This is a genomic window from Mesorhizobium sp. ISC25 (assembly GCF_042295465.1).
In the GTDB taxonomy this organism is placed as follows: domain Bacteria; phylum Pseudomonadota; class Alphaproteobacteria; order Rhizobiales; family Rhizobiaceae; genus Mesorhizobium.
Window position 1 is genome coordinate 4,063,205 of sequence record NZ_CP135441.1, and the last position, 223,192, is coordinate 4,286,396.

Annotated in this window: 223 protein-coding genes, 2 tRNA genes and 3 pseudogenes (2 of these 228 cut by a window edge); 105 read left to right on the forward strand and 123 right to left on the reverse strand. The window is 63.0% G+C overall.

Annotated elements, in window-relative coordinates; translation table 11 throughout:
• Positions 1-734, forward strand: the 3' portion of a protein-coding gene (locus RQ479_RS20040) for an alpha-hydroxy acid oxidase (RefSeq protein WP_376702341.1). The gene continues 409 nt to the left of window position 1, outside the view; the window shows 734 of its 1,143 coding nt (coding positions 410-1,143); its start codon lies off the left edge, out of view; it ends in the stop codon at positions 732-734.
• A 47-nt stretch (positions 735-781) separates the two neighbouring features.
• Here the strand turns inward: RQ479_RS20040 and RQ479_RS20045 are convergent, their stop codons facing one another.
• The 3 genes from RQ479_RS20045 to RQ479_RS20055 all read right to left on the reverse strand — a co-directional run bounded on the left by RQ479_RS20045 (position 782) and on the right by RQ479_RS20055 (position 3,587).
• The gene (locus tag RQ479_RS20045) at positions 782-1,096 is read right to left on the reverse strand and encodes a DUF718 domain-containing protein (RefSeq protein WP_376702342.1); all 315 of its coding nucleotides are present in this window, start codon (positions 1,094-1,096) and stop codon (positions 782-784) included.
• Positions 1,097-1,778: 682 nt separating this feature from the next.
• Positions 1,779-1,855 (reverse strand) — tRNA-Arg (locus tag RQ479_RS20050).
• Positions 1,856-2,099: 244 nt separating this feature from the next.
• Positions 2,100-3,587, reverse strand: a complete 1,488-nt coding sequence (locus tag RQ479_RS20055) for an ATP-binding protein (protein WP_376702343.1) — start codon at positions 3,585-3,587, stop codon at positions 2,100-2,102.
• Between the two features lie 335 nt (positions 3,588-3,922).
• Here RQ479_RS20055 and rpmH point away from each other — a divergent pair, with 335 nt between their 5' ends.
• From rpmH to yihA, 5 genes are all read left to right on the forward strand, one after another.
• Positions 3,923-4,057 carry a 50S ribosomal protein L34 gene (gene rpmH, locus RQ479_RS20060; RefSeq protein ID WP_008833937.1) on the forward strand — a complete coding sequence of 45 codons (135 nt, stop codon included), beginning with the start codon at positions 3,923-3,925 and terminating at the stop codon, positions 4,055-4,057.
• A 23-nt stretch (positions 4,058-4,080) separates the two neighbouring features.
• Positions 4,081-4,434 (forward strand): ribonuclease P protein component, encoded by a 354-nt coding sequence (gene rnpA / locus RQ479_RS20065; protein ID WP_376702345.1) that lies wholly within the window; start codon positions 4,081-4,083, stop codon positions 4,432-4,434.
• Between the two features lie 13 nt (positions 4,435-4,447).
• Complete coding sequence (yidC, locus tag RQ479_RS20070) at positions 4,448-6,271, forward strand: membrane protein insertase YidC (RefSeq protein ID WP_376702346.1); 1,824 nt, start codon at positions 4,448-4,450, stop codon at positions 6,269-6,271.
• A 144-nt stretch (positions 6,272-6,415) separates the two neighbouring features.
• Complete coding sequence (locus tag RQ479_RS20075) at positions 6,416-7,054, forward strand: CatB-related O-acetyltransferase (RefSeq protein WP_376702347.1); 639 nt, start codon at positions 6,416-6,418, stop codon at positions 7,052-7,054.
• Entirely contained in the window at positions 7,051-7,710 is a 660-nt protein-coding gene (gene yihA / locus RQ479_RS20080; protein WP_376702348.1) for a ribosome biogenesis GTP-binding protein YihA/YsxC, read from the forward strand. The genes RQ479_RS20075 and yihA overlap by 4 nt, the downstream gene beginning before the upstream one ends.
• Before the next feature lie 22 nt (positions 7,711-7,732).
• On the opposite strand, the gene RQ479_RS20085 is transcribed toward yihA, so the two are convergent.
• Positions 7,733-8,482, reverse strand: a complete 750-nt coding sequence (locus RQ479_RS20085; protein WP_376702349.1) for a TetR/AcrR family transcriptional regulator — start codon at positions 8,480-8,482, stop codon at positions 7,733-7,735.
• A gap of 143 nt (positions 8,483-8,625) precedes the next feature.
• Between RQ479_RS20085 and RQ479_RS20090 the strand changes: the two genes are divergently transcribed.
• On the forward strand, positions 8,626-9,804 hold the full coding sequence (locus RQ479_RS20090; protein WP_376702350.1) for an HlyD family secretion protein: 1,179 nt from the start codon (positions 8,626-8,628) through the stop codon (positions 9,802-9,804).
• 22 nt (positions 9,805-9,826) lie between these two features.
• On the forward strand, positions 9,827-11,425 hold the full coding sequence (locus RQ479_RS20095; protein WP_376702351.1) for a DHA2 family efflux MFS transporter permease subunit: 1,599 nt from the start codon (positions 9,827-9,829) through the stop codon (positions 11,423-11,425).
• 127 nt (positions 11,426-11,552) lie between these two features.
• Here RQ479_RS20095 and msrB read toward each other — a convergent pair whose 3' ends face one another.
• The 4 genes from msrB to RQ479_RS20115 form a co-directional block, all read right to left on the reverse strand.
• Entirely contained in the window at positions 11,553-12,053 is a 501-nt protein-coding gene (msrB, locus tag RQ479_RS20100) for a peptide-methionine (R)-S-oxide reductase MsrB (RefSeq protein ID WP_352464747.1), read from the reverse strand.
• A gap of 174 nt (positions 12,054-12,227) precedes the next feature.
• On the reverse strand, positions 12,228-12,785 hold the full coding sequence (locus tag RQ479_RS20105) for a fasciclin domain-containing protein (RefSeq protein WP_376702352.1): 558 nt from the start codon (positions 12,783-12,785) through the stop codon (positions 12,228-12,230).
• A gap of 205 nt (positions 12,786-12,990) precedes the next feature.
• On the reverse strand, positions 12,991-13,695 hold the full coding sequence (locus tag RQ479_RS20110; protein WP_352464797.1) for an anti-sigma factor domain-containing protein: 705 nt from the start codon (positions 13,693-13,695) through the stop codon (positions 12,991-12,993).
• On the reverse strand, positions 13,692-14,231 hold the full coding sequence (locus tag RQ479_RS20115; RefSeq protein ID WP_352517619.1) for a sigma-70 family RNA polymerase sigma factor: 540 nt from the start codon (positions 14,229-14,231) through the stop codon (positions 13,692-13,694). The genes RQ479_RS20110 and RQ479_RS20115 overlap by 4 nt, the downstream gene beginning before the upstream one ends.
• 126 nt (positions 14,232-14,357) lie before the next feature.
• On the opposite strand from RQ479_RS20115, the gene RQ479_RS20120 reads away from it, so the two are divergent.
• Together RQ479_RS20120 and argB are read left to right on the forward strand one after the other, a co-directional pair.
• Complete coding sequence (locus RQ479_RS20120) at positions 14,358-15,854, forward strand: amidase (protein WP_376702353.1); 1,497 nt, start codon at positions 14,358-14,360, stop codon at positions 15,852-15,854.
• 156 nt (positions 15,855-16,010) lie between these two features.
• Positions 16,011-16,904 (forward strand): acetylglutamate kinase, encoded by an 894-nt coding sequence (argB, locus tag RQ479_RS20125; RefSeq protein WP_023677482.1) that lies wholly within the window; start codon positions 16,011-16,013, stop codon positions 16,902-16,904.
• A gap of 19 nt (positions 16,905-16,923) precedes the next feature.
• On the opposite strand, the gene bchE is transcribed toward argB, so the two are convergent.
• Positions 16,924-18,462 (reverse strand): magnesium-protoporphyrin IX monomethyl ester anaerobic oxidative cyclase, encoded by a 1,539-nt coding sequence (bchE, locus tag RQ479_RS20130; RefSeq protein ID WP_376702354.1) that lies wholly within the window; start codon positions 18,460-18,462, stop codon positions 16,924-16,926.
• A gap of 97 nt (positions 18,463-18,559) precedes the next feature.
• On the reverse strand, positions 18,560-19,036 hold the full coding sequence (locus RQ479_RS20135) for an Lrp/AsnC family transcriptional regulator (RefSeq protein ID WP_352464756.1): 477 nt from the start codon (positions 19,034-19,036) through the stop codon (positions 18,560-18,562).
• A 139-nt stretch (positions 19,037-19,175) separates the two neighbouring features.
• Here RQ479_RS20135 and phhA point away from each other — a divergent pair, with 139 nt between their 5' ends.
• Positions 19,176-20,009: a phenylalanine 4-monooxygenase gene (gene phhA / locus RQ479_RS20140; RefSeq protein WP_352464757.1), complete on the forward strand. Its 834-nt coding sequence runs from the start codon at positions 19,176-19,178 to the stop codon at positions 20,007-20,009.
• A 31-nt stretch (positions 20,010-20,040) separates the two neighbouring features.
• Here phhA and RQ479_RS20145 read toward each other — a convergent pair whose 3' ends face one another.
• The gene (locus RQ479_RS20145) at positions 20,041-20,802 is read right to left on the reverse strand and encodes a GGDEF domain-containing protein (RefSeq protein WP_376702355.1); all 762 of its coding nucleotides are present in this window, start codon (positions 20,800-20,802) and stop codon (positions 20,041-20,043) included.
• Between the two features lie 162 nt (positions 20,803-20,964).
• Here RQ479_RS20145 and RQ479_RS20150 point away from each other — a divergent pair, with 162 nt between their 5' ends.
• Positions 20,965-21,672, forward strand: coding sequence for a pyrimidine 5'-nucleotidase (locus RQ479_RS20150; protein ID WP_023677476.1), 708 nt, complete (start codon positions 20,965-20,967; stop codon positions 21,670-21,672).
• Positions 21,673-21,706: 34 nt separating this feature from the next.
• On the opposite strand, the gene RQ479_RS20155 is transcribed toward RQ479_RS20150, so the two are convergent.
• Positions 21,707-22,546: an LOG family protein gene (locus RQ479_RS20155; protein WP_292655870.1), complete on the reverse strand. Its 840-nt coding sequence runs from the start codon at positions 22,544-22,546 to the stop codon at positions 21,707-21,709.
• Positions 22,547-22,691: 145 nt separating this feature from the next.
• Between RQ479_RS20155 and dapD the strand changes: the two genes are divergently transcribed.
• The 4 genes from dapD (at position 22,692) to RQ479_RS20175 (ending at position 26,098) form a co-directional block, all read left to right on the forward strand.
• On the forward strand, positions 22,692-23,546 hold the full coding sequence (gene dapD / locus RQ479_RS20160; RefSeq protein ID WP_352464761.1) for a 2,3,4,5-tetrahydropyridine-2,6-dicarboxylate N-succinyltransferase: 855 nt from the start codon (positions 22,692-22,694) through the stop codon (positions 23,544-23,546).
• A gap of 30 nt (positions 23,547-23,576) precedes the next feature.
• Positions 23,577-23,954: a DUF805 domain-containing protein gene (locus tag RQ479_RS20165; protein WP_352911800.1), complete on the forward strand. Its 378-nt coding sequence runs from the start codon at positions 23,577-23,579 to the stop codon at positions 23,952-23,954.
• Between the two features lie 21 nt (positions 23,955-23,975).
• On the forward strand, positions 23,976-24,764 hold the full coding sequence (locus RQ479_RS20170) for a hypothetical protein (RefSeq protein WP_352464764.1): 789 nt from the start codon (positions 23,976-23,978) through the stop codon (positions 24,762-24,764).
• 233 nt (positions 24,765-24,997) lie between these two features.
• Positions 24,998-26,098, forward strand: a complete 1,101-nt coding sequence (locus RQ479_RS20175) for a diguanylate cyclase domain-containing protein (RefSeq protein ID WP_376702356.1) — start codon at positions 24,998-25,000, stop codon at positions 26,096-26,098.
• On the opposite strand, the gene RQ479_RS20180 is transcribed toward RQ479_RS20175, so the two are convergent.
• A complete protein-coding gene (locus RQ479_RS20180; protein WP_376702357.1) occupies positions 26,088-27,119 on the reverse strand; it encodes a 2-dehydropantoate 2-reductase in 1,032 nt (343 codons plus the stop codon). The genes RQ479_RS20175 and RQ479_RS20180 overlap by 11 nt on opposite strands.
• Positions 27,120-27,248: 129 nt before the next feature.
• Between RQ479_RS20180 and dapE the strand changes: the two genes are divergently transcribed.
• Both dapE and RQ479_RS20190 read left to right on the forward strand, forming a co-directional pair.
• Positions 27,249-28,448: a succinyl-diaminopimelate desuccinylase gene (gene dapE, locus RQ479_RS20185; protein WP_376702358.1), complete on the forward strand. Its 1,200-nt coding sequence runs from the start codon at positions 27,249-27,251 to the stop codon at positions 28,446-28,448.
• A gap of 2 nt (positions 28,449-28,450) precedes the next feature.
• Positions 28,451-29,059 (forward strand): transporter, encoded by a 609-nt coding sequence (locus RQ479_RS20190; RefSeq protein WP_254815875.1) that lies wholly within the window; start codon positions 28,451-28,453, stop codon positions 29,057-29,059.
• Here RQ479_RS20190 and truA read toward each other — a convergent pair.
• From truA to def, 4 genes are read right to left on the reverse strand one after another with little or no spacing between them, the layout of a single operon-like run.
• Positions 29,041-29,796, reverse strand: coding sequence for a tRNA pseudouridine(38-40) synthase TruA (gene truA, locus RQ479_RS20195; RefSeq protein WP_376702359.1), 756 nt, complete (start codon positions 29,794-29,796; stop codon positions 29,041-29,043). The two genes, RQ479_RS20190 and truA, sit on opposite strands and share 19 nt — an antisense overlap.
• An 18-nt stretch (positions 29,797-29,814) precedes the next feature.
• A complete protein-coding gene (locus RQ479_RS20200) occupies positions 29,815-30,324 on the reverse strand; it encodes a GNAT family N-acetyltransferase (protein WP_376702360.1) in 510 nt (169 codons plus the stop codon).
• Positions 30,321-31,250, reverse strand: a complete 930-nt coding sequence (fmt, locus tag RQ479_RS20205) for a methionyl-tRNA formyltransferase (protein WP_376705981.1) — start codon at positions 31,248-31,250, stop codon at positions 30,321-30,323. Before fmt ends, RQ479_RS20200 begins: the two co-directional genes overlap by 4 nt.
• Positions 31,251-31,266: 16 nt before the next feature.
• Positions 31,267-31,797, reverse strand: a complete 531-nt coding sequence (gene def / locus RQ479_RS20210; protein ID WP_376702361.1) for a peptide deformylase — start codon at positions 31,795-31,797, stop codon at positions 31,267-31,269.
• A gap of 103 nt (positions 31,798-31,900) precedes the next feature.
• Between def and RQ479_RS20215 the strand changes: the two genes are divergently transcribed.
• On the forward strand, positions 31,901-33,163 hold the full coding sequence (locus tag RQ479_RS20215; protein WP_376702362.1) for a DNA recombination protein RmuC: 1,263 nt from the start codon (positions 31,901-31,903) through the stop codon (positions 33,161-33,163).
• 43 nt (positions 33,164-33,206) lie between these two features.
• On the opposite strand, the gene RQ479_RS20220 is transcribed toward RQ479_RS20215, so the two are convergent.
• From RQ479_RS20220 to RQ479_RS20230, 3 genes are all read right to left on the reverse strand, one after another.
• Positions 33,207-33,611 carry a GFA family protein gene (locus RQ479_RS20220; protein ID WP_376702363.1) on the reverse strand — a complete coding sequence of 135 codons (405 nt, stop codon included), beginning with the start codon at positions 33,609-33,611 and terminating at the stop codon, positions 33,207-33,209.
• Between the two features lie 67 nt (positions 33,612-33,678).
• A complete protein-coding gene (locus tag RQ479_RS20225; RefSeq protein ID WP_376702364.1) occupies positions 33,679-34,641 on the reverse strand; it encodes a cation diffusion facilitator family transporter in 963 nt (320 codons plus the stop codon).
• Between the two features lie 106 nt (positions 34,642-34,747).
• Positions 34,748-35,557 (reverse strand): transglutaminase family protein, encoded by an 810-nt coding sequence (locus RQ479_RS20230; RefSeq protein ID WP_376702365.1) that lies wholly within the window; start codon positions 35,555-35,557, stop codon positions 34,748-34,750.
• Between the two features lie 215 nt (positions 35,558-35,772).
• Here RQ479_RS20230 and RQ479_RS20235 point away from each other — a divergent pair, with 215 nt between their 5' ends.
• Together RQ479_RS20235 and RQ479_RS20240 are read left to right on the forward strand one after the other, a co-directional pair.
• Positions 35,773-35,898, forward strand: coding sequence for a hypothetical protein (locus RQ479_RS20235; RefSeq protein ID WP_013528464.1), 126 nt, complete (start codon positions 35,773-35,775; stop codon positions 35,896-35,898).
• Between the two features lie 83 nt (positions 35,899-35,981).
• Positions 35,982-36,164, forward strand: a pseudogene (locus RQ479_RS20240) (DMT family transporter); the annotation flags it as partial.
• Between the two features lie 82 nt (positions 36,165-36,246).
• On the opposite strand, the gene RQ479_RS20245 reads toward RQ479_RS20240, so the two are convergent.
• Entirely contained in the window at positions 36,247-36,675 is a 429-nt protein-coding gene (locus tag RQ479_RS20245) for a DUF6481 family protein (RefSeq protein WP_023718183.1), read from the reverse strand.
• Between the two features lie 230 nt (positions 36,676-36,905).
• Here RQ479_RS20245 and RQ479_RS20250 point away from each other — a divergent pair, with 230 nt between their 5' ends.
• The 3 genes from RQ479_RS20250 to RQ479_RS20260 all read left to right on the forward strand — a co-directional run bounded on the left by RQ479_RS20250 (position 36,906) and on the right by RQ479_RS20260 (position 40,403).
• The gene (locus RQ479_RS20250) at positions 36,906-37,967 is read left to right on the forward strand and encodes an LLM class flavin-dependent oxidoreductase (protein ID WP_352467817.1); all 1,062 of its coding nucleotides are present in this window, start codon (positions 36,906-36,908) and stop codon (positions 37,965-37,967) included.
• Positions 37,968-38,085: 118 nt separating this feature from the next.
• Positions 38,086-39,246, forward strand: coding sequence for an AI-2E family transporter (locus RQ479_RS20255; RefSeq protein WP_376702366.1), 1,161 nt, complete (start codon positions 38,086-38,088; stop codon positions 39,244-39,246).
• Between the two features lie 155 nt (positions 39,247-39,401).
• Positions 39,402-40,403, forward strand: a complete 1,002-nt coding sequence (locus RQ479_RS20260; protein WP_376702367.1) for an LLM class flavin-dependent oxidoreductase — start codon at positions 39,402-39,404, stop codon at positions 40,401-40,403.
• A gap of 155 nt (positions 40,404-40,558) precedes the next feature.
• Here the strand turns inward: RQ479_RS20260 and RQ479_RS20265 are convergent, their stop codons facing one another.
• Together RQ479_RS20265 and RQ479_RS20270 are read right to left on the reverse strand one after the other, a co-directional pair.
• Positions 40,559-41,182, reverse strand: coding sequence for a L,D-transpeptidase (locus RQ479_RS20265; RefSeq protein WP_376702368.1), 624 nt, complete (start codon positions 41,180-41,182; stop codon positions 40,559-40,561).
• A gap of 237 nt (positions 41,183-41,419) precedes the next feature.
• Complete coding sequence (locus RQ479_RS20270) at positions 41,420-42,439, reverse strand: LacI family DNA-binding transcriptional regulator (RefSeq protein ID WP_376702369.1); 1,020 nt, start codon at positions 42,437-42,439, stop codon at positions 41,420-41,422.
• A 217-nt stretch (positions 42,440-42,656) separates the two neighbouring features.
• Between RQ479_RS20270 and RQ479_RS20275 the strand changes: the two genes are divergently transcribed.
• From RQ479_RS20275 to RQ479_RS20285, 3 genes are read left to right on the forward strand one after another with little or no spacing between them, the layout of a single operon-like run.
• Complete coding sequence (locus tag RQ479_RS20275; protein ID WP_376702370.1) at positions 42,657-44,240, forward strand: sugar ABC transporter ATP-binding protein; 1,584 nt, start codon at positions 42,657-42,659, stop codon at positions 44,238-44,240.
• Entirely contained in the window at positions 44,237-45,550 is a 1,314-nt protein-coding gene (locus tag RQ479_RS20280; RefSeq protein ID WP_023718176.1) for an ABC transporter permease, read from the forward strand. The genes RQ479_RS20275 and RQ479_RS20280 overlap by 4 nt, the downstream gene beginning before the upstream one ends.
• Complete coding sequence (locus tag RQ479_RS20285; RefSeq protein WP_376702371.1) at positions 45,547-46,512, forward strand: substrate-binding domain-containing protein; 966 nt, start codon at positions 45,547-45,549, stop codon at positions 46,510-46,512. The genes RQ479_RS20280 and RQ479_RS20285 overlap by 4 nt, the downstream gene beginning before the upstream one ends.
• Positions 46,513-46,580: 68 nt before the next feature.
• Here the strand turns inward: RQ479_RS20285 and RQ479_RS20290 are convergent, their stop codons facing one another.
• From RQ479_RS20290 to RQ479_RS20315, 6 genes are read right to left on the reverse strand one after another with little or no spacing between them, the layout of a single operon-like run.
• The gene (locus RQ479_RS20290) at positions 46,581-47,042 is read right to left on the reverse strand and encodes a MarR family transcriptional regulator (protein ID WP_352467810.1); all 462 of its coding nucleotides are present in this window, start codon (positions 47,040-47,042) and stop codon (positions 46,581-46,583) included.
• A complete protein-coding gene (locus RQ479_RS20295; RefSeq protein WP_376702372.1) occupies positions 47,039-47,623 on the reverse strand; it encodes an amino acid synthesis family protein in 585 nt (194 codons plus the stop codon). The genes RQ479_RS20290 and RQ479_RS20295 overlap by 4 nt, the downstream gene beginning before the upstream one ends.
• Positions 47,616-48,491 (reverse strand): UPF0280 family protein, encoded by an 876-nt coding sequence (locus RQ479_RS20300; RefSeq protein ID WP_352467808.1) that lies wholly within the window; start codon positions 48,489-48,491, stop codon positions 47,616-47,618. The genes RQ479_RS20295 and RQ479_RS20300 overlap by 8 nt, the downstream gene beginning before the upstream one ends.
• Positions 48,491-50,032, reverse strand: coding sequence for a 6-hydroxynicotinate reductase (locus tag RQ479_RS20305; RefSeq protein WP_376702373.1), 1,542 nt, complete (start codon positions 50,030-50,032; stop codon positions 48,491-48,493). The genes RQ479_RS20300 and RQ479_RS20305 overlap by 1 nt, the downstream gene beginning before the upstream one ends.
• On the reverse strand, positions 50,029-52,782 hold the full coding sequence (locus RQ479_RS20310; protein ID WP_376702374.1) for a molybdopterin-dependent oxidoreductase: 2,754 nt from the start codon (positions 52,780-52,782) through the stop codon (positions 50,029-50,031). The genes RQ479_RS20305 and RQ479_RS20310 overlap by 4 nt, the downstream gene beginning before the upstream one ends.
• On the reverse strand, positions 52,782-53,642 hold the full coding sequence (locus tag RQ479_RS20315; RefSeq protein ID WP_376702375.1) for an FAD binding domain-containing protein: 861 nt from the start codon (positions 53,640-53,642) through the stop codon (positions 52,782-52,784). The genes RQ479_RS20310 and RQ479_RS20315 overlap by 1 nt, the downstream gene beginning before the upstream one ends.
• 272 nt (positions 53,643-53,914) lie before the next feature.
• On the opposite strand from RQ479_RS20315, the gene pncA reads away from it, so the two are divergent.
• On the forward strand, positions 53,915-54,514 hold the full coding sequence (pncA, locus tag RQ479_RS20320; RefSeq protein ID WP_023718168.1) for a bifunctional nicotinamidase/pyrazinamidase: 600 nt from the start codon (positions 53,915-53,917) through the stop codon (positions 54,512-54,514).
• 40 nt (positions 54,515-54,554) lie between these two features.
• A complete protein-coding gene (locus RQ479_RS20325) occupies positions 54,555-55,982 on the forward strand; it encodes a sodium:proton antiporter (RefSeq protein ID WP_376702376.1) in 1,428 nt (475 codons plus the stop codon).
• On the opposite strand, the gene RQ479_RS20330 is transcribed toward RQ479_RS20325, so the two are convergent.
• From RQ479_RS20330 to gcvA (RQ479_RS20365), 8 genes are all read right to left on the reverse strand, one after another.
• Positions 55,983-56,702, reverse strand: coding sequence for an ABC transporter ATP-binding protein (locus RQ479_RS20330; protein ID WP_352911851.1), 720 nt, complete (start codon positions 56,700-56,702; stop codon positions 55,983-55,985).
• Positions 56,695-57,423 (reverse strand): ABC transporter ATP-binding protein, encoded by a 729-nt coding sequence (locus RQ479_RS20335; RefSeq protein WP_376702377.1) that lies wholly within the window; start codon positions 57,421-57,423, stop codon positions 56,695-56,697. Before RQ479_RS20335 ends, RQ479_RS20330 begins: the two co-directional genes overlap by 8 nt.
• Positions 57,420-58,382, reverse strand: a complete 963-nt coding sequence (locus RQ479_RS20340; protein WP_376702378.1) for a branched-chain amino acid ABC transporter permease — start codon at positions 58,380-58,382, stop codon at positions 57,420-57,422. Before RQ479_RS20340 ends, RQ479_RS20335 begins: the two co-directional genes overlap by 4 nt.
• Complete coding sequence (locus tag RQ479_RS20345; RefSeq protein WP_376702379.1) at positions 58,379-59,260, reverse strand: branched-chain amino acid ABC transporter permease; 882 nt, start codon at positions 59,258-59,260, stop codon at positions 58,379-58,381. The genes RQ479_RS20340 and RQ479_RS20345 overlap by 4 nt, the downstream gene beginning before the upstream one ends.
• 86 nt (positions 59,261-59,346) lie before the next feature.
• Positions 59,347-60,651, reverse strand: a complete 1,305-nt coding sequence (locus RQ479_RS20350) for an ABC transporter substrate-binding protein (RefSeq protein WP_376702380.1) — start codon at positions 60,649-60,651, stop codon at positions 59,347-59,349.
• A 161-nt stretch (positions 60,652-60,812) separates the two neighbouring features.
• Positions 60,813-62,246, reverse strand: a complete 1,434-nt coding sequence (locus tag RQ479_RS20355; protein WP_376702381.1) for a hypothetical protein — start codon at positions 62,244-62,246, stop codon at positions 60,813-60,815.
• A gap of 176 nt (positions 62,247-62,422) precedes the next feature.
• Positions 62,423-63,727, reverse strand: coding sequence for a nicotinate phosphoribosyltransferase (pncB, locus tag RQ479_RS20360; RefSeq protein ID WP_376702382.1), 1,305 nt, complete (start codon positions 63,725-63,727; stop codon positions 62,423-62,425).
• A 194-nt stretch (positions 63,728-63,921) separates the two neighbouring features.
• The gene (gene gcvA / locus RQ479_RS20365) at positions 63,922-64,896 is read right to left on the reverse strand and encodes a transcriptional regulator GcvA (RefSeq protein ID WP_376702383.1); all 975 of its coding nucleotides are present in this window, start codon (positions 64,894-64,896) and stop codon (positions 63,922-63,924) included.
• A gap of 183 nt (positions 64,897-65,079) precedes the next feature.
• Between gcvA (RQ479_RS20365) and speB the strand changes: the two genes are divergently transcribed.
• The 5 genes from speB (at position 65,080) to RQ479_RS20390 (ending at position 69,894) form a co-directional block, all read left to right on the forward strand.
• Positions 65,080-66,141, forward strand: a complete 1,062-nt coding sequence (speB, locus tag RQ479_RS20370; protein WP_376702384.1) for an agmatinase — start codon at positions 65,080-65,082, stop codon at positions 66,139-66,141.
• Between the two features lie 137 nt (positions 66,142-66,278).
• Complete coding sequence (locus RQ479_RS20375) at positions 66,279-67,088, forward strand: transporter substrate-binding domain-containing protein (RefSeq protein ID WP_376702385.1); 810 nt, start codon at positions 66,279-66,281, stop codon at positions 67,086-67,088.
• A 6-nt stretch (positions 67,089-67,094) separates the two neighbouring features.
• Complete coding sequence (locus tag RQ479_RS20380) at positions 67,095-67,763, forward strand: amino acid ABC transporter permease (RefSeq protein ID WP_376702386.1); 669 nt, start codon at positions 67,095-67,097, stop codon at positions 67,761-67,763.
• Entirely contained in the window at positions 67,760-68,407 is a 648-nt protein-coding gene (locus RQ479_RS20385) for an amino acid ABC transporter permease (RefSeq protein ID WP_023722520.1), read from the forward strand. Before RQ479_RS20380 ends, RQ479_RS20385 begins: the two co-directional genes overlap by 4 nt.
• Positions 68,408-68,640: 233 nt before the next feature.
• Positions 68,641-69,894: a serine hydrolase domain-containing protein gene (locus tag RQ479_RS20390; RefSeq protein WP_376702387.1), complete on the forward strand. Its 1,254-nt coding sequence runs from the start codon at positions 68,641-68,643 to the stop codon at positions 69,892-69,894.
• A 277-nt stretch (positions 69,895-70,171) separates the two neighbouring features.
• On the opposite strand, the gene RQ479_RS20395 is transcribed toward RQ479_RS20390, so the two are convergent.
• On the reverse strand, positions 70,172-71,575 hold the full coding sequence (locus RQ479_RS20395; protein WP_376702388.1) for an MATE family efflux transporter: 1,404 nt from the start codon (positions 71,573-71,575) through the stop codon (positions 70,172-70,174).
• A gap of 233 nt (positions 71,576-71,808) precedes the next feature.
• Between RQ479_RS20395 and RQ479_RS20400 the strand changes: the two genes are divergently transcribed.
• A complete protein-coding gene (locus tag RQ479_RS20400; protein ID WP_376705982.1) occupies positions 71,809-72,390 on the forward strand; it encodes a histidine phosphatase family protein in 582 nt (193 codons plus the stop codon).
• Between the two features lie 14 nt (positions 72,391-72,404).
• Here the strand turns inward: RQ479_RS20400 and RQ479_RS20405 are convergent, their stop codons facing one another.
• The 9 genes from RQ479_RS20405 to gcvA (RQ479_RS20445) all read right to left on the reverse strand — a co-directional run bounded on the left by RQ479_RS20405 (position 72,405) and on the right by gcvA (RQ479_RS20445) (position 82,315).
• Entirely contained in the window at positions 72,405-73,991 is a 1,587-nt protein-coding gene (locus tag RQ479_RS20405) for an FGGY-family carbohydrate kinase (RefSeq protein ID WP_376702389.1), read from the reverse strand.
• Complete coding sequence (locus RQ479_RS20410) at positions 73,988-74,671, reverse strand: HAD family hydrolase (RefSeq protein WP_376702390.1); 684 nt, start codon at positions 74,669-74,671, stop codon at positions 73,988-73,990. The genes RQ479_RS20405 and RQ479_RS20410 overlap by 4 nt, the downstream gene beginning before the upstream one ends.
• A gap of 15 nt (positions 74,672-74,686) precedes the next feature.
• On the reverse strand, positions 74,687-76,165 hold the full coding sequence (locus RQ479_RS20415) for a mannitol dehydrogenase family protein (RefSeq protein WP_376702391.1): 1,479 nt from the start codon (positions 76,163-76,165) through the stop codon (positions 74,687-74,689).
• A 71-nt stretch (positions 76,166-76,236) separates the two neighbouring features.
• Positions 76,237-77,007 (reverse strand): L-iditol 2-dehydrogenase, encoded by a 771-nt coding sequence (locus RQ479_RS20420; protein WP_376702392.1) that lies wholly within the window; start codon positions 77,005-77,007, stop codon positions 76,237-76,239.
• On the reverse strand, positions 77,004-78,008 hold the full coding sequence (locus RQ479_RS20425; protein WP_376702393.1) for an ABC transporter ATP-binding protein: 1,005 nt from the start codon (positions 78,006-78,008) through the stop codon (positions 77,004-77,006). The genes RQ479_RS20420 and RQ479_RS20425 overlap by 4 nt, the downstream gene beginning before the upstream one ends.
• Positions 78,009-78,059: 51 nt before the next feature.
• Complete coding sequence (locus RQ479_RS20430) at positions 78,060-78,884, reverse strand: carbohydrate ABC transporter permease (protein ID WP_292662404.1); 825 nt, start codon at positions 78,882-78,884, stop codon at positions 78,060-78,062.
• Positions 78,885-78,895: 11 nt separating this feature from the next.
• Positions 78,896-79,768: a carbohydrate ABC transporter permease gene (locus tag RQ479_RS20435; RefSeq protein WP_376702394.1), complete on the reverse strand. Its 873-nt coding sequence runs from the start codon at positions 79,766-79,768 to the stop codon at positions 78,896-78,898.
• Between the two features lie 116 nt (positions 79,769-79,884).
• Positions 79,885-81,195, reverse strand: a complete 1,311-nt coding sequence (locus tag RQ479_RS20440) for a sugar ABC transporter substrate-binding protein (protein ID WP_352467784.1) — start codon at positions 81,193-81,195, stop codon at positions 79,885-79,887.
• 208 nt (positions 81,196-81,403) lie between these two features.
• Complete coding sequence (gene gcvA / locus RQ479_RS20445) at positions 81,404-82,315, reverse strand: transcriptional regulator GcvA (protein ID WP_376702395.1); 912 nt, start codon at positions 82,313-82,315, stop codon at positions 81,404-81,406.
• Positions 82,316-82,425: 110 nt separating this feature from the next.
• Between gcvA (RQ479_RS20445) and RQ479_RS20450 the strand changes: the two genes are divergently transcribed.
• Positions 82,426-82,611, forward strand: a complete 186-nt coding sequence (locus tag RQ479_RS20450) for a hypothetical protein (protein ID WP_376702396.1) — start codon at positions 82,426-82,428, stop codon at positions 82,609-82,611.
• A gap of 75 nt (positions 82,612-82,686) precedes the next feature.
• Here the strand turns inward: RQ479_RS20450 and RQ479_RS20455 are convergent, their stop codons facing one another.
• Complete coding sequence (locus RQ479_RS20455; RefSeq protein ID WP_376702397.1) at positions 82,687-83,646, reverse strand: sugar-binding transcriptional regulator; 960 nt, start codon at positions 83,644-83,646, stop codon at positions 82,687-82,689.
• A 360-nt stretch (positions 83,647-84,006) separates the two neighbouring features.
• Here RQ479_RS20455 and RQ479_RS20460 point away from each other — a divergent pair, with 360 nt between their 5' ends.
• On the forward strand, positions 84,007-84,639 hold the full coding sequence (locus RQ479_RS20460) for an HAD family hydrolase (RefSeq protein WP_376702398.1): 633 nt from the start codon (positions 84,007-84,009) through the stop codon (positions 84,637-84,639).
• A 22-nt stretch (positions 84,640-84,661) separates the two neighbouring features.
• On the opposite strand, the gene RQ479_RS20465 is transcribed toward RQ479_RS20460, so the two are convergent.
• The 7 genes from RQ479_RS20465 to ureC all read right to left on the reverse strand — a co-directional run bounded on the left by RQ479_RS20465 (position 84,662) and on the right by ureC (position 90,262).
• The gene (locus RQ479_RS20465) at positions 84,662-85,429 is read right to left on the reverse strand and encodes a class II aldolase and adducin N-terminal domain-containing protein (RefSeq protein WP_353015948.1); all 768 of its coding nucleotides are present in this window, start codon (positions 85,427-85,429) and stop codon (positions 84,662-84,664) included.
• Positions 85,430-85,510: 81 nt separating this feature from the next.
• Entirely contained in the window at positions 85,511-86,152 is a 642-nt protein-coding gene (gene ureG, locus RQ479_RS20470) for an urease accessory protein UreG (RefSeq protein WP_376702399.1), read from the reverse strand.
• The gene (locus RQ479_RS20475) at positions 86,149-86,589 is read right to left on the reverse strand and encodes a DUF3995 domain-containing protein (protein ID WP_376702400.1); all 441 of its coding nucleotides are present in this window, start codon (positions 86,587-86,589) and stop codon (positions 86,149-86,151) included. The genes ureG and RQ479_RS20475 overlap by 4 nt, the downstream gene beginning before the upstream one ends.
• Positions 86,586-87,275 (reverse strand): urease accessory protein UreF, encoded by a 690-nt coding sequence (locus RQ479_RS20480; RefSeq protein WP_376702401.1) that lies wholly within the window; start codon positions 87,273-87,275, stop codon positions 86,586-86,588. The genes RQ479_RS20475 and RQ479_RS20480 overlap by 4 nt, the downstream gene beginning before the upstream one ends.
• Positions 87,268-87,852, reverse strand: coding sequence for an urease accessory protein UreE (locus RQ479_RS20485; RefSeq protein WP_376702402.1), 585 nt, complete (start codon positions 87,850-87,852; stop codon positions 87,268-87,270). The genes RQ479_RS20480 and RQ479_RS20485 overlap by 8 nt, the downstream gene beginning before the upstream one ends.
• Positions 87,853-87,908: 56 nt before the next feature.
• Complete coding sequence (locus RQ479_RS20490) at positions 87,909-88,502, reverse strand: hypothetical protein (RefSeq protein WP_376702403.1); 594 nt, start codon at positions 88,500-88,502, stop codon at positions 87,909-87,911.
• 47 nt (positions 88,503-88,549) lie between these two features.
• Complete coding sequence (gene ureC / locus RQ479_RS20495) at positions 88,550-90,262, reverse strand: urease subunit alpha (RefSeq protein WP_376702404.1); 1,713 nt, start codon at positions 90,260-90,262, stop codon at positions 88,550-88,552.
• 179 nt (positions 90,263-90,441) lie between these two features.
• Between ureC and RQ479_RS20500 the strand changes: the two genes are divergently transcribed.
• Together RQ479_RS20500 and RQ479_RS20505 are read left to right on the forward strand one after the other, a co-directional pair.
• Positions 90,442-90,825 (forward strand): hypothetical protein, encoded by a 384-nt coding sequence (locus RQ479_RS20500; RefSeq protein WP_023677006.1) that lies wholly within the window; start codon positions 90,442-90,444, stop codon positions 90,823-90,825.
• Positions 90,826-90,951: 126 nt separating this feature from the next.
• Positions 90,952-91,446 (forward strand): hypothetical protein, encoded by a 495-nt coding sequence (locus tag RQ479_RS20505; protein WP_376702405.1) that lies wholly within the window; start codon positions 90,952-90,954, stop codon positions 91,444-91,446.
• A 26-nt stretch (positions 91,447-91,472) separates the two neighbouring features.
• On the opposite strand, the gene RQ479_RS20510 is transcribed toward RQ479_RS20505, so the two are convergent.
• The 4 genes from RQ479_RS20510 to RQ479_RS20525 are packed head-to-tail and all read right to left on the reverse strand — an operon-like array spanning position 91,473 to position 93,235.
• Complete coding sequence (locus tag RQ479_RS20510; RefSeq protein ID WP_352567600.1) at positions 91,473-91,778, reverse strand: urease subunit beta; 306 nt, start codon at positions 91,776-91,778, stop codon at positions 91,473-91,475.
• A gap of 15 nt (positions 91,779-91,793) precedes the next feature.
• Positions 91,794-92,063, reverse strand: a complete 270-nt coding sequence (locus RQ479_RS20515) for a DUF1272 domain-containing protein (RefSeq protein WP_376702406.1) — start codon at positions 92,061-92,063, stop codon at positions 91,794-91,796.
• A gap of 19 nt (positions 92,064-92,082) precedes the next feature.
• Complete coding sequence (locus tag RQ479_RS20520; protein WP_023677011.1) at positions 92,083-92,385, reverse strand: urease subunit gamma; 303 nt, start codon at positions 92,383-92,385, stop codon at positions 92,083-92,085.
• 28 nt (positions 92,386-92,413) lie between these two features.
• Positions 92,414-93,235: an urease accessory protein UreD gene (locus RQ479_RS20525; RefSeq protein ID WP_376702407.1), complete on the reverse strand. Its 822-nt coding sequence runs from the start codon at positions 93,233-93,235 to the stop codon at positions 92,414-92,416.
• Between the two features lie 223 nt (positions 93,236-93,458).
• On the opposite strand from RQ479_RS20525, the gene RQ479_RS20530 reads away from it, so the two are divergent.
• The 3 genes from RQ479_RS20530 (at position 93,459) to RQ479_RS20540 (ending at position 95,767) form a co-directional block, all read left to right on the forward strand.
• Positions 93,459-93,713, forward strand: coding sequence for an acyl carrier protein (locus RQ479_RS20530; protein WP_023677013.1), 255 nt, complete (start codon positions 93,459-93,461; stop codon positions 93,711-93,713).
• A 4-nt stretch (positions 93,714-93,717) separates the two neighbouring features.
• A complete protein-coding gene (locus RQ479_RS20535) occupies positions 93,718-94,926 on the forward strand; it encodes a beta-ketoacyl-[acyl-carrier-protein] synthase family protein (protein WP_352467770.1) in 1,209 nt (402 codons plus the stop codon).
• A gap of 136 nt (positions 94,927-95,062) precedes the next feature.
• The gene (locus RQ479_RS20540; RefSeq protein WP_376702409.1) at positions 95,063-95,767 is read left to right on the forward strand and encodes a glutathione S-transferase family protein; all 705 of its coding nucleotides are present in this window, start codon (positions 95,063-95,065) and stop codon (positions 95,765-95,767) included.
• 21 nt (positions 95,768-95,788) lie between these two features.
• Here RQ479_RS20540 and RQ479_RS20545 read toward each other — a convergent pair whose 3' ends face one another.
• The 3 genes from RQ479_RS20545 to RQ479_RS20555 all read right to left on the reverse strand — a co-directional run bounded on the left by RQ479_RS20545 (position 95,789) and on the right by RQ479_RS20555 (position 98,256).
• The gene (locus RQ479_RS20545) at positions 95,789-96,154 is read right to left on the reverse strand and encodes a hypothetical protein (protein ID WP_352467767.1); all 366 of its coding nucleotides are present in this window, start codon (positions 96,152-96,154) and stop codon (positions 95,789-95,791) included.
• 85 nt (positions 96,155-96,239) lie between these two features.
• A complete protein-coding gene (locus tag RQ479_RS20550) occupies positions 96,240-96,860 on the reverse strand; it encodes a nucleoside triphosphate hydrolase (protein WP_376702410.1) in 621 nt (206 codons plus the stop codon).
• A 289-nt stretch (positions 96,861-97,149) separates the two neighbouring features.
• Positions 97,150-98,256, reverse strand: coding sequence for a hypothetical protein (locus tag RQ479_RS20555; protein WP_376702411.1), 1,107 nt, complete (start codon positions 98,254-98,256; stop codon positions 97,150-97,152).
• A 237-nt stretch (positions 98,257-98,493) separates the two neighbouring features.
• On the opposite strand from RQ479_RS20555, the gene RQ479_RS20560 reads away from it, so the two are divergent.
• A complete protein-coding gene (locus RQ479_RS20560) occupies positions 98,494-99,384 on the forward strand; it encodes a D-alanyl-D-alanine carboxypeptidase family protein (protein ID WP_376702412.1) in 891 nt (296 codons plus the stop codon).
• Between the two features lie 84 nt (positions 99,385-99,468).
• Here the strand turns inward: RQ479_RS20560 and RQ479_RS20565 are convergent, their stop codons facing one another.
• Complete coding sequence (locus RQ479_RS20565) at positions 99,469-100,275, reverse strand: helix-turn-helix transcriptional regulator (protein WP_376702413.1); 807 nt, start codon at positions 100,273-100,275, stop codon at positions 99,469-99,471.
• Between the two features lie 198 nt (positions 100,276-100,473).
• On the opposite strand from RQ479_RS20565, the gene RQ479_RS20570 reads away from it, so the two are divergent.
• Positions 100,474-101,394, forward strand: coding sequence for a zinc-binding dehydrogenase (locus tag RQ479_RS20570; protein WP_376702414.1), 921 nt, complete (start codon positions 100,474-100,476; stop codon positions 101,392-101,394).
• A 164-nt stretch (positions 101,395-101,558) separates the two neighbouring features.
• Positions 101,559-101,635 (forward strand) — tRNA-Arg (locus RQ479_RS20575).
• 40 nt (positions 101,636-101,675) lie between these two features.
• On the opposite strand, the gene RQ479_RS20580 is transcribed toward RQ479_RS20575, so the two are convergent.
• Positions 101,676-102,863: an IS481 family transposase gene (locus RQ479_RS20580; RefSeq protein ID WP_376702415.1), complete on the reverse strand. Its 1,188-nt coding sequence runs from the start codon at positions 102,861-102,863 to the stop codon at positions 101,676-101,678.
• A 470-nt stretch (positions 102,864-103,333) separates the two neighbouring features.
• On the opposite strand from RQ479_RS20580, the gene RQ479_RS20585 reads away from it, so the two are divergent.
• A complete protein-coding gene (locus RQ479_RS20585; protein ID WP_376702416.1) occupies positions 103,334-103,612 on the forward strand; it encodes a hypothetical protein in 279 nt (92 codons plus the stop codon).
• A gap of 130 nt (positions 103,613-103,742) precedes the next feature.
• Here the strand turns inward: RQ479_RS20585 and RQ479_RS20590 are convergent, their stop codons facing one another.
• From RQ479_RS20590 to RQ479_RS20615, 6 genes are all read right to left on the reverse strand, one after another.
• Positions 103,743-104,996: a sensor histidine kinase gene (locus RQ479_RS20590; protein ID WP_376702417.1), complete on the reverse strand. Its 1,254-nt coding sequence runs from the start codon at positions 104,994-104,996 to the stop codon at positions 103,743-103,745.
• A 91-nt stretch (positions 104,997-105,087) separates the two neighbouring features.
• Complete coding sequence (locus RQ479_RS20595) at positions 105,088-105,765, reverse strand: response regulator transcription factor (protein ID WP_292659248.1); 678 nt, start codon at positions 105,763-105,765, stop codon at positions 105,088-105,090.
• A gap of 399 nt (positions 105,766-106,164) precedes the next feature.
• On the reverse strand, positions 106,165-106,449 hold the full coding sequence (locus RQ479_RS20600) for a copper-binding protein (RefSeq protein WP_292659246.1): 285 nt from the start codon (positions 106,447-106,449) through the stop codon (positions 106,165-106,167).
• Between the two features lie 23 nt (positions 106,450-106,472).
• The gene (locus RQ479_RS20605; RefSeq protein WP_376702418.1) at positions 106,473-106,961 is read right to left on the reverse strand and encodes a plastocyanin/azurin family copper-binding protein; all 489 of its coding nucleotides are present in this window, start codon (positions 106,959-106,961) and stop codon (positions 106,473-106,475) included.
• 42 nt (positions 106,962-107,003) lie between these two features.
• Positions 107,004-108,362, reverse strand: a complete 1,359-nt coding sequence (locus RQ479_RS20610) for a multicopper oxidase family protein (protein WP_376702419.1) — start codon at positions 108,360-108,362, stop codon at positions 107,004-107,006.
• Positions 108,363-108,379: 17 nt separating this feature from the next.
• Complete coding sequence (locus tag RQ479_RS20615; RefSeq protein WP_376702420.1) at positions 108,380-109,840, reverse strand: TolC family protein; 1,461 nt, start codon at positions 109,838-109,840, stop codon at positions 108,380-108,382.
• Positions 109,841-109,981: 141 nt separating this feature from the next.
• Between RQ479_RS20615 and RQ479_RS20620 the strand changes: the two genes are divergently transcribed.
• The gene (locus RQ479_RS20620) at positions 109,982-110,488 is read left to right on the forward strand and encodes a hypothetical protein (protein ID WP_376702421.1); all 507 of its coding nucleotides are present in this window, start codon (positions 109,982-109,984) and stop codon (positions 110,486-110,488) included.
• 272 nt (positions 110,489-110,760) lie between these two features.
• Here RQ479_RS20620 and RQ479_RS20625 read toward each other — a convergent pair whose 3' ends face one another.
• The 8 genes and pseudogenes from RQ479_RS20625 to RQ479_RS20660 form a co-directional block, all read right to left on the reverse strand.
• Positions 110,761-111,186: a YqaA family protein gene (locus RQ479_RS20625; RefSeq protein WP_376702422.1), complete on the reverse strand. Its 426-nt coding sequence runs from the start codon at positions 111,184-111,186 to the stop codon at positions 110,761-110,763.
• A 26-nt stretch (positions 111,187-111,212) separates the two neighbouring features.
• Positions 111,213-111,551: pseudogene (locus tag RQ479_RS20630) on the reverse strand (multicopper oxidase domain-containing protein); the annotation flags it as partial.
• A 55-nt stretch (positions 111,552-111,606) separates the two neighbouring features.
• Positions 111,607-112,773, reverse strand: coding sequence for an FAD-dependent monooxygenase (locus tag RQ479_RS20635; RefSeq protein WP_376702423.1), 1,167 nt, complete (start codon positions 112,771-112,773; stop codon positions 111,607-111,609).
• Positions 112,774-113,048: 275 nt separating this feature from the next.
• On the reverse strand, positions 113,049-113,831 hold the full coding sequence (locus RQ479_RS20640) for an amino acid ABC transporter ATP-binding protein (protein ID WP_376702424.1): 783 nt from the start codon (positions 113,829-113,831) through the stop codon (positions 113,049-113,051).
• Between the two features lie 11 nt (positions 113,832-113,842).
• Positions 113,843-114,934 (reverse strand): amino acid ABC transporter permease, encoded by a 1,092-nt coding sequence (locus tag RQ479_RS20645; protein ID WP_292659233.1) that lies wholly within the window; start codon positions 114,932-114,934, stop codon positions 113,843-113,845.
• A 3-nt stretch (positions 114,935-114,937) separates the two neighbouring features.
• Positions 114,938-116,053: an amino acid ABC transporter permease gene (locus RQ479_RS20650; protein ID WP_376702425.1), complete on the reverse strand. Its 1,116-nt coding sequence runs from the start codon at positions 116,051-116,053 to the stop codon at positions 114,938-114,940.
• A gap of 68 nt (positions 116,054-116,121) precedes the next feature.
• A complete protein-coding gene (locus RQ479_RS20655; protein ID WP_376702426.1) occupies positions 116,122-117,156 on the reverse strand; it encodes a transporter substrate-binding domain-containing protein in 1,035 nt (344 codons plus the stop codon).
• A gap of 29 nt (positions 117,157-117,185) precedes the next feature.
• Positions 117,186-118,400, reverse strand: a complete 1,215-nt coding sequence (locus tag RQ479_RS20660; protein WP_376702427.1) for a trans-sulfuration enzyme family protein — start codon at positions 118,398-118,400, stop codon at positions 117,186-117,188.
• A 78-nt stretch (positions 118,401-118,478) separates the two neighbouring features.
• On the opposite strand from RQ479_RS20660, the gene RQ479_RS20665 reads away from it, so the two are divergent.
• The 4 genes from RQ479_RS20665 to RQ479_RS20680 all read left to right on the forward strand — a co-directional run bounded on the left by RQ479_RS20665 (position 118,479) and on the right by RQ479_RS20680 (position 121,853).
• A complete protein-coding gene (locus RQ479_RS20665) occupies positions 118,479-119,375 on the forward strand; it encodes a LysR family transcriptional regulator (protein WP_376702428.1) in 897 nt (298 codons plus the stop codon).
• Between the two features lie 716 nt (positions 119,376-120,091).
• Complete coding sequence (locus tag RQ479_RS20670) at positions 120,092-121,081, forward strand: DUF2332 domain-containing protein (RefSeq protein ID WP_376702429.1); 990 nt, start codon at positions 120,092-120,094, stop codon at positions 121,079-121,081.
• Positions 121,082-121,370: 289 nt separating this feature from the next.
• Positions 121,371-121,580 carry a hypothetical protein gene (locus RQ479_RS20675; RefSeq protein WP_352474763.1) on the forward strand — a complete coding sequence of 70 codons (210 nt, stop codon included), beginning with the start codon at positions 121,371-121,373 and terminating at the stop codon, positions 121,578-121,580.
• A 39-nt stretch (positions 121,581-121,619) separates the two neighbouring features.
• Positions 121,620-121,853, forward strand: a complete 234-nt coding sequence (locus RQ479_RS20680) for a hypothetical protein (protein ID WP_023720474.1) — start codon at positions 121,620-121,622, stop codon at positions 121,851-121,853.
• Positions 121,854-121,986: 133 nt separating this feature from the next.
• On the opposite strand, the gene RQ479_RS20685 is transcribed toward RQ479_RS20680, so the two are convergent.
• Entirely contained in the window at positions 121,987-122,511 is a 525-nt protein-coding gene (locus RQ479_RS20685) for a metallophosphoesterase (RefSeq protein ID WP_376705983.1), read from the reverse strand.
• A 244-nt stretch (positions 122,512-122,755) separates the two neighbouring features.
• On the opposite strand from RQ479_RS20685, the gene RQ479_RS20690 reads away from it, so the two are divergent.
• Both RQ479_RS20690 and RQ479_RS20695 read left to right on the forward strand, forming a co-directional pair.
• The gene (locus tag RQ479_RS20690; protein ID WP_376702430.1) at positions 122,756-123,085 is read left to right on the forward strand and encodes a hypothetical protein; all 330 of its coding nucleotides are present in this window, start codon (positions 122,756-122,758) and stop codon (positions 123,083-123,085) included.
• A gap of 148 nt (positions 123,086-123,233) precedes the next feature.
• Positions 123,234-123,728, forward strand: coding sequence for a DNA-3-methyladenine glycosylase (locus RQ479_RS20695; protein WP_376705984.1), 495 nt, complete (start codon positions 123,234-123,236; stop codon positions 123,726-123,728).
• A 33-nt stretch (positions 123,729-123,761) separates the two neighbouring features.
• Here the strand turns inward: RQ479_RS20695 and RQ479_RS20700 are convergent, their stop codons facing one another.
• Entirely contained in the window at positions 123,762-124,028 is a 267-nt protein-coding gene (locus tag RQ479_RS20700; RefSeq protein ID WP_352716288.1) for a DUF3606 domain-containing protein, read from the reverse strand.
• 169 nt (positions 124,029-124,197) lie between these two features.
• Between RQ479_RS20700 and RQ479_RS20705 the strand changes: the two genes are divergently transcribed.
• Both RQ479_RS20705 and RQ479_RS20710 read left to right on the forward strand, forming a co-directional pair.
• Entirely contained in the window at positions 124,198-124,698 is a 501-nt protein-coding gene (locus RQ479_RS20705; RefSeq protein WP_376702431.1) for an EF-hand domain-containing protein, read from the forward strand.
• A 147-nt stretch (positions 124,699-124,845) separates the two neighbouring features.
• Positions 124,846-125,187, forward strand: a complete 342-nt coding sequence (locus RQ479_RS20710; protein ID WP_376702432.1) for a hypothetical protein — start codon at positions 124,846-124,848, stop codon at positions 125,185-125,187.
• A 32-nt stretch (positions 125,188-125,219) separates the two neighbouring features.
• Here RQ479_RS20710 and RQ479_RS20715 read toward each other — a convergent pair whose 3' ends face one another.
• The 11 genes from RQ479_RS20715 to RQ479_RS20765 form a co-directional block, all read right to left on the reverse strand.
• Positions 125,220-126,053, reverse strand: a complete 834-nt coding sequence (locus RQ479_RS20715) for an SMP-30/gluconolactonase/LRE family protein (RefSeq protein WP_376702433.1) — start codon at positions 126,051-126,053, stop codon at positions 125,220-125,222.
• Between the two features lie 14 nt (positions 126,054-126,067).
• A complete protein-coding gene (locus tag RQ479_RS20720) occupies positions 126,068-127,843 on the reverse strand; it encodes a CoA-transferase (protein WP_376702434.1) in 1,776 nt (591 codons plus the stop codon).
• Positions 127,840-128,625, reverse strand: a complete 786-nt coding sequence (locus RQ479_RS20725) for an enoyl-CoA hydratase/isomerase family protein (protein ID WP_376702435.1) — start codon at positions 128,623-128,625, stop codon at positions 127,840-127,842. The genes RQ479_RS20720 and RQ479_RS20725 overlap by 4 nt, the downstream gene beginning before the upstream one ends.
• A gap of 2 nt (positions 128,626-128,627) precedes the next feature.
• Positions 128,628-129,833 carry a CaiB/BaiF CoA transferase family protein gene (locus RQ479_RS20730; RefSeq protein ID WP_376702436.1) on the reverse strand — a complete coding sequence of 402 codons (1,206 nt, stop codon included), beginning with the start codon at positions 129,831-129,833 and terminating at the stop codon, positions 128,628-128,630.
• A 17-nt stretch (positions 129,834-129,850) separates the two neighbouring features.
• Positions 129,851-130,636 carry an SDR family NAD(P)-dependent oxidoreductase gene (locus tag RQ479_RS20735; protein ID WP_353043155.1) on the reverse strand — a complete coding sequence of 262 codons (786 nt, stop codon included), beginning with the start codon at positions 130,634-130,636 and terminating at the stop codon, positions 129,851-129,853.
• Between the two features lies 1 nt (position 130,637).
• On the reverse strand, positions 130,638-131,633 hold the full coding sequence (locus tag RQ479_RS20740) for an ABC transporter permease (RefSeq protein WP_376702437.1): 996 nt from the start codon (positions 131,631-131,633) through the stop codon (positions 130,638-130,640).
• 60 nt (positions 131,634-131,693) lie between these two features.
• Entirely contained in the window at positions 131,694-133,226 is a 1,533-nt protein-coding gene (locus RQ479_RS20745) for a sugar ABC transporter ATP-binding protein (RefSeq protein ID WP_376702438.1), read from the reverse strand.
• A complete protein-coding gene (locus RQ479_RS20750; RefSeq protein WP_376702439.1) occupies positions 133,216-134,199 on the reverse strand; it encodes an ABC transporter permease in 984 nt (327 codons plus the stop codon). The genes RQ479_RS20745 and RQ479_RS20750 overlap by 11 nt, the downstream gene beginning before the upstream one ends.
• A 140-nt stretch (positions 134,200-134,339) precedes the next feature.
• The gene (locus RQ479_RS20755) at positions 134,340-135,371 is read right to left on the reverse strand and encodes a sugar ABC transporter substrate-binding protein (RefSeq protein WP_376702440.1); all 1,032 of its coding nucleotides are present in this window, start codon (positions 135,369-135,371) and stop codon (positions 134,340-134,342) included.
• 23 nt (positions 135,372-135,394) lie between these two features.
• The gene (locus tag RQ479_RS20760; RefSeq protein ID WP_376702441.1) at positions 135,395-136,246 is read right to left on the reverse strand and encodes an IclR family transcriptional regulator; all 852 of its coding nucleotides are present in this window, start codon (positions 136,244-136,246) and stop codon (positions 135,395-135,397) included.
• On the reverse strand, positions 136,246-137,388 hold the full coding sequence (locus tag RQ479_RS20765) for an ABC transporter substrate-binding protein (protein ID WP_376702442.1): 1,143 nt from the start codon (positions 137,386-137,388) through the stop codon (positions 136,246-136,248). The genes RQ479_RS20760 and RQ479_RS20765 overlap by 1 nt, the downstream gene beginning before the upstream one ends.
• Before the next feature lie 684 nt (positions 137,389-138,072).
• Between RQ479_RS20765 and cyoA the strand changes: the two genes are divergently transcribed.
• The 5 genes from cyoA (at position 138,073) to RQ479_RS20790 (ending at position 143,480) form a co-directional block, all read left to right on the forward strand.
• Positions 138,073-138,933, forward strand: a complete 861-nt coding sequence (gene cyoA / locus RQ479_RS20770) for a ubiquinol oxidase subunit II (RefSeq protein ID WP_376705985.1) — start codon at positions 138,073-138,075, stop codon at positions 138,931-138,933.
• Between the two features lie 2 nt (positions 138,934-138,935).
• Positions 138,936-140,942 (forward strand): cytochrome o ubiquinol oxidase subunit I, encoded by a 2,007-nt coding sequence (cyoB, locus tag RQ479_RS20775; RefSeq protein ID WP_376702443.1) that lies wholly within the window; start codon positions 138,936-138,938, stop codon positions 140,940-140,942.
• Positions 140,939-141,592 (forward strand): cytochrome o ubiquinol oxidase subunit III, encoded by a 654-nt coding sequence (gene cyoC / locus RQ479_RS20780; RefSeq protein ID WP_352468249.1) that lies wholly within the window; start codon positions 140,939-140,941, stop codon positions 141,590-141,592. Before cyoB ends, cyoC begins: the two co-directional genes overlap by 4 nt.
• Positions 141,589-142,017, forward strand: a complete 429-nt coding sequence (cyoD, locus tag RQ479_RS20785) for a cytochrome o ubiquinol oxidase subunit IV (protein WP_376702444.1) — start codon at positions 141,589-141,591, stop codon at positions 142,015-142,017. Before cyoC ends, cyoD begins: the two co-directional genes overlap by 4 nt.
• 260 nt (positions 142,018-142,277) lie before the next feature.
• Positions 142,278-143,480 (forward strand): DUF3182 family protein, encoded by a 1,203-nt coding sequence (locus RQ479_RS20790; RefSeq protein ID WP_376702445.1) that lies wholly within the window; start codon positions 142,278-142,280, stop codon positions 143,478-143,480.
• Between the two features lie 128 nt (positions 143,481-143,608).
• On the opposite strand, the gene RQ479_RS20795 is transcribed toward RQ479_RS20790, so the two are convergent.
• A complete protein-coding gene (locus RQ479_RS20795) occupies positions 143,609-144,046 on the reverse strand; it encodes an Lrp/AsnC family transcriptional regulator (RefSeq protein WP_292655471.1) in 438 nt (145 codons plus the stop codon).
• A gap of 129 nt (positions 144,047-144,175) precedes the next feature.
• Here RQ479_RS20795 and rocF point away from each other — a divergent pair, with 129 nt between their 5' ends.
• On the forward strand, positions 144,176-145,096 hold the full coding sequence (gene rocF / locus RQ479_RS20800; RefSeq protein ID WP_352468245.1) for an arginase: 921 nt from the start codon (positions 144,176-144,178) through the stop codon (positions 145,094-145,096).
• A 3-nt stretch (positions 145,097-145,099) separates the two neighbouring features.
• The gene (locus RQ479_RS20805) at positions 145,100-146,167 is read left to right on the forward strand and encodes an ornithine cyclodeaminase (RefSeq protein WP_376702446.1); all 1,068 of its coding nucleotides are present in this window, start codon (positions 145,100-145,102) and stop codon (positions 146,165-146,167) included.
• A gap of 16 nt (positions 146,168-146,183) precedes the next feature.
• Here the strand turns inward: RQ479_RS20805 and RQ479_RS20810 are convergent, their stop codons facing one another.
• On the reverse strand, positions 146,184-146,345 hold the full coding sequence (locus RQ479_RS20810) for a hypothetical protein (RefSeq protein ID WP_292655465.1): 162 nt from the start codon (positions 146,343-146,345) through the stop codon (positions 146,184-146,186).
• A 270-nt stretch (positions 146,346-146,615) separates the two neighbouring features.
• Between RQ479_RS20810 and RQ479_RS20815 the strand changes: the two genes are divergently transcribed.
• From RQ479_RS20815 to RQ479_RS20830, 4 genes are all read left to right on the forward strand, one after another.
• The gene (locus RQ479_RS20815; protein WP_292655462.1) at positions 146,616-148,565 is read left to right on the forward strand and encodes a PrkA family serine protein kinase; all 1,950 of its coding nucleotides are present in this window, start codon (positions 146,616-146,618) and stop codon (positions 148,563-148,565) included.
• A gap of 19 nt (positions 148,566-148,584) precedes the next feature.
• Positions 148,585-149,907 carry a YeaH/YhbH family protein gene (locus RQ479_RS20820; RefSeq protein WP_376702448.1) on the forward strand — a complete coding sequence of 441 codons (1,323 nt, stop codon included), beginning with the start codon at positions 148,585-148,587 and terminating at the stop codon, positions 149,905-149,907.
• On the forward strand, positions 149,907-151,445 hold the full coding sequence (locus RQ479_RS20825) for a SpoVR family protein (protein ID WP_292655456.1): 1,539 nt from the start codon (positions 149,907-149,909) through the stop codon (positions 151,443-151,445). The genes RQ479_RS20820 and RQ479_RS20825 overlap by 1 nt, the downstream gene beginning before the upstream one ends.
• Before the next feature lie 98 nt (positions 151,446-151,543).
• On the forward strand, positions 151,544-152,035 hold the full coding sequence (locus tag RQ479_RS20830; RefSeq protein ID WP_376702449.1) for a DUF1772 domain-containing protein: 492 nt from the start codon (positions 151,544-151,546) through the stop codon (positions 152,033-152,035).
• A 117-nt stretch (positions 152,036-152,152) separates the two neighbouring features.
• Here RQ479_RS20830 and RQ479_RS20835 read toward each other — a convergent pair whose 3' ends face one another.
• Entirely contained in the window at positions 152,153-152,398 is a 246-nt protein-coding gene (locus RQ479_RS20835) for a hypothetical protein (protein ID WP_376702450.1), read from the reverse strand.
• Positions 152,399-152,437: 39 nt separating this feature from the next.
• Positions 152,438-154,438: a protein-L-isoaspartate(D-aspartate) O-methyltransferase gene (locus tag RQ479_RS20840; protein ID WP_376702451.1), complete on the reverse strand. Its 2,001-nt coding sequence runs from the start codon at positions 154,436-154,438 to the stop codon at positions 152,438-152,440.
• A gap of 304 nt (positions 154,439-154,742) precedes the next feature.
• Here RQ479_RS20840 and RQ479_RS20845 point away from each other — a divergent pair, with 304 nt between their 5' ends.
• Together RQ479_RS20845 and RQ479_RS20850 are read left to right on the forward strand one after the other, a co-directional pair.
• Positions 154,743-157,154 (forward strand): phosphoketolase, encoded by a 2,412-nt coding sequence (locus RQ479_RS20845; RefSeq protein ID WP_376702453.1) that lies wholly within the window; start codon positions 154,743-154,745, stop codon positions 157,152-157,154.
• Positions 157,154-158,335 (forward strand): acetate/propionate family kinase, encoded by a 1,182-nt coding sequence (locus RQ479_RS20850; RefSeq protein WP_376702454.1) that lies wholly within the window; start codon positions 157,154-157,156, stop codon positions 158,333-158,335. The genes RQ479_RS20845 and RQ479_RS20850 overlap by 1 nt, the downstream gene beginning before the upstream one ends.
• Before the next feature lie 23 nt (positions 158,336-158,358).
• Here RQ479_RS20850 and RQ479_RS20855 read toward each other — a convergent pair.
• Positions 158,359-158,646, reverse strand: a pseudogene (locus tag RQ479_RS20855) (ATP-binding protein); the annotation flags it as partial.
• A gap of 79 nt (positions 158,647-158,725) precedes the next feature.
• A complete protein-coding gene (locus RQ479_RS20860; protein ID WP_292655442.1) occupies positions 158,726-158,941 on the reverse strand; it encodes a KTSC domain-containing protein in 216 nt (71 codons plus the stop codon).
• 128 nt (positions 158,942-159,069) lie between these two features.
• Between RQ479_RS20860 and RQ479_RS20865 the strand changes: the two genes are divergently transcribed.
• Complete coding sequence (locus tag RQ479_RS20865; protein ID WP_376702455.1) at positions 159,070-159,663, forward strand: alpha-ketoglutarate-dependent dioxygenase AlkB; 594 nt, start codon at positions 159,070-159,072, stop codon at positions 159,661-159,663.
• 64 nt (positions 159,664-159,727) lie between these two features.
• Here the strand turns inward: RQ479_RS20865 and RQ479_RS20870 are convergent, their stop codons facing one another.
• Positions 159,728-160,192, reverse strand: coding sequence for an NUDIX domain-containing protein (locus tag RQ479_RS20870; RefSeq protein WP_352716239.1), 465 nt, complete (start codon positions 160,190-160,192; stop codon positions 159,728-159,730).
• A 125-nt stretch (positions 160,193-160,317) separates the two neighbouring features.
• On the opposite strand from RQ479_RS20870, the gene RQ479_RS20875 reads away from it, so the two are divergent.
• The 4 genes from RQ479_RS20875 (at position 160,318) to RQ479_RS20890 (ending at position 163,627) form a co-directional block, all read left to right on the forward strand.
• Positions 160,318-161,151 (forward strand): Ku protein, encoded by an 834-nt coding sequence (locus tag RQ479_RS20875; protein ID WP_376702456.1) that lies wholly within the window; start codon positions 160,318-160,320, stop codon positions 161,149-161,151.
• Positions 161,152-161,244: 93 nt separating this feature from the next.
• A complete protein-coding gene (locus RQ479_RS20880) occupies positions 161,245-162,645 on the forward strand; it encodes a PAS domain S-box protein (RefSeq protein ID WP_376702457.1) in 1,401 nt (466 codons plus the stop codon).
• 74 nt (positions 162,646-162,719) lie between these two features.
• Complete coding sequence (locus RQ479_RS20885; RefSeq protein WP_352571855.1) at positions 162,720-163,091, forward strand: avidin/streptavidin family protein; 372 nt, start codon at positions 162,720-162,722, stop codon at positions 163,089-163,091.
• Positions 163,092-163,210: 119 nt separating this feature from the next.
• Positions 163,211-163,627, forward strand: a complete 417-nt coding sequence (locus tag RQ479_RS20890; RefSeq protein ID WP_023677074.1) for an HD domain-containing protein — start codon at positions 163,211-163,213, stop codon at positions 163,625-163,627.
• A gap of 31 nt (positions 163,628-163,658) precedes the next feature.
• Here RQ479_RS20890 and RQ479_RS20895 read toward each other — a convergent pair whose 3' ends face one another.
• Positions 163,659-164,069 carry a DUF427 domain-containing protein gene (locus RQ479_RS20895; protein ID WP_292655427.1) on the reverse strand — a complete coding sequence of 137 codons (411 nt, stop codon included), beginning with the start codon at positions 164,067-164,069 and terminating at the stop codon, positions 163,659-163,661.
• 63 nt (positions 164,070-164,132) lie between these two features.
• A complete protein-coding gene (locus tag RQ479_RS20900) occupies positions 164,133-165,035 on the reverse strand; it encodes an alpha/beta fold hydrolase (protein WP_376702458.1) in 903 nt (300 codons plus the stop codon).
• A 243-nt stretch (positions 165,036-165,278) separates the two neighbouring features.
• On the opposite strand from RQ479_RS20900, the gene RQ479_RS20905 reads away from it, so the two are divergent.
• From RQ479_RS20905 to RQ479_RS20935, 7 genes are all read left to right on the forward strand, one after another.
• Positions 165,279-166,094 carry an endonuclease/exonuclease/phosphatase family protein gene (locus RQ479_RS20905; protein ID WP_376702459.1) on the forward strand — a complete coding sequence of 272 codons (816 nt, stop codon included), beginning with the start codon at positions 165,279-165,281 and terminating at the stop codon, positions 166,092-166,094.
• A 62-nt stretch (positions 166,095-166,156) separates the two neighbouring features.
• Positions 166,157-167,557, forward strand: coding sequence for a phospholipase D family protein (locus RQ479_RS20910; RefSeq protein WP_376702460.1), 1,401 nt, complete (start codon positions 166,157-166,159; stop codon positions 167,555-167,557).
• A 477-nt stretch (positions 167,558-168,034) separates the two neighbouring features.
• Positions 168,035-168,337 carry a hypothetical protein gene (locus tag RQ479_RS20915; RefSeq protein ID WP_376702461.1) on the forward strand — a complete coding sequence of 101 codons (303 nt, stop codon included), beginning with the start codon at positions 168,035-168,037 and terminating at the stop codon, positions 168,335-168,337.
• 185 nt (positions 168,338-168,522) lie between these two features.
• A complete protein-coding gene (locus RQ479_RS20920; RefSeq protein WP_292655417.1) occupies positions 168,523-169,494 on the forward strand; it encodes an SDR family oxidoreductase in 972 nt (323 codons plus the stop codon).
• Between the two features lie 4 nt (positions 169,495-169,498).
• A complete protein-coding gene (locus tag RQ479_RS20925; RefSeq protein ID WP_376702462.1) occupies positions 169,499-171,214 on the forward strand; it encodes an HAD-IIB family hydrolase in 1,716 nt (571 codons plus the stop codon).
• A 201-nt stretch (positions 171,215-171,415) separates the two neighbouring features.
• On the forward strand, positions 171,416-171,568 hold the full coding sequence (locus RQ479_RS20930) for a peptide ABC transporter permease (protein ID WP_292655414.1): 153 nt from the start codon (positions 171,416-171,418) through the stop codon (positions 171,566-171,568).
• A 24-nt stretch (positions 171,569-171,592) separates the two neighbouring features.
• Positions 171,593-172,036 (forward strand): PPC domain-containing DNA-binding protein, encoded by a 444-nt coding sequence (locus RQ479_RS20935; RefSeq protein WP_352468225.1) that lies wholly within the window; start codon positions 171,593-171,595, stop codon positions 172,034-172,036.
• An 11-nt stretch (positions 172,037-172,047) separates the two neighbouring features.
• Here the strand turns inward: RQ479_RS20935 and RQ479_RS20940 are convergent, their stop codons facing one another.
• Both RQ479_RS20940 and RQ479_RS20945 read right to left on the reverse strand, forming a co-directional pair.
• Positions 172,048-173,310: a DUF763 domain-containing protein gene (locus RQ479_RS20940; protein WP_376702463.1), complete on the reverse strand. Its 1,263-nt coding sequence runs from the start codon at positions 173,308-173,310 to the stop codon at positions 172,048-172,050.
• 201 nt (positions 173,311-173,511) lie between these two features.
• The gene (locus tag RQ479_RS20945; RefSeq protein ID WP_352468221.1) at positions 173,512-174,216 is read right to left on the reverse strand and encodes an MgtC/SapB family protein; all 705 of its coding nucleotides are present in this window, start codon (positions 174,214-174,216) and stop codon (positions 173,512-173,514) included.
• A gap of 226 nt (positions 174,217-174,442) precedes the next feature.
• On the opposite strand from RQ479_RS20945, the gene RQ479_RS20950 reads away from it, so the two are divergent.
• Both RQ479_RS20950 and RQ479_RS20955 read left to right on the forward strand, forming a co-directional pair.
• Positions 174,443-174,610, forward strand: coding sequence for a hypothetical protein (locus RQ479_RS20950; RefSeq protein ID WP_376702464.1), 168 nt, complete (start codon positions 174,443-174,445; stop codon positions 174,608-174,610).
• A gap of 30 nt (positions 174,611-174,640) precedes the next feature.
• On the forward strand, positions 174,641-175,639 hold the full coding sequence (locus RQ479_RS20955) for an ATP-dependent DNA ligase (RefSeq protein ID WP_376702465.1): 999 nt from the start codon (positions 174,641-174,643) through the stop codon (positions 175,637-175,639).
• Positions 175,640-175,779: 140 nt separating this feature from the next.
• On the opposite strand, the gene RQ479_RS20960 is transcribed toward RQ479_RS20955, so the two are convergent.
• Positions 175,780-176,307: a ferritin-like domain-containing protein gene (locus RQ479_RS20960; RefSeq protein WP_376702466.1), complete on the reverse strand. Its 528-nt coding sequence runs from the start codon at positions 176,305-176,307 to the stop codon at positions 175,780-175,782.
• A gap of 169 nt (positions 176,308-176,476) precedes the next feature.
• The gene (locus RQ479_RS20965; protein ID WP_376702467.1) at positions 176,477-177,151 is read right to left on the reverse strand and encodes a Crp/Fnr family transcriptional regulator; all 675 of its coding nucleotides are present in this window, start codon (positions 177,149-177,151) and stop codon (positions 176,477-176,479) included.
• 558 nt (positions 177,152-177,709) lie between these two features.
• Between RQ479_RS20965 and RQ479_RS20970 the strand changes: the two genes are divergently transcribed.
• The gene (locus tag RQ479_RS20970) at positions 177,710-177,907 is read left to right on the forward strand and encodes a hypothetical protein (protein WP_292655400.1); all 198 of its coding nucleotides are present in this window, start codon (positions 177,710-177,712) and stop codon (positions 177,905-177,907) included.
• A gap of 291 nt (positions 177,908-178,198) precedes the next feature.
• Here RQ479_RS20970 and RQ479_RS20975 read toward each other — a convergent pair whose 3' ends face one another.
• Positions 178,199-178,363, reverse strand: coding sequence for a DUF3309 family protein (locus RQ479_RS20975; protein ID WP_023677107.1), 165 nt, complete (start codon positions 178,361-178,363; stop codon positions 178,199-178,201).
• 324 nt (positions 178,364-178,687) lie between these two features.
• Here RQ479_RS20975 and RQ479_RS20980 point away from each other — a divergent pair, with 324 nt between their 5' ends.
• Positions 178,688-178,999, forward strand: coding sequence for a hypothetical protein (locus RQ479_RS20980; protein ID WP_352469349.1), 312 nt, complete (start codon positions 178,688-178,690; stop codon positions 178,997-178,999).
• 75 nt (positions 179,000-179,074) lie between these two features.
• Here RQ479_RS20980 and RQ479_RS20985 read toward each other — a convergent pair whose 3' ends face one another.
• Complete coding sequence (locus RQ479_RS20985) at positions 179,075-179,305, reverse strand: hypothetical protein (RefSeq protein ID WP_376702468.1); 231 nt, start codon at positions 179,303-179,305, stop codon at positions 179,075-179,077.
• A 242-nt stretch (positions 179,306-179,547) separates the two neighbouring features.
• Between RQ479_RS20985 and RQ479_RS20990 the strand changes: the two genes are divergently transcribed.
• Both RQ479_RS20990 and RQ479_RS20995 read left to right on the forward strand, forming a co-directional pair.
• On the forward strand, positions 179,548-180,102 hold the full coding sequence (locus RQ479_RS20990; RefSeq protein ID WP_352716216.1) for a DUF4142 domain-containing protein: 555 nt from the start codon (positions 179,548-179,550) through the stop codon (positions 180,100-180,102).
• 247 nt (positions 180,103-180,349) lie between these two features.
• Positions 180,350-180,592 carry a polymerase gene (locus RQ479_RS20995; protein ID WP_376702469.1) on the forward strand — a complete coding sequence of 81 codons (243 nt, stop codon included), beginning with the start codon at positions 180,350-180,352 and terminating at the stop codon, positions 180,590-180,592.
• 99 nt (positions 180,593-180,691) lie between these two features.
• Here the strand turns inward: RQ479_RS20995 and RQ479_RS21000 are convergent, their stop codons facing one another.
• On the reverse strand, positions 180,692-181,480 hold the full coding sequence (locus RQ479_RS21000) for a DUF1236 domain-containing protein (RefSeq protein WP_376705986.1): 789 nt from the start codon (positions 181,478-181,480) through the stop codon (positions 180,692-180,694).
• A 204-nt stretch (positions 181,481-181,684) separates the two neighbouring features.
• On the opposite strand from RQ479_RS21000, the gene RQ479_RS21005 reads away from it, so the two are divergent.
• From RQ479_RS21005 to RQ479_RS21020, 4 genes are all read left to right on the forward strand, one after another.
• The gene (locus tag RQ479_RS21005; RefSeq protein WP_376702470.1) at positions 181,685-181,984 is read left to right on the forward strand and encodes a DUF1236 domain-containing protein; all 300 of its coding nucleotides are present in this window, start codon (positions 181,685-181,687) and stop codon (positions 181,982-181,984) included.
• Positions 181,985-182,329: 345 nt separating this feature from the next.
• Positions 182,330-183,178 carry a MetQ/NlpA family lipoprotein gene (locus tag RQ479_RS21010; RefSeq protein ID WP_376702471.1) on the forward strand — a complete coding sequence of 283 codons (849 nt, stop codon included), beginning with the start codon at positions 182,330-182,332 and terminating at the stop codon, positions 183,176-183,178.
• A gap of 98 nt (positions 183,179-183,276) precedes the next feature.
• Positions 183,277-184,374, forward strand: a complete 1,098-nt coding sequence (locus tag RQ479_RS21015) for a methionine ABC transporter ATP-binding protein (protein ID WP_376702472.1) — start codon at positions 183,277-183,279, stop codon at positions 184,372-184,374.
• Complete coding sequence (locus RQ479_RS21020) at positions 184,355-185,011, forward strand: methionine ABC transporter permease (RefSeq protein ID WP_376702473.1); 657 nt, start codon at positions 184,355-184,357, stop codon at positions 185,009-185,011. The genes RQ479_RS21015 and RQ479_RS21020 overlap by 20 nt, the downstream gene beginning before the upstream one ends.
• 18 nt (positions 185,012-185,029) lie before the next feature.
• On the opposite strand, the gene RQ479_RS21025 is transcribed toward RQ479_RS21020, so the two are convergent.
• Genes RQ479_RS21025 through RQ479_RS21035 form a run of 3 tightly spaced genes read right to left on the reverse strand, consistent with a single transcriptional unit; the run spans position 185,030 to position 189,555 of the window.
• Positions 185,030-185,842, reverse strand: a complete 813-nt coding sequence (locus tag RQ479_RS21025) for a hypothetical protein (protein WP_376706079.1) — start codon at positions 185,840-185,842, stop codon at positions 185,030-185,032.
• Entirely contained in the window at positions 185,754-187,469 is a 1,716-nt protein-coding gene (locus RQ479_RS21030; protein WP_376702474.1) for a hydantoinase B/oxoprolinase family protein, read from the reverse strand. The genes RQ479_RS21025 and RQ479_RS21030 overlap by 89 nt, the downstream gene beginning before the upstream one ends.
• A gap of 1 nt (position 187,470) precedes the next feature.
• The gene (locus RQ479_RS21035; RefSeq protein WP_376702475.1) at positions 187,471-189,555 is read right to left on the reverse strand and encodes a hydantoinase/oxoprolinase family protein; all 2,085 of its coding nucleotides are present in this window, start codon (positions 189,553-189,555) and stop codon (positions 187,471-187,473) included.
• Between the two features lie 218 nt (positions 189,556-189,773).
• Between RQ479_RS21035 and RQ479_RS21040 the strand changes: the two genes are divergently transcribed.
• The 5 genes from RQ479_RS21040 (at position 189,774) to RQ479_RS21060 (ending at position 196,121) form a co-directional block, all read left to right on the forward strand.
• Positions 189,774-190,601, forward strand: coding sequence for a ferredoxin--NADP reductase (locus RQ479_RS21040; RefSeq protein WP_376702476.1), 828 nt, complete (start codon positions 189,774-189,776; stop codon positions 190,599-190,601).
• A 162-nt stretch (positions 190,602-190,763) separates the two neighbouring features.
• Positions 190,764-191,813, forward strand: a complete 1,050-nt coding sequence (deoC, locus tag RQ479_RS21045; protein ID WP_376702477.1) for a deoxyribose-phosphate aldolase — start codon at positions 190,764-190,766, stop codon at positions 191,811-191,813.
• A gap of 13 nt (positions 191,814-191,826) precedes the next feature.
• Positions 191,827-194,199: an aldehyde dehydrogenase family protein gene (locus tag RQ479_RS21050; RefSeq protein WP_376702478.1), complete on the forward strand. Its 2,373-nt coding sequence runs from the start codon at positions 191,827-191,829 to the stop codon at positions 194,197-194,199.
• A gap of 177 nt (positions 194,200-194,376) precedes the next feature.
• The gene (locus tag RQ479_RS21055; RefSeq protein WP_376702479.1) at positions 194,377-195,108 is read left to right on the forward strand and encodes an SDR family oxidoreductase; all 732 of its coding nucleotides are present in this window, start codon (positions 194,377-194,379) and stop codon (positions 195,106-195,108) included.
• Between the two features lie 167 nt (positions 195,109-195,275).
• The gene (locus RQ479_RS21060; RefSeq protein ID WP_376702480.1) at positions 195,276-196,121 is read left to right on the forward strand and encodes a fumarylacetoacetate hydrolase family protein; all 846 of its coding nucleotides are present in this window, start codon (positions 195,276-195,278) and stop codon (positions 196,119-196,121) included.
• Between the two features lie 50 nt (positions 196,122-196,171).
• Here RQ479_RS21060 and RQ479_RS21065 read toward each other — a convergent pair whose 3' ends face one another.
• The 6 genes from RQ479_RS21065 to RQ479_RS21090 form a co-directional block, all read right to left on the reverse strand.
• Entirely contained in the window at positions 196,172-197,170 is a 999-nt protein-coding gene (locus tag RQ479_RS21065; protein ID WP_352749536.1) for an ABC transporter ATP-binding protein, read from the reverse strand.
• Positions 197,171-197,185: 15 nt separating this feature from the next.
• On the reverse strand, positions 197,186-198,247 hold the full coding sequence (locus RQ479_RS21070) for a Gfo/Idh/MocA family protein (protein WP_376702481.1): 1,062 nt from the start codon (positions 198,245-198,247) through the stop codon (positions 197,186-197,188).
• Positions 198,244-199,083, reverse strand: a complete 840-nt coding sequence (locus RQ479_RS21075) for a carbohydrate ABC transporter permease (protein WP_376702482.1) — start codon at positions 199,081-199,083, stop codon at positions 198,244-198,246. Before RQ479_RS21075 ends, RQ479_RS21070 begins: the two co-directional genes overlap by 4 nt.
• 12 nt (positions 199,084-199,095) lie before the next feature.
• Positions 199,096-200,019, reverse strand: a complete 924-nt coding sequence (locus tag RQ479_RS21080) for a carbohydrate ABC transporter permease (RefSeq protein WP_023718922.1) — start codon at positions 200,017-200,019, stop codon at positions 199,096-199,098.
• Between the two features lie 239 nt (positions 200,020-200,258).
• Positions 200,259-201,518, reverse strand: a complete 1,260-nt coding sequence (locus RQ479_RS21085; protein WP_352716177.1) for an ABC transporter substrate-binding protein — start codon at positions 201,516-201,518, stop codon at positions 200,259-200,261.
• 2 nt (positions 201,519-201,520) lie between these two features.
• Positions 201,521-202,480 carry an N-acetylmuramic acid 6-phosphate etherase gene (locus RQ479_RS21090; RefSeq protein ID WP_376702483.1) on the reverse strand — a complete coding sequence of 320 codons (960 nt, stop codon included), beginning with the start codon at positions 202,478-202,480 and terminating at the stop codon, positions 201,521-201,523.
• Positions 202,481-202,678: 198 nt separating this feature from the next.
• Here RQ479_RS21090 and RQ479_RS21095 point away from each other — a divergent pair, with 198 nt between their 5' ends.
• The 4 genes from RQ479_RS21095 to nagA are packed head-to-tail and all read left to right on the forward strand — an operon-like array spanning position 202,679 to position 206,542.
• Entirely contained in the window at positions 202,679-203,560 is an 882-nt protein-coding gene (locus RQ479_RS21095) for a BadF/BadG/BcrA/BcrD ATPase family protein (RefSeq protein WP_376702484.1), read from the forward strand.
• Positions 203,557-204,339, forward strand: a complete 783-nt coding sequence (locus RQ479_RS21100) for a GntR family transcriptional regulator (protein WP_023679844.1) — start codon at positions 203,557-203,559, stop codon at positions 204,337-204,339. The genes RQ479_RS21095 and RQ479_RS21100 overlap by 4 nt, the downstream gene beginning before the upstream one ends.
• Positions 204,336-205,367, forward strand: a complete 1,032-nt coding sequence (locus tag RQ479_RS21105) for an SIS domain-containing protein (RefSeq protein ID WP_376702485.1) — start codon at positions 204,336-204,338, stop codon at positions 205,365-205,367. Before RQ479_RS21100 ends, RQ479_RS21105 begins: the two co-directional genes overlap by 4 nt.
• A complete protein-coding gene (gene nagA, locus RQ479_RS21110; RefSeq protein WP_376702486.1) occupies positions 205,364-206,542 on the forward strand; it encodes an N-acetylglucosamine-6-phosphate deacetylase in 1,179 nt (392 codons plus the stop codon). The genes RQ479_RS21105 and nagA overlap by 4 nt, the downstream gene beginning before the upstream one ends.
• On the opposite strand, the gene RQ479_RS21115 is transcribed toward nagA, so the two are convergent.
• The 4 genes from RQ479_RS21115 to RQ479_RS21130 all read right to left on the reverse strand — a co-directional run bounded on the left by RQ479_RS21115 (position 206,539) and on the right by RQ479_RS21130 (position 214,765).
• Entirely contained in the window at positions 206,539-208,059 is a 1,521-nt protein-coding gene (locus RQ479_RS21115; RefSeq protein ID WP_376702487.1) for a malonyl-CoA synthase, read from the reverse strand. The genes nagA and RQ479_RS21115 overlap by 4 nt on opposite strands.
• A 40-nt stretch (positions 208,060-208,099) precedes the next feature.
• Positions 208,100-208,777 carry a ribulose-phosphate 3-epimerase gene (gene rpe / locus RQ479_RS21120; protein WP_376702488.1) on the reverse strand — a complete coding sequence of 226 codons (678 nt, stop codon included), beginning with the start codon at positions 208,775-208,777 and terminating at the stop codon, positions 208,100-208,102.
• A gap of 218 nt (positions 208,778-208,995) precedes the next feature.
• Positions 208,996-212,778: a hypothetical protein gene (locus tag RQ479_RS21125; RefSeq protein WP_376702489.1), complete on the reverse strand. Its 3,783-nt coding sequence runs from the start codon at positions 212,776-212,778 to the stop codon at positions 208,996-208,998.
• Positions 212,779-212,788: 10 nt separating this feature from the next.
• Positions 212,789-214,765 carry a hypothetical protein gene (locus RQ479_RS21130; protein ID WP_376702490.1) on the reverse strand — a complete coding sequence of 659 codons (1,977 nt, stop codon included), beginning with the start codon at positions 214,763-214,765 and terminating at the stop codon, positions 212,789-212,791.
• A 567-nt stretch (positions 214,766-215,332) separates the two neighbouring features.
• Between RQ479_RS21130 and dnaK the strand changes: the two genes are divergently transcribed.
• The 6 genes from dnaK to RQ479_RS21160 all read left to right on the forward strand — a co-directional run bounded on the left by dnaK (position 215,333) and on the right by RQ479_RS21160 (position 220,996).
• Positions 215,333-217,249: a molecular chaperone DnaK gene (gene dnaK / locus RQ479_RS21135; RefSeq protein WP_376702491.1), complete on the forward strand. Its 1,917-nt coding sequence runs from the start codon at positions 215,333-215,335 to the stop codon at positions 217,247-217,249.
• 212 nt (positions 217,250-217,461) lie between these two features.
• Complete coding sequence (gene dnaJ / locus RQ479_RS21140; RefSeq protein ID WP_023679852.1) at positions 217,462-218,592, forward strand: molecular chaperone DnaJ; 1,131 nt, start codon at positions 217,462-217,464, stop codon at positions 218,590-218,592.
• 116 nt (positions 218,593-218,708) lie between these two features.
• Positions 218,709-219,314 carry a phospholipid N-methyltransferase PmtA gene (gene pmtA / locus RQ479_RS21145; RefSeq protein ID WP_376702492.1) on the forward strand — a complete coding sequence of 202 codons (606 nt, stop codon included), beginning with the start codon at positions 218,709-218,711 and terminating at the stop codon, positions 219,312-219,314.
• 60 nt (positions 219,315-219,374) lie between these two features.
• Positions 219,375-219,971, forward strand: a complete 597-nt coding sequence (locus tag RQ479_RS21150) for an NADPH-dependent FMN reductase (RefSeq protein ID WP_376702493.1) — start codon at positions 219,375-219,377, stop codon at positions 219,969-219,971.
• Entirely contained in the window at positions 219,968-220,681 is a 714-nt protein-coding gene (gene pyrF / locus RQ479_RS21155) for an orotidine-5'-phosphate decarboxylase (RefSeq protein WP_376702494.1), read from the forward strand. The genes RQ479_RS21150 and pyrF overlap by 4 nt, the downstream gene beginning before the upstream one ends.
• A gap of 27 nt (positions 220,682-220,708) precedes the next feature.
• Positions 220,709-220,996: a DUF1330 domain-containing protein gene (locus RQ479_RS21160; RefSeq protein ID WP_376702495.1), complete on the forward strand. Its 288-nt coding sequence runs from the start codon at positions 220,709-220,711 to the stop codon at positions 220,994-220,996.
• Here the strand turns inward: RQ479_RS21160 and RQ479_RS21165 are convergent.
• From RQ479_RS21165 to RQ479_RS21175, 3 genes are all read right to left on the reverse strand, one after another.
• On the reverse strand, positions 220,993-222,051 hold the full coding sequence (locus tag RQ479_RS21165; RefSeq protein ID WP_376702496.1) for a D-alanine:D-lactate ligase-like protein: 1,059 nt from the start codon (positions 222,049-222,051) through the stop codon (positions 220,993-220,995). The genes RQ479_RS21160 and RQ479_RS21165 overlap by 4 nt on opposite strands.
• Before the next feature lie 158 nt (positions 222,052-222,209).
• Positions 222,210-223,091, reverse strand: coding sequence for an SMP-30/gluconolactonase/LRE family protein (locus tag RQ479_RS21170; protein ID WP_376702497.1), 882 nt, complete (start codon positions 223,089-223,091; stop codon positions 222,210-222,212).
• On the reverse strand, positions 223,091-223,192 hold the 3' portion of the coding sequence (locus RQ479_RS21175; RefSeq protein WP_376702499.1) for a 2-dehydro-3-deoxy-6-phosphogalactonate aldolase. The gene runs 537 nt beyond the window's last position; 102 of the gene's 639 nt are visible here — the last part of the coding sequence; its start codon lies beyond the right edge, outside the window — the gene reads right to left on this strand; it ends in the stop codon at positions 223,091-223,093. The genes RQ479_RS21170 and RQ479_RS21175 overlap by 1 nt, the downstream gene beginning before the upstream one ends.

A 223,192-nucleotide genomic window follows, 5' to 3' on the forward strand; every position in this document is an offset into this window, starting at 1 on the left:
GCCTGAACCGCGCCATGATGGAGCGCGCCAAGGCGTCCGGCGTCGAGGTGATGATGCTGACGGTCGACAGCGTCACCGGCGGAAACCGCGAGCGTGACCTGCGGACCGGCTTTTCCATCCCCTTTCGGCTTACGGTCGGCGGCGTGATGCAGTTCGCGATCAAGCCGAGATGGGCCATCGACTATTTGACGCACGAAAAGTTCAGCCTGCCGCAATTGGACGGCCATATCGATCTCGGCGGCGGAGCGCTTTCCATCAGCCGCTATTTCACGGAGATCCTCGATCCATCGCTGGATTGGAAGGACGTCGAAGATATGGTCCGCTTCTGGAACGGCCAGTTTTGCCTGAAGGGGATCATGAGCGTCGCCGATGCCAGAAAGGCCGTCGACATCGGCTGCACCGGCATCGTTCTGTCAAATCATGGCGGTAGGCAGCTGGACGGCTCGCGCAGCCCGTTCGACCAGCTGTCGGAGATCGTCGACGCGGTGGGCGACAAGATAGACGTGATCATCGACAGCGGCGTCCAGCGCGGCACGCATGTGCTGAAAGCCCTGTCGTTGGGTGCCAAGGCCGTCGGTGTCGGGCGCTACTATCTCTTCCCGCTGGCAGCCGCCGGACAGGCCGGCGTCGAACGGGCGCTCGGCCTGATGCGAACCGAGATCGAACGCGACATGCGGCTGATGGGATGCAGGTCGGTGGCAGAGCTTTCCAGGGGGAATGTGCGGTTTAGGTGAGGCAGCCGGGAAGTGGCGCACGGCATAAGCTTTTCGAAGTGCGAACACTATGCCGACCGGACGCCGCTCCTGCCGTCCGTGTCGAAGACGGCCTCGCCGGAAACAGCATCCGTATATCCGCCCTCAAGCCGCTGCAATGTATGCCGGAACCGATCAAGATTGCGTAGCATTTTGGGCCTGGCATCGACCATGTGCTGGAAAGTGTCCCACTCTCCAATCGAGAAGAAGGCGCCATCTCCCGATTTGATGAGAGCCATTTTTCGCAATCCCTCGAAATTGCGCGGAGCGCTGCTGAACAGTTCGACGAATTCGTCTTCACTACCCGGCTTGACCTGGAAGCGGACGCTGTTGAACGCCGTCATGTACGTTCCCCCGTGAAAGACCTGAAGAAGCTCGAATATGCGAAAGCCCTAAGGCACTCAAACCCTTCGAACACGTGTACAGGAAAATCGGAAGGTTGGCTTCAGTCACCTCCGGCCGAATGCCCCGTTTCTGCGCTATTTTGCCAGGAAGAGGACGACGCTCGATCTCAATCGGTACGCCCTTCCGACCGGTAATGAAACGCGCTGTTAACACCGTTCGCGGGTGACAGGATGTTGGCCGCAGTTCGAAGGTATAATCTGCGTCTCGCTGTCAGTTGCGGAGGCGAAAATGAACTTGCTTCGGATTGCGCTCTTGTGCACGGCCATGATCGACCTTGGAATGCCGGCCGTTCGCGCTGAGGATCGGCCTGTGCCGCAGAACAATAAAGCCGCAACAGCGCAGCCGCCCGTTCATTGTGAAGGCCAAAATTGTCTCCCGCCGGCGAAAGATCCCGTGCAGGAATGCACTGGCCAGGATTGCACGCCAGCTCCGCCGACTGAACCGGGTCCGGAGATTAAGCAGGCCGACTGAGCAGCATCAGCTGACGATCCCCTTTTTGGCATGGATAGCGCTCACGTCTCGCCACCTTCCGACCACCGGCGCCGGTCACGGTCATAGTCGGACGGCTATGAGCTCACCGCGCCCGAGAGGCCCCATGAGGCGGGCCGTGCATTGGATTGATGGCGCGCCCGAAGAGATTCGAACTCCTGACCCCCAGATTCGTAGTCTGGTGCTCTATCCAGCTGAGCTACGGGCGCGCAACAGGCCATGCTTTGCATAGCCCCGCAATCCGATCCTGGCGACCGGCCGCGATGTGACGTGTTCCCTAGCGACTGAATTTGCGAAAAGCAAGCCGATCCTGGCCAAAAGTTTTGCCGCCACGTTTTGCCGTCACGCGCCCGCCGGCGAAGGCGAGCTCACGCCACACGGCGGCCGAGCCGATGGCTCGTAGTCTCGGACCAACCATTTGCGAATTGAAACGGCCCGTAACGAAACGGTTCGTTACGCCGGGCGGCGCAGACCGTTGCGGGCCTGGTCGAGCCGGACCGGCTGGTCGGGGATGGTGACGGCGAATGTGGTGCGGCCGCCGATGCTTTCGACCAGCTCCACCGTGCCGCCATGGGCGCGGATCAATTCATGGGCGATCGCCAGGCCAAGGCCGGTGCCGCCGCTGCGGGCCGAGCCGCGAAATGCCGCGAACAGGTTTTCTCGCGCCTTCGGCGGCAGGCCGGGGCCGGTGTCGGTGACGACGATGCGGCTGACGCTGCCGATGCGCTCGGCCGATATGGTCAGGCGGCGCACCACGGCGCTCTCGGTGTCCGCGGCCATCGCCTGCACGGCGTTGCGGCTAAGATTGGTGAGCACGCGGAACAGCTGGTCGGAATCGGCATCGACCTCGAGCACCGGATCGACGGCATTGACGAATTCGATGCCGCATTCGATGTCGAGCAGGCCCTGGACGTCTTCGACCAGCTGGCGCAGCCGCAGCCTGCGGCGCGACGGCGGCGGCTCCTGGGTGCGGCCGTAGGCAAGCACGCCCTCCGAATAGGACACGGCGCGGTCGAGCGCGCGCAGCAATTTTGGCGCGAACGCCTGCACGGTCGGGTCCTTGACCTGGCGCAGGCGGTCCGACATCAGCTGCGCCGAGGCGAGGATGTTGCGCATGTCGTGGTTGATCTTCGACACGGCCAGGCCGAGATCGGCCAGGTGCTTCTGCTCGGTCAGCATCTTTTGCAGCCGCTCCTGCATCTGCGACAGCTCGCGTTCGGCGACGCCGATCTCGTCGGCCCGCGCGGCGGGGCGAATGATGCGACCGGGATCGTCGGGCGCCTCGGAAAAGGACAGCATCGAGCGTGTCATCGTCCTGATCGGGCCGATCATGATCAGGTCTATCGCGGCGTAGACCAGCATGGCGGTGAACAGCGAGATCAGCAGCGAGACGAAGGCGACGTTGCGCGAATAGATCAGCATGGCATTGCGCAGGCGGTGGTCGGGCATGATCAGCTCGAACTCCTTGTCGCTGTCGCCGACCGGCCCGAAAACGCGCAGCATCCTCTTGCCGCCGAAAAACAGCGTGTCCAGCGCGCCGGTCATGCCCTTGATCATGCCGACATTGGCGATATCGATATGCTCGTCGACCTGTGGCGGCATTTCGGCCACGACCAGCAGCCGCGAGACGCCGCCGTCGCGCACGGCGATCGCCTTGGCGCCGATCGCCATCAGCACGTCGTTCTGGGCGGCACGCGACAGCGAGGCAGGTTCGCCCTGCACCAGGACGATTGAAACCGCGGCGGCCGTGCTCAGCCTCTCCTTCAGCCAGCTCAGCCTGTAGCTGGCGATCCAGGGGACGAAGATGAGGATTTCGGCCAAGAGCACGAAGACGATGGTGAGCAGCAGCAATTTGGTTGACAGGCCGCGCGCCAGCGGCACCCTGCGGGTGGCCGCCTTCGCCTGGGCGATGCTTTCGTCGTTTGCTGGGACTTCACTCATGCTCGTCGTCACGGCTGCCTGTCATCACGGCTGCTTGTCTTAGGGACTGCTCGTCTTCACGATCGCTTGATCGGGTGAGATTAGGCGATTGCGGCTTTTTTGCCAAATTCATCCTTTGGTCGAAGCCGGACAAAGGGCCGCAAGACTTCCCTGCCGGTCCGGCAACGCCGGCCCGACGCGCTGGATTGACTTCCAAAACCCTTCTTTCTATAAGCCCGCTCACGCTCGGGCCATTCGTCCCGGCGCGGTTTCGATCGCGCCAAAACCGGCCCAGCAAAGCTCCTGTTACAAAGTGACAGAATCAAGAAGGGCCGCACCCCGCGGTATTTAAACAAATGAAGCGTACTTACCAGCCGTCCAAACTCGTCCGCAAACGCAGGCACGGTTTCCGCGCCCGCATGGCCACCAAAGGTGGCCGCGGCGTCGTCGCAGCCCGCCGCAACCGCGGCCGCAAGCGTCTCAGCGCCTGAGCACCAAGCGAGAGACAAGATCGTTGCCCGCAACCGGCAAGCCAACGGGTGCCCATCCCAAGCGGCTTCTGAACCGCGCGGAATTCCTGGCCGTCCGCCGTGGCGAAAAGCGCCGCGGGCGGCTTTTCCTCGTCGAGGTCCTGGGCCGCGGCGATAGCGAAGCGCCGCGCGTCGGTTATACCGTCACCAGGAAGGTCGGCAACGCCGTCGTTCGCAACCGCATCCGGCGGCGGCTCAGAGAGGCCGTGCGCACGCATGCCGCGGATGACATGGCGCCGGGCAATGATTATGTCATCGTCGGGCGCGAAGACGTGCTTACCACTCCGTTCGGCCAGTTGAAGGCCGAACTCTCCCGCAGATTGCGTGGAACACGATAGGCCAAGGGCTTCGATGGAAAACAACCGCAACTTCTTCATCACCATCGCACTGTCGGTGCTGATCCTGGCGCTTTGGCAATATTTCTATGTGATGCCGCGCAGCGAGATGCAGCGCGAGGCCGCCCGCATCGAAGAGCAGCGCGTGGCGGAGCAGAAGAAGGCCGCCCAAGGCACCAGTCCGGGCGCCAGCGAAACACCGGTACAGCCCGGCGCCATTCCGAGCGCGCCTGGCGGCGACGCGGTGACGCCGGCCGGCCGCGACCAGGCGATTGCCTCGACCAGCCGCGTCAAGATCGACACGCCGAGCCTCGAAGGCTCGATCAACCTCACCGGTGCGCGCCTCGATGACCTCCGGCTCAAGCATTACAGGGAGACGGTCGACAAGACCTCGCCCGAGATCGCGTTGCTCAACCCGGCGTCCCTGCCGAACGGCTATTTCGCCGAGATCGGCTTTTCTGGCGCGCCGGATGTGGGCACGCTGCCCGGCCCCGACACGGTCTGGCAGACCGACGGCAATGCGACGCTGACACCGGCGACGCCGGTCACGCTGACCTTCACCAACGACAAGGGCCTGACCTTCAAGCGCACCTTCTCCGTCGACAGCCAATATATGTTCACCGTGTCCGACACGGTTCAGAACGGCGGCTCGGCGCCGGCGACGTTGTCGAACTATGGCCGCGTTACGCGTTTCGACAAGCCGGCTATCGCCAGCACCTATGTGCTGCACGAGGGCCTGATCGGCGTTACCGGAAGCGAGGGCCTGCAGGAATACAAATACTCCAGCGTCGAATCTGACAAGGAATACAAGCCAGGCAAGTCGACCGACGGCTGGCTGGGCATCACCGATAAGTATTGGGCGGTGACCCTCGTGCCGCCTAGCGGCCGCGAATTTCAGCCCAAATTCTCTTATTTCGAGTTCAAAAGCGGGCCCCATCCGCACAGCTACCAGTCCGATTTCCTGTCCGACCCGGTCACGATCGCTCCCGGGCAGTCGACGACCGTGGAGTCGGAGATATTCGCCGGCGCCAAGGAAGTTTCGACGATCAACGCCTATGAAAAGGACCGTCATATTCGCCAGTTCGACCTGCTGATCGACTGGGGCTGGTTCTATTTCATCACCAAGCCGATGTTCTGGCTGATCGACACGCTGTACAAATTCTTCGGCAATTTCGGCCTGGCGATCCTCGCCACCACCGTCATCGTCAAGGCGCTGTTCTTCCCGCTCGCCAACAAATCCTACGCGTCGATGGCGAACATGAAGAAGGTGCAGCCAAAGATGCTCGAGATCCGCGAGAAATACGCGGACGACAAGATGAAGCAGCAGCAGGCGATGATGGAGCTCTACAAGACCGAGAAGATCAATCCGCTCGCCGGCTGCTGGCCGGTGGCGTTGCAGATCCCGGTGTTCTTCTCGCTTTATAAGGTGCTCTACATCACCATCGAGATGCGGCACGCGCCGTTCTTCGGCTGGATCCAGGATCTGGCGGCGCCGGACCCGACATCGATTTTCAACCTGTTCGGGCTGATCCCCGTTACCTTGCCGCACATGCTGATGATCGGCGTCTGGCCGCTGATCATGGGCGTGACAATGTTCCTGCAGATGCGCATGAACCCGACGCCGCCGGACCCCACGCAGGCTGCGATCTTCACCTGGATGCCTGTGATCTTCACCTTCATGATGGCGGGTTTTCCGGCCGGCCTGGTCATCTACTGGGCCTGGAACAACACGCTGTCGATCCTCCAGCAGGGCGTGATCATGAAGCGGCAGGGCGCCAAGATCGAATTGTGGGACAATCTGGTCGCGCTGTTCCGCAAGAAACCGTCGCCGGCGGAATAGCCGGCGCTCCGATAATGCGAAACCAGAAAGCCCCGGTTCGTCCGGGGCTTTTTGCACAAGCTGCCGGCATGGATTAAGCGATTGGTACTGCGGGACGGATCGAGCTATTTTGACCTGGCTGGCAGTTGCTCGACGGAGCTCGATATGACCGGACCCAATCCATCGATCAAGCATCCGATCCCGTTGCACACGCGCGTCGGCTTTCTGAAACCGCTGGTGACGGCGCCGAATATCGAAATCGGCGACTTCACCTATTACGACGACCCGGACGGACCCGACAAATTCGCCGAAAAATGCGTGCTGCATCATTATCCGTTCATCGGCGACAGGCTGGTCATCGGCAAGTTCTGCGCCATTGCCGAAGGCGCGCGCTTCATCATGAACGGCGCCAATCACGCCATGTCCGGCTTTTCGACCTATCCGTTCAACATCTTTGGCCACGGCTGGGAGGAAGGTTTCGACCCGGCGACATGGTCGAAGGAGGTGCGTGGCGACACAATCGTCGGCAACGACGTCTGGATCGGCATGGAAGCGGTGATGCTGCCGGGCGTGAAGATTGGCGACGGTGCTATCGTCGCGGCAAAGTCGGTGGTGACGCACGATGTACCGGCCTATGCGATCGTCGCCGGTAATCCGGCCAAGGTGGTAAAGATGCGCTTCGATGACAGGACCATCCGGCAGCTGCTGGCGCTGGCGTGGTGGAACTGGCCGGTGGAAAAGATCAGCCGCAATCTCGATGCCATTCGTGGCAGCAACATTTTTCTTCTGGAGGCAGCGGTTTGAACGCGTTGAACAAGACCACGATCGGCATCGAATTGTTCACGCGAGCCTGGATCTTCATCCGCGGCGTGCCGGCGATGAAATTCCTGCCGCCGGAGGGTCCACCCGAGATCGCCTTTGCCGGCCGCTCCAACGTCGGCAAATCGTCACTGATCAACGCGCTGGTCAACCAGAAGGGGCTGGCGCGCACCTCCAACACGCCGGGCCGGACGCAGGAGCTCAACTATTTCGTGCCGGGCGGATTTTCGGGAGAAGGCGCCGATCTGCCGCCGATGGCCCTGGTCGACATGCCGGGCTATGGCTACGCCACGGCGCCGAAGGAAAAGGTCGAAGAGTGGACGAAGCTCGTGTTCGACTATCTCAAGGGCCGGGTGACGCTGAAGCGCGTCTACGTGCTGATCGATGCCCGTCATGGCATCAAGGCCAAGGACGACGAGGTGCTGTCGCTGCTCGACAAGGCGGCGGTCTCGTATCAGATCGTGCTGACCAAGACCGACAAGATCAAGGCGGCGGGGGTACCGCGGCTGATCGAGGAAACGCTCCAGAAGATCAAGAAACGCCCGGCGGCCTTTCCCTTCGTGCTCGCCACGTCATCGGAAAAGAGCGAGGGTCTCGAGGAATTGCGCGCGGCGATCGTGCTCGCCGCCAATGGCGGATAGGGCAACGGACTCCGACGGCTGGTCAGGCGGGGCTGGAGGCCCGTTCCTGCTCTGCAAGCTGTTCGGTGCCGTAGGCCTTCAGGAACACGTCGACGCCCGACCTGACGATATGTTCGATCTCGGCCGCACTTGGCGCCTTGGTGCGATAGGCGAAAATGCACTGGCGGAAAAGACCGGCCAGACACAGCTCGGTGAACTGATAGGCGGCAAGCTCGACGTCGTCGATCTTCAGCAGGCCGCGTTCGACAGCCATGTTGAGGAAAACGACAACCCTGTCATGGCCGCGCTTCGGGCCGCGTTCGTAAAATCGCGCGCCAAGCTCCGGAATGCGTTCCGACGCGCCGATCACCGTCCGCTGCGCCAGGATGACCCTCGCCGAAGTGATCTTCATGGACAGCACGATGCCGAATTTCACCAGCGTCTGGCGAAGGTCGCCGATCTGGTCCAGCACTTCGTACATGTTCTTGAAGATCGTGCCGCGTTCTTCCTCGATCAGCGCTTCGAACAGCTCTTCCTTGTTGGCGAAGTAGACATAGATGGTGCCCTTGGACACGCCGGCCTCGCGCGTAATGTCGTTCATCGACGCGGCTTCGAAGCCCTTGTCGATGAAGACACGGCGCGCACCATCGATGATCTGGCTGCGCTTGACCGGGTCTTGCCCCGCGGCCGGGCGGCCGCGCGGCAGACTGTCCAGCAGATCGCACTGGTCCTTGCCAGCGCTGGGCAATGGGCCTGAATCAGGCAAAGGAGCGGCCTTGGGGGCTTCGGCCATAATGTCACACCTCGTAAAATAATTCGAACCATCCGGTTCGATTGCTCTTGATATGGTCCTCTTTAAGCGCTAAGTCAACGTCGAGATCGAACCGAACGGTTCAGTCTGATGAAGTTCAGCGCCAGTTAATTTAGAGAGATATCATGTCCTCGAACGCGCCCACCAGTGCCGAAGTCCGCCCTTTCCCCAATGCCAAGGTCCAGCCTGCGATCGAAGCGCCGGAAGCCCCTCCCAAGCCCGCCGACGTCACCCCGCTGGCGCCCGCCAAGAAGAAGCGCTCGATGCGCTCGATGTTGTTGCCCATCATCGGCTTGGCTCTGCTGGGCGCCGGCGCCTGGTATGGCTATGATTACTGGACCGACGGGCGCTTTATGATCACGACCGACGACGCCTATGTCCAGGCCGACACGGCGTTCATCTCGCCAAAAATCTCGGGCTATGTCGATCAGGTCAAAGTGACCGAGAACCAGCAAGTAAAGGCCGGCGACCCGCTGCTGATCGTCGATGACGGTGACTACAAGATAGCCGTTTCCCAGGCCGAGGCGCAGATCGCCACGTTGAGCAAGACGCTCGACCGCATCGATGCCCAGACCGAGGCGGCGCGCGCCTCGCTCAAGCAGGCGCAGGCGCAGAAGACCGCCGCCCAGGCCGCGGCCGATAATGCCAAGCGCGTCCAAGCGCGGGCCGCCCAGTTGCTCAAGACCCGCGTCGGCACCCAGGCCCAGTTGGACGATGCCCAGACGGCGGTCGAGCAAGCCAATGCCGCACTAGCCGGCGCCGACGCGCAGATCGCGGCGGCTCAGGCCAATATCGGCGTGCTCCAGGCGCAGCGCGCGGAATCGGCCAGCACGCTGGCCTCGCTGCAGCTTGCCCACGACAAGGCGGTGCGGGATCTATCCTTCACCGTGCTGCGCGCACCCTACGACGGCGTGGTCGGCAACCGCTCGGTCGAGCAGGGCGACCTGATCAGCCCCGGACAGAAGCTTGCCGTCATCGTGCCAATGGACAAGCTCTACGTCGTCGCCAACTTCAAGGAGACGCAGCTTGCCCGGCTGGTGCCTGGTGAAAAGGTCAGAGTGTCGGTCGACGCGATCGACGGCCAGGACATCGAGGGTACCGTGTCGTCGCTGGCGCCGGCTTCGGGAGCAGTGTTCTCGCTGCTGCCGCCGGAGAACGCCACAGGCAATTTCACCAAGGTGGTGCAGCGCGTTCCGGTTCGCATCGACGTGCCCGCGGATGTGTTGAAGACGGGCAAGCTGCGCGCCGGCCTGAGCGTCGTCGTCGCTGTCGACAGCCGCACGGCGCCTTCGGCATCGAAGTAAAGCGGAAGCGGGAGCAAAGGTCATGACGACCGCAACCCTGACTGCAGGATCGGCGCCGGCGCCAGCCATGCCGGTGCCGGTCGACCACATCTCGACACGCCGCGTCATCGCCTTCCTGGCGATGGTGTTCGGCATGTTCATGGCCATCCTGGACATCCAGATCGTCTCGGCCTCGCTGGCCGAGATCCAGGCGGGCCTGAGCGCCAGTTCGGACGAGATCCCGTGGGTGCAGACGGCCTACCTGATTGCCGAGGTGGTGATGATCCCGCTGTCGGGCTTCCTCAGCCGGATGCTGTCGACGCGGGTGCTGTTCACGATCTCGGCAGCAGGCTTCACCGCGGCCAGCGCGCTGGCGGCGACCGCAACCAATATCGACCAGATGATCGTCTACCGTGCCGTGCAGGGCTTCATCGGCGGCGGCATGATCCCGAGCGTCTTTGCAGCCGCCTTCACCATCTTCCCGCCGTCGCGTCGCGCCATCGTCTCGCCGATGATCGGCCTGGTGGCGACGCTGGCGCCAACCATCGGCCCGACCGTCGGCGGCTATATCAGCCATGCCATGTCCTGGCACTGGCTGTTCCTGGTCAACGTCGTGCCCGGCATTCTGGTGACGACGGCCGCCTGGTCGCTGATCGACTTCGACAAACCCAATCTCAAGCTGTTCAGCAAGTTCGACTGGTGGGGGCTTGCCGGCATGGCCGCCTTCCTGGGCTGCATGGAATATGTGCTGGAGGAAGGTCCCAACAACGACTGGCTGCAGGATCAGGCGGTGTTCATCTGCGCCGTCATCATGACCTTCGGCGCGGTGCTGTTCTTCTGGCGCGTGTTCACCGCCGAGGAGCCGATTGTCGATCTGAGGGCCTTCAGCAATATCAATTTTGCCTTCGGCTCGCTGTTCTCCTTCGTCGTCGGCATCGGCCTCTACGGTCTGACCTATCTTTATCCCGTGTTCCTGGGGCGCATCCGCGGCTACGATTCGATGATGATCGGCGAGGCGCTGTTCGTCAGCGGCCTGGCCATGTTCTTCACCGCGCCGATCTCCGGCATCCTGTCGAACAAGATGGACCCGCGCATCATGATGATGATCGGCTTCTTCGGCTTCGCCACCGGGACCTGGTGGATGACGCATCTCACCGCCGACTGGGATTTCTATGAACTGCTGATCCCGCAGATCCTGCGCGGCTGCTCGATGATGCTTTGCATGGTGCCGATCAACAACATTGCGCTCGGAACCTTGCCGCCGGAGCGGCTGAAGAATGCGTCTGGCCTGTTCAACCTGACCCGCAATCTCGGCGGCGCCGTCGGCCTGGCCGTCATCAACACCGTGCTGATCGACCGCAATGCCTTCCACTACGCCAGGCTCTCCGAGCACGTGCAATGGGGAAGTGCCGCTGCGCAGCAGAAGCTGCAGAACATGACGCTCAACTTCGAGCAGACCGCCGGGCTCGACGCCTCCAAGGCGGCCATCTCCAAACTGTCAGGCATGGTCCAGCAGCAGGCGTCGCTGCTGTCGTTCATGGACGTATTCTTCGTGCTGACGGTTTTGTTCGCGACGCTTGGGCTCTTCACCCTGGTGATCCGCAAGCCAGCCGCTCAGGGCGGCGGTGGCGGAGGCCATTGAGGCGCGCTGGATCCCCCGCCTGGCGCCCTCGCGCATGACCCCGAAAAGCGATTTTCGGGGTCATGCGCAAAATCAACCATTACGAAGTCCTCGCGCGCTCCGACAAAGTCAGGGGGCGCAGCCATCCTCAGGCTGTCGCCGGCTTGAAGGTCAAGGCGACGCCGTTGATGCAATGCCGCAACCCGGTCGGCGGCGGACCGTCGTCGAAGACGTGGCCGAGATGGCCGCCGCAGCGGCGACAGTGGACCTCGGTGCGGGTCATGCCCAACGACCTGTCCACGGTCTTGCCGACGGAATTCGGGATTTCCTGCCAGAAGCTCGGCCAGCCTGTGCCGGAATCGAACTTGGTCTCTGACGAATAGACCGGCAGGTCGCAGCCGGCGCAAGCGAAGATGCCTTTGCGGTGCTCGTTGAGCAGCGGACTGGTGCCCGGGTATTCCGTGCCCTCCTTGCGCAGCACATTGAAGGCCGCGTCGGACAGGATGGCGCGCCATTCGGCCTCGGTCTTGGTAACCTCGAAAGTCTCGGCCGCGCGTGCATCCTGGGCTCCGCCCATGCGCAGCGCGGTGGCGCCTGCGACAACGCCAAGGGCTGCCGCACCACTCAAAAGAAGCTCGCGACGGTTCATGGCCATTCCTCCTGTCATTGCTTGTGCCAAATTCGACCGCCACACGGAAATCAAAAGCCGGTGACGATCGCTGTCCTCAAAGCGGGACTCCGCGCCTATCCACATCTTGCGTGAACGGCGCGGAGTGTGCGCAGGGAGGCCCTTAGCGATATCTTCGCCGGCAGCGTGCGTTTGTTACATTTTCGGCAGGAGAACCTTGTCGACGACGTGGATGACGCCGTTGGACTGCTCGACATCGGCGATCGTCACATTGGCGACATTGCCGTTCTCGTCGGTCACGGTGACCTTGCCGCCGTCGGTCTTGAGCGACAGTTCGCAACCACCGACCGTCTTGACCTTGTGGGTGCCGCCGTCATCCTTGACCATCTTGGCGACGTCGGCGGCCATCGCCTTGGCGCCGATGACATGGCAAGTCAGGATCTTGACGAGCTTGTCCTTGTTTTCAGGCCTGAGCAGCGTCTCCACCGTGCCGGCTGGAAGCGCCGCAAAGGCCTCGTTGGTCGGCGCGAACACGGTGAAGGGGCCGGCGCTCTGCAGCGTATCGACCAGGCCGCCTGCCTTGACGGCAGCGACCAGCGTCGTGTGGTCCTTCGAGTTGACAGCATTTTCGACGATGTTTTTCTGGGCATACATGGCGGCGCCGCCGACCATCGGATTTTGGGCATAGGCAATGGTGGCGAGCCCAGAAATGGCGACCGTTCCGGCAAGCAAAAGGGTGGCGAATTTACGCATGATTTCAATCTCCTCGGGCTATCGTTCCCCTCATTCGGGAACGCAAGGAGATACGCGACAGAAACGCCTGAGTTTCGCCCTCTCCGCAAAAAAATATTGTGTCGCTGCAATTTGCCCCGGCGCGGATCGACAGCCGCCAACAAGCTTGCAGGCGTTTAAATCGTGGGAGATAGATTTCAGGTCTGCTTCCAGAGGCAAGAAGCGATCAGACGCTCTTCAGATCGCCCGCTGCGACCACCGGTCCAGTCGGCTGGCCGGTCGGCGAACCGCCGGCAGGCTCGACGCTGACCGCAAGCACGGCGCCTTGCGCCAACTTTTCCTGGACGGCGGGCGGGATGGCCAAATGCGCGGTGGCACCGGCCGGGATGACGCCCATCGATACCGGCGCATTCTTGCCTTCGATCATCCACAGTTCGAAGTCCTTGCCGGCGGCCCGCTCGCCGGAAACGTGGGAAAGACCGATCTCGTGACGGGCGGCATCGTAGACGACGAGATATTTGACGTCGCTGCCTTCGGCCGCCAGCGAGGCGACAAGCCGCGTCTGCGGCGGTTCGGTGGGCGGGCGAAAGTAAGGCACGGCGATGTAGATCGCCAGCGCCGCAATGGCGGCGGCGGCAAGACCGCGCCAGAAGCCAAGGCTCGACCACAGGCCGGCGCGCGGCTCTGCAGCGAACAGCCGGCGGTCCAATGCTTCCTTGACCCTGATCGGAGGCTCTGTCTCCGGATAGGCGGCGGCCATCGGCGAAAGATGCGCCTCCCAGCTATCGACAAGGCGCGCGAAGGCGGCGTCCGCATCGATGCGGCGCGACGCGATCTCGCGTTCGTCGGCGGCCAGCACGCCAAGAACGTATTCGGCGGCGAACAGGTCGTCGCCCCCACGTTCCGGTCCGTTGTCGTCAGCCAGCGTCATCTTTCCAGGCATTCTCTCAGTTTCAACAGGCTGCGCCGCAGCCAGGTCCGCATTGTGTTCAGCGGCACGCGATAGCGCTCCGCCAGCTCGGCGTAGCTTTTGCCATCCAGATAGGCGCCCCGGACGGCCGCCGCCCGGTCCTTGTCCAATTCCTCGAGACAATGGTAGATGCGTTCGGACTCACCGCCCGCCACGGCCATGGCCTCCGGCCCCGGCGCCGGATCGGCCACGTCGAGCGCGGCATCGATATAGGCGGCAGGCTCTCGCCGCGCCCTGATCCGATCGATCGCATGATTGCGCGCAATGGCCACCAGCCAGGAGATCGGGCTCAGATCCGAAACGGCGAAACGGTCCGCCTTCGTCCATATCTTGACGAAGACCTCTTGAAGCGCCTCTTCTGCATCTCCCCGATCCTTCAATACACGAAGGCAGACGCCGAAAAGTTTCGCGCTGGTCTGCCGGTACAGCAGATCGAACGCAGCCCGGTCCTTCATCGAAGTCCGGACAATCAGGTTGCTGATGTCCTGCGGCGTCATCGGCCGCCAAATTAGGCGATTGCAATGTATTTGCAACGACTGAAATGGTCTTGCGCACTGGCAGCGCCAGCGTCGATTGCCAAGGAAATCGCCGCCCGCTAGCTTGCCATGAGCGGGAGGGCGACCATGTCGATCGAGCGGGTTCTGTGGGAGCATGACGCAACCGGCCAGGCCGCACTCGTGCACGAGGGAGAGATCACACCGCAAGATCTCGTCGATGCGGCGATCGCCCGGGCCGAGGCCACCCAGCCGGAGATCAACGCCATCGCCGAACCGCTTTTTGAGGCGGCGCGGGCGCGAGCGAAAACCGTCGACCACAAGCTGCCGCTTGCCGGAGTGCCCTTTGCGCTGAAGGACCTCGGCATCGCCATGAAGGGCGTGCCGACGCATGGCGGCAGCCGCATCCCAGCCTACACCCCCGATTTCAACTCGGTCATGACGGAACGCTATCTGGCCGCTGGCCTGGTCCCGATCGCCACCAGCACCGCACCGGAACACGGGCTGAGGCTGGTGACCGAGTCCGTGGCTTACGGCGTCACCCGCAATCCATGGGACACCGCGCACACGACCGGCGGTTCCTCAGGCGGTGCGGCTGCGCTGATCGCGGCCGGCGTCGTGCCGGTGGCGCATGCCTCGGATGGCGGCGGCTCGATCAGGGTGCCTGCCGCTTGCACCGGGCTGGTCGGGCTGAAAACCTCGCGCGGCCGCGTGCCCTTGACGCCGCTCGTCACCGAAAGCTGGTACGGCTTCGTCGTCGACCATGCGTTGGCCCGTTCGGTGCGCGATACGGCCCTGCTGCTCGACCTGACCCACGGGCCCGACCCGCTGTCGCCCTACGCGGCACCCTCGCCTAACGGCAGTTTCACTGCGGCCGCCGGGCGCGATCCGGGCAAGCTCAAGCTCGCCTTCTACCGAAAATCGCCGCTCGGCCTGCCGATTTCGGAAGAAACCTTGAAAGCTCTGGATGCGGCAATTGCGTTGGCGCGCGAAGGCGGACACAGCGTCGAGGAGATCGACCTGCCCTATATCGATCGCGATTTCATCGCCGATTTCTCCAGAACCGTCGCCGCGGCGGTGGCCGGCACGATGCGTGGCGAGGCCTTGCGCGTCGGCCGCTCCATCTCAGGCGACATCGAACGCGCCACGCGCGTGATGAGCCGGTTCGGTGAAATCCTCTCGGCCGGCGAAATCTATGCCGGCCTGCAGCGGCTGCACGCAACCTCGCGTCGGCTTATCACCGAAACCGCGCATTATGATGCAGTGCTGATGCCTGTCATCGCGCACCCGCCGCTCGCCTGTGGCACCATGGACCCGAAAGGCGCCGACGAATTCATCGAGAATGTCCTGGACAGACTGCGCCTCGCCGGCCTGCTGAAGTTCAAGCCGCTATTCGGCCAGCTGATGGACAAGAGCCTTTGGTTCACCCACTGGCCGGCGATCCAGAACGTCAGCGGGCAACCGTCGATCACGCTTCCGGTTTACGTGACCGATGCCGGCCTGCCGCTCGGCGTCCAAGCCGCCGGCCGCCCCGGCGACGAGGAGACGCTTTTGTCGTTCGCCGCGCAGATGGAAAAGATCTCGGGATGGCTGGGCCGGCGGGCGCCGCTGCAGGTGCCGGCATAGACCATGATCCCGAAAGGTGGGAACCGGTTTTCGGACAAGGTCATGGTCAAACAAATAGTAGTACCGATTTGATCGATCGTGACAGCAAAGCCGTTTGCCCCCTCGTCCAATTCCCGCTAAGACGCCGCCGTTCATACCAAGCTGGGAACCACGCCGATGACGGATGTCGCCGCCACCGCCGAAATGCAGGCAGCGCTGCTTTCAAGGGCGCTGCCCTATATGCAACGCTACGAGAACAAGACGGTCGTGGTGAAATATGGCGGCCACGCGATGGGCGACATCGCGCTCGGCAAGGCTTTCGCCCGCGATATCGCGCTTTTGAAACAATCCGGCGTCAACCCGATCGTCGTGCATGGCGGAGGGCCGCAGATCGGCGCCATGCTCAGCAAGATGGGCATCGAATCCAAATTCGAGGGCGGCTTGCGTGTCACCGACCAGAAGACCGTCGAGATTGTCGAGATGGTGCTGGCCGGATCGATCAACAAGGAGATCGTCGCGCTGATCAATGCCGAGGGCGAGTGGGCGATCGGCCTGTGCGGCAAGGACGGCAACATGGTGTTTGCCGAAAAGGCGCGCAAGACCATGATCGATCCGGATTCCAACATCGAGCGGGTGCTCGACCTAGGCTTCGTTGGTGAGCCTGTCGAGGTCGACCGCACATTGCTCGACCTCCTGGCGCGGTCCGAAATGATCCCGGTGCTGGCGCCGGTGGCGCCCGGCCGCGACGGCCATACCTACAACATCAACGCCGACACTTTTGCCGGCGCCATCGCCGGCGCCTGCCAGGCGACGCGCCTGCTGTTCCTCACCGACGTGCCCGGCGTGCTCGACAAGGACAAGAAGCTGATCGACGAGTTGACCGTGGCCGAGGCCAAGGCCCTGATCAAGGACGGCACGGTCTCGGGCGGCATGATCCCCAAAGTCGAGACCTGCATCGAGGCAATCGAGCGCGGCGTCGCAGGCGTCGTCATCCTCAACGGGAAGACGCCGCATGCGGTGCTGCTCGAGCTGTTCACCGAACACGGCGCCGGCACGCTGATCGTGCCGTGAGGCCGGGTGTCTGAGGGGCTCAAGCGATTGGCGAAATAGCGGTCACGGACTTACGCGACAGGCGTTCGACAACCATCGATTCCTCTTCCTCGTCTTGCGGCGCGCCCCAGAATTCGGTGAGCGTCGGGCCATTTTTCAGGCGGCGGTCGCGGACCAGAAAGCCCCAGACTTCGCGGAACCAGACGCGGCGGCCCATTTTGGTGTACCAGCGCATCGAATGCCGTTGCTCCGGATCCTTGTGGAACAGGATACGCACCAGGGCCTTGGGCCGCGACTGCACGGCCAGTTCGATCAGCTTGACGGCGAAGAATAGCATCCACGGCTTCAGGCGGGTCATCCGCAGCACCTGGTGCTTGTAGTCCCACAGGCGGGCGTCCAGCTGGATCACCTTGCGGTCCCTGGCAATCCTGAAGAACGGCGTCCAGCGATGCGGCGTCACATAGAGCGCCTGGATCTGGTCGGGGTCATAAGCGATCAGCTGGCGGAAGCCGCGCCAGAGGTCGCGAAAGCTTTCGTCCTCAAAACCGGCCACCCACGTTGCCATCGACAAGATGCCGTTGAGGCGCAGCAGCCTTATCGCCTCGCGGTCGGATGAGGTGCTGCCGCCCTTGCGGATCAACTGGAGCGTCTGCTCGTCGGTGTTTTCCATGCCAAGCAGCCAGCGGATGACGCCGGCCTTGCGATAGAGATGCAGGCTGTCGGCGTCACGGACGATGTCGTCGGCGCGGGTGGAGCCGACGATCAGCACCGGCACGTTCTCGGCGATCATCGCATCGAGAAAGGCGCGCCAGGCTTTTTTGGACGAGGTCGGGTTCTCGTCGGCAAGGTTGATCAGCTCGACGCCATGCTCGCGGTATAGCCAGGCAATCTCCCGCGCGAACTTCACGGGGTCGCGGTGCCGCCAGCGCGTCCAGAAGCCGCGCTGGCCGCAATAGTTGCACAGATGCGGACAGCCTCGCGAGAACTGCATGACCACCGCGCGCTTGCCTCCCCAATAGCTGTAGCGACTGAAGTCGATCAGTTCCCAGCCGATGCGGTAATCGTCGAAATTGGCGATCGTCCTTGCCGGCCGGGTGGCAAAAGGACGGCGCAAATCATCAGGAAACGCGATGCCTGTCACATCCGACAGCGGCTTGCGTTTTTCCAGCGCTTCGACCAGCGCGACGATGGTCGCCTCGCCCTCGCCGCGCACGATGAAGTCGAAGACATCCGTTTCAGCCAGTATGTCGCGCCAATGATAGGTCGGAAACACGCCGCCATAGATCAGGATTGTCGCTGGCTCGATGTCCTTGACCATGCCGGCGATCAGCAGGGCTGTCGGATGCGCAGAGGTCGAGCCGGAATGGCCGATCATAATGCAGTCGGGATGGTCGCTCAAAGCGTCCCGGACCAGCGTGGCAAGCGCCATCGGCCCGAATTCGGCGTCCACAAGCCGCACTTGATGTCCCGCGTCGATCAGCGGACCGCCCAGTGCCAGCAAACCGAGCGGCGGCAGATGGTCGTCCGGCACACGGCTGCCGATGGCGGTATGCGGCGGGTTGATCAGGACGATTTTCATGGCGGGCCTTATGGCGGTCCGCATGTCGTAGTCGGCGATCTAGCTCTGGAGATTGGCCAGCTTCAGCAGTTTGTGTGCAGCTTTTCCGCAGAAATGCCTATCGTCTGAGATGTGCAAGCGGGACATGGCCAGGCCCCTTGATGTTCTGCAGCACAAGCTGCGTGTGTACGTCGCGCACGCCCTCGAGCCGCATCAGACGGTGCATGACGAAGGCATTGAGCTCGTCGACCGACGGCACCATCACGTGCAGCAGGAAATCATGGTCGCCGGTCATGGTCCAGCATGAGGACACCTCGTCCATGCGCTGGACGGCGGCGATGAAGCTTTCGGGCGAGCCGTCGCTGTGGCTGGTCAGGCGCACCTGGATGAACACCTCGACCATCAGCCCGATGGCGCGACGGCTGAGCACCGCGGCGAAGCGCTTGATGATGCCCGCCTGCTGAAGAGCCTCAAAGCGCCGCGCGCAAGGTGTCGTCGACAGGCCGATCTGCTGCGCCAGTTCGGATACCGGCTTGCGCCCGTCGCGCTGCAGGATGTCGAGCATCTTGATCTCGAATTCGTCAAACTGAGGCATTTTCACTCTCCCAAAGCTCGATCGTGGAGTCTTTTACCTCCAACCCCGCATTTGAGCCACCATCAAAGCTGATTTGCCTCGCGCGATCCGGCTAAGATTTCCGACAATCCGCTGATCATGATTTCCAGGGAGAGCAGCCATGACCATGAACGTTGCCGACTATGCCCGCGAATGCGCCGCGCGAGGCCTTCGCGGCGATTATTCGGTCTGCCGTGCCGATTTCACCGTGGCGCAGGGCTACAATTATAGCGACGAAGAACAGGCGGTGTGGCGCACGCTGTGCGACCGCCAGACGAAGCTGACCAGGAAGCTCGCCCATCATTCCTATCTCGACGGCGTTGCGGCGCTCGGCCTTCTCGACAAGATCCCGGATTTCGGTGAGGTCAGCGAGAAGCTGCGCAAGCTCACCGGCTGGGAGATCGTCGCCGTGCCGGGGCTCATTCCCGCCCAGCCGTTCTTCGACCACCTCGCCAACCGCCGCTTCCCGGTCACCAACTGGCTGCGAACCCAAAAGGAGCTCGACTATATTGTCGAGCCCGACATGTTCCACGATTTCTTCGGTCACGTGCCGATCCTGACGCAACCGGTCTTTGCCGACTTCATGCAGATGTATGGCAAGAAGGCCGACAGCGTGATTGCGCTCGGCGGCGACGAGATGATCACCAGGCTTTACTGGTACACCGTCGAATACGGGCTGATGCGCGAACCCGGCCAGCCGCTGAAGGCGTTCGGCGCCGGGCTGATGTCATCCTTCACGGAGCTTCAGTTCGCGGTCGAAGGCGGCGAGGCGCACCATGTCGCCTTCGACCTGGAAACCGTAATGCGCACCGGCTACGAGATCGACAAGTTTCAGCGTGCCTATTTCGTGCTGCCGTCATTCGACGCCCTGCGTGATGCTTTCGAGACCGCCGATCTTGCGGCGATCGTGGCGCGCCGCAAAGGCGAGCCGGCGCTCGATCCGGCAAAGGTCTGAAAGGTTAGTGCTTGTTAGCGACCGCCAAGGCTCAGGCGGCTTCGGAAATATCGCGGTCGATGATCGACAGATTGCGGCCGCGATGCTTGGCCTCGTAGAGCCGCTGGTCGGCGGCGCGCATCAGCTCCGACACTGCGGCGTCCTTGCCGCAGGTGATGCCGCCAATACTGACTGTCAGCGCAACCGTTCGTTCATCGACGGGCCGGAAACGGATGCGCTCGACTTCACGGCGGATGCGCTCAGCGACGCGCCTGGCCTCGTGTTCGGTGGCACCAATCAGAAGGGCGCAGAATTCCTCGCCGCCAATGCGGCCAAGCACGTCGCCGCTGCGCACGCCACGCTCTATTGCGTTTGCGATGAGGAGCAGCGCATCGTCGCCGATCAGATGGCCGTAGCTGTCGTTGATGGTCTTGAAATGGTCGGCATCGATGATCAGCAATGCCCCGCGATCGAATTTACGCCGGGAGCCGTCGAGCGCGGCAAAGAAGCTTTCGCGGTTGAGCATGCCGGTCATGTCGTCGCGGCTCGCCTTTTCCGCCAAGCGCCTGTGCGCGGCGGCGAGTTGGGCATGGGCACGGGCGAGCTCGCGATGCGCGGTCTGCAACCTTTCGCCCTGCCAGAACGTATAGGCGCCGACGCCCCAGGCAAGGGCCAGCGGGCAGACGGTGGAAGTCAACCAGATGGTGCGATTGATCGGAAAACCCATTGCCGGCACGACGATCAGCGTCAGCAAAAGCGAGACGGCGACGGAGGCGAAAGCGATGGCGGCAGACTTTAGAATTATGCGATTCATCGCTTGCTCCCACTGGCCCGTGTTGGTTCCAGCAAAGCGCTGAATGTCCCCTTTCGGTGATGCTTAAGATTTTAATCATAGTGCCATTTTCATCACCCAGGACGCGCATAGGTTGTGGATAAACCTCCTGTTAGAAAGATCGTTTCGTGCCATAAGGACCGTATGACCACACTTCCCGACCCCGCCCGCTTTGCCCATGTCACCGACTGGGTGTTCGATCTCGACAACACGCTTTATCCGCATCATTCGAATCTGTTCTCGCAGATCGATGTGAAGATGACCGCCTACGTCGGAGAATTGCTGACGCTGCCGCGCGAGGAAGCACGCAAGCTGCAAAAGGAGCTCTACCGCGAATACGGCACGACACTGAACGGACTGATGACGCGCCACGGCATCGACCCCGATGATTTTCTCGAGAAGGTCCACGACATCGATTATTCCTGGCTGGTTCCAGATCCCGTCCTCGGCACCGCCATACGCCAGCTTCCCGGCCGTAAATTCATCTTCACCAACGGGGATCGCCGGCATGCCGAACGCACCGCGCGGCAGTTGGGCATTCTTGAGCATTTCGACGATATTTTCGATATCGTCGCAGCCGGACTGAACCCCAAGCCGGCGCGGCAATCCTACGAGAAATTTGCCGAACTCCACGCCGTTACCGGGCAAAATGCGGTGATGTTCGAAGATCTCGCCCGCAACCTGTCGGTACCGAAATCGCTGGGCATGACCACGGTGCTGGTGGTGCCACGCAATTTCGAGCCGACCTTCTCGGAAATCTGGGAACGCGACCCGGCCAACGAGGACGATGTGGACTTCGTCACCGACGATCTCGCCGGCTTTCTCACGGCGATCGTCGAAGTCCCTGCTTGAGGCAGCCGGCGCGCTTCAAGTCCTTGCTCGCATGTCAAAGTTTATAGAAGCGGCTAATGATCCCCCAGGCCTCGTCGGCGGTGTCGACGAAATCGATGATATCCTGGTCGCCGGGCGTGATCGTGCCTTGCTCGGCGAGGAAATCGAGGTCGATTGCCCTTGCCCAGAAAGCCTTGCCGAACAGAATGACCGGCACGCGTTCCATGCGGCCGGTCTGGATCAGGGTCAGCGTTTCGAAGAACTCGTCCATCGTGCCGAAGCCGCCTGGAAATACCGCAACGGCCTTGGCCCGCATAACGAAATGCATCTTGCGGACCGCGAAATAGTGGAAGTTGAAGCAGAGTTCCGGCGTCACGTAGGCGTTTGGCGCCTGCTCGTGCGGCAGCACGATGTTGAGACCGATCGACGGCGCGCCAACATCGTCGGCGCCGCGATTGCCGGCCTCCATGACACCCGGCCCGCCGCCGGTCACCACGACGAATTCGCGATAGTACGAGGTGGCCGACTGCTGTGAGCAGAGGCGGGCGAATTTGCGCGCCTCCTCGTAATATTTGCTGTTTTGCTCGAGGTTCTTCTTCTGCGTCTCGTTCTTGGCCGCCCAGGCTTCGCCGCCGGGCTCGGGGATGCGGGCGCCGCCGAACAGGATGACGGTCGATTGGATGCCGCGCTCGGCCAGGATCATCTCCGGTTTCAGCAGTTCGAGCTGCAGCCTGACCGCGCGCAACTCGCGCCGCGTCATGAAATCGGGATCGTTCCAGGCCAGCCGATATGTCTCCGCGCGCGTTTGCGGCGTGTCCGGCACGCTTCTCGACCGCTCCAGATCCTCGTCCGAATGCGGTAGCGGCGTCCATCCCGCCTTTTCCATGGGAGTCATATTTGCTTTACCCGTCCAATCATTCACTTGCGCCGTCCCGTGACGCTGCCGCGATTGACCCTCCCCAAGCCTTCACATAGGGTCCGCGCGACTTTCAAACAGGTTAAGGCGCCGGCCCTTAACAGCTTGGTAATGGAGCGAATTCATGTCGAAGCCCGATCTCGCGAGTCTCGAGCAGATTATCGAGAACGCCTTCGAGGAACGCGACACGATTTCGACCGCAACCCGCGGCGAGACGCGCGAGGCCATCCAATCGGCGCTCGACCTGCTCGACCGGGGCGTCGCCCGCGTCGCCGAGCGGCAGGCCGACGGCAAATGGCACGTCAACCAGTGGCTGAAGAAGGCGGTGCTGCTGTCCTTCCGGCTCACCCCGATGGAGATCATAAAGGGCGGTCCCGGTCAGGCGGTATGGTGGGACAAGGTGCCCTCGAAATTCGACGGCTGGAGCGCCGTCGATTTCGAGAAGGCGGGCTTCCGCGCCGTGCCGTCGTCAATCGTGCGCCGCTCCGCCTATGTCGCGCCCGGCGCCGTGCTGATGCCGTCCTTCGTCAACGTCGGCGCCTATGTCGACAGCGGCACCATGGTCGACACCTGGGCTTCGGTCGGCTCCTGTGCCCAGATCGGCAAGAATGTGCATCTGTCGGGCGGCGTCGGCATCGGCGGCGTGCTGGAGCCGATGCAGGCCGGCCCAACCATCATCGAGGACAATTGCTTCATCGGCGCCCGTTCCGAAGTGGTCGAAGGCTGCATCGTTCGCGAAGGCTCGGTGCTCGGCATGGGCGTCTTCATCGGCCAGTCGACCAAGATCGTCGACCGCGCCACCGGCGAGATCTTCTACGGCGAAGTGCCGGCCAATTCTGTCGTCGTCGCCGGCTCGCTGCCGGGCAAGCCTTTTCCAAACAACGAGCCCGGCCCCAGCCTCTACTGCGCCGTCATCGTCAAGCGGGTCGACGCCAGGACCCGTTCCAAGACCTCGATCAACGAATTGCTTCGCGATTGATCTTTCTCAACGAATACGGATGGAATTCGCTTGCCTGACGGATCTGACCTTATCTGGCTTTTCTTCAAAGCTTCGGGCCGCGTCAGCCGCGCGGCCTATTTTCTTGGAGGACTGCTGGTGGCCATCATACAGGCCTTCCCGCTCTACCGTTTCACGCTGGTGCCGGAAGGCACCACCGAGAGCAACATGTGGTCGTTCATTTTCTTCATCGCCTTCATTGCCTCGCTTTGGTCGAACGTGGTGCTGGCAGTGAAGCGATTGCACGACCTCGACAAGCCGGGCGTTGCGGCGCTGGTGCTGTTCGTGCCGGTTGTCTCGATCATCGCTTTCCTCGTGCTTTGCCTGTTTCCGGGGCAACCCGGCCCCAACCGCTACGGCAAGCGCACCAACGCACCGGCCGAACCCTGAGCGCCGATCGGACATTTCGTCATGCGCTACCGCACGCTTGATCCGAAACTGATCCTCGAAACCGCCGAACGGCTGGAAGGCCGTGTCGCCGAGCGCTTTCCCGATGCAGGCTTGCGCGGCGTCGCCGCCGAGCTCGTGTCGCTGTCGCGCGATCTGGCAAAGGCGGCCAAGGCGCTGGAGGCGCCGATCTGGTGGCTGCGCGGCCTCATAATCGCCGCCTTCGTCGTCGGAGCGCTGATGTTCCTGTTCGTCGGCACAATCCTGCCGCTTGGCCGCATTTCTGGAAACCACGATGCCTTCCAGTCGGTGCAAGGCATCGAAGCTTCACTCAACATGATCATCCTCGCCGTGCTGGGCTTCCTAGCCTTGATCCGCTCCGAGGAGCGGATCAAGCGCAAGCGGGTGTTTCGCCAACTCCACGGGCTGCGGTCGCTGATCCACGTCATTGACATGCACCAGCTGACCAAGGATCCGGCAGCGCTTTCAGCCAGTTTCAAGCCGACTGCGCATTCGCCAGCCCGCATCACCAACGCCGCCGACCTTGCCCGCTATCTCGACTATTGCTCCGAAATGCTGTCGATCACCGGCAAGATCGCCGCCCTGTTCGCGCAATCGGTGAACGACGCCGTGGTGATCGACGGCGTCAATGACATCGAGAACCTGGCTTCGAACCTGTCGCGAAAGATCTGGCAGAAGATCACGCTGATCGAAACCCCTCATGGGCAGCCGGCACGTGCGGCGAAGACCGATCCCGAGCCGGGTCCGCCGCGTCGGCCTGCGGTCCGCAAACAACCGGGGCCGGCAAGCTAGAACCCGCGAGCCGGCGGCAGATCCGCGAGAGCGGCAGAGCGGGGAGTTCCGAAACCCCGGTTTTGCGCCGGATGCTCTAAGCGAATGTTAATCACCCTCGCCCAGCATGCCGGCGAAGACTGTGTCGACCGGCACGGAGCGCTCGACTGACAAGCGACCTATCTCTGACCACCAAGGAGCCGCGCAAAACGTGGACCGCCGGCGCTCGCCTGTTTGCCTGGTTCTCTTCGCCGATGAGATTGGAACCGGAAGCCGTCCGCGCCCGGCTGCTCGACACCACTTTCGACCGCAAATTCGCAGTCCTGTTCGGCACCATCAGCGTTCTGGTGGTTGCGGTCAGCGCCGCACTTGCCACCAAGGATTGGTGGCCCTACGCCTGGATCGCAGCCGACCTGATGCTTTTCGTCGTCCGCGTTCTGCTGATGCGGGAATGCGAGCGGGCCCGCAGGCGCGGCTCGAAAGGGCCGCTGGCAGGCCTGATGGCAGCCAGCGGCGTCTGGTCGGTCGTTTTCGGCCTCGGCTGCTATGGCTGTGTTGCCAGCGGGAATATGGCGCTGTCCGTACTGGCTGCCTTGAATGTCGCAGGTGTCGTTGGCGTGGTGTCGTCACGCAATGCGGCGACCCCGCGCTTCGCCATATTCGTCATGTTGGCCGTAAGCCTGCCTTACGTGGTCGGTGCATTGTTTTCTGCGGCGCCCGGAATGCCGATCGTCGGAATTCAGACGCCGTTCTATGTTGCCGGCGTCATCATCGTGCTGCTTCAGAACCACGCGATCAACGCCCGCATGATCCGCGCCGAGCTGGACAATCGCGACCTGGCGATCAAGGACGCGCTGACCGGCCTGCCAAACCGCATCTTCCTGCAGGAGAAATTGCGCGACATGTGCCGCGACCTTGCGGCGCCTGCCGCCAATGGCGGCAAGCCGTTTGCAGTGCTCAGCATGGATCTCGACGGCTTCAAACAGGTCAACGACCGTTTTGGCCACGCCGTCGGCGACGTGCTGCTGCGCAAGGTGGCCGAACGATTGAAGCGCGGCTTCCGGCCCGGGGACGTGGTCTTCCGCATCGGCGGCGATGAATTTGTCATCCTTTTGCCCGCAACCTCGGAGATCGAGGCCACCTACCTGGCAAAGCGGGCCATCGAAAAGGTCTCGGTGCCTTTCGACCTCGGGGTCGGTTCCGCCATCCATGTCGGCTTGAGTGTCGGCAGCGCATTCGCACCCGCCGACGGCGGCGATCCGGAAATCCTGCTCACCTGCTCCGACCATGCGCTCTACGAAGCCAAGCGCACCGGCAAGGGCCGTTACTGGGCGCCTGTGCGGGCTACGATCTGACGGTCGCAGCGACGGCTTCCGGCGTCAGGCAGGGCGATCCGCGCCTCTCCTGCTCGGCCGCGCGCACCAGTGCAGTCACACGCTTCAGCAAAGGTGCCGGCGTGCCGGCCTTTTCGGCCAAACGCAGGGCCGCGCCTTGTAGTTCGCCGATCTCCGTCGGCCGGCGGCGCTGCAGGTCATCCCACATCGACGAACGTGCGGCCGGATCGATGGCAAGCATCCGCCGCGCCAAGAGCTTGAACAGCCAGTCGGGCAGGCGAAGCACTTTCGGCAGCAGTGCGGGACGCAGGCCGGCGATGCGAGCGGGTTCGATGCCTGTCGCCAGCATTGCCGCCAACGCTTCGTCGATCTGGGCGGCCAGGATCAGCCGCCAGTGGCGATCGGCAAGCTCTGCCGCCAGCGGCGGGCCGGAAAGCGCCACCAGCGCGTTGTTGAGGTTGAGCAGCAGCTTGCCCCATAGCACCGCTCCGATGTCACCATCAGTGGCGACGGCAAACCCCTCGACGTCAAGCAGTTCGTCAAGACCTGTCGCGCCCTGTTCGATCATTACCTTGCCGCCGCTGGCGCGGTGCAGGCGAAGCGGCAATTCGCCCTCCAGCGATTGGACCACGTTGAACGGCACCATGCCCGCGAGCACCGGCCGGGCGGTGAGATGGGCTCGCAATTTATCGGCGTTGTCGACGCCGTTCTGCAGACTGAGTATCACCGCATCCGGTCGGGCATGGGCGGCAATACGCCCGGCCATGTCTTGCGTCGCGCCGCTCTTGACCGTTACCAGGATGACATCGGCACGGGGGAATGCCGCGGCCGGATCGGCGGTGACCGACAATGCCTCCGACTTGACGGAACGGTCGCGGCCATCACGGTCGGTGATGCGCAATCCACCTTTTTGCAGCACCTGCTCGATGCGCGGTCGCGCCAGCAGAACCACCTTTCGCCCGGCAAGTATCAGGCAGCCGCCGGCGTAGCAGCCGATACTGCCGGCACCGGCGATTACGATCGTCTTGCCACGCGTGACCATGCGATGGCCCTGTCCTGGTCGAGAAGCCTTGCCGCAATTATACGACATGAAAACCATAATGTCGGCGGCATGGCTGGCCCTTATGTCTGGCCGTGACAGGCCTTGCGCTTTCGACTATCGCTTTTGCCCATGACGCTGCCTACCGATCCGGCTAGAAATCTGGCTGCTCTCATCCGCTGCGCTTCCGTGACGCCCGCCGAAGGCGGTGCGCTGAGCGCGCTGGAAGAAATGTTGAAGCCGCTCGGCTTTGCCGTCGAGCGCCCGGTGTTTTCCGAATCCGGCACACCGGACATCGAGAACCTTTACGCGCGGCGTTCCGGCAACGGCCCGCATCTGATGTTTGCCGGCCATACCGATGTGGTGCCGGTGGGCGATGAAACAGCTTGGACGCACCCGCCCTTTGGCGCAGAAATCACCAATGGCGAGATGTTCGGCCGCGGCGCCGTCGACATGAAGGGCGGCATTGCTTGTTTCGTCGCGGCGGTAGCGCGACATATCGCGCAGAAGGGCGGCCCGAAGGGGTCGGTCTCGCTGCTGATAACCGGCGATGAGGAAGGGCCGGCGATCAACGGCACGACGAAGCTGCTCGAATGGGCGGCTGCCAAGGGCGAGAAATGGCATGCTGCGATCGTCGGCGAGCCGACCAATCCCGACGCGCTCGGCGATATGATCAAGATCGGCCGGCGCGGCTCGCTGTCGGGCACGGTCACCGTCAACGGCCGCCAGGGCCACGCCGCCTACCCGCAGCTAGCCGACAATCCGGTGCGCGGCCTGGTGACGCTGGTCGACGCCTTGCTGCATCCCGTCTTCGACGACGGAACAAGGGATTTCCAGCCGACCAATCTTGAGGTCACTTCCATCGATGTCGGCAATCCTGCCACAAACGTCATCCCGGCGAAGGCAGCAGCTACCTTCAATATCCGCTTCAACGACACATGGACCGCCGAGACGATCCAGGCCGAGATCCACAATCGCCTCGACCGGGCGGCGAAACGCAAGAAATACCGCGCCGGCAAGAAGACGCCGGTCGACTACGAGATCGCTTGGCGCGACGGGCCGAGCCATGTTTTCCTGACACGCGACGACAGGTTGATCGAGACGCTTGGCGGTTCGGTCAAGGCGGTGACCGGCAGGAAGCCGGTGCTCTCCACCTCCGGCGGCACCTCCGATGCCCGCTTCATCAAGGATTATTGTCCGGTGGTCGAATTCGGCCTTGTCGGCAAGACCATGCACATGGTCGACGAACGCGTGGCGATTGCCGACCTCGAGACGCTGACGCAGATTTATCTGCGCTTCGTTGAAGACTGGTTTGCGCGGGACATATCCTAGTGATGCTTTCAGCGGATGAAACCTACGCTTCGCTTGCCGGTGCCTGGCGGCTGATGCTCGGCAAGGCCGACGGATTTCGCCTGCTCGACCTTTCGGCGGACGGTTTCTGGAACTCCTTTTTTGCCATCGTCGTCGCGGCGCCGGCACTGATCGTCGGCTGGGTCGGTATTGCCAACGAGATCGGCGATCCCAACGCATTCGTCGGCCGTTTCAGCATGTTGATCCGCCTGGCCACCGTCGATATCGGCGCCTGGGTGCTGCCGCTCATAGGCCTCGCCCTGGTGGCGCCGCGGGTCGGCGTCGGCGGCCGTTTCGTCCATTATGTCGTGGCCAGCAACTGGGCCTCGGCGATCATCGCCTGGATGATGCTGCCATCAGCGTTGATCCGGCTTTTCCTGACGTCGGCCAACGAAGTCTCCGGACTGGTGTCGCTGCTGCTGTTCGCGCTGTCGATGGTATTGACCTGGCGGATGACCAACGTCGCGATCGGCAGGGGTGCGGCTGTCGGCAGCGCTGTTTTTGCCGGTATGTTCGTGGCGTCGCTGATCGTCCTGTTCGGTCTGCAGGCGCTGCTCGGTATCAGCGTGCCGGATCAGCCAGGCGTAGGATAATCGACGCCGACGAGAAACAGCCCGTCGGGCGGCGCCACCTGGCCGCAGGCCGCACGGTCGCGCGCCTCGAGCGCCGCCTTGAGGTCGGCAATGGTCCAGCCGCCTTCGCCGACACGTTTGAGCGAGCCGACCATCGAGCGCACCTGATTGTGCAGGAATGACCGCGCCGAAGCGCGGACTTCAATGAAATCGCCCGCCCGGCTGACATCCAGCCGGTCGAGCGTGCGGACCGGGCTGGTGGCCTGGCACTGGGTTGAGCGAAAGGTGGTGAAATCATGCCGGCCAAGCAGCACCTTTGCCGCTTCGTGCATGGCACCGGCATCGAGCTGCTTCGGTACCCACCAGATCTTGCCCTTGTCGAGCGCCGCCGGCGCGCGGCGGTTGACGATGCGGTAGAGGTAATGGCGGCCGATCGCCGAGAAACGCGCATCGAAGCTATCCGGCACGACGGCGGCCTTCAGGATGGCGATGCGCACCTTGGCCGCTTGCAGATGCGCGTTGACGGCGTCGCGCACTTTGTCGCCGGGCCATGCTTTGATCAGATCCACATGCGCCACCTGAGCGCTCGCATGGACGCCGGCATCGGTGCGGCCGGCTGCGCGCAGCGAAACCTGCTCACCACAGAACTTCTCGATCGCCTGCTCGATCGCCTGCTGCACCGAAGGCTGGTTGGCCTGGCGCTGCCAGCCGGCGAAGAGACTGCCGTCATATTCGATGTCGAGGCGAAAACGCGGCATTCCCGGATCGAGGCGAAATCAGGCGGCGAGGGCTGAGCCGAAGGCCGACGCGTAGACCAGCCTGCCGGTCTCCGGCGCCTCGCCCCATGCAAGTGCCTGCAAAGCCTCGCCTTGGTAATCGCTCTCGAATTTCGCTGCACGGGCGCGGCTGTAGCCGAAACGTCCATAGTAAGCCGGATCGCCGAGCACCACGGCGAGCGTCTCGCCGGCAGCCTTCAGGCGGATATGCGCCTCGCGGACCAGCGCACCGCCGATGCCGGTGCCGTGGAACGACGGCTCGACCGCCAGAGGCGCCAAAGCCACCGCCGGGAAGCTCTTGCCGCCATTCTGCACGAAGAGCCGTGAAAACAGGATATGGCCGACCACTTGCCCGTCTTCGTCCGCCACCAGTTCGACGACGGCATCACCGCCGGTGACCAGCGCGTCGACCAGTCCGGCCTCCGCCTGCTGGCCGAATGCGTGTTCTTCGACAAGGCGGATCGCCTCGCGGTCCCGCGGCGTCGCCGCGCGTATGGATATCATGCTCATGACAATTTCATTCCTTTTTCGAGCTTGGCCCCGCGCAGAAACTCCTGCGCGGCAATGGGCCTTCCGCCCGCACGTTGAACTTCGACCAGCCTGATCGCGCCTGACCCGCAGGCGACCGTCAGCCGATCGTCGAGAATTCCTCCCGGTTCCCCGGCGCCTTGCAAGAGCGTCGAGCGAAGCAGTTTCAGCCGCTCCATGCGGCCGCCGATTTCGGCCTCGCACCATGCACCGGGAAAGGGCGACAGGCCGCGAATCTGGTTGTGCACGTCGCCGGCAGGTCGCAGCCAGTCTATGCGAGTCTCCGATTTATCGATTTTCTTGGCGTAGGTCACCCCCACCTCGGCCTGTGTGGTAAATGTCAGCGTATTCCGTTCCAGCCGTTCGAGCGCCTGCACCATCAGAGCCGCACCCAACACCATCAGCCGGTCGTGCAGATCGCCGGCCGTCATGTCGGGTCCAACGGCGCATTTTTCAACCATTGCCACCGGCCCGGTGTCGAGGCCTTCCTCCATCCGCATCACCATCATGCCCGCCTCGGTGTCGCCGGCCATGATGGCGCGCTGGATAGGGGCGGCGCCGCGCCAGCGCGGCAACAGCGATGCGTGGCCATTGAGGCAACCGAGCCTTGGCGCCTCGAGAATGGGTTTGGGCAGAAGCAGCCCGTAGGCGACGACCACGGCGACGTCGGCACCCAAGGCGCGGAACGCTTCCTGCTCCGCCTCGCTCTTCAGCGACACCGGCGTGCGAACCTCGACGCCCAACCGATCCGCCTCGCGCTGCACCGGCGATGGCGTCAGCTCGAGCCCGCGCCGGCCGCCGGCGCGCGGCGGCTGCGTGTAGACGGCTGCCAATTCATGCCCGGCCCGGGCAATCGCCCGCAAGGTCGGCACGGAGAATTCAGGCGTACCCATGAAGATGACACGCAGGGGCATTCGTCGACCCCTATCCCACCATCTTGCCCGGCGCCTTGTCCCTGGCGAGCTTCTTGAACTTTTTGACCACCATGTCGCGCTTCAGCTTGGAGATGTGATCGATGAACAGCACGCCGTTGAGATGGTCGATCTCGTGCTGCAGGCAGGTCGCCATCAGCCCTTCGGCCTCGATCTCCTGCAGCTTGCCGTCGCGATCGAGATACTTCACCCGCACCGCCGCCGGCCGCTCGACCTCGGCGTAGTAGTCCGGGATCGACAGGCAGCCTTCCTCATAGACCGAATGCTGGTCGGAGCTTTCGAGGATTTCGGGATTGATGAAGACGTGCGGTGCCGGCGTTTCGTCCTCTTTGGCGAGGTCGATGACCAGCATGCGCAAGCGTTCGCCGACCTGGATCGCAGCGAGGCCAATGCCGGGCGCGTCATACATGGTGTCCAGCATGTCGCCGGCGAGTTTGCGCAAATCGCCGTCGACACGCTCGACCGGTTTTGAAACCTGGCGCAGGACGGGATCGGGAAGGATGATAAGCGGCTTGATCGACATGGTGTCTCACCTAAGACCTCGCAGGAAAAGCGTCAACCGGGGCGCCTTCGGCTCGTTCACGTTTTGATCTGTGCCGGCAGACCGAATCATCTATGCTGTCGGCATGAACGATCTGGCCACCATCCTGTCCGAACCTGTCGCCCGGCTCGGCGCCACCACGATCACGCTCGGCCATGCCCTGGGTTTCGGCGCAATGCTGTTCCTCGGACTGTTCGTGGCGCTCGTGGTTGCGCTCTGGCGATCGGCCAAGGCGCGTGCGGTGGCGGCCGCCGAAGCCGCCGACCACGCCCGCGACGCCGAGGTGCGGATGGCCGGCATCTTGGCAAGCCAGGCGGAAATGCAGGGCCGTATGGGCGCCATCGCCGAAGTGTTCGGGGCGCGCCAGGCCGAACTGACCCAGTCGATCGGCCAGCGCCTCGACGCCATGACCGGCCGCCTCGGCCAGACCATGACCGAGCAGACGAGATCGACGCATGAGAGCCTCGCCAAGCTGCAGGAGCGGCTGGCGGTCATCGATATCGCGCAAGGCAACATCCAGTCGCTGGCCGGCCAGGTCGTGCAATTGCAGGCGATCCTTTCCAACAAGCAGACGCGCGGCGCCTTCGGCCAGTCGCGTATGGAAGCCATCGTCGCCGACGGATTGCCGCACGGCGCCTATGAATTCCAAGCGACCTTGTCGAATGGCAGCCGGCCCGACTGCCTGGTGAAGATGCCGAACGGCGCACCGTCGCTTGCCATCGATGCAAAGTTTCCGCTCGAGGCGTGGAATGCCATCCGGGCCGCCGAAGGCGCCGACCTGCAGAAGTCCGCCGCACAGGCTTTCCGCCGCGACATCGAGGTGCATGTCCGGGATATTTCCGAAAAATACCTGATCCAGGGCGAGACGCAGGATACCGCCTTCATGTTCGTGCCCTCGGAATCGGTGTTCGCCGAAATCCATGAGAATTTCGAGGCCGTTGTCCAAAAGGCGCATCGATCGCGGATCGTCATCGTCTCGCCGTCGCTTTTGATGCTGTCGATCCAGGTCATCCAGGCGATCCTCAAGGATGCCCGCATGCGCGAGCAGGCGCACCTGATCCAGGGCGAGGTTATCCGGCTGATGGAAGACGTCTCTCGGCTCGACGAGCGGGTGCGCAAATTGCAGACGCATTTCGGCCAATCGGCCAAGGATATCGACGACATTCTGGTCTCGACATCCAAGGTGACCAGGCGCGGACAAAAGATCGAGGCGCTGGAGTTTGGGGTGCAGCCGGCGGAGGACACCGCTGGTTCGAATGGCAGCGGAGCAAAAGCGGAAAGCAGCGCGCGTGTTGCCGATTCGAAAACCGGGCAGTTGAGGCTAAGGGTCGTCGAAGGCGACGATTGAGAGCTACGCCGGAACCGGGGCCGAGGCTTCGCCCGGTCCGGCGCTACTGCTCCTCGATGATGGTTGTGCCTTCGAATTCCGGCAGCCAATGCAGCGCCGAGCGATGCCAGATCTGCTTTCTCGGCACCAGTTGATCGCGCTGCCGTGCCGTGCCGACCCTGATGCCGTAAACCTTCGGTCCCGCGCCCGCCGACGTGGCGTAGAGATGCGAGCCGCACTCACCGCAAAATGCCTGGGCGCGCTTGGCGCCACTCGAACCGGTCTTGATGTAGATTTTCGGCGTGCCCTTGGTGATCCTGTAATTGTCCTCGGACGCCGGCACGGTGACGCGAAAGGCCGTTCCGGTTAGCTTCTGACAATCGATGCAGTGACAAATGGTGGTCTTTTCCGGATCGACTTCGGCCTCGTAAGTGATGGCGCCGCAATGACACCCGCCGTCGATTTTCATCTTCGTTCCTCCTGGAGCTTTTGCCCGCAATCATAACCGGGACTGCCCGATGGCGCAGCCATTTTCCTCAGGCCGGTTCCCCTCCGGACGCCGCCAAGGCCTTGCTCCGGCGTTCCCAGGTGCCGGTGGTCTGCGGCTTGACGAAGAGCCGCGTCACCTCCGGCATCTCCGCCTTCAGCCGCGTCTCGAGGCGCTCGACGCAGGTCTCCATCTCCGGCGCCGACAAATGATCCTCGAACTCGATGCTCAAAGCGGCGACGATCTCCTGCGGGCCCATATGCAGCGTCAGCACGCCATTCGCGCGTTGCACCGCCGGGTCCTGCTGGACGATGGCCAGCACCTTTGTTTGCACCTCGGGCGAGGCCGGCTCGCCGAGCAGCAGGCTTTTGCTTTCGCGCGCCAGGAAGATCGCGGTCGCGCCCAGGATGAGCGCGATGCCGATCGACGCGGCGCCGTCGAGCTTCGGCATGTCCAGCCGTGCCGCCGCCAATATGCCGGCGAAGGCGACAACGAGGCCGAGAAGTGCCGCGCTGTCCTCGAAGAGTATGGTGTAGACACTCGGATCCTTGCTGAGCTGCACCGCCTCGAGCCAGCCGTGGCTGCCTTTTTGGTGGCGGAATTCCTTCAGCGCCACCAGCCAAGAGGTGCCTTCGAAGAGGAAGGAAAGGCCAAGGACAGCGTAGTTCACCTTGGCGTTGGCGATCGGCTCCGGCGCCATGATGTGCGTCACGCCTTCGTAGAACGATATGCCGGCGCCCAGTGCAAAGACTAGGAGCGCGACGATGAAGCTCCAGAAGTACAGCTCGCGGCCATGGCCGAGCGGATGCGTGCGGTCGGCCGGCCGGGCGGCACGGTGCATGCCGTAAAGCAGCAGGCTGCCATTGCCAGTATCGACGAGCGAGTGGACGCCTTCCGAGAGCATTGCCGAGCTGCCCGTGAACAAGGCAGCGGCGAATTTGGTCAGTGCGATCGCAAGATTTCCGGCGAGTGCCGCATAGATCACTTTTTTCGACCCGCCATGCGCCGCCATGGTGTGCTGCCTTGGTGATGCACTCGAGATTGGCGGAGCGCCCGCCCACGCTCCACAGTTCCCACAACGCCCGAAGTGTCGAGTTGTTCAAAAGGGCGGCGCGGGGCTATTCGATGACCTCGTCCGTCCAGACCTTGAAGCCAGCCAGCGCGCCGGGCCCAAAAATGTGGGTCAGCGGCACATCGGCGGCATCGCGTCCGGAGGCAATCAGGATGCGGCCGATGCGCGGCGCGTTGTTGCGCGGGTCGAACGCGTGCCAGCGGCCGCCGAGATAGACCTCCATCCAAGCGGCGAAATCCATGTCCGACCACGGCTTTGGCAGCCCGATATCACTGATATAGCCGGTGCAGTAGCGGGTCGGAATGTTCAGGGCGCGGCAGAAGGCAACAGCTAGGTGGGCAAAGTCGCGGCACACACCACTCTGCTCGCGATAGGCCTCGGCGGCGGTGCGCGTCGGGCGCGCATTGAAATAGTTGAAGACGATGTGGTTATGGACGAAGTCGCAGACCGCCTGGACGCGCGGAATGCCGAGCGGGGTGCTGCCGAACAGCCGCCACGCTTCATTCGCCAGCACGTCGCTCTCGCAATAACGGCTGGGCAGCAGGAACAGCAGCGTCTCCGACGGCAGATCGCGCACCTCGTGCTGCCACGTCGTCAGCTCGCGCGTCTCGAAGGAGCCGGGGTCGCGGATCACCGCGTCCGTGCCGAACGCAAAGCGCCCGGGCGGCGCAACGAAACGGTTGCACCAATTGCCGAAACTGTCGCGGTAGCTTTCGATCGGCACCGGCGGGTTCGACGTCAGGAAGTCCGGCCGCTCAAGATCGGATGCGCGCGAATAGTGGACATTTAGCATCGCGATCAGCGGTGTTTCCTGCGGGAAGTCGAAGCTCATCTGGCAACCGATGTTGATCCGCATTGTCGTCCTGACCGGCCTGCCTGATCATCAGCCGGCGAAACGCAAGGGCTGATGCTGCAGTGCGAAGAAGACCATGGCACGGACCGCTGCGGTTTACGAGGGAATTAGAAACCGGTTGACAGCCATCGGCCAGGGCGACTGCACGGCAGCGGCCTCTTGCAGTCGAGCGTTTTCTCTTGTTTCACTTCGCCAGACATCAACTGGAGGAACGAATCATGGCTAAGGGTGCGATGAAGGCAGGCAAGGAAGCCCGCAAGCCGAAGAAGGACGCGAAGAAACCCGCTCCGGCGCCGGCCCTGAAGGCACCGCCGGTGAAGGCGATGAAGCTGAAGGACAAGTAGGGCCGCAGCTACCGTTTCGGCTTATTTCGACCGGCCGCAAACACGGCCGGTATGATTGTTCATCAAGCGCACGCACATCCCCCTTGCTCGGCCTGGCGCTGAAGGCATTGCCGGTCGGCACCGCTTATGCGGTGTGGACCGGCATCGGCACCGTCAGCACGGCGCTGTTGGGGATATGGCTGCTCGGGGAACCGGCGACGGCGATCAGGCTGGCCTGCATCGCGCTCATCGTCTGCGGCATCATGGGACTGAAGCTCGCGGCTTAGCCGATTCTGACAGACGAACGCGTTCGGGGCCGCTGCAAGGCGGCCCTGATTCTTGAATTCGGCTGATCAGCGCCGGAAGGCGCTATCGGGCGGAGAAGCCGGGCGGCGTCCTGCCAGTGCGCTGCTTGCGCGCGGCATAGCGCGCATCACGCTTGGCCTTGCGTTCGGCCTCGTCGGCAAGAAAACGGGCGATGCGCTCGTTCTCTTCAGCTTCCCGGATCTTCGCTTCGGCCTGTGCGGCTTCTTCCGCGGCAATGCGTGCCGCTTCGGCAGCTGCCTCGCGCTCGGCCTTTTCTGCTGCTTCGCGCGCCAGCTTTTCCTGCTTCAGCCTGGCCTTTTCGGCCTCGCGTATCGCGCGGGCCTCGAGGATCGCCTTGCGCTCCGCCTGTCGTGCCAGCACCGCTGGATCATCTGCCGCCGGCTTTGCCTTAAAGCGCTCCAGAAGCGCCTTCTTTGCCTCGTTTGCGGCATTACGCCGCTCGAAAACGTCTTTTTCCCTGTAGATAGCCAAGTCCACTTCCCTGGAGTCAATTTGCGAGGCTTACATACGCGTGAAAACCGAGAGTTCAAGCGCCAAAACGGTATGCCAGCCATGAAATTCTGATCTGTTGCAACCGGGAGACGCCATTTCGATTGAATTCGACTGAAAGCCACCCGCACTGTTCACCATCCAGGCCTCTGGCGGGGCGACGGACTGATCGCTACCTGTAGCGCCAAGACAAACGCTGGGATGACACACTTATGGAACTCGGTCTCTACACCTTCGCCGACGTCAGCCCGGAACCGGGTCCCGGTGCGATCGGTGCGCATGAGCGGCTGCGCAACCTGATCGAGGAGATCCAGCTTGCCGACCAGGTCGGGCTGGACGTCTTTGGTCTCGGCGAGCACCACCGTCCCGACTACGCTGCCTCCGCTCCGGTGGTGGCACTGGCGGCGGCGGCCGAACGAACCAAGCGCATAAAGCTGACCAGCGCTGTCACCGTGTTGTCCTCCGATGATCCGGTGCGCGTCTTCCAGCAGTTTGCCACCCTCGATCTTCTGTCCGGCGGCCGGGCCGAGATCATGGCCGGGCGCGGCTCGTTCATCGAATCCTTTCCGCTGTTCGGCTACAATCTCGAAGATTATGACGAGCTCTTCGCCGAGAAGCTCGACCTGCTGCTCGCCATCCGCGATCATGTCAAGGTGACCTGGTCGGGCAGTCTGCGCGCGCCGATCAACGATCGCGGCGTCTATCCCCGGCCCTTGCAGGACAAACTGCCGATCTGGATCGCCGTCGGTGGAACACCGCAATCCGTTGCCCGCGCGGGCGTGCTCGGGCTGCCGCTGGCGCTGGCGATCATCGGCGGCGAGCCGGCGCGGTTCGCACCGCTGTTCGACATCTTTAGGGATGCAGCCAGGCGGGCCGGCAACGATCCGGCGAGCCTTGCCACCAGCCTCAACGTGCACGGCTTCATTGCCGAGACCACGGACCAGGCAGCCGACGACTTCTACGGGCCGCAGGCCGAGGTGATGAACCGCATCGGCCGCGAGCGCGGCTGGGGGCCGACATCGCGGGCGCATTTCGACCAATCGCGCGGCCCAAACGGCGCGCTGTTCGTCGGCAATCCAGAACAGGTGGCCGAGAAGATCATTGCCCAGCACAGGATATTCGGCAACGACCGCTTCCTGCTGCAAATGGCGATCGGCACCATGCCGCACGCCAAGGTGATGAAGGCCATCGAACTCTACGGCACCAAGGTGGCGCCGATCGTGCGCCGGGAAACTGCGAAGGCCGTTCCCGCCGTGGCGGCGCCGGTTGCCTGATTCACCAGCAAGGCCGCGAGGCGGCCTTGCTGGTGACGCCGGCAAACGGAACCTTGAAGCGACAGAGGCGTTTTCGCCAACGGTCTACACCAATCGCGGTGTACCGCCGAGGGTCAGAATGAAAGCCGAACCCGCCGCTTCGGGCGCAAGCGCTGCCGAAAGCCCGAATCCGCGCGTCGAGGCGCGGGCGGATGCGCATCTGATGCGTTCGCTGCTCGTCGGCATCTTCATCCTCATGGCGATCTACGCGCTTTACTTCGCCCGCGCCTTCTTCATGCCGGTCATTTTGGCTTTCCTGCTGGCGCTGACGCTGACGCCGATCGTTCGCTTCCTGCGCAAGCATGGCATGCCCGATGTCATTTCGGCGACACTGCTGGTGCTGCTTTCGTTCTGCCTCGTCGCCGTCGCGGGATATCTGCTCAGCGGCCCGGTCATCGATCTCATCAACAACACCTCGACGATCGGCCAGCAGCTTACCGAACGTCTGGCACAACTGCGCCGTCCGTTCGAAAGGATCGTGGAGATTTCACGCCAGATCGAGGGCCTGACACAGACATCCCAGGAGCCGGGCGTTCAGAGGGTGGCGATGGCGCCATCCGGTATTCTCTCGCAGGCCGCCGGCAATGTGCTGTCGGCCGGCGCCAGCGTTACCATCGTCTTCGTCCTGTCGCTGTTCCTGCTCGCCTCGGGCACGATGTTCTATGAAAAGATCGTCCAGTCCTTCCCCAGTCTCAGCGAAAAGAAGCGGGCGCTACGCGTCGTCTACGACGTAGAACGTGAAATCTCGCATTATCTGCTTACTGTCACTGTCATCAATACATGTCTCGGCGTGGTCATCGGGCTCGGCCTGTGGGCGCTCGGCGTGCCCAACGCGCAGGTCTGGGGCGCGGCAGCGGCTCTGCTCAATTTCCTGCCCTATATCGGGGCGCTGACCACCATCACGCTGGTTACGATCATCGCGCTGATAAGCTTCGACACGATTTCCTATGCGCTGCTGGCGCCGGCCTTCGTCCTTATGTGCGATGTCGTCGAAGGCCAGTTCGTGACGCCGACGGTGGTCGGCCGCCGTCTCGAGATCAACGCAGTGGCGATCCTCATCGCCATCGCCTTCTGGTCCTGGCTGTGGGGTTTCGTCGGCGCGTTGCTGGCGGTGCCGCTGCTGGTCGTCATCAAGGTGTTCTGCGATCATTTCGACGGTCTCAGCCATGTCGGCAATTTCCTGGCGGCGCAACACACGACGGTGCTCGAGGACGAAGAGATTCCCGAGGTGAAAAAGTAGCGGCTTAAAGGGTCAAAAGCGTCCCCCGATGGGGCAGATCACGACCTTGCATCGGTCGCACGTCCGTTGTGCCCTCAGCGCTCCATCAACATTTTGAATTTGCCGCCTCGGCAACCGCTTCCTACATCCCTTCGGCCCACAGGAAACCCGCGCCGATGACCGTTCTTTCCGTTCTCGACCTGTCGCCGATCGTCGAAGGCAGCAACGCTTCACAGTCACTCGCCAATTCGCTCGATCTCGCCCGTCATGCCGAGCGGCTGGGATATAAGCGCTACTGGCTGGCTGAGCATCACAACATGCCGGGCATCGCCAGCGCCGCCACCTCCGTCGTCATTGCCCATGTCGCCGGCGGCACCAAGACGATACGCCTCGGCGCCGGCGGCATCATGCTGCCCAATCATTCGCCGCTTGTCATCGCCGAGCAGTTCGGCACGCTCAACGCTCTGCATCCCGGTCGCATCGATCTCGGCCTCGGCCGGGCGCCCGGCACCGACATGGGCACGGCACGGGCGCTGCGCCGCAACCTCGACGCCGGCGCCGACAATTTCCCGCAGGACGTCGTCGAGCTGATCGGTTACTTCCAGCCGGCCGAAGAAGGCCAACGTATCCGCGCCGTGCCCGGCGAAGGCGAAAAGGTGCCGATCTGGATCCTGGGCTCCAGCCTCTACGGCGCGCAGCTTGCCGCCATGCTCGGCCTGCCCTACGCCTTCGCTTCGCATTTTGCGCCGGCCGAGCTCGACCATGCGCTGGAGATCTACCGCTCGCGCTTCCAGCCGTCGGAGCAGCTCGACAAGCCTTACGTGATGCCCGGTCTCAATGTGTTCGCTGCGCCTTCCGATGCAGAGGCGCGGCTGTTGTTCACCTCGCTGCAGCAGGCCTTCGTGAATCTGCGCACCGGCCGGCCCGGCCGATTGCCGCCGCCGGTCGAAGGATATGAGCACGACCTCGACCCGATGGCCAAAATGATGCTCAGCCAGGCGCTTTCCTGCGCCATCGTCGGCTCTCCCGAAACGGTCAGGCAAGGCATCGAGGCGTTTGTGCGCCGCACAGGGGCCGACGAACTGATGGTCACGGCGCAGATTTTCGACCATGCGGCGCGGGTGCGCTCGTTCGAGATTCTGGCCGAGGTTCACAAGTCGCTGTCGGAAGCGGCCTGAGAGTTGGTTCGCCACTTGGCACTGTTGCGGTCAAGGCCGGCCTTAGGCAGGGAACATCGCGAGGTGTGCGAAGACATCGCGAACAGTTCGCGCGTTTTACGCGGAGGTTTTCGATCCGTCATGCTCGTCCGTTAGAGACGGAAACGCGGCATCCACTAAATGACGATCACCTTGGTGCCGATTGTGGCGCGGTTATAGAGATCGATGATGTCCTGATTCATGAGGCGGATGCAGCCAGCCGACACAGCTTTGCCGATGGACCACCATTCAGGGCTACCGTGCAGCCGATATCCAGTGTCGCCTTTCTCGTTGAAAAGATAGAGCGCCCGCGCCCCGAGCGGGTTCATGAGTCCGCCCTCCATATGGGCCGGTATGATGCGGCCTCGCTTCTGCTCGCGCACGATCATCGCAGACGGCGCGCTCCAATCCGGCCATTCGCGCTTCCTCGCAACGTGAGCGGTGCCATGCCACTCGAAGCCCGCCTTGCCGACGCCGATTCCGTAGCGCAGCGCCTGACCGTCTCCCAACACGTAGTAGAGGAACTTCGCTCCTGTATCGACAATGATGGTGCCAGGCGCCTCTTCAGTCGCATAAGGCACTGTCTGCCGAAGGAACTTCTGGTCAACCTTGTAGATCGGAACCGGCGGAACGCGAAAACCGGCGTCGGTGAGGCCGCCATAGGCCGAGGGGAAAGTCTTTAATGCGCCGCCGGTGGTGCAGCCGAAGAATGCGACCATCCCAGCAAGTACCAGCCCGATTAGGATCGATTTCACGCGCATGACTCAAGCCGGCGCCCGTGTGGGCGATCAGCCGCATCTCGTCATATTCCTAATCCGACATGCTTCAATTGCCAAGATTTTCCTGCTTGTCGGGGGCTGATTGTTGGCCACTTGGCTCGATCGGCGCCGCGTCCTTCAATTGCTCGGTTTTTCGAACGACGAACGCCCGTAGCGGCTGCGAAGGGCCGAGGTCGGCAGGAAGAGGGCATTACAAAGTTTCTGAACTGTGCCCAAGCGCTACGCGCTGACGCTCTGCGCAGTCGCACCTAGCGGACGGCATGAATTGCGGATCATCAAGCGTCCCTTGAGCGTCAGCTTGCGCGGCAGAGCATCCCTGTTTCCGGCGAGCCGGTCGAGCAGCAGATTGGCCGCCTGTTCGCCAATCGCCTGCACCGGCTGTGCGACCGTGGTCAATTGCGGCCGGAACACATCCGACCACGGAAAATCGTCGAAGCAGGCGACCGAAATATCCTCCGGACAGGACAGGCCGATATCGCGAATGGCCTTCATGGTGCCGATCACCATCGGGTTGTTGGCCGAAAAGATGGCGCTCGGCCGGTCGTGCAGCGAAAGCAGCTGCATGGTGGCGTTGTAGCCGTCGACTTCATGGAAGTTGCCGAAACGGACGAGCTCGGGCTCGGCCGGCAGGCCGGCGGCCTGGAGGGCCTCGCGATATCCCGCCATGCGGTCATGCATCGGCGAGATATCGAAAGAGCCGGAGATGTAGCCGATGCGCCGATGGCCGAGATCGATCAGGTAGGTGATTGCGTCGAACACCGCGCGCTGATTGTCGAGAACGACGGCATCGGTGTCGACACCCTGGCAAACACGGTCGAGCAGCACGACCGGCACATTGGCGTCGTCGACAATCCGTTTGAGGATCGCGCCGTCGCCGACACGCGCGACGATCAGTCCGTCGACCATCCGGTCGAGCAGCAGCCTGATCTGGTCGTCCTGGGTGTTCAGGTGCTCGTCGGTGCAGCACAGCATGACGGCGTAGCCGGCTCTGTCGAAAGCCTGCTGGATCACCGAAACCACGTCGGTGAAGAACGGATTGGTGATGTGGGGGACGGTGAGCCCGATGGTGCGTGTGGTGCCCATCTTGAGGCTGCGGGCGATGGCGTTGCGCTTGTAGCCGATGTCGCGGATCGCCTGTTCGATGCGCTGGCTGAGCTCGGGGCTGACGGTCGCGGTGCCGTTGATCAGCGCCGATACGGTGGCCACGGAAACACGCGCGGCCTCGGCCACATGAAGCATGGTCGGTGCAGTGGATTTACGCTGCCTTTTTCGCCCTGACGCTGTCATTTTCGAAACGTTTCACCACTCCGCGGCAGCAATACCTACGGAATCTTATGGTTTTGCGCAAGAATTGAAATGGAACAATCTCAGGCCCCAGATATTGGCTTGACATGATCGAAACGTTTAGATTAGCGTTTGAGGTGTTCGGTGACGACGGAGGGAGGCCGTCCTTGTCATGCAGCACGGCAATTCCATCCCTGCACAAGGCGTTACGGCGGACGGCTCGGCTGTCGTGCTGAGCGCCGAGCACATCTCCAAGTCCTTCGGCGGCATCGCCGCGCTTGTCGATGTCGGCTTCGAGCTGCGGCGCGGCGAGGTCCATGCGCTGATGGGCGAGAACGGCGCCGGCAAGTCGACGCTGATGAAGATCCTGTCCGGCGTCTATACGGACTATAACGGAACGGTCAGTATCGATGGCCATGCGGTGCGCTTTGCCGGCGTCCGCGAAGCCGAGCGTGCCGGTATCGCCATCATCCACCAGGAGCTGAACCTCGTCCCCCAACTCAGCGTCGCCGACAATATCTTTCTCGGCCGCGAGAAGCTGATCGCCGGATTGATCGTCGACCGCAAGGCGAGCAGCCGCGCCGCCGGCGCGCTCTTGAAAAGGCTCGGCATCGAGCTCGACCCGGATGCGCGCGTCGGTGCCTTGCGCGTCGGCGAACAGCAGCTGGTCGAGATCGCCAAGGCGCTGTCGATGTCGGCGCGCATTCTGATCATGGACGAGCCGACCTCGGCGCTTTCGCCGGCCGAATGCCAGCGGCTGTTCCGCATCATCCGCCAGCTCGCAGATAGCGGCGTGGCGATCGTCTACATTTCACACCGCATCGACGAGGTCATGCATCTGGCCAGCCGGGTCACGGTGTTTCGCGATGGACGCCACGTCTTGACGCAGGCGATGGACAAGCTCGACGAAGACGCCATAATTTCAGCGATGGTCGGGCGAAACCTGCTTGCTTCCCCCCAGGAGCACCGCATCCCCGGTGGCAACACGGTCCTTTCCGTAAGCGAGCTGTCGCTGTCGAAGCCCAATCGCCATGGCTGGCGCACCGTGCTCGATGGCGTCAGCTTCGATCTTGCCGCAGGAGAAATCCTCGGTATCGGCGGGCTGCTGGGCTCGGGCCGTACCGAAATCCTGGAAACGATCTTCGGGTCCAGCGGCGGACGTGCCGGCGGTGAGATCAGGCTCGATGGCGAGGCTGTAGAAATCCGTTCGCCGCGCGATGCGCGCCGGCTCGGCATCGCCCTGGTCACAGAAGACCGCAAGACCCAAGGCCTGCATCTCGAGGCCTCGATCACCGACAATGTCGCGCTGCCGCTGGTCGGCGCACTGGCGCGGTTCGGCCTGCGCTCGCTGGCCGGCGAGCAAGTGCTGGCACGGAACGCCGTCAAGGCGCTCGGCATTCGCTGCGAGACCGTCGAGCAGCCGGCCGGCACGCTGTCCGGCGGCAACCAGCAGAAGGTCGTCATAGGCAAATGGTTGGCGACGAGGCCGCGGGTGCTGCTGCTAGACGAGCCGACGCGCGGCATCGATGTCGGCGCCAAGCGGGAAATCTACGATCTCATCTTCAAGCTGGCGCGAGACGGGCTGGCGATCGCCGTCATCAGCTCGGAATTACCGGAGCTGCTGCATCTTTCCGACCGTATCCTGGTCATGGCCGACGGCCGCCAGACGGGGATGCTGTCCCGTGCGCAAGCCAGCGAGGAGGCCATCATGCGGCTTGCGGCGCCGCGACGAACCATGACGAGGCCTGCCGCATGAGCATTTTGCATATCCTGTCCCGGACGAAACTCTATTGGGGCCTGATCGCCATTTTCCTGATCGGCGTGCTCGGCTCGCCGATCAGCTCCAAAGGCAACAACATCTTCCTGTCCTACGGCAACCTGCTCGATGTGCTGCGCCAGGTGTCGACCACCGGACTCATTGCCACCGGCATGACGGCGGTGATCATCACCGGCGGTATCGACCTTTCCGTCGGCTCGCTGATGGCGATCTGCACGGTTGTCTGTGCCATGCTGCTGACGGTCCCAGGCGTGACGCCGGCGGTGGTGCTGGGGGTGCCGACAGTTGCCGTAGCAGCCCTTTGCCTCGGCATTCTCGTCACTCGTTTCATCCTGCTGAACATCGAAAAATCCCGCGCCGGCGCGCAGGCCACGCACGACATCAGGTTGGACAGCGTTCGCGGGCTGGTGACGCCCGGCATTGTCGGGGTGATCCTGTGCAGCCTGGTGCTGTGGTTCCTGCTGCCGCAGGTAGGCTCAAAATTCGGCGTGCTCGGCGTGTTGCTGGTGGCGCCTTGCGTCGGCCTGCTGTTCGGCGCGCTCAACGGCTTCATCATCGTCGCCGGGCGCCTGCAGCCCTTCATCGTGACGCTGGCGATGATGGTTACTGCGCTCGGCATCGCCCGGCTGACAGCCGGCCAGAACAATGCGGTGCTGCCGGTCTATACCGGGTCGAACGCCACGGCCGATTTCGAAATGCTGCGCTCGCTGGTGTTCGGCGTGATCCCGATGCCGGGCCTGTTCTTCCTCGGCGCCATCCTGATCTACGGCGCGGTGCTGCGCTTCACCCCGTTCGGCCGCTATGTCTACGCAATCGGCGGCAATGAGGAGGCGGCGCGGCTGTCGGGCATCGCCGCAGGCCGCGTGAAGATCGCCACCTATGCCGTGTCAGGGCTGCTGGCCGGCATCGCGGCGGTGCTCTACGTCGCGCAGTACCGGCAAGGCAAACCGGACGCCGGCGCCGGGCTGGAGCTCGACGCGATTGCCGCCGTGGTCATCGGCGGCACCAGCCTGATGGGCGGACGCGGCAGCCTCACCGGGACGTTCTGCGGCGTGCTGATCTTCGGGCTGCTCTCCAACATCCTGCAGCTGCACAACATCAATTCGAACCTTCAGCTGGTGCTGAAGGGGATGATCATCATCGGTACCGTGCTCGTACAGGAGCGCAATGCCGGTGATCTTCTCTTCTATCTGCGACTGCCCGGTGGGCAAGCGCACAAGGAAACGGCCGCGGCAAAGCGGCCGTCGCAAGAGACCGCGTCTCTGAATATTGGAGGAAACAAGAAATGAAACGACGTGAATTGTTGAAGCTCGCCGGGCTGACAGCGGCACTCCTGACCACGACCGCCATGCTTGCCGGCGGCGCCCATGCGCAGGACAAGAAGTGGAAGATCGGCTTCTCGCAGGTGACGACCATTGAACCCTGGCGCGCCCAGTTCAACAAGGACATCCTGGCCGAAGCGGCCAAGCATCCGGAAGTCGAGCTGATCATCACCGACGGCGAGGACAAGACCGAGAAGCAGGTCGCCGATGTCGAGAACCTGATCCGTCAGGAGGTCGATGCGCTCTTGGTATCACCGAAGGAATCCGCCGGCCTGACCGGTGTCGTGCAGCAGGCGATCGATGCCAAGATCCCGGTCTTCGTGCTCGACCGCAACGTCGAAACTAATGACTACACGCAGTTCGTCGGCGGCGACAACAAGCTGATCGGCCGGGCTGCTGGTGAATATGCCGTCGAGCTGCTTGGCGGCAAGGGCAAGGCCGCCGGCAACGTCGTCGAGATCTGGGGCGGCATGGGCACCCAGCCGGCACACGATCGCCATGACGGCTTCCATGAATTCACCGACAAGGAGCCAGGCATAAAATACCTGCTCGACCAGCAGTCGGGCGACTGGAAGCAGGACCAGGCCTACAACATCATGGCGACCGCGTTGCGCAACAACGAGAAGATCGATCTTGTCTACGGCCACAATGATCCGATGGCCTATGGCGCCTATCTTGCCGCCAAGGACGCCGGACGTGAGAAGGACATCAAGTTCATCGGCATCGACGGCCTGCCCAATGAAGGCGTGCAGCTGGTCGCCAATGGCGAGCTGACGGCGACGTTCACTTATGTGACGCCGGGCGCCGAAGGGCTGCGGCAGGCGATCAAGTTCCTGAACGGGGAGAAGGTGGAAAAGACCATCACCCTGCCGGCGCAGAAGATCACCAAGGAAAATGCCGCCCAGATCCTGAAGGACAACGGCCTCTGAGAGGAGGCTTTCCTGCCGGGCGTTGAGCGCCCGGCAGGAACAACAACCAAACGCCGGCAGGCAGCAGATTAAGCCAGCTTGGCCAGCAGCTTCATGAAAATGGCCGCCTCCTTGGCGGAAAGCGGCGCCAGCGTTTCCTGCGTAATCTCGCGGGCAAGCGGAATCAGCCGCTCGATCGCGTCGCGCCCCTCGGCCGTCAGACTGACCAGCAGGCGCCGTTTGTCGACTTCGTGTTTGCTAAGTTCGACAAAGCCACGCGCTTTCAGCCGGTCGATGACGCCCTTCACCGTCGCCGCATCCATGGCGATCAGGCTGCCAAGCTGGTTCTGCGAGGTCTCGCCGACGTCGCGCAATTTGGCCAGAGCGGCAAATTGCGGCGGCGTCAGATCGGCGATGTGTGCGGCGAAGATCGAGACATGGCGCTGATGCGCCTTGCGCAGGATGAAGCCGACCTGCTCCTGCAAGCGATAGTCGTTTTCGTCAGGCTCCTCGGCCTCGACCAGCTTGAGCAGATTGTCCTCGGCGCTCACCGCAGCCCATCCCATGCCTTGATGTCCTTGGCCGCCAGCCCGCCCATGCGGTCGTGCACGCGCGGGCCGCAGGTCATGGCGAGGCAAAACAGGATCTCGTCGGGACGCGGACCATCGCTGATGCCGATTTCCATGGCGTCGAAATGGCTGCGCACATAGGCGGCGTTGATGTGGCCGAGCGGCACATCGAGCCGCGCGCCGAAGGCGCCGACCTTCTTTGCCGACGGCACGATCGCCTTGGCATCGCCGAGCCGCTCGCGCATGGCATAGCCGCCCGGCACATGCCACAGCGCGCCATGCTCCAGCTCGCCCGCCATGCCGACGATGGCGCCCTTGCCGTAGCCGTCGATCTGTTTGACGTCGCCGCCCAGTGCGGCAATGAGCCTGTCGGAGAGCAGCAGCCCGAGCGGCTTCAGATCCTCCATGGCACTCTGCAGTTCCTCGACGTAACGGCCGGCGAACGGGTTCTTCATCACAGCCATGGCCGCGGCGCGGCGCCGCGGCACCTTCGCCACCGGCCCACCTTCGTGAAAAATCTCTTCGGTCAGCACGGCGATCTTGCGGATCGGAAACTCAGGCATGAGCAATTTCCCTCTCTAAAGCTTTATTGGCGAGCGCCATCGGACCTGCGATGCGCGCCTGACCGCCGAGGAAAAGCGCCGCGGCGGCAATCAGGCCGCGCCGCCGAAACTCCTCGGCAACGGCAAATCCGCCTTCCAGCGCAATAGCGATTTCAGCGGCGGAAAGCGGCCCCACGCCCTGCGTCACCAAACGGTCGCCGAGATCGCTGTCAGGTGCGAGATCGCGCGCCCGTACGCGCCTAACGGCCGGATGATCGGGCAGGTCGACGGCGTTGGCGATCAAGGTCGCGGCGGCATCGGCTTCAGCACCCGTTCGCGCCAGCACCGTGACGGCGTCGGCGATGCCCAGCGAAAAGGAGCGGCCGCGCCAGCCGCTGGTCGCGACGCCGCGGATCCCGTCTTCGGCGCGGATCGTGAGACGATCCGCCAACCCATGACCTGTCCCGGCAATGGCAAGCGTCATCGACTGGCCGTTGCCCAGATGGATCGCGCTGTCGCCGCCATTGTTGACATAGGCGCGATCGAGCCGGCGGCCGGCAAGCAGCGCGCCAAGCACTTCGTCGGCTACCGAGCCGGCGACGGCCGCCATTGGTGTGATGAATTGTTTCGCTAGCGGAACGACCGCCGCTTCCATGCGGCGCGCCGTCGGGCCAGCGAAAGCCCGTGGCCGCGAGGCGGCCGGGCAGCGCAGTTCGGGCAACTCTTCGACCAGCTCGGGCAGGATCGTCTGGAAGCGCGCCACTGTCTGGCGATAGGCGGCGCGGCATTCGCTTGCCTCGCCGAAGGCCTCGACGATCAGATCGATCGGCCCATGATTGAGGTGAAGCCGCCGGCCGTCCTCGAGCCAATGCGCCTGCGGGCCGTTCATCACCCGGCCCCGTTTACGGCCGCGCGACGCAACTGCGCCAGCGGCGGCCAGGGATTGTCGCCGGGTGCGGCCGTGCCGCGGCGCGGGTTGAGATACTCGCCGCCCTTAGCCAGGATATCATCGACGCTGCGGATTTCGGCTTCGTAGCCGCCGAGCCTGACATAATCGTCGCGGCGCATGGTGAACTCGATCGGCGCCACCAGCGCCGGCGTCGGCACATAGCCGAAGGCGCCTTCCGGCACGCGGGTGACGTCGACCATCAGCGTGATGCCGCCGCCCGGCCAGACATAGACCGGCGCGCCGCCGACCGTCACATAGGTCTTGAGGCCCTGCACCGAGCGGGTCAGATTGACCGGGTTCTCGGTGACGCCGGCGCGCAGCGAGCCGCCGGCGCCGCCGACGAAAAGCACGGTGCTGAGCGCCGGCTCGCAATTGTCCTCGATCAGTTCAACCGACTTCCGCAGCCGCTCCGGGAAGGGTTTCTGCACCGGCTTCAATTCATCGTCGAGCTCGTAATAGGCGAATTGCTCGCCGGTGGTCGAGACCATCAGCAGCGACATGCCGGGGCGCGCACCCTTTTTGGCGTTCCATTCACCAAGGATCGACAGCGGGTCGGAAATGCTGGTGCCGCCCCAGCCGAGGCCGGGCTCCGATACCTTGAAATAACGGCCCGGTGTAGAACGGCGGCCGATGATCTTGATGCCGGTGTCCTGCCAGCCAAGCACCTTGCCGGCCTGATGCTCGGAGACGACGCCGGTGATGTGGTCGTCGACCACCACCACCTCGTCGACAAGGCCGCGCCATTGGGTGGCGAACATGCCTATGGTGGCCGAACCGCAGCCGACGCGCATGCGCTGCTCGAGTTTGCCGTCGATGACCGGCGGCTTGCCGGCTTCGACGATGACGGTGGCGCCGCCGTCGATGACGAGCTCGACCGGATTGCGGTTGCACAGGCTGAGCATGGCGTCACAGGTGGCGCGCCCTTCAGCCTTCGAGCCGCCGGTCAAATGATGCACGCCGCCCAGCGACAGCATCTGCGAGCCGTATTCGCCGGTGGTAACATGGCCGATCGCTTCGCCTTGGGCACGGACCGTTGCCGTTTCGGGGCCGATATGACGGTCGGTGTCGATCTTCACCTTGACGCCGCAATAGGAGAAGATGCCCTCGGTGACGACGGTGACCAGATCGACGCCTTCAACCTCCTGGCTGACGATGAAGGGCGCCGGCTTGTAATCGGGATAGGTGGTGCCGGCGCCGATGGCGGTGACGAAGCGGCGGCCGGTGTTGACCAGTTCCCCGTCCCAGCCCTTGCCTTCCTCGGCAAAGGGCACGACCGCGCCGCCTGTCTCGGCCGCGTGGTCGAGGATGGTCAGCGGATCCATCCGTACGATCCTGCCGTCGACATTGCCGTAGCGATCGCAGGCGCCGGTGCGGCCATCGGCGATGTAGCACATGACCGGACAGGCATCGCAGCGGATCTTCTCCGCCACCAGCTTCTCGCCGGGATCGTGTGTCTCGAAGCGTTCGGCAAGCTCGCTCATCGGCGCGCCTCCTTGTCGAGGATGGCGGCGCGGATGCGGGTCGGCGTCGCCGGAATTTTGGTGACCACCACACCGGCGGCATGGCGTATGGCGTTGAGGATCGCCGGCGCCGTCGGGATCAGCACATGCTCGCCCAAACCCTTGGCCCCGAAGGGTCCTTCCGGGTCCGGAACTTCTATCAGGATCGTCTCGATCGGTGGCACGTCGCCGATCGTCGGGATCAGATAATCGTGCAGGTTTTCGGTGCGGCCGGGGATGTATTCTTCCATCAGCGCCATGCCGATGCCCTGGGCGATGCCACCCTCGATCTGGCCCTCTGCCAGCAAAGGGTTGATGGCCTTGCCGACATCGTGCGCGGCGGTGATTTTTATCAGCTTCACCGTGCCGAGCCTGAGGTCGACCTCTAGTTCGGCGATCTGGGCGCCATAGCCATAGACGGCGTAAGGCTTGCCCTGACCTTTTGCATCGAGCGGCTGCGTCGGCGGGTCGTAGCTTTCCTCGGCGCGGAAGACGAAGCCATCGGCGTCTGCCTTCAGCGAGGAAAGATCGATGCGGCGCGTCGCTTCGCCTTCCCCGATGCTCAGGCTTGTGCCATCCAGCGCAATCGCCGCCTTTTCCGAGACATTGGCGAAACGCAAGATCTCCTCGCGCAAGGCACGGCCGGCCTTTTCGGCGGCCTTGCCGGTGACGAAGGTCTGGCGCGAGGCCGAGGTCTTGCCGGCGTCGGGGGTGATCGCCGTGTCGGCGCCTTTCAGCCGGAGCTTTTCAAGCGGAAGACCCAACGCGTCGGCGCAGATCTGCGCGATGACAGTGTTCGAACCTTGCCCGATATCGACGGCGCCCTGATGCAGGACGACTTCGCCCGATACCGAGATGCCGACCTTGATGGTCGATGGATTGGGCAGCGAGGTGTTGCCGCAGCCGTACCAGCAAGAGGCCACGCCGACGCCGCGTTTTTTGATGCTGTTACCGGCATTGAACGCTTCGGCATCGCGAAGGGCACGCTGCCACTGTGGGCGGAGGGCCTCCAGGCAGTCGGCGATGCCGACGCCCGACTCGAGCCGCTGCCCGGTAACTGTTTCGGATCCGTTCCGAAGGCAGTTGTTCAGGCGAAAGTCGAGCCGGTCCATGCCGAGCTTGTCGGCCAATTCGTCATAGAGGGTCTCCTGCATGATCGTCGCCTGCGGCACCCCGAAGCCGCGAAAGGCGCCGGCAATCGGGCCATTGGTGTGGATGGCGCGGCCTTCGGCGCGATAGTTCGGCGTCGCATAGGGGCCGGAGGCGTGCACCGGCACGCGATTGGCGACCGTCGGGCCCCAGCTGGCATAGGCGCCGGTGTTGAAATCGCCGGTGAAGACCATGCCGGTGATGCGGCCGTCGGCATCGGCGCCGATGCTCGCTCTCATCCGAGCGGGATGGCGCTTGGTGGTCGAGATCATCGATTCGTTGCGGCTGTAGGCGAGCGCCGCCGGCCGGCCGGTTTTCATGGCGATGAGGCCGATGAGCGGTTGCAGCGAGACGTCGAGCTTGGAGCCGAAGCCGCCGCCGGTGGCGGTCGGTACGATGCGCACCTTTTCCGGGGCAAGGCCGAGCACTTTTGCCGTGTCGTCACGGTCCATATAGGGCGCCTGCGTGCAGGCGACGACGACCAGCGTGTCGCCGTCCATGAAGGCATAGCCGGCTTCCGGTTCGATATAGGCGTGCTCGACATAAGAGGTGTCGATGGCGCCGGAAACGACGAAAGCCGCACCGGCAAGCGCGGCCTCCGGGTCGCCACGCTCGACGAAGCCGGAGGTGAGCAGGTTCGACGGCCGGTTTTCATGGACCAGTGGCGCACCGCCGGCCCGTGCTTCGCCAGTTTCCAGAAAATGCGGCAATTCGGTCCAACTGACCGGAAAATCGGCAAGGTCGAGATCGAGGATAGCCTCGCATTCGCCGGCAACCAGCGCCACCGCCTCGCCGCGAAAGCGCGAAAACCCTTCAGCCAGCGCCGGCTGGTCGGCGAAGGGCGCGATGACGCCGAAACAATTCTTTCCCGGAATATCGGCGGCGGTGAAGACGCCGGCAATGCCGGGACGGGATTTCACCCAGCCATCGAGATCGCCGAAGCTGAAGGCCGCATGATAATGCGGCGAGCGGACCACCAGCACCGACAATGCATCCATGGGGAAGGAATCGCCGCCGAACTTTTCGCTGCCGGTGACTTTCGGCACGCCATCGAGGCGGATCGGAGAGGAGCCGACGGCATGGCCGGACAATGGCATGCGCTGATCGAGACCATCGGCATAGCGCCAAGCATCCATCACCGCGGCGACGATCTTGCGGTAGCCGGTACAGCGGCAGAGCACGCCGCCCAGCGCATCCTGCGTTTCGGCCTCGCTCGGGCAAGGCGTCCTGTCCAGGAGCGCCGTTGCCGCGACCAGCAGGCCGGGCGTGCAGGCGCCGCATTGTGCTGCGCCATGGCTGAGGAACGAGGCCTGCAGCGCCGACAGCCGGCCATTGCCGAGACCTTCGACGGTCGTCACCACGGTGCCGGAGGCGGAAGCGGCGGGCATCAGGCAAGCGCAGACCGGCTCACCGTCGACCAGCACCGTGCAGGCGCCGCAATCGCCGGCATCGCAGCCGATCTTGGTGCCGGTCAGCCGCAGCTCGTCGCGCAGCACCGCGGACAGCCGTCGCACCGGCGGCACGCAAACGCTAACGGCGGCGCCGTTGACCTCGAAGGCGATGTCGGCGCGCTCCATGCCCATCAGGCTGCCGCCCTTTCGTCGGGAATAGCGCCCACCGCACCAAGCACGGCGCGGGCGACGATCTCGCGCGCCGCATCCAGCCGGTATTCGGCGCTGCCGCGCACATCGGCAATCGGCGACAGCTCGTCCATTGGCGCGGATTGGATTGCAGTGGCCAACGCTTGGCCGACGGGCCGGCCGCGCAGCGCCGCCTCGACACCCGCCAGGCGCCTGGCGACGACCGAGCAGGACCCGACGGCGACGGCCGCGTTCCTGACGATACCATCTTCGACGGCCAGGCGTGCGGCGGCCATGGCGATGGAGATGACGAGATAACGCCGCGCGCCGAGTTTCACGAAGGCGGAGCCACCGGCGGTCGCAGGTTTTGGAATACGGATTGCCGTCACCATTTCGCCGGACAGCAGAGCGGTGCGACGGTTGCCGAGGATGAATTCTGCAAGGGGCAGATGCCGGGTCGCCACCGCGGAACGCAGTTCCACTTCGGCATCGAGCACCAGCAGCGCCGGCACACCGTCGGCGGCCGGCGAGGCATTGCAGAGATTGCCGGCAATCGAGGCAGTGTTCTGGATCTGCACCGAGCCGACTTCCCGCGCCGCCTGCTTCAGCGCGTCGAAAGCCGCCGGCAGCGGATGGCGGACGAGATCGGTCCAGGTGGTGCGCGCGCCGACGAGCCAATGGTTTTCGGCTTCGGCAACGCCGCGCAATGCCGCCAAGCCATTGATATCGAGGACATTGTCGCGGAAAGGCTTGCTGCCCTGTGCCGGATAGAAGTCGGTGCCGCCGGCGAGGATGCGCCATTGCCCTTCGCCCAGCAAAGCGAGGGCGTCGTCGACCGTGGTGGGTTTTGCGTAACGGATCACGCTTTGCCTTCCCAGAATGGGCTTCCCGAGAGGGGATCCTGCCGAAAGACTTTCCCGAGCATTCAAGGCAGGAAATTCATTCGTATGCAAATGATATCAAGCCGGCAGGAATTGTCAAAGCCAGAGTTTGCACGACTGTTGGCACCGATGCGCCCGGAACGCATTTGTTATGCCGTGAGAGGTTGACGCAGCCGGCCATCTGGTCAAGTTTCTGCGTCCGGTCGCGTTTTCATTGGAGCCTAAGCTCAAGACCAAGAAAATAAGGAGGCTCCATGGCCGACGAAGCGCTTGTCGTCATCGACCTGCAGAACGATTTCTGCCCGGGTGGCGCCCTGGAAGTGGCCGGTGGCGACGAAATCGTGCCGTTGGTCAATGACCTAATCCGGCGGACCGAGCACGTCCTGCTGACGCAGGACTGGCACCCTGCCGGCCATTCGAGCTTTGCCTCCAGCCACCCCGGCAAGCAACCGTTCGAAACGATCGATGTGCCTTATGGCCACCAGACGCTGTGGCCGGATCACTGCATCCAGGGTAGCCTGGGATCGGATTTCCATTCGGGCCTCGCCTGGAGCAAGGCCGAGCTGGTGATCCGCAAGGGGTTCCGGCCTGCGATCGACAGCTATTCGGCATTCTTCGAGAACGACCGGACGACGCCGACCGGCCTTGCCGGCTATCTCCGGGATCGGAACATCGAGACGCTGACCCTGGTCGGCCTGGCGACGGATTTCTGCGTCGCCTTTTCGGCGCTAGACGCGGTCAAGCTCGGTTTTGAGACGTCCGTGCGGCTCGACGCCTGCCGCGGCATCGATCTCAACGGCTCCGTGGAGAGGATGCTGGGCCGGATGCGCGATGCCGGCGTGGCACTGATTTGAACGTCATCCAGCCGAAGCTGACAGACTTTTGAGGGGCTTCATGCGGTTTGCGGCGTTGACGGCAAGTGCTGCACTTATTGCCGCAATCCTTTCTCCGGGAGCGGTTCTTGCGGCCGAAGCGCACGAATTGCCGGGCGCCGCCATGTCGCTGTGGTGGGTGCTGCCGTTTGCCGGGCTGTTGCTTTGCATCGCGACCGGCCCGTTGCTCTTCCATCATGCCTGGGAGCACCATTACGGCAAGATCGCTGCCTTCTGGGCAGCGTTGGTGATCGGGCCGCTGGCGCTCGCCTTCGGCATCCCGTCGGCCACGCAGGCGGTGCTCCATGCGCTGCTCACCGAATACATGTCGTTCATCATCCTGCTGTTTGCGCTGTTCACCATTTCGGGCGGCATCTTCGTTGCCGGCAACATACACGGCACGCCGCTGGTCAATGCCGGGCTGTTGCTGGGCGGGGCTGTGCTTGCCTCGATCATTGGCACAACCGGCGCCTCGATGATCCTGATCCGGCCGCTCATCCGCGCAAACGACAACCGGCGCTTCAACGCCCATGTCGTCATCTTCTTCATCTTCCTGGTGTCCAACATCGGGGGGTCGCTGACGCCGCTGGGCGATCCGCCGCTGTTCGTCGGCTTTCTGCGCGGCGTCGATTTCTTCTGGACGACAGTTCACCTGTTGCCCGAGACGCTGTTCGTCGCCTGCGTGGTGCTGGTGGTTTTCCTGGCGATCGACATCATCATGCATCACCGGGAGGAAGGCGCGCCGAAGATCAAGGATCCGACGCCCGACAGCAAGGTGCGCATTCGCGGCCTGGCCAACATCCCGCTACTGGCAGGGGTGATCGCCGCGATCCTGATTTCCGCTGCCTGGAAGCCGGGAGTGAGTTTCTCTTTTCAGGGCGTCAGCCTCGAGCTGCAGAATCTGGTGCGCGACGCCGCCATCCTGATACTGGCCTTCACGTCGCTTGTCGTCTCGCCGAAGGAGTTTCGCGGCGCAAACGCCTTCAACTGGGGGCCGATCGCCGAGGTGGCGAAACTGTTCGCCAGCATCTTCATCAGCATCGTGCCGGTCGTCGCCATATTGCGGGCCGGCCTCGACGGCGCGCTGGCGCCGTTGGTGCTGCTGGTCAGTTCGCCGACCGGCGCGCCCGACAACCTTGCCTATTTCTGGCTGACCGGGGCGCTGTCGTCCTTCCTCGACAATGCGCCGACCTATCTGGTGTTCTTCGAGCTAGCGGGCGGCGATGCGCAGCATCTGATGACCGAGCTCGCCTCGACGCTGGCGGCGATCTCGGCCGGCGCGGTATTCATGGGCGCCAACACCTATGTCGGCAATGCGCCGAATTTCATGGTCTATGCCATTGCCCGGCATCGCGGCATCAAGATGCCGAGCTTCTTTGGCTACATGGCGTGGTCAGGCGCCGTGCTGATCCCGACTTTCCTGCTCGCCGGCTTGCTGTTCTTTGCCTGATCAGCCGACGCCGACATAGCGACGGACCGCGGAGGGATCGGCACGCAGTTCCTCGACATCGACCGTCTCGCGGTTGCGGCCGTTTTCGATGAAGCAAACGCGGTCTGCAACCGACAGAACAGCATCGACGCGCTGCTCGACAAGAATCGTCGACACGCCAAGCGCACGCAGTTTCGACACGGTTTCGCGGATCTTGGCGATCATCGACGGCATCAGCCCTTCGGTCGGCTCGTCGAGCAGGAGCACCTGCGGTTCCAGACACAGGGCGCGGGCCATGGCCAGCATCTGCTGCTCGCCGCCGGACAGCGTGCCGGAACGCTGCCTGAGGCGCTGGCGCAGCAGCGGGAAAAGATCGAGCACGTTTTCGCGGGTCGCCCTGCCCTTGTCGCGCGCCATCAGGCCGATCTCGATGTTTTCAGCCACCGTCATCTCGGCGAACAGCCGCCGGCCCTGCGGCACGTAGGCGACGCCGGCCTTGGGCACCTCGTGCGCCGGCAGGCCGGTCAATTCCCGCCCTTCGAGCCGTATCGAGCCGGCGCTTGCCGGCACCAGGCCCATGATCGCCTTCAGCGTCGTCGTCTTGCCGGCGCCGTTGCGGCCGAACAGGCAGAGCACCTCGCCCTCGTTCAACACGAGATCGAGGCCATAGAGCACCTGGACCTCGCCATAGAAGCAATCAAGCCCGGAGATCGTCAGTGCCTTGGACTGGGCCTCAGCCATGGGTGGTCCCCAGATAGGCGTCCTGCACCGCGGCATTGGCGCGGATCTGCTCGGGGGTGCCTTCAGCTAAAATCCTGCCGGCGTTGAAGACGGTGATGCGGTCGGCGAGCTGCATGACCACCGGCATGTTGTGCTCGATCAAAAGCACGGTGGCGCTATCGGCGATCTCGCGCACCAGCTCGATGAAATTGTCGATCTCGCTGTCGGCCAGCCCTTGCGTCGGTTCGTCGAGGATCAGCAGCCGCGGCTTCAGTGCCAGCCCCATCGCCACTTCCAGCAACCGCTGGTGACCGTAGGACAATTGCCCGGCCGGTATTTGCGCCCGATCGGCAAGGCCGGTGCGCTCGAGCGCCGCCATGACGCCGACGTGAACAGCACCCTTCGAGCGGCCGTCGGTCAGCGTGCGCTGCACCGGCAGGGCAATATTGTCGTAGGCGCTGAGATTGGCAAAGACGCTGGTGATCTGGAAGGTGTAGGCGATGCCAAGGCGAACTCTGGCGTAGGCCGGCAGATTGGTGATGTCGGCGCCGTCGAAGACGATCGTGCCCGACGAGGGCTGGATGCGGCCGCTGACCAGGCTGACGAAGGTGGTCTTGCCGGCACCGTTCGGGCCGATGACGGCGCGGATCTCGCCCGGCATCAGCGCGAAGTCGACGCCGTCGACGGCGCGCAAGCCGCCGAAACTGCGGGACAGGCCTTTGGTCGTCAAAAGCGGCATCATGGCAACCACCCGAGCCAGCGCTGGCGGATGCTGCCGAGAATGCCCCTAGGGAAGAACAGCACCAGCAGGATCAGCGCAATGCCGACGATCAGCAGATAGGCCGAGGTGTAGCCGCTGGCGACGTCGATGACGTAATACATGAACAGCGTGCCGATCAGCGGCCCGAGCGTGGTGGCGGCGCCGCCCAGCAGCACCCAGAGTAGCGGCAGGATGGAATATTGCACCGAGGCGAAGCTCGAGCCGACATAGCCGAACAGCAGCGCATAGGCCGCGCCGGAAGCCGCGCAGATGCTGCCTGAGATGACGACGGCCGCGAGCTTGTTGGAAAATGTATCGTAGCCGAGCATCTTGGTCCGCTCTTCGTTCTCGCGGATGGCGACCAGCACGCGACCGTAGCCGGAGCGGACTATCGCCAGGCTTATAAGCAACACGATCGAGAACAGTCCCAGCGCGCTCATATAGCGCACGGTCGGGTTGGTGAGGTCGAGCGACGTGCCGCCCAGGACAAGGACCCGCATCGCCTGCGGTACGACCATGCCCTGGTCGCCACCGGTCCAGGCAGCGAGATAGAGGATGACGAGATAGAATACCTGCGCGAACATCATGGTGACGATCATGAAGGCGACGCCGGAGGTGCGCAGCGCCAGCAGCCCGATCACCAGCGCAAGCAGCGCGCCGCAGGCAAACCCGGCTGCGAAGGCGGCCGGCACGCTCCAGCCGAGATGGATGACGGCAAGGCCGGCGCCATAGAGCCCGGCTGAAAAGAACATGGCATGGCCGAGGCTGAGCAGCCCGACATAGCCGAACAGCAGATTGTAGCCCATGGCGAAGACCGCCAGCACCATGATGCGGGCGAGCAGGCCGTGATGGTATTCCGGCAGGATGAAGCTAAGCCCGAAAAGCAGGGCGATGACGCCGAGATGCAGCGCATATGGCTTTGCCGGCGAAGCATCCTTCATCGCGACGTCGTCCCGAACAGGCCCTGCGGCCGGAACACCAGCACCATGGCGACGAGCAAGGTGGCGATGATCTTGGCCAGCGTCGGTGAGAAGAACACCGAGATGATGCCGTCGGAAAGGCCGATCAGCACCGCGGCGACCACCGTGCCGCGCAACGAACCAAGGCCGCCGATGATGACGACGATGAACGAGAGCAGCAGCGGATCCTGCCCCATCAGATAATGCGCCTGGCTGATCGGCACGATCAGCACCGCGGCCACAGAAGCCAGCATGGCGCCGAGCGCGAAGACGCCGGCATAGACAGTGATCACCGGAATGCCGAAGGCCTGCGCCGTCTCGCTGTCATATTGCGTGGCGCGCATGATGAGGCCGATTTTCGTGCGCGTCAGCACCAGCCAGGTCGCGACCAGCAGCAGCGCCGACGCGGCGATGATCGACAGCTTGTAGCCGGAATAGCCGAACCACGGCAGGAGGATGCGGTAGCTGAACGGCGGCTCCACCGGCCGCGCCTCCGGGCCGTAGAAGGTCAGCGCCAGTTGCTGGATGATGTAGAGCATGCCGATGGTGGCGACGATGGTGGCTTCCGGATTGTAGTTGAGCCGGCGCAGGACCAGCCGTTCGGCGAGCAATGCGATCAGGCCGACGATCAGCGGCGCCAGCACCAGGGCGGCCAGGAAGCCGAGCGCCGGATGGCCGGATATCGCCGTAGAGATCGCCCAGGCAAGCACCGCGCCCAGCATGAAGAACTCGCCATGCGCGACATTGACGATGCGCATGACGCCGAACACCAGCGACAGGCCAAGCGCCGTCAGCGCCAGGACGGCGGAGGTGACGAGGCCTTCGAGGGCGGCGAGGAGCAGGTGAGGTCCGAAGTGCATCGGCTAAGCACCGGCGGATGCGCGAAGCACCCCCCTCTGGCCAGAGGGGGGTGTCTTGGCGCTCACGCTTGCTGCAGCAGCCAAGCTCACAGCGCCTGCGTGGTGTAATCCCCTTCCGGCTCGTAGAGGCCGTCCTCGATCTTGGTCTTGTGGACGACATTCAGCCGGCCGCCTTCAACCTTGGAGATGTTCTGGATACCAAAACACTGGTGGATCTTGCCGTTGAAGGTTTTCGGTCCCTGCGGATGCTCAGGCCCCTCGGCGAACTCGGTCAACGCCTCGGTCGCCTCGACCAGCTTGGCGCGGTCTTCCGGGCCCTTGTAGCCGGCATCCTCCATCGCCTTCTTGACGACGTAGAGCGTTTCCCAGCAGCCGAACATATGCGCGGCGGTGGAGACGTCCTTGGGATCGCCGACGGCGGCACCATTGTCGTCGATGCCGACAGCGGCGCGGTAGGCCTTCTGCGCAGGGGAGTCATCGGGCTGCGCATAACGCGGCGAACCTTCCCAGAAATGGCTGCCGTCGAGGAATTCGAGGCCGGGGCTGTTGATGTCGGTGGCTTCGAGCGAATCGATGAACCCGAACAGCTGCGGCCGATTGGAGCCGTAGAACTCGCCGAGCTCCTTGACGAAGGTGAGCACCGCCGGGCCGACCATGACGTGGTAGATCACCTCGGTCTCTGCGGGGATCTGCGGGAAATATTTGGTGAAGGAGGATTCCGTCGGCGGAATGGCGATCTGGGCGATAACCTCGGCGCCTTGCGCCTTCAGCGCCGGCGGAAGGTAGTCGCGATGATCGTAGCCGAAGGCGAAATCGGGGAATATCTGCGTCACCTTCTTGCCGGCGTTGGCGGCAATCCACGGCGCCATCGACTGGATCTGGCTCTTCACGTCGGTGATGCCGGGCTGGAAGACGTAGCGGTTCAACTTGGTCGAGGCGACGTGGTGGCCTTCGCTAACGACGAAATAGGGCATCTTGGCCTCTCCGGCGGCCGGCGCCGAGCCGATGACGACATGCGAAAACAGCGTGCCGTAGACGATGTCGGTCTTGTGCTGGGAGGCGAACTTGCCGACGACTTCGGCGCCCCGGCCGGGATCGGTGCCGTCATCCTCGATGATCACCTCGACCGGCCGGCCGTTGATGCCGCCGGCATCGTTGATCGCCTTGATGGCAGCCGCCGTGGTCTTCTCGTACCAGCGGCCATAGGCGGCGCCGATGCCGGTGCGGTGCGACTGGAAGCCGATCTTGATCGGCGCCGAGCTCTGCGCCTGGCTGTAACGCACGAAACCCGGCGCGACGGCAAGACCGGCGCCGGCGGCAAGGCCCTTCAGCGCCGTGCGGCGGGTGAGAGCGGATCTGGAGAGATCGAAAAACCCATTCTTGTCAGTCACGGCAGTTCCCCTTGTTTTTGAGCTTTGACCAATGGCTGTAGCGAGGCGGGCCGCTCTTGTTAAGAGGGCCGAAAATTGCATGTGTACAAACTAAATCACCAAAGCTCTGACGTGGCAAGCCAGCTTTCCCCAAGGTTCGATTGACGGCCATCGCACCTCGTTCATCCGGCGCTCGGCGTCGCAAGCAGCCATAGGCCGAGGACGGTATAGGCGATCATCAGCACGGTGAGCGGGAACTGGCTGAGCGCGGCGCGAGCGGGAACGGGATGCAGCCGCCAGGCCAAGCCATGGGCGACAAGCACGGCAAACATGTGGCCGGCAATGATGACGCCGGCCTGGAGGTTCCACAGCCACCACGCCGAACCGGCGCCGGCGACAACGCCGGCTTCGATTGGCATGTCGGCGGTACCGAACAGGTTCCAGCCCAGCGCAAACGGGTCGGAGAGAGCGGCAATCGCATATTGGCCGTCGACCAGCAGCGCCGTCAGATAGTGCGCGAAGTGGTAGGCGAGCGCGATCGGCACAATCGACCAGACCAAAAGCCCGGCGGCGTGACCGAGCGAATGCTTGCTGCCGGCCAGATGGTGGCCAAGAAAGACAGCAAGCGCGAACACGGCCGCAAGCACGACAAAGCTCAGCACAAGGCCGAAACTGCCGATGCCGATCAAGGCGGTGCGTCCAGGAAACTCCAGCGGATTGATGCCGAACCAGCCTAGCCAGAAGAAGGTTTTCGACAGGCCGTCGAAGGACACCGACGACAGCGCAAGCAGCAGGAAAGCGACGCCGCTGAGCGGTAGCGGCGCGGCACCAAGCAGCTTGGCGCCCGGCCAGCAGAGTTTGAGCCGGCCGTCCTCGTTACGCTCGACGATGGCAAAGTGCGCTACCATGGAAAAGAACACGGTCAGGAACTCACCGCGCAGGCTCCAGTCGCGGTAGCCGAAGACCTGCATGGCGGCGAAGCTCAGCAGCGAGTAGACGCCGGCGGCCCAGGCCAGCCGCGCCGGATCGTCGGGCGCCGGGTCGATAAGCTCGAACCAGGCGAAGGCGAAGAACAGCACGAAAGCCGGCCAATAGCCGAGCCACTGGGGGAGCAGCTGCGGCTGCGTTCTGCCGGATTGGCGCGAGACGATGCGGCACGGCCCGTACCACGGGTTGGCCCACGACCAGAGATCGCCGGCGAGCCCCTGCAGCAGAGCCAGGCCAACCCAAAGCAGCGTCCAGATCGTCAGCGGCAGCGGGTTGGAAAGTGGGTCGCGGCTGCCGAACAGGCCGGCGGCGATCAGAATTGCAAAGCCGGCAAAGGATGTCAGGCTGACGATTGCGCGCGCGCCGTCGCCGAAGGTGAAAAGCGGCAGGCGTTTGCGCCAGAAGCGGTCGAGGGAGTCCGGCGGCAGTAGAGCCAGGATCAGGAAGCTGGCGGCAACGGCGAGCGCGCCGCCGGCGACGTAGTAGCCGGTGGGAAGGAGCAGGACGTGGCCGCGGTCGGAGGCGTGGGCGAAGGCGGGCGTGGGCAGGAATGCCAAGGAAGCGACGAGGCCGGGAAAGACTGACGAACGACAGCGCTCTACGGCACCCCCCTCTGTCCTGCCGGACATCTCCCCCTCAAGGGGGGAGATTGGCGGTTGAATCGGCCGGCGCTTTTCTTGCCTTGTTGAGGGTTGGCCAAAGCGGAGATGAGAGCCAATCTCCCCCCTTGAGGGGGAGATGTCCGGCAGGACAGCGGGGGGTGGGCGGGAACTCATGCTTTCCAAGAAATACTTCTTGTCGGCCCTCACACCTTCACCAGTTGCTCCACGCGATCCTTCTGGCCGAATATCCGCAGATAGCGCTCGATCTCTTTCTCGTCGCCTGTCGACTTGGCCGGATTGTCGGAAAGCTTGACCGCCGGCCTGCCGTTGGCTTCTGTGACCTTGCAGACGAGCGAGACGGCGTCGAGCCGGTTGGTCTCCGTCGGTGCACAGCCTTCGAAGTCGTTGGTCAGGTTGGTGCCCCAGCCGAAGGACATGCGCACCTTGCCGCGGAAGTGGCGGTAGGTCTCCTCGATGGTCTCGACCTCCAGCCCGTCGGAGAAGATGAGCAGCTTCTGCTTGGGGTCCTTACCCTTTTCGCGCCACCAGGAAATGATCTTCTCGCCGCCCTCGATCGGCGGCGCGCTGTCGGGGCGGAAACCGGTCCAGTCGGCGACCCAGTCCGGCGCATCGCGCAGGAACGCCGCGGTGCCGAAGGTGTCCGGCAGCACGATCAGCAAATTGCCGCCGTAGTAGCGCTGCCAGTCCTGCAGCACCTTATAGGGCGACTGTTTCAATTCCTTTTCCGAATTGGTGAGCGCGGCGAATACCATCGGTAGTTCATGCGCGTTGGTGCCGAGCGCTTCGAGGTCGTTGTCCATGGCGAGCAGCACGTTCGAGGTGCCGGTGAAGGCCTCGCCGATGCCCTCCTTCAACGCTTCGACGCACCAGCGCTGCCACAGGAAGGAATGGCGGCGGCGGGTGCCGAAATCCGAGATGCGGATGCCGGGCAGCGCCTTCAGCCGCTCGGTCTTGGCCCACATCTTGGCCTTGGCGCGGGCATAGAGCACGTCGAGCGCGAACGGTCCGAACGCCCGCATGGCCGCGCGAGATCGAAGTTCATTGACAATTGCCAGCGCCGGGATCTCCCACAGCGTCGTGTACATCCACGGACCGCTGAAGGCGAGTTCGTATTGGCCGTCGCGCTTGGAAAGCTCGTATTCGGGCAGCCGGAAATTTTCCAGCCAGGCGAGGAATTCCGGTTCGAAGATCTGCTTGCGGCCATAGAAGGTGTTGCCGCCGAGCCAGATCATCTCTTTCTTCGAGAAACGCAGCGTACGGGCATGGTCGAGTTGCTCGCGCAGCTCCGTCTCGTCAATCTCCTCGGCAAGGCGGACCGAGGTGGTCCGGTTGATCAGCGAGAAGGTGGTGTCGACCTTGGGATACATGCCCCAGATCATCTGCAGCATCAGAAGCTTGTAGAAATCGGTGTCCAGCAGGCTGCGGACGATCGGGTCGAGCTTCCAGGTGTGGTTGTAGACGCGCCGCGCTATATCGGTCTTTGCCATCGCTCAATGCCGCCTTCGCTGCTCGCTCTAGCTTTTTGTCTAGCGCAATTCCGGACGGAAAACCGCTGCGCACTTTTCCTGGAATTGCTCCAAATGCCTCTTAGCATTGAATTTTTGAAAGCGCCTCCCGCTTTGCGGACTGGCCCGACAAAAAGAAGCCCCTGCGGCAACCGGCGCCCGCGGTAGTGTCGACCTCAGGATGCGGTCTTGGCGCCGACCACCTTGAGCGCCGGACGCTTGCGGCGAATGCCGATGCGGCCTGCCACCGGCGCATCGGCGCGGCGGTCGGCCTGCTCTTTCTCGGCAAACAGCCAGTCGATGAACAATTGCACGATCGGCGCCGACCGCATCTCGTTGCGGCAGACGACATAGAAATCGTCGACCGCCGGCACGGAAAGGCTGAACGGGGCGACGAGCAGACCCCTGGCGAGCAGTCCGCTCGCGGTCACCGTGTCGCCGAGCGCCACGCCATGGCCGTGGACCGCGGCCTCGGTCGCCATGCGCGCGTCGCCAAGATGGTGGCGGCGGCCGCGCTCCAGGTCCAGCGCGTCAGCGGCGGCCAGCCAGGTGTGCCATTCGCGGCCATCGTCGCCATGCAGGAAGACGTGATCGGCGAGGTCGCGGACCGTCCGGATCGGGCGGTTGTTGATCAGCGTCGGACTGACCACCGGGAACAGTTCGAGACCCGACCATTTGCGCATCCAGCAATCGGTCCAGCTGCCGTCGCCATAGTGCACGCAGACATCGATATACGGGGCGCGGACGTCCTTGGCGTCATTGGATGGGATCAGCGTCAGCCTGATATCCGGATATTGCGAGGTGAAGCTGCCCAGCCGCGGGATCATCCATAGCAACAGCAGCGCCGGCACGCAGGATACCGACAGCGCGCCGGTGCTGGCCGGCCTCGTCATGCGCTGCGTGGCGGCGGCAATGCCGTCGAAGGCGGTCGACACCGCCGGCAGCAATTCGGCGCCGTGCGGCGTGAGCTTCACCCGCTGGCCGGCACGCTCGAACAGCTTGACACCCAACGATTGCTCGAGCGCTTTGATCTGATGGCTGATGGCGCCATGAGTGACGTTGAGCTCAGCCGCCGCCTTGGTCAGCGAGGCATGGCGCGCCGTCGCCTCGAAGGCGCGCAGCGGGTTGAGCGGGGGCAAACGCTTGGCCATTTGGAACCTAGGTTCTGTGAGATTTTCTCACAGCGAACACCCTAACAATATCAATTGATTTTTCAATGCAGCTACAGGACACTTTGCCTAGGCATTGCATCAAGACGTGAAATCTGCAGGCAGCCGACGGCTGCGGCTATCGAGGCCGCCGTCCGCGCGCTGCACCAGCCATGGAGGACCGACATGGGTTACGACCGCGGCAAGCTCGAAGCGTTGCGCCGCAAATATGGCGAGAGCCATGGCGGCGAAATGTTCGATCCGAAATTCCAGCGTGTCGCCGACAAGATCTTCTCCAAGACCGGGACGCGGCTGGCGCCTTATTCCGGCATCCCGACCTTCCTCGCGGCGCCCTATCGTGAAATCGCCGCCGACAATCCGGATTTCGGCGATCTTCAGGTGGCGATGATCGGTGTGCCTATGGATCTGGGCGTCACCAACCGGCCGGGCGCCCGTTTCGGGCCAAGGGCGCTGCGCGCCATCGAGCGCATCGGCCCCTACAATCATGTGCTGGAATGCGCGCCGACGCATCAGCTGAAGGTCGCCGACATTGGCGACGTGCCATTCCAGAGCCGCTACCGGCTGGAGACCAGCCATGACGACATCGAACGCCGCACCAACCAGATCGTCGACGCCGGCGTCCTGCCCTTGTCTGTCGGCGGCGACCATTCGATCAGCCACCCGATCCTGAAGGCTGTCGGCAAGAAGGCGCCGGTGGGCATGATCCATATCGACGCGCACTGCGATACCAGCGGCCTGTTCGACATGACCAAGTTCCACCATGGCGGGCCGTTCCGCAACGCGGTGCTGGACGGCGTGCTCGACCCGAGCCGCACCATCCAGATCGGCATTCGCGGCTCGGCCGAGTATCTGTGGGAGTTCACCTATGAGTCCGGCATGACCGTCGTGCATGCCGAAGAGGTGACCGGCCTCGGCATTCCCGCAATTATCGAGAAGGCGCGCAGGATAGTCGGCGACGGCCCGACCTATGTCTCGTTCGACATCGACAGCATCGATCCGGCCTTCGCGCCGGGCACCGGCACACCGGAAGTCGGCGGGCTGACGACGCGCGAAGTGCTCGAGCTGCTGCGCGGCCTGAAGGGACTCAACATCGTCGGCGGCGACGTCGTCGAGGTGGCACCGCAGTACGACGCGACCACCAACACGGCGCACGCCGGCGCGCAGGTGCTGTTCGAGATCCTCAGCCTGATGGTCTTCAGCCCGGCAATCACCGGCAAGGCGGGCTGACACGCTCGACCATGATCCCAAAAAGTGGGAACCGGTTTTCGGAGAAGATCATGGTCCACTAGAGAATCCAAAGGCGACCGCCGCGCTGGAGCCGGCGGTTGCACTCAAACAAACAAGCTTCCAGCAGGGGAATAAAAATGACACTTCACATGAAACTCAAATCATCCATCGCCGCCGTGCTGATGCTCGGCGCGACCGGCCTTGGTTTCACGACCCAGGCCGCCAATGCCGACGCGATCGACGACATCGCCAAGGCCGGCGCCATCAATGTCGGCATTTTTTCCGATTTCCCGCCCTTCTCCTCGGCCAGCGCCGACATGAGCATCAAGGGCTACGACATCGACGTGGCGCAATCCATCGCCGACCAGCTCAAGGTCAAGCTCAATCTGGTCAGCGTGACCGGCCAGAATCGCATTCCGTACCTGACCGACAAGCGCGTCGACCTGCTGATGAGCGTCGGCTACTCCAAGGAGCGTGAGCAGGTGATCGATTTCGCCGCCGCCTACGCACCCTACTACATCGCCGTCATCGGCCCGGCAGCACTTGCGGTCAAAGGCAAGGAAGACCTTGCCGACAAGTCGATCGCCGTCAATCGCGGCACGCTGGAGGACACCTCGCTGACCGAGGCAGCACCGGCCTCGGCCGACATCCGCCGTTTCGACAACTACAATTCCGTCATCCAGGCGTTCATCTCGGGCCAGACCCAGTTGATGGTCGTGGGCAACGATGTCGGCGCCCAGGTGCTCGCCCGTCAGGAGGCGCTGAAGCCGGAACAGAAATTCCAGCTTCTCACCTCGCCCTCGCATATCGGCCTCAACAAGAAGGAAGACCGCCTCAAGCAAGCGGTCAACGATGCGGTTGCCAAGATGCTGGCCGACGGCAGACTGGACGAAAGCTCGAAGACCTGGCTGAAGACACCGCTCGATCCCGCCAATCTCAAGGATTGACGGCCGGTGACCTATAGCCTCGACTTCGGCTGGCTTGCCGGGGCGACAGGGGCGATCGCGCGCGGCGCGGCCACGACGATCCTGTTGATCGCCGTGACCACGCTGGCGGGAACGTTGCTCAGCATCCTCGGCGCCGCAGGGCGGCGGAACGGCCCGCTCCTGCTCAAGCGGGCGATCGGCGTCTATGTCGAGGTGATCCGCAACACGCCTTTCCTGGTGCAGCTGTTCTTCATCTTCTTCGGGCTGCCCAGCATCGGCGTCAGGCTCGATCCGGTGCTGGCGGCCATGCTGGCGATGACGCTCAACATGGCGGCCTACACGATCGAGATCGTCGGCGCCGGGCTCGACGCGGTGCCGCCCGGGCAGACGGAAGCGGCACTGGCGCTTGGCCTCAGGCCGCGCCAGGTCTTCGTCAAGATCGTGCTGCCGCAGGCGCTCAAGGTGATCTATCCGGCGCTGACCAGCCAGATCGTCATCATGATGCTGGAATCCGCCGTGGTGTCGCAGATCGCGGTGCGCGAGCTGACCTATGAAGCCGACATGCTGCAGGCGCGCACGTTCCGGGCTTTCGAGACCTATTTCGTGGTGACGATGGTCTATCTCGTCCTGTCGATTGGGCTGCGCCGGCTGCTGGTCGGCGGCGGGCGCCGGCTTCTTGGAGCCGGCGTGTCATGATCGAATTCACCTTCTGGGACATTCTGCGCAACCTGCTGCTGGCGGCGCGCTGGACGGTGCTCTTGTCGTTGGCTGCCTTTGTCGGCGGCGCCGTGGTCGGCATGATCGTGCTGTTCTTCCGGATCGCCAAGAATAAATGGGCGCGCCGGTTTGCCTCCGGCTACATCGCGCTTTTCCAGGGCACGCCGCTGCTGATGCAGCTCTTCCTGATGTTCTTCGGCTTGCCGATGCTGGGCCTGCGCATCGAGCCGTGGACCGCGGCGGTGCTTGGCCTGACCTTCTTTGCCAGCGCCTATCTGGCCGAGATCTGGCGCGGCGGCGTCGATGCACTGCCGCGCGGCCAGTGGGATGCCGGCGCCAGCCTCGGCCTGCACTATCTGCAGGAACTGAGGCTGATCATCCTGCCGCAGGCATTTTCGATCACCCGTGCGCCGACCGTCGGCTTTCTGGTGCAGCTGATCAAGTCGACCGCATTGACCTCGATCATCGGTTTCGAGGAGCTGGTGAGGACATCCAACGCGATCAACAATGCGACCTTTGAACCGTTCAAAGTCTATGGGCTGGTAGCGCTGATCTTCTTCGTCATGTGCTTTCCGCTGACGCAATACGCACGTTCGCTCGAGCAGCGGGCGGCGGCCCGCTGAGCCGGGCGCATTTTGTTTGGGTCATTTGACGACGTTAGACTTCGTCAGCTTTGACCCCGAGCAGACTCTCAAAGGTGAAGGCGCGCATGACTGCTTTGCGCAGCAAGTCTGCCGAAGGGGACCGCATTTGGGATTCCTGAGAGCAGACGTCGTCTGCAGCTTCACTGGAGGTCAAGCAGGCGACTATTGGCAATAATGCGGGGAGAGCGCAGGATTGTCCAAAGGGCCTTCGTTTGCGACAGGGCATTTGCGCGATGAGTCAATTTGGTAGCGAACCGATTCGTGATCCTGCGGACCTCGGCTTCGACAAGGCGCGGCTGGCGCGACTGAAACGGTGGATGCAGCGATATGCCGACACCGGGCGCTGGCCGGGCGGTGCGGTGCTCATCGCGCGCCATGGAGAACTCGCCTTTTTCGACTGCGCCGGGCACGCAGACGTCGAAGCCAAGCGGCCTTGGCAGCGCGACCTCATCGCCCGCATCTACTCGATGACCAAGCCTGTCACCGCCGTCGCGCTGATGATGCTGTACGAGGAGGCGCGCCTGCATCTCGACGATCCGGTCGAAGCTTACCTGCCGGAATTCAAAAATAGGCAAGTTCTGATACCGGGCGCAACGTCGCTCGACCAAACGGTGCCCGTCAAAACGAAGATGACGATCCACCATCTGCTGACTCACACATCCGGCCTAAGCCTTTTCACGAACCCTCGACTGCTCGGTGAAGCTTATGCCAAGGAAAAACTCGGCCTCGCCCTTGCTTACGGTGGGCTCGACAAGATGGTGCGCAGGATAGCCGAGCTGCCATTGGAATGGGAGCCGGGCACGAAATGGCAATACAGCACCGGGTCCGATGTCATCGGCCGCATCGTGGAAGTCGTTTCTGGAGTGACGCTCGACAAGTACTTCGCGACGCGGATCTTCGAGCCCCTCGGCATGACCGACACCGGCTTCTCTGTACCGGAGGCTGAGATCGGCCGTTTTCCCCCGCTCTATGAGGCTACAGCTGGCGGCATGGCATTGCACGAAGCGCCGCAGGTTTCGGCGTGGCGGCAAGGCAAGGTTGATACGTTCTGCGGTGGAGGCGGGCTCGTTGGAACCATCGACGACTATTGGCGGTTCACCGAAATGCTGCGGGCTGGAGGTGAACTCAACGGCGAACGCATCCTCAGTCCCCGCACTTTGAGATTGGCGGCGTGCAATTACCTACCGGGAGATCTTGCCTCGATGGCAACCGAAGTTTGGGCCGAAACCCAGTTTGACGGCGTCGGGTTCGGTCTGTTGGGCTCGGTCGTCCTCGATCCGGCCAAGGCACAAATTTCGGCGCAAGTGGGCGACTATGGCTGGGGCGGGGCGGCAGGCACCTTCTTCTGGGTGAGTCCGGTCGACGACCTGGTTGTCATTCTCTTCACGCAACTGCTGCCTTCGAGTGCCATTCCGGTGCGCAAAGAGCTGCGCGCACTCGTCCATGGCGCATTGACGGGGACCTAAGACACGTCAACAGAAACTGCGCGGAGCAACTTTGCGCTTGGCAGGCTTGGGCCGTGGCCGAGACGATGCCCGCGCAACCTGAATGTCCGCTCTTGAGGAACCGCAGCCTGAAGCTGCCTGTCCCCTTGCGGCCCATATTGAGACGTTCGTTGCCTCGGTGCCAAGCGTCCGCTCATGGGCCCTTATCGGACGTTTCGTGCGCCGATCTGGAGGCGTCGGTTAATCAGCCACAATGTCAGGAGATGATGACCACCGGACAACCGGCGCCCATCCGAATTCAACGCCCAAACACCAGAGGCGGCGCTATACGGTCGCGCCGCAGCCAGCGCCCCAGCAAGAGCGCCGCCACCACCGCCAGTCCCGACGACAGGCCGATCCAGATGCCGACGCCATTGAAGCCGAAACGGAAGGCCAGCAGTACGCCGAGCGGCAGGCCGATGCCCCAATAGCCGATCGCGGCATAGATCATCGGCACCTTGGTGTCGTGCAGGCCGCGCAGCATGCCGCTGGCGACCGCCTGCGCACCGTCAAAAACCTGGAACAGCGCGGCAAAGGCGAGGAACGACACGGCAAGCGCCACCACCTCGGCATTCGCCGGATTGCCCAGGTCGATGAAGGCGCCGATCAGGAGATGCGGCCACAGGATCATCACCAGCCCCATCAGCGCCATGAAGGAGACACCGACGACATAGGCGGTCCAGCCAGCCCGGCTGACACCTTCCGGATTGCCGGAGCCGTGGGCAAGTCCGACGCGCACCGTCACGGCCTGGTTGAGGCCGAGCGGCACCATGAAGGTGATCGAGGCGATCTGGATGGCGATCGCATGGGCGGCAAGCGAAGCCGCATCGATCAGGCCCATGAGAAAGGCCGCCGCGTTGAAGATCGTCACCTCGAAGGCCAGCAGGCCGGCGATCGGTAGGCCGAGCCGCAGCAGGCCCTTGAAGCGCGGCCAGTCAGCGCGCCAGAAGCGTCCGAACAGACGATAGCGCCGGAATTTCTTCTCAAGCATCACCACCGCCGCCATGCCGGCGAACATAAGTGTGCTGGACAGAGTCGTGGCAAGGCCGGAGCCGGCGATGCCCATCGATTGGATGCCGAGATTGCCGAACATGAACAGCCAGTTGAAAAAGGCGTTGCAGGCGACGGCAACGAAAACGATGATCAGTGCCCAGCCCGGCCGCTCCAGCGCCGAAATAAACGAGCGCAGGACGATGTAGCCGAAAAAGGGCAGCACCGCCCATTCGAGCCAGCGCAGATAGATGCCGGCCTGATGCGCCAGTGCCGGTTCCTGACCCATGGCCAGCAATACGGCCTCGCCGTGCCAGAGAAGGACCCATATCGGGAGGCAGATGAGGATCGCCAGCCACAGACCCTGGCGCACGGTGCGGCGCAGGTCGCGCACCGAGTGGCGGCGACGGCCGAGCTCGGTCGCCATCATCGGCGAGGTCGCCAGCATCAAGCCGAGCCCGAAGATCAGCGGCATGAAATAGAGGTTGGCGCCAAGCGCACCGCTGGCCAGCGTGTCCGGCCCCAACCGCCCCATCATCATGACGTCGGTGGCGGTCATCGCGGTCTGGCCGAGATTGGTCAGCACCATCGGCCAGGCGAGCGCCAGCATCGCCCTGATTTCCCGACGCCAAAGGTTTTCCGGCGCGCGAGCGTCGGCTTCGATCGCAGACATTCTAGTTTTCCGCCTATCCGATTGCGGCACGTCGGCAAGAGCCGGAAGCCGCGTCTCAGCGCGGAAAATGGCCAATATCGGCCGGATTCCGCATTACGACGGGTTTGTCTATCAAATGGGCACCGGTGGCAAGAGGCTGACTTGCGGAAGGGTTAAGCCAGTCAACTCAATGCACGCTATTGGAGAGGCTATGGAAGCAGCTATGGTCACGGCAGATCCATTTGAAAGGCCCCCTGATGAGCGCGTTTCCCGAAATACACGTGGTTCGGCATGGCGAGACGGAATGGAGTGCGTCCGGGAAACATACCGGCCGTACCGACATACCGCTGACGCCAGCCGGCGAGGACGCGGCGAGGCGCGTCGCTGAGCGGCTAAAGGGCCTGTCCTTCTCGGCGGTGTGGTCGAGCCCGTCGCAGCGCGCCTTCAACACCTGTGCGCTGGCCGGCTTCGGCTCGTCAGGCGTGAAGAAGGACGATCTGGCGGAGTGGGATTATGGTGCCTATGAGGGATTGACCACCAAGCAAATCCTCGCCGAGCGTCCCGGCTGGCGGCTTTTTCGCGACGGCTGCCCGCGTGGCGAGTCCGCTAAGGATGTCGGCTCGAGGGCGGACCGGATCGTCAGCCAGTTGCGCGAGGCCGGCAGCAACGTCCTAATCTTCTCAAGCTCGCATTTCCTGCGGGTGCTGGCCGCACGCTGGCTTGGCCTGCCGCCGCAAGACGGCGCGCTTTTCGTGCTGGATACCGCCAGCGTGAGCGTGCTCGGTTATGAGCACGATCTTGACGAGCCGGTCGTCCGGCGCTGGAACCAGAGATAGCGGCCGATCCCGGTCTATCGGATCGCGTCCAGCGCCCGCCTTTGCCGGTGCATTTCGAGAAACACGCGATAGTCGCGATCGAACCGGCCGGTCGCCGCCGGATTGGGCTCGCGCGTCCTGCCGCCCTGCTGCATGGCGACGCAGGCAGCGTTCAAGTCGGGAAAGAGTCTGGCGGCGGTGGCAGCAATCATGCCGGTGCCGAGCAGTACCGCCTCGTCCGCCAGCGGCTCGACCACCGTGCAGCCGGTGGCGTCGGCATAGAGCTCCATCAACAGCGGGTTCTTGGTGTGGCCGCCGGTGACGTGCAGCGTGTCGATCAGATAGCCGTTTTCGTTCAGCGCTTCCAGCACATGGCGGACGCCAAGCGCGATGCTGACGGCGGTGCGCCAGTAGAGCTTGCACAGGCTGTCGAAGGAGGAATCCAGCGTCAGCCCGCTGATGACGCCGACGGCATGCGGGTCGGCGAGCGGCGAACGGTTGCCGTGAAAATCGGGCAGCACGTGCAGCCTGGCGGCGAGGTTGTCTCCTTCGGCGGCGCGCAGCTCGGCGACGCGGCGGGCGATCCTGGCATGCATGGCGGCATCCGGTTCGCCGCCGGCGCCGTGCCAGCGGATGATGTGATCGAGCAGCGCGCCGGTGGCCGACTGGCCGCCTTCCGACAGCCACAGACCGGGAAGGGCGGCGCCATAATACGGCCCCCAGACACCGGCGAAAGGCTGCGGGTCGGGCGACATCGCCATGACGCAACTCGACGTGCCGGCGATCAGGGCCAGATGGCGGCCGATGTCCTTCGCGTCACCGGCGAAGCCGCCGAGCACGCCAAGCGCGCCGGCATAGGCATCGATGACGCCGGCGCCGACCCGGCATTTTTCGGTGAGGCCAAGCTCCGCCGCGGCTTGTGCGCCGAGCGGACCGATATCGGCACCGACCGGGCTTGCCTTTCCCGGCAGATTGCCGTGCTCGAAAAGGTCGCCGAGCCCGACCGCTTCGAAGAAGTCGCGCCGCCAGCCGGTCTCTTCATGGGCCAGATAGGTCCATTTGGCGGTCAGCGTGCATTGTGAACGGGCGAGAGAGCCGGTCGCCTTCCAAGTGAGGAAGTCGGTGAGGTCGAATAGGTAGCCGGCTTCGTTCCATGTTCCGGGTAGATTGCGCTTCAGCCACATCAGCTTGGGCGTCTCCATTTCCGGCGACATGACGCCGCCGATATAGTCGAGCACGGCATGGCCGCTTTCGGTGCATTCGTCGGCCTCGGCAATGGCACGATGGTCGAGCCAGACGATGGTGTCCCAGCGCCTTTCGCCAGTGACGGACACGCTCAGCTGGCCGCCATGCCGGTCCCGCACCACCAGCGAGCAGGTGGCGTCAAAAGAGATGCCGACGATATCCTCAGCCTTCACGCCCGCCTTTTCGCGGGCAGCGCGCACGGCAATGCACACCGCCGACCAGATATCCTGCGAATCGTGCTCGGCGTGGTCGGCCTTCGGCTGTTGCATGGCGATCGGGTGCTCGGCGCGGCCGAGCAAGGCGCCACCGGTGTCGAGAATGCCGGCACGGGCGCTTCCGGTGCCGACATCGACCGCGCAAACGAAACTGTTGGTCAAGGTGTTCTTGCTCTCGCTCCCAGGCCTGCAATCAGATCGGGCAATTGCAGCATGTCAGCGAATATAAAGTCCGGCTCACTCGACGCAAGCCGCGCTTTCAATGCCGGGTTGCCGGTGTGCGAGCCGCCGGTGAAGGCAAGGACGCGCATGCCGGCCGCCCGCGCCGCTTCGATGCCGGCCGGGCTGTCCTCGACGACGAGGCAGTTTCGTGGGGCCGCTCTCATTTTATCGGCTGCATGGAGAAAGAGATCGGGCGCCGGTTTGCCCCGCGCCACCATGGCAGCGCTGAACAAATGCGGCTCCAGCAGCCCAAGCAACCCCGTAACCTGGAGCGCATTGCGGATCCGCTCCAGCGTGCCGGAGGAGGCGACGCAGCACGGCACGCCGAGCTTCGGCAGGACCTGTGCGATGCCTGGCATCGGTTTCAGCTGCTCGCGGAACTTGCGCATCAGTTCGGAGCGCATCTTGGTCAGATGCTGGTCGGTCAGATCGAGCCCGAAGTCGCTTGCGAGGATTTCGCGGACGCTCTTCATGCTCTTGCCGAGGAAGCGCTCGTAGGCAATGTCCTCGCTGACGTTGCCGCCGGCAAGCGCGATCATCTCCAGCAATGCCGAGACGGACAGCATCTCACTGTCCACCAGCACGCCGTCACAGTCGAAAATGACCAGTTCAGGCGTCATCGCGCTGGATCGGCTTCAGAGGTCGCTGGCGAGATAGCGCGTCAGTGTCGCGCGCGCGCCGTCCGCCCACAGCGATTTGAGCGCATGGGCGAACGCTTCGGCGAACGGCGCCGAGCGTCCGACGTCGCCATAGATGTCCTCCATGGCAAGCCAGGCGGCAGGCATGCCCCTGGCCGCCTTGGCTGTCGCCTGCAACCGGCCCCAGTTCGGGTCGTTGGGGTCGGTGACGGCACCGGAATCCGTCGCGCCGAAGCAGTAGCGACACCAGAGCGCAGATTCCAGCGCCAGGCCGGTGACGCTTTTGCCGGCCTTCAGCCGGTCGGCGATCGTCGGAATGATGAATTTCGGCTGGCGGTTGGAGCCGTCGAGGCAAAGCCGCCGTATAGTGTCGCCGATCTTCGGATTGGAGAATCGGTGCTCGATGAGCTGGTAGTAATCTTCGAGGTCGGTGTCCGGCACCGGCGGCACGGTCGGGATGATCTCGTCATGCTCGAGCTTGTCGAGGAAGCCGCGTACCAGCGGCTCCTGCATCGCCTCATGAACGAAATGGATGTCCATCAGCCCGGCCGGATAGGCGATGGTCGCATGGCCGCCATTGAGGATGCGGATCTTCATCAGCTCATAGGGCGCGACGTCGCTGACGAACTGCACGCCGACCTGTTCCAGCGGCGGGCGGCCATCGGTGAAACGGTCCTCCAGCACCCATTGCTTGAACGGCTCGCAAAACACCGGCCAATTGTCGTCGAGGCCGAACTCGCTGGAGAGAATGCCGCGCTCGCGGTCGGTGGTCGCCGGCGTGATGCGGTCGACCATGCCATTGGGAAAGGCGACGTTTTCGCTCACCCAGTTGGCCAGATCCTCGTCGATCAGCCGCGCCAGGCCGATGACGCCGTCTGAGGTGACATGGCCGTTATGGGGGATGTTGTCGCAGGACATGACTGTGAAAGGCACGATGCCGTCGGCGCGGCGACGCAGCAGCCCGGCGAGGATGAGCCCAAAAACGGTCTTCGGTGTCGCCCCGGGTTGCGCGTCGGCAACGATGTCGGGATGCGTCGGATTGAAGACGCCGGAAGCCGGATCGATGAAATAGCCGCCCTCGGTGATGGTCAGGGAAACGATCTTGATCGCCGGATCGGCAAGCTGCTCGACGATTGCGGCCGCGTCGCCCGGCATCAGGAAATCGATCATGACGCCGATGACGCGCGCGCTCATATGGCCGCTGTCCTGCTCGACCACGGTGGTCAGCCAGTCCTGCTCCTGCAGCTTGCCGCGGCCGACCTTCTCGCCCTCGAAGACGCCGGCGCCAACAATGGCCCAGTCGTGGCCGACGCCCGAATTGAACAGGTCGTCGAGATAGACGGCCTGGTGCGAGCGATGGAAATTGCCGACGCCGAAATGCACGATCCCGGCCTTGAGCGCGGCGCGATCGTATTTCGGGCCGGCGACCTTGGGCGGCAGCTTGGCGAGGATGGAAGAAGAGAGTTTCACGGACATCTGCTTTTACCCTTTAGCGGGACGGCTCTTCCCCCCGTGGAGGAGACGGGGAGAAGAGCGCCTTCGCCCCCTCAACTCATCCACTGGCCGCCATCGACATTATAGGTCTGGGCAACGATGTATTCGGCCTCGTCGCTGGCCAGGAACACCGCCATGCCGGTGAGGTCTTGCGCCGTGCCCATACGGCCATAAGGCACGGCTTCGCCGACCAGCCTCTTCTTCTCGCCCCTCGGCCGGTTCTCGAACTTTGCGAACAAGGCATCGACATGGTCCCAGTGCTCGCCGTCGACGACACCCGGGGCGATGGCATTGACGTTGATGCGGTGCTTGATCAGGTCGAGCCCTGCCGACTGGGTGAGCGAGATGACCGCCGCCTTGGTGGCGCAGTAGACGGCGACCAGCGCCTCGCCGCGGCGCCCGGCCTGGCTTGCCATATTGATGATCTTGCCGCCCTTGCCGCGGGCAATCATCGAACGGGCGGCGGCCTGCAGCGTAAACAGCGTGCCGGCGACATTGACCAAGAACAATTTGTCGTAGCTTGCCCTGGTGATCTCGACGATCGGCGCCAGGTCGAACAAGGCAGCGTTGTTGATCAAGATATCGAGGCCGCCGGCTCTGGTTTCGACCGCCTTGACGGCCGCATCGATAGACGCGAGATCGGTGACGTCCAGCTTCACCGCGTAGGCGTTGCCGCCGATTTCCGAAGCTGTCTTCTCGGCGGCTTCGAGATTGATGTCGCCAATCGCGACCGTCGCCCCTTCGCGCATATAGGTTTCGGCAAACGCCCTGCCGATACCGCGCGCCGATCCGGTGATCAGCGCCGATTTACCCCGGAGCCTCATTGCAGCATCGCCTTCCCATCGGCGCCGAAACGATGCAGCTTGGCCTTGTCCGGCGTCAGGTAGATCGTGTCGCCGTGATGGGCGGGCAGTTCGCCGTCGGCACGCACCGTCAACTGCCCGACGCCATCCGCCTGGACATGCAAGAACGTATCGGAGCCGAGATGCTCGGCAACGCCGACCGTCGCCTTCCAGTCGCCTGACGTCTTCGAAATGTTCATATGCTCCGGGCGGATGCCGACTGTGTTGGCGCCATATTTGGCGGCCGGCGCGCCTTCGATCAGGTTCATCTTCGGCGAACCTATGAAACCGGCGACGAACAGGTTCTTCGGCGTCTTGTAGAGCTCCATCGGCGAGCCGACCTGCTCGATATTGCCGGCATTGAGCACGACGATCTTGTCGGCCATGGTCATCGCCTCGATCTGGTCGTGGGTGACGTAGACCATGGTTGTCTTGAGCTGGTGGTGCAGCTCGCTGATCTCCAGCCGCATGGTGCCGCGCAGCGCCGCGTCGAGATTGGACAAAGGCTCGTCGAACAGGAAGGCCGAAGGTTGGCGCACGATGGCGCGGCCGATGGCGACGCGCTGCCGCTGGCCGCCGGAGAGCTGACCGGGGCGGCGGTCGAGGTAGTTGGTGAGGTTCAAGATGCGGGCGGCGTCCTTCACCTTCTTGTCGATGGTGGCTTTGTCCTCGCCCGCCATCTTCAGCGGGAAAGCGATGTTCTTGGCCACCGTCATGTGCGGGTAGAGCGCATAGGACTGGAACACCATGGCCAGCTTGCGCTTGGCCGGCGCCTCACCGGTGACGTCGCGGCCATCGATATTGATGGTGCCGCCGCTGGTATCCTCCAGGCCAGCGATCAGACGCAACAGCGTTGACTTGCCGCAGCCTGACGGGCCGACGAAGACGACGAACTCGCCGTTCTCGATGACCAGGTCGAGACCGGGAATGATGGATGTCGCCCCGAAGGATTTGGAGACGTTCTTGAGCGTGATGTTTCCCATGATTTCCTCCCCCGAAGGGCTATTTCGTCGTTTTGCGTCAGGCAGTTTCCGTTACTTTACTGCCCCAAATGTCAGGCCGCGGACCAGCTGCTTCTGGCTGAACCAGCCCATGATCAGGATCGGCGCGATCGCCAGCGTCGAGGCGGCCGAAAGCTTGGCCCAGAACAGCCCCTGCGGGCTGGAGAAGGAGCTGATGAAAGCGGTGAGCGGCGCGGCCTCGGTGGTGGTCAGCCGGATCGTCCAGAACGCCTCGTTCCAGGCGAGAATGATGTTGAGCAGCATGGTCGAGGCGATGCCCGGCACAGCCATCGGCGTCAGCACGTAGATGATCTCGTTCCAGAGCGATGCGCCGTCCATGCGCGCCGCTTCCAGGATCTCGCCCGGGATCTCGCGAAAATAGGTGTAGAGCATCCAGACCACGATCGGCAGGTTGATCAGCATCAGCATGACCATCAGGCCGATGCGGCTGTCGAGCAGTCCGGTGTCGCGGAAGATCAGATAGATCGGAAACAGCACGGCGACGGCCGGCATCATCTTGGTGGAAAGCATCCACATCAGGATGTCCTTGGTGCGTTTGCCTGGCGAAAACGCCATCGACCATGCCGCCGGTATGGCGACGAGCAGAGCCAACACGGTCGAGCCGACCGACAGGAACACCGAGTTCAGGAAGAACTTGAAATAACCGTTCTGCGCCTGGACCTCGGAATAGCTCTCCGTGGTTCCTGACGGGAACAGGTTGAAGCCCTGGATGGCCTCCTGCTCCGACTTGAACGAGGTGATGATCGTATAGAGGATCGGGAAAAAGATCAGCAGCGCGACGATCCAGGCGGCCGCGGTCGCAATCGTCTTGTGCTGGGTGGTGACTGCACGTGCCATCTTAGCCTCCCTTATTTGTCCAAGTTCTTGCCGACGGCGCGCATGGCGAAGAAGGCGACGATGTTGGCGAGAATGACGGCGATGATGCCGCCGGCGGACGCCTGGCCGATTTTGAACTCCAGCAATGCCTTCTGGTAGACGAGGAAGGGCAGGTTGGTGGAGGCATAACCCGGGCCGCCATTGGTGGTGACGAGGATCTCGGCATAGACCGAGAGAAGGAAGATCGTCTGGATCAGGATGACGACGGTTATGGCGCGCGACATATGCGGCAGCGTCAAATAGATGAAGCGGCTGATGAAGCCGGCGCCGTCCATTTCGGCGGCTTCCTTCTGCTCGCCGTCGAGCGACTGAAGCGCGGTCAACAGGATCAGCGTCGCAAACGGCAGCCACTGCCAGGCAACGATGATGATGATCGCCAGGAGCGGGTGCTGCCCGAACCAGTCGATCGGCTGCCCGCCTAAGAAGCGCGCAATATCGGCGAAGACACCGTATTGCGGGTGCATGATCATGTTCTTCCAGACCAGTGCTGCCACCGGCGGCATGACGAAGAACGGCGAGATGACGAGGATGCGGACGATGCCCTGTCCCCACATCGGCTGATCGAGCAGAAGGGCCAGCAGGATACCGCCGATCACCGTGATCAAAAGCACGCTGACGACGATGGTGAGCGTGTTGAGGATCGACTGCAGGAATGCCGGGTTGGAATAGAACAGCGCGTAGTTCGAAAAGCCGACGAAGCCGTCGCGCATCGGATTGAGCGGATTGTACTGCTGGAAGGAGAACCACAGCGTGAATGCCAGCGGCACAATCATCCAAACCAGCAGCAGCACCACGGATGGCGCCATCATGAAACGGGCAAGCGAACGGGTCTGCTGAGTAGCCATGACGGTCACCCTTCGAGGTCAGCCAAGTTTTTTCAGCGGTGTGAAAGCTGGCCGCCCGAACTGGGATTCGGGCGGCCGGTGCCGATTGCTATTGGCAACCGGCACCGGGAGGAGCCTTACTTGATGTAACCACCCTCGGTCATCGTCGCGGTGGCGGCATCCTGCGCCTGCTTCAAGGCATCGTCGACGCTCGACTGGCCGGCAAGTGCCGCCGAAAAGAGCTGGCCGACGGTGGTGCCGAGGCCCTGGAACTCCGGAATGGCGACGAACTGGACGCCGACATAAGGCACCGGCTTGACGGTCGGGTGCGTCGGATCGGCGGAGTTGATCGAGTCCAGCGTCATCTTGGCGAAAGGCGCTGCCTTCTGGTACTCGGGATTGGCATAGAGCGAGGAGCGCGTTCCCGGCGGAACGTTGGCCCAGCCTTCCTTCGAGGCGACGAGCTCGGCATAGTGCTTGCTGGTTGCCCAGGATACGAACTTTTGAGCGGCGTCGGCCTTCTGGGTGCCGGCGGGGATGGCCAGCGACCACGCCCACAGCCAATTGCCGCGCTTGCCGAGGCCATTGTCCGGTGCCAGCGCATAGCCGACCTTGTCGGCGACGGTGGAGTTCTTCGGGTCGGAGACGAAGGAGGCAGCGACGGTGGCGTCGATCCACATGCCGCATTTGCCCTGCTGGAACAGCGCCAAGTTTTCGTTGAAGCCGTTGGACGACGCGCCCTCGGGGCCGTCGGCCTTCATCAGGTCGACATAGAATTGCAGCGTGTTCTTCCATTCGGGCTGGTCGAATTGCGGCTTCCAGTTCTCGTCGAACCAGCGCGCGCCGAACGAGTTCGACATGGCGGTCAGGAAGGCCATGTTCTCGCCCCAGCCTGCCTTGCCGCGCAGGCAGACGCCGTTCACGCCGTTGGCGCGGTCGGTCATCTTGTCGGCGGCCTGCTTGATGAAGTCCCAGGTCGGTGCATCGGGCATCTTGAGCCCGGCCTTTTCCATCAGATCCTTGCGGTACATGACGAAGGAGCTTTCGCCGTAGAACGGCGCTGCGTAGAGCTTGCCGTCGACCGACAGGCCGCCGGCTATGGCCGGGATGATGTCCTTGACGTCGTAATCGTCGCCGAGCTTGTCGAGAGGCAAGAGCCAGCTCTGCTTGGCCCAGATCGGCACCTCGTAGGTGCCGATGGTCATCACGTCGTACTGGCCACCCTTGGTGGCGATGTCGGTGGTGACGCGCTCGCGCAGGACGTTTTCCTCGAGCGTGACCCACTGCAGCTGAATGTCGGGATTCGTTGCGGTGAAGTCGTCGGTCAGCTTCTGCATGCGGACCATGTCGCCATTGTTGACCGTGGCGATGGTGATGGATTCGGCATGCGCGGCGAAAGCGAGGGCGCTCGCCGAGAACAGGCCTAGGGTGAACGTGCGAAGTTTCATCAAAATTCCTCCCATAAACCAAGATGAGCATTTGCCTTGGTTGTGAGCAATTACTCACTTGCGCTGAATTATGTCAAGACGGATTCGTTGCTGCAGCGCAGCACGCCGGTCTCGTGCAGCGACAAGCCTGGGACGTTTGCGGCATGTCTGACCAAGGATCGTGCTAATTGGGCCCGGAGCTTTGCTGTCGGGCTTGCTGGGATTCAGCCTATTGGCAAGCGATCTCGCTCAGGATCCAATCACGGAAGGCGCGGATCTTCGGCACGTTGCGCCGGGCCGTCGGATAGACCAGCCAATAGGCATGGCCGTCGTCACCAACCAGATCAAAGGGCTGGATCAGGCGGCCGTCGGCAAGTTCGGTCTTGAACAGCGCCTTGGTGACGATCGCCACGCCATGGCCGGCAATCGCGGCATTGGCCTCGTAGGCCTGCGCGCCCATGCTGGTGCCGGGGCGCTTGGCCAGTTCCTCGACCGGCAGGCCGGCGGCGGCAAACCAGTCCCGCCACCAGATGTCGCCCGGATCGAGGATCGGCAGCCGCAACAGGTCGGCCGGCTCGCTGACGCCGCCGATGCTGGCCGCGAGCTTTGGGCTGAGAACCGGCGTGAAATCGGCCCTGAAAAGCATATGGGTCTCGACGCCCGGCCAGTTGCCGCCGCCGGAGCGGATGGCGATGTCGATATCCTCTCTGGCAAAGTCGACAACCCTGTTCGAAGTATCGACGCGCACCGCCACCGACGGATGCGCGACCTGGAAGGAACCGAGATGCTGCGCCAGCCAATTGGAGGCAAAGGTCAGCAGCGTCGAAACGCAAAGCACGCCATCGGCGCCAGTGCGCGCGGCGGCATAGGCGCCGCTCAACAGCGCGAACGCTTCGCTGACCGCGGGCGCCAGGCGCTGGCCGGGTTCGGTCAGCACGATCTGTTTTGGCTGGCGCAGGAACAGAGGCGCGCCGATGCGCTCCTCCAGAAGCTTGATCTGATAGCTTGCCGCCGCCTGCGTCATTCCAAGCTCCTGGGCGGCCTTGGTGAAGGAGAGATGCCGCGCCACCGCCTCGAACACCCGGATCGCCTGAAGCGGAGGAAGCTGCGAAACCAGCTGTCGTGAATTGAGCTCCGGCATAAGCCCTCCTTATGGGCAGTGATCGACGTTTGATTGGCGGCACCAGCCGGTCCTACCGATATTCCGTGTTGAAGATCAATTACGCCTAGAGATAGCGAAGGCTGACGATCATGACCACAATACAGGAAAAGCTGCTTCTTGCTCCAGCCCACGGCTGGTTTTCACGGCTGGCGCGGGGACCGGCAAGGCACGCGGCGCGGAAACGGGCCTATCTCGACGTCCGGGAACTGCCGCCGCATCTGCAGCGCGACATGGGCTTCCTCGACGGCAATGATCCTTGCGGACGTCGCCAGTAGTGTCGCTCGTTTTATCGGGGGTTCAGATGCGTTTCGATTTCACATGATCGTTTCCGACCACCAGGGGCTCGGAGATCATGCGCCATCCAGCAAGGCGGCGGCGGTCCGCTCATCGGTGATCAGGCCGTTGACCAGCCGCCGGTTGACGGCGGCGAAGATGCCCGGCAGCTTGCGGTCGCCCATGGCAAGCGCGATCACCAGCGACTTTTCGCGCGACGGCAGCGGTGCCGACGAGACCCGATCATTGGTGATGCCCTCGATCATGCGGCCGTCGCGGTCGAACACCCAGCCGACGATCTCGGCGACGCCGCCGGCCTTCTGCAGCGCCTTTAATTCACCCTCCGAAATGAAGCCGTCCTCGTAAAGCGGCGCCTTCGGGCCGAGGTCGCCGATGCCGACAAAGGTGACGTCGGCCTCAGCCGCAAGCGCCAGCGTCGGCTGGATCATCGGCTGGCTGAGCAGCATCTCGCGCTCCTCGGGAGAGGAAGCGATGACCGGCAAAGGCATCGGAAACGAGCGCGCCTTGACCCTGTCGGCCATGGTGAAGATGACGTTGTAGAAGGCCGCCGAGCCGTCCGGCGAGATATTGCCGGTCAGCGACACCACCTTGTGCTGCGGGCATTCCATCGGCGGCAGTTGCTCGATCGCGGCCTTCAGCGTGCGGCCGGTGCCGATCGCCATGACGATTGGTGTGGGCGAGCGCAGCCGCCGTTCGATCTCGGCCGCCGCCGCCTCGGCGACGCCGATGACGGTGGAGGACGAAGACGGGTCGCTCGGCACCACCTCGACCAGATCAAGGGCAAAGCGCGATTTCAGCCGTGCCGCAAGGTCGAGGCAATTGGCGATCGGATGGTCGACGCGCACCTTGATCAGCCCTTCGGAGACTGCGAGCGACACCAGCCGCTGCGCCGTCTGCCGCGAGATGCCAAGCGTTGCGGCGATCTGGTCCTGGGTGTTGCCGGCAACGTAATAGAGCCAGCCGGCGCGCGCCGCGTCGTCCAGCCTGTTGCCGCCGCTATCCTGCCGCGAATTCAAGTTCCTGCCTCCCAACCCGCCGAGCATAAGAGGCGGAGGACCATAGTTTCGCAGGGAATGAACGTGCGCGCAATTGCCTATTGTAAGAGCAATTGCTTAGGGCTGAAACTTGGTGTTTGGAGCGAAGTGACGGGTCGACCCAGTCTCGTTGCAACAGCAAGGCTGTCGAGGTCGCACCAATTTCGGTTCTAAAGCGCGTCGCATTCGATCGGCCTCATGCGACGCGTTTTAGGTTCTTTTCTATGCATGTCGTCATCGCAAAACCGCTCCAAATTTCTGAGCGACATGCATTAGCGGGGACGCGGCGGTTTATCTCCCGCGCTAAACGCTTTAAGGGATTTTTTGAGAATGGAGCCTTGCATGACGCCGAAAGCGGTTTTCTGGGATATGGACGGCACGCTGGTCGACAGCGAGCCGCTGCACGAGGCAGCGCTGATTGCGGCGCTGCACAGCGTCGGCATCGCACCGCCGGCCAACCTGCACGAGCGGGTGCTCGGCATCGCCGCATGGCCGGTCTACGAAATGCTGCGCGACGAGTTCGGCCTCGACCTGCCTTTCGACGACTGGATCGTGCGCAAATACGATCACTATCTGCCGATGGCCGAAACGCTGATGCCACGCAGCGGCGCGATCGAGATTTTCAATGAGCTGCGGGAGCTTGGCGTGCCGCAAGCGGTGGTGTCTAACTCGGACAGGCTGATCGTCGATGCCAATCTGCGCGCCGTAGGCCTCGTCTATCCCGGCATGAAGACGGTCAGCCGCAACGACGTGCGCGAAGGCAAGCCGCATGCCGAACCTTTCCTGCGCGCCGCCTGGCTGGCCGACGTCGATCCCGCCGAGGCCGTTGCGGTCGACGACAGCGTGACCGGCGCCACGGCGGGGCTGGCAGCGGGAATGAAGACGATCTTCTGGCCGGAGGTGCCCATGGAAGGGCCGCCGGGGGCGATTGTCATCAACAGCGCCGACGAATTGCGGGCGGAGTTCGGGCTTTAAGCCGGGCCGGGTTGGACCGCGCTCAGTTCCGGTAGGCGGGCTCCTGCTCGTCGAGGATCGCCTTCAGTTCGGAAAGGTGGCGTTCGGCCTGGCCGGGATAGTCTTCCTGTTCCCTTGCCGCTTTCTCCGCGATCTCGTCCGACAATACCCGCAACGGCCGGCCGGTCCACAGCGCCTTGATATAGGTTTCGGCGGCGCGCTCGAAATAGAACATGCGGTTGAAGGTGTCGGCGACGCTGTCGCCGATGACCAGCACGCCATGATTGCCCATCACCATCACCTTGACCTTCGGGTCGACAAGAAGCTGCGAGCAGCGCTCGCCCTCTTCCTCGAAGGCCAACCCACCATAATGAGCGTCGACGACATGGCGGTTGAAGAAGATCGCCGAGTTCTGGTCGATCGGCGGCAGCGTCGAGTCGGCAAGCGAGGCAAGCACGGTGGCGTGGATCGAGTGGACATGCATGACGCAGCGCGCATGACGCACGTTGCGATGGATGGCACCATGCAGGCCCCACGCCGTCGGATCGGGCGCATTCGGGCCGACCAGCGTGTCGGGATCATTGGCGTCGATCAGAAGCAGGTCGCTCGCCTTGATGCGCGAGAAATGCACCTGGTTAGGGTTCATCAGGAATTGCGAGCCATCGTCGTTGACCGCCAGCGAAAAATGATTGGCCACCGCCTCATGCATGTTAAGCCGCGCCGTCCAGCGGAAGGCGCAGGCCAGATCGACGCGCTCCTCATAGAACGGCAGGTTGGTCAGCACTTCCTTCTGCAGGCGCGTGATGCTCATCGTAGACCTCCGTGAATGGAGCGAGCATGCCGCGCGGCTGGAACAGGCGCAACCGGTTTCGTTTGGTGCAGGCGAGCGCCGTTATGCCGCCGTGCTGGTGGCCGCGCCGGCTCTCAGCCCGCCATGCTCGACGATGAAATCTATCACTTCCTGCAGTCCCTTGCCGCGCGACAGGTCTGTGAAGCCGAACGGCCGCTTGCCGCGCATGCGGGCAGCGTCGCTTTCCATGATGTCGAGATTGACGTTCACATAGGGCGCAAGGTCGCTCTTGTTGATGACCAGGAAGTCGGATCGGGTGATCGCCGGGCCGCCCTTTCTCGGGATCTCCTCGCCCTGGCAAACCGAGATGACATAAAGCGTCAGGTCGGCAAGGTCCGGCGAGAAGGTGGCGGCGAGGTTGTCGCCGCCCGATTCGATGAAGACGATGTCGAGATCCGGGAATTTCTTGGTCATCTCGGCGATCGCCTGCAGATTGATCGAGGCGTCCTCGCGGATGGCGGTGTGCGGGCAGCCGCCGGTCTCGACGCCGACGATGCGATCCTCGGGCAGCGCCTGCAGCCGGGCCAGCATCATGGCGTCTTCCTTGGTGTAGATGTCGTTGGTGACGACGGCGATCGAGAACTCGTCACGTAGCGCCTTGCAGAGCTTTTCGGTGAGCGTCGTCTTGCCCGAGCCGACCGGACCGCCAATGCCGATGCGAAGAGGACCGTTGGGCGATATCATCCGGGGAACTCCATGAGGGCAAGAACAGCAAAGCCAAGCCCGATCAGCAGGCACAGCGGCGAATAATGACGCAGATCGAGCCGCGCGAAAGGCTGTTCGGGCGTCAGCCGGCGCCACCAGGGCGTGAAGCCGGCAATGCCACGCGCCAGGAAAACCAGCGCGATGAGCAGTGACGTGGCGGCAAGCCCAGCCTTGGGAAACGGCGTGGCAACGATGCCCTCGAGCGCCATCGGCCACAGTGTCGCCAGGCCGAGACATGCGGCGACGGCGAAGCTGGCGAAGGGTGCCGGCATTTCGTCGACGCCGCGAAAGCCGATGACGGCGCGGGCGCAGGACGCGGCATCCCTGCCCGGCCAGATGCCGCCAATGCCCCAATAGACATGCAGCGCGGTGATCAGCAGCAGGACCGAGGAGAGCGCGGAGGCTAGGATGATCATGAGCGGAACAGCCGCGAATACTGGGTCTCGTGCTTCATCGCCATGATATCGGAGATAAAAGCGCAGCCGCCGAGATCGTCGAGGGTCGAGCCGGCAGCGCGGGCTGCAGTCGCCAAGGCCAGCGGCTCGAAGCCGGCGAGCAGCGCGGTCGCTCCGGTCTGGCCAACGACACCAAGCCGGATCGCGGCCTGGACGAGGTTGGAAAAGAAGGCCTGCAGGAAGCCGGCCAGCGCATCCCGCAGCATAATTCCGTGGCCGCCGGCGACGGCACCGACGGCGACGCAATAGGCACATTCGGCCGGCAGGCGATCCAACACCTGGCATGGCCAAGCCGAGGCCGCCTTCAGGAAGGCGGCGCCCTGCAGCATCGTCTCGGTATGACGCTCGCGTGAGCCGGCCAAGGCCTCGGCGAGTGCTGCGATTTCGGCGAGATCGCCGGCTTCGCGCGCCCGGCGCCAGCTTTCGGCAAACAGCACCGCATCGTTCCAACCGGAACCCATCTCGACTAGCGTCTCCAGCCACGCGGCGAGGTCTTTGCTGTCGGCAACCAGCCCGGCATGCACGGCTTGTTCCAGACCATGGCTGTAGGAAAAGCCGCCGACCGGGAAGGAAGGCGACAGCCACGCCATCAGCCGCAACAAAGCGATGTTGTAAGGCTGGGCAACGTTGGAAGGCTGGTCAGTCATGGTCATGGTCGTGCGAATGGCTGTGGGAATGCGATTCGCTGTGGCTATGGGAATGCGCTTCGGCGTGGCTGTGCGCATGCGCCTCGGCATGAGCATGGCCGTGCCCGCCATGCCCGGAATAGGCGCCGCGCACAGGCTTGAACGGTTCGGAGACGTCGCTCACCGTGGCGCCCAATCCCTCCAGCATCGCCTTGATGACATGGTCGCGCAGGATGAGGATGCGCCCAGCTTCGACGGCGGCGGCGAGGTGGCGGTTGCCGATGTGCCAGGCAAGCTCGGCCAGATGGACAGGGTCGCTGGCCCGGACGTCGTAGAGCGGCTCCTCGGCCGCGATGATCTCGATGTGGCGGCCATCTTCCAGCACCAGCCGGTCGCCATGGTTCAAGGTCACCGGTTCGGGCAGGTCGACCAGCACCTTGTCGCTACGGGCCGTTTCGATGGCGCGCCGGCGCAGATGCCGCTCGTCATGGGCAAGCACCGCACTGTCGTATGGCGCGGTGGTTCCGGCTTCGCCTGCGGCCAGGACGGAGACGGCGCGCGGGAATTTGGTGAAGTCAGTGCGGATATCGAGCTTCATGTAAGACTGCCTTTCGCAAAAAGCCTAGACTATCCGGTCCGCCGCCCCAATGGCGCTCAGACGATCGTGTGGAAGAGCCGCAGGATGAACGATATCTGATAGACGAGCGCGCCGGCGACAAAGGCGATGTGGAAACGGCGGTCGCGCAGCAGGATCGCAATGACGCAAAGCGCGACGAAAACCGGCGTGCGGATCAGATATTCGACGCCAAAATGGGCGAAGTGCGCCGGCCCTTTCAGCAGCGTATCGACCACGTCCAGCAGATAGGTCGCCGCCAGCAAGCCGAAGAACCAGGCGCGGCGCGAATAGAAGAAATCCTCATAGCTGGTGTAGTCCAGCATCGAATCCGGAAACAGCAGCGCGCAGAGCAGGAACAGCGTGACGGCGTAGAAGATGATGAACAGGTATTTGCCGAAGGTCCAGCTCTCGATCTGGAACAGGCCGAACTCCCACCACCAGAAATGCACCAGCATCAAAAGCACCGACGCAACCCAGGCGAGGTGCACGGGATAGAGCCGGTACTGGCCGGGATGCTGGACGATGCGGGCAAGCCCCGACAAAAGCCGGGTGACGCCAAGGCCGATCACCATGCCCAGGACAATGCGGATATGCGGGAAAATGTCGTGGGCGTAGGGGAGTTGCTGGTCCATAGGCCTGGCGCGGCATGTTCTACATAGGTCGTTCTAGCGCCTATGGTTCAGAACAGGAAGTAGCGTTGCGCCATCGGCAGCACGGTGGCCGGCTCGCAGGTCAGGAGTTCACCGTCGGCGCGGACCTCGTAGGTTTCGGGGTCGACCTCGACATGCGGCGTGGCGTCGTTGAGCACCATCGAGTGCTTGCCGATGCCGCCGCGGGTGTTCTCGACCGCCACCATCTGCTTGTCGACGCCCAGCCTGCCGCGCAGGCCGGAATCGAGGGCCGCCTTCGAAACGAAGGTCACCGACGAATTGGTCATCGCCTTGCCATAGGCGCCGAACATCGGCCGATAGTGCATCGGCTGCGGCGTCGGGATCGAGGCGTTGGGATCGCCCATCGGGGCGGCGGCGATCATGCCGCCGATCAGCACCATGTCCGGCTTGACGCCGAAGAAGGCCGGGTTCCACAGCACAAGATCGGCGCGTTTTCCGACCGCCACCGAGCCGATGTCCTTCGACAGTCCATGCGCGATGGCCGGATTGATGGTGTATTTGGCGATGTAGCGGCGGACGCGGAAATTGTCGTTGTCGCCGGTCTCCTGAGGCAGCGAACCGCGCTGGCGCTTCATCTTGTCGGCGGTCTGCCAGGTGCGGATCGCCACTTCGCCGACACGGCCCATGGCCTGGCTGTCCGATGAGATGATCGAGAAGGCGCCGATGTCGTGCAGAATGTCTTCGGCGGCGATGGTTTCCTTGCGGATGCGGCTCTCGGCAAAGGCGATGTCTTCGGGGATCGACGGCGACAGGTGATGACAGACCATCAGCATGTCGAGGTGTTCGGCCAGCGTGTTGACCGTGTAGGGGCGGGTCGGATTGGTCGAGGACGGAATGACGTTGGGCAGGCCGCAGACCTTGATGATATCAGGCGCGTGGCCGCCGCCGGCGCCTTCGGTGTGGAAGGCGTGAATGGTGCGGCCCTTGATCGCTGCGACCGTGTTTTCGACGAAGCCGGACTCGTTCAGCGTGTCGGTGTGGATCATCACCTGCACGTCGTAATCGTCGGCGACCGACAGGCAGCAGTCGATTGCAGCCGGCGTTGTGCCCCAGTCCTCGTGCAGCTTCAGCGAGCAGGCGCCGGCGAGCACCATCTCCTCGAGCGCGGCAGGCAGCGACGCGTTGCCCTTGCCCGACAGGCCGATATTCATCGGGAAGGCGTCGAAAGACTGGATCATGCGCGCCAGATGCCACGGCCCCGGCGTGCAGGTGGTCGCCAGCGTACCGTGCGCCGGGCCGGTGCCGCCGCCGAGCATGGTGGTGATGCCCGACATCAGCGCTTCCTCGATCTGCTGCGGGCAGATGAAGTGGATATGCGCATCAAAGCCGCCGGCGGTCAGGATCTTGCCCTCGCCGGCGATGATCTCGGTGCCGGGGCCGATGATGATGGTGACGCCGCCTTGAGTATCCGGATTGCCGGCCTTGCCGATCGCGGCGATGCGGCCGTCCCTGAGGCCGATATCCGCCTTGACAATACCGGCGGTGGCATCGACAACCAGCGCATTGGTGATGACGGTGTCGACCGCGCCTTGCGCGCGCGAAACCTGGCTCTGGCCCATGCCATCGCGGATGACCTTGCCGCCGCCGAATTTCACCTCCTCACCGTAAAGGGTGAGATCCTTTTCGACCTCGATGAACAGCTCGGTGTCGGCGAGCCGGACCTTGTCGCCAACGGTCGGGCCGTACATCTGCGCATAGGCGGCGCGGGTGATTTTAGCCATCAGCAATTGCTCCCGAAATACAGCCCGAAAATACCGCTTGTCGAAGCCGGGCCCCACATTGCCGCCATCCTATGGTCACGCAATGACCCGCTGAGCGACACTTTCCGATCCCATTTAGCGTTTGAGGTGGCCGGGCCACCCCAAAACGACCATTTGCCAATCGATGGAAAGGAACATCCATGCGCAAAACGACTCTTCTGGCAGCCGCCGCCACGCTGGTGCTCGCAACCGCCGCCAGCGCCCAGCAACAGCCTGCTCAGCAGCCCAGTCCGGCGCCGGCCGCGCCTGCTCCTGCCGCGCCCGGGGCGCAGCCACAGGCGCCCACCATCCAGGCCATCAACGTCGTCGATATCAAGGATCTGCCGGCGGACACTCAAGCCAAGGTCAACGAGGTGATCGCAAAGCGCAGCGATGCCGACCTGCAGAAACTGCGCGGCTCGATCGACGCGACACCGCAGGTCAAATCCGCGCTCGAAGCCAAGGGGCTCACCTCGGCGCAGGTGATCGCCGCCAGCATGAGCACCAATGGCGCGCTGACGCTGATCACCAAGAAAGCGAGCTGACGAGACGAAGCGGCGGGCCGGCGCCCGGTCAGCCCGCCGCATCGCAAAGGGAACCTTCACGGGGGACGTTACGTTTCGGTCCTGTCGCCCTGACACAAGCCTCGAAAAGGAGCCTGAGAACGAGCAATGGCGATCACCACCTTCTCCGACACCAGATGGCTGCATGGGATTGCCACGACCGCGTTTCTGGCAGCCAGCATTCCGCACGCCGCGCTGAACGCGCAAAGCCTGGACAGCGCCGAGACCGTCAACCGGATCGTCGGCTCGGAGGTCGGCCAGGAAGAGACCAAGACAAATGCGGAAGCCGGCAAGGTCAGTTCGGCGATCGACCGCACGCGTGAGAACATCGCTGCCGTGCGAAAGACATCCAAGCTCGACAAGGTCGATATCGTGTTTCTTACCGATGCCGCGCGCACCGAAGGCGGCCCGCCGCCGGCGATCGAGAACAAGGTCAGGCAACATCGGGACGACATTGCCGAGCTGCGCAAGGAGATCGAGGCGAACGCATTGCTGTTCAACGCCATCGACTCGCGGCGAGTGCAGACCGAGGACGTTCTGGCGGTAGAATTCGACGATCCGGGAAAGGTCGTCATTTACGCGGCGGCCAAGCCGCCCGGCTGAGCCGAACCTGCTCGACGCCTTCGATCTCACAGCGCGCCCATGATCTTCTGCTGAAACCCGTAGACCTCGCGCTTGCCGCCGAGCGGCACCAGGGTAACGTCGCGCTCCTGGCCAGGCTCGAAGCGCATGGCTGTGCCGGCAGCGATGTCGAGGCGCATGCCGCGGGCCTTGTCGCGATCGAATCTCAGTCCCTCATTGGTCTCGAAGAAGTGGTAATGGCTGCCGACCTGGATCGGCCGGTCGCCGCTGTTGGCTACCTTCAAGGTGACCGTCGCCAGTCCCTTGTTCAGCTCTATCTCGCCGCTTGCCGTGATGATTTCGCCGGGGATCATTGATTGCCTTCCGTTTCACGGTCGCCGGATCAGGCGGCCTTGCGGGGGGTCGCAGCCTTCAGCCTTCAGCACACGTCTGGTGGAGGCCGGATATTTCGTCAGCAGCGCTGCCGGACGGATCGGCCGGGCCGAGAAGTTGCCGCCGCAATTCGGACAGGCGCCGCCGAGCACGTTTTGTGCGCAGTCGGCGCAGAAGGTGCATTCGAAGGTGCAGATCACCGCATCCGTCGCATCGGCCGGCAGATCTTTGTCGCAGCACTCGCAGTTGGGACGCAGCTCAAGCATTTTCCTCTCCCTGGCGGTGTTATCTGATCGGCTCGTGCACGGTCACCAGCTTGGTGCCGTCGGGAAACGTCGCCTCGACCTGCACATCGTGGATCATTTCGGCAATGCCTTCCATCACCTGGGCCCGGGTGACGACATGCGCGCCGGCCTCCATTAGCTCGGCGACCGCGCGGCCGTCACGGGCACCCTCGACGACGAAATCGGTTATCAGCGCGATCGCTTCCGGGTGGTTGAGCTTGACGCCGCGTTCGAGCCGCTTGCGGGCCACGATCGCCGCCATGGCGATCAGCAGCTTGTCTTTCTCCCTCGGCGTTAGATTCATGCGTTTTCCTGCGGTGGTATAATCAAAATCAAAGTGACCATAATTTGGGCAGGCCCGCCCGTCCGTTGAGCAATTCGACAAGCGGCACCAGCCGCTTGCGGAGCTGGTAGCCGTCCTCGGCGAACAGTCTCGCAAGAAGCTTGCCAGATTTCCGTACATTCCAGAAACTCACGCCGCCCTGGCCGCCGACCATGCCCCGGGCCGGCTCGAGCAAAGCCTCTGCCCGCGGCGACACCATCAGCAGCGTCGCCACGGCGACGGCACCGCCGGCCGCTGCCGTGTGGTTCAAGGTGGCCGCAATGTCCGGCCCGATGCGGAACTCCTCGGCGTGAATCAGCGCCGTCTCCTGGCGGACGCGCCAGCGGTCATGGAATTGGCCTTGCGAAGCCCGTTCACCCATGGCCAGGCGGCCGAAGACGGTAGCCTCCAGGATCAGCGCCTCGGCTCCGGCGGCAAGCTCCACGTCAAGCGTGCGGGCAAAGGCCGAGCGGTCGAAGACGATGGTTTCCTGCGGCAGCCAGGCAATGTGGCCGCCTTCGCCGACGGTCAGCTGCACCCGCACTTCGGCACGGTCGGATGCGGCGCGGTAGATTTTCTCGCAGGCCTGCGTTGTTATGGTTGCGGAGGCGCCGGCACCGACATCGACCTCCCAGGCGAGACGGTCGCCACCGGTCAGCCCACCGGCGGTGTTGATCAGGACAGCTTCGAGCGGATCGGCCGAGACCGCCGGCATGCGGATCTTGGCCGAACCGTCCTGGTACAGGCGCCGAAGACGCGTGCGGCCTCCGTTCCAGTCGCAGCCAAGCCGCGCAACGCCGGCAACGCGCTGGGCCGGCGGCACTGAGGTCAAGCTATATGCGATCGTATCCACGACACCAACGTTAAGCACTGCGGCGGCTTTGTCGATATATAGCTTGTTGCTTGACAGCGTTTCGGTTTCTATAGAGGGAGCCACCTTGGTACGGTCACCGGCGCTTGGCGGGGGTAAAAGGCGACGATGACGACGTAATCGAGGACAAAAGGGGCGCTGATCAGTTGGCGTCGGGAAACGACAGAGTTGGGGAAGAAACCGAATGGCTGACCAGCTGGCAAACGATATCATCGCCAAGATCAAGGCTCATGCCGAGCCGGGCGGCGAGGAAATCACCACCAGTACCGAACTGACCGCCCTTGGCATCCATTCGCTGGAACTGACGGAAATCATCTTCGATCTCGAGGAAGAGTATGGCATCGAAATCGAGATGAACACGGTCGATGCCTGGAGCAATCTGAAGAATGTCGGCGACATGGTCGAGGCGGTTCGCGCGCTGATCGCGAAAAAAGCCTGACTGAATGCACAAGCGCATCGTCATCACGGGCATCGGCGGATTATGCGGCCTCGGCACCAATGCACCGGCAATCTGGAATGAGATGCGCGCCGGCCGTTCGGCAATCGGCGCGATCGACAATCCGCTGCTGCATGATCTGAAGGTCAAGGTCGGCTGCGAAATCAAGGCGCTTCCCGAGCACGGCATCGACCGCAAGCAGGTCGTGTCGATGGACCGCTTCAGCCTTCTGGCGACGATCGCCGCGCGGGAGGCGGCACAGCAGGCGGGATTGAACCCGCACGCGGCCAACACCTACCGGATGGGCACCATCGTCGGCGTCGGCGTCTGCGGCTGGGAGGCTATCGAAGAGAACTATCGCGCCATCCTGCTCGAAGGCAAGAACCGCGCCGGCATCTTCACCGTACCGAAAGTAATGCCGGGCGCAGCCGCCGGCCATGTCAGCATGAATCTTGGTCTGCGCGGACCGGTGTTCGGCATCACCTCTGCCTGCTCGTCATCCAACCACGCCATTGCCTCGGCGGTCGACCAGATCAGGCTCGGCCGGGCCGACGTCATGGTCGCCGGCGGTACCGATGCGCCGCTGGTCTGGGGCATCCTCAAGGGCTGGGAGGCCCTGCGGGTATTGTCGCCTGACACCTGCCGGCCGTTTTCGGCCGATCGCCAAGGGCTCGTGCTCGGCGAAGGCGCCGGCATGGTGGTGCTGGAAACATATGAGCATGCCATGGCGCGCGGCGCCGCCATCCTTGCCGAAATCGCCGGCGTCGGCCTTTCCGCCGACGCCTCCGACATCGTCGCGCCAACTATCGAAGGGCCTGAGGCGGCGATGCGCTTCTGCCTCGTCGATGCCGGGCTCAATCCGGAGGACGTCGACTATCTCAACGCGCATGGCACCGGCACCAAGGCCAACGACCAGATCGAGACGGCGGCAATCAAGCGTGTCTTCGGCGGCCATGCCTACAAGCTTTCTATCTCCTCGACCAAATCGATGCATGCCCACTGTCTCGGCGCGTCCGGCGCGCTGGAAATGATCGCCTGCGTGATGGCGATCCGCGAAGGCATCGTGCCGCCGACCGCCAATTATCGGGAAGCCGACGCCGACTGCGATCTCGACATCACGCCGAACGTGGCGCGCGAACGCACCGTGCGCACCGCGATCAGCAACAGCTTCGCCTTCGGCGGCACCAATGCGGTGCTGGCGGTCAAGGCCGTGTGACCGCACGCCTTGCGGGCCCTTCACCGGGGCCGGCGAAACCTTCCATGCGCATATTGATCGCGCTAAGCGTCGCGCCTAACTCTCTGCGACCCGCCATGACCATGCCGCTCGGCGCGGTCCCCGACCAGGAGTTTCGATGACCGATCTGTCCGCGTTTCCGATCGCCAGGCGCTGGCCGGCGAGCCACCCCGACCGCATCCAGCTCTATTCGTTTCCGACGCCGAACGGAGTGAAGATATCGATCGCGCTGGAGGAACTTGGCCTGCCGTACGATCCGCATGCCATCGACATCGGCAAGAACGAGAGCTGGACCCCGGAATTCCTGTCTTTGAACCCGAACGGCAAGATACCGGCGATGATCGATCCGGACGGCCCGGGCGGAAAGCCGATCGGCCTGTTCGAATCCGGCGCCATCCTGCTCTACCTCAGCGACAAGACCGGCAAGCTGGTCCCGGCAGACGCAACGCTGCGTTACGAGACGATCCAGTGGGTGTTCTTCCAGATGGCTTCGATTGGCCCGATGTTCGGCCAAGTCGGTTTCTTCCACAAATTCGCCGGGCGCGAAATCGCCGACAAGCGCCCGCTGGAACGTTATCGCTACGAGTCGCGACGGCTGATCGGCGTCCTCGAAACGAGGCTCAAGGGCCGCAGCTGGATCATGGACGACGACTACACCATCGCCGACATTTCGATGCTTGGATGGGTGCGCAATCTGATCGGCTTTTACGAGGCACGGGAACTCGTCGGTTTCGACGACTTCCCCAGCGTGGGCGCATGGCTGGAGCGCGGCCTTGCCCGGCCGGCGGTACAGAGGGGCCTCACCATTCCGGCCAGAGCCTGATCAAAACCCTGACTGGCCCGGCTATTTTGCCTTGGTCCGGCGTTTCGAGCCCTTGCCGACTACGGAAGCGGCAAGCGACGCCGCACCTTTGGCGGTCGCAAGCACGGCACCAGCGGCGACGTTGGCCGTCGTTTTGACGGTGCGCATTGCGCTGCCGGCGATCGATCCTCTGCTGCCTGCCGGCTTTTTAGGGCTGGCGGCTTTGGGAGTTGCGGCCTTGGCCGCAGCGGGCATCACCTTTTTCGGCGCTGCCTTGCCAAAGCTGGGCTTGGCCGCATCCTTGGAACGCGTCGCCGCTGCCGGGCCGGCGCTGGTTTTCGCTCGGGTTGCTTTTGATCGTGTTGCCCTGCCCTTGGCGGGCGCAGGCTTTCTTGCCATGGTTTCCATCGACTGTTCCCTCATGCGACACAATTACCGTGTCCGGGATAACGGCCTGAAAGTTTTAAGGTTCCGGCCGAACAGTCCTTACAGATCAGGCCTGCTCACCGACCACCAGGTCGGCGGGCCGCCGACGGGCAAGCACCCGATCGATGTTCGGCATGTCGTTGGAAGCGATCCAGGCGCGCGCGTCCTCGTCGGACCGGCCGTGCTCGTGCCATCGCTCCAGCAGTCGGCGCTCGAGCTCGGCGCGCGGCACATCGACAAAGATCGAGAAGTCGAACAGCGGCGCCAGCCGCGTCCATGGCTCTTCGTCGAGCAGCAGATAATTGCCTTCGACCAGGATGAATTTGGTCTCGGCGGCGATGATCGCAGCGGCGGCGCGCGACAGCTCCATGCTGCGGTCGAAGACCGGGATGGCGACATCCGGCTCGCCGGCGCGGATGCGCTTCAGCAGCGTTTCGAAGCCGGCAAAATCAAAGGTTTCCGGGGCACCCTTTCGCTGGCGGAGGCCGCGCCGCTCGAGCACGACATCGTCGTAATGGAACCCGTCCATCGGCACGACTTCCGTCGTGCCTTCCGGCAGCAGGTCGTGCAAGCCTGCCGACAATGTCGATTTGCCGGCGCCGGGCGGACCGGCAATGGCAACGACGAAGCGCGGTGCCTTGCCGGCGCGCTTGAAAATGGCAGCAGCGATATGGGCGATCTCGGACATGAGTGATTCCGCGCTACAATTTTTCGGGCCTATCTTGGCGGCAGTTCGGGGGAATTTCAAATCCGTACCAATTGTCGACATCCGCGCCGCCCCTCATTGCCCTGCCGGGCATTTCTCCCCGTATAGTGACGGGGAGAAAGGGCTGGCCGAAATGTTGGCGCCCTTCCTATGACGCTGGTGATTGGCGAAACCGTCGATGAGAGCGCCCCTCTCCCCGTCACTGTACGGGGAGAGGATGCCGGCAGGCAGGTGAGGGGCAGCGCAAACGCTCCGAAATCTGAAGCGCCAATTAGGCCGCAACGGATTGCCCGATCCGCAGGAAATCGCTGTCGAAGACAATGTCGCGCACGGCGTCGTCAGCCGCCAGGACGCGCATGCGGCCCGGCGAGGTCGTGACGTCGCGCGGCGGCTCGCCGGATGGCCATGGCAGTGCGCCGATGACATGGCGGAACGAAAAGCTGCGCCCTTCAGAAAGGGCAAAGGCGGTCGCCACGCCTTCGCGCTTCAGCCAGTTGTCGCCGAGCGAGGCGGCGTGGCCAACGGCCGTGCGGCCGTCCTCGATGCCGAGCACGCCGCGGTGGCGGCCGCTCCATGGCGCATAATCGCGCCCGCCATTGCTGACCCACAGCATGGTGACCGGCAATTCGGCCGGGTTCTTCAGCACCAGCACGAGATCGGCTTCCGCCTGGCGCGCCAGCGCGGTCCAGCCCGGCCCGCCATGATCCGCCTCGACCAGCGTGACGAAGTCCTCACGCTCCTGGTCCATGCGATAGGTGGTCAGGTCGATCGCGCCGCCATCGGCGGCGGGAAAGCGCGTCAGGTCGGTGCTACGCGCCGGGTAGGCAAGCAACGAGCGCCCGCGGGCCGGATCGGGCTCCGGCGCCTCGCTAGGCGTCGCGGCAAGGCGCTTCGGCGAGAAGGCCAGCCTGCCGCCGGCCGTCATTACCGTCATCGGGTGATGGGCGACGGGAATGGCGCCGGCACCGTCGGAAAAGACGTGCTCCTGATAGAGAAAGGGATGATCGTCGCGCAAGGTCAGAATCTTGTCGACGGTTGCGCCCATGACCGGGCGCTGCAGACGCAAGACGGCGCGCCAGCCATCGGCCGTCGCGGCGCTGTCGACGACGTTCCAGCGACTATTGGCCGGCCAGCCATGCAAAGGTGCCGCTTCGACGTCGCTGGTCGAGAACGGCGCGCAGAGGAAATCGCCCGACAGGTGGACCGTCCCTTCAGGCAGGTCTTTCGGCAGCGTCTCGCGCGGCTCGCCGACCCAGGATGCGCGATGCAGCGGCTTCAGCCGGCGGCCATCGATATCGATCGCCATGTCGGCGAGATGGCCGACGGCCAGATCGACCGATACCGAAATGCCCTTTGCCGCGATCGTGACCGTATCCATGTGCACCTACCGATCCTCCCGGCCCGATTCTGCCAGCCCGATTCTGGCGGCGCCAGCAAAGCCCACTCGCCGCCGGTTGCGCAAGCGCGGTGGCCGGCAATTCCCATCAGACGGCGCCAGGTCCGCCTGTGGACAGGGCACCAAACCAGGCCCCGACCGATATTAACCAAATGGACTGTGCCTTTGCGTTAAGATAGCTTCGCCTCGTCTCAGAAACAGCCTGCCTTCGGAACTGACTTGTCCGCCTTCCGCTTCTTTTCGCTCATCCACAATTACGTCGCGGTGCTGGCGCTGCTGCTGTTTGCTGCCGGCTGCACGACTGTCACGCCGCCCGACAGCGTGCTGGCGGTACCGGCGCCGCCGCAGAAATATGCTGCCATGGTCATCGATGCCGGCACCGGCAAGACGCTGTTCGAGGTCAATTCGACGGCGCCGCGCTATCCGGCGTCACTGACCAAGATGATGACGCTCTACCTTCTGTTCGAGGCGCTGGACCAGGGCCGCATCAGCAAAGAGGCGCAAATTCCGGTGTCGGACAATGCCGCCCGGCAGCCGCCGACCAAGCTGCGGTTCAGGCGCGGCGAGACCATCGACGTCGATTCGGCGATCCGCGCCATCGTCGTCAAATCGGCCAATGACGTGGCGGTCGCCGTCGCCGAATATCTCGGCGGCAGCGAAGAGGCGTTCGCCGGCATGATGACCGCCAAGGCGCGCCAGATCGGCATGAGCAGCACCGTTTTCCGCAATGCCTCGGGCCTGCCGGACGGCGACCAGCACACCAGCGCGCGCGACATGGCGGTGCTCGGCATGGCGCTGCACGTCCGCTTCCCGCAGCATTTCCACTATTTCTCCGAAAGCGACTTCATGTTTCGCGGCAGGCTGGTGCGCGGCCACAACGACATGCTCGGCCGGGTGCGCGGCGTCGACGGCATCAAGACCGGCTACATCCGGGCTTCCGGCTTCAACATCGTTACCTCCTATAATGCGGACGGGCACAGGCTGATCATCGTGGTGATGGGCGCCGACAGCGCCCGCCAGCGCAACGACCACGTCGAGGCGCTGATCCAGCGCAGCCTGTTGCCGACCTCGGAGGCAAAGACGCGGCTGCTGTACGCCGAGGAGCAGTGACGGATCGGGGAGTTGCCAACCACGGTCCGGATCGGCGTTCATTCACTGGGATGGACAACTTCAGTCTGCCGCATGCCGGGCTCATCAGGCGACAAACGCTGAACCGCCGTTTTGTGCGACACTGCTGAGATACTTTGCCGGCGGCTTGCCAAGCGCTTTCTTGAACATGGTGATGAAGGCGGTGACCGATTCGTAGCCGAGATCGGCCGAAACCTGCTGCACGCTGGCGCCGGAGGCCAGCTCGCGCAATGCGACGATCAAATGCAATTGCTGGCGCCAGCGCCCAAAGGTCAGCCCTGTCTCCTTTACCACGAGACGGGCGAGACTGCTCTCGCTGAGCGCGACGCGACTGGCCCATTCCGCCAGGGTGCTGCGGTCGGCAGGGTCTTGCGCCAACGCCGCCGCGATGCGCCTCAAGCGCGGCTCGGACGAGACCGGCAGATGTAGCTGCTGGACAGGCATGCGCGGCAGTTCGGTTAGCAGTACCCTGGTCAGGAGCTCGCCCCTCGCCTCATCGTCCTCACCGCGATCCGCCAGCTCGATGATGAGCTCGCGCAGCAACGGCGAGATCGACAGCGTGCAGCACCGGTCCGGCAGGTCGGCGGCTCCCGGCTCGATATAGACGAAGAAAATCCGGGCATTGGCGGTCGCGAGATTGCTGTGCTCCATGTCGCCTGGAATCCACACCGCGCAATGCGGCGGCACCATCCACAGGCCGCTGGGAACGCGACATGTGACGCCACCGCCGAGTGCGAAGACGAGTTGGCCTTTGCGGTGGCGGTGGTCCGGCACCTCCGCCCTGGTCTCGGTAACGTCAACGCGCACGGCGATTGCCGGGGCCAGCACGTCATCCGGATCGAAAGGCCAGGGGTAGCGGAGCGGTTGTCTCATATTGACTAATTTTAGCGATTAAATGCCAAGATATCTGAATTACTCAAACAGGAAAGTCGATAATTTAGGCCACCGGATGAGGAACTCAGGAGCCGACAGGGCGGGCTTTCAGTGCCCTGCTTGCGTTCTGAACGTCGGACCAACAAGCCCGCGCACGAAAACAGGCTGGCGTCCGCCAGCAGCAGGAAGGTACGAACCATGCTCGGCTTAATCAAATCTCTCGATAGCGCCACCGGGTTGAGGCTCGCCGAGCTTGGCGAGCCCGAGCCCACCCCAAACGAGGCGCTGGTTTCGGTCCGGGCAGTCTCGCTGAACCGCGGCGAACTGCGCCTGCTCAACATCCGCCCGAACGGCTGGGTGCCTGGCCAGGACGTCGCCGGAATTGTCGAGCGCGCGGCGGCCGACGGCTCCGGGCCGGCCGTCGGCGCCCGGGTTGCGGCTTTGGTCGACGAGGCCGGGTGGGCCGAACGTGTCGCCGTTCCAACCGACCACCTCGCCGTGCTGCCGGACGACGTCAGCTTCGTCGCCGCCGCCACCGTTCCGGTCGCGGGCACGACCGCGCTGCGGACGCTGCGCCACGGCGGCGACCTGGCCGGCCAGCGGGTCCTGATTACCGGCGCAAGCGGCGCCGTCGGCCGTTTCCAGGTCCAGATCGCCCGCCAGCAGGGCGCGTCGGTGGTGGCGGTCGCCGCCGCCCGGCATGCCGGCGATCTCCGCGGCCTGGGAGCCGAGCGGGTCGTCGAAACGATCGAGCTGGCCGAAGGACTGTTCTCGCTGATTACCGAGTCGGTCGGCGGCGAAAGCCTCGCCCACGCCATCGAACGGGTCGCGCCCGGCGGGACCATCGTCATGTTCGGCTCGAGCAGCGGCGAACTCACGCCCATCGGGTTCCGCCAGTTCGTGCCGGGTCACGAAGGCGCGCGGCTGCAGACCTTCGCCTACTACGCTTCCGGTCCGCAGGTAGGCGCCGACATCGCCTCGCTGCTCGCGCTGATCGCAGCCGGCCGGCTCGAAACGCGCGTGGTCCTGACCGTGCCGTGGCGGGACGTCGGCCAGGCCCTGGACGCGCTGCGGCAACGCAGCATCAGCGGCAAGGCAGTGCTTACCATTACGGAATGAGCAGTCGGTGGCGCCGGACGGGACAGTGTCTGGCTCCCCCAGGGCTGCTACGGCAACTTGAGCCCATCCGCGATTGCCCGTTGAAGCCCGGCCCGGCTTCCGCTAAGAAGCCGTGGCTGGCCGGTTTACCGGCTGGTTCGTTTTTGGGATCGCCGATCCTGAAGGCACCCGTAGCTCAGCTGGATAGAGCGCTGCCCTCCGAAGGCAGAGGTCACAGGTTCGAATCCTGTCGGGTGCGCCAAAGTTTCAGGGGGGTCCATTCTGGACACATAGGTTACGGTTTATACCGGAGACATGGGTAACACTTTTGGCCCGAAGGGGTTTTGAAGTGGTTCGAGCCTGCATGTCTCATCGTCGAAGTATCCCAAATCATAATCCATGAAGCTAGCCAGCCAGATTCGGTCGTCGACCTGTTTGATGCCGACTTTTTGGCCAGCGAAGACGAGGCTGAGATTGATCTTCTTACGGTCGAAGCAGATGCGGCCGCAGGTGGTGACGGTGACGGCCTTGTCGTGGAAGGGATACTCGAGATCGGGTAGTCCGCGATAGGGCCGTGGTGAGGCGCTGTAGCGCTCGGCTGGGCAAGCCATATCGAGCGCCTGGTGCGGGCGTTCGGTGTTGAATTCCTGAACGAAGTCATCGAACCTGGCCTGCTGCTGCAGGAAGTTGCTTCCGGCCGGCTTGGTGGTTTCGAGCTTGAGCGTCAGATGCATGCGTTCATGGCGGCCGTTCTGCTGGGGATTGCCGGGCTTGATGCGCTCGATCTCGATGCCGAGCCTCAGCCACCAGACCGACAACCTGGACAGGTTGAAGAGGGCATTGGGGCTGGCGAAAGGCACACCGTTGTCGGTCCTGATCGCGCTGGGCAGGCCGAACTCCTTGAAAACTCTCTCGAACACGGTGAAGGCATAGGCCTCCTTGGTGGTGTGAAGCGCCTCGCAGGCCAACAGATAACGACTGGCGAAGTCGCTGATCGTCAGCGGATAGCAGTAACGCCGGTCGGCCAGCATAAACTCGCCCTTATAATCGGCGCACCACAGGTCGTTGGGCTGGCAGCCATGCGAGAGCGCCGTCCCTTGCGCCCTGTTGCGGCGCCGCTTGCGGCGTTTGACCAGGCTATGGCGGTCGAGCACCGCGTGCACCGTCGAGATCGCCGGCGTGTGGACATCCGGGTAGAGCCGAGCCAGCCGCTCCCTGATCTTCGGCGCGCCCCAGCTCGGCTTGTCCTGCTTGGCACGCACAATCAGCTTCTCGATTTGGAAAGGAAGCTGATTGGCGTGCCGGTAAGGTCGGCGCGAGCGATCCGTCAGCCCTTCCAGCCCACAGTCATTGTAGCGGCCAAGAATCTTGTAGCCGGTCTTGCGTGAGATGCCGAACTCACGGCATAGCTGTGCCATCTTCTCGCCGTCCAGTAGGCGGGCGACGAACTTGAGACGCTCATCCATCGGGTTACACTCCTTCCAGGGCATTTTGCTCTCCCGCAAAAAGCCCGATTGTGTAACCCATGTGCCCGGAATGAACTGTCACCCATCTCTCGGGAAGGGCATCAAAGACTTACGCTATCGTCTCGCCATAATCGGGCAACCCAAACTCACCATATACTAGCAAGCGCTGGCGTAGTTTCGGCTCGGATTGCCCGATCGTCGACGAACTAATTGGACAACACATGGCCCAGTGAAGCTAGCTTTGTAGCGGTGGCGTCTCGCTGCCGACGTCACTTCCAACAATCGACCGCCGCGGGGTCGTCGCGCTTTTGACCCCTACAAAATAAGTCGATCATAGAGGCATAGTGAGCGGACGACCGACTAACCGCTGTGCGGCAAGGCCACGCATGAGAATCACAAAAATGTAAATCCGAGGGAAGGTGCCCGTGACTTCGACCCGGTAGCCTGTTGTTGCTGAGCGTCCGAACGCTCAATTTCGACAAAAGGACTGAACCATGAAACACACCATCGGATATGCTTTGATTGTCTTCGCGGCAATGACCGGTGCCGCCAACAGCGGCACGAACTCGACAAGCCCTCGCATCGGCGAGGTCTTGCACAGTCATGGATCGACGGGCGAAACCACGAAATCGGCATCCAACCCTGAAATATCTTCCCAAGTGCTCGACAATGACGAGAAGACCGATTCCCCCTATAACCGAGTCGAAGCTGTGAGCCCCTCATCGTGGCAGGGCGGGAGCCCCCGCCAGCGCGCCAGCTGGGCGGGCCGGTAGCAAGACCAACACCGCAGCTCCGCATCTTCCCACGGAGCCAGGGCAGGGCAAACCAACCGGAAGCACTGCCGGCTGGTTTGCCCTTTCGCTCGAGCGATATGAACCATCCGTCTAAGTGATTGACCTCAAATTACTGTTTACGCGGGAACTCTGTTTCCACGATTAAGCCGGGCCTATTGTCCTTCACGGAAATTGTCGCGCCATGAATGTCCGATATCGCCTTGACCAGACTGAGACCGAGCCCTGTCCCTTCGGTGGTCCGGCTCTTTTCTAAGCGATAGAAGCGTTTGAACACCTTTTGCCGCTCCGCCGCCGGGATGCCCGGTCCGTTGTCGCTGACGACGATTGCGCAGCGCTTCGCCTGCGTCGTGACACCGATCGCAATCCGAGACCCTCGTTGCGTGTGGCGCATTGCGTTGACGATAAGGTTCACGCACATCTGCTTCAGCAGATCGGCATCGCCCCATATGAATGAGGCCGTGTTTCGGCTGTCATTGGACAGAACCAGCGAACGCTCGGCGTCTTCCACGATGTGACTATAGATATCGTAGATTTCGGCGACCAGTTCCGAAATGTTCACCTTCGCAAATCGGGAACGGCGTGCGCCGGACTCGATCTGCGAGATGCGCAGCAAGCCCTCGAACGTGCCGGCTATATGCGAGACTTCGCTCATCGCTTTTTCGATAAGGGATCTCGTGGCCGTTTGGTCTTTGCTTTCGGAAGCAGCCTCAAGCGTTAGAAACAGCCGGCCTACCGGCGTCTTGAGGTCGTGAGCGATGTCGGTCGTTACCTGCGTCATCGCCGCGACACTAGCCTGTAGCTGTGCCAGCGCGATATTGACCTCAGTCGCCAGCACGTCGATGTCATCGGTGCGCAAGGAGACCGGCAGGCGGGTAGCGAGATCGCCGGCGCCAACGGACTTCATCGCATCAGAGAGTCTGGCGATGCGCCGTCGCGTGCGAAACGCCAAAACTGCGCCCGCGCCGAGACCTCCAGCAAGCACGATCGCCGTTGCCCAGCCGAAGCTGATAAGCGCAATGCTGCGCAAGCGATTGGTGTCGTCATAGCTTACCCCGACGGTCAGGTCGTAGCCATCCAGGTTCTTGCGGTAGAGCCGGTAGTTATTGGGCGCCGCCTCGTGGCTTGTCGGTGCGCGCGTGGAAAATCCCGGCGGCACGGTGGAAACATCAATGTTGCCAGCCAGGAAGTCGCCTTCGGGATCCTTCAGTGCGTAAAGCGTCTCCTGTCCCCTGATTGCGGGACCGTGGCTTCGGATCATGGCGGCAGCGCCGTCGACACCGCTCGCTTCATAGGTGGAAGAAATCTCCCGGAACCGCTCCATCACATGGGAATCCAGCCGCTCGTAAAGATAGGCGGCGATCATGTTGTAAGCGACGAAATTGGCTCCCAGGAACGAGAACAGAAACAGGGAGATGTAGAACGCGGCAAGTCGGATTGACGTGCTTCTGGCGATACTAGCGTTGGCCATGAATGGTGTAGCCGGTATTGCGTGTATTGCGCAGGAGCGGAACATCGAATGGTTTGTCGATCTTCGCCCGCAGTCGGCTGATATGGGTTTCCACCACGGTGCTTTGCGGGTCGAAGTTGAAGTTCCAGATCCGCTCAAGGAGCATGGTCTTCGTCAGTATTCGGCCTTCGTTACGCATCAGCAGTTCAAGCAGCGCGAATTCTCGAGGGAGCAATTCGATCGTCTTTCCGCCTCGGGTGGCGAGGCGGCTGAAGAGATCCAGTTCCAGATCAGCCACCTTCAGCTTTGCCTTTTCGGCGGTGATCGGAGGGCGCCTTTGCAGAGCATTGATCCGAGCCAGGAGTTCGGAGAATGCAAAGGGCTTGATCAAGTAATCGTCCGCACCTGCCTCCAATCCTTCAACTCGATCGTTGACACCGCCTACGGCCGTTAGGAAGATCACTGGCACCTTTCCGCCAGCGCCTCGAAGACCCCGCACGAGCGACAAGCCATCGAGGCCAGGGAGCATCCGATCCACAATTGCGACGTCATAGGGTTCGCGCAGTCCGACAAGCAAAGCATCGCGCCCGTCTGTCAGGACATCGATCACATGGCCGGAAGAGCTCAGTCCATTTTCGATGTAACGGCTGATTTGTTCGTCGTCTTCGACTAGAAGAATTTTCATAATAGCAATCTCTCATCTGGCCTGGCGCGCCAAGCGTTGATGACCTTTTATCCGTTGCTTCTGTCAGCGATGCGGACGAAGCGATATCTCAGTGGGGCTTTGCCTGGCTCGGCGCCATTGGTCGGTGACGCAGTTTTTCCATCAGCCAGGTACTGGGTTTTGCTGTCTCAACATCCATAGACTGGATCGACAACACGGTTTGCAAGCGAAAGCGCCTTGCAGCTTTCACGAATATTGACCACTTGTAGCGTCATTTTGGCGTATCCCTTCATTGTGCCACAAGTCCAGCAAAGGCTGATCCGCGGCGCTCATCACCTCGCAAGCGATCGCGCCGGGATCGCTTGCGAGAGCAGTCAGTTGGGCTGCGGATTGATTTTCAACCCGCGGCGCTGGTCCGGGTCACTTGATGCCGGTGACCGTGATGCGTCCATTGACGCGGTCGGCAGTGAACTCGATCGCCTGACCCTTTTTGGCCTTGTCGAGCAGGCCCTGCTCCGCGACGACGAACACCATCGTCATTGCGGGCATGTCGAGATTGGTCAGCGGCCCATGCTTGATCGTCAGCTTCTGCTGTTTGGCGTCGACCTTGATGACTTCGCCCTTCACGTATTCCTGCGCAAGCGCGCTCCCGCCGATGGCGAGCGCGAGCGCCAGTGTCGAGAGTGTCTTTACCAATAGTGTCATGATTGCTTCCTTTGCGTTTGGGGTCAGTTGGCGACGCTGATGTCGCCCTTCATGCCGGAATCGTAGTGACCCGGCACAAGGCAGCCGAAACCGAAATCGCCGGCATTGGCGAACGTCCAGATGATCTCGCCTCTGGCGCCGGGCGCCAGCCGGATCGCGTTGGGATCGGCGTGCTCCATGTCGGGGAACTTCTCCATCAACGCCTTGTGCTCCATGATCCCGTCATGGGCGTCCATGACGAACTCGTGGTCGACTTGGCCTTTGTTGACGAACTTCAGGCGAACGGTCTCGCCCTTCCTCACCTTGAGGACCGCCGGCTGGAACAACATTTTTCCATCGTCCTTCTCCGACATGGAGATGTTGATAGTCCGCTTTGCCTTGCTCGCCTCGCCAGGAGTGCCGATCGGCATGGTGGCGGCTTTGTCTCCATGGCCTCCGGCGTGGCTTCCACTGGCCAGAGCTGCTCCGGAACTGAGCGCCATCAAAACGGCCGCTGCGATAATATGTTTCATGCTGCACATTCTCTCATTGTTGCGGTTGAGGGTGTCGGTTTCTCATCCCTGTTTGCCGTGACCGCCGTGCGCTGCCGGGGCCATCGTTCTTGCGTCGCCTGACTTTGTCGGAGCGGGGACACCCCCTTTCCACTCGTAGGCAACGGTTCCCTCCGGGTGCTGGTACCATCCCGGATCGGCGTAATCGTTCGATGCAAGGCCCTCGCGAACCTTTACGACTGAGAACATGGAGCCCATCTCGATCGGGCCGAATTGCCCCCAGCCATCCATCATCTTGATGGTGTTATCGGGCAGCGGCATTTCCATTTCGCCCATGTCGGCCATGCCGCGATTGCCCATCGGCATATATTCGGGCTGAACTTTTCGGATCTTCTCGGCAAGTCTTGTCTTATCGACGCCAATGAACGTGGGCACGTCGTGGCCCATGGCATTCATGGTGTGGTGCGATTTATGGCAGTGGATTGCCCAGTCGCCCTCGTATTTGGCGTTGAACTCGTAGGCCCGCATGGCGCCGACGGGAATGTCGATCGAGACCTCCGGCCAACGCGCCTCCGGGCGGACCCAGCCGCCATCGGTGCAGGTCACCTCGAAGTCGTAGCCGTGCATGTGGATCGGGTGGTTGGTCATTGTCAGATTGCCGACCCTGACGCGCACTTTGTCGTTCTTCGATACAACCAGGGGGCTTACGCCTGGAAAAATGCGGCTATTCCAGCACCACAGGTTGAAGTCAGTCATCTCCATGACCTTCGGGACATAGGATCCCGGTTCAATGTCGTAGGCGTTCAGCAGGAAGACGAAGTCCCGGTCGACCCGCATGTATTTCGGGTCTTTAGGATGGATCACGAAGAAGCCCATCATGCCCATGGCCATCTGGACCATCTCGTCGGCATGTGGGTGGTACATGAACGTCCCGCTCTTCACGAGATCGAACTCATAGACGAAGGTCTTGCCGGGCTGAATGTGCGGCTGGGTGAGGCCACCGACGCCGTCCATGCCGTTGGGCAGGATCATGCCGTGCCAGTGGATGGTGGTGTGTTCTGCAAGCTTGTTGGTCACGAAGATGCGGACCCTGTCGCCCTCGACCGCCTCAATAGTCGGGCCGGGCGACTGGCCGTTGTAGCCCCAAAGATAGGCAGTCATGCCAGGCGCCATCTCCCGCTCAACCGGCTCGGCGATCAGATGGAACTCCTTCACGCCGTTGTTCATGCGATGCGGCAGTGTCCAGCCGTTGAGAGTAACCACCGGCTGGTAGTCCGGCCCGTTGCTCGGGAAGATCGGAGGCTGCATGTCGGGGGATTCCATGATCGCAGCATCAGGCAACCCCATCGCGGACGTTTTGGTCCACGCCGTGGCGCCGGCGAGCAGGGCTCCCGCGCCTAGCAATTGACGTCTTGAAAGCATTTTGTTCTCCTTGAGTGTCAGTGGCCTTCGGCGCCTGCTTCGGCTGCGGCCGGTGCGTCGCCACCTCCAGATGAGCTTGTGCCGCCACCATGGATGGCTGTTCCGAGATTGACGTCGGCCAGCCAGAAATTGCGCTTGGCGTTGAGGGAAAGCATGATCGAGCCGATTTTCGCGCGCGTGTCCGCCAGCAGCTCGAACGTGTTGGTAATCATGCCATTGTAGGTGAGGACCGATTCCGCCTCGATCTTTGTTCGCAGCGGCACGACACTGTTCCGATAGTGCCGAGCAATGTCGTAGGTCGAACGGTAAGCGTCATAAGCCGACCTGGCTTCCGACCGGACGTTGACAGCCTTCTCCGCCATCCGGTTTGCGGCTTGCATGTAGGCAAGCTCGGCCTTGCGCATGCGTGCCTTGCCGGTATCGAAAATCGGAATGACGAATTCGAGCTCCAGAGTGGGCGAGACACTCGTCTCGGTTTCGCCGCCCTCCTCTGACTCTTCGCGTTCCACCTCCACGCCAGACAGGAGTTCCAGGTCGCTGACGTAGCGCGTCGCCTCGGTCAGGCCGTAGGATTTCGCCAACGCTTCCAGCTCGAGCTTCGCGATCTCAAGGTCGACACGATTTTTTAGTGCCTCCGCCTCGATTGCGCGTTTGGCCTTAGCGCCCTTCGGCAAAGCCGGAAGCTTATTGGGAACGGAATAATCGATATCTGGTCCCCAAAGGCCCATCAGGCGGGTGAGCTCTTCCTTGGCAGTCCGGGCCGCGAGACGAGCCTCCGCTGCCTGGCCCACGATCTCGGCATAAAAGACATGCTCGCGGGCCTGGCCGGTTTTTGTGAAAGCGCCGGTCTCCCCCAGTTTTTGAGCGAGTTCGGACGCAGCGTCGGCGGCGGCTTGCGCCTGGCTGAGATAGGAGACGCTTTCCTGGGCCGATACAGCATTGATCCACGCCCGCCGTGTGTCGGCTGCCAGCCGTAGGGTTTCTTCGGCGGCGCGGAGTTGGGCCTGACGAAAACGCGCATCCGCGACTGCGACGCGCCGATGACGGGTCGTTAGCGCAAGGATGTTGCCGACCACCGCTCCTTCAATCGTCCGCACGGGATCGACGCCGATCATGCCGACCGAGATCGTCGGATTGACGAGCATCGTTTCCTGCCAGACGTCAGCAGCCGACAGTCCGATTTCAGCATAGGCCGCCTGCAGGCCCTTGTTATTGAACAGCGCGACCTGCGCCGCTGTGTCCGGATCGATCGTCTTTTTCTGGACAAGACCCTTCACGCGCTGAGACACCGTCCGCGCTTCCTCGCTGGACTGCACCCAAACGGTTTTCTTTCCAGTCACAGATCCGGTCCGCGCGGCCATGCTGGCAAAGCCTGCCATTGGACTGGAAATGCCATCCACTGACGCTGTGGTCGTGCATCCGGCAACCACGAGCGGCAGCAAACCGATCGCGAGCAGCTTTCTAATTCGGCCGCTCATGAGCCAACTCCGTTGTTTGTCGGAGAAAGCTCGTCATTGAGACGCCGCCAATTCTGCGGGTCCACCGGCTCGCGGTGGCGATAGTCGGCGATGACCGGGTGGTAGTGCGCATCACGGACGCCCATTACGGGATCGGCCGGATTGAAGGCAGGAAGGACGTCCGGCGGCGTGGTTGCCGCGCATCCAGCAACCAATAGCGATGCGAGCATCGCGGAGCTTGCGATTTTCATTATAGACCTGAAGTTTGACGTATGCGTTTGGCCGCGCGGAAACGGATTCCCGGCGCTGCGCGCGAACGCCCGAAAGGGCGGCGTCAGTTCAGATGTGTCTGGGGGGTCTTATGAGCGCTTTATATTCGCCGAGCGGCAAAGTGACGGCAATGACGGGCGCAAAGCAGCGGGAGACCACATGCTCCAACTCGGGACAATCGACTGGCACCGCATGTGCTGGCGCGCAATGGACTTCACAGCTCTTGTCGGCGGATTGCTTGTCGCCGTGCTGATGCTCAGACGTGTCCGCGTCATTCCCGGTGGCGCCGTGATGGCCCATGTCGTGTGCAGGTGTCTCGCCCTGGAGATCCGCGCTGGCGTGAAAACCCGTGGCATTGGCCGTGGCAAACAAGCCAGGCTGGAGAGCCGACATGACTAGGAATACGACCGCCAGCAGAGCGCGGAGCGGTACGCTTCCTAGGATCGCGATTCGACCAACAGTCCTCATCGGCCCTTCCCACAATTGTTCGGCTGAGTTGTCAAGGCCGCCTTCGACGAGTTTGCTGCAGTGCAACCAAAAGTGAAGATGGTTGCACGGACGGTATGGCTCGAAGCCGCCATGCGCCACAAAATTTTTCATACATTTTTGTATGGCCCGTTTATGGCTCATGCCCAAATGAACGCGACTGTGCTGCAATTCCGCGATTCGGCTTAGGTCAGGCTCAGCACCGCTCCGGCAACAAGCAAATAACGCGAAACCTTCGCGAGAGCGACAAAGCTCCACAGCGGCTCGCGCATAACCCCAGCCACCATGGTCAGCGGACCGCCGATGATCGGCATCCAGCTCAACAAGAGCGACCATCTTCGATAACGGCAATACCAGTTCGTTGCCCGGTTGAGCGTCGCAGGACGCAGAGAAACCAGACTGTCCCGCAAGCGTTCAATCCCTCGACCAAGACCCCAGTTTGCCGGCGCACCCAGGACGTTGCCCATGCTGGCGACAAAAACCAGCGTTGCGGGCGAGAAGGAACCGGTAACGAGGAATACCGCAAGCGCGGCCTCCGATTGTGCCGGAAGGATGGTCGCCGCGGCGAAGGCAACAGCAAACAGACCGCCGTGTACGGCAAAGACTTCCATCTACTCGTCGCTTTGCGGAGTAGGCGTCAGGGTTGCACATCGATTACGACCATCAGTCCGCCGCCGCCCTTCTCTTCGACGTTGTTGTTGGTTGTATGATGCCCGATATGGCAATGGATCAACCATTTTCCGGGCCGACGTGCCTGCCAGACTACATCGTAGGGTTGCCCTGGTCCGACGTTGACCGTGTCGGCAAGGAATCGTGCCGACTCCGGGATAGTCCCGCCGTCGCGGGCGACAACTTCGAAGGGACCGCCGTGGATGTGCATCGGGTGGATAAACCCATCATTGGTGCCAATGAAGCGCACTTTCAGAGTTTCACCGACCTTCATCCTGATCGTGTCGGTTGACGGATAGGCGCGGCCAGGCGGCGCATGCCGAAGACTGCCCGAGCGACATGCTCAAGCCAAATCGCCCGCGTTAGGCGACGGACCTAACGGGTTCGAACGCGACATCGAGAACCGCGTCGAGCTGCCGGTCCATGAAACGCTCCGGTACGCTCTTTACCAGCAAGTTGCGAAGGGGGACGACAAGCGGGTTCTGCCATTGCGCGACTTTGGCATAGAGGCGCGATTCAGCCGCGACCCTATGCGCCCTGTCGAGACGACGCTTGTCATATTCGCGGAGGGCCTCGTCGGCTGGAAGCCGACCGAACAACGCTGTAAGAACTGCCGCGTCTTCCATGGCAAGTCCAGCTCCTTGCCCTAGATCGGGTGTCACGGCATGCGCGGCGTCGCCAAGCAAAACCGCATTTCCGCGCGTAAACGAGGGCATCGGATCGAGATCGAGTATATCCGTCCAGATCAGCGAGTCCGCCGGTGTCCGATCGAGGACCTCAGGGACGGGATCGTGAAAGCCGGAAAACATCGCCTTCACTCCGGCAAGATCGGCCTGAGCCAGCTTGGGGTCGTGTAGGCGCTCGGCGCCGCAGCACGCAAACCAGTAGACCCTTTCGCCGGGAATCGCGGCCAGCCCGATGCGTTTGCCGGCCCCCCAGCTCTCGGTAAGACGCGCAGGGTCCATTCCCTGGGGGAGACCGGGCGAGATGGCGCGCCAACAGGCGTAGCGGGCGAAATGCTCGCGCGACTCTGGAAAGAGTGCCCTACGAACAGCGGAGTGAATGCCATCGCAAGCGAGCACCAGCTCGCTTTCCACTATCTCCCCATCCGCGAAGTGCAGGACGATTTTGTCGCCGACCTGGCGGGCATCCACGCATTCCATGTCGGTGCGAATAATAGAGCGCGGCAGCTCCGTAAGAAGCGCCCGATGGAGATCGCCGCGGTGCAGCACGGCCATACTGAGGTGACCATATCGCTGGCTGAAGCGCTGAAAATCCGTCGATTGAAGGACTTGTCCTTCGTCGTCGAGAAGATCGAGTCTGTGTATCGGCTGCGCCTCGGCAACAACCGTTTCGTAGAGCCCGAGTACACGAAGGGCACGAAGCGCATTAGCGCTAAGACTGAGGCCCGCACCCAGAGGCTTTAGTTCGCTCGCCTGCTCGTAAATCTCGGTCTCCCATCCGAGGAGTCGCAGTCCCTTGGCAACTGCAAGTCCGGCGATTCCTGCGCCAATGATGACTGCGCGCATGTTCACGGTCCTTCGCCTTCTTCACGCGGGAACACTTTGCGACATCAAATTGTTCCCGGCGAAAGGCAGGTGAAACACGCCACACGCTTTCTCCAATTTCGCTCGAAGTGAGTTCTGCCGGGCCGAGCCAGGCTCTGGATGTGCTCGAGATTGCCAGGGCATGGTCAGAGGGCGGGCGATCCATTGCCGGTCCCCTGCCACGGGCATTTTGGTGCGGGATCTCAGAGAGGTGGCTCATTGATCCGTAGCTGATGAACTCTCTCTATGAGATCGAGCTAGTTCAGGATCTGGGTAAGGAACAGTTTGCTGCGCTGGTGACGCGGATGCGAGAAGAATTCCGAGGGCGTGTTCATCTCAACGATCTCGCCCTGGTCCATGAAGACGACGCGGTCGGCGATCTGGCGGGCAAATCCCATCTCGTGTGTGACACACAGCACGGTCATGCCATCCCCAGCCAGCGCGATCATGGTGTCGAGCACTTCTTTGACCATTTCCGGATCGAGTGCCGACGTCGGCTCGTCGAAGAGCATGATTTTCGGGCTCATACAGAGCGCGCGCGCGATCGCAACCCGCTGCTGCTGACCGCCTGAAAGCTGGCCGGGATATTTGTGCGCCTGGTCCGGAATCTTCACCCGTTCCAGATAATGCATGGCGGTCTGCTCGGCTTGCGCGCGCCGCATCCTGCGCACCCAGATCGGCGCCAGCGTCAGGTTCTCCAGAATGGTCAGGTGCGGGAACAGGTTGAAATGCTGGAACACCATGCCGATGTCGCGGCGAATTAGGTCTATCTTCTTCAAATCATTGGTGAGTTCGACGCCGTCGACGACGATCTGTCCCTGCTGGTGCTCCTCCAGCCGGTTGATGCAACGGATGATGGTCGACTTGCCCGAGCCCGAGGGCCCGCAGATCACCAGCTTTTCGCCGCGAAGGACTGTCAAGTTGATATCCTTCAGCACATGGAAGTTCCCGTACCACTTGTTCATCCCGGTCATTTCGATTGCCGGCGGATCATTGGGATCGGGGATGGGCGGAACGCGCTTGGCGGCGGACGATAACATCACAACATTTCCTAGTGAGCGGTGGGGCCGCGCCGCTCCAGGAAGTCGGCGAAGCGGGCGAATGAGAACGAGAGTGCGAAGAAGATCGCCCCGATAAACAGGAACGTCTCGGCCGCTGGCGATGGCCAGTCCGGGTCGGCCAGCGCCGCTTTACCGGAGCTGATCAGGTCGAACAGACCGACCACCAGGACAAGGCTGGTGTTCTTGATCATGACGATGATGGTGTTGGCGAGCGCCGGGATGGCCACCCGGATCGCCTGCGGCAGGATCACCAGATATTGCGTGCGCCAGAAGGGCAGGCCAACCGCAGCCGCGGCCTCGTACTGGCCATTCGGAATGGCCTGCAGGCCGCCGCGGATCACCTCGGCGAGATAAGCCGCGGCGAAAATGGTGAGCGCGACCAGCGCGCGCACGAACTTGTCAGGCAAGAGGGCCTCGGGCAGGAACAGCGGCATCATGATCGACGCTACGAACAGGATTGAGAGGAGCGGTAGTCCGCGCACCGATTCTATCAGGACTACAGCGCCGATGCGTATCGTGGGCATGGTCGAGCGCCTGGCCAGCGCCAGGAGGATGCCGACGGGGAAGGCGACGCCGATGGCAACGACGGTGAGGATGAGTGTCACCGGCAGGCCGCCCCAGGACGAGGTCGGAACCTCGGCTAGGCCGAAACCGCCGGCCATCAGCCAGAAGATCAACACGAGCGCCGCCACCCAGAGCGCTGCCAGCCGCGGAGCCCAGCTGGCGGGCCGCACCGACCAGGCAAGCAGCGCCAGGATGAGCACGCAGACGATGGCGGGGCGCCAGCGTTCGTCGAGCGGATAGATGCCGAACAGCAACTGCCCGGACTTGGCGTAGATGAAGCTCCAGCACGCTCCGGTGGCCACCCGGCACGCGCGTGGACTGGGGTCGAACAGCACGGCGTCGATTACCAGCCAGTGCAGCATCGGCGGCACCGTCGTGACGAGCAGAACGCCGAACAACAGCGTCAGGACGGCATTGAGCGGCGTGCCGAACAGGAGAATGGCTGACCGCCGCAAAGCGCCGAAGCGGATCTGTCCTGGCATTGGCTCGGCCGGAAGGGGAAGAGACAGGGCCTTCATGGTTCAGCGCTCCACGATGGCGATGCGACGGTTGTACCAATTGGCCGCGCTCGAGAGGCTCAGGTTGAGGGCGAGATAGACGCCGAGGATGATGAATACGCCCTCGATCGAATGGCTGGACTTGCTGATGATGGTGTTCATGACTGCAAGGAAGTCCGGATAGCCGACCGCGATCGCCAGCGTCGAATTCTTCACGACGTTGATGTATTGGCTGTTGAGCGGCGGGATGATCACCCGCAGCATCTGCGGGATGATGATCAGACGCAATATTTTGCTGCGCGGCAGGCCGAGCGAATGACCTGCGTCCCACTGACCGCGGCCGACCGAAAGCACGCCGCCGCGCACGATCTCGGCGACGAAGCCGGTGGTGTAGATGGTCAGCCCGATGAGGATGGTGCTGAGTTCGGGCGTCAGGTCCTTGCCGCCTTTGAAGTTCGACCCGGTGAAGGTCGGCCAGTCGACGGAGAACTTCGCATCGGCAAGCCAGAGCCCGGCAATGCCAACCGCGAGGATCGTCGGCGCGGCCAGCGGTGGCAGCCATCCTCTTCTCGCCGCCGCCCAGCCGGCGGCCGCCAGTGCCAGGGCGAGAGCAATGACGAGCAATCCCGCGGTGGCGACGTCCATGCTGACAGCCGGCACCACGAAGCCGCGCATGGAGGCATAAACGCCTGGCAGCGGATTGAGCGCTTCGCCGACCGGCGGCAGCACCTTCCACCACAGCGAATAGAGAAAGATCAGAAGCACGATCGGCGGTGAATTGCGTGCAACCTCCACCCATACGCGGCAGGTGCCCGCCGCCAGGGGATTGCTGCTCAGCCGGGTGATGCCGACGACGAGGCCGAGCGCGGATGAAAAGACGATGACGACGGCGGAGACGAAGACCGTATTGGCGAGCCCGGTCGCGATCGCCCAGTAATAGGGGTCCCGCGACTTGTAAGTGAGGATTGCTTCCGAGATGACGATCCTTGACGGCATCGTCAGGAAATCGAAGCCGATCGGGATGCCGCGTGCCCTGAGATTGGCGAAAGTCGTGCTGACGAGCAGGGCAGCGAAGGCGGCAGCCACGGCCACCAGGGCACACTGGATGATGATCGATCTGGTCCTGGCGTCGCTCAGCATTTCGACCTCGACGGTTCGCGGCGTTGGCAGGGAAAGGGAACGGCGGGTGCGTCCCCTTCATGTGCGGCTCAATCCCAGGGGAAAGGATAGTTGAGGCCGCCGTCCTTCCACAATGCGTTCAGGCCGCGCTCGACCTTCAGCGGGCTGTCCTTGCCGAGATTGCGATCCCAGATCTCGGCGTAGTTGCCCATTTGCTTGATGACGTTGTAGGCCCACTTGTCGTCCAATCCGAGCGGCTTGCCGAAACCGGGCTCCTCGCCCAGCACGCGTTTGACTTCCGGACTGCCCGAGGCAAGCTTTTCGTCGATGTTTTGCGAGGTGATGCCGTTGGCTTCGGCCCAGAACAGCGCATTGAGTGTCCAACGCACGACGTCGAAAAGCTGATCGTCACCGCGGGCGACCGCGACTCCATTGGGTTCGGCGGCCCTGCCGACCCGGATGATGTCGTAGTCGTCCGGGTTCTTGGCCACCGAGGCACGCTGTCCGGCTGCCGCGGTGCCGTCGGTGACGTAGGAATCGCAGCGGCCGCCAAAGAAGGCGTCGCGCGCTTGAACGGTCGAGTCGTAATAGACTTTCTCCATCGCGATCCCGAACTCTTCCTCGGTTTCCTCGATCGCTTTCTCGGTCAGGCTGCCACCGCCTTGCAGGCAGACGGTCTTTCCGTCGAGCAGTTTGGGCTCGGTAATCTTATCGGCCTTGCGCACGAGCATGCCGTCCGTGTCGTAGAGATTGATCCAGACGAAGCGGACAACCGTATCGCGACTGTAGGTGATGGTGGATGTGCGCGACAGAACGTCGATTTCCCCAGTCTGCAGCGCAGGAAAACGCTGGCCTGCGTTAAGCGGCACGTAACGGATCTTGTCTCTGTCGCCGAGGAGGGCGACCGCGAAAGTGCGGCAGATGTCGGAATCAAAGCCGCGATAATACCCCTTCTCGTCCGGCCGCGAGAGACCGGGCACGCCCTGGCTGGCGCCGCAGCTGACATAGCCGCGCTCCTTGATCTTGTTGATCACCGCCTGCGCGCTGGCGTCCACGGCGCCCGAACTCAGGCTGGCCAATCCTATCGCCAGACCCGTGAGCCATTTCAGACCTCGATGTTCCATAGTTATTTCCCTTGTCGTTGAGATTGTCATCATTCGGCGGCCTTGGCGTCGGCCGCGGCGGTTCCGTTGCGCCGGGCTTCAGCAAAGAGTTCGAAGGCCCGGGAAAGGTCGGCCAGAAGATCGTCGAGCGCCTCGAGGCCGATCGACAGGCGCCAGACCGGGCCGGGCTTCAGCCAGTCGAGGCTGGCGCGGCCCTTGCGCGGATCGCTGACGGCAATCAGCGAATGCACGCCGCCCCAGCTTGCGCCGAGCCTGAACAGCCGCAGGCTACGCAGAACATCGGATTGCAGTGGCGCCAGTTCCGGCCGCAGCACGAAGGAGAACACGCCCGCCGATCCGGCGAAGTCACGCTTCCAGACCGCGTGCCCGGGATGGCCAGGCTCCGCGGGATGCAAGATCTGCGCGACTTCCGGGCGCCCCGACAGCCAGGCGAGGATCTTGCGCGCGGTGCCGTCCGCATGACGCATGCGCACCGGCATAGTCATCAGACCACGCTCGCACAGCGCACAATCCTCCGGTGAGACGCCATAGCCGAGGAAGCGGGCCGTATCCTTCAGCTGCCGAAAAAGGGCTACGTCGTTGACCGCCACCGAGCCCATTAGAAGATCTCCATGGCCGCCGGCGTGTTTGGAAAGCGCCTGCATCGAGATGTCGACGCCATGAGCGAGCGGCTTGAACAGCAGATGAGAGGCCCAGGTGTTGTCGGCCGCAACGAGCGCACCGGCCCTGTGGGCCGCGGCCGTGATGGCTGGCACATCCTGAACTTCGAAGGTGGCTGAGCCAGGCGATTCTACCCAGACCAGCCGCGTTCTGCCGTCGATCATAGCCCCGATACTTGCGTCCAGCCGTGGATCGTAGGAAACCGCCTCGATCCCAAGGGGGCCGAGAAAACGCTCGGCCATGTCGCGCGCCGGGCCATAGAGCGTCTCCGGGATCAGAACCCTTTCGGCGCCACGGCAGATAGCCATGGTTGCCAGCGTCATGGCCGCCATGCCCGACGGAACGACGAGAGCCCGCGATCCGCCTTCCAGCACGGCGATGTGATCTTCGAGCTGCCGGCTGGTCGGCGTGCCGTAAAGTCCGTAGCTGAAACCGTCGTACAGACGCTCGATGCGACTCTCGAACGATTCCAGATCGTCAAAGACCACGGTCGAGGCCCGCTCGACCCGCATCGTCACCGCCTGGAATGGTTCCTCGGAGCGCTTGGGAGGATGGACATGGGCGGTGTCGTCGCGTCGGGTCATGGTGCACCTTAGCTGGCTCACCCATTGCCATCTATGACCGCAGCGATAAAGTTAATTCGTTTTTGATATGGGCCTCCCATGAACCTGCGTGACATCGACGTCTTCAACGCGATCATGATCACGCGCGGCGCCGGCGCGGCGGCAGCGCTGCTCGATACCTCGCAGCCGGCCATCAGCCGTTCGCTGGCCAAGCTGGAAGCCGAGCTCGGCTTCAGGCTCTTCGACCGCATTCGCGGCAGGCTGGTGCCGACACGCGAAGGGGAGCTGTTCCACGCCGAAGTGAAAGCTAGCTTGGTTGGGCTCGACCGGCTCAAACTGCGCGCGGCCCAGATCAAGGAGGTGGGTACCGGAACGGTCCGCGTAGCCAGCTTGTCGGCGCTTGGGCATGGCCTGGTGCCACGCGCCATCGCCGCCTTCTCCGGCCGGCATCCGCAAGTACGCATCAGCTATCAGGTCCGGACCTCCAATATCGTGCGCGACCTGGTGGCATCTGGCAGTTTCGATATTGGGCTGGCGGCCGACGAGGTCGACACAAGCGGCGTGCTGCACAGCGTATTCAACACGCCGCGCGCCGTCTGCGTGATGCCGAAGGGCCACCGTCTGGCGCGCAAGCAGATGATCACGCCGGCCGATCTTGCCGATGAGGCTTTCTTGGCATTGTCGCCGGAAGACACGGTGAGGCTCGCCATGGACAAGATCCTAGCCTCGCATGCCGTGCGGCCGCGTATCCTGATCGAAACGCCTTACGGCCTGACGATCGCTATCCTCGCGGCGAAAGGCATGGGGATTGGCCTAGTTAATCCGTCGGTCATTGCCGACCGCATGATCGGCGGAATCGTTGCAAAGCCATTCGAGCCGGCCGTTCACTTCCGCGCACTGCTCCTGCGCCCGCCGGATGGCATCAACTCGACATTGATCACCGACTTCATTGCCGAGCTCTACGCCGCACGAAATGCTCTATCGAGCGAACCCTAGGCGAGCGCAATGCTCCGCTTGCCCGCTGATTCAGCATGTAGTGGCTACGCCTCACGCATACGATCGCTCCAGGATCGCGGCTTCTGAGTTCGGCCGCACAATCCGTCCGACCTGACGGAAACGGAGTGCTTGCCGCCCGTGTACGTCACGGCTTGGTTAGAAAGTGAGCCAAATCCAAATGTCGGAACCGGGCGAGGGCGCGGTGTGGCGTTGTCGATAACCGTCTTAGTCAGCTTTGGCACAGACGCTCCTTACTCACCACAAACTCACCACAAACTCATCACAAAGCGGCGAGCATTGGAGTAAGACAGCGTATCGCTGAGAACCGTAATTTCACTAACTTACTGTACTACAACGGTATTGTCGCACTTTAGCGAACTCTAGCGACGTCCCTTCGATCCGCGTTGCTCGCCCTCCGAAGGCAGAGGTCACAGGTTCGAATCCTGTCGGGTGCGCCAAATCTCAAACGGTCCATTCTGGACACATAGGTTACGGTTTATACCGGAGACATGGTGGACCGCATCCCTGGGTGAGACACCAATTAGCGACGGTTTCCCAGATTTTGGATTGCGCACGGCATCATAACGCAACGGTTAGGTAGGCGACCGCGGGAAGTCCCGCAGGGGTCAAGCTTGTGTAAAAACGCCGGGCCTGGCTCCAATCAGATCCGTGGATCGTATACTGTGATGAGACGTCGGGACCGAGGATCAGCGGATATGGACGAGGAGGGCTTGGCCGAGATCTCAGCCCGATATATTCGCTTCGCCGATACGGAAGCTCGCGGTCGCTCGCCGCTCTACGAGGAGTTGGCTCGGGCAGTCGCTGGGGATCGGGGGGCGCTCGGTTTCCTGTCGACCCTTCCGGACCTAAAGCGGCAACCGAACCTTCTACTTGCAGCGGTGCGTCACCTGTTCGGCACGCCGACAGGGTGGACCGAGTTTCGCCAGGCGCTTCAGGCCAATCCCGACGCTATCCGCTCGCTCATGCTCGAGCGCTCAACGCAAACCAACGAGCCGGGGAGGTGCGCCACCCTGCTCCCCGTCCTGGCGCGTTTGCCGCAGCCGCTGGCCCTCATCGAGGTCGGGACCTCCGCAGGGCTCTGCCTCATGCCCGACCTCTACGGCTATGACTACGGACGCAAGGTGATCCGCGCACCCGCGATGGCCTTGGAGCCGCCTGTCTTCCGATGCCTCGCCAGCGAAACAACGCCGTTGCCGACGGCCTTACCGCAAGTCGTCTGGCGGGCGGGATTGGACCTGAGCCCGATAGATGCTTCGGACGACTCGCAAGTCGCATGGCTTGAGACACTGGTCTGGCCGGAACAGACAGCACGGCTCGCCAATCTGCGGGCGGCCCTGAAGATCGCTGCCACAGTCAAGCCTCGGGTGGTGAAGGGCGACCTGCGCGGGAGCGACCTCGTGCAACTCTGCAACGAAGCACCAAAGGACGCTACACTCGTCATCTTTCACACAGCCGTCCTCGACTATGTCTCCGACCCTGGTGACAGAGAAGCTTTCGCCGAGCAGGCGATGCGTCTCTCGCCTTATTGGGTATCGAACGAGTTCCCTCGCGTCTTCCCGTCCATCGCCACACGCGCCGGAACAAGCTGGCCGCCCGGCCGCTTCCTCCTGTCTGCGAACGGCTCCCCTGTAGCTTGGACTGACCCGCATGGCGCCTCGCTCGAATGGATCGCGGACGAGGCGTAGGCTGTAGGTGGTGGATTGCCGTCCTTGGCCAGAGACGCCATCAGTTCTCAGTTTCATCTATGCTCGTTTGGACTACTCGCGTCTGGAATTCGTTGGAAGCGACCTCTCCGGCTTGCCCTGTCGCCGCCTCTACCGGACGGCTGAGAAAGAGAACGGCGCGCGGAGGGGTACGAAGAGCGCTCCACAGTCGGGAACCACAGCTGTCGGCAAGCCGTTTACGCTGCAAACCCCGCCTGGCGATCCTCAGAGCCGGGCGAGTTCTCCAGAGAACCAAATTGGAGATTTGATCATGACAAGCGCTGCCGACCGCGATCCGCGCCACCACACGCAGAAAATGCAGAAAAAGTTGGAGGAGGTGAAGCAGCACCTTCGCGAGGACATCGAGAAGGTCGATGAGCCGCAGCTGAAGGCGATGTTCGAGACGTCCGCCGAGGTGATCGGCGGCCTCCAGAAGGCGTTCCAGGACTATGAACAGAAGAATGAACCGGCCTGGCGTTGAACAACTTCTTCGTGAGTTAATTTCGAAGGGAGCGCCCCCGTGCCTGCACCACCCGAAATGGATGTCGTTCTCGAACAGCTGCCCTTGAGGATCGGCGCCTATATCCCCGATGACTTGCTGGAGGACTGGTTTGCGCCGGGAACCGGCATGAACCCGGTCAGCAAGGAGGCGCTTGCCGCCGCCAAGAACTACGGCTGGCGTTTCGAATGCGATTTCAAGCACTACCCGGAACGCAAGGAGGGCGTGTTCTGGAAGTGGGTGCCGGCGATCTGATCCGCGCTGGAACGGTTCGTCGTTTCACCTGCCGCCATCGGCGTCGATCGGTTCACGTCTGTTCATGGCGTGCTCCCTGGCGTTGAAATCCCTCAACGCACGGCCGGCACTTTCGATCACTCGCCCTCTTCGATCATTGGCCTCGAAAGCTTTGCCGGGCCGCCCTTCGGCCGCGGCTGGCAAGGATGGTGGTTAGCGTGACCGGACGAAAATCCCAGCTGTCGACGCCGACATCATACTGACGCGTGACCGGGGTCAGCCGGCCGTGGGAATGGCCATGCAGGTCGATCGATTTCCTGCCGATCTGGTTCCAGGTGCGAAAAGGGTAGTGGCAAAGGATCAGCAGACTGCCGTCGAGCGTCAGCTCCTTGTAGTGCTGCGTGCTCGCCCAACCCGTGGCGTCGATGGTGGCCGCAGCATCGTTGTTGCCGATGATCAGATGCTTGCTGCCATGAAGAGACGACAGAAGCGACGACACGAATGCGGCCGATCCCCTGGCGAAATCGCCGAGATGCCAGACCTCGTCGTCTGGCCCGACAGTCTCGTTCCAGAACGCAATGAGCGCCCGGTCATGTTCCGCCAGCGAGCCGAACGGGCGGCGGTCGATGCGCAAAATGCGCGGGTCGCTGAAATGCGTGTCGGCGGTGAAGTAGATCATGCGCTGGAGCCTGTTTCGAACTGCCGATCTGGGCGCGTGGCGCACCAAGTCCATCTCGCTCTCCCCGATGCCTGCTCAACCCGCTCGATCGCCGGTTGTTCCTGTAAGCAAGCCTGGGCGGTTTCCGCTCGCCGGAACTTTAAAAAGGGGGAACTTTAAAAAGGGCGAACTTTGAAACGGGGGAACTTTGAAATGAGACGCAGGTTAGGGTGCTTGACGCCGATGCTCTGAAAGGACCTCGACGATGACCGACGCAGCACCTCTTGCGCGAAGCCCGGCTCAGGCGCGAGGCGATATCGACGCCGGACGCGAAGGGGACAAGACCCCGGGCATCGATCCGGCTGCGGCTCCCATGGAAACGGACGCGGAATCCGCCGGCAGCGCTCCGCCGAAGAACCCTGCCGCGCGCCATGAAACGTCGGAGTTCACCAACCAGGCAAGCTATGCCAATGCGATGCGCCCGTTGAAGGACGAGCCGGACGTCCAACCGCGCAGATACGGGCCGGTCCTGGTGATTGCCGCCATCGTCGTGCTGGCCGCGGCGGTTTTCATCGGCGCAGCCATGCTGCGCTGAATGCCGCCTATCCGAGAGCTGTGGCTGGACATTTTGTGTCCGGTCGGGAACTTGCTGACGCACCAGGTTCAGGCGTGAACGAGTCTGCTGCACAGTGACCACGACCCATCAATTCTTTGCCCGTGACGCCACCATCGTGGCGCGCGACATGATTGGCGCCTCGCTGCTCTTGCACGGCGTTGGCGGCATCATCGTCGAGACCGAGGCCTATCGCCCGGATGACCCGGCTTCGCATGCTTTCGGTGGCAGGACGGTGCGCAACGGCGCAATGTTCGGCGCCCCAGGCAGCGCGTATGTCTATCGCTCCTATGGCCTGCATTGGTGCCTCAATGCCGTCTGCCTGCCCGGCAGTGCCGTGCTTATTCGCGCAATCGAACCGCAATCCGGGCTGGACGTGATGCGGGCCAATCGCGGCGTTGACGATGCCCGGCTGCTTTGTTCGGGACCGGGTCGCGTTTGCCAGGCGCTGGCAATCGACAAATCCCATGACGGGCTGCCGCTGGACGTGCCGCCATTCGAATTCAGGCAGCCGGGCGACGCCAGCGCCATTCTTACAGGCCGCCGGATCGGCATTTCCAAGGCTGCCGATGCGGAGTGGCGGTTCGGCCTTCGCGGGTCGGATTATTTGAGCCGCAGGTTCTGACGCCTGCGGCAGCGGCAGAGCAGCTGCCTGGCATCACTCGTCGGGTTTGCCGAGATGCATAGGCGTTCTCTGTTGGCGGGCTTCGCTGGTCACCTCGTCGGCTCCGGCAGGTGAAATCCCTCGCAACGCCTTCGCGGCTTCGATCAGGCGCCCACGATCATTGCCGAAGCTCTTGATCAGCTGGCGGACCTGGTCGGCGGTGATCCCGTTCTGTTGGGCAAAATACTCGACCTCGCGGTCGTCTTCCGCAGCAACGCGATCGCGGTCGCGGAAATCTCGCTTGCTCTTATCGTCAGCCATTTTTTCCTCCTGGTGGAGCTTCGCATCAATGGCAACGTGGGCAAGCGGCTTTCGTTGCCGCGACCAGGCGGACTTTTGCGCCGTCGTTCCGACTGACCAGGAACCATGAGGCGAGCAGCCGGTTTGGCTTGGATGCAGCAGCCACCAATTCATACCGATGGAGATTACGATGACGCTCGCAAGCAAAACCACTGTAGCTGCCGCGGCGCTGGCCATGTTGGCCGCGCCGGCATTCGGCCAGACGAGCCCGCCCGCAGCGCCGGCGCCGGGGCATGGCGCCGAACAGTCGCCCGCAGCGAACGGGCAGGACGCCATGCGCGATATGATGCGCCAGATGATGACCGAAATGCTGGAAGAGAGAATGCAAGAAGATCGCGCGCCCTGGAGAGAACGGCGAGGTCATTGGCAGCGTGACCACAGGATGGGCCCGCCTGAGCGAGGGTGGGAGATGGGAGAGCGCGGCGGCATTGCACGCGGGATGCATGGCGCGAGGATGCGAATGATGTTCGCCATAGTAGATGCGGACGGCGATGGCGCGCTTTCTCAAAGCGAAGTCCAGGATTTCGTCGGGCGGATATTCAACGCCGTCGATGAGGACGGTGACGGCAGCGTCGACATGCAGGAAATCCGATCCTTCTTCCACGGAGCAGATGCCGAGGATCAGGAGTAAATCCCTGCGGGTCGGCAGGAGGCCTGTCGGCCGGGGAGGGTGAAAAGCGCTGGCAACTGGATACCAGGCTGCCAGCCGGGGAGATGCGTTCCTTGGCTGGCCCTCGAACGCCGGCGGACCAATCAGACCAGCAGGGATTCGTTGGCCATGACAGAGAGAACTACTGAGAAAACCCCTACCATCGCTCGTATCTGGCGCGGCAGGACCGTGCCTGAAAAGGCGGATGCCTATGACAGTTACAATTACGAAGCCGGTATCAAGCCGCTGATCGAGAAGGCGCTGGGCGTGCAGACCTTTCGCGAGGATACGCCTACCCATTCGGAATTCGTGACGATTTCCTATTGGGAAAACGTTGAGGCGATGGCGGCGTTCACCGGCGGCGATCCGACAAAAATCCACCATCTGGAGCGGGACGAAGAGTTCCTGATCGAGCTGCCGTCTGCGGTGCAGGTGTTGCGCATCCGCTCCAGCCACGGTCGCCTGCAATAGCCCATGGGGAGCGCTGCCCGGTTCGGCCCGATCTAGGAAATCGCCCTCAAATCGATTTCGGTGATATGCCAGCGGCCGAGATTTGCGGTGTAGAGCTTGTCGCCCTTGAAGGCGATGTTCGTGGGATGGGCGAGCGTCGTTGCCGCGGGATCCTCGATCAGCACCTCGAGCCCGCTATCCTGTCGCCAACGATAGATGCGGCTCGGCTCGTAGCACGAGATGAACAGCGAACCGTCCGGCGCGAAGGCGACGCCATCGGGAACGTTGTTCACGCCGTCCACGACGAGCTGGCGAGGTCCTGCCGTGCCGTCCGCACGGATCGGCACATAGCTGACGCAGGCCGCATGGCTTTCCACCACATAAAGCCCGCTCCCATCCGGCGCCATCGCCATGCCGTTGGCGAAGGCCATCGCCTCGCTGCACCACAGGCCGCCTTCGCCGGTCTTCAAATCATAGCGGAAGATGCCGGAGCGGTTGTCTTCGCCTACGCTGTCGGAAACGTAGAGCCAGCCGCGCGCCTCGTCGATCACGGGATAGTTCGGCACGCGAATGCCGGCCGAAGCGAAGCGCGTCATATCAGCCGTCGCGGCATTCCAGCGAAAGATCGCCGAATGTCTCAAATCGCAGGCAAAACAGTTTCCCGCGCTATCGAAGGCTATAGCGAGCAGAAAGCCATCCGTGCCGCCCATGCGTTCGACCGAGCTGCCATCGGCGGCGAGGCGCAGCAGGTCGCCGGTTTCGGTGCCGCACCAGATCGAGCCGTCGCGATGGATGGCCACGCCTTCCGGATGCGCGACGCGCGGGCTGGTGAAGATGCCGTCGAAGAAGACCTTCGCGGCCGACATTTCGAGCAACGGCTTTGCCATGCGCCGCCCCCTCTTCAGCCTGTTACGGTATGCGACCGCTGCGCGGCAATACAGCGCTCGACCATCAGCCGGTCGGCCGCAAGGATCTCGGCGATGAGCGCACCACGCTCCTTGGCGCTGACGAATTCGAGGCGCCGCAGGCCGAGCGGGTCGATGCGGTTTCGCAGGATGTCGAGCATCTCGTTCGAGGGTAGCGCAACTTCGCGGCAATCGGCATCGAATGTCAGGGCAAAGCCGGTGGCATCCTGGACCTGCCGGCGGGTCACGCCCGGCATGGTCTCGACGACGACCAATTGCCGGCTCTCCGGGTCGAGACGAAAGACGCAAAGGTCGGTGAACACCAGCGCCGCGCCGGTCCGATAGCCCATCGGCTCGCGTTCGGCCTCAGTCAGCAGGCCGCGCGCCGAGCTGGCAATCTCGACCGTCTCGACCAGCGACTGCACGGAATGGCGGGGGACGTAGAGCAGATAATCGCGGTGCATGTTGGCGACATCGGCCATGCCGCCTTGCCCGGGCAGCCGGATGAGGCTGCCGTCGCGCTTGCGCAGCGCAATGGTGTTGACGCGCCCGCCTCGATCGACCTGCGCGGCACCGACGATCTCATGCGTCACCGCGCCGGCCTGGTAGTAGGTCGAATAGGTGTCATCGCCGCCGGCATGGGCCACCGCCGTCTCGCAATCGAGGCTTTCGATCAGCGACAGGATCATCGGGCTCGGCGCTATGTCGAGATGGCCGCAACTCATGGTGGCGATGATCATGTCCGGCGCGTGCGTCGCTTTGGCCAGCCGGTAGGCGACATTGGCCAGCGGCGACACCGCGCCGGCACTGGCAAAGCTCTCATTGTCGAGCTCGGCGGCGATGCGGGCGGCGATGATCTCGTCGATGGACGGCTCCTTTTCGCCGTGCACGAGCCCGGGCATTGCGAGGACTGTTTCAGCGCGGACTTTTGCAGCGTCTTGAACCCGCTCCGGCACGCCTTCCGAAGGCATACTCAGGCTGTCCGACAAAGGTATTTCCTTGGCCGCGAACGCCCTCGCCAACGCTTGATAATCCGTCACATAGAATGGCAGGCAGGAGCCGGGATAGGCGCCGCCTGGCGCCAGCGCGATGGCCGACACCTGGTTGCGGGTCAAAATGCTCTGCCGGCCGTCATGCCGCAGCGCTCCGACCGGGACGATCTCCTCAACCGTGACCAGCACCTGGCGCGCCGCGCTGGCCATGGCGAAATCCAGCGCTCGTGGTCCGATGATCTGGACATTGCCGCTCTCGTCGGCACGCTGGGCATGGACGACGAACGTATCGAGCCGCAAGGCCGGGATGATCCCGGTCGTGATTCCCGCGATCGGATCGGGCGCGGCGATCGCGCCGGGCACGCGCGCCAGCATGTCCGAACTCTCCGGAAGCTGAAACGGCATCGACGGCAGGTTCTGCTGCGCCGCCCGCAACGCCTGGATCATGGCCAGCGCCGTCCAGTCGCGGACCGGCACGGCATTGGTCTCGGCAGCCGCGCGGAAGCGCGGCGGCAAGCCAAAAATATCGAGGCTGGAAAAGCAGATATCGACCTCCGCCACGGCATTCGCTTCGAGAAGCAGTTCGAGTGGCAGGCCGCCGGCCCAGCAGACATAGCGAAGGTGCTTGACGCCCGAGCGGGCGATGGCCCGCAACAAGGCGATCGGCAGCCGGGCAAAATGATGGCCACCGACACCGAAGACGTCGCCGCCGCCGACCATCCCGGCCAGGCCCTCGACATCGGTGAAGCGCGGCCGGTTTTGCTTGACCAGGGACGTCATTTCGCAGCCTTGGCCCTTGCCGCACTCTTTTCAGCAAATTCCTTGACGCGCCGCTGGCCGATCTCGCTGCGGTACAGGCCACCCAGGACATCGCGTTCCATGGCAAGGCCGCCGGCCAGATCGCCCGACACGGCATGCGCTGTCAGCGCTTTCAGCCCCTCGATCGCTGCGGCCGGTTCGGCGGCGATCATCTCGGCGAGTTCCAGCGCCCGCGGCATCAGCCTTTCGGCATCGACGATCTCGTTGACCAGCCCGGCGCCGACGAACTCGGAAGCCGGCACTATGGCGCCGGTCATCAGCAGCAGATTGGCGCGGTTGCGGCCGAGCTTTTGGACGCTGCGCTGCGTGCCGCCGCCGCCGGGGATCAGCCCGAGCTTGATCTCGGGCAGGCCGAGCTTCGCGAACTGGTTGGCGATGACGATGTCGCAGCACAGCACCAGCTCCATGCCGCCGCCGAGCGCAAAGCCGTTGACCGCCGCGATGACTGGCTGGCGGTTCTGCTCGACCGCCGCATACATGCGCGTGCCGGCGGCCTGGAAGGCGTCGAACTCGATAGCTGTCTGGGCGGCGTATTCCTTGATGTCGGCGCCGGCCATAAAGCCGCGCCCCTCGCCGGTTACCACGATCGCGCCGACCCCGTCATCCTTCGACAACACCTCGAAAACCTCGGTGATCTCGCTTTGCATCAGCCGGTTCATGGCGTTGAGCTGATCGGCGCGCCGGAAGGTGACGACTGCGACGCGCCCTGATATTTCCAAGGTGAGTGTCTGGTAAACGCTCATCGTCAGGCAGCATCCACGGTCATGTCGCCGGACGCCTCAAGTGCTGCAATCTCGCCGCTGGAGAGGCCGAACTCGGCCAGTATCTCGCGGCCATGCTGGCCGACCAGCGGCGCCGGCCGCTCTATGGTAGCCGGCGTCTCGCTCATCTTGACCGCCGGCGCGACCACCCTGACCTTGCCGCCGCGCGGATGCTCGTAGCTGGTGATCATGCCCATGTGCCTGACCTGCGGATCCTCGGCTGCGCGCCTTATGTCCTTCACCTCGGCACACCAGATGTCGGCTGCGAGCAGCCGCGCCAGCAGGTCCTGCGTGGCAAACTTCCTGGTTTCGGCGTTGACCTTGTCGAACACCTCGTCGCGCTTGTCGAACAGCGTCTTCAGATCATCGTAGACAGCAAGCTGCGGCGCCTCCAGCACTTCATACAGCGTCTTGAACGGGCTCATGGCGATCGACACATAGCCGCCGTCCTTCGCTTCGTAGATACCGAACGGCGCCTGCATGCCGGGGTGGCCGATGCCGGAATTCGGGCGCACGAAATCCTCGCCGAGATTGAGCACGGCGACATATTCCTGGTTGAGATGCGCCAGCATGCCGGCGAGCAGATTGACCTCGATCTTCTGGCCCTTGCCGGTCTTCTCGCGATAGTAGAGCGCCGACAGGATGCCGTAGACCATGTTCATGGCGCCGATCTGGTCGGCCAGGCCGGCGCCGGCCGGAACAGGCGCCTGGTCGCCGCGGCCGGTGTTGGAAATCAGCCCGGACAGTCCCTGGATCAGCATGTCCTGGCCGGGGCGCTCGACATAGGGGCCTTCCTCGCCATAGCCGGAGCCCGAGCAATAGATAATGGCGGGATTGACCGCCCTGAAATCCTCGTAGCCATAGCCGAGCCTGGCGAGCACGCCGGGCCGGAAATTCTGCACCACCACATCCGCCTTCTTGACCATGTCCATGATGATGGCATGCACCTTGCGGCTTTTCAGATTGAGCGCGATGGAGCGCTTGTTGCGGTTCCAGGCGAGGAAGTTCGGGCTTTCGGAGCCGCCGACCCATTTGGCGAAGAAGGTCATGCCGCGGAACATGTCGCCGGCTCCGGCACGCTCGATCTTGATGATGTCGGCGCCCATGTCGCCGAGCAGCTGCGTGGCGAACGGCCCTTGCAGCAGATGGCTGAAATCGAGGATGCGGACGCCTTCGAGGGCCTTGTTCATTTTTGTCTCGTTTGTCGTCAAAGCAGGTCGGGTACGTAGCGGGGTGCCGCGGTGAGGCCGCCGTCGACGCGCAGGTCGGTGCCGGTGGTGAAGCCGGCGGCGTCGGAAGCGAGATAGACGGCGGCTTCGGCCACCTCGGACGGTTTGCCGATGCGGCCGAGCGGATGCATCTTGACCCAGGCCTTGGCGAGATTGCCGCCGATCTCCTTGACCAGCTTGTCGTTCATCGGCGTGTTGATGGTGCCGGGCGAGATCGAGTTGACGCGGATGTTGAGCGGGCCGAACTCGACCGCCATCTGGCGCGTCATCGCCATCACCGCGCCCTTGGCGCCGGCATAGGCGGTCCACCCATCGAGCCCGATATGCCCTTGTGCCGAGGCCATGTTGATGATCGAGCCGGATTTCTGCGCGATCATGTGCGGCAGCGCATATTTGCAGCCGCGGAACACGCTGGTGAGGTTGACCGCGATCAGCCGGTGCCACTGCTCGTCGGTCATTTCGTGAACCGGCATGCCGCCGATGGCGATGGCGGCATTGTTGACCAGAATATCGAGATGGCCGGTCTTGCCGACGGCTGCGTCGATCAGGGCGGCGATATCGGCCTCCTCCGCCACGTCGCAATGGACGTAGTCGGCGCGGTGGCCGGCGGCGCGCAGTTCCGCGGCGAATTTTTCACCCTTCTCGTCGGCGATGTCGCCGAGGAAGACGTGCGCGCCTTCCCTTGCCATCGCCTCGCTGATCGCATGGCCGATGCCGTCGGCGGCGCCGGTGACGATTGCGGTTTTCCCTTTGAGACGATCCATATCAGCCTCCAATGGCGCGCCGGCGCTTTGCTTCGTCGAAGGCGACGGCGGCAATGATGATCATGCCGGTGATGACCAGTTGCCACTCGGTCGGCAGGCCGAGACCGCGCAGCCCGTTGGACAGGAACTGCAGGATCAGCACGCCGAGCGCCATGCCGGTCAGGCTGCCTATGCCGCCGGCAAGGCTCACCCCGCCGAGCACGGTGGCGGCGACGACCTGGAACTCGAAATTCAGCCCGGCCGTATGCTGTGCCGAGCCGACACGGGCGGCCAGGATGATGCCGGCAACCGTCGCCAGCAGCGCGCTGATGATGAAGCAGGTGAATTTGACGCGGCGCACGTCGTAGCCTGCCAGCCGTGCCACTTCCGGATTGCCGCCGACGGCATAGATCTGCCGTCCGAACGGCCGGTGCTGCATCATGTAGGCGAAGACGGCGAGCAGGACGATTGCGATAACCGCCGAATAGGGAATGACATTGAACAGGCGGCCGTCCGACAGCGCGATGAAGCTGTCGAGCGCGGCATCGTCTGGAATGGCGCGCTGGCCGGTATAGAGATAAACGCCGCCGCGCATGATGAACATCGTGCCCAGGGTCACGATCAGCGAGTTGATGCCGGCATAGGCAGTCAGATAGCCGTTCACAACGCCGATGATCAGCCCGAACAGCAATGCGCCGCTGATGCCGAGCACAAGCGAATTCGTGTCGTTCATGATGATGATCAGCGGCAGCGCGATGGTCGCCAGCAGCGAGCCGATCGAGATGTCGACCTCGCCGGACATGAAGACGATGGCGCAGCCGATGCCGGCGGTGAGCGCCAGCGAAGCCTGACCGAGCACATTGGTGATGTTGCGCACCGAGAAGAAGTTCTCGGCGGTGAAGGAAAAGAACGCGATCACCAGGATGAGGCAGAGGAGCAATGCCAATTCCTGCCGCGCGAAGAGCCGCGCCAGCATGGACGGCCCAGCTTTCATGGTGTCGGTGCTTGCCAGGCTCATCGCTTGGTCCCTTTGCAAAGCGTCGGCCGAATGACAGGGAATGCTGTCGCGAAGCATCATCTATCCGATCGCCGCATTGAGGATGTTCTCCTGCGTGGCCTTGTCGCGAGGCATGATCGCGGTGAGGCGGCCTTCGCATATCACCGCGATGCGGTCGGCAAGCCCCAGCAGCTCGGGCATTTCGGACGTCATCATGACGACCGCCAGGCCTTCGCCGGCGAGCCGGTCGATGAGCGCGAAAATCTCCGACTTGGCGCCGACGTCGATGCCGCGGGTCGGCTCGTCGACGACGATCACCTTGAGACCTCGCATCAGCCAGCGCGAGATCAGCACCTTCTGCTGATTGCCGCCGGACAGGTTCTTGACCTGCTGGAACAGGCTGGTCGTCCTGATGCGAAAACGGTCAACATAGTCCTGCACCGCCTTGCGTTCGCTGGCCTTGTCGACGAAGCCCATTCTGGCGAAGGCACCGAGCGAGGCGAGGCTGGCATTCTGGTAGACCGGCAGCTCGCCCATCAGCCCTTCGCTCTTGCGATCCTCGGTGAGCAGCCCGATGCCGAGCCGGACGCCCGTATGGGTGTCGTGCGGCAGCAGCCGCCTGCCATCGACCGAAATGGCGCCGGAAGTGACCGGGTCGCAGCCGACGATGGCCTTGGCGAGCTCGGTCCGGCCGGCCCCCATCAGGCCGAAGAAGCCGAGAACCTCGCCGGCATGCGCCTCGAACGACACGTCCTTCAGCTTCTTGGCGGTGCTGAGCCCTTCAACGGAGAGTGCGATTTTGCTGCCCGGCGCACCGCGCTTGCGCGGGAACAGGTTTTCGATCCGCCGGCCGATCATGTCCTGGATCAGCGTGTCGTTGGTGTGTTCGCCGATCGGCCTGGTCGAGACGTGGCGGCCGTCGCGCAGGACGGTCACCGTGTCGGCGATCTCGAAGACCTCGTCGAGCTTGTGGCTGACATAGAGCACGGCGATGCCGAGCGCGGCGAGCCGGCGAATGACGGTGAACAGCAGCGAGACCTCGTTCGGCGTCAGCGAGGAGGTCGGCTCGTCCATCACCACGACGCGGGCCTCATGGGCGAGTGCGCGGGCGATCTCGACCATCTGCTGCTGGCTGACCGGCAGCGATCCCGTGCGCGCCGCCGGGTCGACATTGAAGCCGATGCGCTTGAACAAAGCGGCCGCATCGGCACGGATCTTCTTCCAGTCGATCGAGCCGCCTTTGCCGGTCGGATAGCCTTCGAGGAAGATGTTTTCGGCGACGCTGAATTCGGCGATCAGCGCGATCTCCTGGAACACCACCTTGATGCCTTCCTTCAGGCTATCGCGCGGCGACTTGATGTCGGCCTCGCGGCCGCGCAGGCGGATGGTGCCGGCATCCTTGCCGTAGACCCCTGCCATGATCTTGATCAGGGTCGACTTGCCGGCGCCGTTCTCGCCCATCAAAGCGTGGATTTTGCCGGGTTCCAGGGTCAGATCGACATTGTCCAGCGCCACGACGCCGGGAAAGCGCTTGCCGATGCCGCGCATCTCCAGCGCCGGCACGCTTTTGTCGACAGCCACAGTTTCGGTGGGGTGAAGGAAATCAACCGACATTGGCTCTGTTCCGCACGATGTCGAGATAGGTCGCCAGGATGATGACGATTCCAGGCACCACCATCTGCAGGTCCTGGTTCCAGCCGAGGATGATGATGCCATTGTCGATGACCTTCAGCACCAGCACTCCAAGCAACGTGCCGAGCAGCGAGCCGCGGCCGCCAAGCAGGCTGGTGCCGCCGAGGATGACCGCGGCAATCACGGTCAGCTCGAAGCCGCGGCCGGCGGTCGGCTGGCCGGCATTCATCAGCGACGACAGGATCATGCCGGCGATGCCGACGCAAAGGCCGGTGACGACGAAGGCGAACAGCTTCAGGCGTTGCGAGCGCACGCCGGAGAGGCGAACCGCCCGCTCGTTGGCGCCGACCGCGTAGAGATAGCGGCCGAGCGTGGTGAAGCGCAGCGTTGCCGCGGCCAGCGCGAAAATCAGCGCGGCAATGACCACGGGCAGCGGAATCGCGCCGATATAGCCGGCGCCGAGATCGGTGAAGCCTGCAAGCCGGTGGTGGTTCTGCACCGCCTCGCGCGTGAACAGGTAGACGCCGCCCTGCAGCATCATCATGGTGCCGATGGTGGCGATCAGCGAGTTCACCTTGAGCCTGGTGACAACGAGCCCGTTGAACAGGCCGACCGCACCGGAAAAGGCGAGCGCCGCCAACAGGCCGAGCGTCAGGCTGTGCGTTGAATTGAGCACGGCCATGCCGATGCAGCCGACAAAAGCCAGCGATGCACCGACCGACAGGTCGACTTCCGCGGTGATGATCAGCATCGTCATGCCGGAGGCAACGATCAGCACCAGCGCGCATTGGCGCAGGATGGCGATGATATTGGCCTCGGAATAGAATTGCGGCGCCGCAATCGAAATGGCGATGCAGAGCACAGCCAGGATCACGCCGAGCACCAGCTGACTGCTGCCCAGCAGCTGGCCGCCGATGAAACGCCTTGGCGCGGAGGATTGCGTAAGCTCGCTCATGTCCATTTCATTTCCGGGCCCGTATCGGTGCCGTCGCCGCTCGGAAACCTGCCGGGTCAAAACAGGACGGTTGACCTGTTTTGCCGTTGGCATCCGATCCGATGCCCTTCCCGCCGTGCCGGAAGGGCTAACCGGAATCCTTACTTCTTCAGGTCAGCCGAGGTTTTCATGCATTTTTCCGGTGGCTGAAGCGCATTGACGGCATCCCATTTGATTTTGCGGGTGGTGCCATCGTAGTCGTAGAACTTCTTCCAGTCGTCGCCGTTCATCGGCGCGGTCGGGCTGACGATGTGTTCCGGCACCTCTTCGCCGTTGAAGAGCTTAACCGCTGCATCGATGGCGGTGTAGCCTTCCTTTTCCGGGAACATCGCGGCTTCGATGCGGTAGGACGGCTCGTTCTGCATTGCATTGATGAAGGCGAGGCCTTCGCCGCCGGTGCCGACCGTCAACAGGCTGTCCTGCGACTTGCCGGCCGCTTTCCAGGCCTGAAGGCCGCCGAGCGACGAGGAATCGTTGATGCCGTAGATGATGTTGATGTCGGCGTTCTTGGCAAGTGCCGCCGAAGAGACCTCGAGCGCGCGGTCGGGATTGCCGCCGCCGTCGAGGTCGTGGACCATGACCGCGTCGGGGATGATGGTCTTCAGGCCGTCCATGAAACCCTGCGACCGCAGCACCGTGGCGGACAGCAGCGGCAGGCCGACATTCATCACCTTGGCTTTGCCTTCGAGCTTCTCCTTGGCGTATTTGCCGGCTTCGACGCCGGCGGTGTAGCCGGTGTCGTAGTCGCAGATCGCGACCATGGTGGTCATGCCCTTGACCGGATTGCCTTCGAGCACGACCGGAACGTTGTTGGATTTCGCCTGGCGCAGCAGCGGCACGACGCCCTCCTCGTTGACGGGCGTGACAATCAGGACGTCGACGCCTTTGGCCATGAAATCTTCGGCGGCGGAAACCTCCTTAGCGATGTCGAGATTGGCGTCCTGCACCTCGAGCTCGATGCCGAGTTCCTTGGCGCGGGCCTGCATGCCCTTGATGACGTTCTGATACCACTCGTGCGTGGCGTAATTGGTGACGTAGCCGATGCGCTTAGGCATGTTTTCGGCGTGTGCCGCGGCGGCGCTCAGAGCCAGCGCGGCCGCCGAGGCAAACAGCATCGATTTGGACCAGTTCATGTTTCTTCTCCCTGTATTTCTTGTCAGTTGCTGAACGGATAGTCCCGCCGTTCCGGGTCGGCACGTGAAGAGGCGGCAGCTTCGCCCGCGCCCAGCGCCGCCGATATCGTCTCGGCCGCCGCCTTGGTTCGTTCGAAGACGGTCTTGCGATCGAAGCGCGCGGCCTTCTGCGGCAGGAACGGGACGGTGAGCGCGGCGATGACGGCGCCGGTATGGTCGCGCACCGGCATCGAGATGTTGGTGCAGCCCTCGACAGCCAGCGAGGCGCGCATTTCATAGCCGAGCCTTGCGACTTCGTTCAGGCGCGCTTCGATTTCCGCCCGGCTGCCTTGGCCTTCGCCTGCAGCGACGATCCGCTCGACGATGCGGTCGCGCTCGGCGCCGCTCGAATGCGCCAGCAGCACCGCGCCGGAGCTCGTTTCGAGGATCGGGAAATGCGAGCCGAGGGCAACCGAATATCGCATCGGCAAAGGCGAATCGATCTGCAGCACGACCAGTGCGCTCTCGCCTTCGCGCACGACCAGATGGCAGCTCTGGTCGGCATTGGCGGCAAGGCCGCGCATCACCGGCAGCGCGCATTCGACCAGGCGGTTTACCGGCGGATGCATATGCGCCAGTTCGAACAGCTTCAGCGACAGGCGAAAGCGGTCCGATTGCGTCCGGAAAATGTAGCCGCGCTTCTCCAGCAGCAGCAGGATGCGGTAGATCTCGTGAATGGAGCGCCCCATTCCGGTGGCGATCTCGGTCTGGGTCAGCGGCTCGCCACTGGCAGCCATGAATTCCAGGATGTCGAGCGCCTTCTCCACCGCAGGCACGCGGTAGCCGTTGCGGCCGCTTTCGCCTTCGTCGACGATCTGGGCAATATCGGCGGCCATTACGCGACGCTCCGTTGCGGCTGGCCATGCCTGGTCTCGCGATAGAGCCGGTTCAGCCGATCTGCCAGCTCGGCCGCCGGCAATTCGCCGGCGATGGCCGCCGCAGCATGAGGGGCGCATTGGCGGAAGAAGCTGATGAAACCCGGATGGGTCGGGCGCAGATAGGAGGCTTCGATCGTCGCCAGCGTCGAGGCGAAGAAGCCGCCTGAGAGACCGTTGACTTCGGCATCTTGCCACGCCGCCAGCGATCCCGGCTGTCCGCCGGATTTCACGTAGTCGCCGCGCTGATAGCCGGGCGAGCACAGAAACAGCGCGTAATCGATGGCTGCCTGCTTGTGTTTCGATTGGGCGCTGACGCCGATGCCGGCGCCACCGAGCAAGGCGCCGGCGGATCGCGGCGTCGGCACGTCGGCGAAGCGCAGATACGGCCTGTCTGCCTTGGAGGCATAGTTCACATAGCCGAAGGCGAACGGCACGTAGACCACGTCGTCATGTGCGATCATATGATCGTAGCAGCGGATCGGGTTCCATTTCGGCGAGTTCGGATGTGACAGCGCCGCAAGCTGGCGCAATTGCCCGACGGCCTGCTCGATTTTTTCCCTGGCGATGAACTCGTCGCCGTCTTCCCGGGGCTCACCGAGCGTCAAAAGCAAGCACATGGCGTCAGTCGGCACCAACGGCAGCCCAAGCCATTTGCCGTCCTTCAAGGCGCGCCGGCCGAGCTCCAGCACCTCGTCATGGCTGCGCGGCAGCGGTCCGTAGCGCTCCACGAGATCGGGGCGATACGAGGCAACCTGACAGGCAGCATCGATCGGCAACGCCCATTGGCGCCCGTCCCTTGCGTAGGATTGCCAGGATGCGCCAACTGAATCCTGTTCGAAGCCGCGGCGCTGCTCAGCCGACAAATCGAACGGCACCATCAGCCCGCCTTCGGCAATATCGCCGATGAACGGATGGTCGAACACGACGAGATCATAGGCGTCGAGCACCGGACCAAGCGCGCCCTCGCCGAACTCGTAAAGGCTGCGGCGGTCCCATTCGATCTCAAGACCGGGATTGGCGGCACAATACGGCCCGATGCTGGCGTCGAGCGGACCCCAGCAGCGTCGGTGATCCCACGCGAGACCGCGCAGTCTTGTCATGCCGAAATTCCTCCTGAACCGGCCATGCGTCGGCCCAGCCGATTAGTAGCAACTATTTTCACCTGGACAAGTAATTTTTACATACGCAACGCCGGCCTCGGCTTCCGCTAGGCAGGAGAGCCGCCCATGCGGCCCTGATGCGCATCGCGTGGCCGCCGGACTGCAACCAAAGGCTGCGTTGGATCTGGCTTTTTGGAACCTTCGCGACGAACATACGTTCGGTTGGCGCAACCATTCAGAGCAGCGTCGTTGGGCAGCGTCACTGGATTCAGCGACGAGTCGCAGGGAGCGGACTAAATGGACCAACTGTGGGCGCGGCCATGAACCGGTTCACCGCCTTGGCATTCGCCACGTTTCTGGCGATAACTTCGATCTGGGTACTGTTTCTGGTTTCTTAAGATTTGGCTCTGGTTTGCTAGGATTTGCCTCTGGTTTCTTAGGGTTTGGAGGGTTCTCGACAGGTCGACCGCTTAACGATGACGTCCGCCGCATGTGGTTCTGCCGGCCGGAGCCGCCTGCGTGAAGAAACTGTCGCCAGGAGCATACCGGCGCGCGCATTCGGGGTTGGCAGCCACGCTGCCTGCAACGTTCCAATCGGTTTTCGGGAAACGGCGAGATCTCATGTTGCTAAGGGCGATCGTTCGAAATTGTGCCGTCATCCGTCCTGGCCGCGTCGGCGCGACGATGCTACTTGCCGGGCTGCTTGCCGGCTGCCAGGGCGGCGTGCTCGACCCGCAAGGGCCAGTCGGCGCGGCGCAGCGCACGATCCTGCTCAATTCGGTCGCCATCATGCTGGCCATCGTCGTCCCGACGATCGTGGCGACGCTCGGTTTTGCCTGGTGGTTCCGGGAGACCAACACAAGGGCGCGGTATCTGCCGGAATGGGCCTATTCCGGACGCATCGAACTGGTGGTCTGGTCGATCCCAATCCTCGTCATCCTGTTTCTGAGCGGCATCATCTGGATCGGGTCGCATGACCTCGATCCAATGAAGCCGCTGGATTCCCAGCAAAAGCCGCTTGAGGTGCAGGTCGTCTCGCTCGACTGGAAATGGCTGTTCATCTACCCCGAGCAGAATATCGCGAGCATCAACCAGCTTGTGGTGCCGGCGGGCAGGCCGGTGCATTTCTCGCTCACCTCGGCAAGCGTCATGAATGCGTTCTTCGTGCCTCAGCTCGGTGGCATGATCTACACGATGAACGGCATGACAACGCAGCTTCACCTGCAGGCGGATCAGCCGGGCGAATTCTATGGGCGGTCGGCCCATTTCAGCGGCGACGGTTTTCCAGGCATGCAATTCGTGCTGCATGCCGTCGCGGCGGACGCCTTCGATGCATTCGTCAATTCGGCGCGAAACCAGGGACAGGCACTCGACAAGGCCAGCTACCAGGAACTGGCCAGACAGAGCCTGGACGTGCCGCCTTCGACCTATCGCTCGGTCGAGCCGGACCTTTTCCATGAAATCGCGACGCAGGGCGTTCCGCCCGCGCCCGGCCCCCAGGCCGGTCGCCCCGAGCCGAGCGTATTGCCCAAGACAGGAGGCTGACAATGCTCGGAAAATTGAGCTGGGACGTCATTCCGTTCGATCAGCCTCTGCCGATGATCGCCTCGGCGGTCGTCGCCCTGGCAATCCTCGGCGTGCTGGCCTGGGTCTTCCTGGCCGGCCATTTCCCCTATCTGTGGCGCGAATGGATCACCAGCGTCGATCACAAGCGGATTGGCGTGATGTACACGCTGCTGGCGTTGCTGATGCTGCTGCGCGGCTTCAGCGACGCCATCATGATGCGGTCCCAGCAGGCCCTCGCCTTCCAGGCGCCCGGCTATCTGCCGCCCGACCACTTCAACCAGGTCTTTTCCGCCCACGGCACCATCATGATCTTTTTCGGGGCGATGCCGTTCGTCATCGGCCTGATGAACCTGATCGTGCCGCTGCAGCTCGGCGTCCGCGACGTTGCCTTTCCAACGCTCAACTCGGTGAGTTTCTGGCTCACCGCCACCGGTGCGCTGCTGGTCAACATCTCGCTGGTGATCGGCGAATTCGCGCGTACCGGATGGCTGCCCTATCCGCCGCTCAGCGAGACCGCCTACTCGCCGGGCGTCGGCGTCGATTATTATCTGTGGGCAGTGCAGATAGCGGGCGTCGGAACGCTGCTCACCGGCATCAATTTCGTCACCACGATCCTGAAGATGCGGGCGCCCGGCATGAGTTACCTCAGGATGTCGATGTTCTGCTGGACCTCACTCGCCGCCAGCCTGCTCATCGTCGCCGCGTTCCCGGTCCTCACCGCGACGCTCGCGATGCTGACGCTCGACCGCTATTTCGGCTTTCATTTCTTCACCAATGAAGCCGGCGGCAACATGCTGATGTTCGTGAACCTGATCTGGGCCTGGGGCCATCCCGAGGTCTACATCCTCGTCCTGCCGGCGTTCGGCATCTTCTCGGAGGTCATCTCCACCTTCTCCAGCAAGCCGCTGTTCGGCTACCGCTCGATGGTGGCCGCGACGCTCTTCATCTGCATCGTCTCCTTCATGGTGTGGCTGCACCACTTCTTCACCATGGGAGCCGGCGCCGACGTCAACGCCGCGTTCGGCATCGCCACCAGCATTATCGCTGTCGGTACCGGCGTGAAGATCTACAACTGGATGTTCACCATGTATGGCGGCCGCATCCGCTTCGCGACGCCAATGCTGTGGTCGCTGGGCTTCATGGTGACGTTCGTCATCGGCGGCATGACGGGCGTGTTGCTGGCCGTGCCACCGGCCGATTTCCTGCTCCACAACAGCCTGTTCCTGGTGGCGCATTTCCATAACGTCATCATCGGCGGTGTGCTGTTCGGCGCCTTCGCGGGATATACCTACTGGTTTCCCAAGGCATTCGGCTTCCGGCTGCACGAGGGCTGGGGCAAGCTGGCCTTCTGGCTGACGCTGATCGGGTTCTACGCCACCTTCGTGCCGCTCTACGCTGTCGGCCTGCTTGGCATGACCCGCCGCATGCAGCATTTCGACGTGCCGGCCTGGTATCCCTGGGTGCTGGTTGCCGGCGCCGGCATGTTAATCACCACCGCCGGCGTGGTCGCGCAGATCATACAACTCGTCGTCAGCATCCGGCAGCGTGCGGCGCTTCGAGATGCCACCGGGGATCCCTGGGACGGGCGCTCGCTGGAATGGGCCACGCCCTCGCCGCCGCCGGTCTTCAACTTCGCCGCGCTTCCGCATGTCGAGGGCGAAGAGCCCTACTGGAACATCAAGCAGCGGGCACGCGAGCAAAACCGGCTGCGCGACGAGCCTGAATACGAGCCGATCGAGATGCCGCGCAACAGTCCCACCGGGTTCATCTGCGCCTTCTTTGCGACCGTGATGGGCTTCGCCCTCATCTGGCACATCTGGTGGATGGTGGCGCTCGGCGTGCTCGGCGCTTTCGCCACCTTCGTCGTATTCGCGTGGCGCGACATCCCCGAATACGTCATTCCTGCCGCCGAAGTGGCCCGGATCGACCGCGCCAACCGAAGTGCCCGCCGCGAGGCGCTGGCCACTCATACGGGGCCAAGGCCATGACCGCGATCGACGTTCGAGAGCGTGACCCCTACCGCCTCGGCCATCGCAGCCACGGCCATGCACCCGGCCACGGCGGCAGCGGCCCGGCACCGATCCGGATCGTCGTGGGCTACGGCTTCTGGATCTTCCTTCTGAGCGACATCGTGATGTTCTCGGCCTTCTTCGCGGCCTACGCCGTGCTGGCGGGCAAGACGGCGGGCGGACCAAGCGGAGCCGAGCTGTTCGACCTGCGCAACGTCGCGATCGAGACGGCCGCTTTGCTTTTGTCGAGCTTTACCTGCGGTCTCGCCAGCCTCGCCGTGACAGCGCGGCGAAGCTCCTGGTTCTATGTCGCGATGGCTGTCACCTTCGTGCTCGGCGCCACCTTCATCCTGCTCGAGTTGCGCGAGTTCGCGCATATGGTTGCCAGCGGTGCCGGACCGACACGCAGCGCTTTCCTGTCGGCGTTCTTCACGCTGGTGGGATGCCACGGCCTTCACGTCACGGCGGGGCTGCTGTGGCTGCTCACGATGATGGCGCAGATCTTCGCCAAGGGATTCCGCGACGATATTCTTCGGCGTTTCATGTGCTTCAGCCTGTTCTGGCACGCCCTCGACATCATCTGGGTCGCCCTGTTCACGGTGGTCTATCTCCTGGGAGCAAGTCGATGAGCAATGCGGACGATCGCCACGCGCAACGGCGCGACATCGATGGCCTGGAGCGCTACGACATCGATACGGCGCCGGGTGACGAATACCTCGGCGACACCGAAGTCGGATCCGGGTTACGCGGTTATGTGATCGGCCTTGGGCTGGCAACGCTGTTGACCATCGCCTCGTTCTGGTTGCCCGGAACGAACCTGATATGGGCACCCGGCATTCCTGTGGCGCTGGTCGTGCTTGCGATCGCCCAGATGGGCGTGCATCTCGTCTTCTTCCTGCACATCACGACGGGACCGGACAACACGAACAACTCCCTGGCGCTTGCCTTCGGCGTGCTGATCGTAGTCCTGGTGATCGGCGGCTCGATCTGGATCATGGCCAATCTCGACCACAATTTGATGCCGATGAACGCGAACATGCACGTGAACCGCTAGGGATTATACCGGCCGTTGGCCGCAGTTCATGCGACAGCGAGCTCGGTCTCAAGCCCGTTCGAATGTGCCGACGACCTCGGCCTCTCCCAGGGCGCGCGGCGCGGCCTCCTTGAGCACATCCATCTCCCTGTCTGAGGCTCCCGCATAAAAACCATGAGCCGCGCCGCAACTCGGCCAAACCGGATAGCGCGCCGTTGCCCGGAACATTCGCCGAGGAAGCGGGTTTTTCGGTTCGGATGCATCGCCGCGGAATAACGGCAATGGGCTCGGCAATGGACGAAGGGTGCGACATGACCGGGCTAAGCGGTAAGCAACCAGGCGGGGCGAAAGGTGTTGTGGTCGTATTCTCCGCGCCGGGCGGCGAGACCATCTACGCGCACGAATGGAAAACCGTCGTTGCCGTCGCGCGCACGATTGCAGCGTTGAAGGGATTTTCCTTCCGCCAGGGCCTTCGTGATGGCGGCGGTGACAGCGGCGGGCTGTATTTCGTGCCGGACGACAGCCTGCTTGCTGCCGATGCGGCCCAACTGGGCATCAACGGGCCCGACGACCTCTTCGGCGGCGTGGTGCCCTGGCGCCTCGCAACCACCAAGGCCATAACCCACGAGCTGGTGGACGGGTCGGCGGCACGGCCAAAAGAATGGCCCGCCGGCTTCGGCAGCGCCGTCGCCGCGGCCGTACTGCCCGGCTACACTGCATTTTCACGCCATGACGCGCTGCGCGCAGCGCAACGTCTGCTGGAGCTCGGGCTGGTCCGGTTCAAGCCACCGCGCGCTTCGCGGGGCCGCGACCAGCACACCGCCGCGACGGTCGGCGATGTCGAAAGGCTGCTGGACCAATATCCATCTTCTGACCTAAGCGAATACGGCCTTGTTCTCGAAACGCAGCTTCGCGACATCGCTACGCTGAGCGTTGGCAGAACCACGATCGACGAAATGTCGATCAGCTATTACGGCACCCAGCGGACGACGACCGACAACGACGGACAGCCCGTTTACGGCGGATCCGATCTGGTTGTCGTGCGCGGCGGATGGGAGGCGCTGGATGAGCTGCGGCTATCTCCGGCGCTGGGTTTGGCCGTGGCGCAGGCGAGAACCTATGACGCAGCGATGGACGGTTATCCCGGATTCTTCGCCTCGCGACGCAACTACGACATCGGCCAAGGTGTCGATTCCTTGGGCATCTGGCGATCGGGTGTGCTGGAAGCCAGCTGGCGGATCGGTGGCAGCAGCAGCGCCGAGCTGGCAGCAATGGACGCCATGAAGCGCGACCCCGACATGCAGATCATGCATGTCTCCGCCGTCAAGCAGTTCGGCAGCACTGCGCCGCTGCCGCTGAACGCAGAAATCCATTTCCACGGGGAGGACCCCGAGGAGGGTCAAATCACACGTTACACCGTCGTCACCCAGGCGATCCGAGGACCGGTCGGGAAGCCAGCCGATCGTCATTTTAGGTCGAAGTGAAACACGCCTTTGGCAGGGAACATCCGCCAATGGCGTTCCACACTTTTTCTGGAATTGCTCTAAGCGCGGCGGCAATTGAAGGTTTCGTGGCTTCGGATTTCGTTGCCGCTACAGGTCACGGGCGAAGATCACAGCCGCGCCTTGGTGGTGCGCGGCGTTGCCAGGAGCAGGCTTGTTTCGCTGCCGGTAATTCCGGGGATCAGGCGGATACGTCTCAGCACCGCGTCGAACTCGCTCAGGGTCTGGGTTCCGAGTTCTATCACCAGGTCCCAGCGGCCATTGGTGGTGTGGATGGTCGAGACCTCGGAGAAGCCGCCCAGCGCCCGGATGACGCGATCGGCGGCGTGGCCTTCGATCTCGATCATCATGATGCCACGCACGCGCTGATCGACTGCGTCGGCGCGCAGAATGACCGTGTAGCCGACGATGACGCCGTCCCTTTCAAGTCGCTCGATCCGGGACCTTACCGTTGCCCGGGAGACACCCAGGCTGATGGCAAGATCGGAAATGCTGCGCCGGGCGTCGTGCCGCAAGGAGGTGATGATCTGCTCGTCGAGCTGGTCCATGATTGCTCACAACGGAAGTAGATGATTCCACAATGGTAAGGCACTTCGACAAATTTGCCAATTTGACATGTTCATTCTGCCAGCGATGCCGGCTTCAATAAAGGCATCGTAATTCGGTGGGATATGAGCATGCATTGCACGATCGTTGGGGCGCCGATCCAGGCGGGTTCGGGCCGCATGGGCTGCGAGATGGGGCCGAGCGCGCTGCGCACGGCCGGTCTGGCCAGCGCACTGACCGAACTCGGCCATACACTGACCGACCTCGGAACGATTATCCCTGCCGACATGTACCCTGTCGTACACGGCAACGCGGCGGTGAAGGCGCTGCCGGAAATTGCCGCCTGGACGGCGGCGATCAGCGAAACGGCCTATGCGGCAAGCGCCGATGCGATGCCGATCTTTCTCGGCGGCGACCACAGCATGTCGGCCGGCACGCTCGCCGGCATTGCCCGCCGGGCGGCGAATGCCGGCCGGCCGCTCTTCGTGCTGTGGCTCGACGCCCACCCCGATTTTCATACGCTCGACACGACCACCAGCGGCAATTTGCATGGTGTGCCTCTGGCCTATGCCAGCGGGCAGCCCGGCTTCGAGGGCTATTTCCCCCGCCTTGCAGCGCAGGTGGATCCGGCTCGCATATGCGCGCTGGGGATCCGCAGCGTGGACCTGGCGGAACGGGAAGCGTTGCGCAGAGCCGGCGTGACAGTCCATGACATGCGTTCGATCGACGAGCACGGCATTGCGCAACTGCTTCGCGCCTTTCTCGAACGGGTGAGCGCCGCCAACGGCATGCTGCACGTCAGCCTCGACGTCGATTTTCTCGACCCGTCGATCGCCCCGGCGGTCGGCACCACCGTTCCCGGCGGCGCCACCTTCCGCGAGGCGCATCTGGCGATGGAAATGCTGCATGACAGCGGCCTCGTCACCAGTCTGGACCTGGTCGAGCTCAACCCTTTTCTCGACGAACGCGGCCGCACTGCCACGCTTTTGGTCGACCTGACCGCGAGCCTGATGGGCCGGCGGATCATGGATCGCCCGACGAGGGGGTTCTGAGCCATGACCGTCAATTTGAACATAGTGCCGTTCGTCAGCGTCGACCGCATGATGAAGCTGGTGCTTGCCATCGGCATCGAGCGCTTCCTGGTCGAGCTTGCCGCCTATATCGAAGAGGATTTCAGGCGCTGGGAGCTGTTCGACAAGACGCCGCGCGTCGCCTCGCACAGCGTTGACGGCGTCATCGAGCTGATGCCGACCAGCGACGGGCAGCTCTACGGGTTCAAATACGTCAACGGGCATCCGAAGAATACGCGTGACGGTCGCCAGACCGTGACCGCTTTCGGCGTGCTTGCCGATGTCGGCAACGGCTATCCGATGCTGCTTTCGGAAATGACCATCCTGACCGCGCTCAGAACCGCCGCAAGCTCGGCCGTCGCGGCGAAATACCTCGCTCCCGAGGCCGCCAGGTGCATGGCGATCATCGGCAATGGCGCGCAATCGGAATTCCAGGCGATTGCGTTCAAGGCGCTGCTTGGCGTCGACAGGCTGCGGCTCTACGATATCGACCCGGCGGCCTCGGCGAAATGCATGAAGAACCTTGCCGGCAAGGGTTTCGACATCAAGCTCTGCGCGTCGGCGCAGGAAGCCGTTGAAGGTGCAGAGATCATCACCACGGTTACCGCCGACAAACGGTCGGCAACAATCCTGACCGACAACATGGTTGGATCCGGCGTGCACATCAACGCGGTGGGCGGCGACTGCCCGGGCAAGACCGAGCTGCATCGCGACATACTGCTGCGCTCGGACATTTTCGTCGAATATCCGCCGCAGACGCGCATCGAAGGCGAGAGCCAGCAGCTCGATGCGGATCATCCGATCACCGAATTGTGGCAGGTGATGACAGGAAAGGCAGCAGGCCGGACAGATGCCCGACAGATCACATTGTTTGACTCCGTCGGCTTTGCGATCGAGGATTTTTCCGCGCTGCGCTACGTCCGCGATCAGCTTCAGCGGACCGGCCTTTACGAGGAACTAGACCTTCTGGCCGATCCCGATGAGCCGCACGACCTGTTTGGCATGCTGCTGCGCGCCGAAAAAGCGACCGGGCTGGCGGTTGCCGGCAGCTGAGCTGCGATCCCGTCGGTCAGTCCTTCTTTTCCTGATACAGGCGCTCGGTCGCACGCTCGCTTTCCCTGCGCTCTGCCGGGCCGCGACGGCGCTGCGTGAGCAGGGCGTAGGCGATCAGAATTGCCAGAAGCAGTGGACCGCCTGCAACAACGAGCAACCATAAACTATTCCCAGACATCGACCGTCTCCTTTCCCTCACAACCGGGAAGGACCCGAACCGTTCCTCCGTCTTGTTGGATGTCGCCCGCAGGACGTGGTGCGATTCAGGATTTTGTGCCTCGGGCAGGACGTTCCACGCCTTGTCTGCACTCAGGATGCACTTATCTAGACTCTTATCATTCGGTCACATGCACTCTCTGCGAAGTGAAGGGAACCACAAGGGCTTTCCAACATTTGGTTGTTCAAGAGACAAACGTGCAGCCACACCGGCTCCGGGGCGAGGAATACCATGCGTGAGAATCAATCCGACGTCTTCGATCTGTTTTCCGAGGTCTACAAGAATGCGGCGCAGGAGGAGATTAGCCTCCAGCAATATCTGCTTGCATGCCGCGAGGACAAGTCGATGTACGCCTCGGCACCCGAACGGATGGTCGAGGCGATCGGCGAGCCGACCTTTGTCGATACCAGCAAGGACGAGCGGCTCGGCCGTATTTTTTCGAACCGGACGATCAAGATCTATCCAACCTTCGCCGACTTTTACGGCATGGAGGATACGATCGAGCGTATCGCCGGTTATTTCCGCTATGCCTCGCAAGGGCTCGAGGAACGCAAGCAGATCCTCTATCTCCTCGGCCCGGTCGGCGGCGGCAAGTCCTCGCTTGCGGAGCAGCTGAAAAGGCTGATGGAGCAGCGTCCGATCTATACGCTGAAGGTCGGCGGCCAGGTCAGCCCGGTCTTCGAATCGCCGCTCGGGCTGTTCGATCCCGACCGCATGGGCGACCTTTTGGAGGACAAATATGGCATCGCCCGGCGGCGGCTGAACGGCCTGATCTCGCCCTGGGCGGCCAAGCGCCTCGACGAATTGTCCGGCGACATCTCCAAATTCAGCGTCGTCAAGCTGATCCCGTCCAGGCTGCGCCAGATCGGCATCGCCAAGACCGAGCCGGGCGACGAGAACAACCAGGACGTGTCGGCCCTGGTCGGCAAGGTCGACATCAGGCAGCTGGAAAACTTCAGCCAGTCCGATCCGGACGCCTACTCCTATAGCGGCGGGCTGAACCGGACGACGCAAGGGTTGCTCGAATTCGTCGAGATGTTCAAGGCGCCGATCAAGGTGCTGCATCCGCTGCTGACCGCCACCCAGGAAGGCAGCTACAACGGCACCGAGAATTTCGGCGCTTTCCCCTATCAGGGCATCATCGTTGCCCATTCCAACGAATCGGAATGGCTGCAGTTCAAGAACAACAAGAACAACGAGGCGTTCCTCGACCGCATTCTGGTGGTCAAGGTGCCGTATTGCCTGCGCGTCACCGAAGAGCGGCAGATCTACGAGAAGCTGTTGCGCGAAAGCGAACTGGCTAACAGCCCCTGCGCTCCGGAAGTGCTCGATATCCTCAGCCGGTTCACCGTCTCGACCCGCCTGGCCGAACACGATAATTCGCCGCTCTACACCAAGATGCGCGTCTATGACGGCGAGAACCTCAAAGAAACCGATCCCAAGGCGAAGTCGGTCCAGGAGTACCGAAACGCGGCCGGTGTCGATGAAGGCATGACCGGCGTCAGCACCCGCTTCGCCTTCAAGATCCTGTCGCAGACCTTCAACTACGACACCGAAGAGGTCGCCGCCGATCCGGTGCATCTGATGTACATCCTGGAAGAGGCGATCAAGCGCGAGCAGTTCCCGAAGGAAACAGAGGCGGACTATCTCGATTTCATCAAATCGGAGCTGGCCACCCGTTATGCCGAGTTCATCGGCCACGAGATCCAGAAGGCCTATCTGGAATCCTACAGCGAATACGGCCAGAATCTGTTCGACCGCTATATCGCCTATGCCGATGCCTGGATCGAGGATCAGGACTACAAGGATACCGATACCGGCCAGATCCTCAATCGCGAGGTTTTGGACAACGAACTGTCGCAGGTCGAAAAACCGGCCGGCATCGCCAATCCCAAGGACTTCCGCAACGAAGTGGTGAAGTTCACGCTGCGCGCGCGGGCCAGAAACCATGGCCGCAACCCGTCATGGACAAGCTATGAAAAGCTGCGCGAGGTCATCGAGAAGCGGATGTTCGGGCAGGTCGAGGATCTGCTGCCGGTGATCAGTTTCGGCTCCAAGCAGGACAGCGTGACGGAGAAGCGGCATACCGAATTCGTGCAGCGGATGATCCAGCGCGGTTACACCGAGCGCCAGGTCCGCCGGCTGGTGGACTGGTACATGCGGGTGAACAAGGCGGGTTGAAGCCAGCCCGGGGTAACATATGCCGATCTTCATCGATCGCCGACTGAACCCGAAGGACAAAAGCCTCGGCAACCGGCAGCGTTTCCTGCGGCGGGCTCGCGAAGAGTTGAAGCGCACCATCCGCGATCAGATCCGCACCGGCAAGATCGCCGACGTGGATGCCGAGCATGCCGTTTCGATGCCGGCGCGGGGCACCGGCGAGCCGAGCTTCAACGATGCCAGGAACAGCGGCAGCCGCCGGCACGTCCTGCCCGGCAACAAGCATTTTGCTCCAGGCGACCGGCTGCCCAAGCCCGGCCAGGGCGGCGGCATGGGATCAGCCCCGGGGAGAACCGAATCGGAGGACGATTTCCGTTTCGTGCTGTCGCGCGAAGAGGTGCTCGACCTCTTTTTCGAAGACCTCGAACTGCCTGATATGGTCAAGCTCAACCTGAAGGAGATCCTCGCCTTCAAGCCGCGCCGGGCCGGCTTCGCCGCGACCGGCTCGCCGACCAACATCAATGTCGGGCGCACGATGCGCAACAGCCACGGCCGCCGCATAGCGCTCAGGCGCCCCAAGCACGAGGAACTCGACGCGATCGCGCAGGAGATTGCGTCGCTGGAGGCGAAGCCGCAAAACGCCGAGATGCGCCAGCGCATCGTGGCGCTTCAGGAAGAGTTCGATCGGCTGGAGCGCCGCCGCAAGCGGATCGCCTTTGTCGATCCAGTCGATATCCGCTTCAACCGCTTCGACGCGCAGCCGGTGCCGAATGCCAACGCGGTGATGTTCTGCCTCATGGACGTGTCCGGTTCGATGGGCGAACGCGAGAAGGATCTGGCCAAGCGCTTCTTCGTGCTGCTGCACCTGTTCCTGAAACGGCGCTACGACCGGACCGAGGTGGTCTTCATCCGCCACACGCACGAGGCGCAGGAGGTCGACGAGGAAACCTTCTTCTACAACACCCAGAGCGGCGGTACGGTGGTTTCCACGGCGCTCGAGGAGATGCACCGCATCGTCGAGCAACGCTATCCCAGCCGCGAATGGAACATCTATGTCGCCCAGGCCTCGGACGGCGACAATTTCGTCACCGATTCCGAGCGCTGCATCGCACTTCTCGATGAACAGATCATGCGGCTCTGCCAGTATTTCGCCTATGTCGAGATCCTCGACGAGCGCGAGAGCCATATCTTCGGCGCTACCGACAACGGCACGTCGCTATGGCGTGCCTACAGTGCGGTCAAGCTGAGATGGTCGAACTTCCAGATGAGCCGCATCGCGACCCCGGCCGACATCTATCCGGTTTTCCGCCGGCTCTTCGCCAGACAGCCGGGCTATCAAAAGAGCGGTGAAAGAGGGGGCTGATGGCGAGCATATCCGGGCTGCTGTTTTCCGGTTCCGACTGGGATTTCAGGACGCTGTCGCGCGCCTACGAGACCATCGAGGCGATCGCCACCGAAGAGCTCCACCTCGATGTCTATCCGGTGCAGATGGAGATCATCTCGTCCGAACAGATGCTCGACGCCTATTCCTCGGTCGGCATGCCGCTGATGTACCGGCACTGGTCCTTCGGCAAGCACTACCTCTACCAGGAATTGCTGTATCGCAAAGGCGGACGGGGGCTGGCCTATGAACTCGTCATCAATTCCAATCCCTGCATCGTCTATCTGATGGAAGAAAACACCATGGCCCTGCAGGCCCTGGTGACGGCGCACGCGGCACTCGGCCACAACCATTTCTTCAAGAACAATTATCTTTTCCGGCAGTGGACGGACGCCGGCGCCATCCTCAGCTATCTCGACTTCGCCAAGGGCTATATTGCCCGCTGCGAAGAGCGGCACGGCGTCGATGCGGTGGAAGAGATCCTCGATGCCGCACATGCGCTGATGGAACAGGGCGTGTTCAGATATCACCGGCCGCCGAAGCTGTCGTCGGAAAAGCAGCGCGAGGGCCTTCGCGAGCGCCTGGAATACGAGGAGCGTTCCTACAACGATCTGTGGCGCACGCTGCCGCCGTCCAAGGACGGCACCAAGGTCCGCGAGACGGACACCATGGCGGAGCGCAAGAAATCGCTCAAGCTGCCCGAGGAGAACCTGCTTTATTTCCTGGAGAAGAACAGCCTGATCCTGGAACCGTGGCAGCGTGAGGTCATCCGGATCGTCCGCGTGATCGCGCAGTATTTCTATCCCCAGCGGCAAACGCAGGTGATGAACGAGGGCTGCGCCACCTTCGTGCATTACACGCTGATGAACCTTTTGTTCGATCGCGGCCTGATCGGCGAAGGTGCCATGCTGGAAATCCTGCGCAACCATTCGAACGTGATCTTCCAGCCAGGGTTCGACGATCCGCGCTTTTCCGGTATCAACCCTTACGCGCTGGGTCTCGACATGATGCAGGACATCCAGCGCATCTCGACCGCGCCGACGGCCGAGGACCGCGACTGGTTCCCCGATATCGCCGGCAACGGCGACTGGCGCCAGACCTTGCTTGACGCCTGGGCCAACCATCGCGACGAGTCCTTCATCCGCCAATATCTGAGCCCTACCCTGATACGGAAATGGCGGTTCTTCGTGCTTGCCGATGCTGCCAACGACCCCCATTACGAAGTCGCCTCGATACACAATGAGCGCGGCTACCAGAGCGTCCGCGCAGCACTCGCCCACAGCTACGACATCGGCGCCAGCCGCCCGGATATCCAGGTGGTGGATGTGGACCTGCTCGGCGACCGGCATTTGCGCCTGCAGCACAAGGTCAAGGACGGCATCGTGCTGGAGGGCGGCAGCCGCGACGCCACGCTGCGCCACATCCGCAAGCTCTGGGGCTACGAGGTCAGCATGGTCGCGGTCGACGCGCAGACCGGCGCCACGCTCCACGAACGGTCTACCAGCCAGATCGGGGAATGACCCGACCGGCTTGCCGGCGACGTCGGGTGTCATCGCCTTTACCGGATCACCAACGACCCTATCTACGCGCGCATCTTGGCATGGTCGGGAGCAGGAACATGCGCGCATTGATGATTGTCACCCTTCTTCTGGTCGCCGTCTCCATGGCGCTCTCGCTCGCGCACGCACTGGAATTGCCCGGCAAGTTGCGCCTCAAGGAGGCCACCTACAGATCAGCGCAGGCGATCTACTATCCCGGCTTCACGATCGGCGGGTTCGCCGAGATCGGCGGCATCATTGCACTCGCCGTCCTGCTTTACCTGACGCCCTATCCAAGCGCCCGATTCTTGTGGACCCTGGCGGCGCTTGTCTTCTTGCTGGCGGAGCATGCGACCTATTGGTTGGTCACGCATCCCGTCAATAATTTCTGGGTGCAAGACACTGCCATGCCGAAATCAGCCGCGACGTTTTTTTCTATGTTCTCTCGAAAGCAGACCGGCGACTGGAGAGATTTGCGCAACGTCTGGGAGGCTTCGCATGTCGCAAGGGCAGGCCTAGCGATGCTGAGCCTCGTCTCAATTGCTGTCGCCGCGACATTTTTTGCCGAATAGCGCCGAGGAGATCAAGACGGCGCCCTTGTCCGCCAATTGCGGCTACGAACGCTGCATCCGTCAGATCAGGCAACGGACCCGGCGCCGTATTGTCTTGACGTCAAGCGATCCGGCCGTTCAGCGGTTGGCGCGATGCTTGTTGTGGGCGCTTTCCTGGTGCTCGCCGCGGTTGATGTTGCGATCGTCGGGATCGGCAATATCCTTCGGGTCCGATCTGAGCTCGGCACCGCGCCGGAACGCCTCGCGCTCTTGCCTGGTCTTTTTCAAATCCGCTTCGGTGTCGAAATCCTTGCCGGCGTTTTTCGTGTTCTCGCGCTCCTCGATGATGCGCAACTGCTGCTCATGAGTCTTTTTTCCGGCCATCGGTGACCTCCTTCTTTCCATTTTCCGCTTCCCAAGCTGCTAAAGCCCGAAAGGATAGGTCTCGGGAAGGCCTGTCCCCGCATGTTCCGGCCCAAGCGGCGTCACGGCACTGGTTTCATCGAACCAGACGAAAGCATCGAACTGGCGGGCGAGCGAGGCATCCGCATAGTGGCTGTGCAACTCGGTCTCGGGCCGGTAGATGACGCCGATAAAGCGTTCCAGCCGGCGCTCGAGAAGCCGTTGGCGCAGCGTGTCGTCGCGCTCGAAATCGAGAAGGAAAGGCGAGACGCCGCTGTCGTGGCAAAGCCGCTCATAGCTGTCGTTGTGGGAAGGCCGCACCAGTTTCACTTCCATGTCGCCGTCCCAGTCGGTGGCGGCGGCCACCGTCCCGGAATGCGTACTGAGCCCAATCAAGCCAACCTCGTCGCCAAGACGCTGGCGGCAGAGCTGGCCGATGTTCACTTCGTCCCTGACGATCCCCATCTCGGTGTAGCGAGCATCGCCGATATGGGAATTATGTGCCCACACCACCGCCTTGGCATTCGGGCCGCGGGCCTGCAGCAGGTGCTCCAGCGTTTCGAACATGTGGGTGTCGCGCAGGTTCCAGGATTGCGCGCCGCCATAATACATGGTGCGGTAATAACGCTCGGCGGAGGCGACCAGGCGGGCGTTCTGGGTGGCGTCGAGGAAATCGATACCGTCCTGCTGCGCATAGTCGAGCTCTCTGGAAAGCAGTTCCCGGCATTGCTCGAGCACGGCCTTCTCGCATTTCTGGTAACCGGAGGTGAGTGCGACACGGCCATAGGTGGCCGGGTCGTTCTGCCACGGCGTCAGGCAGCCATAGCGTTCGCGCGCGATCCTCGCCGCCAGCGGATCGACCCGGTCGAGATATTGCAGGACCGCCGCAATCGATCCGCCCATATTGTAGATGTCGAGGCCATAGAATCCGGCCCGCCGGGAGGATATCCTGATCCGCTCATTATGCTCTCGCATCCAGTCGACGAACGTCGCGACGTCGGTGTTGCGCCACATCCAGGTGGGAAAGCGCTGGAACGGCGGCGCGGCGCCCGGCCGCGGCGGCCGATGGCGGACGTAGCGGTCGATCGCCGCGGCATCGGGCCAGTCGGCCTCGACCGCGACGATGGTGAAGCCATGCTTCTCGATCAGCCTGCGAGTGATCGCGGCGCGCGCACGGTAGAACTCCGACGTACCGTGACTGGCTTCGCCTAGCAAGACGACGCGGCGGTCGGCAAACCGGTCGAACAGCGCACCGAAGGCCGGATCGTCGAAATCCGGAAGCGGTTCGGCGGCGGCCGCGATCATCTGCGGCAGGCTGCTCCTGCGCTGATGCCGGTGCGGAAGATCGGCCGCTATTTGGCTGTCGCTGCCTGGCTCGCCCCAGCCTTGCTCGCCGATCAGCGGAACAAACCGCACGCCACCGAAATCCTCCTCGGTATAAGTTGCTGCGCCAGTCCGGGTGACCTTGAGCAGGCGCTGCGCGTCGAATTCGTCGCCGACCGGGATGACAAGCCGGCCGGCGACGTCGAGCTGTTCTTGCAGAGCGAGCGGTGCGCCGGGTCCAGCGGCGGCAACCAGGATCGCATCGAAGGGTGCCGCCCCGGGCCAGCCCTTGGTGCCGTCGCCGGTGCGGACTTCGATATTGTCGTAGCCAAGCTTTCTAAACCGCTGCCTTGCCGTTTCAGCCAACGCGGCGTGGCGCTCGATCGTGTAGACGCGTTCGACGATCCGGCTCATTACGGCAGCCGCATAGCCGGAGCCAGTGCCGACTTCGAGAACATGGTCACCGGCTCCGATCTCCGCCATTTCGATCATCAACGCAACGATATAGGGCTGCGATATCGTCTGACCTTCAGCGATCGGCAGCGGCCCATCCTCATAGGCAAATTCTTCAAAACCAGGCTCGACGAAAGCCTCGCGCGGCACCTCGCGCATCGCCTGAAGGACATTGCGGTCGCGAATGCCACGGCGGCTTAAGTGAATGTCGACCATCTGGTTGCGGGCATGGGAGAGATCGAGCATTTCTTTGCTCCTCCTACGGGCCTCCGCCACAATCGCCCAAGCTGCTCAAACGGCACTTTGGCCGGACCATGTCCCCGAGGCCTCCGCAGTCCGCTTGGATTCATACAATGCGGTGCATCTTCCTAACCGTTGGCGAGCCCCGAGGTTCCCCAAAAGACCGACCCGCTTTTTGTCGGGCGAGGCGGGTTGCAGGATCGGCAAGCGGGAGCTGGCCGCGCCTCCCAAACTTATTTCGAGGCAAATCCTTTCTCCGGCGCGACGCCGCCCCAGATAACGACGGACGCGGGTATTCCGGAGGCATTTCATGAACGACGAGGCCCGCACCACTGCGCAAACAATCGGCCTTGACCAGGTCGATCTGATGGACCGCTACTGGCGCGCCGCGAACTACATCTCGGTTGGCCAGATCTATCTGCTCGACAATCCGCTCTTGCGCGAGCCTTTGCGGCCCGAGCACATCAAGCCGCGGCTGCTCGGCCATTGGGGCACGACGCCCGGCCTCAACTTCATCTATGTGCATCTGAACCGGACCATCCGTGAACGTGGCCTCGATGTTCTGTTCATCTGCGGGCCGGGTCACGGCGGCCCGGCAATGGTCGCGAACACCTGGCTTGAGGGCACCTACAGCGAGATTTATCCCGAGGTCGGCGGGGACGAAGACGGCCTGCGAAAGCTGTTCCGGCAGTTCTCGTTTCCCGGCGGAGTGCCGAGCCACGCGGCTCCGGAGACGCCCGGCTCGATCCACGAAGGCGGAGAACTCGGCTATGCGCTGGTTCATGCCTTCGGCGCCGCCTTCGACAATCCGAACCTTGTCGTTGCCTGCGTCGTCGGCGACGGTGAAGCCGAGACCGGCCCGCTCGCCGCGGCCTGGCACTCCAACAAGTTCCTGAACCCGGCATCCGACGGTGCCGTCCTGCCGATCCTGCATCTCAATGGCTACAAGATCGCCAACCCGACGATCCTCGGCCGCATGGAAGACGAGGCGTTGCGCAGCCTGTTCCTCGGCTATGGCTACGAAACCTTCTTCGTGGAAGGTCATGAACCTGCTGCGATGCATCGGGAGATGGCCCGCACGCTCGATACCGTGCTCGACCGGATCCACTCCATCCAGGAGCCTGCAAGAGCCGCGGGCTGGAAGGGAGAGCGGCCGCTGTGGCCGATGATCGTGCTGCGCAGCCCAAAGGGTTGGACCGGGCCGAAAGAGGTCGACGGCAAGAAGGTCGAGGATTTCTGGCGCTCGCACCAGGTCCCGGTGTCGAACGCACGCGGCGATGCGGCGCACCGACAGATCCTCGAAGACTGGATGCGCGGCTACGAACCGAAGACGCTGTTCGACGAAGGCGGGCATCTCCTGGCGGAGCTCGCGGCGCTGGCACCCACAGGGTCAAGACGCATGGGCGCAATCCCCTACGCCAATGGCGGCCTGCTGAAACAAGACCTCGTGCTTCCCGATTGGAAAGGCCTCGCGCTCGACGTACCGCGTCCGGGCGGCACTGTTGGGGAGGCGACGCGGACCGTGGGAAGCTATCTTCGCGACGTGACCCGCTTGAACACCGAGGCCAGGAATTTCCGGCTGATGGGGCCGGACGAGACATCCTCCAACCGCCTTGACGACGTGTTCGAGGTTACGGACCGCGTCTGGATGGAGCGGATCGAGCCTTACGACGTCCATCTTTCCCGCGACGGCCGCGTCATGGAAGTGCTCAGCGAGCACCTTTGCCAAGGCTGGCTGGAGGGCTATCTGCTGACCGGCCGCCACGGCCTGTTCTCGTGCTACGAGGCGTTCGTCCACATTGTCGATTCCATGGTCAACCAGCACGCCAAATGGCTGAAGACCTCCGGCGAACTTGCCTGGCGCAAGCCGATCGCCTCGCTCAACTACCTGCTGACCTCGCATGTCTGGCGGCAGGATCACAACGGCTTCAGCCATCAGGATCCGGGCTTTGCCGATTTCGTCGCCAACAAGAAGGCCGACACGGTAAGGCTCTATTTCCCGCCGGATGCCAACACGCTGCTGTGGATCACCGACCATTGCCTGAAAACCTACAACCGCATCAACGTCATCGTCGCCGGCAAGCAGCCGGCGCCGCAATGGCTGTCCGCCGAAGACGCGGAAGCGCACTGCAGGGTCGGCGCGGGCATCTGGGAATGGGCCGGGACGGTTGCCAAGGGCGAAGATCCGGATGTGATCCTGGCTTGCGCCGGCGACGTGCCGACACTGGAGACGCTTGCCGCAGCCGACATCCTGCGCTCGGGCATTCCGGACCTGAAGATCCGCGTCGTCAATGTCGTCGACCTGATGATTTTGCAGTCGAATTCCGAGCATCCGCATGGCTTTGCCGACGACAGATTCGACGCACTGTTCACCAGGGCCAAGCCGGTCATCTTCGCCTATCACGGCTATCCCTATCTCATTCACCGTCTGACCTACCGGCGCGCCAACCACGACAACATGCATGTGCATGGCTTTCGCGAGGAAGGCACGACGACGACACCGTTCGACATGGTGGTGCTCAACCAGCTCGACCGCTATCATCTGGCGCTCGCCGCGATCGCCCGCGTGCCGGGGCTGGCCGAGCGGGCGAAGGATCTTGCCGCGGCGCTGCATGGGAAATTGGCTGAGCACACGGCCTATGTCCGCGAACATGGCGAGGACATGCCTGAGGTCCAGAAATGGTCCTGGCCGCAGGACGGCGCGACGAGGGCCGGCGATTGATGCGACGATCGATCCTTGCGTTGAATGCCGGCTCGTCGAGCATCAAGTTCAGACTTTACGACCTTGCAGCGTCCGCCGAGCTGGATCTTGCCTCGCGCGGTTCGCTTGATCTGGGCGATGCGCCAAGGCTGACCGCGAAAACCGCCGATGGGGAGCTGCAGTGCGATCGGCCACTTGCCGCAGACGCCTCACGCGACATGGGCATCGGCCAGATGCTGCAATGGATCGAGAACGAACTTGGCGGAAGGAAACTGATCGCCGCGGGCCATCGCATCGTCCATGGCGGACGCGAGTTCGTCGAACCTGTCCGCCTGACGCCGACAGTTATCGAGGCTCTCGACAGGCTGACCCCGCTTGCGCCACTGCACCAGCCGCGCAGTCTCGCACCAATCCGGGCGCTTGCTGCGCTGCGGCCGGACCTGCCGCAGGTCGGATGTTTCGACACGGCCTTTCATCGGACCATCGAGCCTCTGGTCAGCCGTTTCGCGCTGCCGCGCCGCTATGAGGCAGACGGCATCCACCGCTACGGCTTTCACGGGCTTTCCTACGAATATGTCGCCGGCCGGCTCAAGCAGATATCGCCCGATCTGGCGGCGAAAAGAACCATCGTCGCCCATCTCGGCAACGGGGCGAGCCTGTGCGCCATGCGCGACGGGCGAAGCGTCGATACGACGATGGGCTTTTCAGCGCTTGACGGCCTGGTCATGGGCACACGCTGCGGCGCCATCGATCCGGGCGTGCTTTTGTACCTGTTGCTGGAAAGAGGCGTTTCGAGAGAGGCGCTGCAAGACATGCTCTACGAGGAATCCGGCCTGCTCGGCGTGTCCGGCATTTCCGGCGACATGCGCACGCTGGAGGCCAGCGACGACCGCCGGGCTCGCGAAGCGGTGGAGCTTTTCGCCTTCCGCGCCGCCAGGGAAATTGCCGCGCTCGCCAACACGCTGGGCGGGCTGGAATGCCTGGTGTTCACCGGCGGCATCGGCGAGCACTCTGCCCCGGCCCGCAAAGCGATTTGCGGCAGGCTTGGCTGGCTCGGCGTGGCGATCGACAAGACGGCCAACAGCTCCCATGCCGCGCTCATCAGCCGGGCGGACAGCAAGGTCGAAGTCCGCGTCGTCGCGACCGACGAAGAAGGGGTCATCGCCCACCATACGCGCAAGGTCATGGAGGAGCCCGGCTGATGCGGATGGCCTTGCTCGACCGGCTACGTCGCGAGGGCGGCCGATCTGTTGAACACAATGGTCACCCGCGTTCCGTTGCCAGGGGTCGAATCCACCTCGAACCGCGCTTTGGCATTTTCGGTCAGCGATTGAGCGATCAGCGCTCCGAGCTTGCCGGGTCTCGGCCAGGTCTCGCCTTCGGGCAGGCCGATGCCATCATCGCCGACTACGATGCGAAAACCGTCGCCATCGACGACGCTGCGCAGCGTGATCGTGCCGCCTTCGCGACCCAGAAAGGCGTGCTTCAGCGCGTTCGTCAAAAGCTCATTGAGGTCACTCGCCAACTGCGAAGTCCCGGCGCGGCCACGCATGGCGGAGAGCCGAGATGATGGTTGGGAAGCGCCTGAAGGCTCAGCTCGAATGGCTCTGCTCGACCAGATGGTATTTATACCGGTCGCGAATATGCGTGTTGAAGAACCGGCCCTTCGACGAGGCTTTGCGGAATGCCGCGTGGACCTGCGGCGGCACGTCCTCGTAGTCATAGCGGTTTCCGCTCGGGACGAACCATACGGAGAGGACCCTCGTCACCGGCTGGTAATCGATGCTTCTGATCGCAGTTGAAGGCATCTCGACAGGTCCAATGCTCGGCAGTGCTCCAATCCAGGCAATCGTGTGAATAACCCTGCACGGAGAGCGAGGTTCCTTCCTGCCGAAGCAGCCTTGCCGCTACGGGCCGGCTTCACCAAATACGGTTGATGCCACCGCTCAAGACATCGGCTGCAGCCCGCCAGGGCGATCTCTTTGCCGCCACCGACGACCTGCCGGAAGGATTTCACTACCAGCCTGAACTGATCACGCCGGACGAAGAAGCAGCGTTGGCAAGCCAGCTCGCAACCCTGCCTTTTCAGGCCTTCGACTTTCACGGCCATCTGGCAAACCGTCGGGTGGTCGGCTTCGGGCTGCGTTACGACTACGATCGGCTCGAAGTCGTCGAGGCACCGCCGATACCCGGCTTTCTGCTGCCGCTCAGGGGAAAGGTTGCAGCCTTTGCCCGCCTGCCGGCCGAAACCTTCGTGCAGGTGCTGATCAACGAGTACCGGCCGGGCGCCGGTATCGGCTGGCACCGCGACAAGCCTCATTTCGAGGCGGTCGCCGGCGTTTCGCTGCTGGCCGCCTGCAGCTTTCGCCTGCGCCGGAAAAACGGCACGCGATGGGATCGCAAGACGGTCACCGTCGAGCCAAGATCGGCCTATCTGATGACGGGTGCTGCGCGCAACGAATGGGAGCACAGCATTCCGCCGGTTGCCGAGCACCGCTATTCGATCACGTTGCGCACGCTGCGGCCGTAACGCGCTTAAAGCAGAGCGGTGAGGAAGCCCGAGCGCTGCCCTTAAGAACTGGGCTGAAACAAATTCATCCGTCGCCATGCCGACCGGCCAAATCCGCCAGCATGGCGCGCTGGCCCTTCAGGATCTTGAGGTTGGCTTCAGGCAGGGAGAACCAGCCCGCTCTGTCGACTTCGGGAAATTCCTTCATCGAGCCGGACCTTGGCGGCCATTCCATGACGAAGGTGTTGCTGCTGATGGCGTCGCTGTCGAAGTCCGCTTCGACGCACCATGCGATGACGAGCTTGCCACCCGGCTGCCGGTAGCTGCCAAGGTGTCCGAAAACTCCATCGATGGCGATGCCGAGCTCCTCTTCTGCCTCGCGTTTGGCCGCCGCCAGCTCGTCCTCGTTCTCGTCGACCAAGCCCTTCGGGATCGACCATGCGCCGTCGTCCTTCTTCGCCCAGAATGGGCCGCCCGGATGCACCAGCAACACCTGAAGTGAACCTCTGCTTTGGCGATAAATGAGCAACCCTGCGCTGCGTTTGGCCATTCCGCTATTCCCCTGACGAAAATGAAACGAACGTTCTCGTCCGGGCCAGCGTATGGAGCAGCCTGCCACGGCGGAACGATTTCCGCTCGCAGCCGTTCCGTCCGTTCGGCAAATGAGTGATTGACATGGCGACGCCGCGAGCTGCCTGGAAGGGCTTTATGAAAGTCGGATCGGTTTCCTGTGGCGTCAAGATCATCGGCGCCGTCAGCGAGGCCGAGAAAGTACATTTCAGGATCCTGAACCGCAAAGACGGTCTCCCGGTCAAGAGCGCCTATATAGACGAGGAGACCGGCGACACGGTCGAGGCGGCCGAGCAGGTAAAGGGCTACGAGGTCGAAAAGGGCGAGTTCATCCGCATTGAGCCGGACGAAATCAAGAAACTGAAGATGGTGTCGCAGCACACGCTCGAGATCGGCGAGTTTGTGCCCACCGCCGAAATCGACGCACGCTACCTCGAAAAGCCCTATTATCTGGTCCCGGCCGATGTGCCCTCCACGGAGGCTTTCGCGGTGATCCGGGACGCCATGGCCAGGAAGAAAGTGGCAGCCCGCTCCTGCGTCGTGCTGTACCAGCGTGGCCGAGAGGTGCTGATCCAGCCGCTGGGCAAGGGCATGGTGATGACTGAACTACGCAACCACAATGAAGTGGTCGCGGCGGACGCGGTGTTCGAAGGGCTGAAGGCTCGCAAGGTCGATCCCGAGATGCTGGAAATCGCGCAATTGCTGATCGACAAGAAGCCGGCCAAATTCGACCCGTCGAAGTTCGAAGACACTTATGAACAGGCGCTGGTTTCGATGATCGAAGCCAAGCGCAAGGGCAAGAAACCGCCCAAGCCGGCACCCGAGCCGAGGACGAACGTCGTCAATCTCGCCGATGTTTTGCGCAAGAGCCTGGCGCAGGAAGGCGGCAAGGCGCCGAACAAGAGTCCGAGGGCGACGGCGAAACGCAAATCGGCCTGAATGTCCGAAAGCAGATCGAACGGAACCGAAAACACTCGCGCGCATTTAGATGACGTAGCAATCCGTCGGCAAGCCAAGCGGAGCGGGGGACTGGTGGACGTCGTTGAACTAAGGACTGGCGGAATCCCGCAAGTTTCCTCCGCCGATCTGATGCAGGCGTTGCCTGTCGCTGTCTACACCACCGACAAACAAGGCTACATCACCTTCTTCAACGAAGCCGCTGCCGATCTCTGGGGACATCGTCCGATGCTTGGCCAGGACCGCTGGTGCGGATCATGGAAGCTTCGCCATCTTGATGGGCGACCGATGGCGCATGACGAATGTCCGATGGCCGTTGCCTTGCTGGAGGAGCGGGAGGTTCGTGGGGGCCGGGCGATCGCCGAGCGGCCGGACGGTCAGTTCATCCCGTTCAGCGCGCACCCGGTCCTGCTTCGCAATGTGCGCGGCGAGGTCGTCGGCGCCATCAACACCTTGCTCGACCTGCGCACCCAGGCGCTGGCTGACGACGCCGGCATAAGGCTCGCTGCCATCGTCGAATCCTCGATGGACGCGATCGTGTCGAAAGACCTGAACGGCACTATCACCAGTTGGAACGACGCGGCACAACGCCTGTTCGGCTACACGCCCGCCGAGGCGATCGGGCGCCCGGTGACGATCCTCATCCCGCCCGACCACCTGGATGAGGAAGCCATGATCATCAGCCGCATTCGCGCCGGCGAACGGATTCCTTCTTACGAGACGATCCGGCAGCGCAAGGACGGCACACTGGTTCCGGTTTCGCTCACCATCTCGCCGATACGCGACGGCATCGGGCGTATCATCGGCGCCTCCAAGATCGCGCGCGACATCAGCCCGCACAAGGAGAGTGAACGGCGCATCCGCACCCTCATGCGCGAAGTCAATCATCGCGTCAAAAACCAATATTCGGTGATCGTCTCGATGATCCGCGAGACCAGCAAGCTGGCGGGTACCCCAGAGGCTTTCCTTTCCCAGGTCCGGGAACGCATCATGGCACTTTCGGAATCACACGATCTGCTAGTCGATGCCGAATGGCGTGGCGCGACTATCGGCGAATTAATCCATGCCCAGACCAAGGCCTTCGCGACACAGGCCAGGCTGTCGATGAGCGGGCCGATGATCATGCTGCAGCCGAACGCGGTGCAATATCTCGGCATTGCCTTTCACGAGCTGGCCACCAATTCGGTAAAGCACGGAGCGCTGTCGCGCCTTGACGGACGGGTCGAGGTCGAATGGACCGTGACGCCAGCCGCCGATGGCAGCGATGGCTTCCGCCTTGTCTGGCGGGAACTGGACGGACCATTGGTCGATGAAAACACGCGACGCGGTTTCGGAACGGTCGTGCTCAAACGCGTCACCCCGCAGGCGCTCAGCGGCGCCGGCCGCCTGGAATTTGAGAGGCATGGCATCACCTGGACGCTGGAAGCGCCGCTGCGCTTCGTTCAGATGTCGATGGCCGGCATTGCGGTTGATTGAAGGCCGCTACGTAGGCCGCGGCTTGGCGGCCGTGTGGCAACGCAATCCTATGGCAGCAATCAGGAGGAGCAGCGATGAGTTGGCTGGGCACCTGGCGGAACCAATACGGGTCGGTCGTCGAACTGACCAGCGAAGAGGGCGGACGGATCAGCGGAACCTTCAGGACGGCGCTGGAGGACAGCGCCTTCTTCGGCATGACCGTGCCGCTGTTCGGAGCCTGCCATGGAGACGTCATCGGATTCACCTGCGCGGCCGAAGGGCGGGTCGGAGCCGCGGCGGTGAGCTATACTGGCATCCTCAGGGATGGGAAGCTGGAGATGCTGTGGCACACCGTTGCGGATGCCGCTTTGTCGGCTGAAAAGGAAGGGGCCCCGGCCCGAGCCAGGAAACTCCCCGCCTGGCGCGCTTTTGGAACCAGCCTCGACAGTTTTGAACGCGTCTCCTGACTGTCGCGGGCATTCAGCTCGCGAGTGAGGCAGCAGGAGTCCCGCAGTGCACAGGAACTCGCACTGACGATGGCGCGTTGGTGCGCCAGGACATGTGTGTTCGTTACGGGGCCGAACCAATGAGCGTGCTTTATCGCGCAGCGAAAATCGCCGAACAGGCCCATGCCGGGCAGACGGACAAGACAGGGCGGCCTTATATCGAACATTGCCGCCGGGTCGTCGATGCCGTCGAAACGCTTGATCAGAAAGCCATCGCCTATCTTCACGACGTCATCGAAAAAGGCGATGGCTGGAACCGCGACCGGCTTGAGGCGGCCGGGTTTGGACCGTCCATCGTATCTGCCGTCGATGCCATGACGCGGCTGCCGAACGAGGACGATGCCGCTTTCGTTCGCAGAGCCGCTGCCAATCCGTTGGCGTTGCCTGTCAAGCGCGCCGATCTTGCCGACAATCTATGGCAGGCACGGCAGATCGGGGCCTCGACAGCGAAATACGAAGACGGCCTGCGCATTCTCAGAGAAGAATTCGCGAGCTGACGGAAAGCTGGCGCCTGTCGCCGATATGGGTTTACTCGGTGACGTGCGGCGTGTGCCGCTTGTCCTCCGCGGGATCGGCCTCGATCCGCGCCCGGCCGGGATCGAACGCGCCGTGGCGGGCGATCGCCAATGCCGGGGTGTCGGGCGTCTCGTAGGCCCACATGAAGTCTTCTGCCGACGAACCGACCGCATGAACACGCCAATAGCTTGCCGTGCCTTTCAGCGGGCTGTGGCTCGTTGTGTTCGTCTTCTCCAGAAGGTCGAAATAGATGTCCTCGAAGGGTATGTAGAAGACAGGATCATGACCGTCTTCGTAGAGCAGCTTTGCCCGCTCGCTCGACGCAATGATGGCGTCGGAGAACCGAACGGTTACGGTTCCATCGAACGGGACAATGCTGAGCGGGCCTGGGCGGGGGGCGGAATTTGCGGCTAAGGACTGCATTCGACTTCTCCGTTGACTGCGCTGCCCTCCCGAAACGTGCTGTTGCCCGTCAGAGTTCCAGCTCTACGCCTCTCCTCTTCCGATCCTGTCGAGGAACCCGGCAAGGTGATCGGCAACGCGCTCGGGTGCTTCGCGCGTCGGAAAGTGGCCGATGCCAGCCAGAAGCTGGCGCTCGTAATGGGCCGTGAAGTGCCGTTCCTTGCCTTCGGACGATTGCGGCAGGACAACGCGGTCGGCATCGCCGTGGATCGTCAGAGTAGGCGCGGGAATAGACTTGGCGGAAATCTGGCGCCGGGCAAGATCGGTGTAGCGCGGATCGGGATCGGCTTCACCCCAGCGAACCCTGTAGGAGTGCAATGTCACGTCGGCCCAATCGGGATTTTCGAAGGAAGCGGCAACGCTGTCAAAAAGCTCTTCCTCGAACCAGCCGGGCGGGCTCCAGCTTTCCCATTGGAAATGCGCGAACGCCTTGCCTTGCTGGCGAACAATCTCGGCGCCGCGATCCGTTGCCATGAACCATTGGTACCAGAATGCCCTGACCTGGCCCAGCGGCGGCGTCGCGAGTTCGCCCGGCTGCCAGCCAAGCGACAATGCCGAGCAGCACCGTATCCTTTCGGGAAATACCGAGGCGAGCAGGTAAGCGATACGAGCGCCCCAATCGTGGCCGACGACCGCAAAATGTCCGAGGCCAAGTGCGTCGGCGAAATCGATCGCATCCTGGGCCATGGCGGCAATTTCACCGGATCGCATGGTGTCGTCCGACAGGAAGGCGGTGTTGCCGAACCCACGCAGCCACGGCGCAAAGGTGCGGAAGCCGGCACGATGCAGGACAGGCGCAATGCGCGTGAAGGTGGTTGCGTCGTCCGGCCAGCCGTGGAGAAGCAGAACGGGCGCGCTGGCCTCAGGGCCACCGGCGATGTACGCGATGCGCAGTAAGGGCGTGGTGCAGAAGGCGGGTGTTTCCATGGATCCGGCCATCCCGTTTCGATCACGCCGAATGGCGTCAGATCGTCTTCGGCGCAAGTTTGCTGAACCTCGCGCGGCTGCGATTGTTCCATGAGAGAGGCAGACTGCCAATGGAACCTCACCCCTGTTCCCGATGGAAGAAGACCGACGGAACGGTTTTGCAAGGTCGTCGTTGTTTCAGACCTCCGCACGCGCCATAATCGCAATGGCCGCCACTCGCCGACTCAACAGCAAATGGATCACATGCTGGATCGATCGCCTACCCTTCCAAGGTCGCTTGGCGCTGCGCTAAGAAGGGAAGTGCCGCGGTTTACGGTACCCGGCAATGAAATTTCGTGCACCACGGTCGCATCCTACAATGTGCATAAATGCGTCGGCACCGACGGCAGGTTCGATCCGGAGCGGGTCGCAGCCGTGGTTAGGGAACTCGACGCCGATATCATTGCTTTGCAGGAGGCCGACGAAAGAACCGGAAGCAGGCAGGGATTGCTGGATCTCGCGGCGCTCGAGCGGGACAGCGACCTCGTCCCCACACATATCCCGGAAAACCGCCGCAGCCATGGCTGGCATGGAAATCTGATCCTGGCACGCCGCGGCGTGGTCGAAAGCGTGAACCAGATCCGGCTGCCCGGCCTCGAGCCGCGCGGTGCGGTCATCGTGGACCTGGAACTGAAGGGCGTCTCCCTCAGGATCATAGCCGCACATTTTGGCTTGCTGCGGCGCTCGCGCTCGCAGCAAGCCAACGCACTTGTCGAAGCCACGCATCCGGTTCTGCGGCCAACAATCCTGCTCGGCGACCTCAACGAATGGCGCGTCCGCAACAGGTCTTCGCTGCTGGCCCTGCTGCCGCATTTCGGTCCGATCGATGCGGTTCTGCCGAGCTTTCCGTCGCGCTTTCCGCTGTTTGCGCTCGACCGCATCCTGGCCAGGCCGCCACACCTGATTTCCAGCATCGAGGTACACAAAACGCCGCTGGCGCAGCGCGCCTCCGACCATCTGCCGATCAAGGCGCGGCTGAACCTGGACGCCATAAGGCAGCCGCGACTGCAACCAGAATGAACCTGAAAGGTTGTTAGTCAGATTTCAGGTTGTTCGGTTCGCTGATATTGCCGGTGCACTTCATGGATACAGCCATTTCACGGTTTGCCCAGGACAAGATCGCGGCCGGCAATAGCGGGCTGCTGCTGATCGCCGACAATTACGACGCGTTTGCCGCGCGAATCCTCGCCGCGCGCAGTGCTACCAGCAGTCTCGACCTGATGTACTATCTCTGGCATGACGACCACAGCGGCCGGCTGCTTATGCAGGAGGTCGTCAAGGCGGCGGAGCGCGGTGTCCGCGTCCGCATGCTGCTGGACGATATAAATCCGCGCAACAGCGACGCTGCTTACCTGGCGCTCAACAGCTACAAGAACATCGAGCTGAGGCTGTTCAACCCCAGCGGCATGAGGAACGGCAGCATCTTTCGCTCGCTGGAGATGGTCGCCCGGCTGTTTGCGATGACCCGCCGCATGCACAACAAGGCCTGGATCGCCGATGAGAGCTTGGCCATCGTCGGCGGAAGAAATATCGGCGATGCCTATTTCGACGCTGCGGAGACGAATTTCCGCGATCTCGACCTGTTGCTTCTCGGTCCTGCCGTAGGGCAGACGATGCAGATCTTCGAGGCGTTCTGGAATTGCGAGGCGGCAAAGCCGATCCAGCTGCTCAACCCGGCTGCGGCGGGCTCGCGCGCCGATTTCCTCGACAATCTCGACGCGACTGCGGACGGCCAGCTTTTGAACAGCCTCAGTGCCTGGCGCACGATCACGGAGTTCATTGCAGCGCACAGCGACGTCTGCTGGACGAAAGGCGTTCGCGTCATTTCCGATCCGCCGGAAAAGGTTCGCGGCAAAAGGCGCAGGAACTGGCTGACCAAGGAGCTGCTTCCCGCTATCGCGGCGACCAGGCAGCGCCTCGAAATCGTCTCGCCCTATTTCATCCCCAGCCGCACCGGGTTGGCCATCCTGTCGAATCTGGTGGACCGTGGCGCCAAGGTTGCAATCCTGACCAACTCGCTCGCCGCGACGGACGTCGCCGCCGTGCACGGCGCCTATGCCAAATACCGCCGCAAACTGCTTAGAAAGGGCATCCGGCTGTTCGAATTGCAGCCCTTCAACCGCCAGGCCAACATCTCCGTTTTCGGCTCAAAGGGGGCCAGCCTTCACACCAAGGCCTTTACGGTCGACGACACGCTGGGGTTTGTCGGTTCCTTCAATTTCGATCCGCGTTCGGTGTCGTTGAATGCGGAAATGGGCGTGCTTTTCCACGATACCAATCTGGTGATGGAGTTGCGCCGGCGGTTCGAGCGCGAAAAATCGCCGCAGACCAGCTACCAGCTGGTCCTGGACAAAGGCGCCTTGCGGTGGCTCGGCATAGCGGATGGCGAGATGCGGCAATATTCGCGTGAGCCCGAGGCCAGTCTCTATCGGCGCATCGTTGCAGCGCTGGTCGGGTGCCTGCCGATCGAATCGCAATTGTAGAGGCGACGGATTTGTCCGAACGCAACTCTTTGTCGGAACGGAACTCCGGGATCACGAGTTGTAACCGTTGTCCGGAGCATGCCGATGAAGACCACGATATACAGTTTTCTTGCTGAGCTCTTGCCGTTCTGGATGGCGCATAAACGCAAAATGCGCGCCGACCGCGCCGCCGAGTGGCCAACACGACCGGCCGCTGCGGATGACGATGTTCGGCCGTCAGGCGATCCGAATCGCGCAACACCGGCGCGACGGGGCAACACGTCCTAGGGCGGGATGTCTTCAAATTAGATCCCGCTCCAACTGTTTGGTTAGCCGCATTTCTGCGGCGCCAAATGATTCCACTTGACTGCAAAAGCTCTGGCTCCTCGCCGATCACGCTATCGTCAAGGGTCGCAATTCGAAATCCGGCGTTACCAAGCATCCATTTTGCAGCACGTACGTTAATGTGACTACAGGTTGCCGCTATAGGTGAGCGCCATGAGTGCTAGTGCGATAGAATTCTTGCAGGACTGGATCCACGAAAACATTCATCTACCGCCGCCTCCGATCAAGCTTGAAAAGGAGGCGGAAATCCTTGCCAGGGAATGCAAGGAAGAGGCGGCAGACGCCGGCGTCTCCATAGAAGACATCGAGGAAGAGGTTGGCGACCTCAAGGATCTGCTCGTCGCCAAGCTTGAAGACGCAGCCGAGGACGAGGCCGGGCAACTCAATGGCAAGTGGCGCGACATGAATAGGACGGATGGAGCCAACGGGCCGGCGACCCTGCAGAACAATCTGTGACTCAGGGCGGCCGAACGAATGCGCCGCTGAGGGAGCCGCAATCTCCTAGGCTTTCAGGGGGTCCTTACTGCAGCCGGTGCCGTGGGTCAGACTTCGCACGATCCGCCCGGGCTGAACGAATGACGCCATCGCATAAACCTTTTCGCCGGACACGCGTTGTTGGGTTTCAAGCCAGGGAGATGACCATGCAGATGAAATCGGAAATCGCCGGCGAGGCCGCCAAGCAGCGGCACATCCAGCGCCGTATCGACGAGAAGGACAAGTCCAAATCCAATGGCAAGCAAAAAGGCGCCATGCAGGCCGGTGCCCGCAAATATCCCGAGCCGCCCTTCCCCGAGCAGCACCAGCCGAAGCCGGGGCATGAATGGGCGATCGAGCCGGCGCCGCTTTACGATGCGCCATTTTATATCGGATCGAAAAAGCTCGACGGCAAAGTGGCCGTCATTACCGGCGGCGACTCAGGCATCGGCCGTGCGGTGGCCGTGCTCTATGCGCGTGAAGGCGCCGATGTGGCGATCATCTATCTCTCGGAGGATAGGGACGCCAAAGATACCAAAAGGGCCGTCGAAGCGGAAGGCCGGCGCTGCATCCTGATCAAGGCGGATGTCAGCGAACGCGACCACTGCCACAACGCGGTGGCTGAGATCGTGCAGGAGTTTGGGCGGATCGACGTGCTGGTCAACAACGCCGCTTTCCAGATCCACTCCAGCGATTTCAGCGAGCTGACCGAGGAGCATTTCGACACGACACTGAAGACCAACCTCTACGGCTATTTCCACATGGCGCAGGAGGCCGTGCCGCACATGAAACCCGGTTCGGCGATCATCAATACCGGTTCAGTGACCGGCATCGAGGGCTCGAAGCAACTGGTCGATTACTCCATGACCAAGGGCGGCATTCATGCCTTCACCCGCGCGCTCTCGGGCAACCTTGTCGAGAAGGGCATAAGGGTCAACGCCGTGGCGCCAGGCCCGGTTTGGACGCCGCTCAACCCCTCGGACAAGGAAGCCGGCGATGTTTCGAAATTTGGCGCCGACACGCCGATGAAACGGCCGGCCCAGCCGGAGGAGATCGCGCCGGCCTACGTGTTCCTCGCCTCGCCTCACTGCTCGAGCTACATCACCGGCGAGATATTGCCGATCATCGGCGGCTACTGACGACATGTATTTCATAGCCCTGGCCACTGACTATGACGGCACGCTGGCGCATGAAGGGGTCGTTGCCGAGAAGACGCTTGCGGCGCTTGAGCGCTTCAAGAAGAGCGGCCGCAAGCTCATTCTCGTCACCGGGCGCGAGCTGCCCGACCTGAAACGCGTCTTTCCCGAAGTCGCGATCTTCGACAAGGTCGTCGCGGAAAATGGCGCGCTGATCTACACGCCGGCCAGCGAGGAGGAGCGGGCGATATCTTCGCCGCCCGCGCCCGAGTTCATCGCCAAACTCAGGAAACGCGGTGTCAAACCGCTTTCGGTCGGACGCTCTATCGTCGCAACCTGGGAACCGCATCAGGCTACCGCGCTCGAGGTCATCAAGAAATTGGGGCTGGAGCTGGAAATCATCTTCAACAAGGGCGCGGTTATGATCCTGCCCAGCGGCATCAACAAGGCGACCGGGCTGACAGCCGCGCTTCAGGACCTCAGATTGTCGCCGCACAACGTCGTCGGTGTCGGCGACGCCGAAAACGACCACGCCTTCCTCCGCGCTTGCGGCCTCAGCATCGCCGTCGACAACGCACTGGCGGCGGTCAAGGATACTGCGGATCTCGTGACACGCGGCGCGCGCGGAAAGGGCGTCGAGGAGCTGATCGACAAACTTGTCGAGCGCGATCGCGAGCTTGTTCCGAGCCGCGACGGCATTCTGCTTGGCTCGGATGACGGCAAGGAGGTGCATCTGTCGCCAACCGATACGGTGCTGATCGCCGGCAGTTCGGGTATCGGCAAATCGACCTTGGCGACCGCACTGACGGAGCGCTTCGTCGAGAGAAAGTTCCAGTTCTGCATCTTCGATCCGGAAGGCGACTATGACGGCCTCGAAGGCGCCGTCCGGCTGGGCGACGGCTCGAATGCGCCGACGAAGACGGAGCTGCTCGATCTCCTGGAGAAGCCGGACAACAACCTGGTCGTCAACGGCCTGGCGCTGCGCGTCAACGAGCGGCCGGACTTCTTTGCCGACCTGCTGCCGGGCCTTGGCAGCGTTCGCTTCCGCACGGCACGACCACACTGGCTGATCATAGACGAGGCGCATCACCTCTTGCCGAAGCGGCGCGACGACACGCCAATGGTGCTGGCCATGGAATTGCCGGGCACGATCCTGATCACGGTTCATCCGGACGCGATCTCAACCGAGGCATTGCGGCTGGTCACCGCCGTCATCGCACTCGGCCCCAAGGCGAAAAAGGTCATCAAGACGTTCTGTCACGAGACCGGCACCGAACCGCCAAAGGACAAGGACCTGAACTCTCCAAAAGACGAGCGCGTGCTGTTCTGGCGGCCGCAGGCGCGCAAGAAACCTGCCATGGTCGAGCCGATCGAACCGCGACAGTCGCTCAAGCGCCACAGCCGCAAATATGCCGAGGGCCAGCTCGACGAGAAGGGCAGCTTCTATTTCCGCGGCCCCGACAATGCGATGAACCTCCGCGCCCATAATCTGATGATTTTCGCCCAGATCGCCGAGGGCATCGACGACAAGACCTGGGAACATCATTTGCGCGCCGGCGACTATTCCGAATGGTTTCGCCACCAGATCAGGGACAAGGAACTGGCGCGCGAAACCGCCGAAGCGGAGAAGGACGGCACACTTTCGGCGCAGGAGAGCCGCAACCACGTCCTCGACGCCGTGCGCCGCCGCTATACCGCGCCCGCGACCGCGCCGAAGGAATAGGTGCAAACAGCGCCCAGCCGGTCCCAAGCCGGCTGGGTTCACCTCGTGGTCGATCTCCGTCCCGAGCCGGCAGAAGACTGAGTCCCAGCCGGTTCCAATCGTCGATGGTCCACCGTGGAACCTCATCCGCCAAACGAGATTGTCTTCTATCGGGCGCCAGATCCATTCAATGCTGAATAATTGCCCGGAAGGAGACGATGGATGAGCAACGACCGGGACAAGAATGGTCCTGTCTTTTCGGCGGAGCAGGCGCGGCAGGGCGAGATCATCCTGCGGACGCGAGCGCGCCGGATCATTTTCATCGCCGGCCTGGTGGGTCTCGTCTTGCTGGCATTGCTGGTGTGGTGGATTTGAATTCCTGACGGCTGGAGCGAAATCATGAAATCACAGCTTGTTGCCGAAAGCGCCGGACAGAGAACGTTCGTCGTTGTGCTTGATCCCGGCGAAGAGGCGTTTGCGCAGCTGACGTCGTTTGCGGTCGACCGTGGCGTCGGCAGTGCGTCGCTGACCGCGCTCGGCGCTTTCGAAAGGGCAACCGTCGGCTGGTTCGACCCTGGAGAAAGGACCTACCGGAAAATCCCCGTCCAGGAACAGTGCGAAGTGCTGAGCGCGATCGGCGATGTTGCCATCGGCGACGACGGCAGGCCCAGCTTGCACGTCCACGCAGTCCTTGGATTGAGTGATGGCACCACGAGGGGCGGTCATCTGCTGGACGGCATCGTGCGGCCGACGCTCGAGGTCACATTGGTGGAGACGCCTGGCCATCTGCGCCGCAGGCACCGCCCCGAACTCGGTGTCGCCTTGATCGAGCTGGAGGCTTGATCCCGACCCGATCACTTCGTTGATTTGACTGCGGCTGTCTCGGGGGCGCCTTCCCAACCGAAGACGCTACGGCCGCCGAGCAGATGCGATTGCTCGAACTCCCCGGCGACGATTTCCTTCAGGCTTGGACCGGTGACATAGCGCTCGACCTGCCGCGACTGGTCGTCCAGCCGCCGCAACGCACCGATCTCTTCCTCACGGCCGAGCCTGGCCTTCTGGACAGCCGACTTCAGCACGCCGATCGTCTCGTCATAGACCTTCAGCGGCACGGGGAACGGGTGCCTGTCCTTGCCGCCATGCGCCAGCGAGAAACGCCCTGGATCGGAAAAACGGCACGGCGCGCCATGCATGACTTCGGCGACCAGCGCCAGCGCCCGCACCGTGCGCGCGCCGACATTGGGCACCAGGAGAAGCCCGGCGAAATCTTTCGGGCCGCGCTCGGCCGCCGCCGCGATGTTGCCGTGCAGGCGGCGCATGACGACATCGCTTTCACGTACATCGTGGTGCGCCGGCATCACCAGATGCGGCAGCAGCTTCTGTGCCGGCTCCGGCGCTGGCGCCGAACCCCGCTCCAAAGCGGCAAGCTCCCTCACGATGCGATCCGGTCCAAGGTCGTGCAGAAGGTCCAGTTGTCCCTGGCGCGACGCTTCGGCGCGGCGGTCGGTCAGGTTGACGATCTCGCCCTGGTTGGCGCCCTCGATGGCAGCATGCGGCTGGTCGACAAAGCTCTTCAGGCCCTCGGACAGCCAGTGATAGCGGCGCGCCACCTTGCTGTCGCCGTTCATGCCTTGCTGCACCACCACCCACTTGCCGTCATCGGTGACGATAAAGCCGTGCAGATAGAGATCGAAACCGTCCTGGACTGCGGCGCTGTCCACCTTGGCGACAAGCCGGCTGGCAGTCGCCAGGCCTTCCCCGTCGAGGCCGACACGTTCGCCGATCAAGGCAAGCTCGTGCGGGGTCTTGCGCGAATGCGCGCCGCGGCCGCCGCAAACGTGAATGCCGAGCTCGCCGGAAAGCGGCGACAGGCCGCGCTTCAACGCACCGACGACGCTGGTGGTGATGCCGGAAGAGTGCCAGTCCATCCCCATCACGGCGCCAAAGGACTGGAACCAGAACGGATGCGCCAGCCGGCGCAGCAATTCATCGCGGCCGTAATGGTGGATGATCGCCTCGCACATGACCGCGCCAAGCCGCGTCATGCGGTCGCCGAGCCATTTCGGCACGCGTCCGCCGTGAAGTGGAAGATCAGCACTTCCCGATCGCTGTGCCACGCTCTTTTGCTTGCTCCTCGAGTCCTGCCTCCACAGATAGGTATCCAAAGCGCCGCGAAGAAGCGATGGCCTGATTCAGGCCGCGATCATTGCCAGCCGCTAGAGTAATTCCAGGAAAAGTGTGAAACGGTTTTCCGTCCGGGATTGCGCAGAAACAAAGAGATAGAGCGGTTCGGCGTTTCCGTGAAACGATGAGCCGCTCTAGCGGGCAGGCTCGCTGAGGAGATCAAACTTTTGGATCTCGCAATGCTCGCCCACCGATGCCAGCAGATCCACTGGCGGTGCGCCAGTGTCGGGCCGCCTCCAACTGATCTCGAACGAGAACACAGGGTCCTTGAGATCTGGGCGCCTCTCTATTGCGACGAGGCGTGCCTGGTAGCCAAGCGGCCCGATGAGCGCATCGAGCTCATGTCGAGCCGCGGCCTTCCACGTCAGTGCCAACTGGGCATGGTGTTCGCGCGACATTCGAAGGTCCACCCATTTCAGGACCAGCAAAGTGGCCAGCGTCAGCGCCGTGCCGGCCGCGCCCAAGCCGTATTGGCCACCACCGAAAGCCAATCCGATCGCCGTCATCACCCACAACGTGGCCGCCGTGGTGACCCCGCTGACAAGATTGCCGCGGCGAAGAATGGCGCCACCGCCGATAAAGCCGACGCCGGTCAACACGCCCAGCGGAAAGCGCAAGACGTCCATCGATGCAAACGAATCCGGGTGCTTGCCAACGGTCTCGAGCAGAATACTGGCCTGGATCATTGTGATGGCGGCAGCCAATCCGACCAGCACGGTGGTGCGTAGCCCCGCCGCGTGCCCGCGCGCCTCGCGGTTGAGACCTATCAACAGGCCGGCGAGCGCGGTCAGAAGCAGTCGTGCCGCGATGTCCTGCCAGACCGGAACAACGAGGAGCATCGCGGTCACCCGTCAGGCCAAGCGCTGCTGGCCAGGAATAGCGCCAGGGTCAAAGTGAACAAGGGCAAGAGCGTCTTCATCGCAAATTCTTTTCGTCGATAAGCAACAAACGACGCGCTTGGATTTTGGTTGCGCCGCCGACGATTCACCCCGGCGACGGGCAGCGGCGGAACAAAACCTTCGGCCTGTGGGTTGGTGGGTTCACGCCAACGAAGGATTTGCAGTCATGGTCCGCTTGCTGCTTGCCGGAGCCGTCGCTTATCTGGCCTATCGCATCACCAAGGAGATCAGTGGGTCCGACGAGGCCGATCCGCGGTCGCCTTCACCCGACCAAACCGGCCGCAAGGTGCCGAGGCGGGAAAGCGGGGCGCAGGGGAATGGCCGACGGCGGTAGCGAATGCCTCAGCGGCGGCGCGGACCAGCCATGACCGCATTTCCGTTGCCGCTCGACCTTCGTCCGATGGAAGCCAAGGCCGCCGATGCAATTCCTGGCGGTGACGGGCTTTGGCAGTACGAACCGAAATGGGACGGGTTTCGCTGCCTCGTGTTCAAGGGCGACGATGCCGTCGATCTGCGTGCAAAATCGGGCAAGCCGCTTGGCCGCTATTTTCCCGAACTGGTCGCGGTGCTGCGCGATGTGAGGTCGCGACGGTTTGTTGCCGACGGCGAGATCGTCATCGAGGTCGACGGATCGTCGTCATTCGAGGCCCTGCAAATGCGCCTTCATCCAGCCGAAAGCAGGATCCGCAAGTTGAGCCTGGAGACGCCTGCCATGCTGGTCCTGTTCGACATGCTGGCCGAACCCGGCGGCAGGATCATCACCGAAGAGCCTCTCACCACCAGGAGGCAGGCGATTGAGACCTTTGTCGCGTCGGCGGCACGGCCCGAACTGCACCTGTCCAAATATACGCACGACGCCGCCACCGCCGAGCGCTGGCTGCAGGGCGCCGGCCACGGCTCGACCGACGGTGTCGTTGCAAAACTGATCGCCGGGCCATACCGGCCCGGCGAGCGCGCCATGGTCAAGGTCAAGCGGCTGAGCACTGCGGATTGCGTGGTCGGCGGCTTTCGCTATCTCGCCGGCAGCAACGAAGTCGGATCCCTGCTGCTCGGCCTCTACAACAACGAAGGCAGGCTCGACCATGTCGGGTTCACCTCGACCATCGGCAAGGACGACAGGGCGGCGCTGACCAGACGGCTGGAAAAACTGCGGGCCAAACCGGGTTTCACCGGCAAGGCGCCGGGCGGACCAAGCCGCTGGAGCACGGAGCGCAGCGGACAATGGGAACCGATAAAGCCTGAACTGGTGGTCGAGGTTCGTTTCGACCATGTGACAGGCGACCGGTTCCGGCATGGAACCAAGCTGTTGCGCTGGCGGCCGGACAAGCCGCCCCGGCAGTGTACGTTCGAGCAGATCGAGTAGGTCCGTCCCGAGGCTCCGCTTCAAGGCGCTCTTGGTGTCCCGTCCTGCCGCCGACCACGGAACCAATGCAGAATTCGCTGGTTCGCCGCACTAGCCGAGCCTCGCAATCCATTGCCGAGGCTCGGAGGCGATCTGGTAGATCAAGCGGCTTCTTGCATTGCGCGTTCGTTGACACCGCTTTCGCCGAGCTTGGAAAGCGCTTCGTCGGTCGCGACCTCTTCCTTGAGAGTTGCCCTGAGCAGTTCGACAACGTCGCTCTTGCCAAGTTCTTCCGCCCACGCGATCAAAGTGCCGTAGCGAGCGATCTCGTAATGTTCGACAGCTTGCGCCGCACCGACAAGTCCGGCGTCGAGCGCGGGAGCACCGTTATACTCCTCGAGCATTTCCGAGCCCTCTTCGATGATTCCGTCAATCGCCGGACAGGTTTTGCTGCGAGCCGGCTTGCCGAATTTCTCGAACACCTCTTCCAGGCGGTCGACATGTCCTTCGGTTTCCATGCGGTGTTTCTCGAAGGCGGCGGTCACTTCTTCCGACTCTGCGCCCTTGGCCATTTTAGGCAGCGCTTTCAGTATCTTCTTCTCGGCGTAGTAGAGGTCTTTGAGCCCGTCGAGGAACAGATCCTCAAGGCCCTTGCTTGCCGCCTTCGCGGCCTTTTTCGTAGTCGCCATGATCCTCTCCCGAAGGTTGGTGGCCGCCTCTCAAAATAGAGGCGTCCGATAACCCACCGACGGGAAACAAGTTCCCTGACGGTCCGGGAGCTTTGAAAATTTTTCCGACCCGCCGTGTAGTGTCGCAAGGGGCCTCGACCTGCGGCAGCAATCGGCCAGGAAAGCGCCGTCAGCGCTCGCCGATATGCTCGACCAGGCGGGTGTATTCGGCCTCGGCCAGGCCGTAGCCGCCATCCGCCAGTGCGACGAGACCATCGCGATCGCGAATGATAATTTCGCCGCGGCGGGACCGGATGAGCCCTCGCCCCTCAAGCAGCTGCAACGCGACCGTAACGCCCGGGCGCCTTACGCCAAGCATGATCGACAGGAATTCGTGAGTGATCGTCAACCGGCCGCCGTCCACCCGATCGTCACACATGAGCAGCCAGCGCGCCAGCCGGTCTTCAAGTTTCGATCGCGCGTTGACCAGCGCGGTATAGCCAGTCTGGACATGCAGATATTGCACGTAGCGCAGCAAGAACAGCCGCAGCGTCGGGCTTTGCGTCAGCGCCGACTTGAACGGCTCGGCGTCAATCCTGGCGGCTTCTCCCGCCAGCTGCACATAGCAATCATGGACCGTACGGTCGTCGCCCATTATCAGGGCCGAGCCGGTCATACCTTCCAAGCCGACAAGGCCAACTTCCGCATCGCTGCCGTTCGGCATTTTCGCAACCACCGAACCGATGCCGTCCTCGAGGAAATAAATGGCCTCGATCGGCGATCCGGACACTTCGAGCGATTGCCGTAACTCCAGCGAACAGCGCTCGATGTGCGGCTCGAGAGATGCGAAATCGCCGGCGCTCATCCGGCGCAACAGCTTGTTTTTGTATAGATTTTTATTGGAAATTGCTGGATCAGACATAGCTAGCCCCAAAACAGGGCAAGAGCTTTTTTATCTCCCAGCCGTCCGCGCCCGGTATAACCTGCGGACGATAACGCTCATATAAGCACTGAAAGGTATGGAGCCTACTAAATAAAAAAATGAATCGATGCACGGCAGTTTCTCCTGCCGCTTGCCTACGAAAACATCCGACTGAAAGTTAGAGTTGGAAACGTACCAAAGACAGTTTGGTACGAAAACGACAATTGAGATCATCCGGGCGCGAAAGAGCCCGTCGCGAGGGATGCAACGGGCTCCATTCGGGCGTCGTGGGCTACGCCCAGTGATCCAAATGAGGGGTGGGTTGGATCGCAGCAACAATGCAGGTGGAAGGCAGTCGTTCCCAAACTGTCTGCTTGGTAATTTCCGTACATTGAGTTTGGAAGAGAGCGGCGCTAATTGAATTGGAGTCGTCCACACAGACATGGCGAGTGGACGCTTGAAAGACGCTTCGCGCTTTCGCCCTTTTCAAGGGAGGATGGCATGTCGATGCAAGGTGCAGCAACTCCAGCCGAACTGAGCGTGCTGAAAAAAGCGCTCGACGACTGCTGCCGCGAGTTGGGTGTTGCGGACGACAGTCCTGTCCGCGAGCGGTTGGCCGCCCGTATCATGTCGCTGTTCAACGAGGGTGTGCTCAGCGCCGATCTGAAAGAAGCGCTGGCCGCCGATCGCCAACACTAAGCTGCTGCTATGGTGGTATCCTCGGTGCCGAAAGGTTCGGCACCGGAGCGCCTTTTTTAGCCAGGGTCCTGGTTGGCAAAGGATCTTGGAAATCTTGTCTTTTCACGACAAAACGCCCGGCGCTTATTACCAAGCGGCAGGCGTTTTTGTCGCGAGCGTGAAACTAAAGCGCGTCGCGTTTGACCGGCCCTCATGCGATGGCATTAGGTTCCTGTTTTATGCATGTCGTTATCACAAAACCGCTGCACACCCTGGGGTCAAGCCCGAGGGCATGCTTTTGCGCGACATGCATCAAATGCGCCCAAGCAGGACCAGGATGATGACGATAAGCAGCACCAGGCCGAGGCCGCCACCACCGTAATAGCCCGTTCCATAGAACGGTCCGCCGCCCAAGCCGCTGAAGCCGCCAAGCAAGGCAAGGACCAAGATGATGATAAGAATGGTTCCAAGGCCCATGATGTCTGCTCTCCTTGTTTGCGCTGCCGCCATTCGCATCAGCGCGTCGCATTGTACAAAGGTATGAACGTACAAAGGTATGAACTCGCAAAGAGCATTCCTGTTCCGGCGGGCGGTAAGGCGTACGCTCATGCGGCGAGCAAAATGCCGGGCTGTGCCGTTAGAAAAGTCCATAGATGCGTGCCCGCGGAGAATGGCATGCCGGCCACCTTGAACACCTGAGAACATGCTGAATTTCATAGGAAATTTGTCGGAACCTTCGCCCGCCCGAACGGTTGTTTTCGTAGTCGCAACGCGACGACCCTCGTAAAAAGGAGAAGCATCATGCTCACGAAAATTCTCGCAGCTTCGGCGCTTACGATCGGTCTGGCCACGTCAGCGATGGCCCAGAACGTCGGCGACCCCTCCGGAGCCGCTGCCGACGGTAGCGGGCGGACGGTCGTAGTCCCGGATAATGGCGGCCCTGACACCGGCACGGATTCGACCATCACCAACAGCATTCGCGATTTCTCAACGACGAATTCGAATGCCGACCGGAATTGCCCGCTGGGCCCGCAGGGGGCTCTGCCCGATGCGACCGGCAAGGCTCCGGGCACGATGGCGCCGACGGTGAACGACAACCACTGCGGCAAGTAAGCGCCCGGTCATCACAGCCTGACGAGGCCGCGGAGCATAGGCTCCGCGGCCGGCTGGTTTTGCCGTAAAATCAGCCTAACGGCCGCGGTGGTCGAAGCTGACCGCGATATCCCGACCGTCCAGCGCCCGAACGATGAAGCCAACCAGCTCCTCGTCGGTTTGTGGGAACCAGGGAAAGCGTTTGCGCAAATCGGCTATGACGACGGTGGTCGAGAGAATATCGCCCGAATGATAGTCGGCCATGACGGTATGGACCGCTTTGTCGGTATCAATACCGATTCCAAGCGGCGACTTGATCTGCCCCACGGAAGCCTCCACCCATCTCTCCCAGCCAACGATAGCAAGACTGCGGCAAAGCGAAAGAGCTTGTACGATTCCGTACGATCTCGCGGCTTGCGTTGCACTTTGCAGGACGCAGCCGGCGTCTTTTGTTTTGCGTTTCCAAACCATTATTTGGCGTCGCGGCGGCTCTGGCCGCCGCGACCAGGCAACCTCGCCGCAGCTTCCGCGTTGAGCCATCGGAGGGACACCAGCCTCGGAGAACCCCCATGAAAACCCTTCTATCCATCACTGCGGCAGCGCTGATGGCCGGCGCGCCTTTGGCTGCTTTTGCTCAATCGGCGACGCTGACGCCTCTAACGACCGACACCATGAGCAAGGTTGACACCGCGACGTTCGTCAAGACCGTGCCCATCGCCAATACATTCGAAATCGAATCGAGCCGACTTGCGCAGACGCAGGCGACTGCCGACGACGTGAAGGCATTCGCGGCGCAAATGGTCACGGACCACACCAAGGCCGGGGAGGACTTCAAGGCGGCGCTCAGCAGGGGTCAGACGACTTCGGCCACCGCGCCAGCCGGCCCGTCGCTGGACACCAAGCACCAGGCGCTGCTCGACCAACTCAAGGAGGCCAGCGGTGACAGCTTCCAATCGAAATATATCGACATGCAGACCCAGGCGCATAAGGAAGCGGTGGCGCTGTTTTCCGCTTACGCAAATTCCGGCGACGATCCGGCGATGAAGGAGTTTGCCAAGAAGACGCTGCCGGTGCTGCAAATGCACGAACGTCATGTCAAGGACCTCGCTGCCGCGCATCAATGAGAGCGAGGAGTGCCTTTTGCAAACGAAAGGCCGCCCCACACACGGCCTGTGCGAAGCGGCTGTCGTCCGGCCACACGGCCGGGAACAAAGCACCGAGAGTGCCGTTATTTATCCGGCTAGTTCGGGGAGGATCCAATGGAAGGCGGCATTCGCGAGGCCTCAAGGATAGTAGCGCCGGCTTTCGGCGCCGTCCTTGTCGCCGCTGTCACAGGCTGAAATCGCTTTCCGAACGGGACAGGCTGCCTTCATGCGCTACGGCGAGATATTTGCAAATGTTACGGCACTCATGTTGCTGGCCTTGATGATTGGCGGCGTCTTCGTCCTGTTTGGAGAACCGCTGTGGCCGCGGCACTATGCGAGAATGGTGCTGGTTACGGATATCGATGCCATGACCACCGCGTCAGTCCGAACAAGCTGCGTGCCCAGTCCCTGCCTGCCCGACACCATGGATCACACCGTGCTCACTCCTCGCCCCGAGGACGGACCTTGATTTGCGATTTGCAGCAGACGCGGAGCGAGGAGATGCGGAAAGGCCCGCCACGCGACCTGCGCGACGGACCCTTGGTTCAATCAAACCGTCTGGCCACAACTAAGTCAGGATAATCACGATCTTGTAGGTATTCGGGTCGACGATGACGATCCGGCCATCGGCGAGCACGAAATACTCATAGCCTTCGTAAGCCGGAACGATCTTGACGATGCGCGCCGGCAGACGATGCAGCCGGACTTTCTTCCGCGGAACCTCGATGCCGACAGAGATTTCGAAATCGACGCTGGAAACGGGTTGGACGTTCGTCTCCTTGATGACCTGAGTGATCTCCGTCTTCTGTTCAACGGTCACATTGCTGATGGAAGCGGTCGAACTCTGGTCTTGCGTCTGCGTCGAGGCATTGCCCTGAGTCTGCTCGGTGGTCGTGGTCCCAGTCTTGCCCTGAGCCTGCTCCTCGGTCTTCATTTTCGTGTTGCCTTGGGCCTGCTCGGTAGTGGTGGTTCCGACCTTGCCTTGGGCTTGCTCGTCGGTCTTCATCTTGGTGTTGCCCGTGGCCTGCTGGTCGGTCGTGGCGCCGGCCTTGCCCTGGGCCTGCTCTTCGGTCTTCAGCTTCTTGTTGCCCTGCGCCTGTTGATCAGTCGTAGCGCCGGCCTTGCCCTGGGCCTGCTCGTCGGTCTTCAGCTTCGGTTTGCCCTGCGCCTGTTGATCAGTCGCAGCGCCGGCCTTGCCCTGAGCCTGCTCGTCCATCTTGGCGCCATTCTGGCAATTGGCAGTGCCGGCTGCACAATTGGCGCCGGACTGGTCGTCGGTCGACTGCTGCGACTGGGCAAGTGCAGCTCCGCAGCTGACGCCAATTGCCAGCATGCTGGTGATCAGAACGCCTTTCATACGAGATCTCCTTGGAAAATGCGTCCCTTCACCGCGTAAAACTGCGGCTAAAAAATTTTGTTCCAAACCAATGGAGCGAAACGGCAAGCGATCCGAGTGGCGGAACAAGCTCCACCTGATGACGTTACCGGCCTATAGCGACCCCGCTGCGAACGGCATGACGCGGCGCAGCGCAGAGGTGGCTCACGACGAAAGGAGACGATCATGAGAATGCATCTTTCGGCAGCCGCGGCTGGGTTCTTGCTGCTTGCGGGTATTGGCGCCGCTGCCGCTCAGGACGTGGTCATCGAACCGCAGCAGGAGACGATCGTACGCGAGTATGTGAAAAAGCAGCCTCTGGCGTCCGTCCAGCTTCCCGGCGTGGAGCTCAATGTCGGCTCGACCCTGCCCGATACCGTCGAGCTTCATGAGGTTCCCGACGTCAAATACCGCTATGTCGTCGTCGACCATCGGACCGTCCTGGTCGATCCTGGCACGCGCAGGATTGTAAAGGTCATCGAGTGAGCAAGCGCGTCGCTTTGAAGGGACATGCGGCGCGTCCAGCATTGTCGACATCCCAAACTGCTGCCCGTGTTGGGCATTCGGACGCAGAAAGGCCCGCCGTTTCGAAGCACGGCGGGCCTCGTGGCGGAGACGACGTCCGGACAATTTCTGAACCAGCATTGGCTTAGAACGCATGATCCGAGCACGCCCTGTGCTCGCCAGGCCCGAAACTTTGAGAGAATATTCCTGGCTTCGCATTTCGCGGGAAATACGGTGCTTTGATCCGACGGTCAGCATTCCCGATGATGCCGGCAAGGCTTGGCACTCCGCCTGGCCGCAACGACTTCAGAACCGACGGGATAGATCATGTCTGGGAACACCGACACTTTGCTCTCATTTCTCTCCGCAAGTATAAACCGGCGCGCCGGTCTGGCTGTACTTTTCGCGTCGGCGGTTGCGATTGTCGGCCTTCCTGCGCCGTCGTTCGCCGAAGACAAGACGGCGGTCAAGGTCGGCATCATGAGCGGCGAGGACGAGGACGTCTGGCGCGTCGTCACCGCCCAGGCGGCGGAGAGGGGGCTGACGATCGAGACCGTGGTGTTCAACGACTACACCCAGCCGAATGAAGCACTCGAGCGTGGCGAAATCGACGCCAACGCCTTCCAGCACAAGCCCTATCTCGACAACCAGATCAAGACGCAGGGCTATCACATCGTCCCGGTCGGCTATACCGGCGTCTGGCCGATCGGCCTCTATTCCAAGAAGTACGCGAAGATTGCCGACCTGCCCGAAGGCGCCGTCATTGGCGTGCCGAACGACCCGTCCAATGAGGGCCGCGCCCTGCGCGTTCTGCAGAGCGAAGGTCTGATCACGCTCAGGGAAGGCACCGGCATTCTGGCTACGACCACCGACATCGCCGAAAACCCGAAGAAATTGGTCGTCAAGGAGCTGGACGCAGGCATTGTCGGGCGCTCGGTGGAAGACCTCGACGGGGCCGTGGTCAACACGGATTGGGCGCTTAAAAGCGGCCTCACACCGGAGAACCGCATCGCCCAGGAGGCGGTGGCCGACAATCCCTACCGCAACTTCATCGCGGTCAAGGCCGGCAATGAAAACCAGCCCTGGGTAAAGACCTTGGTCGCCTCCTACCAGAACGAAAAAGTGAAGGCCGAATTCGACCGGGTCTACAAGGGAACCGGCATCAGCGCTTATTGATACCGAGCTCCACTTGGCGCTGAAGCCCGGCATGATAAAGCGGTCCGCGCTCCAACGCGGACCGCGATCGCGTTTGCGGCACCAATACAGGAACTTTCATGAACCAGCATTTCGCCTCGGTCACCGAAATCATGCATCCCATCGGCAGCCGTTCCGCCGGACCGGACGATGTCGTGCGCCTCATCGAGCTGAAGCGCCGCTTCGGCGCGACAGCGGCGCTGGACGGCGTATCGCTCAGCGTGCGCCAGGGCGAGATCCTCGGCATCATCGGCCGCAGCGGCGCCGGCAAGTCGACGCTGATACGCTGCCTGAACGGCCTGGAGCGGCCGGATTCAGGACAGGTCTTCATCGAAGGCCGCGACATCAGCCGGCTCGGCGAGCGCGAATTGCAGCCGCTGCGCCGGCGCATCGGCATGATCTTCCAGCATTTCAACCTGCTGTCCGCCAAGACGGTCGAAGTCAATGTAGCGCTGCCTCTCAAGATCGAAGGCCGGCCCAGGGCCGAGCGCCTGGCGCGCGCTGCCGAGCTGCTCGAGCTCGTCGGCCTGTCGGAGAAGGCGAAAGCCTATCCGGCGTCGCTTTCGGGCGGGCAGAAGCAGCGCGTCGGCATTGCCCGGGCGCTTGCGGCGCGCCCGGCGCTGCTGCTGTCGGACGAAGCGACCTCGGCGTTGGACCCGGAGACGACGCGCTCCATCCTTGCCTTGCTCAGAGACATCAACCGGCAGCTCGGCCTGACCATCCTGCTCATCACCCATGAAATGGAGGTGATCCGTTCGATCGCCGACCGGGTCGCGGTGATCGATGCCGGACGAATCGTCGAGCAAGGGCCGGTGTGGTCGGTGTTTGCCGATCCGAAGTCGGCGATCACGCAAAGCCTGCTCGGCGGCATCAGGCCGCAATTGCCGGCGGAGATCGCAAGCCGGCTAACGCAGAACGCCGGCGTGGAGGCGATCCTCAGGATCGACGTGGCGGGTGAGGCCGCGCGAAGCCCGCTTTTGTCCGATCTTGCCTCGGCAGTTCCCGGCTGGTTCCGCCTCGTGCATGGCGGCATCGATCACGTCCAGCAGCAGCCCGTCGGGACACTGTTCGTGGCGGTCGCCGGCAGCAATGAAGATCACCTGGCAGAGGTGATCGCGTTCTTGAAAGCCCGCAATGCGCGGGTGGAGGTGCTTGGCCATGTCGCCAATTCTGTTTGAACTCCTGCTTCGATCCATCTGGGAAACGATCCTGATGACGGCCGCCTCCGGCCTCATCTCGCTGATTTTCGGGCTGCCGCTCGGTCTGGCGCTGGTCGCCACCGACCGCGGCGGCATCGCCGAAAACCTGTGGGTGAACCGCGCGCTTGGCGCTGTCATCAACGGCTTCCGCTCGGTGCCTTTCATCATCCTGCTGGTTGCGCTGATCCCGGTGACGCGGCTGATCGTCGGCACCTCGATCGGCACCTGGGCAGCGATTGTGCCGCTGTCGATCGCGGCGACGCCCTACTACGCCCGGATCGCCGAAGTGTCGCTGCGCGAGGTCGACCACGGGCTGATCGAAGCGGCGCGCGCCATGGGCGGCAACCGCTGGATGATCATTCGCGAGGTGCTGGTGCCGGAAGCGTTGCCCGGCATCGTCGCCGGCTTCACGGTGACGCTGGTGACGCTTATCGGCGCCTCGGCCATGGCCGGCGCCATCGGCGCCGGCGGGCTCGGCGACCTCGCCATCCGCTACGGCTACCAGCGCTTCGAGACGTCCGTCATGATCGCCGTTGTCCTTGTGTTGATCATCCTGGTCTGCGGCATCCAGTGGGCCGGCGACCGGCTGGTCGCGAGGCTGGATCACAGGGCATGACCGGCGAAACGCGGTCAATCAATGCCTTTGATTTCCGGGAAAGTTCAAATTGTTCTCGATGGTCTCGTTCGCCCAAGCGAGTTTTTCGCGATCGTCTGAGCGCAGGGGAGCCTCGACCGCGACGGTGAACAAGTGCCGGGCGAGGCTTTCGGATAGAAGCCATGTGGTGACCTGTTCGCTGAAGATCACGTGCCCATTGTCGAGTGTCTTGATGTTGCCGGTAATCAAGTCCGCACAGTGCAACATGGCCTCGGGGTAAGGGCTTTCACGCCATGCCGCTAATGCAGCTGCTACATCCATTCCGGCAAGCACCATGCCCTCCAGCCAGGAAACCGCGTTCCCTTCATCGGGATGCAAGGTCATCGCTTTTCGCCAGGCAACCTGAAACAGCGCCTCGACAGCCTGCTGTTCTTCCAACGGCCAATCGCGCCAGGAGGTCCTTTCGAGCTTTGCGGCAATCACATTGGCGTCGAACCCGATCCAAGGTTCGCCTTGGGTGGCAAGTTCAAGCACTCTCGGCAGAAAGTGCCGGTAGTCATCGACGTCGCCGACCGTCCATATGGCCGATCCGGCATAGGCGCCGAGGTTTTCACCGCTGAGCTCCCGAAGCGGACCACTGGATACTCCCCGAAAGATCGATTCCAAATCCTTGTACGGCGAGCCATGCAGGTGGCGAGGCGATGGATAAGACGCGAAAGCGGCATAGACGCGCTCGACCGCATGCGCCAGTTCGGACGAGAGATCAGCCTCCAGGGGATTTGAGTTGGTCATCCGTTGCGACTCCGAACAGGTCTCTGGCTTGCTCTGCCGTATAGTAGCCGAGCTTGACATCCCGAGCGACCAGTTCCGAATCGCGCTGCAGGGGATCGCCATAGCCGCCGCCGCCCGGCGTGCCGACGCGCACGCGGTCGCCTGCCTTCAGTGCGATGTCCTGTTCCTTGGAGAGGTGCGGCGGCACATGTTCCTTGCCGTCGCGGAACACGGTCACCGTGTTGACCGCGCCGTCCTTGCCGCCGAGCGCGCCTTGCGGGCCGAACCGGCCGTGATCCATGACGAAGGAGGCGCGGGCGTCGCCGCGCAGGATTTCCACCTCATAGGCAAGCCCGAAACCGCCGCGATGCTTCCCGGCGCCGCCCGAGCCTTCGCGCAAGGCATAGTGGCGGTAGAGCACCGGGAAGGCCTGCTCCATGATTTCGACCGGCGGCGACTTGGAGATGCCTATGGTCGAGCAGCCATTGGTCAGGCCGTCGTGACCGGCATTGCCGCCATAGCCGCCGCCGGAGATCTGGTACATGACATAATCGCGGCCGCGCGCCGGGTCGTTGCCGCCGAGCGCGAAATTGCCGCTGGAGCCGGCGGGAGCCGCCGTCACCTTGTCCGGCAGCGCCTGCACCATCGCCGCGAACACCGCCTCGGCGATGCGCTGCGAAACCTCGGCCGCGCAGCCCGATACCGGCCGCGGATATTTGGCGTCGAGGAACGTGCCTTCCGGCCGCTTGACGATCAGCGGCTCGAAGGCGCCGGCGCTAATCGGCACGTCGGGGAAAATATGGCGCATGGCGAGATAGACCGAGGACAAGGTAGTCGCCAGCACGCTGTTCATCGGCCCAGCGCAGGGCTCTGACGAGCCCGAGAAGTCGAAGCTGAGCGTATCGCCCTGTTTTTCGACCGCCAGCGCGATAGTCAGCGGCTCGTTCACCACGCCGTCGGAATCAACAAAAGCCTGCGACCGGTAAATGCCGTCGGGAATGGCCGATATGTTGACGCGCATCTGTTCAGCGGCGCGGCGCCGCAATTCGGCGATCGCATCGACAACCGTTTCATCTCCGTAACGATCTAAAATGCCGTTGAGCCGGTCCTGGCCGATCAGCAGTGCCGCCGCTTGCGCGCGGATGTCGCCGATGCGCTGGTCGGCAACCCTGATGTTCGAGCAGATAATGGCGTAGATTTCGCGATCGAGCACGCCCTTCTTGAACAGCTTCACCGGCGGCAGCCGCAAGCCTTCCTGCTCGACCGCCGTTGCCGAGGCGGAGAAGCCGCCCGGCACCGAACCGCCGATGTCGGGCCAGTGGCCGGTGTTCGAAAGCCAGCAGAATATCTTGCCGTCCCGGTAGACCGGCATGGCGAAGCGCACATCCATCAGATGGGTGCCGCCGAGATAGGGATCGTTGACGATGTAGATATCGCCTGGCTCGGGCGGCAGGCAGCGACCGTCGGCGATCATCTCGATCACCGTTTTGGTCGAATACTGCATGACGCCGACGAACACCGGCAGGCCCTGGCTGCCTTGCGCGATGAGCGAACCGTCGAGCGCCGAATAGATACCGTCGGAGCGGTCATTGGCCTCGGCGATAACAGGCGAGAACGCGGCGCGCGAAAACGTCAGGTCCATTTCGTCGCAGACCTGCTGCAGCGCCGCCTGGATGACCGAAAGGGTAATGGCGTCGAGCTTTTCCATCTCAGGCCTCACCGATATTGATGATGATGTTGCCGTCGGCATCCGATCGCGCCCGGTCGCCGGGCTCCAGCACAGTCGTCGCGTCCATCTGTTCGAGGATCGCCGGACCTTCGATTGTTGCGTCGAGCGGCAACTTCTCTCTGCTGTAGACCGGCGTGTCGTACCAGCGCCCGCCATACCAGACCGGCCGGATCTCGCGCCGCGCCTCGTCAAGCGTTTTGGCGCGCCCAGCCGGGTCGATGAGCCGCGACAGGTCAATCGCCGGCCGCATGCCGGTCACCGAGGTGTTGAGGTTGACCAGATTGGCGCGGATTTCCGGCAGCTGGACCTTGAAGCGGGCGAAATAGGCCTTCTCGAACAGTTGCTGCAGGACCTCGCGTGTCACCGCAGACGACGGCAGCGGCACGTTGATGATATGCGTCTGGCCGACAAACTGCATGTCGGCGGAATGCGTGACGCGGATCATTTCCGGCTTCACCGCTTCCTTGCCGATCAGCTCTTCGCCTTCGTTTCGGTGCCGTTCCAATGTCTCGTGGAGTTGGGTTTCATCGAGACTGGCCACCGGCTGGTTGACTGTATTAACGAAATCATGGCGCAGATCGGCGACGACGCAGCCGAGCGCATTGGTAATGCCCGGCCGCGCCGGCACCAGCACCTTGGGCAGGCCGAGCTCGCGCGCCAATGCCGTCGCATGCAGCGGCCCGGCGCCGCCGAAGGCGAACAGCGCGAAATCGCGCGGGTCGTGGCCGCGTGACACCGACACCATGCGGATGGCGCCGGCCATCTTCACGTTGCCGAGCCGCAGCACCGCACCCGCCGCCTCGACGCCGGACAGGCCGGTGGCGCGGCCGATCCTGTCCTCGAATATGCTGGTGACGCGTTCGACGGTGACCGGGTTTTCCACCGCAAGCAGCTTTTTCGGCGCCAGCCGACCGAGCACCAGATTAGCGTCGGTGATGGTCGGCTCCAAGCCGCCGCGTCCGTAGCAGATCGGCCCGGGATTGGCGCCAGCGCTTTCCGGGCCGATCTGGATCAGGCCGGCCGCATCGACGCGGGCGATCGAGCCGCCGCCGGCGCCGACCGTATGCACCGCCACCATCGGCACATGGATCGGCATGGCATATTCGATCTCGATCTCGTTCGACACCGCCGGCTCGGCGTTGCGGATCAGCGCCACATCGGTCGAGGTGCCGCCCATGTCGTAGGTGACCAGGTTTTCGAAGCCGGCGCGCTTGCCGGTATAGGCGGCGGCAATGACTCCGGAGGCGGGGCCGGACATGACGGTCTTGGCCGATTCACGTGTGACAAAGCGGGCCGAGATCATGCCGCCATTGCCGTTCATGATCAGGAAGTCGCGGGCGTAGCCTTTTGACGCCAGCTCCTTGCGCAGCCTTTCGACATAGCGTTCGAGGATCGGTTGCACCGAAGCGTTGACCGAAGCGGTGACGCCGCGCTCGAATTCGCGCGCTTCCGAAAGCAGCGCATGGCCTGTCGTGACGTAGCCGTTCGGCCAAAGCTCCCCTGCGAGCTCGGCGGCGCGCCGCTCATGCGCCGGATTGGCATAGGAATGCAGGAAATGGATGACGAGGGATTCGCAGCCGGCGACGATCAGTTGTGAAATCGCTGCCCGCATCTCGGCCTCGTCGAGCGCGATGCGCACCGCGCCCGAGGCTTCGACCCGCTCCGAAACTTCGAGCCTCAGATTGCGCGGAATGATCGGCACGAAAGTGCCTGTCATGCCATAGGCTTGCGGCCGTGTCCGCCGGCCCAGCTCGATCACGTCGCGAAAGCCCCGCGTTGTGATCATGCCGGTTTTGGCCAGCCGGCGCTCCAGCACCGCGTTGGTTGTGGTCGTCGTGCCGTGCACGATAAGGTCGATGCCGTCGATCGGAAAGCCGGTGGCACCAAGCGCTGCAACGACGCCGAAGGCCTGGTTGTCGACCGTGGTCGGGGTCTTGGCGATATGCACCCGGCCACCGTCGCGGCCGTCGATCAGAAGCAGGTCGGTAAAGGTGCCGCCGACATCGATACCGGCGACGACACTGCCCGCCGAATCCAGAGCTTGCGCCGAAAAATTCTGTTCCATTGTCGAAACCCGAAATGCCCGAACTGCTTACATGCCTCAGTTTGGAAAGCTGTTTTACGGCGGCGTCTTGACGCAAATATCGTTTGTATACTAATAAATTCCGGACACAAGAGCTTACCGCTTCGGAGTGTGCAAACGGCACGCTGGAACCTGACCGGTTCGGGCGCGCAGGTGAAGATTTGGCGCGGGCGCTGAGCTGGCCCAGAAGGTTAGGTTTGATGAACACCACATCCGCGTTCAACACTGCCGGCGCCCGGCCGTTGCAGTTCCCGATACCGGCCAATGTCTATGCCGAAACCGTGGTCTCGGTGAAGCACTATACCGACCGGCTGTTTTCGTTCCGCATCACCCGGCCGCAATCACTGCGCTTCCGCTCCGGCGAGTTCGTCATGATCGGCCTGCCAAATGCCGAGAAGCCGGTGTTCCGCGCCTATTCGATCGCCAGCCCTGCCTGGGACGACGAACTCGAATTTTTCTCGATCAAGGTGCCGGACGGCCCGCTCACTTCGGAGTTGCAGAAGATTGAGGTCGGCGACACCGTCATTATGCGGCAGAAGTCGACCGGCACGCTGGTGGTCGACGCGCTGACGCCGGCCAAGCGCCTGTTCATGATCTCGACCGGTACCGGCATTGCGCCCTTCGCCAGCCTGCTGCGCGATCCCGATACCTATGAGAAGTTCAAGCAGGTTATCCTGACCCATACCTGCCGCGACAATGCCGAGCTTACCTACGGCCAGGAGTTGGTGGCCGCGCTGGAGAACGACCCGCTGATCGGCGAGCTGACTGGTGGCCGCGTCACGCTCTACAATTCAACGACGCGTGAGACCTCCGAGCGAATGGGCCGCATTACCGCGCTGATCGGCTCGGGCAAATTCTACACCGATCTCGGCATCGACAAGCTCAATCCCGAGACCGACCGCATCATGATCTGCGGCTCGATGCATATGCTGAAGGACGTCAAGGAGCTGGCTGAAAGCCTCGGTTTTCAGGAAGGTTCACTGCATCATCCGGCAAGCTTCGTCGTCGAGCGCGCCTTCGTCGGCTAATGCCGCGATGCTTCAATGCCCGATTTCCTAGATTGTGATTTTGACCATATGGTCAAAATCAGCTGTCTTTGCAGCCTTTTTCAGCTATGACCGCTTGAAGGACTCGTGAAGCGCTGCTTCACGGTCTATCATCGGCATAAGTCGCTGAACAAGGGGCAGGAGATGAGCAGCACAATCCGCGAAACCGATCTCGGCACGTCCAAGATCACGCCGCTGCCGGCGCGCACCGCGGCCAATGCGTCGATGCCGCAAGTCCATGGCATTGCTCGCAATCCCGGCATGAGGCTCGATCTCGGCTTCATGGAATCGATGCGCAGCGTCAACCGTTCGGCGCTGGAACGCCGCGTCGCCAGCCTGACCAAACGACGCTCGATCAAGGCCGATAACCAGGCCGCCTGGCTGCTGCGCGCCGTCGCCTGCATGGACCTGACGACGCTGAACTCGAACGACACGGAAGAGCGCGTGCGCCGGCTCTGTGCCAAGGCAGTCAACCCGTTCCGCCGCGACATTGCCGAGGGGCTCGGCATTGCCGGTGAAAAGATCCGTCCGGCGGCGGTCTGCGTCTATCATCCCTTCGTCGCCACTGCCGTCGAGGCGCTGCGCGGCAGCGGCGTCCATGTCGCCGCCGTTTCCACGGCATTCCCGCATGGCCTTGCACCGCTTTCGACACGTCTGCAGGAGATCGAAGCATCGGTCCGGGACGGCGCTGACGAGATCGACGTCGTCATCCCGCGCGGCCTGGTATTCGGGGCGAAATGGCAGGAGCTCTATAACGAGATCGTCTCGATGCGCGCCGCTTGCGGCGAGGCGCATCTGAAGGTGATCCTCGGCACCGGCGACCTCGCCACGCTGCGCAACGTCATGCTCGCCTCGATGGTGGCAATGATGGCGGGTGCGGATTTCATCAAGACCTCGACCGGCAAGGAAAGCGTCAACGCGACGCTGCCAGTCGGCCTTGCCATGGTGCGCGCCATCCGCACCTATTTCGACGAAACCGGCTATCTCATCGGCTTCAAGCCGGCCGGCGGCATTTCCACGGCAAAAGCCTCGCTCGATTGGCTGGTGCTGATGAAGGAAGAGCTGGGCCGGCCGTGGCTGGAGCCGGAGCTGTTCCGCTTCGGAGCATCGAGCCTTTTGACCGACATCGAGCGCCAGCTCGAGCATCATCTGACCGGCCACTACTCGGCCAATCATCGCCACGCGATGGCGTGATTCGGAGCGCTTCATGAACATTCTCGAACGCTATCACGCCATGGATTACGGCCCGGCGCCGGAAGCCCGCAACGAGGCCGATGCCTGGCTGGCGACCCGTGATTTCTCGAAAGCGTTGTTCATCGGCGGCGACTGGAAAGCAGCTGCAAATGGCAAGACCTTCGACACCAGCGATCCCGCCTCCGGCAAATTGCTGGCCAAGGTGTCGGACGCTGGTGCCACCGATATCGACGCGGCGGTTTCGGCCGCCACAAAAGCGCTGCCGAAATGGAGCGCCAGCACCGGCTACAGCCGAGCCAAAGTGCTCTATGCCATCGGCCGCGCCATGCAGCGTCACCAGCGGCTGTTCGCAGTGCTGGAATCGATCGACAACGGCAAGCCGATCCGCGAAAGCCGCGACATTGATGTGCCGCTGGCGATCCGCCATTTCATCCATCATGCCGGCTGGGCGCAGGCGCTGGACAGGGATTTTCCAGGCCAGAAGGGCGTCGGCGTCGTCGGCCAGATCATCCCGTGGAACTTCCCGCTCTTGATGCTGGCCTGGAAGATCGCGCCGGCGCTCGCCGCGGGGTGCACCGTGGTGCTGAAGCCCGCGGAATTCACGCCGCTCACCGCCATCCTCTTTGCCGAGGTCTGTGAACGCGCCGGCGTGCCGAAGGGCGTCGTCAACATCGTCCAGGGCGGGCCGGAGGCGGGCGCGGCCATCGTCAATCATCCCGGCGTCCAGAAGATTGCCTTCACCGGTTCGTCCGAGGTCGGCAAGATCATCCGCAAGGCCACTGCCGGCTCGGGCAAGAAACTGTCGCTGGAGCTTGGCGGCAAGTCGGCCTTTGTCGTTTTCGAGGATGCCGATCTCGACAGCGCCGTCGAAGGTCTCGTCGACGGCATCTGGTTCAACCAGGGCCAGGTGTGCTGTGCCGGCTCGCGCCTTCTGGTGCAGGAAGGCATCGCCGACGCCTTCATCGCCAAGGTCAAGACGCGGATGAGCCGGCTGCGCGTCGGCAGCCCGCTCGACAAGAACACCGATATCGGCCCGCTGGTCGATTTGACCCAGCTCGATCGCGTCAAGGGCCTGATCGCCGAAGGCGCCAAACAGGGCGCGGTCTGCTGGCAGCCCGACTCGGCGCTGCCCGCCTCGGGCTATTACCATCTGCCAACGCTGGCGACAGGTGTTTCGCCGGCTAACATTCTGGCACAGGAAGAGGTGTTCGGGCCGGTGCTCGCCACCATGACCTTCCGCAACACCGAGGAAGCGATCGACCTCGCCAACAACACACGCTATGGCCTGGCCGCTTCGGTGTGGAGCGAGAACATCAATCTTGCCCTGCACGTCGCGCCGCAACTGAAGGCCGGCGTCGTCTGGGTCAATGGCACCAATATGTTCGACGCTGCCTGCGGCTTCGGCGGCTATCGCGAGAGCGGCTTTGGCCGCGAAGGCGGGCGCGAGGGCATGTTCGAATATCTCACGGCAAAGCTGCCCCTCGGCCCGGGCATCAAACCGGTTGTGGCCACCGCTCAGCCCATCGAGCGCCCGGAGGGCGATGCCATCGACCGCACGGCAAAGCTGTTCATCGGCGGCAAGCAGGTCCGGCCGGACGGCAATTATTCCCTTGCCGTCGCCACCGCCAAGGGCAAGCTTGCCGGCGAGGTCGGTCTCGGCAACCGCAAGGATATCCGTGACGCCGTCGCGGCCGCGCGTGCATGCAAGGCCTGGCCGGAGGCGACCGCCTACAACCGCAGCCAGGTGCTCTACTACCTGGCCGAAAACCTTTCCGGCCGCGCCGACGAGTTTGCCGCCCGTTTGATCCAGCTCACCGGCGCGACCGCCAAGGCGGCGCGCGAAGAGGTCGAGCTGTCGATCGAGCGCCTGTTCCTCTATGCCGGCTTGGCCGACAAATTCGAGGGCCGCGTCCATCAGCCGCCGGCCCGCGCCGTCACGCTGGCGCTGCATGAACCGGTCGGCGTCGTCGGAATCGTCGCGCCGGACAATGCGCCTTTGCTCGGCCTGATCTCGCTGGTTGCGCCGGCGCTCGCCATGGGCAACACCGTGGTCGCGGTACCATCCGAAAGATACCCGCTGCTTGCCACCGACCTCTACCAGGTCATCGAATATTCCGACGTTCCGGCCGGCGCCATCAATATCGTCACCGGCCGCAGCGCCGAACTCGCCGGCGTCCTGGCCAAGCATGACGATGTCGACGGGCTCTGGGTGTTCGCCGATGCCGAGACTTGCGCCAAGGCCGAGGCTGAGTCCATCGGCAATCTCAAACGCGTCTGGACCGGCAACGGCCACAGCCTCGACTGGGCGTCGAACGAAGCCGCCGGCGATACCCTGCTGCGCCGTGCGATCGAGGTCAAGAACGTCTGGGTGCCCTACGGCGACTGAGTGTCCCGGAGGGACGTCCGGGCTTGACGGGCCAAAAGATGTTCTTTACCGAGAAAAAACATTTGGCTGGCAGGCGAATATCGAAACAGGCGGGATGGTAGTGCCCGCCTGGCACATTGCGCCCCTGCCTTGTGCCGGTAAAAAGCCGAACGATCACAGACGGGCGAGGAGAAAAGCATGGCGGATCTGACAGGCAAAATCATTGTCGTCACGGCGGCGGCGCAAGGCATCGGCCGGGCAAGTGCGCTGGCTTTCGCCAAGGCAGGCGCCGTCATCCATGCCACCGACATCAACGAGGTGGTGCTCGCCGACCTCGGCAAGACGCCCGGTATCAAGACCCGCAAGCTGGATGTGCTGAACGACGAGGCGGTGAACGCCGCTTTTGCCGAGATCGGCGCCGTCGACGTGCTGTTCAACTGCGCCGGCTTCGTGCATTCCGGCTCGATCCTCGAGATGAAGGACGGCGATCTCGACTTTGCCTATGACCTCAATGTCCGCTCGATGATCCGCACCATCCGCGCCGTGCTGCCCGGCATGCTGGAGCGCGGCGACGGCTCGATCATCAACATGGCATCGCTGGCCAGTTCGACCAAGGGTGTGCCGAACCGCTTCGTCTATGGCCTGACCAAGGCAGCCGTCATCGGCCTGACCAAGTCGGTCGCCGCCGACTATGTCGGCAAGGGCGTACGCTGCAATGCGATCTGCCCGGGTACGGTCGAAAGCCCGTCCCTCCAGGACCGCATGCATGCGCAGGGCGACTACGACGCAGCCCGCGCCGCCTTCATCGCCCGCCAGCCGATGGGCCGCCTCGGCACGCCCGAGGAAATCGCCGACCTCGCCGTCTATCTCGCCGGTGCCACCTATACGTCGGGGCAGGCTTATAATATCGACGGTGGCTGGTCGATCTAAGAGGCCATTTGAAAAACCCTACTCCGCCGGGCGCCTGACGCGGCTTTCTGCGCTTCCGGTGCCCACGTACTTTAAGTACGCTCCGCTCCGGTTCTCGAAACCCACGCCATTCGCCGCAGCGGAGCGAGTTTGCAAACGGCCTCTGGTCGCAACTGGGAGAAAACTGCATGAAACTGCTGCGCTATGGCGAGGCGGGGAGCGAACGCCCCGGCCTGCTCGATGCCGATGGAACGATCCGCGACCTCTCCGCCCATGTCACCGACATTGCCGGCAAGACGCTTGATCCGGCATCGCTTGAGACATTGTCGAAGCTCGATCCGAAATCGCTGCCGGCGGTTTCCGGCAAGCCGCGGATCGGCGCCTGCGTCGCCGGTACCGGCAAATTCATCTGCATCGGCCTCAACTATTCCGACCACGCCGCCGAAACCGGCGCAACCGTGCCGCCGGAGCCGATCATCTTCATGAAGGCAAGCTCGGCCATTGTCGGGCCGAACGACGACGTGCTGATCCCGCGCGGCTCAGTCAAGACCGACTGGGAAGTTGAGCTCGGCGTGGTCATCGGCAAGACCGCAAAATATGTCACCGAGGCCGAGGCGCTGGACTATGTCGCCGGTTACTGCGTCGCGCATGACGTCTCCGAGCGCGCCTTCCAGGCCGAGCGCCAGGGCCAGTGGACCAAGGGCAAGAGCTGCGACACGTTCGGGCCGATCGGTCCGTGGCTGGTAACCAAGGACGAGGTCAAGGACCCGCAGAACATCCCGATGTGGCTGACGGTCAACGGCAAGACGATGCAGAACGGCTCGACCAAGACCATGGTCTTCGGCGTCGCTTATCTCGTCTCCTATCTCAGCCAGTTCATGTCGCTGCACCCGGGCGACATCATCTCGACCGGCACGCCGCCCGGCGTCGGCCTCGGCATGAAGCCGCCGGTGTTCCTGAAGCCCGGCGATGTGGTCGAGCTCGGTATCGAAGGGCTAGGCATACAGAAGCAGACGTTCAAGGCGGATTTGTAGGCGGCGCTTTGCCTTCTCCCCTTGTGGGAGAAGGTGGATCGGCGCCTGCGCTACTTCAGCACCTTGCCATCGGCTCCAAACCGGTATGTCTTCGCCGGATCCGGCGTCGCGTAGAGCGTGGCTCCCGGTTCGGCGTTGTAGACGCCGAAAATACGCACGGTGATCAGGCCGGCCTTTTCGCAGTCGAGATAGAGGTTGGTGTCGGCGCCGAGATGCTCGGCATGGACGACCGTGCCTTTCCAGGCGCCGGATTTGGGATCGACAGTCAAATGTTCGGGACGGACGCCGATGGTCTTTGCCGTTTCGCCAAGCCTGGCACCGTCGACGAAATTCATCTTCGGTGAGCCGATGAAGCCGGCGACGAATTCATTTGCCGGCGAATTGTAAAGCTCCATCGGTCCGCCGATCTGCTCGATTTTGCCTGCATTCAGCACAACGATCTTGTCGGCCAGCGTCATCGCCTCGACCTGGTCGTGGGTGACATAGATCATCGTCGCCTTCAGCCGGCGGTGCAATTGCGCGATCTCCAGCCTGGTGTTGACGCGCAGTGCAGCATCGAGGTTCGACAACGGCTCGTCGAACAGAAAAAGCTTGGGCTCACGCACCACGGCGCGGCCGATGGCGACACGCTGGCGCTGGCCGCCGGACAATTCAGCCGGGCGCCTTTCGAGATAGGGCTCCAGTGACAGCATCGATGAGGCGATGCCGATGCGGCGGTCGATCTCGGCCGCCGGCGTGCCTGCCTGCTTGAGGCCGAGGCCCATATTGTTCTTCACCGTCAGATGCGGGTAGAGCGCATAGGTCTGGAACACCATGGCGATGCCGCGCTTGGCCGGCGGCGTTGCGGAGACGTCCGCACCGTCGATTACCACGCGGCCTGAGGTCGAGTCCTCCAGCCCGGCAATAACCCTGAGCAGCGTCGACTTCCCGCAGCCGGATGGACCGACGAAGACGACGAACTCGCCATCCGTCACTTCGAGGTTGATGCCCTTCAGCACCTCGACCGGCCCGAAGGCCTTTTTCACGTTCTCGATGTTCAGCGAGCCCACGGCGTCGTCCCTGTTCTAGAGTTTCACGGCGAGGCCGCTGCGCACGCTCTCGTCGGCGGCAAGGCAGACGGCGAGCGACTTCACCGCGTCGTCCATGTGTCGGGTCAAGTCCAGATCCTCGCGGATCGCCTTCAGCACAAACGCCTGTTCCAGGTCGCAAAGGTCCTGATGGCCGGGCTCGCCTTGCATCGACAGCATCTCATCCGGTTTGGCGAATTTGCCGTCCACTCCGGTTGCCGCACTGTGCAGGCGGATGGTCGAGGTCTTGGTGTGGGTATCGATGTCGTCGGACCTGACGCCCTCTTTCATGACGATCGACACGCAGCCATTGGGCGAGATCACGTCTTTCACGAAGAAAGCCGTCTCCGAAATCATCGGCCCCCAGCCGGCCTCGTACCATCCGACCGAACCGTCGTCGAACAGCACCTGCAGGTGCCCGTAATTGTACATCGACGGCGCAATCTCGTCGCTCAGCCGCAGTCCCATGCCGCGCACCTCGACCGGCCTGGCGTCGGTGATCTGCAGCATCACGTCGAGATAATGCACGCCGCAATCGACGATCGGCGACGTCGTCTGCATCAGCTGCTTGTGCGTCTCCCAGGTGTGGCCGGAGGATTGCTGGTTGAGGTTCATGCGGAACACGTAAGGGCCGCCGAGCTTCCGCGCCTCGGCGATCAGCCTGATCCAGGACGGGTGGTGGCGCAGGATATAGCCGATCACCAGTTTCTTGCCGTTGGCCTTGGCTGCTGCGACGACGTGTTCTGCATCGGCAACCGTCGTTGCCAGCGGCTTTTCGAGGAAGACATGGCAGCCGGCCTCGAATGCCTTGACGGCATAGTCGGCATGGCTGTCGGAATAGGTGGCGATGCACGCGACGTCGGGCCGTTCGTCGCGCAGCGCCTCGTCGAAGGAGCGCCGGATGCCGTAGGTCGAAAGCCCTTCCGGCAGCGGCACATCGGAGCGGTTGACCAGCGCGGCGATCTCGAAGCCTGGATTGGTGTGATAGGCCAGCGCATGGCTGCGGCCCATATTGCCGAGACCGGCGACGACAACGCGAAGAGGTTGGTGCGAACTCACTTGACCGCTCCCGAAGTAATGCCGCGGATCAGCTGCCGCGAAAAAATGACGTAGAGGATCAGCACCGGCATGATCGCCAGCGAAAGTGCCGCCAGAATGGCGTTCCAGTTGGTGACGAACTGGCCGAGGAACAGTTGCGCGCCGAGCGTCACTGTCTTGGTCTCCTCCGACGGCGCCAGGATCAACGGGAACCATAGATCGTTCCAGATCGGGATCATGGTGAAGACCGCCACCGTCGCCATCGATGGGCGCACAAGCGGCAGCACCAGCCGGAAGAAGATGGTGTACTCGGACAGGCCGTCGATGCGGCCCGCATTCTTCAGGTCATCGGAGACCTGCTTCATGAATTCCGACAGGATGAAGACGGCGAGCGGCAGGCCCTGCGCCGTGTAGACCAGGATCAGCGCCGTCAGCGTGTTGACCAGCCCGCTCGCCACCATCAACTGCAGGATGGCGACGGTGCCGAGGCGGATCGGAATCATGATGCCGAGCGCCAGATAAAGCCCCGTCAGCGAATTGCCGCGAAAGCGGTATTCGGACAGCGCGAAAGCCGCCATGGCGCCGAACAGAAGCACGAATAACAGCGAGGCGACGGTGACGACAAGGCTGTTCTGGAAATAGTGGATGAAGTCGCCCTGACCGATCACCGTGGTGTAGCCGATCAGGTCGAAGGTCCCTGGCGTCGGCGGCGTCAGCGGCGCGCCGAAGATACCGGCACGTGATTTGAACGAATTCATGATGACGAGGATGACCGGAAACAGCGCGATCGCCGTGTAGGTCAGAAGGATCGCATGCGCGCCGATGGTGCGGTGCAGCGAACGGGTTGCGGTGCTCATGATCGCGCTCCCCTAAAACTGGTAGCGACGCAAGCGCGTCTGCACGAGGAACAGATAGACGCAGACGCCGCCGAGGATGATCAGGAACATCATCGTGGCGATCGCAGCGCCCATATTGGGGTCGCCAACCTGCAGCTGGAAGCCGAAGAAGGCGCGGTAGAGGAAGGTGCCGAGAATATCCGTTGAATAGTTCGGCCCGGCCAACGCGCCTTGCGCGGTGTAGATCAGGTCGAAAGCGTTGAAATTGCCGACGAAGGTCAGGATCGAGATGATGCCGATCGACGGCAGGATCAGCGGCAGCTTGATCTTCCAGAACTGCGCCATCCCGGTGATCCCATCGCATTCGGCGGCCTCGATCACCTCTTCAGGGATGGACAGCAGTGCCGCGTAGATCAGCATCATCGGGATGCCGACGAACTGCCACACCGAGATCAGGCTGAGCGCGGTCAGCGCATATTGCGCCTTGCCGAGCCAGGGCGTGAACAGGCTTTTCAGGCCGACAAGGTCCATCATATGCGGCGCCACGCCCCATAGCGGCGACAGGATCAGCTTCCAGGCGAACCCGACGATGACGAAGGACAGGATCGTCGGCACGAAGATCGCCGTGCGGTAGAAGGCGGAAAACCGCAGCCTGGGGCTGGACAAAAGTGCTGCCAAAAGGACGCCGATCGGGTTCTGCACCAGCATGTGGATTATGAAGAACCAGACATTGTTCCGCAGCGCGTTCCAGAAATTGACTGACCAGTTGGGATCACCGAACAGCATGCGGAAGTTTTCCAGTCCGACGAACACCTGCGACTGGTTGATGTTGCGGAACAAGGAAAGCTGCAGCGTGCCGGCCAGCGGCAGGATCATGATCGCCGTATAGACCAGCAACGCCGGCGCCAGGAAAACGCCGATATGCCAGCGGAACGGTCTTTTCGGTGCTGCGGCCATGCGTTCAGTCCCCGCCGATCAGGTCTTGCGATTGCCGTCAAAGGGCACGGCGCCTCCCTCGCCCTCGAGGGGAGGGGTGCCTCGCGAAGCGAGGCGGGTGGGGTCGGCAGAGGCAGCGCGCCATCGTCGTTCGACCGCGCCTTTCAGCAACGATCAAGCCGCGGCCTGCCTCGACCGACCCCCTCTGTCGCCTTCGGCGACATCTCCCCCTCGAGGGGAGACAACGCTTCGCCGCGCTCTTACTTCGCCGGCTTGTACCAGCTGTCGAGGCCGTCCTGCAGCTTCTTGGCGGCAGCCTCCGGCGTGTCGGTGCCGTTGATGACGTTGGCCGATTCAACCCACGTCTCGTTCTCGAGGTTCGGCGTGCCGCGCGACAGGATCTGGTAGGTCGAGCGGATCGTCGACTTGCACTTGCCACGCCAGGAGACGAATTCCTGGGCCAGCGGGTCTTCCATCTTCACCGGGGTGTTGTTCAGGCTGAAGAAGCCCGGCAGCGCGTTGGCGTAGATGGTGGCGAAGTCCGGCGAGGCCACCCAGGACAGGAAGGTCTTGGCCGCATCCGCGTTCTTCGAGGCCGCATTGAGGCCCATGCCGATGTCGGTGTGGTCGGAGATGTAGCAGGTGTCGCCGGCCTTCTGTACCGGCGGCGGGAACGCGCCCATCTTGAACTGCGCCTGCGTGTTGAACAGGCCGATTTCCCACGAACCGGCCGGGTAGATGGCGGCGCGGCCGAGCGTGAACAGGTTCTGGCTGTCCGGATAGGTCTGCGCCTCGAAGCCGTCGCCGAGATAGTCCTTCCACTTGGCCAATTCCTTGTAGGGCTCGACCCACTGCGGGTCGGTCAGCTTCTGCTCGCCCTTGATCAGCGCCAGGCGGCCTTCCTCGCCCTTCCAGTAGTTCGGGCCGATGTTCTGGTAGCCCATGGTCGCCGCTTCCCAGAGGTCCTTGGTGCCCATCGCCATCGGGATGTAGGTGCCGTCGGCCTTGATCTTGTCCAGCGCGGCGTAGAACTCCTCATTGGTCGTCGGCACCTTGATGCCGAGCTTGTCGAAGGCGTCCTTGTTGTAGATGAAGCCGTGGATGACCGAGGCCATCGGCACGCAGAAGCTCGACTTGCCGTCGTCGGTCTGCCAGGCGGCCTTGGCAACATCGGAGAAGTTCTCCATGCCGGGCAGCGTCGAGATATCGGCGAGGTTGCCCTTCTTGAAAAGCTCCAGCGACTTGTCGAACGGGCGGCAGGTGATCAGGTCGCCGGCCGAGCCGGCGGCGAGTTTGGCGCCGAGGGCGGCGTCATATTCGGTCGGCGCCGACGGCGCGAACACCACCTTGATGCCCGGGTTCTTGGCTTCGAAGGCCGGAATCAACTTGTCCTTCCAGATGGCAAGGTCATCGCCGCGCCAGCTTTCGATGTTGAGCGTTACGTCGTCGGCATAAGCCACCCCGGCGGAGCCGAGAATGCTGGTGCCGAGAAGAAGTGCCGTCAGTAGCTTCGTTGTCATGCTCAGTCTCCCTGTTGACCTTTTTCAGGTTCGGTTTTGATGAGAACAGAGGCATTGCGCCCCTTGCTCCCCTCGATCGCGGAAAGGGCTGGCCGCAGCTTGTGGCCAGTCCCTTCCAGTATCTTCTCGGCCGCATCGGCGCTGGCGGCGCCGGCGGCGAGCAGAATGGCAGTCTTGACGACGCCGCCGCTCCTTTCGAGCAGGCGCGCCGCCTCGTCCTTGTCGCGTCCGCTTACGGCGGCAACGATACGTGCCGCGCGGTCGCGCAGCTTGATGTTGTCGGCCATGAGGTTGACCATGTAGCCGTCATGGACATGGCCGAGATGGATGGCGGCCAGCGTCGACAGCATGTTGAGCGCGATCTTCTGGGCGGTGCCTGCGCCCATGCGCGTCGAGCCGGCGATCAGCTCCGGCGGCGTTTCGAGCAGGATGGCGATGTCGGCCAGCCGCAGCAGCGGCGCATCCCGGTTGTTGGCGATGGCAATGGTCGCCGCACCGCGGCGCCTGGCGTCCTCGATCGCCCTGACTGCATAAGGTGTCGAGCCGCTGGCCGAGACGGCGATCAGGCAGTCGCCCTTGCCGATGCGGGCGGCGGCAACCGCTGCCGAAGCTTCCTCGGTGTCGTCCTCCGGCCCGCCGGCCAGTGTCTTGAAGGCCTCTTCGCCGCCGGCGATCAGGATGGCGATGCGGTCGCGCTGGATGCCGAAAGTGCCCGGCAGCTCCAGCGCATCGGCCAGTGCCATCAGGCCCGAGCTGCCGGCAGCCGCATAGGCGAGCTTGCCGCCGCTTTTCAGTCTGCTTGCGATGATTTCGGCTGCCGCGGCAATGGCAGGAATGGCGCCGTGCACAGCCTTGGCGGCCTCGATCTGTGCGTTGGCCAAAGAGGAAAGGACGGCGTCCGGGGCCTGGATATCCAGTCCCTCGGCATTCTGGTGAAGCGCTTCGGTGCGCATTTCGGCCATCCGCTTTCCTCCAATCGAGAAAACCATACCAAAAAAATACCACTTGTCCACACGCATTAATGAAATCCCTGCGCCGGGATAGGCTTGCGGACGAAATCGACTGATTTTCCAACAAACTACGCCTTACTTTTTTGAAACAGAAATTAATCCTTGGCTATTGGTATTTTATTGGTATTATCCGCCCGGAGGAGAAATCGCGTGAAATTCGTGCTCGGCATCGATGGCGGCGGCACCAGCTGCAGGGCGGCCCTTGCAACGGCCGACGGCAGCCTCCTCGGCCGCGCCAAAAGCGGTGCCGCCAACATCCGCACCGATCTCACCGGCGCCAGGACAAACATCGTCGACGCAGCGCAGCAGGCCTTTGTCGCTGCGGGCAGAGATCCCGCACTGATCCCGCAAACTCCGGCCGTTCTCGGCCTTGCCGGCGCCAATGTCGGCACCTACAGGCAGCAGCTTGAAGCGATCCTGCCGTTCCGCATCAGCCGTGTCGAGACCGACGCGGAGATCGCGCTGGAAGGCGCGGTCGGCTCCGGCGACGGCGCCATGGCCATCCTCGGCACCGGCACCGCCTATATGGCACGCAAACAAGGCAAGTCGCGCGCCATCGGCGGCTGGGGGTTCCAGGTCGGCGACCAGGGCAGCGGCGCTCGCATCGGCCGCGACCTGCTCGAGCAGACGCTGCTCGCCTATGATGGCATCCGCCAGGGATCGCCGCTGACAGAGGCCATGCTCGCCATCTTCCGCAACAATCCCGAGGATGTGGTCGAGTTCACCACCAACGCCAAGCCCGGAGACTTCGGCGGCTTCGCGCCCAAGGTGTTCGAACATGCCGAAAAGGGCGATACCGTCGCTATCTGGATCCTCGACAAGGCGGTCGCCGATGTCGAGGCAGCACTTGGCGTGCTCGACCTCGGCGGCGACGATCCGCTCTGCCTGCTCGGCGGGCTGGCGCCGCTTTATGCGCCGCGCCTGTCGGCCCGCTACCGGGCGCTGCTGAAACCGCCGCTCGACAACGCGCTGGGCGGCGCGGTTCAGATGGCGGTTCGGATTTTCGCGACCGCGGCGGAGGCAGCGCGATGAGTGAGGCCGCCGACCAGATATTCGCGGCGCTTAAACAATCGTCGCAGAGCGGCGCGCCGCTCTATCTGCAGCTCAGGAAGAGCATCGAGGATGCGGTCAAACGCGGGCTGATCGGACCGGGCGATGCGCTGCCGTCCGAGCGCGACATCGCCAGCAAGGCCGACATTTCGCGCGTCACCGTGCGCAAGGCGGTGCAGGACCTGGTCAAGGGCGGCATCCTCGTCCAGCGCCATGGTTCCGGCACCTTCGTTGCGCCGCGCATGGAGCGTGTCGAGCAGTCGCTGTCGATGCTGACCTCGTTTACCGAGGACATGGCGCGGCGCGGCATGGCGGTGCGTTCGGCCTGGCTCGACCGCGGCCTCTATCCGCCGTCGCCCGACGAGATGATGGTGCTCGGCCTGGCGTCGAACGAATTGGTGGCGCGCGTCGCGCGCCTTCGCATCGCCAACGACACGCCGCTGGCGATCGAGCGCGCCTCGCTATCGACAAGCGTGCTGCCCGATCCGGCGGCGATCGGTTCGTCGCTCTACGCGGCGCTGGAAAAGACCGGCAACAGGCCGGTGCGGGCGGTGCAGCGCATTTCCGCCACCAATCTCGGCGATGGCGACGCGCATCTGCTGGAAGTGCCGCCGGGCATTGCCGGCCTGCATATCGAGCGTATCTCCTATCTGGCGAGCGGCAAGGTGATCGAGTTCACCCGCTCCATTTACAGGGGCGACGCCTATGATTTTGTCGCCGAACTCCGGCTGAGCGGGCCGGGCGAAGAGGGCCGGCCATGACCGCAACAACGACCCATATGCGGCGCGAGATCGAGGAGATCCCGGAGGCCACCGCCCGCCTGCTCGACGGCTCGGCCGCGGTGCTGACGGAAGCCGGGCGCGGTATTCGCGAGCGCGATCCGAATTTCATCGTCACAGTGGCGCGTGGCTCGTCCGACCATGCCGCGACCTTCATGAAATATGCCGTGGAGCTGACCGCGGGCCTGGCGGTTGCATCGGTCGGCCCGTCGATCGCCTCGATCTATGGCGCTAAGCTGAAGCTGGGCGGCTCGGCCTGCCTGGCGATCTCGCAGTCCGGCAAGAGCCCGGACATCGTTGCAATGGCGCAAGCGGCGCGGGCCGGCGGTTCGCTGACCGTCGCCATCACCAACACCGCCGATTCGCCGCTGGCGCGCGCCTGCGACTACGCGATCGACATCCTGGCCGGACCGGAGCGCAGCGTTGCGGCGACGAAGACCTTCGTCAATTCGGCCGTCGCAGGGCTCGCCTTGATGGCGCATTGCACCGGCGACGACAAACTCCTGGCAGCACTCGCCCGCCTGCCGGAGCATTTTCGCAAGGCAATCGCTTGCGACTGGATGGCGCTGGCCGGGGCACTTGAGACGCCGAAATCGCTGTTCATCCTTGGCCGGGGCCCGTCGGCGGCTATCGCCAACGAGGCGGCGCTCAAATTCAAGGAAACCTGCGCCATGCATGCCGAGGCCTATAGTGCCGCCGAAGTCATGCACGGCCCGCTGGCGCTGGTCGGTCCCGGCTTCCCGGTGCTGGCTCTGGCTGCTCGCGACGCCTCCGAGCCTTCGGTTGCCGAGGCCGCCGACAGCCTGGCCGGCAAGGGCGCCGCCGTCTTTGTGACGTCGAACAAGGCAAAGGGCGCGCGGCCGCTGCCGCATGTCGCAACCGGTCATCCGTTGACCGACCCGCTGACGCTGATCGTGTCGTTCTATGGTTTCGTCGAGGCTTTTGCCCGCCATCGCGGCCTCGACCCCGACACGCCGCCCAATCTGCGCAAGGTGACCGAAACCCTATGACCGATCGCTTTGCCCTGACTGGCGCCCGGATTTTCGATGGCGACGACTGGCACGACAATGCGGCGCTTCTCGTGCGCGACAGCCTCGTTGAGGCCATCGTTGCCGCCGGGGCCGTTCCACCCGGTGTTGCGCGTATCGAGACCGGCGGCGGCATGCTGGCGCCTGGCTTCGTCGATCTGCAGGTCAATGGCGGCGGCGGCGTCATGCTCAACGACCATCCCGACGTCGCCTCGATCGAGACCATCTGCCGGGCGCACGCGCCCTTCGGCACGACGGCGCTGTTGCCGACGCTGATCACCGACACATCCGAGATCACCGCCGCGGCGGTTGCGGCCGGAGCCGAGGCGGCACGGAGGAAGGTGCCGGGGTTCCTGGGCCTGCATCTCGAAGGGCCGCATCTGTCGATCGCCCGCAAGGGCGCGCATGACCCGGCCCTGATCCGGCCGATGCTAGACCTCGACCAGGCGATGCTGATTGTGGCGCGGAAAACCGTGCCTGTGCTGCTGACGACGGTGGCGCCCGAATCCGTCGAGCCCGGCCAGGTGTCGGCGCTTAGCAAGGCCGGCATTGTCGTCAGCATCGGCCATTCCGATACCGGCTATGCCGCGGCTCGCGCCTTTGCCGAGGCCGGCGCAACGGTGGTCACCCATCTGTTCAATGCGATGAGCCAGATCGGCAATCGCGAGGCGGGGCTGGCGGGCGCGGCAATCGATACCGGCACATTCTATGCCGGCATCATCGCCGACGGCATCCACGTCGATCCGGCCACCATGGCCATCGCCTTGCGCGCCAAGCAGGGGCCGGGCAAGATCCTGCTCGTCACCGACGCCATGGCGACGATCGGCACAGACATGACCTCGTTTACGCTGAACGGCCGCACCATCCACCGCAAGGATGGCAGGCTGACGCTTGCCGACGGCACGCTGGCGGGCGCGGATCTCGACATGATTTCCGCGGTGCGCTTCGTGCACCGCGTCGTCGGCCTCAGCCTCGACGAAGCCTTGCGCATGGCCTCGCTCTATCCGGCGCAAGCGATCGGCCAGTCGCACCGGCTCGGGCGCTTCGCCAAGGGAACTGCTGCCAACATCGTTTCGCTGTCGGACGATGTGGACATTAAAAGCGTCTGGATCGACGGTGCCATGGTTTTTGCAGCCAACGCCATCCCTCCGGCTTAGCCGGCTTTGGACGTATAGAGGTCCTTGTAGGTTTCGCGCAGCAGGTTCTTCTGCACCTTGCCCATTGTGTTGCGCGGCAGTTCGTCCACGAAGATCACCCGTTTCGGATGCTTGTACCTGGCGAGGCGCCCGGCGATGGCCTCTACGATCCCTGCGGCGCTGATGGCCGAGCCCGGCGTCCTCACCACGATAGCGGTGACGCCTTCGCCGAAATCCGGATGGGCAACGCCGATGACAGCGCTTTCGGCGACGCCAGACAGCGCGTCGATCTCGCTCTCGACTTCCTTTGGATAGATATTGTAGCCGCCGGAAATGATCAGGTCCTTGCCGCGGCCGACGATGTGGACATAGCCGTCGGGATCGATCAGCCCGAGATCGCCGGTGATGAAGAAACCGTCGTCACGGAATTCAGCCCTGGTCTTTTCCGGCATATGCCAGTAGCCGCAAAAGACGTTCGGGCCCTTGACCTCGATCATGCCGACCTCGCCCCGGGCAAGTGTTTCGCCATCGGGATCGGCGATGCGCAGGGAAACGCCGGGCAGGGGAAACCCGACCGTGCCGGCACGCCGCTCGCCATCATAAGGGTTCGACGTGTTCATGTTGGTCTCGGTCATGCCGTAGCGCTCGAGGATGGCGTGGCCGGTGCGCTCTCGCCAGGCTCTGTGCGTCTCGGCCAAAAGCGGCGCCGAGCCGGAAATGAACAGGCGGATGTTTTTCGCCGCTTGCCGGTTCAAACCGTCCTGCTGCAGCAGGCGGACGTAGAATGTCGGCACGCCCATCAGGACGGTGGCGCACGGCAGCAGCGAGACGATGCGGGCCGGGTCGAATTTAGTTTCGAACAGCATCGAGGCGCCGGCCATCAGGACGACATTCGTGGCGACGAAAAGGCCATGCGTGTGGAAAACCGGCAGCGCGTGAATCAGCACGTCTGCGGCAGTGAAGCGCCAGAGGTCGACCAGCACCCGCGCATTCGAGGCAAGGTTTTCGTGGCTGAGCATGGCGCCTTTCGAACGGCCGGTGGTGCCGGACGTGTAGAGGATCGCAGCAAGGTCGTCTGGTCCGCGCGCCACATCGTGGAAGTCCACGGCCGCCTCAGAGGCGCGGTCGGTCAACGAACCCTCACCCTTGCTGCCGAGTGTCGCGACCGCAGCGCCCGAGGCCTGTGCCAAAGCGCCGATCTCGGTCACTCGCGCCGGGTCGCAGACGACCAGTCGCGGCTCGGCATCGCGAAAGAAATAGTCGAGCTCGGTGAGCGTATAGGCGGTATTGAGCGGCAGGAAGATCGCGCCGGCACGCAGGCAGGCGAGATAAAGGAAAATGGCCTCCGGGCTCTTCTCGACCTGAACGGCGACGCGGTCGCCGGCTTCGACGCCCAGCTGCGACAGCGCATGCGCCAGTTGAGCGGAGCGCGCCAGCGTCTCGCCATAGCTGATCGAGCGCCCATCCTCTGTCTCCATCAAAAGGCGTTCGGGCGCGGGCATCCGGGCACGGAAAGCATCGAACAGATGGTTGCTCATAAGTCCCCCGAGCGGCGGTTTCCGGGCCGGACGGCAGCGGTCAGCCGGCCGCCTTGTCCGCCGCCGCCCTGATTGCCTCGATATTTTCCCGGTAGGCCTCGACGCTGCCGCCCTTGAAAATGGCCGCACCGGCGACCAGCACGCTGGCGCCGGCGGCGGTGACCAGGGGCGCAGTTTCAGGCGAAATGCCGCCGTCGATCTCGATCCGGATCGGCCTGTCACCGATCAGCGCCTTCACCCGCTTCACCTTATCGACGATCGCTGGAATGAAGGCCTGGCCGCCGAACCCCGGATTGACCGTCATGATCAGGATCAGATCAAGCCGGTCGAGCACGTATTCGATCATCGTCTCCGGTGTCGCCGGGTTGAGCGACACGCCGGCCTTCTTGCCGAGGTTTTTGATCGTCTGCAGCGAGCGGTCGAGATGCGGTCCGGCTTCGGCGTGCACCGTGATGCCGTCGCAGCCGGCCTCGGCGAAGGCCTCCAGATACGGATCGGCCGGCGCGATCATCAGATGGCAGTCGAAAAACGCCTTGGTGCGGTTGCGGATCGCCTTGATCACCGGCGGCCCGAAGGTGATGTTGGGGACGAAATGCCCGTCCATGACGTCGAGATGTATCCAGTCGGCGCCGGCGGCGGCCACCGCCTCGACCTCGTCGCCGAGCTTCGAGAAATCGGAAGCCAGCACCGATGGCGCGATCAGGGTTTTTTTGCTCATGATGCGGCCTTCCCGAACGCCCCGGTTTACGGACCCTCTGTCTGTATCGACTGCCTAGACCATGAGTCCGGAAAGTGGAAGCCGGTTTGTCCTTCCGCCGAGCAGCGGCTTCAGGTTTGCGCTGCCTTCTCATCTGCCGCCAAAGAAAAAACCCGCCGGATCGCTCCGGCGGGTTTGGGTGACGCGAACCATCACCGTTTGAAATTCCGCGCGCGATCCTATTGCTCGAGCTGCGGCTTGCGCCTCGGCACGACCTGCTGAAGAACCTTTGGATTCAGCAACAGGTTCGGGTTGCGGATCGGCTGGCACTGACCATTGATCGGCCGCGCGCCCGGTGCGCATTCCAGCCGTGGTTTGCGGCAGGCGCCGTCGCGCAGCTCTGTCCCGCGCGGGCAGACGCAGACGCCCCGCTTGTTGTGGATCTGACCAGGTATCGGGCACTCCACCACAACAGGCTTCTTGCGCCTGCAGGCATTGCCTTGCACTTCCGTGCCTTTCGGGCAGACGCAATTGCCCTCGGCGTCGTGGATCTGGCCGCGGATGGTGCACTGCTCCGGCTTCGGCTGGACTGGCCGGCAGGCACTACCCCTGACTTCCGTGCCCCGCGGGCAGACACAATCACCAGCGGCGTTGTGGATCTGACCGCGGATCGTGCACTGCTCGGGTTTCGGCTGGATTGGCCGGCAGGCATTGCCTCTGACTTCGGTGCCCCGCGGGCAGACGCAATCGCCGGCAGCGTCGTGGATCTGACCGCGGATGGTGCACTGCTCGGGCTTCGGCTGGATTGGCCGGCAGGCATTGCCTCTGACTTCGGTGCCCCGCGGGCAGACGCAATCGCCACCGGCGTCGTGGATCTGGCCACGGATCGTGCACTGCTCGGGCTTCGGCTCGTTCCCCACGCAAGCGCCGTTTTCCAGTTCGGTTCCGCGCGGGCAGACGCAGCGTCCGTCTTCGGTACGGATCTGGCCTCTGAGCAGAACGCAAGGCTTTGGCTTCGGCACGATGACCGTGCCGCCGCCGGACGAGCATTGGCCATTGCGGAAGGTCGTGCCTGGCGGGCAGACGCAGTTGCCGGCGTCGTTCATGACGAAGCCTGCCGAGCATTCCTTCTTCACCTCATTCCTGATGGCGAAGGGATGACAGGCATAGGCCTTGCCGCGATCGCCCTGCACGTTGGCCGCACCGCGGGACAACACGTCGCCACCGCCTTGCACCGGCGTGTTGGGAGACAGCACGCCGATGCAGTTCTGGCCGTTGACGGTGCCCTGCAGATTGGCCAGGCGGCCGTCGTCGGGAATGGTCACGGTCACATTGTGCACGTGGCTTTCCCCGGCGCCGAGCGTCAAGTTGGCGATGCAGGATAGCGGCAAGGTTGCCGGCTCCGGCGAGCAGCCGAAGGGCGGATCGATCGAGGTGATCGCAACGCCCTCCAGCCGGCCGAGGCCTTCGACGCCGATGGCATCGCCGATGCGAACCGGGCCGGAGAAGGCGCTCGCGCCATCGTTCGTGATGGTGATCTCGAACGAGCAGGGCTGGCCGGGCTTGCACTCGGGGTCGCCGGTCTTCTCGACGCGGATGGTCGAGGCGCCGCCGCCCTTGGCGCAGGCCTGGCCGATCGGATAGACGATGTCGTCTCCCGGAGCCGGGCCGTAGGAGCCGCGTGCGCAGTTTTCGAATTCGCCGTTCGCGGCAACCGTCACGTCGAAATGGCGGCTGGTTCCAGGCGTCATAACAGCGCCGGGAATCTGGCAGGACAGTGTGTTGGCCGGAACCGGTCCGCAAGCCCATTCCGCACCGTCTGGGGTGACGGTCTGGATCTGGACCGGCGCTCCACCGGCTATCAGCGTCGCGGCATCGTTGACCCGCACCGGACCGGTCGGGGCAGTGGTGCCGAGGCTGATGACGGTAATGCGGCAGGAAACGACCGCAGCGCCGGCCAGCGAACCATTGCACACCTTGGTGATGCGCAGGGCCGGCTGCCCGCCATTCGGATGACGGATGCGTTCCTTGGCGCAGGCCCTGTTGTTGGTGATGTCGTTCTCACCGGGAATAGCCTTCACCTCGGCGCAGTTCTCGACACTGTCGGGCCGGTAGTTGGCCGGCATCACCGCCCTGACGAAGATCGGCGTGGAGGCGCCAGGCAACAGCACGATGCCGGCATTGTCGCAGCGGAACTTGCCGGGGCCGTTCGGCCCGCACGTCCATGGCGGCGTCGGGCCGAAGGTCGAGGATGCCGGCACGCCGCCCGGATAGGTATCGACGACCGTCAGCGGCCCATTATAGGGGACGCTGCCATTGTTGATGATGTCGATCACGAAGGTGCAGACGCCATCGGCCGAACAGAATTCGGTGCGGGCGCGCTTCTTCAGGATCAGGTCGACCTTCTTCTCCACCGGCGGCCGGCAGTCGCGGTCACGATCGCCACGCCGGCAGATTGGGATCGAAGCACAGCCGCGATCGTTTTGCTGGCTGCCGAAAAGCGGCTTGCCGCTGGCGCCGTAATTGTAAGTGGCGCAATTGCGCAAGACACTGCCTCGCCAGCCTGCGGCCGGCTTGAAGCCGAGCTCGAGGTCGACAGAGGCACCCGGATTGAGCGTGGTCACCGGATGAGTGCAAATCATCGGGGTGGTTCCAGGCGCGCAGACCCAGGGCGAGTTCGGCCCTGAATCGAGGGTGGAGCCGGCCGGCAGGGTGACTTCGTCGAGCACGATCTTGCCGTGGCAGGGTGCATCGCCGACATTGGTGACCCTGATGGTGAAGTCGCAGCCGCCGCCCATCGTGCAACGTTGCACGTCGGCGCGCTTTTCGACTTTCAGATCCGGTTCCTTGTCCTTCGGCGGACACCTCTGGTCTCGCGGGATGACGATATCGATCGTTTGCGTGCAGCACAGACCCCAGCCCTCCTTCGGGCCGGCATAGGTTTCGATACCGGTGACGATGATGTGGATGACGTCGCCAGGTGAAGCGCCGACGATCTTCCAATTGAGCACACCGCCGCCCGCCGGCACCAATTGCGTGTCGGGAATGATGGTGATGCCGGGTGTCGTCGTCGAAAGCTGCACCCATTTGCCAGCCATCTCTGGGCCGACCGGCATGTGGTAGATGAAGGCGCCGCCGCCGGGCACGCAATCGACCGTGCCGCGCTCCACCTTGAAGCATTCCTTGCCGGGAGGTGGAGGCGGCGGGTTGCACCTGGTGACGTCGATCTTGATCGAGGTCTTTGCACCCGTGCGGTAATTGCCGTCGTCCGGCTTGCCCGGGTCCTGCGACGGGATTTCGATGCCGGCGCCGCGTTCGCGGCTCACCTTGACCATGCCCTGGTTGTTAACGATCGCCGGTGACGGAAACTCCGCATGGTCAATCTTGGCGGTGATCTGGAAGGTGATGACGCGCTCGTTCGCAGCGCCGATGCCGTCGAGGTCGCTGGCTGAAATCCGGAAATCGGACACCGTCGCCGTATCGTCCGGGCCAGCCGAACTGCTGATCGTAGCGCCGGGCAGCGGTCCGCCGGACGCATCGGTGCCGTCGCCGGTCACATGTACGCCGACGATGCGCAGGCCGTGCGGGAGCTGGTCCCTGAAATCGAGCCTGACCTTTTTCAGCATGGCCGCGAGGCCCGGGCTGGCAAAACCCTGCGGATTGCCGCGCAAGCCAAAGCTCAGCGAATATACGACATAGTCGCAGCCTCGCTGGGTGCCTTTCTTGGTGAAGAAGGGCACGATCCGGCCCGGCTCCGGATTGACGATACGAGGATTGTCGAAATCGAGCTTGGTATCGGGAATGACAGTGACCGCATCGGCAGGCTTGGTCTTGGCCGGAGCAAGGTCTTCAGCGAAGCCCTGCAGCGGACTCAGCATGGCGACCGCGATACCGGCCGCCATCAGCCAGCGCGCGCCGCGCCTGGCGTGTGACAGGGGTTTCATGATGGTCTCCATGACGAATGATTGTTTGCCGGTTGATTGTCTGCTCGTCGCAGGCGGGAAAAGTGCAAGATTGCTCATCTTCCCTTCCTCACGGTTCGCAGCTGACGGCTGGGGTTCTGAGCGGCAAGGTCATCTTGCAGCAAGGGTAGTAGCCACCCTTGTCGCGGTCGGACTGCCTGTAGAAGCAGAGCCCGACATCGACCCTGTCGCCAGGATAATGGCCGGTGATGCCGATCGTGAATGGCGCGCCGGGCGCATGCGACAGGGGTGAAGTCACCCCGACGCCAGGCGTCCTGGACAGAGCCTTGATCGAATCGCCGCCGAAGCCGGCATGGTCATGGAGATAGAGATCGGCCTCGAGGCCGGAGGGCGTGCAGAAATACCTGACATCCTCGACATCGAGGCAAGGAGGCAGATTGCCGGGAGGCGGGAAGTCCGGCGGATAGAACGGAGGCAGATAGCCGCCCGGCACCTGCTCATAATAACCGGCACGGCCTTCGCAGGGGCGCCAGACCTCGACGTCGCCGACATGGCCCTCGACTTCCGGGTCTTCGAAATAAGTGTCGAAGTCGACGAACCACGAGCCGAAAGGCGGCACGTTGGCCGGCTTGACCAGCGCCGTCGGCGTGATCTGCACGCCGTGCACGGCGAGCGGCCCGCCGTCAGCGAGCCGTTCGGCGAACTCCGGGTTGTCGCGCAACTTGTCGCCGGTGTCGACCAGCGTGTCGGTGCAGACGCCGGTATCGAGATTGCCTTCGGCATCGTAGCCATATTGCAGGTCGAGGCCGCCGGCCGACTGCCGGTTGTCTTGCGGGAAGCCGACCGCATATTCCTGCGGCACTTCCACCCAGGCCGATTCCGTCGCCGGATCGTCCGGATTTTCGCGCCAGTAGCGGAGGACCTCACCCTTGCCGGAATCGGCGAACTGGCTGTAGTCGTAGCGGTTCTCCACCGGGCCGCGCTGGGCCAGATACATGAAGCCCTTGTTATCGAAGGCGATGTCGGTGACGGCGTAATCCTTGTCGGCCTTGACCGTCAGTTCCCAGCGCGGGTCGCCGGCGAAACTGCCGTCGCCGGCAATGCCCACCGACCAGATCTCCGCCTTTTCCCCGACCGAATAATAGAGCCGGCCGCCACGATAGGCGATCGACCAGACGCGGCGCTCGTCCTGCGTGTAGCCCCAGCTATCGGGATCCTCGCTATCGAAGGCAGCACCCTGGATGTCCATCACCGAGCCGTCGTCGGCAAGGGCGGCAAGCCCGTGCGCCGGGCGGCCGGCTATGCCGTGGTCGAACGTGTCGAGCAGCGCGCCATTGGCGTCGATGCGGTGGATGAGGCCGGTGTCGAGATCGCTGGCGAAGAACTGGCGGTGGATATTGTCGAAAGTGACGTCGCCGATGCCGGGACCGCTGTTGGCGTCGATATCGGCGAATTTCGAGACGGCGCCGGTGATGCCGTCGATCTTCCAGATCGTTCCGGGGCCGCCGCCGTTTTCGGTGCCGAACTGGCCGTCCATGAAGACCGCGTCAGCCGTGCCGCGGCGCTGCCGCTCCGGCCGGCCGTCGGCGTCGCCGTCTGGTGTGACGATGCGGATGCCGTGCAGCGACGTGGCGCCGGCATAGAGGTTTGGAATGGCCGAGGGAACGCCGTCGCGCACGCCGTCGTCATAGGCGATGCCGAACACCTGGCCGATTTGTCCGGCCGTGACCTCGAACGGTGGCGGGGTGAAGACCAATTGGCCAGACGCCGGCCCGCCCAGCCTTGAGACGTCGAAGACGCGCAAGGTCGCGCGCGCCGTGTCGATGAAGGTTTCGTCGACGGGATCGACGCCCGGCGGCAGGCCTTCCTCGAAATTGGGAATGATGGTGCCGGAGAATCCGGTCACTGCCATCGAGCCGGGATAGATGATCTGGGTTTCCTGAGCCTGGGCCGAGCCGCCGAGCCAGAGCCCAGCGGCGAGCGCCAAGATCGACAATCCGCTGGCAGCCTGGCCGCTGGCAGCCTGGATGGCGCGGCGCAAACGGCCGGCACGAGAGCGCACGAACGCGCCGTGGTCGCAAGACATGGATCTCCCCCCACAGGTCATGGGAGAAACATCCGGTCCCGGCGCGCAAATCAGGGCAAGGCGCGGCGTTCCGGCACGTTCATCCCTGATCGAATTGTCTGCTTTCCTCAACGTCACGATACGCCTGCGTCCGCGCAGGGTCAACGGAACCAGCGAAAAGCCCAGCGCATCGACCCGGTCCCGAAGGCGATGGTCGCGCTGAGCTCCTGCTGTTCCCGGAGACCATGGAGCCTCTGGATCTGTGGTCATGGGGCTTTCCTTTCCGGGGCCGCACCACGCGGCACCTGAGCGTCAGTCGCGGGGTGAGGCGGAAAGGTTCATGGGCCGGGGGCCGGGCCGGGTCATCGCCGGAAAATACGGGCCTGCCGGTCCCGAATCGGATCAACCGCGATGAATGGTGAACGCCTTGCGCAGAATGCTTGCGCGCCACGCAGCGTGTTCTTATATACGCGCCAAGCCGTCCAGCGCCGAATGCCGGTTGCCGGAGCGGAATTTCTTGTGAACAGGGGCTTTCGTCGGAACGCCTGTACGGGTCCTGAGAGCCTGCTTAGCGGAGAGATTAGAACAATGGCAAAAGTAATCGGTATCGATCTGGGAACAACCAACTCCTGTGTCGCCATCATGGATGGCAAGGAATCCAAGGTCATTGAGAATGCGGAAGGCGCGCGCACGACCCCTTCCATCGTCGCCATCAACAGCGACGGCGAGCGCCTCGTCGGCCAGCCGGCCAAGCGCCAGGCGGTTACCAATCCTGAAAACACCATTTTCGCGGTCAAGCGCCTGATCGGCCGCCGCTACGACGATCCGGTGACGGAGAAGGACAAGAAGCTTGTCCCCTACAAGATCGTCAAGGGCGACAATGGCGACGCCTGGGTCGAGGCCGGCGGCAAGAAGCAGTCGCCCAGCCAGATCTCGGCGATGATCCTGCAGAAGATGAAGGAAACGGCGGAGGCCTATCTCGGCGAGAAGGTCGAGAAGGCGGTCATCACCGTTCCGGCCTATTTCAACGACGCCCAGCGCCAGGCGACCAAGGATGCCGGCAAGATCGCCGGCCTCGAAGTGCTGCGCATCATCAACGAGCCGACAGCGGCCGCGCTTGCCTATGGTCTCGACAAGAAGGAAGGCAAGACGATTGCCGTCTATGACCTTGGCGGCGGCACGTTTGACATTTCGGTGCTCGAAATCGGCGACGGCGTGTTCGAAGTGAAGTCGACCAATGGCGACACCTTCCTCGGCGGCGAGGATTTCGACATGCGTCTGGTCGAATATCTGGCGGCCGAGTTCAAGAAGGAACAGGGCATCGACCTGCGGAACGACAAGCTCGCCCTTCAGCGCCTCAAGGAAGCGGCTGAAAAGGCCAAGATCGAGCTGTCGTCCACCACGCAGACCGAGATCAACCTGCCCTTCATCACCGCCGATGCCACCGGCCCCAAGCACCTGACGCTGAAGCTGACGCGGGCGAAGTTCGAGAGCCTGGTCGAGGATCTCGTCCAGCGCACGATCGATCCCTGCAAAGCCGCGCTCAAGGATGCCGGCCTGAAGGCCGGCGAAATCGACGAAGTCGTCCTGGTCGGTGGCATGACCCGCATGCCCAAGATTCAGGAGATCGTGAAACAGTTCTTCGGCAAGGAGCCGCACAAGGGCGTCAACCCGGATGAGGTCGTCGCGTTGGGCGCCGCTATCCAGGCCGGCGTGCTGCAGGGCGACGTCAAGGACGTGCTGCTGCTCGACGTGACGCCGCTGTCGCTCGGCATCGAGACGCTGGGCGGCGTGTTCACGCGGCTGATCGAACGCAACACGACGATTCCGACGAAGAAGAGCCAGGTGTTCTCCACGGCCGAGGATTCGCAGTCGGCGGTGACCATCCGCGTCTTCCAGGGCGAGCGTGAAATGGCCGCCGACAACAAGGCGCTCGGCCAGTTCGATCTGGTCGGCATCCCGCCTGCGCCGCGCGGCGTGCCGCAGATCGAGGTCACCTTCGACATCGACGCCAACGGCATCGTCAACGTCTCGGCCAAGGACAAGGGCACCGGCAAGGAGCACCAGATCCGCATCCAGGCGTCCGGCGGCCTTTCGGACGCCGACATCGAGAAGATGGTCAAGGACGCCGAGGCCAATGCCGAAGCCGACAAGAAGCGGCGCGCGCTGGTCGAGGCCCGCAACCAGGCCGAGGCGCTGGTGCATTCCTCGGAGAAATCGCTGAAGGAATATGGCGGGAAGGTTTCCGAGGCCGACCGCACGGCGATTGCCGATGCGATCGCGGCGCTGAAGACCGCTGCCGAAGGCGACGACGTGACCGAGATCGAGGCCAAGACGCAGACGCTCGCCGAAGTCTCGATGAAGCTCGGCCAGGCCATGTATGAGGCTTCGCAGAAGGAAGCCGCCGAGGCCGACGCCAAGGCTGATGCTGCCAAGGACAGTGACGTCGTCGATGCCGATTTCGAGGAAATCGACGAAGACGACGAGAAGAAGAAGTCGGCCTGAACCGCCTGACGGTACAGGTGAGGAAAAAGCCCGGCGCGCAGCCGGGCTTTTTTGCAACCCTTTACCGGAAAAACGCGGAACTGCCCGAAAAAATGCGGACAAAGCCTCGTAGACACTGGCATCCCGGCTCCATCACACCTAAATCGGAACAGCGTGCCGGCAAACGACGCAACGATGCTTCAAGACGTTGAATATCCGGACTGCGGGAGAACATGAAAGCTGATTTTTACGAAACGCTGGGCGTGCAAAAGGGCGCCGACGAGAAGGAGCTCAAGAGCGCTTTTCGCAAGCTCGCCATGCAGTTCCATCCCGACCGCAACCCAGGCGACCATGCCTGCGAGCACAAGTTCAAGGAAATCAACGAAGCCTACGAGACACTGAAGGACCCGCAGAAGCGCGCCGCCTATGATCGCTTCGGCCACGCCGCCTTCGAGCACGGCGGCATGAATGGCGGGGCGCAAGGCTTTGGCGCCGGCGGCTTCGCCGACATTTTCGAGGACATTTTCGGCGATATGATGGGCGGGCGCCAGCGCCGCTCATCCGGCGGCCGCGAGCGCGGCGCTGATCTGCGCTATAATATGGAAATCACGCTGGAAGAGGCATTTTCCGGCAAGACCGCGCAGATTCGCGTGCCGGCCTCGATCTCCTGCTCGGAATGCTCGGGCAGCGGCGCCAAGCCGGGCACCCAGCCAGTGACCTGCTCGATGTGCAACGGCCACGGCAAGGTGCGCGCCACGCAAGGCTTCTTCTCGATCGAGCGCACCTGCCCGCAATGCCAGGGGCGCGGCCAGACCATCAAGGATCCGTGCCCGAAATGCGCCGGCCAGGGCCGTGTCACCGAGGAGCGCTCGCTGTCGGTAAACATCCCTGCCGGCATTGAGGACGGCACCCGCATCCGGCTGGCCAATGAGGGCGAGGCCGGCCTGCGCGGCGGCCCGTCGGGCGATCTCTATATCTTCCTCGCGGTCAAGCCGCACGAGTTCTTCCAGCGCGACGGCGCCGATCTTTATTGCAAGGTGCCGATCTCGATGACGACGGCAGCGCTTGGCGGCTCGTTCGAGGTGACGACACTGGACGGTACCCAGACGAAGGTGAAGGTGCCGGAAGGCACCCAGAACGGTCGCCAGTTCCGCCTCAAGGGCAAGGGCATGCCGGTGCTGCGCCAGCCCAACATCGGCGACCTCTACATCCAGACCGTGGTTGAGACGCCGCAGAACCTTTCGCGCCGTCAGCGCGAATTGCTGGAGGAATTCGAGCAGCTTTCCTCAAAGGACAATTCGCCTCAGTCGAGCGGATTTTTCGCACGCATGAAGGACTTTTTCGAAACGTTCGGCGAGCACTGAAGCTGATCCCTGGAAACGCTTCCCGAGCGTCATCAACACCTTATCCGGGGATTCGCCTTGTCTTGCACCTCGTAACTGCTAAGTAGCGTGCGAGGGGGCGTTGAGGAGGACTTTCGATGACGCGTAGTCCCGGACTGCGAAAGACGCTGGCAGAAAAGTTCGACGACGAGTTGAAGTTCTTCAAGGGCTGGATCGACAAGCCGAAGGCGGTCGGTTCGATCGTCCCGACCAGTTCCATCACCGCGGGCAAGATGGCCTCGATCGTCGATCCGACATCCGGCCTGCCGGTGCTCGAGGTCGGGCCCGGTACAGGCGTCATCACACGCGCCATCCTCGCCCAGGGCATAAAGCCTGAGAATCTCTACGCGGTCGAATATTCCTCTGATTTCGTGCGCCATCTGCGCCAGCTTTATCCAGGCGTCAACGTCATCGAGGGCGACGCCTTCAATCTCGACGCGACGCTTGGCGACAAGCGCGACCTGATCTTCGATTCTGTGATATCGGGCGTGCCGCTGCTCAATTTCCCTGTCGCCCAGCGCATCGCCTATGTCGAGAGCCTGCTCGACCGTATCCCGGCGGGCCGGCCGATCGTGCAGCTGACTTACGGGCCGCTGTCGCCGATCCCGCCGGGCCGCGGCAACTATACGGTCGAGCATTTCCATTTCGTCATCCGCAACATTCCTCCGACGCAGCTTTGGATCTACCGACGCGGGGCCGCATGAATTGAAGCGTTGGGTTTGAATAGCACTTGTCTTATACCCATCGGGTGACAAGGCAGACCCATGGCTGTGATCCCGAAAATTCTCGTCGTCGCCGGTTCGGTGCGCAGCGGCGCCTATAGCGGCAGGACCGCCGACGTGGCACAGAAGGAACTTGCCATGCAGGGCGCCGAGGTGACCCGCATCTCGCTCGCCGACTATCCGCTGCCGATCCTCGACCAGGATTTGGAAAAGGACGAAAGCATTCCCGAAAACGCCGTCAAGCTCGGCCGGATGATCGCCGCCCAAGACGGGCTGCTGATCGCGACGCCCGAATATAACGGCTCCATTCCGCCACTGCTCAAGAACACCATCGACTGGGTGAGCCAGCTGCGCAAGGATGGCAGCCGGACGTTCAGGCCGCTTGCCGGCAAGGTCGCCGGCCTCTGCTCGTCTTCCAACGGACCCTTCGGCGGGATACGCTGCATCAACCATCTGCGCGCCGTGCTGGTGCGCTGCCGGATGGAGGTGGTGACACCGGAGTGTTCGGTCCCGGAGGGGGGCAACGCTTTCGACGACGAGGGCAACTTCAGGGATGAGAGACTACACCAATCGATGGAGCACCTATGCCGCACGCTGATCGAGACCTCGCGCATGCTGTCGACGCGGATCGAGGCATGATCCCGGACGCCGCGCATGCCGACACAATGCAGGAAAGGCTGATCGTCGGCCTCGACCTGCCGACGCTGAAGGAGGCCGAGAAGGCGGTGCGCGAGCTCGACGGAATCGTCTCCTTCTACAAGATCGGCTACCAGCTCGCCTTTGCCGGTGGGCTCGACTTCGCCCGCGAGCTGGCCAGCGGCGGCACCAGGGTCTTCCTCGACATGAAGCTGCTCGACATCGACAACGCGGTAGCCAAGGGGGTTGACAACATCGTCAGAATGGGCGTGAGCATGCTGACCATCCATGCCTATCCGAAGACGATGAAGGCGGCGGTCGAGGCTGCGAAGGGCAGCGACCTTTGCCTGCTAGGGGTCACTGTGCTGACCTCGATGGACGAGCAGGACGTGATTGACGCCGGCTATGAATATGATCCGCATACGCTGGTGCTGAGGCGCTCCGAGCAGGCGCTGCATGCCGGCATGGGCGGCATCGTCTGCTCGGCCGAGGAAGCGGAGGCGGTGCGCCGCATCGTCGGCCCCGACCTGGCCGTGGTGACGCCGGGAATTCGGCCGAAGGGCAGCGACCATGGCGACCAGAAACGCGTGGTGACGCCGGCGCAGGCGATCCGCAACGGCTCCAGCCATCTCGTCGTCGGCCGGCCGATCGTCGGCGCGGCCGACAGGCGGGCGGCGGCGGAAGCGATCCTGCATGAAATGCGCTCGGCCTGACGCCAGGAATTAACCCGGAGAAAAGCCATGCCCAAGGGATACTGGATCGCCCGCGTCGATGTGCGCGATGCGGAAGGCTACAAGGACTATGTCGCAGCTGCCAAGCTGGCCTTCGACCGCTTCGGCGCCAAGTTCCTGGCGCGCGGCGGCGCGCATGAGAAGGCAGAGGGGCCGGGCCGCGACCGCAACGTGATCATCGAGTTTCCGTCGCTTGCGGCGGCGCATGACTGCTACCACTCGCCCGAATACCAGCGCGCCATCGCAATCCGCCAGAAGGTGGCTGACGGCGAAATCGTTCTGGTCGAAGGGATTTAGGCGAGAAGCCGGTTCGCCGCTGCCTCGGCCATCGCATCGGCGAGGCTCAGGCCCCATTGCCGGCGACAGTAATCGCGGAAATCGAAGCAGGGCAGACCGGGGCAGACCTCGAACTCGATGAGGTGCACGCTGTCGTCGGCTTCGACCCGGAAGTCGATGGAAAAGACGTCCCGCAGGCCAAGCCCGACCATCAGGTTTCCGGCTATTCGGCGAATAGTTGCATCCGCTCGAGGCTGGCTGTCGGCGATCGGCAGCAGCGCCGGCTCTGTGTATGTTCCCGACGCTTTCGCCACTGCGCCGGTATCGCCGTAAAGCGCCAGGCTGTCCTGCATGGTCTGGAAATCGTCGCCTGAATCGACAAAGGCGATGCCCAACGCCTCGACGCCGGTATCCGGCTTCAATCCGAGAAAACTGGCCCGCGCGTTGCGCCCGGCGACATAGGGCTGGACCACGACATCGTCGCGATAGGCGGCGAAGACGCGCCGGCTAAGCTCCAGCGCACGGCCGAGATCGTCGCAGCGCGAATCCGGCCAGATGCCGATCTTGGCGCCGAGCCGGTTCGGCTTGACGAACCAGCCGGCGGGCGAGGCCGGTGGCGCGACCAGCCAGGCGCCGTCACGGGCAAACCCCGCCTGCGGCACCGGCAGGCCGAGCGCGCCGAGCACGGCGCCCGAACGGAACTTGTCCTGACAGAGCGCGAAAAGCGCATCGTCGGCGCCGATCGTCTTCAGGCCGTTCAGCCGCGCCAGAGCCGGTGCCGCGCCGCCACGGAAATAGGCGATGCCGTCGGTCAGCGTCCAGACAAGCGTGGTCTTCGGAACTTCGCTGGCGAGAACGGTCACGGCATCGTCGAGCGCCAGTGGGGCGAACGACAGGCCGCGCGTCTGGCAAGCGATGGCAAGTGCGTCGAATTCAGCAGCGATGTCGGTCGATTGCGCCAGATAGGAGGCGATTTCGGCGGCGCGCTTCGGCACGTGGTTATCGGCGACCAGCCGATCGAAGCAGGCCTTTTCCGGCTCATAAACCAGGATCAGTTTCGGCTTGCGGGTCGACATGGGTGGGACGGCTCCTGGCGGCACGATTGCCTACCATCGCACGGCGAACGCATTCGGCTTGCGCGGAACCGACGCCGATCGGACGCCTGCACGACAGCAAGTGCACCATGTTCTCGTTTGACCATGACCTTTCCCGAACCAAAGGTTCAGGATCATGGTCAGCCAATCAGCACGCGTGGCTCGAAGCGACCATTGACCGGAATGTCGAGCATAAACGTCATGCCGGCTTGCGGGTCGAGCAGGTGCTGCTTCTCGCTCTTGCCCGACCAGGCGGAGGTGACCGCGATCCGGTCGGCATTCCCGCCGACAAAAGCCGGACAGGACGGTTGCGTGACCGGCATCGCCACCGAACGGACAAGCTTGCCGTCGGGTCCATAGGCTTCGACGACGCCGCCGCCCCAGCAGGCGTTCCACAATATGCCGTCGCGGTCGAGCACCGAACCATCGATATAGCCCCTGGCCGAGCGGTGGTCGACGAAAACCTTCGGTTCGCCAACCGGCAGGCCGGTCGCCGGATCGCAACCGACGCGCATCAACAGGCCGGTGCTGGTGTCGGTGTAATAGGCAATGGTCCCATCCTCGGAAAAGCAGATCGAGTTGGGCACGGTAATGTCGGCATAAAGCCGGCGCAGCTCGCCCTTGAAGAACCAGTAGATCGAACCGGCGCCCTTCTCCTCGCCCTTGCCCATGGTGCCGACCCAGAGCGCGCCGCAAGGGTGAACGCGTGAATCGTTCGAGCGGGTGACCGCATTGTCGGCCTCGATCGGCGTGTGCAACGTCAGCTTGCCGGTCGCGACGTCGCGGACATGCAGGCCGGTCTCGGTGGCGATCAACTGGCGCCGGTCGTCGACGATGGCGACGGCGCTGGCCATCTGACCGAGCTCGTGGATTTTGACGGCACCGCCCGACAGACGCTGTTCCAGGAGCTGGCCATTTACGATGTCGAACCAGTAGAGCGTGTCGGTAGCGGGGTCATAGCTTGGCCCCTCGCCCAATTGGCAGACATGGTCGGAAAAAACCGAAACGATGGTCTCACTCATCATGCCACTCCAAACGCCGCGTCCCAGGCCTGAACTGCGGCTTTCGCCCGTGCTGCCACTTCGTCGACGTTCATGCCCGGCTTGAACAGGCTGGAGCCCAG

Coding starts and splice junctions, on each gene's coding strand:
- RQ479_RS20635 (WP_376702423.1), bottom strand. CDS start 112,773: ATGCGCGCAGTCATCATTGGCGCAGGAATCGCCGGACTTGCAGTTGCC.
- RQ479_RS20440 (WP_352467784.1), bottom strand. CDS start 81,195: ATGAAACTTCGCACGTTCACCCTAGGCCTGTTCTCGGCGAGCGCCCTC.
- RQ479_RS20650 (WP_376702425.1), bottom strand. CDS start 116,053: ATGCTGAGCGACGCCAGGACCAGATCGATCATCATCCAGTGTGCCCTG.
- RQ479_RS21015 (WP_376702472.1), top strand. CDS start 183,277: ATGAACCAGCATTTCGCCTCGGTCACCGAAATCATGCATCCCATCGGC.
- RQ479_RS21115 (WP_376702487.1), bottom strand. CDS start 208,059: ATGAGCAACCATCTGTTCGATGCTTTCCGTGCCCGGATGCCCGCGCCC.
- RQ479_RS20840 (WP_376702451.1), bottom strand. CDS start 154,438: ATGCTCGATCTCTCCCATGCCCGCAACCAGATGGTCGACATTCACTTA.
- RQ479_RS20120 (WP_376702353.1), top strand. CDS start 14,358: ATGTCGATCGAGCGGGTTCTGTGGGAGCATGACGCAACCGGCCAGGCC.
- RQ479_RS20570 (WP_376702414.1), top strand. CDS start 100,474: ATGCTCGGCTTAATCAAATCTCTCGATAGCGCCACCGGGTTGAGGCTC.
- RQ479_RS20300 (WP_352467808.1), bottom strand. CDS start 48,491: ATGAACGGCCCGCAGGCGCATTGGCTCGAGGACGGCCGGCGGCTTCAC.
- dapD (WP_352464761.1), top strand. CDS start 22,692: ATGTCGAAGCCCGATCTCGCGAGTCTCGAGCAGATTATCGAGAACGCC.
- RQ479_RS20600 (WP_292659246.1), bottom strand. CDS start 106,449: ATGACACTATTGGTAAAGACACTCTCGACACTGGCGCTCGCGCTCGCC.
- RQ479_RS20965 (WP_376702467.1), bottom strand. CDS start 177,151: ATGAGCGCCGGCGATTTCGCATCTCTCGAGCCGCACATCGAGCGCTGT.
- RQ479_RS21080 (WP_023718922.1), bottom strand. CDS start 200,019: ATGGCCGCAGCACCGAAAAGACCGTTCCGCTGGCATATCGGCGTTTTC.
- RQ479_RS20760 (WP_376702441.1), bottom strand. CDS start 136,246: ATGGCCGCCGATATTGCCCAGATCGTCGACGAAGGCGAAAGCGGCCGC.
- RQ479_RS20895 (WP_292655427.1), bottom strand. CDS start 164,069: ATGCAGTCCTTAGCCGCAAATTCCGCCCCCCGCCCAGGCCCGCTCAGC.
- RQ479_RS20765 (WP_376702442.1), bottom strand. CDS start 137,388: ATGACAAGACTGCGCGGTCTCGCGTGGGATCACCGACGCTGCTGGGGT.
- RQ479_RS20645 (WP_292659233.1), bottom strand. CDS start 114,934: ATGAAGGCCCTGTCTCTTCCCCTTCCGGCCGAGCCAATGCCAGGACAG.
- RQ479_RS20375 (WP_376702385.1), top strand. CDS start 66,279: ATGACACTTCACATGAAACTCAAATCATCCATCGCCGCCGTGCTGATG.
- cyoC (WP_352468249.1), top strand. CDS start 140,939: ATGACCGCGATCGACGTTCGAGAGCGTGACCCCTACCGCCTCGGCCAT.
- RQ479_RS20420 (WP_376702392.1), bottom strand. CDS start 77,007: ATGAGGCTCCGGGGTAAATCGGCGCTGATCACCGGATCGGCGCGCGGT.
- RQ479_RS20550 (WP_376702410.1), bottom strand. CDS start 96,860: ATGTCCGAGATCGCCCATATCGCTGCTGCCATTTTCAAGCGCGCCGGC.
- RQ479_RS20150 (WP_023677476.1), top strand. CDS start 20,965: ATGACCACACTTCCCGACCCCGCCCGCTTTGCCCATGTCACCGACTGG.
- RQ479_RS20510 (WP_352567600.1), bottom strand. CDS start 91,778: ATGATCCCCGGCGAAATCATCACGGCAAGCGGCGAGATAGAGCTGAAC.
- RQ479_RS20055 (WP_376702343.1), bottom strand. CDS start 3,587: ATGAGTGAAGTCCCAGCAAACGACGAAAGCATCGCCCAGGCGAAGGCG.
- phhA (WP_352464757.1), top strand. CDS start 19,176: ATGACCATGAACGTTGCCGACTATGCCCGCGAATGCGCCGCGCGAGGC.
- cyoD (WP_376702444.1), top strand. CDS start 141,589: ATGAGCAATGCGGACGATCGCCACGCGCAACGGCGCGACATCGATGGC.
- RQ479_RS20865 (WP_376702455.1), top strand. CDS start 159,070: ATGCCACCGCTCAAGACATCGGCTGCAGCCCGCCAGGGCGATCTCTTT.
- RQ479_RS20410 (WP_376702390.1), bottom strand. CDS start 74,671: ATGACGCCTGAACTGGTCATTTTCGACTGTGACGGCGTGCTGGTGGAC.
- RQ479_RS20235 (WP_013528464.1), top strand. CDS start 35,773: ATGGCTAAGGGTGCGATGAAGGCAGGCAAGGAAGCCCGCAAGCCGAAG.
- RQ479_RS20890 (WP_023677074.1), top strand. CDS start 163,211: ATGAGCGTGCTTTATCGCGCAGCGAAAATCGCCGAACAGGCCCATGCC.
- RQ479_RS20500 (WP_023677006.1), top strand. CDS start 90,442: ATGCGCAAAACGACTCTTCTGGCAGCCGCCGCCACGCTGGTGCTCGCA.
- RQ479_RS20845 (WP_376702453.1), top strand. CDS start 154,743: ATGAACGACGAGGCCCGCACCACTGCGCAAACAATCGGCCTTGACCAG.
- RQ479_RS20795 (WP_292655471.1), bottom strand. CDS start 144,046: ATGGACCAGCTCGACGAGCAGATCATCACCTCCTTGCGGCACGACGCC.
- RQ479_RS20265 (WP_376702368.1), bottom strand. CDS start 41,182: ATGCGCGTGAAATCGATCCTAATCGGGCTGGTACTTGCTGGGATGGTC.
- RQ479_RS20665 (WP_376702428.1), top strand. CDS start 118,479: ATGAACCTGCGTGACATCGACGTCTTCAACGCGATCATGATCACGCGC.
- RQ479_RS20225 (WP_376702364.1), bottom strand. CDS start 34,641: ATGGCGGCGCATGGCGGGTCGAAAAAAGTGATCTATGCGGCACTCGCC.
- RQ479_RS20885 (WP_352571855.1), top strand. CDS start 162,720: ATGAGTTGGCTGGGCACCTGGCGGAACCAATACGGGTCGGTCGTCGAA.
- RQ479_RS20345 (WP_376702379.1), bottom strand. CDS start 59,260: ATGCACTTCGGACCTCACCTGCTCCTCGCCGCCCTCGAAGGCCTCGTC.
- RQ479_RS20625 (WP_376702422.1), bottom strand. CDS start 111,186: ATGGAAGTCTTTGCCGTACACGGCGGTCTGTTTGCTGTTGCCTTCGCC.
- pncB (WP_376702382.1), bottom strand. CDS start 63,727: ATGGCAAAGACCGATATAGCGCGGCGCGTCTACAACCACACCTGGAAG.
- RQ479_RS20295 (WP_376702372.1), bottom strand. CDS start 47,623: ATGCCTGAGTTTCCGATCCGCAAGATCGCCGTGCTGACCGAAGAGATT.
- RQ479_RS20555 (WP_376702411.1), bottom strand. CDS start 98,256: ATGGATACGGTCACGATCGCGGCAAAGGGCATTTCGGTATCGGTCGAT.
- RQ479_RS20715 (WP_376702433.1), bottom strand. CDS start 126,053: ATGGCAAAGCCGTTGCTCGAAATGTCGGCCGCGAAGGTCTTCTTCGAC.
- RQ479_RS20115 (WP_352517619.1), bottom strand. CDS start 14,231: ATGACGCCGCAGGACATCAGCAACCTGATTGTCCGGACTTCGATGAAG.
- cyoA (WP_376705985.1), top strand. CDS start 138,073: ATGCTACTTGCCGGGCTGCTTGCCGGCTGCCAGGGCGGCGTGCTCGAC.
- RQ479_RS21160 (WP_376702495.1), top strand. CDS start 220,709: ATGCCCAAGGGATACTGGATCGCCCGCGTCGATGTGCGCGATGCGGAA.
- RQ479_RS20590 (WP_376702417.1), bottom strand. CDS start 104,996: ATGATCGCCGCCTATCTTTACGAGCGGCTGGATTCCCATGTGATGGAG.
- dnaJ (WP_023679852.1), top strand. CDS start 217,462: ATGAAAGCTGATTTTTACGAAACGCTGGGCGTGCAAAAGGGCGCCGAC.
- RQ479_RS20605 (WP_376702418.1), bottom strand. CDS start 106,961: ATGAAACATATTATCGCAGCGGCCGTTTTGATGGCGCTCAGTTCCGGA.
- RQ479_RS20830 (WP_376702449.1), top strand. CDS start 151,544: ATGCGCGCATTGATGATTGTCACCCTTCTTCTGGTCGCCGTCTCCATG.
- RQ479_RS20935 (WP_352468225.1), top strand. CDS start 171,593: ATGAAATCACAGCTTGTTGCCGAAAGCGCCGGACAGAGAACGTTCGTC.
- RQ479_RS20545 (WP_352467767.1), bottom strand. CDS start 96,154: ATGGAAACCATGGCAAGAAAGCCTGCGCCCGCCAAGGGCAGGGCAACA.
- truA (WP_376702359.1), bottom strand. CDS start 29,796: ATGCCGCGTTTTCGCCTCGACATCGAATATGACGGCAGTCTCTTCGCC.
- deoC (WP_376702477.1), top strand. CDS start 190,764: ATGAGCAGCACAATCCGCGAAACCGATCTCGGCACGTCCAAGATCACG.
- RQ479_RS20075 (WP_376702347.1), top strand. CDS start 6,416: ATGACCGGACCCAATCCATCGATCAAGCATCCGATCCCGTTGCACACG.
- RQ479_RS21130 (WP_376702490.1), bottom strand. CDS start 214,765: ATGTCTTGCGACCACGGCGCGTTCGTGCGCTCTCGTGCCGGCCGTTTG.
- argB (WP_023677482.1), top strand. CDS start 16,011: ATGACGGATGTCGCCGCCACCGCCGAAATGCAGGCAGCGCTGCTTTCA.
- RQ479_RS20220 (WP_376702363.1), bottom strand. CDS start 33,611: ATGAAAATCGACGGCGGGTGTCATTGCGGCGCCATCACTTACGAGGCC.
- RQ479_RS20135 (WP_352464756.1), bottom strand. CDS start 19,036: ATGCCTCAGTTTGACGAATTCGAGATCAAGATGCTCGACATCCTGCAG.
- RQ479_RS21060 (WP_376702480.1), top strand. CDS start 195,276: ATGAAACTGCTGCGCTATGGCGAGGCGGGGAGCGAACGCCCCGGCCTG.
- RQ479_RS20480 (WP_376702401.1), bottom strand. CDS start 87,275: ATGACTGACCAGCCTTCCAACGTTGCCCAGCCTTACAACATCGCTTTG.
- RQ479_RS20815 (WP_292655462.1), top strand. CDS start 146,616: ATGCGTGAGAATCAATCCGACGTCTTCGATCTGTTTTCCGAGGTCTAC.
- RQ479_RS21100 (WP_023679844.1), top strand. CDS start 203,557: ATGAGTGAGGCCGCCGACCAGATATTCGCGGCGCTTAAACAATCGTCG.
- RQ479_RS21105 (WP_376702485.1), top strand. CDS start 204,336: ATGACCGCAACAACGACCCATATGCGGCGCGAGATCGAGGAGATCCCG.
- RQ479_RS20095 (WP_376702351.1), top strand. CDS start 9,827: ATGACGACCGCAACCCTGACTGCAGGATCGGCGCCGGCGCCAGCCATG.
- RQ479_RS20520 (WP_023677011.1), bottom strand. CDS start 92,385: ATGAATCTAACGCCGAGGGAGAAAGACAAGCTGCTGATCGCCATGGCG.
- dnaK (WP_376702491.1), top strand. CDS start 215,333: ATGGCAAAAGTAATCGGTATCGATCTGGGAACAACCAACTCCTGTGTC.
- RQ479_RS20170 (WP_352464764.1), top strand. CDS start 23,976: ATGCGCTACCGCACGCTTGATCCGAAACTGATCCTCGAAACCGCCGAA.
- RQ479_RS20955 (WP_376702465.1), top strand. CDS start 174,641: ATGACCGCATTTCCGTTGCCGCTCGACCTTCGTCCGATGGAAGCCAAG.
- RQ479_RS20735 (WP_353043155.1), bottom strand. CDS start 130,636: ATGGATCGTCTCAAAGGGAAAACCGCAATCGTCACCGGCGCCGCCGAC.
- RQ479_RS21025 (WP_376706079.1), bottom strand. CDS start 185,842: ATGTCAAGCTCGGCTACTATACGGCAGAGCAAGCCAGAGACCTGTTCG.
- rpmH (WP_008833937.1), top strand. CDS start 3,923: ATGAAGCGTACTTACCAGCCGTCCAAACTCGTCCGCAAACGCAGGCAC.
- RQ479_RS20900 (WP_376702458.1), bottom strand. CDS start 165,035: ATGGAAACACCCGCCTTCTGCACCACGCCCTTACTGCGCATCGCGTAC.
- pyrF (WP_376702494.1), top strand. CDS start 219,968: ATGATCCCGGACGCCGCGCATGCCGACACAATGCAGGAAAGGCTGATC.
- RQ479_RS20090 (WP_376702350.1), top strand. CDS start 8,626: ATGTCCTCGAACGCGCCCACCAGTGCCGAAGTCCGCCCTTTCCCCAAT.
- RQ479_RS20640 (WP_376702424.1), bottom strand. CDS start 113,831: ATGTTATCGTCCGCCGCCAAGCGCGTTCCGCCCATCCCCGATCCCAAT.
- RQ479_RS20980 (WP_352469349.1), top strand. CDS start 178,688: ATGCTCACGAAAATTCTCGCAGCTTCGGCGCTTACGATCGGTCTGGCC.
- RQ479_RS20950 (WP_376702464.1), top strand. CDS start 174,443: ATGGTCCGCTTGCTGCTTGCCGGAGCCGTCGCTTATCTGGCCTATCGC.
- RQ479_RS20450 (WP_376702396.1), top strand. CDS start 82,426: ATGACCACAATACAGGAAAAGCTGCTTCTTGCTCCAGCCCACGGCTGG.
- RQ479_RS20690 (WP_376702430.1), top strand. CDS start 122,756: ATGACCGACGCAGCACCTCTTGCGCGAAGCCCGGCTCAGGCGCGAGGC.
- RQ479_RS20705 (WP_376702431.1), top strand. CDS start 124,198: ATGACGCTCGCAAGCAAAACCACTGTAGCTGCCGCGGCGCTGGCCATG.
- RQ479_RS20720 (WP_376702434.1), bottom strand. CDS start 127,843: ATGACGTCCCTGGTCAAGCAAAACCGGCCGCGCTTCACCGATGTCGAG.
- RQ479_RS20250 (WP_352467817.1), top strand. CDS start 36,906: ATGGAACTCGGTCTCTACACCTTCGCCGACGTCAGCCCGGAACCGGGT.
- RQ479_RS21000 (WP_376705986.1), bottom strand. CDS start 181,480: ATGAAAGGCGTTCTGATCACCAGCATGCTGGCAATTGGCGTCAGCTGC.
- RQ479_RS20285 (WP_376702371.1), top strand. CDS start 45,547: ATGAAACGACGTGAATTGTTGAAGCTCGCCGGGCTGACAGCGGCACTC.
- RQ479_RS20175 (WP_376702356.1), top strand. CDS start 24,998: ATGAGATTGGAACCGGAAGCCGTCCGCGCCCGGCTGCTCGACACCACT.
- RQ479_RS20215 (WP_376702362.1), top strand. CDS start 31,901: ATGAACGATCTGGCCACCATCCTGTCCGAACCTGTCGCCCGGCTCGGC.
- RQ479_RS21090 (WP_376702483.1), bottom strand. CDS start 202,480: ATGGCCGAAATGCGCACCGAAGCGCTTCACCAGAATGCCGAGGGACTG.
- RQ479_RS21165 (WP_376702496.1), bottom strand. CDS start 222,051: ATGTCGACCCGCAAGCCGAAACTGATCCTGGTTTATGAGCCGGAAAAG.
- RQ479_RS20045 (WP_376702342.1), bottom strand. CDS start 1,096: ATGACGGCGTTCAACAGCGTCCGCTTCCAGGTCAAGCCGGGTAGTGAA.
- dapE (WP_376702358.1), top strand. CDS start 27,249: ATGACGCTGCCTACCGATCCGGCTAGAAATCTGGCTGCTCTCATCCGC.
- RQ479_RS20820 (WP_376702448.1), top strand. CDS start 148,585: ATGCCGATCTTCATCGATCGCCGACTGAACCCGAAGGACAAAAGCCTC.
- RQ479_RS20230 (WP_376702365.1), bottom strand. CDS start 35,557: ATGCGGATCAACATCGGTTGCCAGATGAGCTTCGACTTCCCGCAGGAA.
- RQ479_RS20355 (WP_376702381.1), bottom strand. CDS start 62,246: ATGTCCGGCAGGACAGAGGGGGGTGCCGTAGAGCGCTGTCGTTCGTCA.
- RQ479_RS20875 (WP_376702456.1), top strand. CDS start 160,318: ATGGCGACGCCGCGAGCTGCCTGGAAGGGCTTTATGAAAGTCGGATCG.
- RQ479_RS21010 (WP_376702471.1), top strand. CDS start 182,330: ATGTCTGGGAACACCGACACTTTGCTCTCATTTCTCTCCGCAAGTATA.
- RQ479_RS20995 (WP_376702469.1), top strand. CDS start 180,350: ATGCGCTACGGCGAGATATTTGCAAATGTTACGGCACTCATGTTGCTG.
- RQ479_RS20395 (WP_376702388.1), bottom strand. CDS start 71,575: ATGTCTGCGATCGAAGCCGACGCTCGCGCGCCGGAAAACCTTTGGCGT.
- RQ479_RS21170 (WP_376702497.1), bottom strand. CDS start 223,091: ATGAGTGAGACCATCGTTTCGGTTTTTTCCGACCATGTCTGCCAATTG.
- RQ479_RS20485 (WP_376702402.1), bottom strand. CDS start 87,852: ATGAAGCTCGATATCCGCACTGACTTCACCAAATTCCCGCGCGCCGTC.
- RQ479_RS20925 (WP_376702462.1), top strand. CDS start 169,499: ATGTATTTCATAGCCCTGGCCACTGACTATGACGGCACGCTGGCGCAT.
- RQ479_RS20335 (WP_376702377.1), bottom strand. CDS start 57,423: ATGATGCCGCTTTTGACGACCAAAGGCCTGTCCCGCAGTTTCGGCGGC.
- ureG (WP_376702399.1), bottom strand. CDS start 86,152: ATGATATCGCCCAACGGTCCTCTTCGCATCGGCATTGGCGGTCCGGTC.
- RQ479_RS21035 (WP_376702475.1), bottom strand. CDS start 189,555: ATGGAACAGAATTTTTCGGCGCAAGCTCTGGATTCGGCGGGCAGTGTC.
- RQ479_RS20725 (WP_376702435.1), bottom strand. CDS start 128,625: ATGAGCGTTTACCAGACACTCACCTTGGAAATATCAGGGCGCGTCGCA.
- RQ479_RS20270 (WP_376702369.1), bottom strand. CDS start 42,439: ATGCTTCATGTGGCCGAGGCCGCGCGTGTTTCCGTGGCCACCGTATCG.
- RQ479_RS21150 (WP_376702493.1), top strand. CDS start 219,375: ATGGCTGTGATCCCGAAAATTCTCGTCGTCGCCGGTTCGGTGCGCAGC.
- RQ479_RS21075 (WP_376702482.1), bottom strand. CDS start 199,083: ATGAGCACCGCAACCCGTTCGCTGCACCGCACCATCGGCGCGCATGCG.
- RQ479_RS21055 (WP_376702479.1), top strand. CDS start 194,377: ATGGCGGATCTGACAGGCAAAATCATTGTCGTCACGGCGGCGGCGCAA.
- RQ479_RS20850 (WP_376702454.1), top strand. CDS start 157,154: ATGCGACGATCGATCCTTGCGTTGAATGCCGGCTCGTCGAGCATCAAG.
- gcvA (WP_376702383.1), bottom strand. CDS start 64,896: ATGGCCAAGCGTTTGCCCCCGCTCAACCCGCTGCGCGCCTTCGAGGCG.
- yidC (WP_376702346.1), top strand. CDS start 4,448: ATGGAAAACAACCGCAACTTCTTCATCACCATCGCACTGTCGGTGCTG.
- RQ479_RS20615 (WP_376702420.1), bottom strand. CDS start 109,840: ATGAGCGGCCGAATTAGAAAGCTGCTCGCGATCGGTTTGCTGCCGCTC.
- RQ479_RS21050 (WP_376702478.1), top strand. CDS start 191,827: ATGAACATTCTCGAACGCTATCACGCCATGGATTACGGCCCGGCGCCG.
- RQ479_RS20970 (WP_292655400.1), top strand. CDS start 177,710: ATGTCGATGCAAGGTGCAGCAACTCCAGCCGAACTGAGCGTGCTGAAA.
- RQ479_RS20675 (WP_352474763.1), top strand. CDS start 121,371: ATGACAAGCGCTGCCGACCGCGATCCGCGCCACCACACGCAGAAAATG.
- RQ479_RS20915 (WP_376702461.1), top strand. CDS start 168,035: ATGAGTGCTAGTGCGATAGAATTCTTGCAGGACTGGATCCACGAAAAC.
- RQ479_RS20280 (WP_023718176.1), top strand. CDS start 44,237: ATGAGCATTTTGCATATCCTGTCCCGGACGAAACTCTATTGGGGCCTG.
- RQ479_RS20385 (WP_023722520.1), top strand. CDS start 67,760: ATGATCGAATTCACCTTCTGGGACATTCTGCGCAACCTGCTGCTGGCG.
- RQ479_RS20595 (WP_292659248.1), bottom strand. CDS start 105,765: ATGAAAATTCTTCTAGTCGAAGACGACGAACAAATCAGCCGTTACATC.
- RQ479_RS20960 (WP_376702466.1), bottom strand. CDS start 176,307: ATGGCGACTACGAAAAAGGCCGCGAAGGCGGCAAGCAAGGGCCTTGAG.
- RQ479_RS20930 (WP_292655414.1), top strand. CDS start 171,416: ATGAGCAACGACCGGGACAAGAATGGTCCTGTCTTTTCGGCGGAGCAG.
- RQ479_RS20810 (WP_292655465.1), bottom strand. CDS start 146,345: ATGTCTGGGAATAGTTTATGGTTGCTCGTTGTTGCAGGCGGTCCACTG.
- RQ479_RS20945 (WP_352468221.1), bottom strand. CDS start 174,216: ATGCTCCTCGTTGTTCCGGTCTGGCAGGACATCGCGGCACGACTGCTT.
- RQ479_RS20275 (WP_376702370.1), top strand. CDS start 42,657: ATGCAGCACGGCAATTCCATCCCTGCACAAGGCGTTACGGCGGACGGC.
- RQ479_RS20465 (WP_353015948.1), bottom strand. CDS start 85,429: ATGAGCATCACGCGCCTGCAGAAGGAAGTGCTGACCAACCTGCCGTTC.
- RQ479_RS20110 (WP_352464797.1), bottom strand. CDS start 13,695: ATGACGCTGGCTGACGACAACGGACCGGAACGTGGGGGCGACGACCTG.
- RQ479_RS20825 (WP_292655456.1), top strand. CDS start 149,907: ATGGCGAGCATATCCGGGCTGCTGTTTTCCGGTTCCGACTGGGATTTC.
- RQ479_RS20180 (WP_376702357.1), bottom strand. CDS start 27,119: ATGGTCACGCGTGGCAAGACGATCGTAATCGCCGGTGCCGGCAGTATC.
- RQ479_RS20565 (WP_376702413.1), bottom strand. CDS start 100,275: ATGAGACAACCGCTCCGCTACCCCTGGCCTTTCGATCCGGATGACGTG.
- RQ479_RS20430 (WP_292662404.1), bottom strand. CDS start 78,884: ATGGCACGTGCAGTCACCACCCAGCACAAGACGATTGCGACCGCGGCC.
- RQ479_RS20670 (WP_376702429.1), top strand. CDS start 120,092: ATGGACGAGGAGGGCTTGGCCGAGATCTCAGCCCGATATATTCGCTTC.
- RQ479_RS21040 (WP_376702476.1), top strand. CDS start 189,774: ATGAACACCACATCCGCGTTCAACACTGCCGGCGCCCGGCCGTTGCAG.
- RQ479_RS20200 (WP_376702360.1), bottom strand. CDS start 30,324: ATGAGCATGATATCCATACGCGCGGCGACGCCGCGGGACCGCGAGGCG.
- RQ479_RS20685 (WP_376705983.1), bottom strand. CDS start 122,511: ATGATCTACTTCACCGCCGACACGCATTTCAGCGACCCGCGCATTTTG.
- RQ479_RS20870 (WP_352716239.1), bottom strand. CDS start 160,192: ATGGCCAAACGCAGCGCAGGGTTGCTCATTTATCGCCAAAGCAGAGGT.
- RQ479_RS20580 (WP_376702415.1), bottom strand. CDS start 102,863: ATGCCCTGGAAGGAGTGTAACCCGATGGATGAGCGTCTCAAGTTCGTC.
- RQ479_RS20975 (WP_023677107.1), bottom strand. CDS start 178,363: ATGGGCCTTGGAACCATTCTTATCATCATCTTGGTCCTTGCCTTGCTT.
- RQ479_RS20540 (WP_376702409.1), top strand. CDS start 95,063: ATGACCGATCTGTCCGCGTTTCCGATCGCCAGGCGCTGGCCGGCGAGC.
- rpe (WP_376702488.1), bottom strand. CDS start 208,777: ATGAGCAAAAAAACCCTGATCGCGCCATCGGTGCTGGCTTCCGATTTC.
- RQ479_RS20425 (WP_376702393.1), bottom strand. CDS start 78,008: ATGGGAAACATCACGCTCAAGAACGTCTCCAAATCCTTCGGGGCGACA.
- pmtA (WP_376702492.1), top strand. CDS start 218,709: ATGACGCGTAGTCCCGGACTGCGAAAGACGCTGGCAGAAAAGTTCGAC.
- RQ479_RS20700 (WP_352716288.1), bottom strand. CDS start 124,028: ATGGCTGACGATAAGAGCAAGCGAGATTTCCGCGACCGCGATCGCGTT.
- RQ479_RS20325 (WP_376702376.1), top strand. CDS start 54,555: ATGCGGTTTGCGGCGTTGACGGCAAGTGCTGCACTTATTGCCGCAATC.
- RQ479_RS20330 (WP_352911851.1), bottom strand. CDS start 56,702: ATGGCTGAGGCCCAGTCCAAGGCACTGACGATCTCCGGGCTTGATTGC.
- RQ479_RS21125 (WP_376702489.1), bottom strand. CDS start 212,778: ATGAGCAATCTTGCACTTTTCCCGCCTGCGACGAGCAGACAATCAACC.
- RQ479_RS20745 (WP_376702438.1), bottom strand. CDS start 133,226: ATGTCGGTTGATTTCCTTCACCCCACCGAAACTGTGGCTGTCGACAAA.
- RQ479_RS20990 (WP_352716216.1), top strand. CDS start 179,548: ATGAAAACCCTTCTATCCATCACTGCGGCAGCGCTGATGGCCGGCGCG.
- RQ479_RS20730 (WP_376702436.1), bottom strand. CDS start 129,833: ATGAACAAGGCCCTCGAAGGCGTCCGCATCCTCGATTTCAGCCATCTG.
- RQ479_RS20260 (WP_376702367.1), top strand. CDS start 39,402: ATGACCGTTCTTTCCGTTCTCGACCTGTCGCCGATCGTCGAAGGCAGC.
- RQ479_RS20415 (WP_376702391.1), bottom strand. CDS start 76,165: ATGTCCGTGAAACTCTCTTCTTCCATCCTCGCCAAGCTGCCGCCCAAG.
- RQ479_RS21005 (WP_376702470.1), top strand. CDS start 181,685: ATGAGAATGCATCTTTCGGCAGCCGCGGCTGGGTTCTTGCTGCTTGCG.
- msrB (WP_352464747.1), bottom strand. CDS start 12,053: ATGAACCGTCGCGAGCTTCTTTTGAGTGGTGCGGCAGCCCTTGGCGTT.
- RQ479_RS20655 (WP_376702426.1), bottom strand. CDS start 117,156: ATGGAACATCGAGGTCTGAAATGGCTCACGGGTCTGGCGATAGGATTG.
- RQ479_RS20460 (WP_376702398.1), top strand. CDS start 84,007: ATGACGCCGAAAGCGGTTTTCTGGGATATGGACGGCACGCTGGTCGAC.
- RQ479_RS20610 (WP_376702419.1), bottom strand. CDS start 108,362: ATGCTTTCAAGACGTCAATTGCTAGGCGCGGGAGCCCTGCTCGCCGGC.
- nagA (WP_376702486.1), top strand. CDS start 205,364: ATGACCGATCGCTTTGCCCTGACTGGCGCCCGGATTTTCGATGGCGAC.
- def (WP_376702361.1), bottom strand. CDS start 31,797: ATGTCGATCAAGCCGCTTATCATCCTTCCCGATCCCGTCCTGCGCCAG.
- RQ479_RS20535 (WP_352467770.1), top strand. CDS start 93,718: ATGCACAAGCGCATCGTCATCACGGGCATCGGCGGATTATGCGGCCTC.
- RQ479_RS20145 (WP_376702355.1), bottom strand. CDS start 20,802: ATGAATCGCATAATTCTAAAGTCTGCCGCCATCGCTTTCGCCTCCGTC.
- RQ479_RS20105 (WP_376702352.1), bottom strand. CDS start 12,785: ATGCGTAAATTCGCCACCCTTTTGCTTGCCGGAACGGTCGCCATTTCT.
- RQ479_RS20835 (WP_376702450.1), bottom strand. CDS start 152,398: ATGGCCGGAAAAAAGACTCATGAGCAGCAGTTGCGCATCATCGAGGAG.
- RQ479_RS20435 (WP_376702394.1), bottom strand. CDS start 79,768: ATGGCTACTCAGCAGACCCGTTCGCTTGCCCGTTTCATGATGGCGCCA.
- RQ479_RS20255 (WP_376702366.1), top strand. CDS start 38,086: ATGAAAGCCGAACCCGCCGCTTCGGGCGCAAGCGCTGCCGAAAGCCCG.
- RQ479_RS20530 (WP_023677013.1), top strand. CDS start 93,459: ATGGCTGACCAGCTGGCAAACGATATCATCGCCAAGATCAAGGCTCAT.
- RQ479_RS20340 (WP_376702378.1), bottom strand. CDS start 58,382: ATGAAGGATGCTTCGCCGGCAAAGCCATATGCGCTGCATCTCGGCGTC.
- RQ479_RS21085 (WP_352716177.1), bottom strand. CDS start 201,518: ATGACAACGAAGCTACTGACGGCACTTCTTCTCGGCACCAGCATTCTC.
- RQ479_RS20305 (WP_376702373.1), bottom strand. CDS start 50,032: ATGAGCGAGCTTGCCGAACGCTTCGAGACACACGATCCCGGCGAGAAG.
- RQ479_RS20155 (WP_292655870.1), bottom strand. CDS start 22,546: ATGACTCCCATGGAAAAGGCGGGATGGACGCCGCTACCGCATTCGGAC.
- RQ479_RS20085 (WP_376702349.1), bottom strand. CDS start 8,482: ATGGCCGAAGCCCCCAAGGCCGCTCCTTTGCCTGATTCAGGCCCATTG.
- bchE (WP_376702354.1), bottom strand. CDS start 18,462: ATGAAAATCGTCCTGATCAACCCGCCGCATACCGCCATCGGCAGCCGT.
- RQ479_RS20740 (WP_376702437.1), bottom strand. CDS start 131,633: ATGAGCCTGGCAAGCACCGACACCATGAAAGCTGGGCCGTCCATGCTG.
- ureC (WP_376702404.1), bottom strand. CDS start 90,262: ATGGCTAAAATCACCCGCGCCGCCTATGCGCAGATGTACGGCCCGACC.
- RQ479_RS20190 (WP_254815875.1), top strand. CDS start 28,451: ATGCTTTCAGCGGATGAAACCTACGCTTCGCTTGCCGGTGCCTGGCGG.
- speB (WP_376702384.1), top strand. CDS start 65,080: ATGGGTTACGACCGCGGCAAGCTCGAAGCGTTGCGCCGCAAATATGGC.
- RQ479_RS20660 (WP_376702427.1), bottom strand. CDS start 118,400: ATGACCCGACGCGACGACACCGCCCATGTCCATCCTCCCAAGCGCTCC.
- RQ479_RS20515 (WP_376702406.1), bottom strand. CDS start 92,063: ATGCTTGAGCTGCGTCCCAACTGCGAGTGCTGCGACAAAGATCTGCCG.
- gcvA (WP_376702395.1), bottom strand. CDS start 82,315: ATGCCGGAGCTCAATTCACGACAGCTGGTTTCGCAGCTTCCTCCGCTT.
- RQ479_RS20790 (WP_376702445.1), top strand. CDS start 142,278: ATGGGCTCGGCAATGGACGAAGGGTGCGACATGACCGGGCTAAGCGGT.
- RQ479_RS20910 (WP_376702460.1), top strand. CDS start 166,157: ATGGATACAGCCATTTCACGGTTTGCCCAGGACAAGATCGCGGCCGGC.
- RQ479_RS20755 (WP_376702440.1), bottom strand. CDS start 135,371: ATGAACTGGTCCAAATCGATGCTGTTTGCCTCGGCGGCCGCGCTGGCT.
- pncA (WP_023718168.1), top strand. CDS start 53,915: ATGGCCGACGAAGCGCTTGTCGTCATCGACCTGCAGAACGATTTCTGC.
- RQ479_RS20475 (WP_376702400.1), bottom strand. CDS start 86,589: ATGATCATCCTAGCCTCCGCGCTCTCCTCGGTCCTGCTGCTGATCACC.
- RQ479_RS21020 (WP_376702473.1), top strand. CDS start 184,355: ATGTCGCCAATTCTGTTTGAACTCCTGCTTCGATCCATCTGGGAAACG.
- RQ479_RS20905 (WP_376702459.1), top strand. CDS start 165,279: ATGCTGGATCGATCGCCTACCCTTCCAAGGTCGCTTGGCGCTGCGCTA.
- RQ479_RS20860 (WP_292655442.1), bottom strand. CDS start 158,941: ATGCCTTCAACTGCGATCAGAAGCATCGATTACCAGCCGGTGACGAGG.
- RQ479_RS21030 (WP_376702474.1), bottom strand. CDS start 187,469: ATGGAAAAGCTCGACGCCATTACCCTTTCGGTCATCCAGGCGGCGCTG.
- rocF (WP_352468245.1), top strand. CDS start 144,176: ATGCATTGCACGATCGTTGGGGCGCCGATCCAGGCGGGTTCGGGCCGC.
- RQ479_RS20505 (WP_376702405.1), top strand. CDS start 90,952: ATGGCGATCACCACCTTCTCCGACACCAGATGGCTGCATGGGATTGCC.
- RQ479_RS20920 (WP_292655417.1), top strand. CDS start 168,523: ATGCAGATGAAATCGGAAATCGCCGGCGAGGCCGCCAAGCAGCGGCAC.
- RQ479_RS20750 (WP_376702439.1), bottom strand. CDS start 134,199: ATGAGCGAGCTTACGCAATCCTCCGCGCCAAGGCGTTTCATCGGCGGC.
- RQ479_RS20695 (WP_376705984.1), top strand. CDS start 123,234: ATGATTGGCGCCTCGCTGCTCTTGCACGGCGTTGGCGGCATCATCGTC.
- RQ479_RS20805 (WP_376702446.1), top strand. CDS start 145,100: ATGACCGTCAATTTGAACATAGTGCCGTTCGTCAGCGTCGACCGCATG.
- RQ479_RS20310 (WP_376702374.1), bottom strand. CDS start 52,782: ATGGGCATGGAGCGCGCCGACATCGCCTTCGAGGTCAACGGCGCCGCC.
- cyoB (WP_376702443.1), top strand. CDS start 138,936: ATGCTCGGAAAATTGAGCTGGGACGTCATTCCGTTCGATCAGCCTCTG.
- RQ479_RS20585 (WP_376702416.1), top strand. CDS start 103,334: ATGAAACACACCATCGGATATGCTTTGATTGTCTTCGCGGCAATGACC.
- RQ479_RS20490 (WP_376702403.1), bottom strand. CDS start 88,502: ATGGACCAGCAACTCCCCTACGCCCACGACATTTTCCCGCATATCCGC.
- RQ479_RS20710 (WP_376702432.1), top strand. CDS start 124,846: ATGACAGAGAGAACTACTGAGAAAACCCCTACCATCGCTCGTATCTGG.